General features: G+C 68.4%; 230 protein-coding genes and 3 tRNA genes (2 of these 233 only partly in view). 128 read left to right on the top strand and 105 right to left on the bottom strand.

What is annotated here, in order from left to right; genetic code table 11:
• From thrB to BLW75_RS32120, 3 genes are all read left to right on the top strand, one after another.
• Positions 1-165: the 3' end of a homoserine kinase gene (gene thrB / locus BLW75_RS32110; RefSeq protein WP_034308981.1), read on the top strand. The gene continues 717 nt to the left of window position 1, outside the view; the window shows 165 of its 882 coding nt (coding positions 718-882); the start codon falls outside the window, past its left edge; its stop codon occupies positions 163-165.
• Between the two features lie 419 nt (positions 166-584).
• Positions 585-2606, top strand: a complete 2022-nt coding sequence (gene rho / locus BLW75_RS32115; protein WP_034308978.1) for a transcription termination factor Rho — start codon at positions 585-587, stop codon at positions 2604-2606.
• A 137-nt stretch (positions 2607-2743) separates the two neighbouring features.
• Positions 2744-3370: an AAA family ATPase gene (locus tag BLW75_RS32120; protein WP_241783443.1), complete on the top strand. Its 627-nt coding sequence runs from the start codon at positions 2744-2746 to the stop codon at positions 3368-3370.
• On the opposite strand, the gene BLW75_RS32125 is transcribed toward BLW75_RS32120, so the two are convergent.
• Positions 3324-3869 carry a hypothetical protein gene (locus BLW75_RS32125; protein ID WP_034309277.1) on the bottom strand — a complete coding sequence of 182 codons (546 nt, stop codon included), beginning with the start codon at positions 3867-3869 and terminating at the stop codon, positions 3324-3326. The genes BLW75_RS32120 and BLW75_RS32125 overlap by 47 nt on opposite strands.
• A gap of 222 nt (positions 3870-4091) precedes the next feature.
• Here BLW75_RS32125 and rpmE point away from each other — a divergent pair, with 222 nt between their 5' ends.
• Together rpmE and prfA are read left to right on the top strand one after the other, a co-directional pair.
• Entirely contained in the window at positions 4092-4319 is a 228-nt protein-coding gene (gene rpmE / locus BLW75_RS32130) for a 50S ribosomal protein L31 (RefSeq protein ID WP_007028345.1), read from the top strand.
• 81 nt (positions 4320-4400) lie between these two features.
• Positions 4401-5471 carry a peptide chain release factor 1 gene (gene prfA, locus BLW75_RS32135; protein WP_034309276.1) on the top strand — a complete coding sequence of 357 codons (1071 nt, stop codon included), beginning with the start codon at positions 4401-4403 and terminating at the stop codon, positions 5469-5471.
• A gap of 6 nt (positions 5472-5477) precedes the next feature.
• On the opposite strand, the gene BLW75_RS32140 is transcribed toward prfA, so the two are convergent.
• The 3 genes from BLW75_RS32140 to BLW75_RS32150 all read right to left on the bottom strand — a co-directional run bounded on the left by BLW75_RS32140 (position 5478) and on the right by BLW75_RS32150 (position 8660).
• Positions 5478-6215: a hypothetical protein gene (locus tag BLW75_RS32140; RefSeq protein WP_034308975.1), complete on the bottom strand. Its 738-nt coding sequence runs from the start codon at positions 6213-6215 to the stop codon at positions 5478-5480.
• Between the two features lie 161 nt (positions 6216-6376).
• Positions 6377-7810 carry a glycan biosynthesis hexose transferase WsfD gene (wsfD, locus tag BLW75_RS32145; protein WP_034309274.1) on the bottom strand — a complete coding sequence of 478 codons (1434 nt, stop codon included), beginning with the start codon at positions 7808-7810 and terminating at the stop codon, positions 6377-6379.
• A gap of 46 nt (positions 7811-7856) precedes the next feature.
• Complete coding sequence (locus BLW75_RS32150) at positions 7857-8660, bottom strand: alpha/beta fold hydrolase (RefSeq protein ID WP_034308973.1); 804 nt, start codon at positions 8658-8660, stop codon at positions 7857-7859.
• 59 nt (positions 8661-8719) lie between these two features.
• Between BLW75_RS32150 and BLW75_RS32155 the strand changes: the two genes are divergently transcribed.
• The 18 genes from BLW75_RS32155 to BLW75_RS32240 all read left to right on the top strand — a co-directional run bounded on the left by BLW75_RS32155 (position 8720) and on the right by BLW75_RS32240 (position 24838).
• On the top strand, positions 8720-9067 hold the full coding sequence (locus BLW75_RS32155; protein WP_034308971.1) for a MerR family transcriptional regulator: 348 nt from the start codon (positions 8720-8722) through the stop codon (positions 9065-9067).
• 7 nt (positions 9068-9074) lie between these two features.
• A complete protein-coding gene (locus BLW75_RS32160; RefSeq protein WP_034308968.1) occupies positions 9075-9623 on the top strand; it encodes an HD domain-containing protein in 549 nt (182 codons plus the stop codon).
• A gap of 84 nt (positions 9624-9707) precedes the next feature.
• Positions 9708-10574 carry a peptide chain release factor N(5)-glutamine methyltransferase gene (gene prmC, locus BLW75_RS32165; RefSeq protein ID WP_034308966.1) on the top strand — a complete coding sequence of 289 codons (867 nt, stop codon included), beginning with the start codon at positions 9708-9710 and terminating at the stop codon, positions 10572-10574.
• Positions 10575-10770: 196 nt separating this feature from the next.
• The gene (locus BLW75_RS32170) at positions 10771-12756 is read left to right on the top strand and encodes a M6 family metalloprotease domain-containing protein (RefSeq protein ID WP_034308964.1); all 1986 of its coding nucleotides are present in this window, start codon (positions 10771-10773) and stop codon (positions 12754-12756) included.
• A gap of 106 nt (positions 12757-12862) precedes the next feature.
• The gene (locus tag BLW75_RS32175; protein WP_034308962.1) at positions 12863-13513 is read left to right on the top strand and encodes an L-threonylcarbamoyladenylate synthase; all 651 of its coding nucleotides are present in this window, start codon (positions 12863-12865) and stop codon (positions 13511-13513) included.
• Positions 13514-13586: 73 nt separating this feature from the next.
• Positions 13587-14738, top strand: coding sequence for a glycosyltransferase family 4 protein (locus BLW75_RS32180; protein WP_034308959.1), 1152 nt, complete (start codon positions 13587-13589; stop codon positions 14736-14738).
• A 56-nt stretch (positions 14739-14794) separates the two neighbouring features.
• Positions 14795-15250, top strand: a complete 456-nt coding sequence (locus BLW75_RS32185; protein WP_034308957.1) for a Cg1360 family ATP-synthase-associated protein — start codon at positions 14795-14797, stop codon at positions 15248-15250.
• A gap of 379 nt (positions 15251-15629) precedes the next feature.
• The gene (atpB, locus tag BLW75_RS32190; RefSeq protein WP_034308955.1) at positions 15630-16424 is read left to right on the top strand and encodes a F0F1 ATP synthase subunit A; all 795 of its coding nucleotides are present in this window, start codon (positions 15630-15632) and stop codon (positions 16422-16424) included.
• 62 nt (positions 16425-16486) lie between these two features.
• Positions 16487-16741, top strand: a complete 255-nt coding sequence (locus tag BLW75_RS32195; protein ID WP_034308953.1) for an ATP synthase subunit c family protein — start codon at positions 16487-16489, stop codon at positions 16739-16741.
• Between the two features lie 33 nt (positions 16742-16774).
• Positions 16775-17341, top strand: a complete 567-nt coding sequence (locus BLW75_RS32200) for a F0F1 ATP synthase subunit B (RefSeq protein WP_034308950.1) — start codon at positions 16775-16777, stop codon at positions 17339-17341.
• A gap of 6 nt (positions 17342-17347) precedes the next feature.
• Positions 17348-18169, top strand: coding sequence for a F0F1 ATP synthase subunit delta (locus tag BLW75_RS32205; protein ID WP_034308948.1), 822 nt, complete (start codon positions 17348-17350; stop codon positions 18167-18169).
• A 54-nt stretch (positions 18170-18223) separates the two neighbouring features.
• Positions 18224-19861 carry a F0F1 ATP synthase subunit alpha gene (gene atpA, locus BLW75_RS32210; protein WP_034308945.1) on the top strand — a complete coding sequence of 546 codons (1638 nt, stop codon included), beginning with the start codon at positions 18224-18226 and terminating at the stop codon, positions 19859-19861.
• An 11-nt stretch (positions 19862-19872) separates the two neighbouring features.
• Entirely contained in the window at positions 19873-20811 is a 939-nt protein-coding gene (locus BLW75_RS32215; protein WP_034308942.1) for a F0F1 ATP synthase subunit gamma, read from the top strand.
• Positions 20811-22235 (top strand): F0F1 ATP synthase subunit beta, encoded by a 1425-nt coding sequence (gene atpD, locus BLW75_RS32220; RefSeq protein WP_034308939.1) that lies wholly within the window; start codon positions 20811-20813, stop codon positions 22233-22235. The genes BLW75_RS32215 and atpD overlap by 1 nt, the downstream gene beginning before the upstream one ends.
• A 114-nt stretch (positions 22236-22349) precedes the next feature.
• The gene (locus tag BLW75_RS32225) at positions 22350-22715 is read left to right on the top strand and encodes a F0F1 ATP synthase subunit epsilon (protein ID WP_034309272.1); all 366 of its coding nucleotides are present in this window, start codon (positions 22350-22352) and stop codon (positions 22713-22715) included.
• Positions 22716-22740: 25 nt separating this feature from the next.
• A complete protein-coding gene (locus BLW75_RS32230; protein WP_034308936.1) occupies positions 22741-23175 on the top strand; it encodes a DUF2550 domain-containing protein in 435 nt (144 codons plus the stop codon).
• A 192-nt stretch (positions 23176-23367) separates the two neighbouring features.
• Positions 23368-24603, top strand: coding sequence for a 3-phosphoshikimate 1-carboxyvinyltransferase (gene aroA / locus BLW75_RS32235; RefSeq protein ID WP_034308933.1), 1236 nt, complete (start codon positions 23368-23370; stop codon positions 24601-24603).
• Positions 24604-24685: 82 nt separating this feature from the next.
• Positions 24686-24838: a hypothetical protein gene (locus tag BLW75_RS32240; RefSeq protein WP_233598867.1), complete on the top strand. Its 153-nt coding sequence runs from the start codon at positions 24686-24688 to the stop codon at positions 24836-24838.
• Positions 24839-24913: 75 nt separating this feature from the next.
• Here BLW75_RS32240 and BLW75_RS32245 read toward each other — a convergent pair whose 3' ends face one another.
• Complete coding sequence (locus tag BLW75_RS32245) at positions 24914-25486, bottom strand: cob(I)yrinic acid a,c-diamide adenosyltransferase (protein ID WP_034308929.1); 573 nt, start codon at positions 25484-25486, stop codon at positions 24914-24916.
• Between the two features lie 61 nt (positions 25487-25547).
• Between BLW75_RS32245 and murA the strand changes: the two genes are divergently transcribed.
• Positions 25548-26822, top strand: a complete 1275-nt coding sequence (gene murA / locus BLW75_RS32250; RefSeq protein ID WP_034308927.1) for a UDP-N-acetylglucosamine 1-carboxyvinyltransferase — start codon at positions 25548-25550, stop codon at positions 26820-26822.
• On the opposite strand, the gene BLW75_RS32255 is transcribed toward murA, so the two are convergent.
• The 4 genes from BLW75_RS32255 to BLW75_RS32270 form a co-directional block, all read right to left on the bottom strand.
• A complete protein-coding gene (locus tag BLW75_RS32255) occupies positions 26823-27695 on the bottom strand; it encodes a trypsin-like serine protease (RefSeq protein WP_034308924.1) in 873 nt (290 codons plus the stop codon).
• A gap of 77 nt (positions 27696-27772) precedes the next feature.
• The gene (locus BLW75_RS32260) at positions 27773-28441 is read right to left on the bottom strand and encodes an LPXTG cell wall anchor domain-containing protein (protein ID WP_241783441.1); all 669 of its coding nucleotides are present in this window, start codon (positions 28439-28441) and stop codon (positions 27773-27775) included.
• 61 nt (positions 28442-28502) lie between these two features.
• Complete coding sequence (locus BLW75_RS32265; RefSeq protein WP_034308920.1) at positions 28503-29123, bottom strand: LysE family translocator; 621 nt, start codon at positions 29121-29123, stop codon at positions 28503-28505.
• Positions 29120-29746, bottom strand: a complete 627-nt coding sequence (locus BLW75_RS32270; RefSeq protein ID WP_034309269.1) for a LysE family translocator — start codon at positions 29744-29746, stop codon at positions 29120-29122. The genes BLW75_RS32265 and BLW75_RS32270 overlap by 4 nt, the downstream gene beginning before the upstream one ends.
• A 232-nt stretch (positions 29747-29978) precedes the next feature.
• On the opposite strand from BLW75_RS32270, the gene BLW75_RS32275 reads away from it, so the two are divergent.
• The 6 genes from BLW75_RS32275 (at position 29979) to ehuA (ending at position 36274) form a co-directional block, all read left to right on the top strand.
• Complete coding sequence (locus BLW75_RS32275; RefSeq protein ID WP_034308916.1) at positions 29979-30530, top strand: YdbT family protein; 552 nt, start codon at positions 29979-29981, stop codon at positions 30528-30530.
• A gap of 573 nt (positions 30531-31103) precedes the next feature.
• Positions 31104-33125 (top strand): protein meaA, encoded by a 2022-nt coding sequence (locus BLW75_RS32280; protein ID WP_091598741.1) that lies wholly within the window; start codon positions 31104-31106, stop codon positions 33123-33125.
• Between the two features lie 118 nt (positions 33126-33243).
• Entirely contained in the window at positions 33244-34137 is an 894-nt protein-coding gene (gene ehuB, locus BLW75_RS32285; protein WP_034308914.1) for an ectoine/hydroxyectoine ABC transporter substrate-binding protein EhuB, read from the top strand.
• 13 nt (positions 34138-34150) lie between these two features.
• On the top strand, positions 34151-34846 hold the full coding sequence (gene ehuC / locus BLW75_RS32290) for an ectoine/hydroxyectoine ABC transporter permease subunit EhuC (RefSeq protein ID WP_034308912.1): 696 nt from the start codon (positions 34151-34153) through the stop codon (positions 34844-34846).
• Positions 34846-35502 (top strand): ectoine/hydroxyectoine ABC transporter permease subunit EhuD, encoded by a 657-nt coding sequence (gene ehuD, locus BLW75_RS32295; protein ID WP_034308910.1) that lies wholly within the window; start codon positions 34846-34848, stop codon positions 35500-35502. The genes ehuC and ehuD overlap by 1 nt, the downstream gene beginning before the upstream one ends.
• 7 nt (positions 35503-35509) lie before the next feature.
• Entirely contained in the window at positions 35510-36274 is a 765-nt protein-coding gene (ehuA, locus tag BLW75_RS32300) for an ectoine/hydroxyectoine ABC transporter ATP-binding protein EhuA (RefSeq protein WP_034308907.1), read from the top strand.
• Between the two features lie 296 nt (positions 36275-36570).
• Here ehuA and BLW75_RS32305 read toward each other — a convergent pair whose 3' ends face one another.
• Entirely contained in the window at positions 36571-37134 is a 564-nt protein-coding gene (locus BLW75_RS32305) for a cysteine hydrolase family protein (protein ID WP_034308904.1), read from the bottom strand.
• Between the two features lie 71 nt (positions 37135-37205).
• Here BLW75_RS32305 and BLW75_RS32310 point away from each other — a divergent pair, with 71 nt between their 5' ends.
• Together BLW75_RS32310 and BLW75_RS32315 are read left to right on the top strand one after the other, a co-directional pair.
• Positions 37206-38192: a GlxA family transcriptional regulator gene (locus BLW75_RS32310; protein WP_034308901.1), complete on the top strand. Its 987-nt coding sequence runs from the start codon at positions 37206-37208 to the stop codon at positions 38190-38192.
• On the top strand, positions 38165-38938 hold the full coding sequence (locus BLW75_RS32315; protein ID WP_034308899.1) for an enoyl-CoA hydratase-related protein: 774 nt from the start codon (positions 38165-38167) through the stop codon (positions 38936-38938). Before BLW75_RS32310 ends, BLW75_RS32315 begins: the two co-directional genes overlap by 28 nt.
• A 2-nt stretch (positions 38939-38940) precedes the next feature.
• Here BLW75_RS32315 and BLW75_RS32320 read toward each other — a convergent pair whose 3' ends face one another.
• A complete protein-coding gene (locus BLW75_RS32320; RefSeq protein ID WP_034308897.1) occupies positions 38941-39483 on the bottom strand; it encodes an NUDIX domain-containing protein in 543 nt (180 codons plus the stop codon).
• 37 nt (positions 39484-39520) lie between these two features.
• On the opposite strand from BLW75_RS32320, the gene nucS reads away from it, so the two are divergent.
• The 3 genes from nucS to BLW75_RS32335 all read left to right on the top strand — a co-directional run bounded on the left by nucS (position 39521) and on the right by BLW75_RS32335 (position 42420).
• Positions 39521-40180: an endonuclease NucS gene (gene nucS, locus BLW75_RS32325; RefSeq protein ID WP_034308895.1), complete on the top strand. Its 660-nt coding sequence runs from the start codon at positions 39521-39523 to the stop codon at positions 40178-40180.
• Positions 40181-40636: 456 nt separating this feature from the next.
• Positions 40637-41599: a patatin-like phospholipase family protein gene (locus tag BLW75_RS32330; protein ID WP_034308892.1), complete on the top strand. Its 963-nt coding sequence runs from the start codon at positions 40637-40639 to the stop codon at positions 41597-41599.
• Positions 41600-41643: 44 nt separating this feature from the next.
• Positions 41644-42420, top strand: coding sequence for a hypothetical protein (locus tag BLW75_RS32335; RefSeq protein ID WP_034308889.1), 777 nt, complete (start codon positions 41644-41646; stop codon positions 42418-42420).
• A gap of 62 nt (positions 42421-42482) precedes the next feature.
• Here BLW75_RS32335 and BLW75_RS32340 read toward each other — a convergent pair whose 3' ends face one another.
• Positions 42483-43175, bottom strand: a complete 693-nt coding sequence (locus tag BLW75_RS32340; protein ID WP_034308887.1) for a hypothetical protein — start codon at positions 43173-43175, stop codon at positions 42483-42485.
• A gap of 196 nt (positions 43176-43371) precedes the next feature.
• Here BLW75_RS32340 and BLW75_RS32345 point away from each other — a divergent pair, with 196 nt between their 5' ends.
• From BLW75_RS32345 to BLW75_RS32385, 9 genes are all read left to right on the top strand, one after another.
• A complete protein-coding gene (locus tag BLW75_RS32345; RefSeq protein ID WP_034309265.1) occupies positions 43372-45069 on the top strand; it encodes a sodium:solute symporter family protein in 1698 nt (565 codons plus the stop codon).
• 10 nt (positions 45070-45079) lie between these two features.
• On the top strand, positions 45080-45334 hold the full coding sequence (locus BLW75_RS32350) for a hypothetical protein (protein WP_034308885.1): 255 nt from the start codon (positions 45080-45082) through the stop codon (positions 45332-45334).
• Positions 45335-45381: 47 nt separating this feature from the next.
• Positions 45382-46377, top strand: coding sequence for a DUF3558 domain-containing protein (locus BLW75_RS32355; RefSeq protein WP_241783439.1), 996 nt, complete (start codon positions 45382-45384; stop codon positions 46375-46377).
• A gap of 68 nt (positions 46378-46445) precedes the next feature.
• On the top strand, positions 46446-47447 hold the full coding sequence (gene dhaK, locus BLW75_RS32360) for a dihydroxyacetone kinase subunit DhaK (protein ID WP_034308881.1): 1002 nt from the start codon (positions 46446-46448) through the stop codon (positions 47445-47447).
• Positions 47447-48070, top strand: a complete 624-nt coding sequence (gene dhaL / locus BLW75_RS32365; protein WP_034308878.1) for a dihydroxyacetone kinase subunit DhaL — start codon at positions 47447-47449, stop codon at positions 48068-48070. The genes dhaK and dhaL overlap by 1 nt, the downstream gene beginning before the upstream one ends.
• On the top strand, positions 48067-48741 hold the full coding sequence (gene dhaM / locus BLW75_RS32370; protein WP_034308875.1) for a dihydroxyacetone kinase phosphoryl donor subunit DhaM: 675 nt from the start codon (positions 48067-48069) through the stop codon (positions 48739-48741). Before dhaL ends, dhaM begins: the two co-directional genes overlap by 4 nt.
• Positions 48742-48932: 191 nt before the next feature.
• Entirely contained in the window at positions 48933-50717 is a 1785-nt protein-coding gene (locus BLW75_RS32375) for a 3-hydroxyacyl-CoA dehydrogenase family protein (RefSeq protein WP_034308873.1), read from the top strand.
• A 10-nt stretch (positions 50718-50727) separates the two neighbouring features.
• On the top strand, positions 50728-51093 hold the full coding sequence (locus tag BLW75_RS32380; RefSeq protein WP_034309262.1) for a hypothetical protein: 366 nt from the start codon (positions 50728-50730) through the stop codon (positions 51091-51093).
• A 10-nt stretch (positions 51094-51103) separates the two neighbouring features.
• Positions 51104-51937, top strand: a complete 834-nt coding sequence (locus BLW75_RS32385) for a YwqG family protein (protein WP_034308870.1) — start codon at positions 51104-51106, stop codon at positions 51935-51937.
• Here the strand turns inward: BLW75_RS32385 and BLW75_RS32390 are convergent.
• On the bottom strand, positions 51934-52407 hold the full coding sequence (locus tag BLW75_RS32390; RefSeq protein WP_034308868.1) for an Lrp/AsnC family transcriptional regulator: 474 nt from the start codon (positions 52405-52407) through the stop codon (positions 51934-51936). The genes BLW75_RS32385 and BLW75_RS32390 overlap by 4 nt on opposite strands.
• A gap of 58 nt (positions 52408-52465) precedes the next feature.
• Between BLW75_RS32390 and BLW75_RS32395 the strand changes: the two genes are divergently transcribed.
• On the top strand, positions 52466-53584 hold the full coding sequence (locus BLW75_RS32395) for a trans-sulfuration enzyme family protein (protein ID WP_034308865.1): 1119 nt from the start codon (positions 52466-52468) through the stop codon (positions 53582-53584).
• A gap of 60 nt (positions 53585-53644) precedes the next feature.
• On the top strand, positions 53645-54028 hold the full coding sequence (locus BLW75_RS32400; RefSeq protein WP_034308863.1) for a DUF6401 family natural product biosynthesis protein: 384 nt from the start codon (positions 53645-53647) through the stop codon (positions 54026-54028).
• 34 nt (positions 54029-54062) lie between these two features.
• Here the strand turns inward: BLW75_RS32400 and BLW75_RS32405 are convergent, their stop codons facing one another.
• The gene (locus BLW75_RS32405; protein ID WP_034308860.1) at positions 54063-54983 is read right to left on the bottom strand and encodes a mechanosensitive ion channel family protein; all 921 of its coding nucleotides are present in this window, start codon (positions 54981-54983) and stop codon (positions 54063-54065) included.
• A gap of 98 nt (positions 54984-55081) precedes the next feature.
• Positions 55082-55294 carry an FmdB family zinc ribbon protein gene (locus tag BLW75_RS32410; RefSeq protein ID WP_034309259.1) on the bottom strand — a complete coding sequence of 71 codons (213 nt, stop codon included), beginning with the start codon at positions 55292-55294 and terminating at the stop codon, positions 55082-55084.
• Positions 55295-55345: 51 nt separating this feature from the next.
• Between BLW75_RS32410 and BLW75_RS32415 the strand changes: the two genes are divergently transcribed.
• A complete protein-coding gene (locus BLW75_RS32415) occupies positions 55346-56470 on the top strand; it encodes an alkaline phosphatase family protein (protein WP_034308858.1) in 1125 nt (374 codons plus the stop codon).
• 12 nt (positions 56471-56482) lie between these two features.
• Here the strand turns inward: BLW75_RS32415 and BLW75_RS32420 are convergent, their stop codons facing one another.
• Positions 56483-57046 (bottom strand): class I SAM-dependent methyltransferase, encoded by a 564-nt coding sequence (locus BLW75_RS32420; RefSeq protein WP_091600027.1) that lies wholly within the window; start codon positions 57044-57046, stop codon positions 56483-56485.
• A 51-nt stretch (positions 57047-57097) separates the two neighbouring features.
• On the opposite strand from BLW75_RS32420, the gene BLW75_RS32425 reads away from it, so the two are divergent.
• A complete protein-coding gene (locus BLW75_RS32425; protein WP_198935696.1) occupies positions 57098-57850 on the top strand; it encodes an AraC family transcriptional regulator in 753 nt (250 codons plus the stop codon).
• A gap of 241 nt (positions 57851-58091) precedes the next feature.
• Positions 58092-58379 (top strand): hypothetical protein, encoded by a 288-nt coding sequence (locus tag BLW75_RS32430; RefSeq protein ID WP_034309256.1) that lies wholly within the window; start codon positions 58092-58094, stop codon positions 58377-58379.
• Position 58380: 1 nt separating this feature from the next.
• Here BLW75_RS32430 and BLW75_RS32435 read toward each other — a convergent pair whose 3' ends face one another.
• Entirely contained in the window at positions 58381-58881 is a 501-nt protein-coding gene (locus tag BLW75_RS32435; RefSeq protein ID WP_091598744.1) for a GNAT family N-acetyltransferase, read from the bottom strand.
• 40 nt (positions 58882-58921) lie between these two features.
• On the opposite strand from BLW75_RS32435, the gene BLW75_RS32440 reads away from it, so the two are divergent.
• Both BLW75_RS32440 and BLW75_RS32445 read left to right on the top strand, forming a co-directional pair.
• Entirely contained in the window at positions 58922-59659 is a 738-nt protein-coding gene (locus BLW75_RS32440) for an alpha/beta fold hydrolase (RefSeq protein ID WP_034308851.1), read from the top strand.
• Positions 59660-59769: 110 nt separating this feature from the next.
• The gene (locus BLW75_RS32445; RefSeq protein ID WP_034308848.1) at positions 59770-60978 is read left to right on the top strand and encodes a glycosyltransferase; all 1209 of its coding nucleotides are present in this window, start codon (positions 59770-59772) and stop codon (positions 60976-60978) included.
• Here the strand turns inward: BLW75_RS32445 and BLW75_RS32450 are convergent.
• Positions 60975-61808 carry a phosphotransferase gene (locus BLW75_RS32450; RefSeq protein ID WP_034308846.1) on the bottom strand — a complete coding sequence of 278 codons (834 nt, stop codon included), beginning with the start codon at positions 61806-61808 and terminating at the stop codon, positions 60975-60977. The two genes, BLW75_RS32445 and BLW75_RS32450, sit on opposite strands and share 4 nt — an antisense overlap.
• Positions 61809-61942: 134 nt before the next feature.
• Here BLW75_RS32450 and ctaD point away from each other — a divergent pair, with 134 nt between their 5' ends.
• The 5 genes from ctaD (at position 61943) to BLW75_RS32475 (ending at position 68044) form a co-directional block, all read left to right on the top strand.
• Positions 61943-63721, top strand: a complete 1779-nt coding sequence (gene ctaD, locus BLW75_RS32455) for an aa3-type cytochrome oxidase subunit I (protein WP_034308844.1) — start codon at positions 61943-61945, stop codon at positions 63719-63721.
• Between the two features lie 87 nt (positions 63722-63808).
• Positions 63809-65038 (top strand): phosphoserine phosphatase SerB, encoded by a 1230-nt coding sequence (gene serB / locus BLW75_RS32460; RefSeq protein ID WP_034308841.1) that lies wholly within the window; start codon positions 63809-63811, stop codon positions 65036-65038.
• Positions 65035-65793 carry a peptidyl-tRNA hydrolase gene (locus BLW75_RS32465; RefSeq protein WP_034308839.1) on the top strand — a complete coding sequence of 253 codons (759 nt, stop codon included), beginning with the start codon at positions 65035-65037 and terminating at the stop codon, positions 65791-65793. Before serB ends, BLW75_RS32465 begins: the two co-directional genes overlap by 4 nt.
• A 17-nt stretch (positions 65794-65810) precedes the next feature.
• Positions 65811-67562: a serine/threonine-protein kinase gene (locus BLW75_RS32470; RefSeq protein WP_034308836.1), complete on the top strand. Its 1752-nt coding sequence runs from the start codon at positions 65811-65813 to the stop codon at positions 67560-67562.
• Between the two features lie 77 nt (positions 67563-67639).
• A complete protein-coding gene (locus BLW75_RS32475) occupies positions 67640-68044 on the top strand; it encodes an OsmC family protein (RefSeq protein WP_034308834.1) in 405 nt (134 codons plus the stop codon).
• 13 nt (positions 68045-68057) lie between these two features.
• Here the strand turns inward: BLW75_RS32475 and BLW75_RS32480 are convergent, their stop codons facing one another.
• From BLW75_RS32480 to BLW75_RS32490, 3 genes are all read right to left on the bottom strand, one after another.
• Positions 68058-68411, bottom strand: coding sequence for a hypothetical protein (locus BLW75_RS32480; RefSeq protein WP_007028272.1), 354 nt, complete (start codon positions 68409-68411; stop codon positions 68058-68060).
• Positions 68412-68468: 57 nt separating this feature from the next.
• Positions 68469-70535: an ATP-dependent DNA helicase gene (locus BLW75_RS32485; protein WP_034308832.1), complete on the bottom strand. Its 2067-nt coding sequence runs from the start codon at positions 70533-70535 to the stop codon at positions 68469-68471.
• Between the two features lie 126 nt (positions 70536-70661).
• Positions 70662-71252, bottom strand: coding sequence for a biotin transporter BioY (locus BLW75_RS32490; RefSeq protein WP_034308829.1), 591 nt, complete (start codon positions 71250-71252; stop codon positions 70662-70664).
• Positions 71253-71395: 143 nt separating this feature from the next.
• Between BLW75_RS32490 and BLW75_RS32495 the strand changes: the two genes are divergently transcribed.
• Positions 71396-72061 carry a choice-of-anchor P family protein gene (locus BLW75_RS32495; RefSeq protein ID WP_034308826.1) on the top strand — a complete coding sequence of 222 codons (666 nt, stop codon included), beginning with the start codon at positions 71396-71398 and terminating at the stop codon, positions 72059-72061.
• A gap of 60 nt (positions 72062-72121) precedes the next feature.
• Here the strand turns inward: BLW75_RS32495 and BLW75_RS32500 are convergent, their stop codons facing one another.
• Genes BLW75_RS32500 through BLW75_RS32510 form a run of 3 tightly spaced genes read right to left on the bottom strand, consistent with a single transcriptional unit; the run spans position 72122 to position 74669 of the window.
• Positions 72122-72772 carry a bifunctional 4-hydroxy-2-oxoglutarate aldolase/2-dehydro-3-deoxy-phosphogluconate aldolase gene (locus tag BLW75_RS32500; protein WP_034308823.1) on the bottom strand — a complete coding sequence of 217 codons (651 nt, stop codon included), beginning with the start codon at positions 72770-72772 and terminating at the stop codon, positions 72122-72124.
• The gene (locus BLW75_RS32505) at positions 72769-73344 is read right to left on the bottom strand and encodes a nicotinamidase (protein ID WP_034308821.1); all 576 of its coding nucleotides are present in this window, start codon (positions 73342-73344) and stop codon (positions 72769-72771) included. Before BLW75_RS32505 ends, BLW75_RS32500 begins: the two co-directional genes overlap by 4 nt.
• A gap of 20 nt (positions 73345-73364) precedes the next feature.
• Positions 73365-74669 carry a nicotinate phosphoribosyltransferase gene (locus tag BLW75_RS32510; protein ID WP_034308817.1) on the bottom strand — a complete coding sequence of 435 codons (1305 nt, stop codon included), beginning with the start codon at positions 74667-74669 and terminating at the stop codon, positions 73365-73367.
• A 74-nt stretch (positions 74670-74743) separates the two neighbouring features.
• Between BLW75_RS32510 and clpS the strand changes: the two genes are divergently transcribed.
• The 7 genes from clpS to BLW75_RS32545 all read left to right on the top strand — a co-directional run bounded on the left by clpS (position 74744) and on the right by BLW75_RS32545 (position 79329).
• The gene (gene clpS, locus BLW75_RS32515) at positions 74744-75043 is read left to right on the top strand and encodes an ATP-dependent Clp protease adapter ClpS (protein ID WP_005165655.1); all 300 of its coding nucleotides are present in this window, start codon (positions 74744-74746) and stop codon (positions 75041-75043) included.
• Positions 75040-75597 (top strand): DUF2017 domain-containing protein, encoded by a 558-nt coding sequence (locus BLW75_RS32520; protein ID WP_034308812.1) that lies wholly within the window; start codon positions 75040-75042, stop codon positions 75595-75597. Before clpS ends, BLW75_RS32520 begins: the two co-directional genes overlap by 4 nt.
• The gene (locus BLW75_RS32525; protein WP_034308810.1) at positions 75594-76586 is read left to right on the top strand and encodes a P1 family peptidase; all 993 of its coding nucleotides are present in this window, start codon (positions 75594-75596) and stop codon (positions 76584-76586) included. The genes BLW75_RS32520 and BLW75_RS32525 overlap by 4 nt, the downstream gene beginning before the upstream one ends.
• A gap of 121 nt (positions 76587-76707) precedes the next feature.
• Complete coding sequence (locus BLW75_RS32530) at positions 76708-77124, top strand: M67 family metallopeptidase (RefSeq protein ID WP_016336788.1); 417 nt, start codon at positions 76708-76710, stop codon at positions 77122-77124.
• Between the two features lie 71 nt (positions 77125-77195).
• Positions 77196-77468, top strand: a complete 273-nt coding sequence (locus tag BLW75_RS32535; protein WP_034308802.1) for a MoaD/ThiS family protein — start codon at positions 77196-77198, stop codon at positions 77466-77468.
• A gap of 3 nt (positions 77469-77471) precedes the next feature.
• Positions 77472-78422 (top strand): PLP-dependent cysteine synthase family protein, encoded by a 951-nt coding sequence (locus BLW75_RS32540; RefSeq protein WP_034308799.1) that lies wholly within the window; start codon positions 77472-77474, stop codon positions 78420-78422.
• Positions 78423-78615: 193 nt separating this feature from the next.
• Entirely contained in the window at positions 78616-79329 is a 714-nt protein-coding gene (locus tag BLW75_RS32545; RefSeq protein WP_034308796.1) for an aspartate/glutamate racemase family protein, read from the top strand.
• Here BLW75_RS32545 and BLW75_RS32550 read toward each other — a convergent pair.
• On the bottom strand, positions 79290-80162 hold the full coding sequence (locus BLW75_RS32550) for an arylamine N-acetyltransferase family protein (protein ID WP_034308793.1): 873 nt from the start codon (positions 80160-80162) through the stop codon (positions 79290-79292). The two genes, BLW75_RS32545 and BLW75_RS32550, sit on opposite strands and share 40 nt — an antisense overlap.
• A 91-nt stretch (positions 80163-80253) precedes the next feature.
• On the opposite strand from BLW75_RS32550, the gene BLW75_RS32555 reads away from it, so the two are divergent.
• Genes BLW75_RS32555 through rdgB form a run of 5 tightly spaced genes read left to right on the top strand, consistent with a single transcriptional unit; the run spans position 80254 to position 83913 of the window.
• Entirely contained in the window at positions 80254-80910 is a 657-nt protein-coding gene (locus BLW75_RS32555; RefSeq protein WP_034309254.1) for a rhomboid family intramembrane serine protease, read from the top strand.
• Entirely contained in the window at positions 80907-81713 is an 807-nt protein-coding gene (murI, locus tag BLW75_RS32560; protein WP_007028257.1) for a glutamate racemase, read from the top strand. Before BLW75_RS32555 ends, murI begins: the two co-directional genes overlap by 4 nt.
• Before the next feature lie 30 nt (positions 81714-81743).
• A complete protein-coding gene (locus BLW75_RS32565; RefSeq protein ID WP_034308788.1) occupies positions 81744-82511 on the top strand; it encodes an MBL fold metallo-hydrolase in 768 nt (255 codons plus the stop codon).
• Between the two features lie 23 nt (positions 82512-82534).
• The gene (gene rph / locus BLW75_RS32570; protein WP_034309252.1) at positions 82535-83311 is read left to right on the top strand and encodes a ribonuclease PH; all 777 of its coding nucleotides are present in this window, start codon (positions 82535-82537) and stop codon (positions 83309-83311) included.
• Entirely contained in the window at positions 83308-83913 is a 606-nt protein-coding gene (rdgB, locus tag BLW75_RS32575; protein WP_034308786.1) for an RdgB/HAM1 family non-canonical purine NTP pyrophosphatase, read from the top strand. The genes rph and rdgB overlap by 4 nt, the downstream gene beginning before the upstream one ends.
• Before the next feature lie 51 nt (positions 83914-83964).
• Here rdgB and BLW75_RS32580 read toward each other — a convergent pair whose 3' ends face one another.
• From BLW75_RS32580 to BLW75_RS32595, 4 genes are all read right to left on the bottom strand, one after another.
• Positions 83965-87141 carry an NACHT domain-containing protein gene (locus tag BLW75_RS32580; RefSeq protein ID WP_034308783.1) on the bottom strand — a complete coding sequence of 1059 codons (3177 nt, stop codon included), beginning with the start codon at positions 87139-87141 and terminating at the stop codon, positions 83965-83967.
• Positions 87142-87143: 2 nt separating this feature from the next.
• On the bottom strand, positions 87144-87620 hold the full coding sequence (gene bcp / locus BLW75_RS32585; RefSeq protein WP_034308781.1) for a thioredoxin-dependent thiol peroxidase: 477 nt from the start codon (positions 87618-87620) through the stop codon (positions 87144-87146).
• Between the two features lie 27 nt (positions 87621-87647).
• Positions 87648-88193 carry a hypothetical protein gene (locus tag BLW75_RS32590; protein WP_034308778.1) on the bottom strand — a complete coding sequence of 182 codons (546 nt, stop codon included), beginning with the start codon at positions 88191-88193 and terminating at the stop codon, positions 87648-87650.
• Between the two features lie 202 nt (positions 88194-88395).
• Positions 88396-88578 (bottom strand): hypothetical protein, encoded by a 183-nt coding sequence (locus BLW75_RS32595; protein ID WP_034308775.1) that lies wholly within the window; start codon positions 88576-88578, stop codon positions 88396-88398.
• A gap of 129 nt (positions 88579-88707) precedes the next feature.
• Here BLW75_RS32595 and BLW75_RS32600 point away from each other — a divergent pair, with 129 nt between their 5' ends.
• Positions 88708-89667 (top strand): glycoside hydrolase family 25 protein, encoded by a 960-nt coding sequence (locus BLW75_RS32600; protein ID WP_091600031.1) that lies wholly within the window; start codon positions 88708-88710, stop codon positions 89665-89667.
• A gap of 110 nt (positions 89668-89777) precedes the next feature.
• The gene (locus tag BLW75_RS32605; RefSeq protein WP_091598747.1) at positions 89778-90116 is read left to right on the top strand and encodes a hypothetical protein; all 339 of its coding nucleotides are present in this window, start codon (positions 89778-89780) and stop codon (positions 90114-90116) included.
• On the opposite strand, the gene BLW75_RS32610 is transcribed toward BLW75_RS32605, so the two are convergent.
• From BLW75_RS32610 to BLW75_RS32645, 8 genes are all read right to left on the bottom strand, one after another.
• Positions 90117-91205 carry a zinc-binding dehydrogenase gene (locus tag BLW75_RS32610; protein ID WP_034308771.1) on the bottom strand — a complete coding sequence of 363 codons (1089 nt, stop codon included), beginning with the start codon at positions 91203-91205 and terminating at the stop codon, positions 90117-90119.
• The gene (locus tag BLW75_RS32615; RefSeq protein ID WP_034308768.1) at positions 91205-91495 is read right to left on the bottom strand and encodes a putative quinol monooxygenase; all 291 of its coding nucleotides are present in this window, start codon (positions 91493-91495) and stop codon (positions 91205-91207) included. The genes BLW75_RS32610 and BLW75_RS32615 overlap by 1 nt, the downstream gene beginning before the upstream one ends.
• Complete coding sequence (locus BLW75_RS32620; protein ID WP_034308765.1) at positions 91492-92085, bottom strand: glycerol-3-phosphate responsive antiterminator; 594 nt, start codon at positions 92083-92085, stop codon at positions 91492-91494. Before BLW75_RS32620 ends, BLW75_RS32615 begins: the two co-directional genes overlap by 4 nt.
• An 18-nt stretch (positions 92086-92103) precedes the next feature.
• Positions 92104-93666 (bottom strand): FAD-binding oxidoreductase, encoded by a 1563-nt coding sequence (locus tag BLW75_RS32625; protein WP_034308763.1) that lies wholly within the window; start codon positions 93664-93666, stop codon positions 92104-92106.
• Positions 93663-95333 (bottom strand): glycerol-3-phosphate dehydrogenase/oxidase, encoded by a 1671-nt coding sequence (locus BLW75_RS32630; protein ID WP_034308762.1) that lies wholly within the window; start codon positions 95331-95333, stop codon positions 93663-93665. Before BLW75_RS32630 ends, BLW75_RS32625 begins: the two co-directional genes overlap by 4 nt.
• Before the next feature lie 30 nt (positions 95334-95363).
• A complete protein-coding gene (locus BLW75_RS32635; RefSeq protein ID WP_034308759.1) occupies positions 95364-96839 on the bottom strand; it encodes an FGGY family carbohydrate kinase in 1476 nt (491 codons plus the stop codon).
• Positions 96839-98260 (bottom strand): MFS transporter, encoded by a 1422-nt coding sequence (locus tag BLW75_RS32640; RefSeq protein ID WP_034308756.1) that lies wholly within the window; start codon positions 98258-98260, stop codon positions 96839-96841. The genes BLW75_RS32635 and BLW75_RS32640 overlap by 1 nt, the downstream gene beginning before the upstream one ends.
• 180 nt (positions 98261-98440) lie before the next feature.
• A complete protein-coding gene (locus BLW75_RS32645; protein ID WP_034308754.1) occupies positions 98441-99373 on the bottom strand; it encodes a LysR family transcriptional regulator in 933 nt (310 codons plus the stop codon).
• A gap of 119 nt (positions 99374-99492) precedes the next feature.
• Here BLW75_RS32645 and dnaE point away from each other — a divergent pair, with 119 nt between their 5' ends.
• Positions 99493-103014, top strand: coding sequence for a DNA polymerase III subunit alpha (dnaE, locus tag BLW75_RS32650; protein WP_034308752.1), 3522 nt, complete (start codon positions 99493-99495; stop codon positions 103012-103014).
• Here dnaE and BLW75_RS32655 read toward each other — a convergent pair.
• Entirely contained in the window at positions 102986-103495 is a 510-nt protein-coding gene (locus tag BLW75_RS32655) for a DinB family protein (protein WP_034308748.1), read from the bottom strand. The genes dnaE and BLW75_RS32655 overlap by 29 nt on opposite strands.
• A 54-nt stretch (positions 103496-103549) precedes the next feature.
• Between BLW75_RS32655 and BLW75_RS32660 the strand changes: the two genes are divergently transcribed.
• From BLW75_RS32660 to BLW75_RS32680, 5 genes are read left to right on the top strand one after another with little or no spacing between them, the layout of a single operon-like run.
• On the top strand, positions 103550-104323 hold the full coding sequence (locus BLW75_RS32660; protein ID WP_034308745.1) for an aminotransferase class IV family protein: 774 nt from the start codon (positions 103550-103552) through the stop codon (positions 104321-104323).
• 14 nt (positions 104324-104337) lie between these two features.
• Positions 104338-104925 carry an SDR family oxidoreductase gene (locus BLW75_RS32665; protein ID WP_034308743.1) on the top strand — a complete coding sequence of 196 codons (588 nt, stop codon included), beginning with the start codon at positions 104338-104340 and terminating at the stop codon, positions 104923-104925.
• Between the two features lie 32 nt (positions 104926-104957).
• Positions 104958-105965 (top strand): methyltransferase, encoded by a 1008-nt coding sequence (locus BLW75_RS32670; protein ID WP_091598750.1) that lies wholly within the window; start codon positions 104958-104960, stop codon positions 105963-105965.
• A gap of 33 nt (positions 105966-105998) precedes the next feature.
• Complete coding sequence (locus tag BLW75_RS32675; RefSeq protein ID WP_034315222.1) at positions 105999-106799, top strand: metalloregulator ArsR/SmtB family transcription factor; 801 nt, start codon at positions 105999-106001, stop codon at positions 106797-106799.
• Positions 106800-106804: 5 nt separating this feature from the next.
• The gene (locus tag BLW75_RS32680; RefSeq protein ID WP_034315224.1) at positions 106805-107404 is read left to right on the top strand and encodes a dihydrofolate reductase family protein; all 600 of its coding nucleotides are present in this window, start codon (positions 106805-106807) and stop codon (positions 107402-107404) included.
• A gap of 51 nt (positions 107405-107455) precedes the next feature.
• Here BLW75_RS32680 and BLW75_RS32685 read toward each other — a convergent pair whose 3' ends face one another.
• The 13 genes from BLW75_RS32685 to BLW75_RS32740 all read right to left on the bottom strand — a co-directional run bounded on the left by BLW75_RS32685 (position 107456) and on the right by BLW75_RS32740 (position 116121).
• Positions 107456-107644 (bottom strand): hypothetical protein, encoded by a 189-nt coding sequence (locus BLW75_RS32685; RefSeq protein WP_034315228.1) that lies wholly within the window; start codon positions 107642-107644, stop codon positions 107456-107458.
• Positions 107641-108774 (bottom strand): hypothetical protein, encoded by a 1134-nt coding sequence (locus BLW75_RS32690; RefSeq protein WP_034315230.1) that lies wholly within the window; start codon positions 108772-108774, stop codon positions 107641-107643. Before BLW75_RS32690 ends, BLW75_RS32685 begins: the two co-directional genes overlap by 4 nt.
• Before the next feature lie 7 nt (positions 108775-108781).
• Positions 108782-109807 (bottom strand): hypothetical protein, encoded by a 1026-nt coding sequence (locus BLW75_RS32695; RefSeq protein WP_034315233.1) that lies wholly within the window; start codon positions 109805-109807, stop codon positions 108782-108784.
• Between the two features lie 11 nt (positions 109808-109818).
• Complete coding sequence (locus tag BLW75_RS32700) at positions 109819-110871, bottom strand: hypothetical protein (RefSeq protein ID WP_091598753.1); 1053 nt, start codon at positions 110869-110871, stop codon at positions 109819-109821.
• Positions 110872-110895: 24 nt separating this feature from the next.
• Positions 110896-111771 carry a phage distal tail protein gene (locus BLW75_RS32705; RefSeq protein ID WP_091598756.1) on the bottom strand — a complete coding sequence of 292 codons (876 nt, stop codon included), beginning with the start codon at positions 111769-111771 and terminating at the stop codon, positions 110896-110898.
• Positions 111768-112904, bottom strand: a complete 1137-nt coding sequence (locus tag BLW75_RS32710; RefSeq protein WP_143055374.1) for a phage tail protein — start codon at positions 112902-112904, stop codon at positions 111768-111770. The genes BLW75_RS32705 and BLW75_RS32710 overlap by 4 nt, the downstream gene beginning before the upstream one ends.
• A 33-nt stretch (positions 112905-112937) precedes the next feature.
• Entirely contained in the window at positions 112938-113621 is a 684-nt protein-coding gene (locus BLW75_RS32715; protein ID WP_034315236.1) for a hypothetical protein, read from the bottom strand.
• 9 nt (positions 113622-113630) lie between these two features.
• Positions 113631-113966: a hypothetical protein gene (locus BLW75_RS32720; RefSeq protein WP_034315238.1), complete on the bottom strand. Its 336-nt coding sequence runs from the start codon at positions 113964-113966 to the stop codon at positions 113631-113633.
• A gap of 65 nt (positions 113967-114031) precedes the next feature.
• On the bottom strand, positions 114032-114322 hold the full coding sequence (locus BLW75_RS32725) for a hypothetical protein (RefSeq protein WP_034315240.1): 291 nt from the start codon (positions 114320-114322) through the stop codon (positions 114032-114034).
• Positions 114323-114359: 37 nt separating this feature from the next.
• Positions 114360-114932 (bottom strand): phage tail tube protein, encoded by a 573-nt coding sequence (locus tag BLW75_RS32730; RefSeq protein ID WP_034315242.1) that lies wholly within the window; start codon positions 114930-114932, stop codon positions 114360-114362.
• A 33-nt stretch (positions 114933-114965) separates the two neighbouring features.
• On the bottom strand, positions 114966-115370 hold the full coding sequence (locus BLW75_RS32735; protein WP_034315245.1) for a hypothetical protein: 405 nt from the start codon (positions 115368-115370) through the stop codon (positions 114966-114968).
• Positions 115367-115531, bottom strand: a complete 165-nt coding sequence (locus BLW75_RS42980) for a hypothetical protein (protein ID WP_167373546.1) — start codon at positions 115529-115531, stop codon at positions 115367-115369. The genes BLW75_RS32735 and BLW75_RS42980 overlap by 4 nt, the downstream gene beginning before the upstream one ends.
• Positions 115532-116047: 516 nt before the next feature.
• Positions 116048-116121 (bottom strand) — tRNA-Leu (locus tag BLW75_RS32740).
• Positions 116122-116245: 124 nt separating this feature from the next.
• Here BLW75_RS32740 and BLW75_RS32745 point away from each other — a divergent pair.
• A complete protein-coding gene (locus BLW75_RS32745) occupies positions 116246-116467 on the top strand; it encodes a DUF3618 domain-containing protein (protein WP_005165704.1) in 222 nt (73 codons plus the stop codon).
• A gap of 3 nt (positions 116468-116470) precedes the next feature.
• Here the strand turns inward: BLW75_RS32745 and BLW75_RS32750 are convergent, their stop codons facing one another.
• A complete protein-coding gene (locus BLW75_RS32750) occupies positions 116471-116881 on the bottom strand; it encodes a hypothetical protein (protein ID WP_198935773.1) in 411 nt (136 codons plus the stop codon).
• A gap of 233 nt (positions 116882-117114) precedes the next feature.
• Positions 117115-117672, bottom strand: coding sequence for a TetR/AcrR family transcriptional regulator (locus tag BLW75_RS32755; RefSeq protein WP_167373547.1), 558 nt, complete (start codon positions 117670-117672; stop codon positions 117115-117117).
• Between the two features lie 122 nt (positions 117673-117794).
• On the opposite strand from BLW75_RS32755, the gene BLW75_RS32760 reads away from it, so the two are divergent.
• Complete coding sequence (locus tag BLW75_RS32760; RefSeq protein WP_034315251.1) at positions 117795-119255, top strand: flavin-containing monooxygenase; 1461 nt, start codon at positions 117795-117797, stop codon at positions 119253-119255.
• A 67-nt stretch (positions 119256-119322) separates the two neighbouring features.
• Here BLW75_RS32760 and BLW75_RS32765 read toward each other — a convergent pair whose 3' ends face one another.
• The 5 genes from BLW75_RS32765 to BLW75_RS32790 form a co-directional block, all read right to left on the bottom strand.
• Positions 119323-119793 (bottom strand): helix-turn-helix domain-containing protein, encoded by a 471-nt coding sequence (locus BLW75_RS32765; protein ID WP_034315254.1) that lies wholly within the window; start codon positions 119791-119793, stop codon positions 119323-119325.
• Positions 119794-120047: 254 nt separating this feature from the next.
• Positions 120048-121670 (bottom strand): LCP family protein, encoded by a 1623-nt coding sequence (locus tag BLW75_RS32770; protein ID WP_034315256.1) that lies wholly within the window; start codon positions 121668-121670, stop codon positions 120048-120050.
• 162 nt (positions 121671-121832) lie between these two features.
• Positions 121833-124010: a phospholipase A2 gene (locus tag BLW75_RS32775; protein ID WP_034315260.1), complete on the bottom strand. Its 2178-nt coding sequence runs from the start codon at positions 124008-124010 to the stop codon at positions 121833-121835.
• Between the two features lie 151 nt (positions 124011-124161).
• Positions 124162-125607 carry a GGDEF domain-containing protein gene (locus tag BLW75_RS32780; RefSeq protein ID WP_034315265.1) on the bottom strand — a complete coding sequence of 482 codons (1446 nt, stop codon included), beginning with the start codon at positions 125605-125607 and terminating at the stop codon, positions 124162-124164.
• A 428-nt stretch (positions 125608-126035) separates the two neighbouring features.
• Positions 126036-127250, bottom strand: coding sequence for an MFS transporter (locus BLW75_RS32790; protein WP_091598768.1), 1215 nt, complete (start codon positions 127248-127250; stop codon positions 126036-126038).
• 372 nt (positions 127251-127622) lie between these two features.
• Here BLW75_RS32790 and BLW75_RS32795 point away from each other — a divergent pair, with 372 nt between their 5' ends.
• A complete protein-coding gene (locus BLW75_RS32795; RefSeq protein ID WP_034315559.1) occupies positions 127623-128516 on the top strand; it encodes an SDR family NAD(P)-dependent oxidoreductase in 894 nt (297 codons plus the stop codon).
• A gap of 146 nt (positions 128517-128662) precedes the next feature.
• Here BLW75_RS32795 and BLW75_RS32800 read toward each other — a convergent pair whose 3' ends face one another.
• Together BLW75_RS32800 and BLW75_RS32805 are read right to left on the bottom strand one after the other, a co-directional pair.
• A complete protein-coding gene (locus BLW75_RS32800; protein ID WP_034315269.1) occupies positions 128663-129319 on the bottom strand; it encodes a maleylpyruvate isomerase N-terminal domain-containing protein in 657 nt (218 codons plus the stop codon).
• A 185-nt stretch (positions 129320-129504) separates the two neighbouring features.
• On the bottom strand, positions 129505-131370 hold the full coding sequence (locus BLW75_RS32805; RefSeq protein ID WP_034315271.1) for an AMP-dependent synthetase/ligase: 1866 nt from the start codon (positions 131368-131370) through the stop codon (positions 129505-129507).
• Positions 131371-131519: 149 nt separating this feature from the next.
• Here BLW75_RS32805 and BLW75_RS32810 point away from each other — a divergent pair, with 149 nt between their 5' ends.
• From BLW75_RS32810 to BLW75_RS32840, 7 genes are all read left to right on the top strand, one after another.
• Entirely contained in the window at positions 131520-132167 is a 648-nt protein-coding gene (locus tag BLW75_RS32810) for a hypothetical protein (RefSeq protein ID WP_034315561.1), read from the top strand.
• Positions 132151-133329 carry a kynureninase gene (locus BLW75_RS32815; protein ID WP_034315274.1) on the top strand — a complete coding sequence of 393 codons (1179 nt, stop codon included), beginning with the start codon at positions 132151-132153 and terminating at the stop codon, positions 133327-133329. The genes BLW75_RS32810 and BLW75_RS32815 overlap by 17 nt, the downstream gene beginning before the upstream one ends.
• Before the next feature lie 253 nt (positions 133330-133582).
• Positions 133583-133933, top strand: coding sequence for a hypothetical protein (locus BLW75_RS32820; RefSeq protein ID WP_034315277.1), 351 nt, complete (start codon positions 133583-133585; stop codon positions 133931-133933).
• A gap of 372 nt (positions 133934-134305) precedes the next feature.
• Positions 134306-136804, top strand: coding sequence for a sensor histidine kinase (locus tag BLW75_RS32825; protein ID WP_034315281.1), 2499 nt, complete (start codon positions 134306-134308; stop codon positions 136802-136804).
• The gene (locus BLW75_RS32830) at positions 136805-137215 is read left to right on the top strand and encodes a roadblock/LC7 domain-containing protein (RefSeq protein WP_016336740.1); all 411 of its coding nucleotides are present in this window, start codon (positions 136805-136807) and stop codon (positions 137213-137215) included.
• Positions 137212-137583 carry a DUF742 domain-containing protein gene (locus BLW75_RS32835; protein WP_034315285.1) on the top strand — a complete coding sequence of 124 codons (372 nt, stop codon included), beginning with the start codon at positions 137212-137214 and terminating at the stop codon, positions 137581-137583. The genes BLW75_RS32830 and BLW75_RS32835 overlap by 4 nt, the downstream gene beginning before the upstream one ends.
• Positions 137564-138169 carry a GTP-binding protein gene (locus BLW75_RS32840; protein WP_026466899.1) on the top strand — a complete coding sequence of 202 codons (606 nt, stop codon included), beginning with the start codon at positions 137564-137566 and terminating at the stop codon, positions 138167-138169. The genes BLW75_RS32835 and BLW75_RS32840 overlap by 20 nt, the downstream gene beginning before the upstream one ends.
• A gap of 63 nt (positions 138170-138232) precedes the next feature.
• Here BLW75_RS32840 and BLW75_RS32845 read toward each other — a convergent pair whose 3' ends face one another.
• Both BLW75_RS32845 and BLW75_RS32850 read right to left on the bottom strand, forming a co-directional pair.
• Positions 138233-138658: a DoxX family protein gene (locus BLW75_RS32845; RefSeq protein ID WP_034315288.1), complete on the bottom strand. Its 426-nt coding sequence runs from the start codon at positions 138656-138658 to the stop codon at positions 138233-138235.
• Between the two features lie 187 nt (positions 138659-138845).
• A complete protein-coding gene (locus BLW75_RS32850) occupies positions 138846-139289 on the bottom strand; it encodes a DoxX family protein (RefSeq protein ID WP_034315291.1) in 444 nt (147 codons plus the stop codon).
• 141 nt (positions 139290-139430) lie between these two features.
• On the opposite strand from BLW75_RS32850, the gene BLW75_RS32855 reads away from it, so the two are divergent.
• Positions 139431-139898, top strand: a complete 468-nt coding sequence (locus BLW75_RS32855) for an NUDIX hydrolase (RefSeq protein WP_034315293.1) — start codon at positions 139431-139433, stop codon at positions 139896-139898.
• A 143-nt stretch (positions 139899-140041) separates the two neighbouring features.
• Here the strand turns inward: BLW75_RS32855 and BLW75_RS32860 are convergent, their stop codons facing one another.
• Complete coding sequence (locus BLW75_RS32860) at positions 140042-140686, bottom strand: HAD-IA family hydrolase (RefSeq protein ID WP_034315296.1); 645 nt, start codon at positions 140684-140686, stop codon at positions 140042-140044.
• Between the two features lie 148 nt (positions 140687-140834).
• On the opposite strand from BLW75_RS32860, the gene BLW75_RS32865 reads away from it, so the two are divergent.
• From BLW75_RS32865 to BLW75_RS32875, 3 genes are all read left to right on the top strand, one after another.
• A complete protein-coding gene (locus BLW75_RS32865) occupies positions 140835-142421 on the top strand; it encodes a discoidin domain-containing protein (protein ID WP_167373549.1) in 1587 nt (528 codons plus the stop codon).
• 66 nt (positions 142422-142487) lie between these two features.
• On the top strand, positions 142488-143732 hold the full coding sequence (locus tag BLW75_RS32870) for an MFS transporter (protein WP_034315300.1): 1245 nt from the start codon (positions 142488-142490) through the stop codon (positions 143730-143732).
• Positions 143729-144712, top strand: a complete 984-nt coding sequence (locus BLW75_RS32875) for a TolB-like translocation protein (RefSeq protein WP_034315303.1) — start codon at positions 143729-143731, stop codon at positions 144710-144712. The genes BLW75_RS32870 and BLW75_RS32875 overlap by 4 nt, the downstream gene beginning before the upstream one ends.
• 27 nt (positions 144713-144739) lie before the next feature.
• Here BLW75_RS32875 and BLW75_RS32880 read toward each other — a convergent pair whose 3' ends face one another.
• The 5 genes from BLW75_RS32880 to BLW75_RS32900 form a co-directional block, all read right to left on the bottom strand.
• Positions 144740-145285: an O-acetyl-ADP-ribose deacetylase gene (locus BLW75_RS32880; protein WP_198935774.1), complete on the bottom strand. Its 546-nt coding sequence runs from the start codon at positions 145283-145285 to the stop codon at positions 144740-144742.
• Between the two features lie 13 nt (positions 145286-145298).
• Positions 145299-146096 (bottom strand): alpha/beta fold hydrolase, encoded by a 798-nt coding sequence (locus BLW75_RS32885; protein ID WP_034315307.1) that lies wholly within the window; start codon positions 146094-146096, stop codon positions 145299-145301.
• Positions 146097-146119: 23 nt separating this feature from the next.
• The gene (locus BLW75_RS32890) at positions 146120-146764 is read right to left on the bottom strand and encodes a DUF998 domain-containing protein (protein ID WP_034315310.1); all 645 of its coding nucleotides are present in this window, start codon (positions 146762-146764) and stop codon (positions 146120-146122) included.
• 124 nt (positions 146765-146888) lie between these two features.
• The gene (locus BLW75_RS32895) at positions 146889-148022 is read right to left on the bottom strand and encodes a metallophosphoesterase (RefSeq protein ID WP_034315312.1); all 1134 of its coding nucleotides are present in this window, start codon (positions 148020-148022) and stop codon (positions 146889-146891) included.
• 244 nt (positions 148023-148266) lie between these two features.
• The gene (locus BLW75_RS32900) at positions 148267-150528 is read right to left on the bottom strand and encodes an ATP-binding cassette domain-containing protein (RefSeq protein ID WP_034315314.1); all 2262 of its coding nucleotides are present in this window, start codon (positions 150526-150528) and stop codon (positions 148267-148269) included.
• Between the two features lie 78 nt (positions 150529-150606).
• On the opposite strand from BLW75_RS32900, the gene BLW75_RS32905 reads away from it, so the two are divergent.
• From BLW75_RS32905 to BLW75_RS32925, 5 genes are all read left to right on the top strand, one after another.
• Positions 150607-151389, top strand: a complete 783-nt coding sequence (locus BLW75_RS32905; protein WP_034315316.1) for a TetR/AcrR family transcriptional regulator — start codon at positions 150607-150609, stop codon at positions 151387-151389.
• A gap of 10 nt (positions 151390-151399) precedes the next feature.
• A complete protein-coding gene (locus tag BLW75_RS32910) occupies positions 151400-151831 on the top strand; it encodes a nitroreductase/quinone reductase family protein (protein ID WP_034315319.1) in 432 nt (143 codons plus the stop codon).
• A 114-nt stretch (positions 151832-151945) separates the two neighbouring features.
• Entirely contained in the window at positions 151946-152461 is a 516-nt protein-coding gene (locus BLW75_RS32915) for a pyridoxamine 5'-phosphate oxidase family protein (RefSeq protein WP_241783743.1), read from the top strand.
• A 30-nt stretch (positions 152462-152491) separates the two neighbouring features.
• Positions 152492-154039 carry a sensor histidine kinase gene (locus BLW75_RS32920; protein WP_091598774.1) on the top strand — a complete coding sequence of 516 codons (1548 nt, stop codon included), beginning with the start codon at positions 152492-152494 and terminating at the stop codon, positions 154037-154039.
• On the top strand, positions 154036-154683 hold the full coding sequence (locus BLW75_RS32925; protein WP_034315322.1) for a response regulator: 648 nt from the start codon (positions 154036-154038) through the stop codon (positions 154681-154683). The genes BLW75_RS32920 and BLW75_RS32925 overlap by 4 nt, the downstream gene beginning before the upstream one ends.
• Here BLW75_RS32925 and BLW75_RS32930 read toward each other — a convergent pair.
• Positions 154680-155312: a sigma-70 family RNA polymerase sigma factor gene (locus BLW75_RS32930; RefSeq protein ID WP_091598777.1), complete on the bottom strand. Its 633-nt coding sequence runs from the start codon at positions 155310-155312 to the stop codon at positions 154680-154682. The genes BLW75_RS32925 and BLW75_RS32930 overlap by 4 nt on opposite strands.
• A 243-nt stretch (positions 155313-155555) precedes the next feature.
• Between BLW75_RS32930 and BLW75_RS32935 the strand changes: the two genes are divergently transcribed.
• On the top strand, positions 155556-157325 hold the full coding sequence (locus BLW75_RS32935) for a chitinase (protein WP_034315326.1): 1770 nt from the start codon (positions 155556-155558) through the stop codon (positions 157323-157325).
• Between the two features lie 428 nt (positions 157326-157753).
• Here BLW75_RS32935 and BLW75_RS32940 read toward each other — a convergent pair whose 3' ends face one another.
• From BLW75_RS32940 to BLW75_RS32950, 3 genes are all read right to left on the bottom strand, one after another.
• The gene (locus BLW75_RS32940) at positions 157754-159121 is read right to left on the bottom strand and encodes a cellulose binding domain-containing protein (RefSeq protein WP_034315329.1); all 1368 of its coding nucleotides are present in this window, start codon (positions 159119-159121) and stop codon (positions 157754-157756) included.
• Positions 159122-159132: 11 nt separating this feature from the next.
• Complete coding sequence (locus tag BLW75_RS32945; protein ID WP_034315332.1) at positions 159133-160770, bottom strand: glycosyl hydrolase family 18 protein; 1638 nt, start codon at positions 160768-160770, stop codon at positions 159133-159135.
• Between the two features lie 262 nt (positions 160771-161032).
• Positions 161033-161464: an RpiB/LacA/LacB family sugar-phosphate isomerase gene (locus BLW75_RS32950; protein ID WP_034315333.1), complete on the bottom strand. Its 432-nt coding sequence runs from the start codon at positions 161462-161464 to the stop codon at positions 161033-161035.
• A gap of 60 nt (positions 161465-161524) precedes the next feature.
• Between BLW75_RS32950 and BLW75_RS32955 the strand changes: the two genes are divergently transcribed.
• The gene (locus BLW75_RS32955) at positions 161525-162154 is read left to right on the top strand and encodes a TetR/AcrR family transcriptional regulator (RefSeq protein WP_034315335.1); all 630 of its coding nucleotides are present in this window, start codon (positions 161525-161527) and stop codon (positions 162152-162154) included.
• Positions 162155-162204: 50 nt separating this feature from the next.
• Here the strand turns inward: BLW75_RS32955 and BLW75_RS32960 are convergent, their stop codons facing one another.
• Positions 162205-162750 (bottom strand): DM13 domain-containing protein, encoded by a 546-nt coding sequence (locus tag BLW75_RS32960; protein ID WP_034315339.1) that lies wholly within the window; start codon positions 162748-162750, stop codon positions 162205-162207.
• Between the two features lie 182 nt (positions 162751-162932).
• On the opposite strand from BLW75_RS32960, the gene BLW75_RS32965 reads away from it, so the two are divergent.
• On the top strand, positions 162933-163787 hold the full coding sequence (locus BLW75_RS32965) for a bile acid:sodium symporter family protein (RefSeq protein WP_241783745.1): 855 nt from the start codon (positions 162933-162935) through the stop codon (positions 163785-163787).
• Between the two features lie 14 nt (positions 163788-163801).
• The gene (locus BLW75_RS32970; RefSeq protein ID WP_034315578.1) at positions 163802-164611 is read left to right on the top strand and encodes an alpha/beta fold hydrolase; all 810 of its coding nucleotides are present in this window, start codon (positions 163802-163804) and stop codon (positions 164609-164611) included.
• 39 nt (positions 164612-164650) lie between these two features.
• On the opposite strand, the gene BLW75_RS32975 is transcribed toward BLW75_RS32970, so the two are convergent.
• The gene (locus BLW75_RS32975) at positions 164651-165988 is read right to left on the bottom strand and encodes an aspartate aminotransferase family protein (RefSeq protein ID WP_034315344.1); all 1338 of its coding nucleotides are present in this window, start codon (positions 165986-165988) and stop codon (positions 164651-164653) included.
• 87 nt (positions 165989-166075) lie between these two features.
• On the opposite strand from BLW75_RS32975, the gene BLW75_RS32980 reads away from it, so the two are divergent.
• On the top strand, positions 166076-166972 hold the full coding sequence (locus tag BLW75_RS32980) for a LysR family transcriptional regulator (RefSeq protein ID WP_034315581.1): 897 nt from the start codon (positions 166076-166078) through the stop codon (positions 166970-166972).
• Here the strand turns inward: BLW75_RS32980 and BLW75_RS32985 are convergent.
• Entirely contained in the window at positions 166893-168119 is a 1227-nt protein-coding gene (locus BLW75_RS32985; protein ID WP_034315347.1) for an MFS transporter, read from the bottom strand. The genes BLW75_RS32980 and BLW75_RS32985 overlap by 80 nt on opposite strands.
• A gap of 64 nt (positions 168120-168183) precedes the next feature.
• Here BLW75_RS32985 and BLW75_RS32990 point away from each other — a divergent pair, with 64 nt between their 5' ends.
• Together BLW75_RS32990 and BLW75_RS32995 are read left to right on the top strand one after the other, a co-directional pair.
• Positions 168184-168555, top strand: a complete 372-nt coding sequence (locus BLW75_RS32990) for a MerR family transcriptional regulator (protein ID WP_034315350.1) — start codon at positions 168184-168186, stop codon at positions 168553-168555.
• An 87-nt stretch (positions 168556-168642) separates the two neighbouring features.
• Positions 168643-169782: a Gfo/Idh/MocA family protein gene (locus BLW75_RS32995; RefSeq protein WP_034315352.1), complete on the top strand. Its 1140-nt coding sequence runs from the start codon at positions 168643-168645 to the stop codon at positions 169780-169782.
• On the opposite strand, the gene BLW75_RS33000 is transcribed toward BLW75_RS32995, so the two are convergent.
• Both BLW75_RS33000 and BLW75_RS33005 read right to left on the bottom strand, forming a co-directional pair.
• Positions 169779-170522, bottom strand: coding sequence for a GAF and ANTAR domain-containing protein (locus BLW75_RS33000; protein ID WP_034315355.1), 744 nt, complete (start codon positions 170520-170522; stop codon positions 169779-169781). The two genes, BLW75_RS32995 and BLW75_RS33000, sit on opposite strands and share 4 nt — an antisense overlap.
• A gap of 59 nt (positions 170523-170581) precedes the next feature.
• Complete coding sequence (locus BLW75_RS33005; RefSeq protein WP_034315358.1) at positions 170582-172465, bottom strand: elongation factor G; 1884 nt, start codon at positions 172463-172465, stop codon at positions 170582-170584.
• Positions 172466-172670: 205 nt separating this feature from the next.
• Between BLW75_RS33005 and BLW75_RS33010 the strand changes: the two genes are divergently transcribed.
• The 6 genes from BLW75_RS33010 (at position 172671) to BLW75_RS33035 (ending at position 177737) form a co-directional block, all read left to right on the top strand.
• The gene (locus BLW75_RS33010) at positions 172671-174074 is read left to right on the top strand and encodes a right-handed parallel beta-helix repeat-containing protein (protein WP_241783746.1); all 1404 of its coding nucleotides are present in this window, start codon (positions 172671-172673) and stop codon (positions 174072-174074) included.
• Between the two features lie 88 nt (positions 174075-174162).
• Positions 174163-175089: an NAD(P)/FAD-dependent oxidoreductase gene (locus tag BLW75_RS33015; RefSeq protein WP_034315361.1), complete on the top strand. Its 927-nt coding sequence runs from the start codon at positions 174163-174165 to the stop codon at positions 175087-175089.
• 29 nt (positions 175090-175118) lie between these two features.
• Positions 175119-175718 (top strand): TetR/AcrR family transcriptional regulator, encoded by a 600-nt coding sequence (locus BLW75_RS33020; RefSeq protein ID WP_034315363.1) that lies wholly within the window; start codon positions 175119-175121, stop codon positions 175716-175718.
• Complete coding sequence (locus tag BLW75_RS33025) at positions 175708-176589, top strand: crotonase/enoyl-CoA hydratase family protein (protein ID WP_034315366.1); 882 nt, start codon at positions 175708-175710, stop codon at positions 176587-176589. Before BLW75_RS33020 ends, BLW75_RS33025 begins: the two co-directional genes overlap by 11 nt.
• Positions 176586-177476 (top strand): AurF N-oxygenase family protein, encoded by an 891-nt coding sequence (locus BLW75_RS33030; RefSeq protein WP_034315368.1) that lies wholly within the window; start codon positions 176586-176588, stop codon positions 177474-177476. The genes BLW75_RS33025 and BLW75_RS33030 overlap by 4 nt, the downstream gene beginning before the upstream one ends.
• A 15-nt stretch (positions 177477-177491) precedes the next feature.
• Positions 177492-177737: a hypothetical protein gene (locus BLW75_RS33035; RefSeq protein WP_034315372.1), complete on the top strand. Its 246-nt coding sequence runs from the start codon at positions 177492-177494 to the stop codon at positions 177735-177737.
• A gap of 10 nt (positions 177738-177747) precedes the next feature.
• Here BLW75_RS33035 and BLW75_RS33040 read toward each other — a convergent pair whose 3' ends face one another.
• From BLW75_RS33040 to BLW75_RS33050, 3 genes are read right to left on the bottom strand one after another with little or no spacing between them, the layout of a single operon-like run.
• Entirely contained in the window at positions 177748-178311 is a 564-nt protein-coding gene (locus BLW75_RS33040; RefSeq protein WP_034315374.1) for a TetR/AcrR family transcriptional regulator, read from the bottom strand.
• Positions 178312-178329: 18 nt separating this feature from the next.
• A complete protein-coding gene (locus tag BLW75_RS33045; protein ID WP_034315378.1) occupies positions 178330-179679 on the bottom strand; it encodes an amidase in 1350 nt (449 codons plus the stop codon).
• Positions 179666-179854, bottom strand: a complete 189-nt coding sequence (locus BLW75_RS33050) for a hypothetical protein (RefSeq protein ID WP_034315380.1) — start codon at positions 179852-179854, stop codon at positions 179666-179668. The genes BLW75_RS33045 and BLW75_RS33050 overlap by 14 nt, the downstream gene beginning before the upstream one ends.
• Before the next feature lie 90 nt (positions 179855-179944).
• Here BLW75_RS33050 and BLW75_RS33055 point away from each other — a divergent pair, with 90 nt between their 5' ends.
• From BLW75_RS33055 to BLW75_RS33075, 5 genes are all read left to right on the top strand, one after another.
• On the top strand, positions 179945-180820 hold the full coding sequence (locus BLW75_RS33055; RefSeq protein ID WP_034315383.1) for an MBL fold metallo-hydrolase: 876 nt from the start codon (positions 179945-179947) through the stop codon (positions 180818-180820).
• 412 nt (positions 180821-181232) lie between these two features.
• A complete protein-coding gene (locus BLW75_RS33060; RefSeq protein WP_143055375.1) occupies positions 181233-181712 on the top strand; it encodes a hypothetical protein in 480 nt (159 codons plus the stop codon).
• A gap of 203 nt (positions 181713-181915) precedes the next feature.
• Positions 181916-185467 (top strand): hypothetical protein, encoded by a 3552-nt coding sequence (locus BLW75_RS33065; RefSeq protein WP_158005387.1) that lies wholly within the window; start codon positions 181916-181918, stop codon positions 185465-185467.
• Positions 185468-185503: 36 nt separating this feature from the next.
• Positions 185504-185974 (top strand): hypothetical protein, encoded by a 471-nt coding sequence (locus BLW75_RS42985; RefSeq protein WP_034315388.1) that lies wholly within the window; start codon positions 185504-185506, stop codon positions 185972-185974.
• A 44-nt stretch (positions 185975-186018) separates the two neighbouring features.
• Complete coding sequence (locus BLW75_RS33075) at positions 186019-187971, top strand: FG-GAP-like repeat-containing protein (RefSeq protein WP_034315392.1); 1953 nt, start codon at positions 186019-186021, stop codon at positions 187969-187971.
• Between the two features lie 1003 nt (positions 187972-188974).
• On the opposite strand, the gene BLW75_RS43990 is transcribed toward BLW75_RS33075, so the two are convergent.
• The 5 genes from BLW75_RS43990 to BLW75_RS33095 all read right to left on the bottom strand — a co-directional run bounded on the left by BLW75_RS43990 (position 188975) and on the right by BLW75_RS33095 (position 194524).
• Complete coding sequence (locus BLW75_RS43990; protein ID WP_277814982.1) at positions 188975-189103, bottom strand: hypothetical protein; 129 nt, start codon at positions 189101-189103, stop codon at positions 188975-188977.
• Positions 189085-189948 (bottom strand): NAD-dependent epimerase/dehydratase family protein, encoded by an 864-nt coding sequence (locus tag BLW75_RS33080; RefSeq protein ID WP_158005388.1) that lies wholly within the window; start codon positions 189946-189948, stop codon positions 189085-189087. Before BLW75_RS33080 ends, BLW75_RS43990 begins: the two co-directional genes overlap by 19 nt.
• A 253-nt stretch (positions 189949-190201) precedes the next feature.
• The gene (locus BLW75_RS33085; RefSeq protein ID WP_143055377.1) at positions 190202-191611 is read right to left on the bottom strand and encodes a hypothetical protein; all 1410 of its coding nucleotides are present in this window, start codon (positions 191609-191611) and stop codon (positions 190202-190204) included.
• Between the two features lie 225 nt (positions 191612-191836).
• Complete coding sequence (locus tag BLW75_RS33090; protein WP_241783758.1) at positions 191837-192889, bottom strand: DUF4917 family protein; 1053 nt, start codon at positions 192887-192889, stop codon at positions 191837-191839.
• Positions 192890-192940: 51 nt separating this feature from the next.
• Positions 192941-194524 carry an SNIPE associated domain-containing protein gene (locus BLW75_RS33095; protein ID WP_241783750.1) on the bottom strand — a complete coding sequence of 528 codons (1584 nt, stop codon included), beginning with the start codon at positions 194522-194524 and terminating at the stop codon, positions 192941-192943.
• A 234-nt stretch (positions 194525-194758) separates the two neighbouring features.
• On the opposite strand from BLW75_RS33095, the gene BLW75_RS33100 reads away from it, so the two are divergent.
• Positions 194759-195202 (top strand): tyrosine-type recombinase/integrase, encoded by a 444-nt coding sequence (locus BLW75_RS33100; protein ID WP_241783760.1) that lies wholly within the window; start codon positions 194759-194761, stop codon positions 195200-195202.
• Between the two features lie 10 nt (positions 195203-195212).
• Here BLW75_RS33100 and BLW75_RS33105 read toward each other — a convergent pair.
• Positions 195213-195285: transfer RNA gene (locus BLW75_RS33105), tRNA-Lys, on the bottom strand.
• Between the two features lie 195 nt (positions 195286-195480).
• On the opposite strand from BLW75_RS33105, the gene BLW75_RS33110 reads away from it, so the two are divergent.
• Positions 195481-196701 (top strand): L,D-transpeptidase, encoded by a 1221-nt coding sequence (locus BLW75_RS33110; protein WP_198935775.1) that lies wholly within the window; start codon positions 195481-195483, stop codon positions 196699-196701.
• A gap of 52 nt (positions 196702-196753) precedes the next feature.
• Here BLW75_RS33110 and BLW75_RS42450 read toward each other — a convergent pair whose 3' ends face one another.
• From BLW75_RS42450 to orn, 3 genes are all read right to left on the bottom strand, one after another.
• Positions 196754-197149 (bottom strand): hypothetical protein, encoded by a 396-nt coding sequence (locus tag BLW75_RS42450; protein WP_143055378.1) that lies wholly within the window; start codon positions 197147-197149, stop codon positions 196754-196756.
• 113 nt (positions 197150-197262) lie between these two features.
• Positions 197263-197338: transfer RNA gene (locus BLW75_RS33125), tRNA-His, on the bottom strand.
• A 77-nt stretch (positions 197339-197415) separates the two neighbouring features.
• Positions 197416-198024: an oligoribonuclease gene (gene orn, locus BLW75_RS33130; RefSeq protein ID WP_091598797.1), complete on the bottom strand. Its 609-nt coding sequence runs from the start codon at positions 198022-198024 to the stop codon at positions 197416-197418.
• 112 nt (positions 198025-198136) lie between these two features.
• On the opposite strand from orn, the gene BLW75_RS33135 reads away from it, so the two are divergent.
• Both BLW75_RS33135 and BLW75_RS33140 read left to right on the top strand, forming a co-directional pair.
• A complete protein-coding gene (locus tag BLW75_RS33135; RefSeq protein ID WP_034315411.1) occupies positions 198137-199663 on the top strand; it encodes a helicase HerA-like domain-containing protein in 1527 nt (508 codons plus the stop codon).
• Positions 199664-199709: 46 nt separating this feature from the next.
• Positions 199710-200087: a DUF3224 domain-containing protein gene (locus BLW75_RS33140; protein ID WP_034315598.1), complete on the top strand. Its 378-nt coding sequence runs from the start codon at positions 199710-199712 to the stop codon at positions 200085-200087.
• An 85-nt stretch (positions 200088-200172) separates the two neighbouring features.
• Here the strand turns inward: BLW75_RS33140 and BLW75_RS33145 are convergent, their stop codons facing one another.
• The 3 genes from BLW75_RS33145 to BLW75_RS33155 form a co-directional block, all read right to left on the bottom strand.
• On the bottom strand, positions 200173-201111 hold the full coding sequence (locus tag BLW75_RS33145) for a S1C family serine protease (RefSeq protein ID WP_034315414.1): 939 nt from the start codon (positions 201109-201111) through the stop codon (positions 200173-200175).
• Positions 201112-201176: 65 nt separating this feature from the next.
• Entirely contained in the window at positions 201177-202505 is a 1329-nt protein-coding gene (locus BLW75_RS33150) for a M20 family metallopeptidase (RefSeq protein WP_034315416.1), read from the bottom strand.
• Positions 202502-203272 (bottom strand): class I SAM-dependent methyltransferase, encoded by a 771-nt coding sequence (locus BLW75_RS33155; protein ID WP_034315419.1) that lies wholly within the window; start codon positions 203270-203272, stop codon positions 202502-202504. The genes BLW75_RS33150 and BLW75_RS33155 overlap by 4 nt, the downstream gene beginning before the upstream one ends.
• Before the next feature lie 141 nt (positions 203273-203413).
• Between BLW75_RS33155 and BLW75_RS33160 the strand changes: the two genes are divergently transcribed.
• The 3 genes from BLW75_RS33160 to BLW75_RS33170 are packed head-to-tail and all read left to right on the top strand — an operon-like array spanning position 203414 to position 206389.
• A complete protein-coding gene (locus BLW75_RS33160) occupies positions 203414-204355 on the top strand; it encodes a DNA-3-methyladenine glycosylase family protein (protein WP_091598800.1) in 942 nt (313 codons plus the stop codon).
• Between the two features lie 35 nt (positions 204356-204390).
• Complete coding sequence (locus BLW75_RS33165; protein ID WP_034315605.1) at positions 204391-205104, top strand: M50 family metallopeptidase; 714 nt, start codon at positions 204391-204393, stop codon at positions 205102-205104.
• A 52-nt stretch (positions 205105-205156) separates the two neighbouring features.
• Positions 205157-206389, top strand: a complete 1233-nt coding sequence (locus tag BLW75_RS33170) for an aldehyde dehydrogenase family protein (protein WP_034315421.1) — start codon at positions 205157-205159, stop codon at positions 206387-206389.
• 247 nt (positions 206390-206636) lie between these two features.
• On the opposite strand, the gene BLW75_RS33175 is transcribed toward BLW75_RS33170, so the two are convergent.
• The 4 genes from BLW75_RS33175 to ccrA all read right to left on the bottom strand — a co-directional run bounded on the left by BLW75_RS33175 (position 206637) and on the right by ccrA (position 210891).
• Complete coding sequence (locus tag BLW75_RS33175) at positions 206637-207782, bottom strand: adenylate/guanylate cyclase domain-containing protein (protein WP_034315423.1); 1146 nt, start codon at positions 207780-207782, stop codon at positions 206637-206639.
• Entirely contained in the window at positions 207782-208231 is a 450-nt protein-coding gene (locus tag BLW75_RS33180) for a universal stress protein (protein WP_034315427.1), read from the bottom strand. Before BLW75_RS33180 ends, BLW75_RS33175 begins: the two co-directional genes overlap by 1 nt.
• Before the next feature lie 105 nt (positions 208232-208336).
• Complete coding sequence (locus BLW75_RS33185) at positions 208337-209446, bottom strand: coiled-coil domain-containing protein (protein ID WP_034315430.1); 1110 nt, start codon at positions 209444-209446, stop codon at positions 208337-208339.
• Between the two features lie 104 nt (positions 209447-209550).
• A complete protein-coding gene (ccrA, locus tag BLW75_RS33190; RefSeq protein WP_034315432.1) occupies positions 209551-210891 on the bottom strand; it encodes a crotonyl-CoA carboxylase/reductase in 1341 nt (446 codons plus the stop codon).
• A 203-nt stretch (positions 210892-211094) separates the two neighbouring features.
• Between ccrA and BLW75_RS33195 the strand changes: the two genes are divergently transcribed.
• Together BLW75_RS33195 and BLW75_RS33200 are read left to right on the top strand one after the other, a co-directional pair.
• Positions 211095-211463 carry an SPW repeat protein gene (locus tag BLW75_RS33195; RefSeq protein WP_034315436.1) on the top strand — a complete coding sequence of 123 codons (369 nt, stop codon included), beginning with the start codon at positions 211095-211097 and terminating at the stop codon, positions 211461-211463.
• A gap of 16 nt (positions 211464-211479) precedes the next feature.
• On the top strand, positions 211480-212043 hold the full coding sequence (locus tag BLW75_RS33200) for a TetR/AcrR family transcriptional regulator (protein WP_034315439.1): 564 nt from the start codon (positions 211480-211482) through the stop codon (positions 212041-212043).
• On the opposite strand, the gene mce is transcribed toward BLW75_RS33200, so the two are convergent.
• Complete coding sequence (gene mce, locus BLW75_RS33205; RefSeq protein WP_034315441.1) at positions 212037-212486, bottom strand: methylmalonyl-CoA epimerase; 450 nt, start codon at positions 212484-212486, stop codon at positions 212037-212039. The genes BLW75_RS33200 and mce overlap by 7 nt on opposite strands.
• A gap of 131 nt (positions 212487-212617) precedes the next feature.
• Here mce and BLW75_RS33210 point away from each other — a divergent pair, with 131 nt between their 5' ends.
• Together BLW75_RS33210 and meaB are read left to right on the top strand one after the other, a co-directional pair.
• A complete protein-coding gene (locus BLW75_RS33210; protein WP_034315443.1) occupies positions 212618-213799 on the top strand; it encodes an acetyl-CoA C-acetyltransferase in 1182 nt (393 codons plus the stop codon).
• 5 nt (positions 213800-213804) lie between these two features.
• Entirely contained in the window at positions 213805-214773 is a 969-nt protein-coding gene (gene meaB / locus BLW75_RS33215) for a methylmalonyl Co-A mutase-associated GTPase MeaB (protein WP_034315446.1), read from the top strand.
• Positions 214774-214815: 42 nt separating this feature from the next.
• Here meaB and BLW75_RS33220 read toward each other — a convergent pair whose 3' ends face one another.
• Together BLW75_RS33220 and BLW75_RS33225 are read right to left on the bottom strand one after the other, a co-directional pair.
• Positions 214816-215160, bottom strand: a complete 345-nt coding sequence (locus tag BLW75_RS33220; protein WP_034315448.1) for a beta/gamma crystallin domain-containing protein — start codon at positions 215158-215160, stop codon at positions 214816-214818.
• A 113-nt stretch (positions 215161-215273) separates the two neighbouring features.
• Positions 215274-215861, bottom strand: coding sequence for a hypothetical protein (locus tag BLW75_RS33225; protein ID WP_034315451.1), 588 nt, complete (start codon positions 215859-215861; stop codon positions 215274-215276).
• Between the two features lie 146 nt (positions 215862-216007).
• On the opposite strand from BLW75_RS33225, the gene BLW75_RS33230 reads away from it, so the two are divergent.
• Positions 216008-216688 (top strand): peptidylprolyl isomerase, encoded by a 681-nt coding sequence (locus BLW75_RS33230; protein WP_091598803.1) that lies wholly within the window; start codon positions 216008-216010, stop codon positions 216686-216688.
• Between the two features lie 63 nt (positions 216689-216751).
• Here the strand turns inward: BLW75_RS33230 and pdxR are convergent, their stop codons facing one another.
• Positions 216752-218131 carry a MocR-like pyridoxine biosynthesis transcription factor PdxR gene (pdxR, locus tag BLW75_RS33235; RefSeq protein WP_034315455.1) on the bottom strand — a complete coding sequence of 460 codons (1380 nt, stop codon included), beginning with the start codon at positions 218129-218131 and terminating at the stop codon, positions 216752-216754.
• Positions 218132-218177: 46 nt separating this feature from the next.
• On the opposite strand from pdxR, the gene BLW75_RS33240 reads away from it, so the two are divergent.
• Both BLW75_RS33240 and BLW75_RS33245 read left to right on the top strand, forming a co-directional pair.
• The gene (locus tag BLW75_RS33240) at positions 218178-218642 is read left to right on the top strand and encodes a carboxymuconolactone decarboxylase family protein (protein ID WP_016336647.1); all 465 of its coding nucleotides are present in this window, start codon (positions 218178-218180) and stop codon (positions 218640-218642) included.
• Positions 218639-219382, top strand: coding sequence for an isocitrate lyase/PEP mutase family protein (locus BLW75_RS33245; protein WP_034315458.1), 744 nt, complete (start codon positions 218639-218641; stop codon positions 219380-219382). The genes BLW75_RS33240 and BLW75_RS33245 overlap by 4 nt, the downstream gene beginning before the upstream one ends.
• A gap of 62 nt (positions 219383-219444) precedes the next feature.
• On the opposite strand, the gene BLW75_RS33250 is transcribed toward BLW75_RS33245, so the two are convergent.
• From BLW75_RS33250 to BLW75_RS33270, 5 genes are all read right to left on the bottom strand, one after another.
• Positions 219445-221073, bottom strand: a complete 1629-nt coding sequence (locus BLW75_RS33250; protein ID WP_034315460.1) for a solute symporter family protein — start codon at positions 221071-221073, stop codon at positions 219445-219447.
• A complete protein-coding gene (locus BLW75_RS33255; protein WP_034315462.1) occupies positions 221070-221411 on the bottom strand; it encodes a DUF485 domain-containing protein in 342 nt (113 codons plus the stop codon). Before BLW75_RS33255 ends, BLW75_RS33250 begins: the two co-directional genes overlap by 4 nt.
• Positions 221412-221478: 67 nt before the next feature.
• Complete coding sequence (locus BLW75_RS33260) at positions 221479-223212, bottom strand: sodium/solute symporter (RefSeq protein ID WP_034315465.1); 1734 nt, start codon at positions 223210-223212, stop codon at positions 221479-221481.
• Complete coding sequence (locus BLW75_RS33265) at positions 223212-223559, bottom strand: membrane protein (protein WP_034315466.1); 348 nt, start codon at positions 223557-223559, stop codon at positions 223212-223214. Before BLW75_RS33265 ends, BLW75_RS33260 begins: the two co-directional genes overlap by 1 nt.
• Positions 223556-224248: the 3' portion of a LytR/AlgR family response regulator transcription factor gene (locus BLW75_RS33270; protein ID WP_034315468.1), read on the bottom strand. 78 nt of this gene lie beyond the right edge of the window; 693 of the gene's 771 nt are visible here — the last part of the coding sequence; its start codon lies off the right edge, out of view — the gene reads right to left on this strand; its stop codon occupies positions 223556-223558. The genes BLW75_RS33265 and BLW75_RS33270 overlap by 4 nt, the downstream gene beginning before the upstream one ends.

Consider the following 224248-nt stretch of genomic DNA (forward strand, 5'->3'; position numbering starts at 1 on the left):
CGCGCGCTGAGGGCCGAAGGGGTGGCCGCGGCCATTTCCGGAGCCGGTCCGACCGTGCTCGCGCTGACCACCGGGGGAATACTCCCGGCAGGCGTCGACGTTACGTCTTTCGACGTCACCGAGCTGCCGATCGATCCGGGCGGCGTTCAGGTTGCGGCTCAGTAAAGCCTCGGTCACATGCCGGAGCCCCATCCCGCCACGCGGGGGGTGGTTGTTGCACCGGGCCGTGGCGCGGTCTACCCTCGGGGGCGTTCGATCACCGTGCGTTTCCGCACCCGGTGCCGGTCCAGGTGACCAGTGTCATCCTTGGCCCGCATCCTTCGTTGATCCGCCAGTTCCGCAGACCGCCTGGCAAGCGGGGAGTAGCGGATGGACGCAGGCGGGTTCCCGGTTCCGGCGGTGCCGAATTCCGCTTCCTCCGTTTGGAGGACGCAAATCCCTGTGCTGGAGGCCTTCTAGCTGTGTTCAACACGGCCGAGGAGCTGATCGCCCGTATCGGGGGCCAATTACGCCGTTTCGCAATCGGACGCGAGCGGCGGTCCGCTGATCCACCTGGAGGCGTGGATCGGTCAGGAAGGACATTTGTGAGCAACACCGATCTTTTGAGCGACGTCGAAGGTGGCGCCGCCGAGTCGAACGGCGCCGTCGCTCCCAAGCGCACGGTCGGCGGATTGACCGGCAAGACCGTCGCCGAACTGCGCTCGATCGCTGGGGACCTTGGCATCGGCGAGACCACGGGTATGCGCAAGGGCGATCTGATCGCGGCCATCCGCGAGCGCCAGGGCAAGACCAAGCGCAAGACCCCCGCCGCGGCGAGCGAAACGCTTCCGCTCGAGGGGATCGATGCACCGCGCAAGGCCCCCAAGGCCGAAGCGCCCAAGACGGAGGCCCCGAAGCAGGAAGCCCCGAAGGCCGAAGCCGCTCCGGCCGAGGCTCCTCGCGCCGAGAAGGCCGAGAAGACCGAAAAGGTCTCGGAGAACGGCTCCGCGCCCGCCGCCGAGCGGCCCGCGCAGCAGGAGAACACCCAGCAGGACGGCCAGCCGCAGCAGGAAGAGGGCGGTCGCAACCGTCGTCGCCGCGGCTCCAACCGTGCCGCGGGTTCGCCCGAGCAGGGCGGCCAGCAGCGTGAGCGCGGTGAACAGCGTGAGCGTGGCGAGCGCGGTGACCAGCGCGAACGTGGTGACCGTGGTGACCGGGGTGACCGCAACGAGCGCGGCGACCGTGGTGAGCAGGGCGGCAACCGTCAGGGCAACCGCGACGGCCGTGGCCAGGACAACCGCCAGCGCAACCAGCAGGGCGGCGGCCAGGACAACAGCCAGCGACAGGGCCAGGGCCAGGGCCCGCAGGGCGACGACGACGAGGAAGGCGGCCGTCGCGGCCGTCGCTTCCGCGACCGTCGCCGCCGTGGTTCCGGCGGTGGCCGCGAACAGGGCGGTTCGCCCGACACCGAGATCCGCGAGGACGACGTCCTGCTGCCCGTCGCGGGCATCCTGGACGTGCTCGACAACTACGCGTTCGTGCGTACCTCGGGCTACCTCGCCGGGCCGAACGACGTGTACGTCTCGCTTTCGCTGGTCCGCAAGTACGGCCTGCGCCGCGGTGACGCCATCACCGGTGTCGTGCGCCAGCCGCGTGACGGCGAGCAGCAGCGGCAGAAGTTCAACCCGCTGGTGCGCGTCGACTCGATCAACGGCCTGGAGCCGGACGAGTCCAAGCGTCGTCCCGAGTTCACCAAGCTGACCCCGCTGTACCCGAACGAGCGCCTGCGCCTCGAAACCGAGCCGCACAAGCTCACCACCCGCGTCATCGACCTGGTGATGCCGGTCGGCAAGGGGCAGCGTGCCCTGATCGTGTCGCCGCCGAAGGCGGGCAAGACGACGATCATGCAGGACATCGCGAACGCGATCTCGACGAACAACCCCGAGTGCCACCTGATGGTCGTGCTCGTGGACGAGCGTCCGGAAGAGGTCACCGACATGCAGCGGTCGGTGAAGGGTGAGGTCATCGCCTCGACCTTCGACCGCCCGCCGTCCGACCACACCTCGGTCGCGGAGCTGGCCATCGAGCGGGCGAAGCGCCTGGTCGAGATGGGCCACGACGTCGTCGTGCTGCTCGACTCGATCACCCGTCTGGGCCGTGCCTACAACCTGGCGGCCCCGGCGTCCGGCCGGATCCTCTCCGGTGGTGTCGACTCGACGGCGCTGTTCCCGCCGAAGCGGTTCCTCGGCGCGGCGCGCAACATCGAGAACGGCGGTTCGCTGACGATCTTCGCCACGACGATGGTCGAAACCGGGTCCACCGGTGACACGGTCATCTTCGAAGAGTTCAAGGGCACCGCGAACGCGGACCTCAAGCTCGACCGGAAGATCGCCGAGCGGCGCGTGTTCCCCGCGGTGGACATCAACCCGTCCGGTACCCGCAAGGAAGACCTGCTGCTTTCGCCGGACGAGCTCGCGGTCACCCACAAGCTGCACCGGGTGCTGCACGCGCTGGACTCGCAGCAGGCCATCGACCTGCTGATCTCGCGACTGCGCAAGACGAAGACCAACATCGAGTTCCTCATGCAGGTCTCGAAGACGGCCCTCGGCTCGAACGACGACGACTGAGTTTCGTTCCGTTAGTACGTGAAGGCCCCCTTCACTGCGTCTAGCGCAGTGAAGGGGGCCTTCACGTACTCAGACGGGTTTCGTGAGCGGCCCCGCGTGTTGCGAAAGTGGCTTTCGCAACGTTGTAGGTTGCGAAAGTGGCTTTCGCAACACCTGTGCCGGGCAGGGTCGTCGTATACGGGGTCACCGGTTCGGGCAAGTCGACGCTGGCGCGGAAGCTGGCCGAGCGGACCGGGCTGCCGTGCCATTCGGTCGACGACGACCTCGCCTGGCAACCGGGCTGGGTTCCCGTCCCCGACGATGAGCAGCGACGCCGCATCGCCGCGTTGGTCGCGGAGGAGCGCTGGATCATCGACGGGATGTTCGCCAAATGGCGTGACATCGCGTTGCCTCGCGCCGAACTGATCGTGGCGCTGGACTATCCGCGCTGGGTTTCGCTGAGCCGTTTGGTGCGCCGGACCGTGGTGCGCTGCGTCACCCGTCGGCGGATCTGCAACGGCAACGTCGAGACCCTGCGGGGCATGCTCTCCGGCGACTCGATCATCGTGTGGCATTTCCGCTCGTTCGCGCGTAAACGGCGCACGATCCGGGGTTGGGTCGCGGATCCTGCGGTGCCGGTGGTGCGGCTGACCTCGCCGCGCGAAACGAAGCGCTGGCTCGCCCTCGTGAGTGGTAATGACGGTTCTAACCGTCATTACCACTCACGAGTCCGAGGCCTCAGCGGTGCGGAACCGCCGCAGGAGTCCAGCCGCGGTAGTTGTTGAAGTAGTGCACGCTCGACGCGTGGCCGATCTTGCCGCCGATGCTGGAGGCGTAGATCCCGCCGGAGCCGTCGGCGATGCCGACGTGGCCCCACTGGCTGATGTTCCAGTACACGAAGGAGCCCTTCGGTGGCGTCCCGGTCGTGTGCTTCGGGCTCGCGCCGTTCCAGTGCGCGTTGGCCGAGGCCCAGACACCGGTGGTCCCGTACGCGTTCTCGACGGCCTTCTCGCAGAGGCCCTGGTACGCGGTGGAGCCCAGGCGGTTCTTGAACCACTGGACGGCGCCGGCGGGCGTGCCGTCGCCGGCGCCCTGGATGGCCAGGTCGCCGTCGGACAGGGTGGTGAACGTCCCCGCGGCCGGGTTGATGTCGGCGGCGGTGATGGTGGCGGCCGTTTCGGGGGCGGCCGGAGCGGCTCCCGCGACCGGAGCCACGGCGAGGGCCGCGATGGCCAGCGCGGCGACGGAGGCCGGCTTCGCCACCTTGGCGAGGATGGTGCGCATGATCAGTACCTCCTGTTGAGGAATCACCAACAACAAGACGGTCTCGTGATCAAGTACAAATTTCGTACAACCGGGCGTCGATGGTCGATGACTCACCGTGGTGGAATATGCCGGGGGTGGGGTGCGTTGACGCCACTGCCAGCACATCTGGCAAAATCATCCGCTGAAGTCCGGCACCGGTTCACCCCGCACGGGGACCCGGGGCCAACGAGAGAGGACACCATGAAAAGCGGTATTCACCCCGAGTACGTCGTCACGCACGTGAACTGTGACTGTGGCAACGAATTCACCACGCGCAGCACCAAGACCTCCGGCAACCTCCACGTCGAGATCTGCTCGAACTGCCACCCGTTCTACACCGGCAAGCAGAAGCTCATGGACACCGGCGGCCGCGTCGCGCGCTTCGAGGCTCGCTACGGCAAGCGCAAGAAGGCCGAAGACGCCAAGTAGCTTGAACGACGGCGCCTACCCGCATGTCCGGGTAGGCGCCGTTTTTCATGGTTTTTGTCCGGGTCGTTGAGAGGTGGAGTGGTGGATTCGAGTTCGCTGAAGGGTCTGCTCGAAGAGCACGCCCAGCTGGAAGAGCAGCTGGCCGACCCGTCCGTGCACGCCGACCAGGCGCGCGCCCGCAAGCTCGGCCGCCGGTACGCGGAGCTGAGCCCCGTCGTCAAGACGGTCCGCGAGCTCGACACCGCCCGTGAAGACCTCGAGACGGCGAAGGAACTTGTGGCGGAAGACTCGGCCTTCGCGGCCGAGGCCGAGGAGATCTCCGCCAAGATCCCCGTGCTCGAGGCCAAGCTCACCGAACTGCTCCTGCCGCGCGACCCGTACGACGGCTCCGACGTGGTCATGGAGATCAAGTCGGGTGAAGGCGGCGAGGAATCGGCACTGTTTGCCGGCGACCTCCTGCGCATGTACCTGCGCTACGCCGAGCGTCACGGCTGGAAGGCCGAGGTGCTCGACTCGGTCGACTCGGACCTCGGTGGCTTCAAGGACGTCACCGTGTCCATCAAGAGCCGTTCCGCCGACGCCGAGGGCGTCTGGGCGCGGCTGAAGTTCGAGGGCGGGGTGCACCGCGTGCAGCGCGTGCCCGCCACCGAATCGCAGGGCCGCATCCACACCTCCGCGTCCGGCGTGCTCATCTACCCCGAACCCGAGGACGTCGAGGTCGAAATCGACCCGAACGACCTGCGGATCGACGTCTACCGCTCGTCCGGCCCCGGCGGCCAGAGCGTGAACACGACCGACTCGGCGGTGCGGATCACCCACCTCCCGACCGGCGTGGTCGTCTCGTGCCAGAACGAGAAGTCGCAGATCCAGAACCGTGCCCGCGCCCTGCAGGTGCTGCAGGCCCGCCTCCAGGCGATCGCCGAGGAGGAGGCCGCCGCGAAGGCGTCGGACGCCCGCCGCTCGCAGGTCCGCACCGTCGACCGCTCCGAGCGGGTCCGCACCTACAACTTCGCCGAGAACCGCATCGCCGACCACCGGGTGAACTACAAGGCGTACAACCTGGACCAGGTCCTCGACGGCGACCTCGACGGCGTGCTGGACGCGCTCATCACCGCCGACCGCGAAGAGCGGCTGGCCGCCCACGCGGGCTGAGGCGGACTAGCCGGGTTCGGTGTAGAACGGATCGTCCTCCAGCGCGGTATGGACCGCCCGGACGGACATGTTCACCCGCGAGAGCCTGTCGGTCACCTCGTTCTTGACCCGGTCGAGCGCCTCGTCGCCGCTTTCCCCGGTCAGAGCGGGAAACGCCGACAGCAGCACCGCTTCGCAGGGACCCGCGTCCGTGCTGATCCGGACCAGTGACGCCGAAAGGTCGGTCGCGGGACGGCCGCAGAGGCCCACGGCCATGCGCAGGTCGCCGGTGGGGACATAGAGATGCACCCGTGAAATGACATCGGTTTCCGCGCGCGGGGTGAAATCGTGCCTGGTGACATACGCGGGCTCACGGGGATCGGTGCCGCCGACGGACGCCATCAATGAATAGAGCGTGTATCCGTCGGCTTGGATGTCGTAGGCGTCGTAGCTTCCGTATTGGCCGGTCTCCGGCGTGCCGTGGATTTCGAAGAATTCCGCATTCAGGCCGAAGTGGAAAAGCGCGGGTACCGCGGCTCGATGCAGAGTTTCAGCGGGCTCTTCGCTGTCGGCCGGCGGTGTGCGATAGCCGACCGAGACCAGGTACCCCGTCCAGCCGCCTTCGGGGTCCGCCCGGCAGATCTCCAGCTCGGTGGCGTTGAACTCGCCGATGAGACGTTCGCCCAGTGCGGCGGCCGCGGCGAAGTCCTCGGTCTCGATATTCGCGGATATCCGCGTGACGACTGCCGTTTCCCGGAGATCCATGACTATCGCGTGAGCCCTTCGGCGAGTTCTGGGTGCGCTCAGCCTACGCGGGTCGAACACCGAGTGCGTCTCCCGCTTCCACCATGTCGATAAGCACGCCGGTCCGTTCTTGTGCCGGCGCTGGTTCTGCCCGGAAGAACGTTCGGAAAGGCAAAGGACCGTCAGCCGGAGACGGTCGTCGCCGCAGGCTCGCGTTTCGCGGCGGCCGGCGGCTCGTCAAGGCGCCGCGGAAGAAACGAGAGCGCGGCGAAGGCGGCGGCGAGCAAGGTCGGGAAGAGCGTCAGCTGCTGGTGTTTGACGTTCTCGATGCCTTCCGCGAGACCCGAGACCAGGAACTGCCCCGTCGCGAACAGCAGGAACATGAGCACCACGACGCCCACGTCCCGACGGCCGGTGCGGTTACGAAAGGCGCGGAGCCCCGCCCAGCCGATGAGCAGCCAGATCGGCAGCAGGGCGAACAGTCCCAGCGGCGCGATCCGGCCGGTGATCCCGGACAGGACGGGGACCCGGTACTCCTTGGCGAGCGGCGGCTGCCCGGCGTGCTCGCCGAAGCTCCCGAGGTTCGGCACCCGCGCGGACAGCGTCTCCTGCGCGGATCGGTGCAGGACCTCGACCACCCGCCCGGGGTGTTCGAGGTAGTACTGGGCGACATTGCGGCGGCTGATCTTGTCGCGGTACCGGGAGTAGGCCGGGTCGTGCCAGGCCGCGTTGTCGCTCCACCAATCCGTGCCGACGTAGTTCGCGAACTCCGGTGGGAGACCCAGCGCGGCGAGGTCGCCGGCGGTGTCGTGTTTCCCGTCCACGATCCCGTTGAACACGACGTGGTACATGTTGGCCTCGCGGTACTCCTCGTTCGCCGAGTCGCCCGCCCCCTGCACCAGCGCGGTGCCCGTGCCGACGACGGCGAGCACGGCCAGCGGCAGGGCCCACCCGGCCGGGCCGCGGCTGCCCGGCGGCCGGACGAACAGCAGCGCGAGCGCGAACACCGGGAGCAGCAGCAGCGTCTGCGACTTCGCGTTGATCCCGATCATCGCGCCGAGGACGGTGACCGCGGCGCCGGCGTAGCGCCACGGCCCGGTGCGGTGCATGAGCAGGAGCCCGCCGGCGAGCAGGATCATCCCGGCGAAGGCGGCACTCTCGCTCAGCACCGAGGCGAAGTAACCGAAGAAGGCCGAGTCCGCTACGACCAGCAGCAGCGCGATCGTGGCGACGACGCTGTTCCGGACCGAAAGGCGCAGGCACGTCACGATCGCCGCGATCCCGCCCGCGACCAGCAGACAGCCCAGTACGCCCAGCACCACCAGGTTCAGGATCGCCGACGAACCGAGGGACCGCCCGAGTTCGCCGGCGATCTCGTCGATCCAGCTCTGGCTGGAGATGTACTCGCTCTCGCAGGCCGGGGCGGGGCCGTAGGAGAAGCGGACGAAGGTTTCCGTCGGCCTGTCGAGCTCGCGGGCGCCGAGCCGGCACAGGATGCGCCAGCCGTCGCCGTTGTCCGCCATGCCGATCGGGCGCGGAACAAGGAATCGGGTGAGCAGCACGCCCAGCACGGCGGAAAACACGCCGAAGGGCAGCACGATCTCCCGATACCTCATCCCGGCCACCATAGAATATTTGTCACGGTGATCGAGTCGGCACCCTCTACGCGCGAGGACCATGCCTGGTGGAGCCCACGTCGATACTCCCGGTGAGGAAGTTCTGGATCACGCCGAGCCATTCGTCACGGGCTTCGGTGCCGATACCGTGCCCGGCCTCGATCTCGACCAGTTCGGCGCCGGGGATCCCCGCCGCGAGTGCGCGGGAGTGGGCGGGCGGGGCGAGGCCGTCGAGAGTCGTGGCGATGACGAGGGTGGGCACCGAGATCCCGGCCAGTTCGGCGCGGGTGTCGACGTTCGCGACCAGGCCCACGTGTTCGGGGCTGCCTTCGGGGATGAATCCGGCGAGTCCTTCGATGGCGGCTTCGAGCTCCGAGGGCGTCAGCGCGTTCAGATGGTGCTCGCCGGTGGCGGCGAAGGTGAGGAACTTCGCCAGCAGCTTCCGGTCACCGCCCAGCAGCTCGCGCCAGATGTCGACGGCCAGCAGGAGCCGGTTGTCCGGTTTCGCGAACCCGGCGGTCAGGATGAGCCCGGTGACCCGATCGGGGTGGCGGGTCGCGGCGCGGACGGCGACTCCGGTGCCGAGCGAGTAGCCGAGGATCGCGAAGCTTTCGAGTCCGGCGTCGACGGCGATGGAGACCAGTTCGTCCGCGACGGCGTCGAGGTCCAGCGGCTCGGTGCTGCGCGGCGTGGCCCCGGAGCCGGGGTAGTCGGGGCCGACGACGGTGTGGGTGCGGGCGAGGTCGTCGAGGATGCTCCCGAAGTTGCCCTCGACGCTGCCGCCACCTCCGTGGGCGAGCAGCAGGCCGGGGCCGGAACCGCGGACGACGTGCGCGAAATGATTCGTCATGCCGGCGACGTTAGGTACTGACATCGATGTGAAGGTCAAACTCGGATGACGGGGGTCACATGCTGATCGGCGAGCTGTCCCGGCGGACCGGCGTGAGCCAGCGGCTGCTGCGCTACTACGAGCAGCAGGGGCTGCTGATCTCTCGGCGCGACTCCAATTGCTATCGCAGCTTCGACGAAGACGCGGTCACCACCGTGCGGCAGATCCGCGCGCTCCTCGCGGCCGGGCTGAGCACGCAGGTCATCGCGAAGGTGCTGCCGTGCGCGAACGGCGAACTGCCGGAACTCGACCTGTGCCCCACGGTCGTCGGGGAGATCCGGCGCGAACTGGCCGAAATGGACGACCGCATCGACACCCTCCGGCGGCGGCGCGGGACACTGGCCGGATACCTCACCCTCGACGCGTAGGAGAACTGTGGAAGCCCTGGCCAGATTCGGGTTCGAACTGGGTGTGCTCAAGCGGATCCGGCGGGCCGGGTGGTGGCAGGCGGGGGTCCGCGATCCCGAATCGGTCGCCGAGCACACCGCCCGGGTCGCGCAGCTGGCCGGTCTGCTCGCGGCCGAGGGCGGTGCCGACCCGGCGAAGGCGGCGTACCTCGCGCTCTGGCACGACACGCAGGAGACGCGGACCGGCGACCTTCCGCACACGATCAAGGGTTTCGTCGAGAAGCCGGATCCGAGGGCGATCACCGCGGCGCAGACGTCGTCGCTTCCCGGCGCAGCGCGTGACTCGGTGCGCGACGCCGTCGACGAGTACGAGTCCGCCGAGAGCCCCGAGGCGCTCTACGCGCGCGACGCGGACAAGCTGGAGATGTTGCTTCAGGCCGTCGAATACCGCGATGTCGGTGTACGGAACGTGGACGAGTGGATCGCTTCGGCGACGAAGGGCCTTCAAACCGACCTGGCGCGGCGTGTGGCCGAAGCGGCACTGACGTTGTCGTCGCTCTCGTGGCGGGTGAGGTGAAAGGAATCGATACCCTGGGCCCGCGTGTATCGACCCCGGCACGCGTGCCTCGTGTGTCAGGCTTGACTCTGTGAAGGAACACCAGTGAACCGGCAGCCGTTGCGCCTCGCCATCATGGAAGCGACCCGCATCCTCACCGAGGCCGGTGTGGCGTCACCGCGTTCGGACGCGGAACTGATCGCCTCCCATGTCCTCGGCGTCGAACGCGGCCGCCTGCCGATGGTGCCGCTGGTGGACCCGCCCGTCATCGACGCGATCGGCCAGCTCGTGAACCAGCGGGCCAAGCGGATCCCGCTGCAGTACCTCACCGGCTGGGCCGCGCTCGGCGACATCACGGTCAACGTCGGCGCCGGGGTGTTCGTCCCCCGGCCGGAGACCGAACTGCTCCTCGAATGGGGCCTCAAACTGCTGCACGGGCGCGAATACCCGGTGGTGGTCGACCTGTGCACGGGATCGGGCGCGCTGGCGCTGGCCGTGCAGCACGCGCGACCGGACGCCGTCGTCTACGCGGTCGACATCGACGCGCAGGCGCTCGCGTGGGCCCGGCACAACGCGGACGTCCACGCCGACGCGGGGGACACGCCCATCCGCCTGTACTCCGGCGACGTCGCGGACAGCACGATGTTCGCCGAACTCGACGGGCTCGTCGACCTGGTCCTGTGCAACCCGCCGTACGTCCCCGAAGGCACCCCTGTGCCGACGGAGGTCGCGGAGCACGACCCGCCCCGGGCGGTGTTCGCGGAGGAGAGCGGGCTGGCGGTGATCCGGCACGCGATCGCCGCGGCCGCGCGCCTGCTGCGGCCCACCGGCGGGATGGCGATCGAGCACGACGACACGCACGGCTCCGCCGTCCCGGCGCTCGTGCGGGCGCGACGGGTGCTCACCGACGTCCAGGGGCACCTCGATCTCGCCGGACGGCCGCGATTCGTCACGGCCTTGCGGGTCTCCTGACCCTGCCTCCCGCGTTTCGTCATCTGGATGCGGTACTTGCACGCGCAACTACCGCATCCAGATGACGAAACGCGGTGGAGGCGTTGGGCCGATAGTTAGCGAGACTCACGACTTCCGGCGGTGCCCACGGCAAAGCCCACCTCCTAACGTCGATCACGGCCGCCTCATCGGCGGTCCGACTGGGAGGTGTACCCCGATGCGATCGTCTCTCCGACGAGCCCCACTCAGAACACTCGCCGTCCTCGCCACCGTCGCGCTGCTGCCGGGTCTGGTCGCCCAACCCGCGTCCGCCGCGGTGCCGGTGAAAGGCTGGCCCGCCCCGATCGACGGGTCGACCTGGGAGAACCAGGACCACATGACGTGGGACGACTACCGCAAGCCGCCCGGCACCAACTGGGCGGATCCTTCGCTGAAGCCGACGAAGCGGACGTTCAAGGGCGCCGTGGTGCTCGCGGACTACCCGGATCAGGAGTTCGCGGTCACGCAACCGGCGCGCTCGACCGTGTTCGGCAACCCCGGGCCCGCTGCCAGCGACATCCCCCGCGGAGACGTCGCGAAGTTCTACCAGGACTTCCTCAACAAACCGCAGGCGCTGAACCAGGGCCACACCATCAACGAGTACTGGATGGAGGACTCCGGCGGCAGGATGGGCGTCGAACTGACCGCGTTCGGGCCGTACCGCCTGCCGGGCAAGTCCTTCGAATACGGCATGGAGTTCCAGCCCGACGCCTGTCCGCCGGGCGCCAACTGCAAACGTGACCTCCGCGCGGACGCGGGCGCCGCCTGGCGGGCGGACGTCGGTGACGTCTCCAAGCAGTTCGACTTCGTCTTCTATCTCTCCGCCGGTCAGGACGAGAGCGCGACCTGGCAGGAATTCGGCGTGATGAAGTTCGGCGAGCCGGGGAACGTGCCCGACGAATTCGGTCCCGGTATCGCGGGAATGCCGAACGCCGCGTCCACCCGGTACGTCCCGTGGACGTCGTGGAAATCGGCGGCGAGTATCTGGCCGAACGCGGTCACCGGTTCCTCGACCCAGGCCGAAAGCTCGGGTCAGGCGGTTTACGCGCACGAATTGAGCCATATTCTCGGTATCGGCGACAACTACAACAATCCGTTCGGCACCCCGCTGTCCAGGACTTACACCGGACCGTGGGAGATGATGTCGCGCGGCAGCTTCAACGGCCCCGGCGGACCGCACACGCGCTGGCAGATCCCGGCGACGCAAGGCGGCTCGATGGGATCGCATCACATGCTGCGCACCAAGATGAAGCTCGACATCATCGATCCCGCGGACGTGCTGAAGCTCGACCGGAACCAGCTCGCCGAGACCGGGCCGGTTTCGGCGAGGATCACGGCGCGCTCGGTCCTTCCGGGACAGGGCGCCTACAGTGGCATCAACATCGCGCTGACCGGCGGGGACCTTTCGCCGAAATGCGACCGGTCGAAGGATCCGTTCTGCGACGGTGGCGGATACCACAATTACACCGTCGAGGTCGTCGACCGGATGGGCAGCGATTCCTTCGCGCCCGATTCCGGGGTCATCATCGCGAAGACGAAGAACCAGGACAACGCGCCGTTCGAATGGATCGTCGACGCGAATCCTGCCGACATCGGCATGACCGACTACAAGAAACCGGACGGCACCGCGGTGCCGATCACGATCGGCGACTACCGCCAGCTCAACGACGCGGCGTTCAAGGCGGGCACCGGTTCCGCGAGCAAGTACGAGTACACCGACGAGGCGAACAGGCTGAAGTTCCTCGTCTCCGACGTCGAGCGCGACCGCAAGGGCGTGCTGTCCTACGTCGTCACGGTGGCTTCGCTCGACGGCGCGGGTTCGCGGGCCAGGGGTGTTTCGCTGTGGCCGTCGGCCCCGGCGTTCGCCAAGCAGGGGCTCGCGAGCTGCTCGTTCCCGGTGCTCAACACCGGTGACGCGAAGGGCGCGGCGGCGCCCTACAACACCGACACCTATCGCCTGAGCGCGTCCACCAACGCGAAGGGCTGGGAGGTGCGGCTGCCGAACGAGCTGTCCACGGTTCCGTTCGGCGGGCGGTCTTCGGCGACGGCGCACGCCAAACGGGCCGCGGGCGGTGACCACGTCGCGCATATCAAGCTGACCGCGACGTCGATCGCGGATCCGGCGAAGACGGCGACGTCGTTCTGCACCGCTTTCGCCTTCTGACGGTTGCTGAAGGGGCCCTTCGTCGCATGCCACGCGGCGAAGGGCCCTTTCGGTGCATCGCATGCGGGGAAAGGGCCCTTCGGCCCCCGGGCTACGCTCAGGGGCCATGAGCGCGGTGTACGACTGCAGCAAGCACGAATCCCGGGCCGACGGGCTCGCCGCGGCGGCGAGCGCCGTGCGTTCCAGCCGTCTCGTCGTCCTCCCGACGGACACGGTCTACGGCATCGGCGCGGACGCCTTCGACGGCGGCGCCGTCCAGTCCCTCCTCCGGGCCAAGAATCGCGGCCCGGACATGCCGGTCGGCGTGCTGGTCGGCTCCTGGTCCACTGTGGATGGACTCGTGCTCGGCACGCCGCCGCAGGCCCGGGCGCTCATGGAGGCCTTCTGGCCCGGCGACCTCTCCATCGTCCTGCCGCACGCGCCGAGCCTGCAGTGGGATCTGGGGCAGTCACGCGGAACGGTGATGCTGCGGATGCCGCTGCACCCGGTCGCGCTGGAACTGCTGCGTGACGTCGGCCCGATGGCGGTCTCGAGCGCCAACGTCTCCGGGCAGCCGCCCGCCTCGACCGCGCAGGAGGCCGTCGATCAGCTCGGCGACAGCGTCGCGGTGTACCTCGACGGCGGCTCCACCGGGGAGCCCGTTCCGTCCACGATGGTCGATCTCACCGGCGACGACCCGGTCATCCTGCGGGAGGGCGCGGTCAGCAGGGCCGCCGTCGCGGAAGTACTGGGCGTGCCCGCGGAGTCACTCGCCTAGGACCGTGTCCGGGCGCATCCCTCCAGCGCGGTAGCGTGTTCGAGTGACTTGGACCTCGGCGGCGTAACGCATCATGCCTCCTACGCAAGGCCTCCCGATCCGGGAGTACATCCTCGTCGCCCTCACCGCGGCGGCCGTGACCTTCCTGCTCACCGGCGTCGTGCGCCGGGTCGCGATCCGGATCGGCGCGATCGCCAACCCGCGGGCCCGCGACGTCCACGTCACCCCGATCCCGCGGATGGGCGGCATCGGGATCTTCCTCGGCGTCGCCGCCGCGATGGGGCTCGCGCACCAGCTGCCCGCGCTGAGCCGGGGTTTCGACTTCTCCTTCGATTCGCTGGGTGTCCTGCTCGCCGCGGGCGTGATCTCCCTGATCGGCGCCCTCGACGACCGGTTCGAGCTGGACGCCTGGACGAAACTGGCGGGCCAGGTCATGTGCGCCGGGATCCTGGTGATCTTCGGTGTGCAGTGGGTGTCGTTCTGGGTGCCGTGGGGCGGTGGTGGCGAGTCCTTCGGCCAGGTCCTGGTGCTGGACAAGAACCAGGGCGCGCTGCTGACCGTCGTGCTGGTGGTCGTCATGGTCAACGCGATGAACTTCGTCGACGGACTCGACGGGCTCGCCGGCGGCCTCGGCTTCATCGCCGCCGCGGCGACGTGCTCCTTCTCCCTCGGCCTGCTCGACTCCTCGGGTGGCGACGTCGGCGCGTACCCGCCCGCCCTCATCGCCGCCACGCTCGCCGGGGCCTGTCTCGGCTTCCTGCCGTACAACTTCCAGCCCGCGAAGATCTTCATGGGCGACTCGGGTTCGATGATGATCGGTCTCATGCTGGCGGGCGCGACGACGTCCGCGTCGGGCCGCGTGCCGTACCCGCAGTTCAGCGGCAAGGACGCGCTCGCGCTGCTCTCGCCGCTCGTCGTGGTCGCCGCGGTGCTGTTCGTGCCGATGCTCGACCTGATCATGGCGGTCGTCCGCCGCACCCGTCGCGGCGAGAGCCCGTTCGCCGCGGACAAGATGCACCTGCACCACCGCCTGCTGGAGATCGGCCACTCCCAGCGTCGCGCGGTGCTGCTCATCTACTTGTGGGCAGGCCTGCTCGCGTTCGGCGCCGTTTCGGTCACGCTGTTCGACAGCGCCGCGGTCTTCTGGATCGTCGGTTTCGGCTTCCTGCTGGCGACCCTGGTGTCGATCGTGCCCAGGTTGCGGTCACGGAACCGGACTGCCTGAAGGCCGCGAGCGCCACGGGCCTACACTGGCGGGCTGAGACGACCAGGGAGTTTTCTGTGAGCGAGACCGAGAAGACCGTCGAGGCGGAGGAGAACCCTCACGCCAAGGTGGTCCTGCAGGCGGCCAACGCGATGACGAAGGCTTCCCTGAAGCTGGTTCCGCCCGCGGTGCTGGTGTGCATCGTGGTCTTCACCATCCTCAATGGACTCCCGGGCCTGCTCGGCTCGGTCGTCGGTGGCGTGCTCGCCATCGTGTCCGCCCTCGCGACGCTGGGCCTGATGCGCTTCAGCGCGGGCATGGACCCGATGTTCGTGATGGTGATCGCTCTCGGTGGTTACGTGCTCAAGATCGTCCTCCTGTTCGGGGCGCTGACCCTGCTCCGCGGAGTGAGCTCGATCCACCCGATGGCCTTGGGCGTCACCATGATCGTCGCGATCCTCGTGGCCGCCGCGGTGGAGTTCGCGGCCTTCCGCAAGACCAAGATCCCGACGATCATCCCCGCTTCCCACTGATCGCGGGACCGAGGTCCTGACCTGGGGCGGGACCTAGGTCCTCGGCCGATCGGGGGCAATGTAGTACGCCTGTACGGCCCGCCGGTACCCCCTGATATGGTCCGCGTATGGGCGGCGGCCTCGGCTGCCGGCTCCTGATGACGAACCCCGAACAGCAGTGTGGCGACGGCGTTGAATCGTCCCCTCTTACCCGCTGGTAGGCGTCTGTCTCCCGGGAGCACTGCATCGAGAATCCTCGTGTGCGGAACGTGAAGCCGTGTTCAGCACATCGTGGGGTGGCCGCCTCCGACGGCCCGATACGTGTCGGGTACGTTAAGTCCAGATCGTGACGATTCCCCCGGCGGAGTGAACGCCGGCCGGGAGAACCGGAAGGAGCCCAGTGGGCGCGCTGGTACTAGCCGAGGGTGCGGAGTTCGCGCCGCCTGGTGTCAAAGACTTCAACCTGCCGCCGTTGTTCGGTTCCGGCTGGTTTGCTTTCACCAAGCCGATGCTGCTGGTGGTCATCTCCCTGATCATCATCGTCACCTACTTCATGGTGACGTCGCGCCGCCTCAAGGTCGTCCCCGGCAAGGGACAGTTCATCGCCGAAAGCATTTACAACTTCGGCCGCAACAACATCGCGCGTGAGCAGATCGGTTCGGCCGACTTCAAGCCGTTCATTCCGCTGATCCTGGGGCTGTTCAGCTTTGTGCTGGTGAACAACCTCTTCGGGATCATCCCGTTCTTCCAGTTCCCGACGATGGCACGGATCGGCTTCCCGGTCGCCCTCGCGTTCCTTGTCGTTTACCCGGTGTACCACTACGTCGGGTTCAAGCGCCACGGTTTCAAGGGTTACCTCAAGAAGGAACTGGCTCCGGCGGGTATTCCCGGATTCGTCCTGCCGCTGTACTCCACCATCGAGTTCGCGCAGAAGTTCTTCATCGCACCGGCCACCCTGGCCATCCGGGTGTTCGCGGCGATGTTCGCCGGTCACCTCATCATCATGGTCTTCACGCTCGGTGGCAGCTTCCTGCTGACCGAGGGCGAAGGTCTCGTGAAGGTCGCGTCGCCGGTGGCGTTCCTGTTCGCCATCGCGATGACCTTCCTGGAGGCATTCATCCAGGTCCTGCAGGCATTCATCTTCGCACTGCTGTCCGCAGGGTACATCGGCGCCGCGCTGGCGTCGGAGCACTGAGAGAACACCAAAAGCCCCCGATCCGCGTGAGTCGCGCGGACCGAGTTTGAAGGGAAACGCACGTGAGCAACATCGTTCTTGCGCAGCAGGCTGCCGAGGCCGTCAGCATCAACAAGGGTCTCGCCGCCATCGGTTACGGCCTCGGCGCGATCGGCCCCGGTATCGGTGTGGGTCTCATCTTCGCCGCGGTCATCAACGGCACCGCCCGTCAGCCGGAGGCCCAGGGCAAGCTGCAGGGCATCGCCTTCTCGACCTTCGTGCTGACCGAGGTGCTCGCGCTGATCGGTATCGTCATCTACTTCCTCGCCTCCGCCTAGGGCTGAGTTCCGCTCATCGCTTAAGGAGACGTTGTGCTGAAGACCGAATTGGTGTTGGCCGCCGAAGAGGCGCCCAACCCGATCGTGCCGCACGTTCCCGAGCTCATCCTCGGGTTCATCGCCTTCCTTCTGCTGCTGTTCGTTCTGAAGAAGTACGTCGTTCCCCGTTTCGAGGCGACCTACGAAGAGCGGACCAAGCTGATCGAGGGTGGCATCGAGCGGGCCGAGAAGGCTCAGGCCGAAGCCGAAGAAAACCTTGCGCAGTACAAGGCGCAGCTGGCGGAAGCCCGTTCCGAGGCCGCGAAGATCCGCGACGACGCCCGGCTCGAAGCCGAGCAGATCAAGGCGGAACTGCGGGCCGAGGCGGAGTCCGAGTCCCAGCGCATCGTCGCCCAGGGTCAGGCTCAGCTGCAGGCCCAGAAGGCGCAGATCATCGCCGAGCTGCGCGCCGAACTCGGCCGTAACTCCGTCGAGCTGGCCAGCCGCATCGTCGGCGAGTCGCTCGCGGACGACGCGCGCCGTCACGGCACCGTGGACCGGTTCCTGGCCGAATTGGAGACCGCAGGTGCCAACGGTGCCGGTCTCGGAGCGGGGAAGTAGACCAGAATGACGCTGCATGCTGCGAGCCGTGAAGCGCTCGACCTCGCCGAGAAGCGTCTCGGCGAGGTTCTGGCCGCCGCGGGTACGGACCCGGCGACGGTCGGCGACGAGTTGCTTTCGGTCGTCACCCTGCTGGACCGGGAGATCGGCCTGCGCCGGGCCGTCGCCGACGGTTCGGCCTCGTCCGAAGCCCGGATCGGCCTCGCCCGCGGGATCCTCGCGGGCAAGGTGTCCGAGCCGGCCCTGCAGGTGCTCGACTCCGTGGCGGGCAGCCGCTGGTCGAGCCCGCGCGAACTGACCGACGGGCTCGAGGCCCTCGGCCGCTCGGCGCTGCTCACCAGTGCGGAGAAGTCCGGGAACATCGACGCTGTCGAAGACCAGCTGTTCCGGGTCAGCCGTATCGTCGCGGGTGAGCCGGAGCTCGAACGGGCACTGGCCGACCTGACCGCCCCCGCGGAGGCGAAGCGGACCCTGGTCCGCACCCTGTTCGCCGACAAGGTGGACGTGGTCACCGAGACCCTCGTCGAGCAGGTCGTCCTGCGCGCCAAGGGCCGTGGCGTCGGCAACGCCCTCGAAGAGCTGGTCCGGCTGGCCGCGGAACGCCGTGAACGTTCGGTCGCCCGGGTGACCAGCGCGAGCGCGCTGTCCGGCGAACAGCAGGCTCGGCTGAGCGAGAAGCTCAACGCCCTTTACGGGCGGCAGCTCGCGCTGCACGTCGAGGTCGACCCGTCACTCGGCGGCGGACTCGTCGTCCGCGTCGGCGACGAGGTCATCGACGGCAGCACCGCGGGGCGGATCGACGCCCTGCGTCGCCGGTTGGCCGGCTGAACCCACAACAACGACTTTGCACACTGGCACGAACGAAGCGAGAGCGGGAACGAAATGGCGGAGCTGACGATCTCCTCGGATGAGATCCGTAGCGCGATCGAGAACTACGTCTCGAGTTACGCCCCGGACGTGAGCCGGGAAGAGGTCGGCGTCGTCGTCGACGCCGGTGACGGTATCGCCCACATCGAGGGTCTGCCCTCGGCGATGGCCAACGAGCTGCTCGAGTTCCCCGGCGGGGTCCTCGGCGTGGCGCTGAACCTGGACGCGCGCTCCATCGGTGCCGCGATCCTCGGCGACTTCGAGACCGTCGTCGAAGGCCAGGAAGTCAAGCGGACCGGTCAGGTCCTTTCGGTTCCGGTCGGCGAGGGCTACCTCGGCCGGGTCGTGAACCCGCTGGGCGCCCCGATCGACGGCCTCGGCGAGATCGAGACCACCGACCGCCGCCCGCTGGAGGTCAAGGCCGCTTCGGTGGTCGAGCGCCAGCCGGTGTCGGAGCCGCTGCAGACCGGTATCACCGCCATCGACGCGATGACCCCGATCGGCCGTGGCCAGCGTCAGCTGATCATCGGTGACCGCAAGACCGGTAAGACGGCCGTCGCGGTGGACACGATCATCAACCAGAAGGCCAACTGGGACTCCGGCGACCCGAAGAAGCAGGTTCGCTGCATCTACGTCGCGGTCGGCCAGAAGGGCTCCACGATCGCCGCGGTGAAGAAGTCCCTCGAGGACGCCGGCGCGATGGAGTACACCACCATCGTCGCGGCCCCCGCGTCGGACTCCGCCGGCTTCAAGTGGATCGCGCCGTACACCGGCTCGGCCATCGGCCAGCACTGGATGTACGAGGGCAAGCACGTCCTCATCGTGTTCGACGACCTGACCAAGCAGGCCGACGCCTACCGCGCGATCTCGCTGCTGCTGCGTCGCCCGCCGGGCCGTGAAGCCTTCCCCGGCGACGTCTTCTACTTGCACTCCCGTCTCCTCGAGCGTTGCGCGAAGCTCTCGGACGAGCTGGGCGCGGGCTCGCTGACCGGTCTCCCGATCATCGAGACCAAGGCGAACGACGTGTCGGCCTACATCCCGACGAACGTCATTTCGATCACCGACGGTCAGTGCTTCTTCCAGTCGGACCTGTTCAACGCCGGTCAGCGCCCCGCCATCGACGTGGGTATCTCGGTTTCCCGCGTGGGTGGTGCCGCGCAGGTCAAGGCGATGAAGGACGTTTCGGGTTCGCTCCGTATCGACCTGTCGCAGTACCGCGAGCTGGAGGCCTTCGCGGCCTTCGCTTCGGACCTCGACGACGCGTCGAAGGCGCAGCTCGAGCGTGGTGCCCGCCTGTACGAGGTGCTCAAGCAGCCGCAGTACTCGCCGATCCCGGTCGAGGAGCAGGTCGTCACGGTGTACCTCGGCACGAACGGTCACTTCGACACCGTTCCGACCGAGGACGTGCGCCGCTTCCGCGACGAGTTCGTCGACTCCGCGCGTCGCAAGCACGGAGAGCTCCTCAAGGACATCCGCGAGTCGGGCAAGTTCTCCAAGGAGACCGCTTCCGGGCTGGTCGACGCGGTGAACGAGTTCAAGAAGGAGTTCACCACCTCCGAGGGCAAGAGCCTGGTCGAGGTCTCCGACGCGATGGACGCCGAGAAGGTCGGGCAGGAGACCGTCAAGGTCAACAAGCCCGCCCCGAAGAAGTGAGCTGATAGCTCATGGCCGCACAACTCCGAGAACTCCGGTCGCGAATCAAGGCGACCAAGTCCATCGGCAAGATCACCAAGGCGATGGAGCTCATCGCCACCGCGCGCATCACCAAGGCGCGGGCGAAGGTCGCGGCTTCCCGGCCGTACTCGGACGAGATCACGAACGTGCTCTCGGCCCTGGCCGGAGCCTCGGCGAACCTCGACCACCCGTTGCTGGTCGAGCGTCCGAACCCGAAGCGCGCGGCGGTCCTCGTGATCACCAGCGACAAGGGTCAGTGCGGTGGGTACAACTCCAACGTGCTGAAGGCGACCGAGGAGCTCCTCACGCTGCTGCGTGAGCAGGGCAAGGAGCCGGTGCTGTACGTGACCGGCAACAAGGGCCTGAGCTTCTACCGGTTCCGCGGGCGCGAGGTGGCCGAGAGCTGGACGGGATTCTCCGACCAGCCCGGTTACGTCAACGCCGCGGAGGCCGGTGAGCTCATCGTCGAGTCGTTCCTGAACGGCGCCGACGACGAGTCGGGCAACGCCGACGGCATCCTGGGTGTCGACGAGATCCACGTCGTCTACACCGAGTTCGTCTCGATGCTCACCCAGCGTCCCGTCGCCAAGCGCGTCGCGCCGCTCGAGGTCGAGTACACCGAGGGCGAAGAGGAGAAGCCCGAAAGCCTGCTCCCGAGCTACGAGTTCGAGCCCAGCGCCGACAAGCTGCTCGCCGCGTTGCTGCCGAAGTACATCAACACGCGGCTCTTCGCGGCGATGCTCGAGTCGGCGGCGTCCGAACTCGCGGCCCGCCGCACCGCGATGAAGGCGGCGTCGGACAACGCGAACGAACTGGTGAACACGCTGACGCGGGAGGCGAACCAGGCCCGCCAGGCGCAGATCACCCAGGAGATCTCCGAAATCGTCGGTGGGGCGAACGCTCTCACCGCAGCAGGAAGTGATGACTGATGACCAGTACTGAAGCCCGTGCCAAGGGGCGCATCGTCTCGGTGACCGGCCCGGTCGTCGACGTCGAATTCCCGCGCGGTTCCGTTCCCGACCAGTTCAACGCGCTCAAGGTCGAAATCGAGTTCGAGCAGCTCCGCAAGACGGTGACGCTCGAGGTCGCCAGCCACCTCGGTGACAACATCGTCCGCACCATCTCGCTCCAGCCGCAGGACGGCCTCGTCCGTGGCGCCGAGGTCACCGACACCGGCGGCCCGATCACGGTGCCGGTCGGCGACAAGGTCAAGGGGCACGTCTACAACGCGCTCGGCGAGTGCCTCGACGAGCCCGGCTACGGCGAGGACCTCGAGCGCTGGGGCATCCACCGCAACCCGCCCTCCTTCGACCAGCTCGAAGGCAAGACGGAGATGCTGGAGACCGGCCTCAAGGTCGTCGACCTGCTGACCCCGTACGTGCAGGGTGGCAAGATCGGCCTGTTCGGCGGTGCCGGCGTCGGCAAGACGGTGCTCATCAAGGAGATGATCACCCGTGTCGCCCGGAACTTCGGTGGTACCTCGGTGTTCGCCGGTGTCGGTGAGCGCACCCGTGAGGGCAACGACCTCTTCCTGGAGATGTCCGAGGACGGCGTCATCAACGACACCGCCCTCGTCTTCGGCCAGATGGACGAGCCGCCGGGCACCCGTATGCGGGTCGCGCTGTCCGCGCTGACCATGGCGGAGTACTTCCGCGATGTGCAGAACCAGGACGTGCTGCTCTTCATCGACAACATCTTCCGGTTCACCCAGGCCGGTTCCGAGGTGTCGACCCTGCTGGGCCGCATGCCTTCGGCCGTGGGTTACCAGCCGACGCTGGCGGACGAGATGGGCCAGCTCCAGGAGCGGATCACCTCGACCCGTGGTCGTTCGATCACCTCGATGCAGGCGATCTACGTCCCCGCGGACGACTACACCGACCCGGCCCCGGCGACGACGTTCGCCCACCTGGACGCCACCACGGAGCTTTCCCGTGGCGTGTTCCAGAAGGGCATCTTCCCGGCGGTGGACCCGCTGGCGTCGACGTCGACCATTCTCGACCCGGCCATCGTCGGTGAGGACCACTACCGCGTGGCCTCCGAGGTCATCCGGATCCTGCAGAAGTACAAGGAGCTGCAGGACATCATCGCGATCCTCGGTATGGACGAGCTCTCGGAAGAGGACAAGCTCACCGTTCAGCGCGCGCGCCGCATCGAGCGGTTCCTGTCGCAGAACATGCTGGTCGCCGAGGCCTTCACCGGTCAGCCGGGCTCGACCGTGCCGCTGTCGGAGACCATCGAGTCGTTCGACCGCATCACCAAGGGCGACTTCGACCACTACCCGGAGCAGGCGTTCCTGGGTATCGGTGGCCTCGAAGACCTCGAGAAGAAGTACAAGGAAATCACCAAGAAGTGATGTTCCGATGAGCGGCGGGATCAGTGTCTACTGTGGACGCTGGTCCCGTCGTTCGCATACCGGGAACTTTGACTATTACACTCGGTGCCAGCACCTGAGGTGAAGGGAAGCTACGTGGCTGAGATTTCTGTCGAGCTGGTAGCCGTCGAGCGCCGTCTGTGGTCCGGCACCGCCACGTTCGTGGTGGCGCAGACCACCGAGGGCGAGATCGGCATCATGGCCGGTCACGAGCCGGTCCTGGGCCAGCTCGTCGAGGGCGGCGTCGTGAAGGTGACGACCACGGACGGCGAGACCGTGACTGCCGCGGTGCACGGCGGGTTCCTGTCGGTCACCGCGACCGGCGTGAGCATCCTCGCGGAGAGCGCGGAGCTTTCGCACGAGATCGACGTCGACGCGGCCAAGAAGGCGCTGACCGGCGAAGACGAGCAAGAGCGGGCTAGGGCGACCGCCCAGCTCCGCGCGGCCGGTCAGTCAGTCTGATCGGGCGAAGGACAGGGGCCGGGCCGTGGAAATCGCCGTGGGTGTTCTCGGGGCCCTGACCATCCTGGCCGTCGTCGTGGCCTGGTATTCGTTGCGGTGGGTCCGGATGCGCCGCGGTGGTGGCGTGAGTGTCGCCCTGCGGTGGCGTCCGGACGAGGCGCGGTCCAGCTGGCATCTGGGGCTGGGCCGCTACGAGGGCGACGAGTTCGTCTGGTTCCGGGTGTGGAGCCTGCGGACCGGCCCGGACCGGGTCTTCCAGCGGGCGAGTATGGAGATCGCGGACCGGCGCGATCCCTCCGGCACGGAGGCGTACGCCGTCCCCGAAGGGGCGATCGTCCTGCGGTGTGAGTCCGCCACGCAGGAGGCGATCGAGATCGCGATGGGTCCCGGCGCCCTCACCGGTTTCCTCTCCTGGCTCGAATCGGCCCCGCCCGGGCGCCGCCTCCCACGCGCCTCCTGATCACACGCGTGCCGTCCGTCCAATCACGCGTGTCGTCCGTCTGATCACGCGAGTTACGCCGTCTGATCACGCGAGTTACGCCTCTGATCACGCGAGTTGCGAGTCCAATCACGCGAGTTACGCCTTCGATCACGCGAGTTACGCCGTCTGATCACGCGAGTTCGCCGTTCGCGCACGCCGTATGCTCACGCCGTGACCATCGTCGACATCCCCGGTTCGAAGTCGATCACCGCCCGAGGCCTGTTCCTCGCGGCCGCCGCCCACGGGACGACCGTACTGGGCAGGCCACTGCGTTCGGATGACTCCGAGGGCTTCGCCGAAGGCCTTCTCAAGCTCGGCTATCAGGTCGCCCGCACTGACGAGGAGTGGACGATCGAAGGCAGGCCCGAAGGCCCAGCCGTCGACAGCGCCGACGTCTTCTGCCGCGACGGCGCCACCACCGCGCGTTTCCTGCCCGCGCTGGCCGCCGCCGGGCACGGCACCTTCCGCTTCGACGCCTCCGAGCAGATGCGCGCCCGCCCGCTGGGCCCGCTGACCGACGCGTTGCTGGAGCTGGGCGTCGACCTCACCTTCGAAGGCGCGCCGGGACACCATCCGCTGGTCGTGCGGGCCGACGGCATCAAAGGCGGGGAGCTGACGCTGGACGCGGGGCTGTCCTCCCAGTTCCTGACCGCGTTGTTGCTGGTCGGGCCCCTGACGTCCGAGGGGCTGCGGATCACCGTGACCGACCTCGTTTCGGTGCCCTACGTCGAGATCACCATCGCGATGATGCGGCGCTTCGGCGTCGAGGTCGTCCGGGACGGCGACACGTTCATCGTGCCGCCCACGCCGTACCGGGCTTGCCGCTACGAGATCGAGCCCGACGCTTCGACGTCCAGCTACTTCTTCGCGGCCGCCGCGCTGACCGGCGACTCGGTGACCGTGCCGGGTTTGGGGGACGGTGCCCTGCAAGGAGATCTGGCCTTCGTCGAGGTCCTGCGGCAGATGGGCGCGGACGTCCAGGTGGGCCCGGACGCCGTGACCGTGATCGGGACGGGCGGACTGCGCGGCGTCACCGTGAACATGCGCGACATCTCCGACACCGTGCCGACGCTCGCGGCCATCGCGCCGTTCGCGGACGGGCCGGTGCGGATCGAGGACGTCTACAACACGCGGATCAAGGAATGCGACCGGCTCGCGGCGTGCGAGGAGAACCTGCGCGCGATGGGTGTTCCGGTCGAGACGGGGCGGGACTGGATCGAGATCCAGCCGGGTGTGCCGACGGGGACCCTGGTGAAGTGCCGGCGGGACCACCGGATCGCGATGGCGTTCAGCGTCACGGGTCTGCGGACGCCGGGGATCACGCTGGACGACCCGGGGTGTGTGAAGAAGACGTTCCCCGGCTTCCACGACGCCCTCGCCGCGCTTCGGGCCTCCTGGGGACTCTGAATACGTCAGTGGAAAACATGGGATCATCACGAAGCGGCATTTCTACCGGGTTCCCGACGTGATCCGCGTCTATTCTCGGCCTATGACTCAGAGCGAGGACGCGAACCGCTGGAGCCACCTTCCCGAGTCCGTGTCCCTGGAGGACACGATCACGATGAAGGCGATCGACCCGGGCAAGGACGGCACGCCCGAAGTCGACCTCGAGCGCTATTGGGCAGCACAGGAACAGGGCTGAACTCCTACTCATCACGCGATTCGGCACCTGGTCGCGGTCGTTGCCACGACCGCCACCAGGTGCCGAATCGCGTTGTCAGGAGGCGCCGCCGGGCTGCCACAGGATGTCGCCGTCCGGATTCGCCAGCCGCGACAGGATGAACAGCAGGTCCGAGAGCCGGTTCAGGTATTTGATCGCCAGCTGGTTCGTCGCGGCCTGCTCGGCCTCGAAAAGCGCCCAGCCGGAACGCTCCGCCCGCCGCGCGACCGTGCGGGCCTGATGCAGGAAAGCCGCACCCGGGGTGCCGCCCGGCAGGATGAACGACGTCAGCTTCGGCACACGCTCGTTGAACTCGTCGCACCAGCCTTCGAGCCGCTCGATGTACCGCTCGGTGATGCGCAGCGGCTCGTACGGCGGGTTCTCCACGATGGGCGCGCACAGATCCGCGCCGACGTCGAAGAGATCGTTCTGGACCGCACGCAGCACCTGCGTGATTTCCTCGGGAAGACCGCCCATCGCGAGCGCGAGCCCGATGACGGAGTTGGCTTCGTCGACGTCGGCGTACGCACCCAGCCGTGGCGAGGTCTTCGGCACGCGGGAGCCGTCGCCGAGCGCCGTGGTGCCGTTGTCGCCGACCTTCGTGTACACGCGGTTGATGCGAACGACCATGAAGCCGACTCTACCGGCCCGGCGTAAGGCAAATCCGGGCGAGAGGGCATGATTGGCGCCCATGAGCGAGCACTTCGACGTGCACGGCGGAGCACGGCTGGTCGGCGAGGTCGACGTGGTCGGGGCCAAGAACAGCGTCCTGAAACTGATGGCCGCGGCCCTGCTGGCCGAGGGTACGACGACCATCACGAACTGCCCCCAGATCCTGGACGTCCCGCTGATGGGCGACGTCCTGCGCAGTGTCGGCTGCGACGTCGTCATCGACGGCGACACCGCCAAGATCACCACTCCGGCCGAGCTGTCGCACCGGGCCGATTCGGCCGCGATGGGCAAGCTGCGCGCGTCGGTGTGCGTGCTGGGTCCGCTGGTCGGACGGCTCAAGCAAGCCGTCGTCGCGCTGCCGGGCGGCGACGCCATCGGTTCCCGTCCGCTGGACATGCACCAGAACGGCCTGCGCAAGCTCGGTGCCACCAGCACCATCGAGCACGGCTGTGTCGTGGCGAAGGCCGACGGGCTGCGCGGCGCGCAGATCTGGCTGGACTTCCCGAGTGTCGGCGCCACCGAGAACATCCTGATGGCCGCCGTGCTCGCCGAGGGCACGACGGTCATCGACAACGCCGCCCGCGAGCCCGAGATCGTCGACATCTGCACGATGCTGACCGAGATGGGCGCGAAGGTCGAAGGCGCGGGCACCTCGACCCTCACCGTCGAGGGCGTCGAGAAGCTGCACCCCACCGAGCATCGCGTGATCGGCGACCGGATCGTCGGCGCGACCTGGGCGTTCGCCGCCGCGATGACCAGGGGCGACCTGACCGTCCGCGGTGTCAACCCGCACTACCTCGACCTGGTCCTCGACAAGCTCCGCCTGGCGGGCGCCGAGGTCGAGACGTTCGACGGCGAGGGGTTCCGCATCGTCCAGAACGAGCGCCCGAAGGCCGTCGACTGGGTGACGCTGCCGTACCCCGGTTTCGCGACCGACCTGCAGCCGTTCGCGGTGGCGTTGTCGGCGGTTTCCGAAGGCACGTCGATGATCACGGAGAACATCTACGAGGCCCGGTTCCGGTTCATCGAAGAGATGATGCGGCTTTCCGGCGACGCGCGCACCGACGGCCACCACGCCGTCGTGCGGGGCGTGGAGAGGCTTTCGAGCGCTCCGGTGTGGGCCGCGGACATCCGCGCCGGTGCCGGGCTGGTCCTGGCCGGGCTCTGCGCGGACGGCGTCACCGAGGTCTGGGACGTCTTCCACATCGACCGCGGTTACCCGCACTTCGTGGAGAACCTGAACCGGCTCGGTGCCCGGATCGAGCGAGTGGCCGGCGAACCCGACCGGGCCTGATCAGGGCAGGGCGACGAACGGCGCGAGGAAGTCACGCGACGTCGGCGAGTCCAGCCGGTAGGTGACGTTGGTGGCGTAGCAGGGCCCGTCGCCGGTGATGGTCGTCGACACCAAGACGCGCTTGCCGCCGATGGTGGCGAAGTTCGGGCCGCCGGAGTCGCCGTAGCAAGCGCCGCCGTTGCCCTGGGGCGCCGTCATCGCCAGCCGCACCCACGTGGTGTTCAGCGCGTTGAAGGTGACCGGCGCCTTCATCCGCACTCCGCCGCCCGGATGGGTGTGCCCGCCGGGCCCCCTCACGGCTTCCTGCGTGCCGTAGCCGGCGACCACGAACGGCGTCGAGTTCAGCCCCTGCGGTCCGAGCGCGTCGAGCTGGCCGGCGCTCGGCAACGTGGCCGGAGTGAAGGTCCAGCGCGCAGCGATCTGCTTCGCGGGCACCTGGACGACGGCGATGTCGTGCGAATCGGCCGAGTTGCCGGGGTAGCCGGGCTCGTTGTGCGCGACCCCTTCCACGGCGACGGCCTTGGCGACCGCCACCGGGTCACCGGGGTACTTCTTCGCCGCGGCGTCGAGACCCCCTTGCACGTCCTGGTCGAGGGAGACGAAGAACCGCACGTTCGCCGGCCAATCGCTGGTGCAGTGCGCGGCGGTGAGGAAGGTGTCGGTGTCGACCATCGTGCCGGAGCACACCCAGTCCACCCGGTCGGCTGTGGCGGGGTCACCGTCGTTGTCCCAGGTCGCGACGAGGGCGCCGACCTCGGTGCGCTCCGGCGCCGGGGTGGCGTTGTAGGAGTTGATCGCGGGCGCGGCGGTGGCGCCGCCCAGCAGCAGGGCGGCGGCCAGCGCCGCGACGGTGGCGGCGGGGGTGAACCTCACGAACGGCCTCCTCGTCTCGTGCTTCCGGAGACGGGATTCAACGTGGTGGGCGCCCGAAAGTCATCCGCCGAAAGTAGTCACGCGTCCCTGCGCCGCCGGGTCCCCGCGTACAGCGCGGCACCCGCGGCCAGCGACCCCAGCCCGGTCAGCAGGACGGGTTCGAGATCGAAACCCGTCTTGGCCAGCGAAGAAGGGCTCGCCGCCGCGCTGACCGCACCGCCGGCGCGGGGTGCGACGGCCGCGGCGTGGGCCGCCTCCGGCACGACCGCGGGGCGTACGACTTCGCCGTGCGATCCCCCGGGCGGGGGAGTCTCGACCGGTGGCTTCGTGGCGGGCGGTGTCCGGTCCGGCACGCAGGCGGTGTGCGCGGGGTTGCCGCGCCCGACGCCGTGGTTGCGGTCGCATTCGTAGCCCGCGTTGGCGTCGGAGCCGCCGGGCAGCTGTCCGGGTGGGTTCTTGTTGTCGGCCTTGCCGACGCAACCGGCGCAGGGTTTACCGGCGGCCTCGCCGCCGCCGTTGCCGTTGGCCGACGGCGAACCGTCGCGTGTGGAGTCGTAAGGCCCGTGCTTGTTGGCACCGTGCCCGGAGAAGTCCGCTTTGGACGGTGGCTGCGGTTTGGTGGTGTCCTTGGCGTGGCCGGGAGGAGCGCCGCCGTTGCCGCGCTCTCCGGCGTCGGCCGGGCCCGCGCCGAGGAGAAGGAGGGAGAAGGCGGCTCCGGCGATAACGCCGTAGGTCTTCTTGTTCATCGAAGCCTCCCTAGGTCGCGCCATTGCGACAACTGGAGTATCGCGTGAACGACCGAAGGGGTTACTCGAACACGAGAGCGGCGCCGAAGCCGACCAGCGCGGTCCCGGTGACGCCGTCGAGCGCGCGGCGGACCTCGCGGCGTTCCAGCCAGGTCCGCACGCGGTGCACGAAGAACAGCAGCAGAAGCTGGGCGATGGTGCCCGCCGCCGCGATGGTGTAGGCCAGCAACAGGGCGTCACCGGTGCCGGTGACGCCGGGGGTCAGGAACTGCGGCAGGACCGACAGGTACAGCACGAGGACCTTCGGATTGGTGAAGTTGGAGAGGAAACCCTCCCGCCAGCGGCGGAATCCGCTCCGCGTGGCGGCGGTTTCGGCGAGACGGCCGTAGTCGCCGCGGAAGGCGCCGATCAGGGCCCGGACGCCGAGGTAGCAGAGGTAGGCCGCGCCCGCCCATTTCACGGCCTCGAACACCGGCCGCGAGTTCATGATGACCGCGCCGAGGCCGAGCGCCGCCGCGCTCGCCTGCGCGAGATTCGCGACGCCGATGCCGAAACAGGCCCAGCCGCCGCCGCGGACACCGCCGGACAGCGCGTTCTTCAGCACCACCATGTTGTCCGGGCCCGGGACGAGCGCCAGCGCCAGCATCATCAGCGCGAAACCGCCGTACACGCCCCAGGTCATGATTCGAGTACCAACGCCGCGCCGAAGCCGACCAGCGCCGTCCCGGTGACACCGTCGAGCGCGCGGCGGACCTTGCGGCGTTCCAGCCAGGTCCGCACGCGGTGCACGAAGAACAACAGCGTCAGCAGCCAGACCGTGCCCAGCACCGCGACGGTGTAGGCGAGCAGCAGCGCGTGCCACGCCGACGTCGTCACGGGATCGAGGAATTGCGGCAGCACCGAGAGGTACAGCACCAGCACCTTCGGGTTGGTGATGTTGGAAAGGAAACCCTCACGGAAGCGGCGGAACCCGCTCGACCGCTGCTGCTTCACCGCCGCGACACCGGAGTAGTCGCCTCGCCACGCACCCCGCAACGCCTGGAAACCGAGGAAGACCAGGTACGCGGCACCGACCCATTTGAGCGTCACGAACACCGGCTGCGACTGCGCGATGACGACGCCGAGGCCGAGCGCGGCGGCGGTGCCCTGGACGGCGTTGGCCACGAAGATCCCGGCCGTGGCGAGGAAACCGCCGCGGGTACCGCCGGAGAGCGAGTTCTTGAGCATCACCATCGTGTCCGGCCCCGGCGCGAGGACGATCAGGACGATGATGACCAGATAGCTGCTGTACGAACTCCACGTCACGGTCACCCACGCTAGACGCCGGGCGCGGGCGAGTCTCGCGGATTTCGGTCACAGTCCCGGCGGCTCCGGCGACTCGCCTGAAGTACATGAAGGACCCCTTCCTGTACCTAGGCGCAAGGAAGGGGTCCTTCATGTACTTGGCACGAGGACTCGGATAGGTCCGTTCGGCCCGGAATTTCACCGACGAACGGACACTCCTCGCCCGTCCCCCGGACGGGTAGTGTGCCGTGGCATGCATGAGGGGCAGATCGACCTCCGTCCAGGCGAACGGGTCATCTGGGCCGGGCAGCCGGTGCGCAGGCCCCTCTTCAATCCCGGCGACCGGTTCAACGTCCCCGTCGGTCTGCTCTGGCTCGGCGGTGTCACGCTGTTCTTCGCCGCCAACCACGACACGGCGTTCCACATGGCCGCGTGGATCGTGCTCACCGCCGCGGGCGTCTTCCATCTCGTCGGCAGGCCGCTGATCCGCTACCTCAGGCTCGCCTCGACCACGTACGCCGTGACGGACGGCAGGGTCATCGCGACCAGTTCGCTCGTCCGCCGCAAGGAGGAGTCCGCGGCGCTGGCCGGCCTGGCGGATCCCGTCGTCACGCCCGGGCCGGGCAAGACCGGGACGATCACCTTCGGCAGGCTCGGCGTGCTGGCGTGGGCGTCGGCGAACTTCGGCGCGGGTACCGGGAAGGACCGCGAGCCGCCGGTCATCCTCGTGGGTGTCAGCGACGTGGCGAAAGTGCAGGAGAAACTCGCGAAAGCCGTGGATGAGGCACGAAACCGCACTCCTTAGCGAGCGCCGGACCGGCCACAACACCTTCACAGTATTTCCGGGTGGTGCCGGATGTGACTCTCTCCTCGTTGGCACGGATTCCCCACAGGCGACGGAAATGCGCAAGCTTTGGAGCAGAACCTTCGGCCTGCCGGCCGCGGGCGGACTTTTCGTCACCGTCGCACCGGCGACGGCGGTGGCGGCGCCACCCGACTTCCGGATCGGTATTCAGCCGGCCGACAACGGCGGCCGCGCGGATTCGGGGTCGAGCAGTTCACCGGCTTCGCCGATTTCGGCAGCAGTGTTTCTCAGTGGGCCGGGGACAGCAACAACTTCGACCCCGCGTTCAGCAGCCTCGGCCCCGTCGCCTACACACCGTGGGCGAGCCAGGGGGTGGCATGACCGATCTGATCACCGACAGCAACTCCTTCGACCCGGACGGGTTCCGCATCGGACTCGAAGTCGTCTGATCCCGGCGTGTCGTCCGCCCGGGGCCCGGGCATCTAAGAATGACCCGACTGTGTTCGATTCAACTGCGCGGCCGATGTTACCGGCCGGTACACTCAGACGGTCGTCCAGCGCCGGAGGTGCACCGTGCCCTATCCCACGGACCGTGAACGGGACCGCCCCTGGGTGATGCGGACCTACGCGGGCCACTCGTCCGCGGCCGCGTCCAACGAGCTGTACCGCCGTAATCTCGCGAAGGGGCAAACCGGTCTCTCGGTCGCCTTCGACCTGCCGACGCAGACGGGCTACGACCCGGATCACCAGTTGTCCAAGGGCGAGGTCGGCAAGGTGGGCGTCCCGGTCTCGCATATCGGCGACATGCGGCGCCTCTTCGACGGCATCCCGCTCGCCGAGGCCAACACGTCGATGACGATCAACGCGCCCGCCATGTGGCTGCTGGCGCTCTACGTCTCCGTGGCACGTGAGCAGGCCGAAGCCGAGGGCCGTGATGTGGACGAGGTGCTGGCCAAGCTCACCGGCACCACGCAGAACGACATCATCAAGGAATACCTCTCGCGCGGCACCTACATCTTCCCGCCGGGACCGAGTCTCCGCCTGATCACCGACATGATCGCGTGGACCGTGCACCACGTGCCGAAGTGGAACCCGATCAACATCTGCAGCTATCACCTGCAGGAAGCCGGCGCGACGCCGACGCAAGAGGTCGCGTACGCGTTGTGCACCGCCATCGCCGTCCTCGACGCGGTCCGCGATTCCGGCCAGGTCGAGCAGGCCGACATGGCCAAGGTGGTCGCGCGGATCTCTTTCTTCGTCAACGCCGGGGTGCGGTTCGTCGAAGAGATGTCGAAGATGCGCGCGTTCACCGCGCTCTGGGACGAGATCACCCGGGATCGTTACGGCGTCACGGATCCCAAGGCGCGGAGGCTGCGCTACGGCGTGCAGGTCAACTCGCTGGGCCTGACCGAGGCGCAGCCCGAGAACAACGTCCAGCGCATCGTGCTGGAGATGCTCGCGGTCTCGCTTTCCCGCGGTGCCAGGGCGCGCGCGATCCAGTTGCCCGCGTGGAACGAGGCGCTCGGCCTGCCCCGGCCGTGGGACCAGCAGTGGGCACTGCGGATGCAGCAGGTGCTCGCGTTCGAGACCGACTTGCTGGAGTACGAGGACATCTTCGACGGCTCGCACGTCATCCAGGCCAAGGTCGACGAGATCATGGCGGGCGCGCGTGAGGAGATCGCGCGCGTCCAGGATCTCGGCGGCGCCGTGGCGGCCGTCGAGAGCGGCTACATGAAGTCCCAGCTCGTCGCCTCGCTCGCGGAGTACCGGCGCGGTATGGAGAACGGCGAGCGGATCCTGGTCGGGGTCAACAAGTTCGAGACCACCGAGCCTTCGCCGTTGCAGGCCGAAGGGGCCAAGGCGATCGAAACGATCGACCCCGCCGTCGAAAAGCAGGCCGTGACCGCGATCGAGGAATGGCGGACGCGCCGAGACAACGCGGCCGCCGAGTCGGCGCTGGAGAAACTGAAGGCCATCGCGAAGACGTCGGAGAACCTGTTCGAGGCCACGATCGACTGTGCCCGCGCCGGCGTGACCACCGGCGAATGGTCGGGCGCGTTGCGCGAGGTGTTCGGCGAATACCGCGCTCCCACCGGGGTTTCCGCGTCGGCGGCCGCGGGTGAGGGCAACGAGGAGATCCGCCGGGTCCGCGAGCGGGTCAAGGCGACCAACACCGAGATCGGCGAGCGGCTGCGGATCCTGGTCGGCAAACCCGGCCTCGACGGGCACTCGAACGGCGCCGAGCAGGTGGCCGTGCGGGCGCGCGACGTCGGTTTCGAGGTGGTGTATCAGGGCATCCGGCTCACCCCGGAGCAGATCGTCGCGGCCTCCGTCCAGGAGGGCGTGCACGTCGTCGGGCTTTCGGTGCTCTCGGGTTCGCATCTCGAGGTCGTGCCGCAGGTCGTGGACGGCTTGCGGGCCGCGGGCGCGGGCGACATCCCGGTCATCGTCGGCGGCATCATCCCGCCCGACGACGAGAAGATCCTGCTGGAGCGGGGGATCGCGAAGGTGTTCACGCCGAAGGACTACGAACTCACCGACATCATGGACGGAATTGTCGGATTGGTGCGGGAGCGCCACGGTCTGAGTACCTAAAGTCACCGTAAATCTCGGTCCCGTAACGGCGGGTGGTTCGTCACCCGCTCACACTGCCCGCGCCAAGGTACCCACCTACGTTTCGATTAAAACCGATTAATCGAAAAGAGGTGCCGCGATGGTGCACGGCGAGTGGTCGAGGCGGGAGTTCTTCCGGCGGTCCGCGGTTCTTGGCGCGGTGACGATCGGTGGTCCGGTGCTGTTGTCCGCGTGCACGACGACGACTTCCGGGGATGCGTTGGAGGCGGCGAAAAGCTCCAAGAAGATCAAGATCGGTATCGCGAACGAAGCGCCGTACGGTTTCACGGACCAGAGCGGCCGGGTCACCGGTGAGGCGCCCGAGGTCGCCCGCGCCGTCTTCAAGGCCATGGGCATCGACAACGTGGACGCCGAAGCGGTCTCCTTCGACCAGCTGATCCCCGCGCTCAACGCCAGGAAGTACGACGTCGTCGCGGCGGGTATGAACATCAAGAAGGAACGCTGCGACGCGGCGGCCTTCTCGATCCCCGACTACTCGGCGCTGACCGCTCTGCTGGTGCCCAAGGGGAATCCGCAGCAGGTGCTGAAGTTCGAGGACATCGCGGCCAAGAAGGTCAAGGTCGCCGTGCTCTCGGCGGCCGTGGAGAAGGGGTACGCCACCGACTCCGGCGTCGCCGAGGACCAGATCGTCACCCTCGATTCGCAGGACAACATGCTCCGCGCGGTCACCGACGGCCGGGTCTACTGTGCCGCGCTCACCGACATCTCGCTCAAGGACGTTCTGGCGAAGAGCCCCGGTGCGGCGGCCGAAGTCACGCCCGGCTTCGATCCGATCAAGGACGGCAAACCGGTCGTGTCCGCCGGTGCCTTCGTCTTCCGCAAGGACGACAACCCGCTGCGCGAGGCGTTCAACGCCGAACTGAAGAAGCTGCACGACAGCGGTGAATGGACGAGGATCGTGACACCGTTCGGATTCTCGGCGGCCAACCTGCCGAAGGCCGACGTGACCACCGAGAAACTCTGCGCGGTGTGACGAGGCGGAACCCATGTCGTCGTCGGTATCGCATATCATCTCGTCCGTCCTCAGTGGACTGACCGCGACCGCCACCGCGGCGCTCGGCGGGATCGCGCTCACCGTGGTGCTCTCGCTGGCCGCCGGGCTGGCGCTGAGGTCCCGGTCCCGGGCGGTGCGCGGGATTTCCCGGGTCTACGTCGAGATCTTCCGCGGCACCTCGGAAGTCGTCCAGCTGTTCTGGCTCTACTTCGTGCTTCCGGTGCTCGTCGGCCTCCAGCTGGTGCCGATGTTCGCCGGAATCCTGGTGCTGGGCCTCAATCACGGAGCCTACGGGGCGGAGATCGTCCGCGGCGCGGTGAACTCGGTCCCGCGCGCTCAGTTCGAGGGCGCCGTCGCGCTCAACCTGAGCCCGGCCCAGCGGATGCGGCGGGTGATCCTGCCGCAGGCGTTCGCGGAAATGCTGCCACCGTTCAACAATCTCTTCATCCAGTTGCTGAAGAGCACCGCATTGCTGTCGTTCATCGGTGTCCCGGAAATGGCTCGCCAAGGTGAACTGCTGCGGCCGGTGTTCAGTGCCGAGATCGGCTGGATCTACGGTACCGAACTCGTGCTCTACCTCCTGCTCGCGCTGCTGATCACGAGCGGGATGCGGCTGCTGGAACGGCGCGCCGCGCGGCGCCTCGGCCGGGCCCCGGCCAAGATGACGGCCACCGCGGGAGGTGTGTGATGGACTGGAGCTGGAAGTCTGCCTTCGATTCGGTTCCCCTGCTGCTGGAAGGGCTTCTCGTCACCGTCGAGATCACCCTGCTCGCCTCGGCGGTCGCCTACGTGCTCGGCCTGGTGTTCGCGTTGGTCCACCGCACCGGGATTCCCGTGCTGTCCCAGGCGGTCCGGCTGTTCATCGAGTTCGTCCGCAGCACGCCGCTGCTGATCCAGGTGTTCGTTCTCTACTACGTGATCCAGCCGGTGGGCGGCATGACCTTGTCCCCGTTCGCCACCGGTGTCATCGCGCTCGGCGTGCATTACGCGACGTACGCGGCCGAGGTCTACCGTGCCGGGATCGAGGCCGTCCCGAAAGGACAGTGGGAGGCCGCGACCGCGCTGAACCTCCCGAGGTCGCGGGTGTGGACCGCGGTCGTCCTGCCGCAAGCGGTTCCGCGGGTGCTGCCCGCGCTCGGCAACTACACGATCTCGATGTTCAAGGAAACCCCGTTGCTGCTGGCGATCGGCGTCGTCGACGTCCTGGCGAGGGCGAAAGAGGTCGGTGCCGACACGTTCCGCGTCGTCGAGCCGTACACCTTGGCCGGGGTGCTGTTCCTGCTGGTGAGCCTGCCGGCTTCGATTCTGGTGAGAAGGTTGGAGCGACGTGCCGCCCACAGTTGATTCCCCGATGATCCGGTTCTCGCAGGTGGTCAAGTCCTACGGGGACCACGTCGTGCTGCGGGACCTCGATTTCACCGTCGCGCCGGGGGAGTTCGTCTCGCTGATCGGGCCGAGCGGGTCCGGGAAGACGACGATCCTGCGGCTGCTGATGACACTGGAGAAGGTCGACGGCGGGACCATCGAGGTCTGCGGCGACTACCTGAGTCATATGAAGCGCGGCGGGAAACTGGTGCCCGCGGACGAGAAGTACCTGCGGGAGGCGCGCAAACGGATCGGCATGGTGTTCCAGCAGTTCAACCTGTTCCCCAACATGAACGTGCTGCGCAACATCACCGAGGCGCCGATCCGTTCGCTCGGCGTCCCCAGGGACGAGGCCGAGGCGCGGGCCGTCGAACTGCTGGAAATGGTGGGGCTCACGGAAAAGAAGGACGCGCACCCCACGCAGCTGTCCGGCGGCCAGCAGCAGCGCGTCGCGATCGCCCGTGCGCTCGCGATGCGGCCGGACGTGCTGCTGCTGGATGAGGTGACCTCGGCGCTCGACCCGGAACTGGTCGCCGACGTCCTGCGCGTGCTGCGTGAGATCGCGACGTCCACCGAGATCACGATCCTCTGTGTCACCCACGAAATGCAGTTCGCGCGCGATGTCTCGGATCGGGTGATGATGTTCGACCAGGGGCAGGTGCTGGAGGACGCCACGCCGGACAAGCTGTTCAACGATCCGGAGCACGACCGGACGCGGCGGTTCCTCAAGGCGGTCATCGACCGGGCGTAGCAGAGCAGCTGCGGCAGGGCGTCGGTACAGGTGGTCGTGAGTGGTAAGTGTCGTTAGAACGACACTTACCACTCACGACCACCCCGGCCGAAGTGGACCGGGAGCCTCAGCGGAGCATGTCGCGAAGGCCACTTTCGGGACGTCAGATGTCGCGAAGGTGGCCTTCGCGACACCGTCGCCTGCCCGAGGTGTTGTTTGAGGGCCAGGCAAAGGTGGCGGGTTGCGAAAGCCACTTTCGCAACGTTGAAGGTTGTGAAAGTGGCTTTCGCAACGTCGATGGGCGAGCCCACCGCGCGTCACTGGAGCGCGCTCAGGATCTCCTTCGTCGAGGTGACCGTGGCGAATCCGCCACCGTGCAGGTTCGTCGCGGTCGCCTTGGCCAGTTCGTCGGCGGTCAGGACGCCGCCGTCCGGCCCGGCGAGATCGAAGGTGAAAGTGGCATCGAGCGCGAAAGTCACGTCGTAGCCGAGGTTCCCGCCGACGCGCGCGGTGGTCTCGCAGCAGAAGTTCGTCTGGATACCGGCGAGCACGAACGACGTGATGCCCCGGGTCTTCAGCCACCCGTCGAGATCGATGTCGCCGTGGAAGGCCGAGTTGACCTTCTTGCCGAACACCAGGTCCGCTCGCACGCCGTCGAGTTCCGGCTTGAAGTGGTTGCCCTCTTGCCCCGGTCGCAGCGACGAGCCGGGTTTCACGGAGTCGTGGTGCACCAGCACGATCGGCAGCCCGCGCTCCTGCCAGGCGTCGACGAGCGCCTTGATGTTGGCCTCCGCGCCGGGATTGTTGCGCGGGCCCCAGACGGGCTTGTCGAAGCCGCGCTGGACGTCGATCACGAGCAGGGCCTTGTTCTCAGTGGTCATGGCTTCGAGTTTCCTGCTTCCGGCTGCCGTAGGGGAGTGGCAGAAGAAGCGCGATGCGGTACTTTTCTGCCATGCGAACCGTGGGTGTGCTCCTCCTGCCGGGCAGCCGGTCCTTCGACCTGGGTGTGATCGGTGAGGTCTGGGGTGTCGACCGGACCGACAGCGGCATCGGCCCCTTCGAGGTCCGGCTCTGCGCGGCGGGCCGCGGCTCGGTCGCCGTCCATCCGCTCGGCCGGATCGAGGCCACGCATGGGCTGAGCGGGCTGGCGGGCTGCGACCTCGTCCTCGTGCCCGGCCGGGTGGATCCGCACGCCGAGGTGCCCGCGGCGGCGGTCGCCGCGCTGCGCAAGGCACACCGGGCGGGGATCACCGTGGCGTCGCTGTGCTCCGGGGCCTTCACCCTCGCCGCGGCCGGGTTGCTCGACGGCCGGTCCGTCACCACGCACTGGCGGCTGCTGGACGACCTCGAAGCCGCCGCTCGCGACGCCGTCGTCCAGCGAGATGTCCTGTTCACCGACGAGGGTGACGTCCTGACCTCCGCCGGGGTGGTCGGCGGCCTGGATCTCTGCCTGCATCTGGTGCGCCGCGAGCACGGCGCCGAGGTCGCCGCCGCCCTTGCCCGGCGGCTGGTGATGCCGCCCGCGCGGGAGGGCGGCCAGCGGCAGTACGTCGACAATCCGCTACCGCCCAAGCCGTCGCGGCCGAGTGTCTCGTCCACAATGGACTGGGCGCTGGAGCGGATCGCCGACGACATCGGCGTCGACGACCTCGTCGGGCACGCCGGGCTGAGCGAGCGGACCTTCCACCGCGAGTTCGCGGCGGCCACCGGCGTGACACCGGGCCGGTGGCTCCGCGCGCAGCGGGTGCGGCTCGCGCGGCGGCTGCTGGAGACCACCGAACTCCCGGTCGAGCGGGTCGCACAGCGATCCGGCCTCGGCACGGCCGCCAACCTGCGACGACGGCTCCGGGCCGACGTCGGTGTCGGCCCCGATTCGTATCGCCGGACGTTCCGGTCGGTTACCGTCGAAGCATGGCCGAGTACGAGCACATCCTCGTGAAGCGGGACGGTGACACCGTCACGATCACCATGAACCGCGCCGCGCGGCGCAACTCACTGTCGGCGGACCACCTCGCCGAGCTGCTCGCGGCGTTCCGCGAGACCGGGGAAACCGACGCCACCGGCATCGTCCTGGCAGGCGCCGGACCGGTTTTCTCGGCGGGACACGACTTCGGCGACGTCGCCGCACGCGAGCTGATGGGCGTCCGCGAGCTGCTGCGGCTGTGCACGGACCTGATGGGCACGATGCAATCCGTCCCGCAGGTCGTCGTCGCGCGGGTGCACGGGCTCGCGACCGCGGCGGGCTGCCAGCTGGTGGCCTCGTGTGACCTCGCCGTCGCCGCGGAGTCCGCCGGCTTCGCCCTTCCCGGTGGCAAGGGCGGCTGGTTCTGCCACACGCCCGCGGTGCCGGTGGCGCGCGCGATCGGGCGGAAACGCCTGATGGAGCTGGCGCTCACCGGCGACGTCATCGACGCCGCGACCGCCCTGGACTGGGGTCTGGTGAACCGCGTCGTACCGGACGACTCGCTGGACGAAGCCGTCGCTTCGCTGCTCGGCCGTGCGACGCGAGGGAGCCGGGCCAGCAAGGCGATGGGCAAGCAGACCCTCTACGCGCAGCTGGACCGGCCCGAGGCCGACGCCTACGCGCTGGCACTGGAAGTGATGGCTTCGGCTTCGCAGCTGCCCGGTGCACGTGAGGGGATGGCGGCCTTCCTGGAGAAGCGTTCGCCGGTCTGGCCCGACTGAGTTCAGAGAACGCGCTCGCGCATGAGCAGAAGCGTGTAGGCGGCCAGCGTCTGTGCGTCGGTGATGTCGCCCGAAGCGATCATCTTTTCGAGTTCGCCGCGCTCGAACCACGCCGTCCGCATGTCCTGCTCCTCGACCTCGCGCTGGGCTTCGCCCTGGGTGAGATCGGTGGCGAGGAACACGTGCCCGCGCTGACTCGAAAACCCGGGCGCGACGTCGGTCTTGCCGAGGTCGGCCATCGAGCCCGCGATCAGCCCGGTCTCCTCCCGCAGTTCGCGGGCGGCGAGTTCCAGCGGCGGGACGTCGGCCAGTTCGGGCGCGGTGCCCATGGGGAACTCCCAGCGCCGCATCCCGACCGGATAGCGGAACTGCTCGACCAGGTGAAACCTGGCGCCGTCGAACGGGATCACCACGGCACAGGTCGGTTTGTCGACGACGGCGTAGATCCCCTCGGAACCATCGAGCCGCCGGACGGCGTCCTCGCGCACGGTCATCCAGGCGTTCCGGTACACCTCGCGGGAGCTGACACGCTGAACGGGGTCCATGCGCACAGTATCGCCGTGCTTGTCCTACCCTCGCGGGGTGCGCCTTGTGATCGCTCGCTGCCAGGTCGACTACGCCGGCCGTCTGACCGCCCATCTGCCGATGGCCACCCGGCTGCTGCTCGTGAAGGCCGACGGCTCGGTGTCCGTGCACTCGGACGACCGCGCCTACAAGCCGCTGAACTGGATGAGCCCGCCGTGCTGGCTGATCGAGGACGGCAAGCTGTGGATCGTCGAGAACAAGCAGGGGGAGAAGCTCGTCATCACGATCGACGAGATCTTCCACGACCACGCCCAGGAACTCGGCGCGGAACCGGGACTGCAGAAGGACGGCGTCGAGGCGCACCTGCAGGAACTGCTCGCCGAGCACATCAAGACCCTCGGCGACGGCTACACCCTGGTGCGGCGGGAGTTCCCGACCGCGATCGGCCCGGTCGACATCATGGCCCGCGACGCCGACGGTGCCAGTGTCGCCGTCGAGATCAAACGGCGCGGCGAGATCGACGGCGTCGAGCAGCTGACGCGGTACCTCGAACTGCTGAACCGCGACCCGCTGCTGGCGCCGGTGCAGGGTGTCTTCGCGGCGCAGATCATCAAGCCGCAGGCGCGGGTGCTGGCCGAGGACCGGGGGATCCGGTGCCTCACGCTGGACTACGACGCGTTGCGCGGCATCGAATCGGACGAGTTCCGCCTGTTCTGAGCCGGAAGTACGTGAAGGACCCCTTCCTTGCGTCTAGTGCAAGGAAGGGGTCCTTCACGTACTTGGGAGCCTTCACCTGCAGCCGTTGTGACCGCTGATGCCTGTGGGGCGAGTGTGGCGACCCGCGAGTCTGTGGCCGACCGGGGCCGGAATCCGAACACCTCCGGCCAGAACCGTCCTTACCGCACACGAGGGCGACCGCACGTTCCTGTCCGGACACTGAACAGCCGATATCGAATCGAGTCCTCGGATTCGTATCTGCATTCTTTCTCGCGCCACAGAATGCCCGAAAGGGCGGCGGGAAATTAACGAACTCGCGTTCTTTCGCACAAGAACCAGCTATTTCTGTGCCATTCGGGTGAACGCCGGATTGGCCGGTCTCGCGCTGTGTCACACTCGATTTCCGCGAGGGGTACCGCCGACCTGCGGCGGTCGCGGGTGCAGGGGTGATATGCCATGGCCGATTCTCGGAAGAACGTCGATCTCGTGCTGGAAGGCGGCGGTGTCAAAGGCATCGGGCTGCTCGGCGCGGTGCTGGAGTTGCACGAAGCAGGCTATTCGTTTCCCCGGATCGCCGGGACGAGCGCGGGCGCGATCGTCGCGACACTGGTCGCCGCGTATCAGAAGGCGGGGAAGGATCTCGGTGGGCTGGAAGCGGTGATGAACGACTTGGACTGCCGCCGTTTCCAGGACCAGTCCCTGCTCGACAAGGTCGCCGGGCCGATCGGGGACGGCGTCGATCTGCTGCTGCACGACGGGATGCATTCCGGTGACTATCTCACCGAGTGGCTCACGCCCTTGCTGGAAGGGATCGGCGTGCGCACTTTCGCCGATCTCGCCATCGAGGATCCCGAAGGTACTTTGCTTCCGTATCAACGGTATTCCCTCGTCATTCACGTGAGCGACCTGACTCGCCGCGTACTCGTCCGGTTGCCTTGGGATTATTCCCAGTACGGCCGCGATCCCGGTGCGGAGAAGATCGTCGATGCCGTCCGCGCGTCGATGTCGATCCCGCTCTATTTCCGGCCGGTGCAGTTCGCCGTCCGCCCCGAGGGGACCGTCACGTGGGTCGACGGTGGCTTGCTGTCGAACTTCCCGATCACCGTCTTCGACCGGACCGACGCGAAGAAGCCGCGGTGGCCGACCTGGGGCGTGAAGCTGTCCGGGGAACCCGCGGGCGGCAAGGACAAACCGGTGAAGAGCGCGTTGCGGATCGCCATCGGTTCGCTCGAAACCCTGATGTCGGACTGGAATCGTTACCGGTTGCACGAGGAAGGTGTGAACCGGCGGACGGTGTACGTCGACACGACCGGGATTTCCGCCGTCGACTTCGGGCTCGGCGAAGAGGAGAAGAAGCGCCTCTTCGAAAGCGGGCGGGAGGCCGCGCGGCGGTTTCTGGAAAAGATCGTGCAGCAGTGAACTCGCCGGCGGTATTCCGGTGGGATGAGGGATAGGAGGATCCCATGCGTTATCGCCCGATCGGCAGTGACCCGGCGGACGGCCGCCTCGGCCGGTTCGTCCCGGACGACTGGCGCCACGTCGAGCGCTATCCGTTGACCGCGCTGGCCACCGAGGACCGGCCCACTCGGTCGCCGGTCGTCATCGGTGTCAACTGGTACAAGGAATTCGACGTACCCGAGAAGGATGAGAAGTCCGGCGAGTTCTTCGTCGCCAAGGGCGGCGCGAAATCGCTCACCAGGATCCGCGGCGGGCACTGCGTCTGCCTCGAACCCGGTGAATCGACCGACGGCGACACCCAGTACGCCTTCTACGACCAGGGCAAGGAAGGCGCCTGCGTCGGTTTCGGCTGGTCGCGCTGCATGACGATGTTCAACGGCGACCTGTATGCCGCGCGGTGGCTGTGGGACCAGTCGAAGCTGCGTGACGAATGGGGCGAGACCAACCCCGGCGACAACAACGGCACGTCCGTCCGCGCGGCGGCCGAGGTCCTGCTCGAACTGGGCCACGTCCCGTGGTCCGAGACCTACACGGACGACGACCACGTCAAGCGGGCCGCCTACACGCCCGACGTCAAGAACGGCCTCCACGCCTATCGCTGGGCCAAGTCGGTCGACGAGGTGCACGAGGTCCTCGGCAACCCGCGTGCCGACGAACTCGGCGCCGTGCCGTTCCTCAACTCGTGGGGCTCGGGCTACCCGCACCGCACGTACATGCCGGACGACGTCCTCGCCCGGTTGATCAGGGAAGACGGCGAAGTGGGCCTGCCCACGGACCGGTAAACCCCCACCGGTCACGGGAAAGGGCCGTTCCGGCGACGGAGCGGCCCTTTTCCGGCTGCGTCCTAATCCTCGAAGGTGATCCCGGTCCGCACTCGCACTTCGGTTTCCGGGCACCCCGAGCCGGCGGGACGTTCGGCCGTGAACGTGTACCCCTGGCCGCTCGCCACGGGGAACTCGACGCGCACCAGGTTGTCACGGGAGACGGCTTCGGCGGCCACCGCGCCGCCGACCGAGACGTGCCACCGCACCTCCGCCTCGCAATCGGGCAGTTCGACGGACAGCATGCCGGTACCTCGTTTCGAAGGCCGGTGGACACCCTCGAACCGGGTCTCGACCTTTCCGCCGGGAGCCAGTTCGTAGATGTGCATCGGTGCGCATAGCGTCGCTTCGCCCGCGTTCGGGCACTCCTGCACCGTCCTGGGCGCGTCGCCACCCGCGACCGTGGTTCGCACGTGATCCGGCATGGACGCCAGCAGCAGCGCGATCAGACCGGCGGCGGCGAGAAAACCCGCCGCTGAAGTGGTTGTGGCCAGTACGGCGCGCACCCGCCGCCTGATGGTCTCGACCCGCTCCCGTGCGGCGGCTTCCACGCGCTCCAGTACCTCGGGCTTGTCCGTGGCCGCGGAGATGAGCAGCGCGAGATCGCGGGTCGTCCCCTTGGTGGCCCGGTATGTCATCCAGGCCGCGAGGACCGCCAGCAGAGCGCTGACGATGCCCGCGATCCAGGACGCGCGCTCGACGAGGGTCCAGTCCATCGAGGCAGCCAACCGGCCTCACCGCGCCGCCGGGACGGCAGTTCTGCCGGTGAGCGGACAGGAATTGTCCCGAAACAGACACGCCCACGCGGTCGCCGCCCACCCGCACTGCCGTTCCTGAATCCATGCAGTATGGTCCGCGATTGACGTGATCCAGGCGTTTCTCGTGGACATTTTCACTATGGAGGTGAGTCGGTTGCACGTGCTGGCCGATGCGAACCTGCGGCTCGACGCAAGTCCGATCGACTACGTCCTGCTCGCCTTCTATTTCGCGCTGGTGCTCGGCATCGGGTACATGGCGCGAAGGTCGGTCTCGAGCAGCCTCGACTTCTTCCTCTCCGGCCGCTCGCTGCCCGCCTGGGTCACCGGTCTCGCCTTCATCTCGGCGAACCTCGGCGCGGTCGAGATCATGGGCATGTCGGCCAACGGCGTGCTCTACGGCCTGCCGACCGTCCATTACTTCTGGATCGGCGCGATCCCGGCGATGCTGTTCCTCGGCATCGTGATGATGCCGTTCTACTACGGCTCGAAGGTCCGCAGTGTCCCGGAGTTCATGCTCCGCCGGTTCGGCAAACCCGCCCACCTGGTCAACGGCATCAGCTTCGCGAGCGCGCAGATCCTCATCGCGGGCGCGAACCTGTTCCTGCTCGCCAGCGTGGTGAACCTCCTGCTCGGCTGGCCGCTGTGGGTGTCGATCATCGTCGCGGCCGCGGTCGTGCTCTCCTACACCGCGCTCGGCGGCCTCTCCGCCGCGATCTACAACGAGGTCCTGCAGTTCTTCGTCATCGTCGCGGCGCTGCTGCCGCTGACCATCGTCGGCCTGGTGAAGGTCGGCGGCTGGCAGGGCCTGGTCGACAAGATCACCGCGAGCCCCGGCGGCGAAGCGCAGCTGCACTCGTGGCCGGGTGACAACCTCACCGGCTTCGGCAACAGCTTCCTGTCGGTGCTGGGTCTCGTCTTCGGTCTCGGTTTCGTGCTGTCGTTCGGTTACTGGACGACGAACTTCGTCGAGGTCCAGCGCGCGATGGCGTCGAAGAGCATGTCGGCCGCGCGGCGAACGCCGATCATCGGCGCCTTCCCGAAGATGCTGGTCCCGTTCATCGTGATCATCCCCGGCATGATCGCCGCGGTCACCGTCTCCGAGTACGTCCAGGACAAGCAGATCCTGCTCGAGGGCGGCGACGCGCCCAGCGGCGTGACCGCGAACAACGCGATCCTGCTGCTGATGCGCGACCTGCTGCCCAACGGCATGCTCGGCGTCGCGCTCGCCGGTCTGCTCGCGTCCTTCATGGCCGGTATGGCCGCGAACCTGAGCTCGTTCAACACCGTGTTCACCTACGACATCTGGCAGTCGTACGTGAAGAAGAACGAGTCGGACGGCTATTACCTGCGGCTCGGCCGCCTGGTCACCGCGATCGGCACCGTGCTCGCGATCGGCACCGCGTTCATCGCGTCGAACTCCGGGAACATCCTGACCTATCTGCAGGACCTGTTCTCCTTCTTCAACGCGCCGCTGTTCGCCACCTTCATCCTGGGCATGTTCTGGAAGCGGATGACGCCGACGGCGGGCTGGGTCGGCCTGGTGTCCGGTACCGCCTCCGCGATCACCGTGTGGCTGCTGTCGCAGGCCGGGGTCCTCGGGCTCACCGGGCAGGGCATCAGCTTCGTGGCCGCCGGTACCGCGTTCGTCGTCGACATCGCGGTCAGCGTCGGGGTCTCGCTCGCCACCGCGCCGAAGCCGGAGGCTCAGCTGGTCGGCCTCGTCTACTCCCTCACCCCGAAGGAGTCGCTGAAGCACGACGAGACCGGCGACGACGCGGGCTGGTACCGCAAGCCGGGACTGCTCGCGGGCATCGTGCTGATCCTGACCATCGTGCTCAACATCATCTTCTAGGAGGCCGGAGATGGCTGCGTCGCAAGCTCCCAAGAAGGCCGGCGTCTTCGACATCCGGCTGATCATCGCGCTGCTCATCGGCGGCTACGGGCTGGTGCTCACGATCATGGGCCTGTGGTTCACCACCGAGGAGGAGCTGGCCAAGGCCGCCGGCGTCAGGATCAACCTGTGGGCGGGCATCGGCATGCTGGTGTTCGCGGCGCTGTTCGTGCTGTGGGCGAAGCTGCGCCCCATCGTGGTCCCGCCGAGCACCGAGGGCGAATAGCCGGGTTGTCCGGACACCGGCGAGGAGCTCCGGCTACCGTGCACTTCGTGCTGTTCAACGCTCGACGTCGCCGGATCGCGTCCGTGCTGGCCTTGGTGGCCGCGCTCGGCGCGGTGTCGGCCTGCGGTCAGAACCTCGGCAAGGCCAACTTCGCCCGGACCACCGTCGCCGCCGAAGGTGGCTCCGGCGGGGTGCCCGACGGGGACATCAACGATCCGGCGGTCACCCCCGCGGTGCTGCGCACGATCGACCCGTGCGGGCTGGTGAGCAAGGAAGTCATGGGCGGCCTCGGCACGCCGGAGGACCCGACGGCCAATCTCAGCTCGTTCGGCACCTGCCGGGCGAAGGCCGTGGACGCCGGAGGCAAGGCACTCACGGTCAGGGTCGAAATCGGCGCGTCGATCTACTCCTCGGCCAACGGCGTCACCGTTTCGGCGGTCGACGGGCTGCCGCAGATCGAGCGGAAGGACAAGGACGGGAAGAGCTGCGACGTCGGCATCATGACCCTGCGCAAGCCTGAGCGCGGGATCAGCTTCTCGGTCACCTACGACGGCGGCGACGCGTGCGCGACAGGCCGCGCGGTGGCCGCGAAGGCCGTGAAGAGCCTGCACGCGTCACCGGCGAAATACCCGGCCGTCGCGGGCACGCTCACCGCTGTCGATCCGTGCACCGCGGCCGACACCGCCGCCCTCAACGAGGTGGTGCCGCATGGCGCGAGCACGCTGACCACCTTCCACTCCTGCGATTGGACGCCGGGCTCCAACCCGAGGATCTCGATCAATTTCCGCCGCGGCCTTCCGCCGGAGGAACGCGACGGGACCAAGAAGATCGACATCGACGGCGTCAGCGCGTACCAGAAGATCGGCAGCGGCAGTGACGCCGAGTGCAAGATCGAGTGGCAGCACAAGCCGTGGGCGGACGACGAGGTCGAGATCGCCAGCGTGATCTACAAGAACTACGACGAGAAGAAGGACGAAGCGGCGTCGTGCGGGAAGGCGGCGAAGGTCGCCAAATCGGTGATCTCCAAGCTGCCGAAGCCCTGACGCTGGCGGCATCCGGCCGGGCGAGGTAGGAAGGGGACACCCCACCCGCCGACGGCCGGAGGCCACCCTTGAAGAAGATCATCAACGACCCGAAGACGGTGGTCGCGGAATCCCTGCGCGGACTCGCCGCGGCGCACGCGGACGTCCTGCGCGTGGAAGACGACCCGGCGCTCGTGGTGCGGGTGGACGCGCCCGTGGCGGGCAAGGTCGCGGTGATCTCCGGCGGCGGCTCCGGGCACGAGCCGCTGCACGGTGGCTTCGTCGGGCAGGGCATGCTCGCGGCCGCCGTCCCGGGCGCGGTGTTCACCTCGCCGACGCCGGATGCCGTGGAGGCCGCGGTCAAGGCCACCACCGGGGACGCGGGCGCGCTGCTGATCGTGAAGAACTACACCGGCGACGTGCTCAACTTCGAGACCGCCGCGGAACTCGCCGCCGCCGAAGGGCTGGACGTGCGCAGCGTGGTGATCGACGACGACGTCGCGGTCAAGGACTCCACCTACACCGCCGGCCGTCGCGGGGTCGGCGGCACGGTACTGCTGGAGAAGGTCACCGGTGCCGCCGCCGAACGAGGCGACACGCTCGACGCCGTGGAGGCCTTGGCGCGCAAGGTGATCGGCCAGGTGCGGTCGATCGGCGTCGCGCTCACCGCGCCGACCGTGCCCCACGCGGGCGAGCCGAGTTTCGACCTCGCCGACGACGAGATCGAGTTCGGCATCGGCATCCACGGTGAACCCGGTATCGAGCGGACCGCGGTGGTGACGGCCGACGAACTCGTCGCGCGCATGGTGGAAGCGGTGGTCACGGACCTGCCCTTCGCCGAGGGCGACAAGGTCCTGCTGTTCACGAACTCGATGGGCGGGACCCCGCTGGTCGAGCTGTACCTGGCACACGGGATCGCCGAGCGGCTGCTGGCCGAGCGTGGGATCGTGGTCGAACGGCGGCTGGTGGGGCCGTACATCACCAGCCTCGAGATGCAGGGGATGAGCCTGACGTTGCTGAAACTGGACGACGAGCTGACCGAGTTGTGGGACGCGCCGGTGAACACCCCGGCCCTGAGGTGGGGAGTCTGATGGCCTGCACCGCCGAGACGTTCGCCGCCGCCTTGCGGGCGACGGCCGCCGTGATCGCCGAGCATCGAGCCGAACTGGTCGACCTCGACCGCGCGATCGGCGACGCCGACCACGGCGAGAACATGGACCGGGGCTTCGGCGCCATCGTGTCCGCTTTGGACTCCGCGACTCCCGAAACCCCCGCCGCGGTCGCGAAGCTCGCCGCCACGACACTGATCTCGAAGGTCGGTGGCGCGGCGGGCCCGTTGTACGGCACGGCTTTCCTGCGCGCGTCGGTCAAACTGGGCGACGCGGCCGAAGTGGACGGTCCGCTGCTCGTCGAGGCCCTGCGCGCGGCACTCGAAGGAGTGCAGGCGCGCGGCAAGGCCGTCGGGGGAGACGCGACGATGGTCGACGCCCTGATCCCCGCCGTCTCCGCCGCCGAGGAAGCCTCCGGCTCCGGCATCGCGGAGATCCTGACCGCCGCGGCGGACGCCGCGGACAAGGGCGCCGAGTCCACTGTGGAGCTCGTACCGCGCAAGGGCCGGGCCTCGTACCTCGGCGAGCGGGCAAAGGGCCATATGGACCCCGGCGCCCGTTCGACGGCTCTGCTGCTGCGCGCGTTCGCGGAGGCCGCCAAGTGAGCGTCGGAATCGTGCTCGTTTCCCACAGCGCCAAACTCGCCGAAGGGCTCGCGGAACTCGCCGCGCAGATGGCGCCGGACGTCACCATCGCGGCTGCGGGCGGCCTGGCCGACGGCGGGATCGGGACGGATTACGACGAGGTCGTCGCCGCGACGCAGCGAGCCGATTCGGGCGCGGGCGTCGTCCTGCTGTACGACCTCGGCAGCGCGCAGATGACCGCGGAACTGGCCGTCGAATCGCTCGCCGACCCGTCGGCCGCGGTCGTCGTGGACGCGCCGCTGGTCGAAGGCGCGATCGCCGCCGCCGTCGCGGCACAGGGCGGGGCGGACCGCAAGGCCGTCGCCGAAGCGGCCGCGTCGGCGGGCGCGCCACCGGACCTGACGTTCGACGAAGGCGCGCAGGACGGCGAGAGCAGTGTCGAGCTCACGCTGCGGAACGACGTCGGGTTGCACGCGCGGCCCGCCGCGGTACTGGTCCGGAGCATCGCGGGGCTGGACGCGCAGGTCACCGTGCGGCTCGGCGACGAGACCGCGGACGCCAACAGCGTGCTCGCGCTGATGGCGCTCGGTGCCCGTCAGGGCGACCGGATCGAGGTTCGCGCGAAGGGTGCGCAGGCCGGCGAAGCACTCACCAAGATCAAAGATCTCGTGGACCAGAACTTCGGCGAGTGAGCTGAAGGACGCTTTCCCCTCATCTCGTGCGGTGATGGGCGCTTTCGCCGCGTCACATGCGGGGAAAGCGTCCTTCAGCTCTCTTACGCGAGTGACACTTACTCGATTCGGAGGGTGACAGCCGCTGCTTTCCACGCCCCGGCATGGCACGATCGGAGAAACTACCAGCGAGTAACCTCCGGAGGCCGGTTGTGGCGCGGGAAATCTCGAGTGTGGGAGTCATCGGTCTCGGCACCATGGGTGCCGGGATCGCCGAGGTGCTCGCGCGGAGCGGCGTGTCCGTCGTCGCGGTGGAGATCGACGACGACGGCGTCCATCGCGGCCGGGGTCATCTGGAGCATTCGACCGAACGGGCGGTGACCGGCGGCAAACTCGACGCCGACGGCCGGAGCGCGCTGCTGGGCCGGATCCGGTACACCACGTCGCTGGCCGAACTGTCCGATGTGGACCTGGTGATCGAGGCGATCCCGGAGAACCTCGAAGCGAAATCCGACGTGTTCGCACAGCTGGACAAGATCACCGGCCCGGACACGATCTTCGTCTCGAACACCTCCTCGCTGTCGATCACCGAGATCGGCGTGCACACCGCGCGGCCGGGCAAGGTCGTCGGGATGCACTTCTTCAACCCGGCGCCGATCCTCAAGCTGGTCGAGATCGTCCGCACCGTCGTCACCGAACCCGAGGTGGTCATCGACGTCGTCGCGTTCGCCGAACGCCTCGGCAAGACCCCGGTGGTGATCGGCGACCGCGCCGGGTTCATCGCCAACGCCCTGCTCTTCGGGTATCTCAACCACGCCGTGCGGATGTACGAGCAGCGCTACGCCACGCGCGAGGATCTCGACGCGGCCATGCGGTTCGGCTGCGGGTATCCCATGGGGCCCTTGGCTTTGCTCGACCTGATCGGGCTGGACACCGCGTACGAGATCCTCGACACGATGTACCACCAGTCGCGTAACCGGCTGCACGCGCCGGCGCCGCTGCTGAAGCAGATGATCACCGCCGGGCTGCTCGGCCGGAAGGCGGGCCGGGGTTTCTACGCCTACGACGAGCCCGATTCGCCGACGGTGACCGACGCGGTCACGAAGTCCACAGTGTCCACATCGGACACCGTGGCGCCTCGTGAGGTGCGCAAGGTCGGCGTCGTCGGGACCGGGACCATGGCGACGGGCATCGTCGAGGTGTTCGCGAAACGCGGTTACGAGGTGATCCTGCGGGCGCGGAGCGCGGAGAAGGCCGCGGCGTCGGTCGCGCGGGTGAAGAAGTCGCTGGACAAGGCCGTCGTCAAGGGCAAGCTGTCCGAGGAGGACGCCGCCGCCGCGCTCGGCCGGATCTCGCCCGCGGTGGAGTTCGAGGAACTGGCCGACGTCGACCTCGTCGTCGAGGCGGTGGCCGAAGACCTGGCCGTCAAGCAGGCGGTCTTCGCCGCGCTCGACGACGTCGTGAAGCCGGGAGCGGTCCTGGCGACGACGACGTCGTCCCTGCCGGTGATCGAATGCGCGGCCGCCACCTCGCGGCCTTCGGACGTGGTCGGCGTGCACTTCTTCAATCCGGCGCCGGTGATGAAACTCGTCGAGGTCGTCTCGACCATCGCCACCGCGCCCGACGTGGTCGCGACCGTCGACGCCGTCTGCGCGGCGCTGGGCAAGCATCCCGTGCACTGTGGCGACCGGGCCGGTTTCATCGTCAACGCGCTGCTGTTCCCGTACCTGAACGACGCGGTGAAGATGCTCGAAGCGCACTACGCGGAGGCTGACGACATCGACACCGCGATGAAGGTGGGCTGCGGGCTGCCGATGGGGCCGTTCGAGCTGCTCGACGTCGTCGGGCTGGACGTCTCGCTGGCGATCCAGCGGACTCTGTTCAACGAATTCCGCGAAGAGGGCTTCGCGCCCGCGCCGTTGCTGGAACACCTCGTGACCGCTGGACGGCTCGGCCGGAAGACCGGAAAGGGGTTCAAGGACTACTCGGCCCGGTAACTTGGGCGGCATGCCGGTTTCCTCAGGGGTCAGGAAGCGGATCAAGGAACTCCTCGATCCGGACGACGAGATCCACTACGTGTTCCCGGCCGACATCCTGGGGAGTACCAATCCCAGCGTGTTCTTCGCGGTGACCCGTAAGACGATCACGATCCTCACCACCGGGTACCTGAGCCGGAAGACCCCGAAACGGGTGGTCTCGACGACACTGCGAAACCAGCGGATCGGCCCGGTCGACACGTCGACCGTCCCGTGGTTCAAGTTCAACGGCATCGACTACGAGATCGACGACGAGTACATCGCGGTCGTCCACGCGGCCGACGCCGAGATCATGCGGGACGGTGCGAAACCTGAAGATCCGCTGCCGGACCTCTAAGCTCCCGGGAGTGCGTCAGCTCACCTACGACGGAATGCCCATTCCCGGCCTGAACGATCTGGTCCGGACGGCCATCCGGCTGCATCCCGCGCCGGGAGTGCCCGGTCCGGACGAAAGCCACTTCGGCGGTCCGCTGCTCTGGCCGTCGGACGAGCCGTGGCCGGAGTGCCCGGTGACCTGGCCGCCCGACCCGGACGCGTCCGACGACGCGTGGACGGGCGGGCATCCGCTCGACGAACCCGTTCCGGCGATGGTCGCCGCGGCACAGTTCTTCCGCGACGACTTCCCGGAGCTGCCCTTCCCCGAAGGAACCGACGTCCTGCAGATCCTGTTCTGCCCGATGGGGCACGACAGCCCGCATCACCAGGGGCCCGCCGTCCGGCTGGTGTGGCGTGATTCGGGCGAGGTGCGGGACATCGCGGACGAGCCTCCGGCCCCCGAGAACGCCGAAGCCGCCTACGTGCCGGATCCCTGCGTTTTCGAACCGTGCTCGATCGACGAGCTGCCCCGGCTCTGCGACTTCCCGGCGGAGACCCGCGCCGCGCTCGGTATCCCCGAGGGCTCGGGCGACGATCCGGAGGGCTGGCCGGAGCTGGACCAGTACTCGAAGATCGGCGGCTGGACCGCCTGGGACGCGACCGATCGGCACGAGCTGGGCTGCCGGGAGTGCGGCGCCGAACTGCGTCAGACGATCGCGCTGGCCTCGGAGGAGCACGAGGTCGGCTGCGGCTGCGAAGTCGCCGAAGGTGAGGCGGCGGGGTGGTCCTTCCGCCGCCAAGGGGTGCTGAACGTCTTCACGTGCCCTGCCGACGTCACGCACCCCTTCAAGATCCGGATCGACTAGCCGGGCGGTAGCAAAGGTCCCCCGCTCCAGTGCTGGAAGACGAGGTTCGTGTGCACCCGGGCCACCTCGTCGCGGGCGGTCAGTTCGTCGAGGACCAGGCGTTGGAGTTCGGTGGCCGACGCGGTGGCGACATGCGCGAGGAAGTCGTCCGGGCCGGTCAGGTGGTAGACGGCACGGACCTCGGGCAGGGCGAGCAGATGCTCGACGAACGAGTCGACCAGCGCCCGCCGGTGCGGGCGGACCTGGACGAACAGGAGCGCTTCGAGCGGGCGGCCGAGTTTGGCGGCGTCCACCTCCGCGCGCTGGGCGGTGATCACCCCGAGCTCGCGCAGCCGGTTGACGCGGTCGAGACAGGTCGAGGGCGCGACGCCGACCTCGGCCGCGAGATCCTTGTTCGAGATCCGGGCGTCGTTCTGCAGAAGCCGCAGAATACGAAGATCAACCGTGCTCAGTTCGACGGAATCCGACATCGGCGAATGATATCCGAGGATATTGCGATCGATCCGGAGAAAATCGCACCATCTGGGTATGACCGCAACGCTGCGCACCCGAGCCGTCCACGCCGGCCGTGACGATCTCACGGACCTCGGTGTCCACGCCGCTCCGCTCGACCTGTCCACGACCTACCCGTCGCGGGACAGCGTCGAGGAGGCGGGCCGCATCGACGAATTCGCCGCCTCGGGCTCGCTGACCGGGCTTCCGGTCTACGGGCGGCTGAGCAACCCGACCGTCGAACGGTTCGAGAAGGCACTGGCCGAACTCGAGGGATTCGACGACGCCGTCGCGTTCGCCACCGGCATGGCCGCGGTGTCGGCTTCGCTGCTCGCCGCCGTCGCGCAGGGCAAACGGCATGTCGTCGCCGTCCGGCCGGTCTACGGATGCACCGATCACATGCTCACGTCCGGTCTGCTCGGCACCGAGGTGACCTGGGCCGATCCGGAAGGAGTCGCGGCGGCGCTGCGGCCCGACACCGGGCTGGTCCTGCTCGAAACGCCCGCGAATCCGACCTTGCGGGAGGTCGACATCGCCGAGATCGTGCGCGCCGCGGGCGACGTACCGGTGCTGGTCGACAACACCTTCGCGACTCCTGTGCTCCAGCGTCCGGGACGGCACGGCGCCCGGTTCGTCCTGCACAGCGCGACCAAGTTCCTCGGCGGCCACGGCGACGTCATGGGCGGCGTCGTCGCTTGCAGCGCCGAAGACGCGGGGATGCTGCGACAGATCCGCTTCGCCACCGGAGGCGTGCTGCACCCGCTCGCCGGATACATGCTGCTTCGCGGCCTTTCGACACTTCCGCTGCGCGTCAACGCCGCATCCGCGACGGCCGCCGAACTCGTCGAGCGGCTTCGCGGTCACGCGAACGTGAGCGCCGTGCACTACCCGGCCGTCGGCGGCCCGCTGATCGCGTTCGAGGTCGAGGGCGATCCGCACGCGCTCATCGGCGCGGTCCGGCTGATCACCCCGGCCGTCAGCCTCGGCAGCGTGGACTCGCTCATCCAGCATCCCGCCTCGATCAGCCACCGGATCGTCGCCGAGGACGATCGGCGCGGCGCAGGGGTCACCGACCGGCTCATCCGCATGTCGGTGGGGCTGGAGGACGTCGAGGACCTGTGGCACGACCTGGATCAGGCGCTCAAGGCCTGCTGAATTCTGCGATCGTCGTCACCGGGATGTCGACAAATCGTCCGGCCTGGCTAACCTGGTCGGGTGAAAGATCTGGTCTCGTCCTGGGTGGAATCTTCGGCTCGTAGCACGCTTTCCCGGCTGCACCAGCAGATCGGTGTCGCCGGGCTGGCCGCCGCGGCGGCCGTGCCCGGGCTGTCGGCCGTCTTCGATCAGCACTCCGCCGCGGTGCGGGACATCCTCGCGGCGGGGGTCGAAGGTTCGGCGGCGGTCGCCGGGGTCGTCCTTCTCGCCGGCTACACGCGCGGGCTGATCGACGAGGCGAAGGCCAAGGGATGGACGTTCCGCATTCCGGCCGATCTGTCCGCCTGGACCACCAGCGACTGGATGACCGCGCGGCTGGTCGGCGTGTGTTCGCTGGCCGCCTCGATGGACGACCGGCGGACCCAGCCGACCAGGAGCGGGTAGGGCGGCCGGACGCCCCACCCGCTCCCGTGGAAGGTCAGCGGTATTCCGGCGGAGGGGGCATGTTTCCACCGGGGGGCCGCTGGCCGGGATCCTGGTGCGGAGACACCTGGCCCTGGGTAGGCGGGAACTGCTGGTGTTGCGTCGGCGTGTTCGGGTTCGCGGCGTGGTGCCCGGCGGACACCGGCTGGTGGGCCGTCGTCTGCTCGGCAGGCACCCCGCCCGAGCGTCCGGCGTCCTCACGTCCGCGCTGGTAGGCCTCGGCCTGCGCCTTCGCGGCGGGGATCTCCGCCTCGGCCCGGCCGAGCCAGCTCTCCCAGCGCTGCTGCATCGGCTTGATGAGACCACCGCCGACACCGACGACGGCGATGCCGCCGACCGTGGCGAGCACGGTGATCAGCACCGGCAGCGTGACCGCGGTGGCCACGCCGATCTGGTTCAGCGCGGCGATCGCGCCGAGGCCCCAGATGAACACCGAGGCGATCGTGGCGAGCACCTTGCCGTAGGAGACCCCACCGAGCGCGTTGGCGACCAGGTCCTTGACCGCCTTGGCGACCGCGCCGGCGATCACCACGATGACGATCGCGACGATGGCGCGCGGCAGCCACGCGACGATGTCGTTGAGCAGCGCGCTCACCGGGTTCGGGCCGAACACGCCGAACGCGAACTGCAGGGCGATCAGCAGGATCGCGTAGTAGACGATCTTGCTGATGATGTTCGACGCGTCGAACTGGCTGCGAGCGAGCATCTGTTTGAAGCCCCCGCGTTCGAGGAGGCGGTTGAACCCGACCTTCTCGAGCACCATGCTCACGGCCTTCGAGAGCGCCTTGGCGATCAGCCAGCCGATGAACAGGATGACCAGGAACGCGAGCAGTTTCGGGACGAAGGTGGCGACCGAACTCCAGGCGCTTGACACGCCTTGACCGAAGTCGACGGCCGCCAGTGCTGATGGGGTCACTGGACTTTCTCCCTTCCCACCACTGGAGCTTCCAGACTGGTGGGAAGGGGGTACCCGCCATTCGGGCGATCACACGTTGCGCCACCCGAACGGGTGGGTCAACTGCAGCAGCCGCCTCCGCAGCAACCGCCTCCACCCGCGGGAACGGGGGCGGGGCCGGAGGACGACCCGGTCAGCGCGACGGTCGTCAGCAGTTTGACGGTGTCCTGGTGGCCCTCGGGGCACGGCGCCGGCGCACCGGACTCGCTCATCGGCCGCAGCAGTTCGAACGTTCCGGCGCATTCGCGGCAGCGGTAGGCGTAAGTCGGCATGTCCGGCATTATCCCATCTCCTTTCGCGCTCCGGGATGGCAAGCTGGCCTGGTGGAACTGCCTGTCGCGGCGCACGTGCCGCATCTCGGTCAAGTCGTCCCGTCCGTGCTGTCCGCCCTCGGCGCCGAAGGGTTCGCCAACTCGCTGAGCCTGGCGGAGACGTCCAGTGCCTGCGTTCTGCTCATCGACGGTCTCGGCTGGGAACTGCTGGCCGAGCACGCCGCCGACGCTCCTGTGCTCACCCAGCTGGCGAAGTCGCCGCTGCGGGTCGGTTTCCCGGCGACGACGGCGGCCGGCCTCGGCGCGATCGGCACCGGTCTGGCGTCCGGCGAGCACGGCCTTGTCGGCTACAGCTTCGAAGTGCCGGGCACCGGCGTCCTGAACGCGCTGCGCTGGAGCAGCCATGTGGACGGCGGCGATCTCCGCGGCGCGCTGCCGCCGCGCGAGGTGCAGCCGCTGCCGACGACGTTCGAACGCGCGACGGCCGCCGGGATCACGACGAGTGTGGTGTCTTCGGCGAAGTTCGCCGACACCGCGCTCACCCGCGCGACGCAGTCCGGGGCGCGCTACGTGGGTGTCCACGCGCTCGGCGATCTCGCCGCCTGCGTCCTGCACTGTCTCGACACACGGCCCGCGTTCTGCTGGGGCTACCACAGCGAACTCGACATGCTGGGCCACATCTACGGACCCGGTTCGGCGCCGTGGCGGATGCAGCTGCGGCAGGTCGACCGACTCGTGGAGTCCATTGTGGACGGTTTGTCGCCCGGCTCGCTCCTCGCGGTCGTGGCCGATCACGGCATGGTGACCGTCGAGGGCGCGCTCGACATCGACGACACTCCCGCGCTGCTCGGCGGCGTCCGGGCGATCGGGGGCGAGGTCCGGGCGCGGCACGTCTACAGCGAAGAAGGCGCGGAGGCCGACGTCCTGGCCGCCTGGCGCGAGGTCATCGGCGACCGGGCATGGACCCTCCCTCGCGACGAGGCCATCGAGGCGGGCTGGTTCGGGCCGGTCTCCGACCGGGTCCGTCCGCGCATCGGCGACGTGGTCGTGGCAGCGAAGGGGCGTTTCGGTCTCGTGCGGGAACTGGCCGAGGCCGTCGAGTCCTCGTTGGTCGGCCAGCACGGCTCGCTGACCCCGGCCGAACAACTCGTCCCGCTGGTTCTCGCCCGCGGCTGACCCCGAAACGCGTCAGGCGGGCTTCCTGGCCGAGAACTTCACGGAGCGCTTGGGCACGTGGTCGACCTCGACGTCGGTGAACCCGGCGTCGGTGAGCCGGGGCCAGAGCGAAACCGGGTCGAGGGCGTTCATCGTGTCGCCGATGTGGAGCAGCCGGAACGGCAAATTCTCCAGGCTGTCGATCGCGCGCAGGACGCCGCCGGGGCGGAGCACCCGGAACGCCTCGGCGAAGATCGAATCCTGCAACGCCGTCGTCGGCACGTGGTGCAGCATCGTGAAACAGACGACCGCCGAGAACTCGCCGTCCTCGAAGGGCAACGCCGCTCCATCGCCCTGGACGATCCGCACCCGGCCGTCGAACTCCCGTTGGAGGAGGTCCGCGGATGCTTCGTCGATCTCGACAGCCGTGAGCCGGGGGACGAGACTTTCGAGAGCGCGCGTGGTCGCGCCGAAGCCCGGGCCGATCTCCAGGACGGAGTCGCCGAGGTCGAAGCCGGCGACGTTGGCCGGCATCTCGTGGGCGACGGCCTTCGCCCACAGCGCGGAACTGCAGAGTTTGCGGTGCACCAGGTTCATCGGCATGAATCCGAAGCTAGCCGTGACCGGTAGGCGATAGGCTGCCAAGTGATGTCGCAAATCGGACTCCTGCCGCCGATGTCGACGGCGATGGTGCTCGGCGAGATGGATCTGGCCGCGGGCACCTGGCTCCCGTGGCACGAGCACGATGGCCACCAGCTCGCCTGGGCGGCCCGGGGGATCCTGAGCGTGAACGTCGGAGACCGGTACTGGGTGCTGCCGCCGACGCGGGCGCTCTGGATCCCGGCGGGCGTCGTCCACCGGACCGGTGCGACCGCGCAGACCGTGTTGCGGGGGATCTACGCCGCCCGGGAACGATGCCCGGTGCACTGGCCCGGACCGACGCTCGTCGCCGTCCGCCCGCTGCTGCGGGAACTGCTGGAGCACCTCGGCGCCGCCGACCTCGGCGACGACGCGCGCCGCCGGGCCGAGGCCGTCGCCTTCGACCTGCTCGAACCGGTGGCCGTCGTGCCGATCACCGTGCCGATGCCGTCGGACGGACGTGCGCTGACCGTCGCGCGGGCGGTGATCGCCGATCCGGCGGACCGCCGTGGTCTCGCCGACTTCGCGTACGAAGCGGGCGCGAGCGAACGCACCCTCGCACGCCTGTTCCTCACCGAATGCCGCACGACATTCGGCGCGTGGCGGGTGCAGGCGCGGCTGCGCGCGTCCTTGCCGTTGCTCGCCGAGGGCATGCCGCTGACCGCGGTCTCCCGCCGGATCGGTTACTCCTCGCCGAGCGCGTTCGTCGCCGCCTTCCGCCGCGCTGTCGGTGTGACGCCGGGCGCCTACTTCGGCGGCTAGCCCGAGTTACGCCTTCAATCACGCGAGTTACGCCTTCCGTCACGTGTGATCGGATGGACGACACGTGTGATCGGATGGACGACACGCGTGATTGGACGGACGACACGCGTGATTGGACGGACGACACGCGTGATCCGTTGGCGGATCACACGTGTCTGGAGGCGTAACTCGCGTGTTCGGCAGGCGGACCGAACACCGAGCGAGCGGGATCACACGGCCTCCGGCCGTATACCGTTTCGGCGTGCCACGACGTAACCGGCCCGAACGCGGTGGACGCCCCGACCTCGGCGCGTCGACCGGCTGGGCGCGCTCCGAATCCGCCGCCGACGGCGACTGGCTGGTGCGCACCGTGCCCGGCGCGCAGGCCACCAAGGACTACCGCTGCCCCGGTTGCGATCACGAGATCCGGCAGGGAACCCCGCATGTGGTCGCCTGGCCCGCCGACGACACCGGCGGGGTCGCCGATCGCCGCCACTGGCACAAGGCGTGCTGGGGCGCGCGGACCCGCCGCCGCCCAGGCCGCTGGTGACTCAGCGACGCATGTGCAATGAGGGCGCTCCCTCGAACTCCTCCTCGGTGTGGATCTTGAAACCGAGCCGCTCGGCGACGCGGATCGACGGTTCGTTGGACACCATGATGTTGGCGATCACCGGGACCTCGGGGATCTCCCGCTCGGCCCATTCGACGACGGCGGCCGCCATCTCCGTCGCGTAGCCCTTGCCCCAGGCGAACGGCCAGAATCGGTACGCGAGGTTCAGCACGCGCTCGCCGTTCCATTCGTGGTACCGGACGCCGCCGAAGCCGACGATCACCTCGGGATCATCCAAAGCGGACACCGCGAGGTAGCCGAACCCGTGCTCGGCCCATTGCTTCATCCAGGCGTCGTACAGTTCCCGCGCGCCCTCGACGGTGTGCGGTACGACGTTGAACTTGTTCGTCTCCGGATCGGCCTGCAGCGCGACGATGTTCTCGCGATCCGCCTCGCGCAGCCGCCGCAGCAGGAGCCTCTCCGTCTTGATCTCTGTCAGCACGGATCCGACGGTAGCCCCAGGGTGCGACAGAATTATCGCCATGAAGGATCTCCCGCTGGTACTGCTGCACGCCTTCCCTGTCGACGCCCGCATGTGGGACGCGGTCCGCGCGCCGCTCTCGGAACGCCTGCGGCTGATCACCCCCGACCAGCGCGGCCTCGGCCGCAGCCCGCTGCCGGAAACCGGCAGGGAACCGGATCTGGCCGACGCCGCCCGTGACGTCGTGGCGCTGCTCGACCGCCTCGGTCTCGACAAGGTCGTCCTCGGTGGCTGCTCGATGGGCGGCTACCTGACGATGGCGGTGCTGCGCCTGGCGCCGGAACGGGTGGGCGGCCTGGTGTTCATCGACACGAAGGCGACGGCCGACGCTCCCGAAGCCGTCCGGACCCGGCACGAGGTCGCGGCCAGGGTGGAAGCGGAAGGCACCGCCTGGATGCCCGAGGCCGTCACACCCGGATTGCTCGCCGAAAAGGCCCGTCCGGAAGTGACCGAACGCCTTCGCGAACTGATCACGACGCAGCCGCCGTCCGGCGTCGCGTGGGCGGCACGCGCGATGGCGGCGCGGCCCGATTCACTCGAGACGCTGCGTTCGGCGGACGTGCCGGCGTTGGTCGTGGTCGGCGAAGAGGACGGCCTGACTCCGCTGGAGGAGGCGAACACCCTGGTGGAAACGCTGCCGGACGCGACGTTGGTCGTGCTGCCGGAGGCCGGGCATCTGACGCCGCTGGAGGATCCGGCCGGAGTCGTCGAAGCGATCTTGGGCTGGTACCCCGCGTGAGAAACGTTTCCCTCGCCCCTTCCAAGGTATAGCGGACCCCGGGGCTTGCGGCAAGCCCCCATTCCCGGTGCACGATTCTCGCCTTCACGTTTTGCCGAAGGGGGATTTCCATGCGTGTACTCCTGTCCACCATCGGGACGAGGGGTGAGGTGCAGCCGCTGGTGGCCTTGGCGGTGCGGTTGCGGGAACTCGGCCAGGAAGTCCGGCTTTGCGCGCCGCCCGATTTCCGGGACTGGGCCGAAGGCTTCGGGATCCCTTTCGTTTCGCTGGGGCCGGAACTCCGGCCGACCGCGAAGCCGGATTCCGTCATGACCAAGGCGATGGCCACGCCCGAGGGGCGCCGGAAGATGGCCGAGGCCATGGTCGTCGACCAGTTCGAGACGATACCGGAAGCGGCCGACGACTGCGACGCCGTCGTCGCGGGAATGGCGTTGAACATCGCCGCTCATTCGGTGGCCGAGCGAAAAGGGATTCCCTATTTCTTCACCGCCTACTGCCCGATAACGCTGCCTTCACTGCACCATCGTCCGCCCGTTTTCCCGGGGTGGGCGCCGAAGAATCCCGATGCCGTCATCCCGGTCCTGTGGGCCGACGACGCGCGACGATGGAATGAGCATTGGGGCGGTGTGCTCAACGCGCAGCGGAAAAAGCTCGGTCTCCCGCCCGTGGACGACGTCCGCGGGCATGTCTTCACCGAGAGCCCGTGGCTGGCCGCCGATCCGGTGCTGGCGCCGTGGCGGGGGCCGTCGGCGCTCGACGTGCACCAGACCGGCGCCTGGATCCTGCCGGACCACAGCCCGTTGTCCCCGGAGCTGGAGGCGTTCCTCGACGACGGGGAACCGCCTGTCTACTTCGGATTCGGGAGCATTCGTGCCCCGGAGGAGATCGCGAAGGCGATGATCGAATCGGCGAGGGCGCACGGGCGGCGGGCGATCGTGTTCCGCGGCTGGACCGAGCTGGCGCCGATCGACGACGAACCCGACTGCCTCGCCATCGGGGACGTCGACCAGCAGGCGCTCTTCCCGCGGGTCGCCGCGGTCGTGCACCACGGCGGCGCCGGCACGACGACGGCGGCCACCCGGGCAGGCGTGCCGCAGGTCCTCGTTCCCCAGCTGTTCGACCAGCCCTACTTCGCGCAGCGCGTCCGGGAACTCGGAGTGGGAACGTCGATCGCCGGGGAGCCCACCGCCGAAGCGCTGACCCTCGCTCTGGGCGAGGTACTGCGTCCTGACGTCGCCTCGCGGGCGCGTCAGGTCGGCGGTGAGGTGCGGACGGACGGCGTCGACGTGGCGGCGAAACTTCTGCTGGACGCCGTCTAACGGAGGAAGTAGCGCTCCAGGGCGGCTTCGGCCTCCGGGAGCCGCTCGGGGAACCGCTGCGCGATCACGAAGCGCCAGGGGACCTCGAACAATCGCCGCAACGCGATGAACGGCTCCAGCGACGCGGGCGTCACATCGGCCGGGTACGCGGCCAAAGTCTCGTGCCCGGCCTCCGCGAAGAGCACGCCGAGGTCCCAGCCGAGCGGCCCGCGCCAGGTGTCCTCGAAGTCGAGCCAGCACGGCCCGGCCGCCGTCGCGACGACGTTCCCCCGATGGGCGTCACCGTGCAGCGGCCGCGGCTCGGTGTCCGGCAGTGCGGCCGCCACCCGCTCGAGTTCGTCGTACAACCGGGGTGCCGCGCCGTTCAGGAGCGCACCGTGCCGGTCGAGCACCGTCCGGAGCTCACGGACCGGTCCGAGTTCGGGCAGCTCACCGGGGTAGTCAGCGAGCGCGTCGTGCACCCGGGCGAGCGAAAGCGCCACCTCGTGCGGCGACAGCGTGTGCCCCGGCTCGTGCGGCGTGTAGTGCCAGAGCGTGACCGGCAGCCCGTCGGCGAAATGCGGTCCTGCCGGGGGATCCGTGGTCGGTGAGACGACGAGCACACCACGTTCCGTGAGGTACCGCGACAGCTCGACGTCGCGCCTGAGCCAGTCCTCGGGCGAGGCCCGCGCGAAGCGCGTCGTGCCGGGCACCCGCGCCACTACTGGACCCAGTCTCACCAGCACGTTCGACTTGAAATGCAGGATCTCGGGGGCGTCGGTCGGCAGCCCGTACCGGGCACCGACGGCGACGGCCGCGGCCACTCCCGCCCGGGTGTGTTCGTCGGTCACGACGCGATCTTGCCAGCCGGTGCGCGCGACTGTCGGTAGTGAGGGCTACGATCCCCACTAGCCGCCGGAGTGGGTTCGAACCCGCCCGGCGACCGCAAATTGACCACCACAAGGTTTGAGTGTTGGAGGCAGGAGTGACGGCCGTAGCCCCCAAGCCGATCGCCACGCGCCCGTATCCCGCGCGCGAGTCGGTTAAGGGTTCGTACCTGCTGCGGTTGTTCCGCACGACGGACCACAAGCAAATCGGCATCATGTACCTGGTCACGTCGTTCGCCTTCTTCATGGTGGGCGGCGCGATGGCGATGCTGATCCGCTCCGAGCTGGCGCGTCCCGGGCAGCAGTTCCTTTCGCAGGAGCAGTACAACCAGCTGTTCACCATGCACGGCACGATCATGCTGCTGCTGTACGCGACGCCGATCCTCTTCGGTTTCGCGAACTTCATCCTGCCGCTGCAGATCGGTTCGCCCGACGTCGCCTTCCCGCGGCTGAACGCGTTCTCGTACTGGCTGTACCTCTTCGGCGGCCTGATCGTGATGTCCGGCTTCCTGACCCCGGGTGGCGCCGCCGACTTCGGCTGGTTCGCCTACACCCCGCTGTCGGATGCCATCCACTCGCCCGGCGTCGGCGCCGACCTGTGGATCTCCGGTCTGGTGGTCTCGGGTCTGGGCACCATCCTCGGTGGCGTCAACATGATCACCACGGTGGTCTGCCTGCGCGCCCCCGGTATGACGATGTACCGGATGCCGATCTTCACCTGGAACATCCTGGTCACCAGCATCCTGATCCTGCTGGCGTTCCCGATCCTGACCGCGGCCCTGATGGGCCTCCTGGCGGACCGGCATCTCGGGGCGCACGTGTTCGACCCAGCGAACGGCGGCGTGATCCTCTGGCAGCACCTGTTCTGGTTCTTCGGCCATCCAGAGGTCTACATCGTCGCGCTACCGTTCTTCGGGATCGTGTCGGAGATCTTCCCGGTCTTCAGCCGTAAGCCGATCTTCGGGTACAAGGGCCTGGTCTGGGCGACGCTGGCGATCGCCGCGCTGTCGGTGGCCGTGTGGGCGCACCACATGTACGCGACCGGCGCCGTGCTGCTGCCGTTCTTCTCCTTCATGACCTTCCTGATCGCGGTCCCGACCGGCGTGAAGTTCTTCAACTGGATCGGCACGATGTGGAAGGGCCAGCTGTCCTTCGAGACGCCGATGATCTTCTCGATGGGCTTCATCGTCACGTTCCTCTTCGGCGGTCTGACCGGCATCATGCTGGCCGCGCCGGCGATCGACTTCCACGTGTCCGACAGCTACTTCGTCGTCGCGCACTTCCACTACGTGCTCTACGGCACGATCGTGTTCGCCACATTCGCCGGGATCTACTTCTGGTTCCCGAAGATCACCGGCCGCATGATGGACGAGAAGCTCGGCAAGTGGCACTTCTGGACCACGTTCATCGGCTTCCACGCCACGTTCCTGGTGCAGCACTGGCTCGGCGCCGAAGGCATGCCGCGCCGGTACGCGGACTACCTGCAGTCCGACGGGTTCACCACGCTGAACACGATCTCCACGATCGGCGCTTACATCCTCGGTGCCTCGACGCTGCCGTTCATCTGGAACGTCTTCAAGAGCTACCGGTACGGCGAGATCGTCACGGTGGATGACCCGTGGGGTTACGGCAACTCGCTCGAATGGGCGACGTCCTGCCCGCCGCCGCGGCACAACTTCACCGAGCTGCCGCGGATCCGGTCCGAGCGGCCGGCGTTCGAGCTGCACTACCCGCATATGGTCGAGCGCATCCACAAGGAGGGTGAGATCGGCTTCTTCGGGAAGCAGAAGGTCAACACCCACCGGGCGCCGTCCCAGGTGCTCACCGAGGCGGCCATGCCGGGTGATCACTCCAAGGACAACTCCAGCGAGAAGTGACCCGATAAGCGGAATCGGCGCGTGCCTTGCCTCACACAGGGGCAAGGCACGCGCCGTTTTTTTGCTCGGCTGAGGGAGACTGACCCCGTGACGCAGACACCAGTTCTCATCACCACCACCGGTCCCGACAAGCCGGGTGTGTCCTCGGTGTTGTTCGCCGTGCTGGCCCGCCACGACGTCGACGTCCTCGACGTCGAGCAGGTCGTCATCCGCGGCCAGCTGGTGCTCGGCGTGCTCGCCGGCGTGTACCGCGACCCCGAGGGCCTGCAGGAGTACGTCGAGCAGGCGATGGCGTCGGTGGGGATGCAGGTCGACGTGAAGATCGGCTCGGCCATCGGCGCCGACCCGTTCGCCATCGGCCAGAAGGACTCGACGCATGTCCTGCTGATGCTCGGCCGTCCGGTGACCGCGCGGGCGTTCTCCGACGTCGCGCGCCGCCTCGCCGCGCTGGACGTCAACATCGACTCGATCCGCAGTGTCGCCGACTATCCGGTCACCGGGCTGGAGCTGTACACCTCGCTCGCCCAGGACACCCCGGAGGCCGACGCCGCGCTGCGCACCGCGCTGGCGGACGCCGCCGTCGAGGCCGGGATCGACATCTCGGTCGAGCGGGCCGGGCTCGCGCGCCGCGCCAAGCGCCTGGTCGTCTTCGACGTCGACTCCACGCTCATCCAGGGCGAGGTCATCGAGATGCTCGGCGCGCACGCCGGCGTCGAACCGCAGGTCCGCGAAATCACCGAGGCCGCGATGCGCGGCGAGCTGAACTTCGGCGAGTCGCTGGAGCGCCGGGTCGCGTTGCTGGAAGGGCTTCCGGAGACGGTGCTGGACGAGGTCGCCGCGTCCATCGAGCTCACCCCGGGCGCGCGCACGACCATTCGCACGCTGAAGCGGATGGGCTTCCGCTGCGGGGTCGTTTCGGGTGGTTTCACCAAGATCATCCAGTCCCTTGTGGACGATCTCGGCCTCGACTTCGCCGCCGCGAACGAGCTCGAAGTGGTCGACGGCAAGCTCACCGGCCGGGTGGTCGGGGACATCGTCGACCGCGCGGGCAAGGCGGTGGCGCTGCGCCGGTTCGCCGAGGAGTATGAGATCTCGCTGGAGCAGTGTGTCGCCGTCGGCGACGGGGCGAACGACATCGACATGCTGTCGGTCGCCGGAATGGGCGTCGCCTTCAACGCGAAGCCCGCGCTGCGCGAGGTCGCCGACACCGCGCTTTCCCACCCGTACCTCGACGCCGTGCTTTTCCTGCTCGGGGTCACCAGGGCCGAGATCGAGGCGGCCGACGCGGCCGACGGTCTCGAGCTTTCCCGGCCATGAGCGTGCTGGGGCCGCTGGCCGCTCGCTACGCGTACTGGCTGGGACTGCCCGCCGAAGACACGGAAGACACCTCGGACGAGGATCCCGCCGAGGTCCGGGCCATGCCGGTGATCCTCCGGATGGAACGGGCCGAGCCGCCGTCGCGGACCGCGTTGCTGGAGGCCGCCGCGGCGGCCGCGGTCGCGGTCTGTCTCGACGAACGCGCCGAGCCCGAGGGCGAATGGCACGAGCCGCTCAAGGCGTGGGTCGACGGCCGGATCCGCAAGGTCGCCCGGCGGGCACGCGGCGCGCACTGGCGGGCGGTCCAGGAGCTGCCGGGGATCACGGTCGAGGTCGACGGCGCCGAGGCGCGGGCCTTGCTTCCCTGCCGCGTCGTCGAGACGCCGAAAGAGGTCTCGCGGTTGCAGATCTCCGGGAGCGAACTCCCCGCCGACGAGCCAGGGCCCGCGCCGGACGGTGTCCCGAGGCTGCTGCTGAACCCCGAGGTCTCGATGACCGTCGGCAAGGGGGCGGCCCAGGTCGGGCACGCGACGATGATCCTCGCTTCGCTGCTGGACGAGGCCGAACGGGCGGCCTGGGCCGAGACCGGATTCCGGTGCTCGGTGCGGACCCCGCCGGTCGCGACCTGGAAGGCTCTTTGCCCGGTCGAGGATCCGGAAGGTTCGTGGCGCCGTGACGGCGTCGTCGCGGTCCGGGACGCCGGGTTCACCGAAGTCGATCCCGGAACAGTCACGGTCATAGCCCAAAGGGCTTAGCCTCCTATACTCCCCGCATGGGTGACCGGCTGATCGCCGGGCGCTATCGCTTGGAGGAGCGGATCGGCGCCGGGGGCATGGGCGTGGTCTGGCGTGCCACCGATCTGGACCTCGGCCGGGTCGTCGCCCTCAAACGCTCGCAGGCAGGGGACAGTGGCCAGATCCGGCGCGAGGCGCGGATCGGCGCGGGCCTGCATCACCCGAACGTGGTGACCGTCTTCGACGCCGTGATCGACGGTGACGACCGCTGGCTCGTCATGGAATACCTGCCCTCGCGCAGCCTCGCCGACGTCATCGACGCCGACGGGCCGCTGCCGCCCGGCAAGGTGGCCAAGATCGGTGTCCAGCTCGCCGCGGCGCTCGCGGCGATGCACGAGAAGGGCATGGTCCACCGCGACCTCAAACCGGGAAACGTCCTGGTGGCCGACGACGGTACGGCCAAACTCACCGACCTCGGGATCGCACAGTGGGCGGAGGTGACCCGGACCGGCGGCGGCCTCGACGTCGGGACTCCCGGTTACGTCGCGCCGGAGATGGCCGAAGGACGGCAGGCGGGTGCCGCGGCGGACGTGTTCTCACTGGGCGCGACACTGTTCGCCGCCGTCGAAGGCACCTCGGTGTGGGGAGACGCGAGCGTCGGGCCGTTCGTCCAGCTCCGGCGGGCGACGTCATACACGCTGGAACCGATCCGCCGGGCGGGACCGCTGGCGCCCGCGCTGATGGAACTGCTGCGGCGCAAACCCGCCGGGCGTCCGGACGCCGTCCGTGCCGCCGAATTGCTGTCCGAGGTCGCGGACGTCGTCGTTCCGGCGCGGAGACGACGTTTCCGGGTGACCAGACGCGCCATCGCGATCGCGGCCGTCGCGGCGGTCCTGATACTGACCGGGGGCCTGCTCTACGCCACGAGAGAACCCGCGTCGATCGCGGCGGGCCCGCCGTCCGAACTGGTCGGTGACCGGCGGACGGCGGATCCTTGCGCGCTCGTGGACCCGTCCGTGCTGAATCATCTCGGGACCCCCGAACTGGACAATGCCACCGGCAACTTCAACGCCTGCGGTGTCCTCCTGCGCCTGAGCGCCGACAAGGAGGACATCGTCGACATCCGGCTCGAACTGACGACGCCGACGTCACCGTTGCTGGACAAGCCGATGCCAGGGCAGCTGATCGTGCGTGAGATCCCGAGCGACTCCGAAGACAAATGCGCACGGGGTATCCCGCTGCCGGACGGCAACCAGGTGTGGGTGCACGCCCGGCACATCCGGAACTGGCACGCGCATCTGTGCGATTACGTCGACCCGGTGGCCACGCACGCGGTGAGCGTGCTGAACCGGGAGCCGGTCGAACGGCGTCCCGCTCCCTTCCCCGACGGTTCGCTCGGGAGCCTCGACGCCTGCGCGCTGGGCGGTGAGCTGCCGCAGGCGATCGTCGGCGGCCCGGCCGCGCCGGATCCGGTGTTCGGGAACTGGGAGTGCTACTGGAACCATCGCGAGACCCAGGTGACGATCCGGTTCGAGCGGGAGCGGGCGCCGTTCAAGGATCTCGACGACAGGAGGGTCGCTCTCGGCTCGCGGGAAGCCTTCGTCGAGGTCTCGGCCGAGTGGAAGGCTTGTCAGGCCGAGATCCCGCACCGGACCTTCGGCGGCAACGGGCGTGCCATGATCGAGACGGTGGAGATCTACGTCGCGGACAAGGTCAAGCAGCCGCAGGAGATGTGCCCGGCCGCGGAACGGCTGGCCGGCGAGATCGCCCCCAGGCTGCCGCCACTCTGAAAGAGAGGCGCAGCCGCTTTGCCCGGACGGTGACACACGCGTGAACCGCCCGCCTACGGACACCGAAAGGGAAAACCGTGTCTTTGGAAGTCCAGCGCGACGGTGAGCACCGCTTCATCGGCCGCAACGAACGTGGTGCCGAGGTCGTGATCGGCCGCAAGGGCGCCGAGGGTGCCTTCTCACCCGCCGAACTGCTCCAGATCGCGGCGGCGGGCTGTTCGGCCGTCACCGCCGAGAACCTCATCACGCGCCGGATCGGGGAGGACTCGAAGTTCCGGGTCGGCGTGACCGCAGACCGGCGCGAAGACGCTTCGGAGCTCGACGCCGTCCACGTGGCTTTCGACGTCGACGTGTCCTCGCTCGCCGCTGAGGACCGCGAGGCGCTCGCGGGGGCGGTGGACCGGGCGATCGAGCGGCTGTGCACGGTGAGCCGGACGTTGAAGAAGGGCATCCCGGTCACGGAGAGCTTCCCGGTCGAGTAAGCCCTCCCTTGGCTCAGTGTTTGGCGGCGTGGCCTTCGGCGCTCCAGACCACGTACGCCTCGTCGGCGTCGGTGGTCATGGCCTCGATGAATTTCTCGTTGTCGAAGCCGGGCAGTGTCTGCAGCCGCTCGATCAGCGCGTCGGCGGCCGGGTCGCCGCTGGGGATCGCGGTGCCCTTCCCGTCGGCGCCGGCGAGCATGAAGAAGACGTCTTCCTTCCACGGGCCTTCAGGGATCACTCTGACCACCACCGCGGACAGCTCGGACCACGTGACGGCTTCCTCGCTTCCGTCCGCGAGCTGGCGCCGCACTCCGGTGTCATCGACGCTGACGGTCCGGGATTGTGCGTTGGGCGACTCGTGGGACAACCGGTTCTCCCTGTCTTCGGCGTTCCGTTAACGGTACTCGGCCGTGTTCCAGGCCACTCAGGCCGGGGCGGCGGCGTCGAGGCGGCGCAGCGCGTCGCGGGCGACCTTCGGATCCATGGTCGGCCAGAACGGCGGCAGCGAGGCGCGCAGGAATCCGCCGTAGCGGGCGGTGGCCAGCCGGGAGTCCAGGATCGCGACGACGCCGCGATCGGTGACCGAACGGTGCAGCCGTCCCGTGCCCTGTGCGAGCAGCAGCGCGGCGTGCGTGGCCGCGACGGTGAGGAAACCGTTGCCGCCCCTGGCTTCCACGGCGCGTTGCCGCGCCGAGGAGACCGGATCGTCCGGACGGGGGAACGGGATCCTGTCGACCACCACGAGCTGGAGCGACGGGCCGGGCACGTCGACGCCCTGCCACAACGACAGCGTGCCGAACAGGCAGGTGCGCGCGTCCTCGGAGAACTTCTGCACCAGCAGGCCGGTGGTGTCGTCACCCTGGCAGAGGATCGGCAGGTCGAGCCGCTCCCGCATCTCCTCGGTGGCCTGCTTCGCCGCGCGCATCGAGGAGAACAGGCCGAGCGTGCGCCCGCCCGCGGCCTCGATCAGCTCGGCCAGCTCGTCCATGGTCGAGGGCTGCAACCCGTCCCGGCCCGGCGGCGGCAGATGCTTGGCCAGGTAGAGGATGCCGTTGCGTTTGTGGTCGAACGGGGAGCCGACGTCGAGGCCGGTCCACTTCGGGCCGTCACTGTCGCCACTGCCGTCGCCATCGGCCGGGACCGCCTTATCCGTCGCCGCGCCAGGCGCCTTCTCCACCCTCGCGCCGCCGGGCGGGAGGCCCCACTGCCTGGCCATGGTGTCGAACGTGCCGCCCAGGGTCAGCGTCGCCGACGTGAGGACGGTCGTGTGCTGGTTGAAGACTCGCTCCCGCAGCAGACCCGCGACACCCAGCGGGGCGACCTTCAACGCGGGCGGACGCGGGTTCGTGGAGAAGCGGTCCCCGGTCAGCCAGACGACGTCGCGCTGATGCGCCTTGTCGTCGTCGAAGGCTTCGAGTAGCCGGACGGCGGTGTCGTGGACCTCTTCGAGCAGCGACCGCGCCAGCTTGCGGGCCGTGGCCTCGTCGACGTCCTCCTTGCGGTCCTTGCCGAGCGCGGTGAGACAGCGATGCGCGGCGTCACGGACCGCGGGGATCGCACCGGTGAGGGCCTGCGGCAGCGAGTCCATCCGGCCCGACGGCAGGTCGTCGAGGATCAAGGCCAGCCCGTCGCTCGCCTCCAGCAACTGGTCGGCCACGTCGTCGTCGACCAGTTTCCCGCAGCGCCGGGCGGCGGCGGAGACCATGCCGCTGGTCAGCTCGCCGGTCGCCACGGACGTCACGCGGTCCACGAGGTCGTGCGCCTCGTCGATGATCACGAGGTCGTGCTCGGGGAGCACCTGGTAGCCCTGCAGCGCGTCGATCGCCAGCAGCGCGTGGTTGGTGACCACGACGTCGGCCTTGCCCGCCTCGGCGCGGGACCGTTCGGCGAAACAGTCCGTGCCGATGGGGCACCGTGAGGCGCCCAGACATTCCTTGGCCGTGACCGACACCTGGCGCCACGCCTGGTCGGAGACGCCGGGGACCAGCTCGTCGCGGTCACCGGTTTCAGTGTCGGAGGACCATTCCCGCAGCCGCGTGACCTCCTTGCCGAGCCGGGAGACGGCGAAGGGGTCGAACAGCTGCTGGTCTTCCGGCTCGTCCGGGGCGCCGGAATCGAGCCGGTGTAGGCAGAGGTAGTTACGGCGGCCCTTGAGGATCGCGAAGGTGGGCTCGCGGCCGAGTGGCTTCTTCAGCGCCTTCGCCAGCCGGGGGAGGTCCCTGTCGACGAGCTGGCGCTGCAGCGCGATGGTGGCCGTGGAGACCACGACCGTGGCCTCCTTCTCGACCGCGTGCCGGATCGCGGGAACGAGATAGGCCAACGACTTCCCGGTGCCCGTGCCCGCCTGGACGGCCAGGTGCTCGCCGGTGCGGATGGCCCGGCCGACCGCGTCCGCCATCTTGACCTGGCCCTCGCGCTCGGCACCGCCCACGGACTCGACCGCGTGGGTCAGGAGTTCGAGGACACCGGGGAAATCAGCACGGGAAGGCACGGGACAAGACGATAGCCGGGGGCACCGTCAAGATCGTCCGCCCCGTGCGATGAAGGGGCCTTTCACAGCAAATTCTGCTGTGAAAGGCCCCCTTCATTGCAGCTCGTGGGGCGGTGAAAGGGCCGGTCACGACTCCTTGCGGAAGCGAGAGACCAACGCCCAGGTGCCCGGAAGCAGTGCCGCCGCGACGGCGATCTTCAGCGCGTCCCCGATCAGGAACGGCACGACACCCTTCTCGAGCGCGGTCGACAGGCCGAAGCCGGTCGACGCCATCAGCCACGGCACGCCGACCGAGTAGATGGCGAGGTTGCCCAGCACCATCGTCCCCGCCGTGCGCAGCGGCGTGCGGTCGCCGCCGCGGCCGGCGAGCGCGCCGACCAGGGCGCCGGCGAACACGAAGCCGACGATGTAGCCGGCGCTGGCGCCGAACAGGCCGGAAGAACCGTTCTGGAACCAGCCGAACCCGGCCGCGCCGACGGCGAGGTACAGCGCCATCGACAGCGCGCCGCGCTTCCAGCCGAGCGCGGCGCCGACCAGCAGGGCGGCGAACGTCTGGCCGGTCATCGGCACCGGGGAGCCGGGCACCGGGATCAGGATCTGCGCGGCCGCACCGGTCAGGGCGGCACCACCGGCGACCAGGGCCGCGTCACGGACCAGTGCGCCGGGAACGAGGTCGGCGAGGACCGGACGGGCGCCGGCCACAGACAGCGAAGACACTCAGACCTCCTATGAGTACACGAATGTGAACCGAGGTTAACGCCAGACGACCGGACGAGGACCGAATGTCGGGCACCTCACGATCCACTCGACCGGGTGGCATGGCCCTGCGCGGGCCAGGCGGTTGGTGGAGGCTGCCGGACATGAGGAAACCCGTTTCGAGGCTGTTGTCGGTGACGATGCTGACCGGGGCGCTGGTGGCGGGAGGTCCGGCGGCCGCGTCGGCCGGTCCCGCGCCCGCGACGGCGGCCGCGTCGGTCGGTTCGCTCGACGTGGAGGTCGGCGACGAACACGTGGTCACCGGCGAGCTCGCGCCGTGCGACGTCGATGGTCCCTTGAGCGCGAAGACCCAGGGCGGATCCGTCGGCGACTTCGCCCGGTTCGGCGGGGGTGAGTCGCGCTGCGGCCGCAACGGCGCGGTGGCCATCGGCGAGGCGGCCGGGCGGCGGTTCGAGACCACCCTGCTCAAACGCTTCGGCGGCCCGGTCATCAAGGTCCGCTCGTTCATGGCGAAGTGCAGCACCACCGAGGACGGCAGCCTCGGCTACATCGAGTTCGGCGACGTCACCGGGTTCACGCTGCCGGAGAACATCCCGCAGAACTACCGGCTGACCATCCCGGGCGGCAAGGCCGGGACGCCACTGGCGTCGCTCACGGTCAACGAGACCGTCACGCCGACGCCGCCCGACGGGAGCCTCGTGACGCACATGCTGCACATCAAGCTGTTCCCGCAGGGCGGCGGACCGGCGAAGGGCGACATCTACCTCGGGACCGCGCGCTGCGACCCGTACGGCAAGAAGAAGCCCTGACCTCCGCAATTCGTCATCTACTTGCGGAGATCGAGATCGCAAGTAGATGACGAATTGCGGTCAGAGACGTGAGACGTACTTCGCGGCCGCGGCGACGAACTCACTCGCCCGGGTCGCGAGGTCTGCCAGCGAGCCACCGGCGAGCGCGTCACCGAGAAGCGGCGTGGCGGCCGCGACGGCGATCGAGCCGGACTCGAGGTACTTCGCGACGTCGGCCAGGTGGACGCCGCCGGTCGGGACGAGGGGGATGTCCGGCATCGGCGCCCGGATCGCCCGCAGGTAGGCGATCCCGCCGACCGCGGCGATCGGGAAGACCTTCACCGCCGCCGCGCCGAGACGCCATGCCTGGTCGATCTCGGTCGGCGTCAGCGCGCCGCAGATCACCGGCAGCCCGCGTTCGTGCGCGCGCTCCATGACCAGCGGGTTCACCGTCGGTGTGACCAGGAACGTCGCGCCCGCGTCCGCCGCGATGTCCACGTCGGACACCTCGCGCACGGTTCCGGCGCCGACATGCGCGTCGTCGCCGAGCTTCTTGCGGATGGTCGAGATGGCGTCCGTGGCGCCCGGCGTGGTCAACGCCGCTTCGAGCACTCGCACGCCCGCCGCGTGCAGCACCGTGGCGGCGTCGGCGAACCGGTTCGCGTCCGCGGCCCGCAGGATCGCGACGAGCCGGTTTTCGATCAGGGTGTCCTGGAGGTCGTGCTGGATCATGCGACCGGGACCGGCGCCTTCCCGGTGTAGGTCACGCCCGCCTCGTCGAAGTCCTTGAGCGCGGCGTCGACGGTCGGCTGCGAGCCACCGACCGTGAGGTCCAGCAGTACCCGGACCTTGAAGCCCGCCTTCGCCGCGTCGAGCGCCGTGGCGCGGACGCAGAAGTCGGTCGCGATGCCGACGACGTCGACCTCGGTGACGTCGTGCTCCTTCAGCCACGCGTCGAGCGTCTTGCCGTCGCGCGCGTTGCCTTCGAAACCGGAGTACGCGGCGGTGTACTCGCCTTTGGAGAAGACCTCGCGGATCGGGACCACGTCGAGCGCGGGGTGGAACGACGCGCCGGAGGTGCCGGCGACGCAGTGACGCGGCCAGCTGTCCTTGAAGTCCGGCGTCTCGCTGAAGTGGTCGCCCGGGTCGATGTGGTAGTCGCGGGTGGCGATGACGTGCGCGTAGCCACCTTCCGCGGCCTGCTTGGAGATCGCTTCGGCGGCGGCGGCGCCACCGGGCAGGCCGAGCGACCCGCCTTCGCAGAAGTCGTTCTGCACATCGACCACGATCAAGGCGGTCCCCATGTGTTGCTCCTGAGTTCTCTTTAGACGAATACGGTCGGGATGGCGGGCTCCCCGTGGGAGAGCTTGAGGCCTTCCCACGGAAGGCTCACCAGCGCCCGCCGAAGCCGCTGGCGCGCGTCGTCCAGCGTGGGCAAATCATCCACCGTCCGGCCGTCCCGGACCAGCGGAATCTGCAATTCGTGGTCGTTCGGTCCCTGTTCCGGGACCTCGGACCCGGCCGTCCAGATCACCTCTTCGACGGCGGTGCCGGTCTCGCGGTGCCGCCGCAGCGCGGATTTCCTGCCACCGCGTGATTCCTTGTGCGCGCTGCGCTTGGCGACCGGCCTGCCGTCGACCTCCACGAGCTTGTAGACCATCCCGGCGGTCGGCGCGCCGGAACCGGTGACGACCGAGGTCCCGACGCCGTACGCGTCGACGGGTTCCGCCCGCAACGCCGCGATGGCGTGCTCGTCGAGGTCGCCCGACACCACGATGCGGGTGTCCTTGGCGCCGAGGGCGTCCAGCTGCTCGCGGGCCTTGCGTGCCAGTGGGCCCACGTCGCCGGAGTCGATGCGGATCGCGCCGAGTTCGGTCCCGGCCACCCGGACGGCCGTTTCGATGCCCTTGGTGATGTCGTAGGTGTCCACCAGGAGCGTGGTGTCGGTGCCCATCTTGTCCACCTGCGCGCGGAACGCCTGTTCCTCGCTGTCGTGCAGCAACATGAACGCGTGCGCGACGGTGCCCCGCGTCGGGATGCCGTAGCGGCGGCCCGCTTCGAGGTTGGAGGTCGTGGCGAAGCCGGCGAGGTACGCGGCCCGCGCGGCGGAGACGGCGGCGTACTCGTGCGTGCGGCGGCCGCCCATTTCGATGATCGGCCTGCCGTGCGCGGCACCGGACATCCGCGCCGCGGCGGACGCGATCGCGCTGTCGTGGTTGAGGATCGAGAGGATCAGCGTCTCCAGCACCACGGCCTCGCCGAAGGAGCCGGTGACGGTCAGGATCGGGGAGCCGGGGAAGTAGAGCTCGCCCTCGGGGTATCCGTCGATGTTCCCCGAGAAGGAGTAGTCCGCGAGCCACGAAAGGGTGGCGTCGTCGACGACCGCCGTCGCTTCCAGCTGGCTCAGCTCGGCGTCGGTGAACCGGAAGTCGGCGATCGCGTCGAGGACCCGGCCCGTGCCCGCGACGACGCCGTAGCGGCGGCCGTCGGGCAGACGACGTGCGAAGACCTCGAAAACGCACGGCCTGTCCGCCGTACCGTCGGACAGGGCGCTGGCCAGCATGGTCAGCTCGTAGTGGTCGGTGAGCAGCGCGGTGCTGGCGCCAGTGGCCGCCTCGGGGAAACCCATGGCACCAGCCTATTCACCCACATGGCCGGACCTGCCAGCCCATACCGGAACGGGCCCGTGACACCATGGAGTGCATGTCCACGCCTGTCGCATCCGAGCAGACGCAGGTTGATCCACAGGGAGTAGAGGTCGTCTCTGAGGACAAACCCTGGCGGACGGTCGTCTGGAACGATCCGGTGAACCTCATGTCCTATGTGACGTACGTGTTCCAGAAGCTGTTCGGTTACAGCCGGGACCACGCGACGAAACTGATGCTCGACGTGCACCAGAAGGGCAAGGCGATCGTGTCGTCCGGTTCCAAGGAGAAGGTGGAGACCGACGTCGCGAAGCTCCACGCGGCCGGCCTCTGGGCCACCATGGAGCAGCCTTCATGAACGGATGGCGCCGCAAGGGCGACACCATCGTCGCGGGGTTCGAGCAGCAGGAGGCCGCGGTGCTGCGCGGCCTGGTCAGCCAGCTCGAGGACATGCTCACCGCGCGCGCCGAGGAGGCGCCCCAGGACGAGCTGGCGGAGCTGACCGGGATCCGGATGGGCCCGACCGAATCGCCTGACGACCCGGTGCTTTCCCGGCTGCTGCCGGACTTCCACAAGCTGGACCCGGACAACCCGACCCGCGAGGACATCGACTCGGCCGCCGCGATGCGGTCGATCCACGAGCCCGAATTGCTGGACAAGAAGGTCGGCGTCGCCAAGATCGTGCTGGACACCCTGCCGCGTGACGGCGGGAACGTGCGGCTGACCTTCGAGCAGGCCGATGCGTGGCTGGGCGCGCTCAACGACGTCCGGCTCGCGCTGGGCACCGCGCTCGACGTCACCGAGGACATGCCCGACGAACTGCCCGAGGACGATCCCCGCGCGCCGCATCTCGGCGTCTACCACTGGCTGACCTGGGTGCAGGAGACCCTCATCCAGTCGCTGACGTCATGATCACCGACGTCCCGGGGGTGCTGATCGGGCACCACGAGCGGGTCGGCGACGGCTGGGCGACCGGGACGACGGTCGTGCTGGTTCCCGGCGGCGCGGTCGGGGCCGTCGACCAGCGCGGCGGCGCGCCCGGAACGCGCGAGACCAATCTGCTGGAGCCGGAGAATCTGGTCCAGCACGTCAACGCGATCTGCCTGTCCGGCGGGAGCGCGTACGGTCTGGCCGCCGCGGACGGCGTCATGCGCTGGCTCGCCGAGCGGAATCTGGGCATCCCCGTGGGCACTCAGCCGCACGAGGTGGTGCCGATCGTGCCCGCCGCGGTGCTGTTCGACCTGCCGCGCAGCGAGTGGGGAAACCGTCCGGACGCCTCCTTCGGTTACGCGGCCTGTGAAGCGGCCGCCGGGGGTCCGGTCGCGCTCGGGACCGTCGGCGCGGGAGCCGGGGCGAAGGCGGGATCACTCAAAGGCGGGATCGGGACGGCTTCGGAGAAGGCCGGGGAGTTCACCGTCGGCGTCGTCGCCGCCGTGAACGCCGCCGGCGAGGCCGTGGATATCTCGACGGGCCGCGCGTACGCGGCGGATCACGAGGTCGACGGTGAGTTCGGTGTCCGCTGGCCCGATCGGCCGGGCGACGTCGAGGCGAAGGCCGCGGGGCTCAACACGACCATCGGCGTGGTCGCGGTCGACGCGGCGCTGTCCAAGGCGGAGGCGCGGCGGCTCGCGGTGGCCGCGCAGGACGGTCTCGCCAGGGCAGTGCGGCCCGCGCACACGATGTTCGACGGCGACACGGTGTTCGCGCTGGCGACCGGCGACCGGGAACTGCCCGGCGGCGCGGGCCCTGTCGCGGCGGCTCGGCGCGCGATGGTGCTGGACACGCTGTGCTCGGCGGCCGCGCGGGTCTTCGGGCGGGCGATGGTGCACGGAGTGCTTTCGGCCACTTCGGCGGGGGGCATGCGGGCGTACCGGGACGTCTGGCCGGAAGCCTTCTCCTGACCTCCGCGTTTCGTCATCTGGATGCGGTAGTTGCGCGTGCAACTACCGCATCCAGATGACGAAACGCGGGTGGGAGTGGCGGCGATCTCAAGGTGTGGACCCACCCTTTCCAGCACCTAAGATGGGCGACGTGCTCCGGATCCGCCGTGAACTCGTCGACGAGATCGTCGCCCATGCCCGTCGTGACCATCCCGATGAGGCGTGCGGGGTGATCGCCGGTCCCGAGGGATCGGACAGCCCCGAGCGATACATCCCCATGCTGAACGCGGCGCGCTCGCCGACGTTCTACGAATTCGACTCGGGCGATCTGCTCAAGCTCTACCGCGAGATGGACGCCAACGACGAGGTCCCGGTGGTCATCTACCACTCGCACACCGCGACCGACGCCTATCCGTCCCGCACCGATGTCTCGTACGCCTCGGAACCCGACGCGCACTACGTGCTCGTTTCCACCAAGGACCCCGATTCGCACCAGTTCCGTTCGTACCGGATCGTGGACGGGGAGATCACCGAGGAGCCCGTCGAGATCATCGGCTGAACCGGGCCCGGGAATAACCCGGCCCGACCAGAACGTCTGCGTAGCAGAGAACCCACCGGAGGTAGAAAACCATGGCCGTGACCGTGTCCATCCCGACCATCCTGCGTACGCACACCGGCGGCGAGAAGTCCGTCGAGGCCAGCGGCAAGACCGTGCTCGAGGTGATCGACGACATCGAGTCCCGCCACGGCGGCCTCAAGGCCCGCCTGGTCAAGGAAGAGAAGCTGCACCGCTTCGTCAACGTCTACGTCAACGACGAGGACGTCCGTTTCTCCGGTGGCCTCGAGGCCGAGGTCAAGGACGGCGACACCCTGACCATCCTGCCCGCCGTGGCCGGTGGCTGATCGATGGCTCGCTTCGAGTCGCTGCTCGACGCGCTCGGCGGCACGCCGCTGGTCGGCCTTCCCCGGCTTTCGCCCACCCATGACGTGCGGTTGTGGGCGAAGCTGGAGGATCGCAACCCGACCGGTTCGATCAAGGATCGCCCCGCACTGGCGATGATCGAGGCCGCCGAGCGCGAAGGCACGCTCCGGCGCGGCTCCACGATCCTGGAGCCGACGTCGGGCAACACCGGGATCGCGCTCGCGATGGCCGCGAAGCTCAAGGGCTACGGCCTGGTGTGCGTGATGCCGGAGAACACCTCGACCGAACGCAAGCAGCTGCTGCAGGCGTACGGCGCGCGGATCGTCTTCTCCCCGGCCGCCGGCGGGTCCAACGAGGCCGTGCGCCGGGCGAAGGAACTGGCCGAGGCCAACCCGGACTGGGTGATGCTCTACCAGTACGGCAACCCGGCGAACGCCGACGCGCACTACCGCGGCACCGGGCCCGAACTGCTCAAGGACCTGCCGACCCTGACGCATTTCGTCGGTGGCCTCGGCACCACCGGCACCCTGGTCGGTGTCGGGCGCTACCTGCACGAGGCGAAGCCGGACGTGCAGATCATCGCGGCCGAACCACGCTACGGCGAGCTGGTGTACGGCCTGCGGAACCTCGACGAGGGCTTCGTGCCGGAGCTCTACGACGCGAGCGTGCTCAACGGCCGGTACTCCGTCGGCGCTTACGACGCGCTTCGCCGGACGCGTGAGCTGCTGGAGCACGAAGGCATCTTCGCGGGGATCTCGACGGGCGCCGTGCTGCACGCGGCGCTGGCCGTCGCCGAGAAGGCCGCCGCCGCCGGGAAGCCCGCCGATGTGGCCTTCGTGGTCGCGGACGCGGGGTGGAAGTACCTCTCGACGGGCGCGTACTCCGGCTCGCTCGACGAAGCGGCCGAAAGGCTCGACGGGCAGCTCTGGGCCTGACCAGCCACTCGCGCGGGCTTGGTGATCCCCGCCGAAAGGGTGCGTGCCTCGTGAGTGGTAAGGACGGTTTTAACCGTCCTTACCACTCACGAGACCTGGCCCCACCGCCGCCGCAGGCAGCGGGTGCCGAAGAGCGGCCCTGCCTCGTCCGCTCACGAGACCCAGCAGTCGTGACGCTGGCACGATGGCGCGTATGAAGGTCATCGGGTTGCTGGGCGGGATGAGCTGGGAATCGTCGGCCGAGTACTACCGGCTGGTCAACGAACGCGTCCGCGAGTTGCGCGGCGGGTATCACTCCGCGCGCACCGTGCTGTACTCCGTGGACTTCGCCGAAATCGAAGCGATGCAGGCGGAAGGGCGCTGGGACGACGCCGGACGGGAACTGAACCGCGCCGCCCTCGCTCTCGAAGCCGCCGGAGCGGACTTCGTCGTCCTCTGCACCAACACGATGCACAAGGTCGCCGACCAGCTCACCGACGGCCTGGACGTGCCGCTCCTGCATCTCGCCGACACCACGGCGGCCGCGGTCAAGGCCCGCGAAATCACCAGGGTCGGGCTCCTGGGCACCGGGTTCACCATGGCCCGGCCGTTCTACCGCGAACGTCTCGCCGCCCACGGTCTCGACGTGCTCGTGCCGGACGAGAAGGACCGCGAGACGGTGCACCGGGTCATCTACGACGAGCTCGTCCACGGTGTCGTCACGGAGGACTCCCGTGAGCGGTACCGCGAGGTCATCGCGAGACTCGTCGAGGCGGGCGCGGAGGGTGTGATCTACGGCTGCACCGAGATCGAACTGCTCGTCGGTCCTGAAGACAGCCCGGTGCCCACCTTCCCTACGACGAGGCTGCACGCCGAAGCGGCCGTGGACTACGCGCTGGGCAAGGCCTCCCTTCCTCCCACAGCGTGACGTTCGTGCTGGGCGACGGCCTGCCGCCACAGCCGGTCCTGTTCCTCTCCGGTGAAGCCGGCGCGAGCCACTCCGAAGACGTCCTCGATCGCCGTCCACCACTCGGCCGGTGATTCCAGCACGGTCTTGCCGCCCGGAAGGCCGCTCAAGGTCAGCGCGCGCAGCGAATCCACTCCCTCCGCGTCGCGCCGCTGCACCACCAGCGTGCGGACGAAGCCGGAATCCTCGGCCGTCGACAGCTCGATGTGCTTCTCGGCGAAGTCGGCCATCACGGCCGCCTCCGGCGCGAAGTCCATCCCGACGAAACTGCCTTGCGGATCGTGGTCGAACCGCCAGCCGCCCGGCGTGACCTCCGAGGGGCGCATGCGGAACACCAGCGGCCCCTGCTTGTACTCGCCCTCACGCAGCGGGATCGGCTCGTGGATGCCGTCCCCGAGCCCGACGTCGACCAGCCAGCCGGCCTGGGGCTCCTCCGGCAGCCCGGTCACCGTCAGCGCCAGGTGATTGAGGTGGATCCCGGACGGTGCGCCCGGCATCTGTGCCCCGCTCGGATGCCGGGTGACCTGATAACCGAGCGCCCGCAGCAGTGCCGAGAACGCGCCGTTGAGGTGATAGCAGTAGCCACCGCGGCCGGCGGCGATCCGGCCGAACGACACCGCCGGGTCCAGCGGGGTCACGCGGCCGAGCTGGACTTCGAAATCCTCGTACGGCACCCGCTCCACATGAGCCTTGTGCAGCCGGAAGAGCGCGTCGAGGCTCGGCGGCTCGTGCTCGAGGCCGAGTCGCGCGAGGTAGGTGGGCACGTCGACGTGCTCGGAAGAAGGGAACCCCATGCGATCGACCGTAGCGGCACCCACCGACAGTTCAGGGTTCTCACGGAGGCGATCTCGCCGTGCGCCGCCGTAGCCTGTGGAGGTGACCACTTTGCCTTCCCAGCCGGTCCCGGCGAGCGAGCCCGGCAGCGATCCGGCCAAACGCGTCCTGCCGGCGAATCCGAGGGCCGCCGCGATCGTCGCGCTGGCCTTCACCGCGCTGCTCTACCTGGTCGAGCTGGTCGACGTCGTGCTGCCCGCCGACCTCGACCAGAGCGGTGGCATCGTCGCCCGCGAGCTCTCCGATCTCGACGGCGTGCTGTGGGCGCCGCTGCTGCACGCGGGCTGGGGGCATCTGTTCTCCAACACCGTCCCGGTGCTGGTGTTCGCCTTCCTCGCGATGTCCGCGGGTATCGGCCGGTGGGTACTGGTCACCGCGATCATCTGGGTGCTGTCCGGCGTCGGTGTCTGGCTGATCGCGCCGGGTGGCACGGTGACCGTCGGAGCGTCCGGCGTCGCCTTCGGCTGGCTCGCGTTCCTGCTGGTCCGGGGCATTTTCAACCGTGCGGTCGGGCAGATCCTGGTGGCCGTGGTGCTGCTGGGCATCTGGAGCGGAATGCTCTGGGGACTGCTTCCGGGTGATCCGAACGTCTCCTGGCAGGGCCACCTGTTCGGCGCGCTGTCCGGGGTCTTCGCGGCCTGGTTGATGGCGCGGAGGGACAGGTCCCAAGCCAGGAAAGCGACCGGTCCCGGTAGCCTCGCCGGGTGACCAAGCCGAGCGCCGACGCCCCCATCGGCGTCTTCGATTCCGGAGTGGGCGGGCTCACCGTCGCCAGGGCGATCCTGGAACAGCTGCCCGGTGAGCAGTTGCGCTACGTCGGCGACACCGCCCGCAACCCGTACGGTCCGCTTCCCATCGCCACCGCGCGGCAGTACGCGCTGGAAGCGCTGGACGACATCGTCGAAGGCGGGGTGAAGGCGCTGGTCATCGCCTGCAACACCGCTTCCGCCGCCTGCCTTCGCGACGCGAGGGAGCGGTACGACGTCCCCGTGATCGAGGTCGTCCTCCCGGCCGCGCGCCGGGCCGTGTCCGCGACGCGCTCCGGCCGCATCGGCGTGATCGGTACCGAGGGCACCGTGCGGTCGCGCGCCTACGACGACGCCTTCAACGCCGCGCAGGACGTCGAGATCACCAGTGTCGCGTGCCCGCGGTTCGTGGACTTCGTCGAACGCGGGATCACCACCGGGCGCCAGGTGCTCGGCCTCGCACAGGGCTATCTCGAACCACTGCTGGACGCGCAGGTCGACACGCTGGTCATGGGCTGCACGCACTATCCGTTGCTGTCCGGGGTGCTGCAGATCGTCATGGGCCAGGACGTGACGCTGGTGTCCAGCGCCGAGGAGACCGCGCGTGACCTCGTGCGCGTCCTCACCGAGGCCGACCTCCTCGCCGAGCGCGACACCCCGCCGCGGCACGAGTTCGTCGCCACCGGATCCGCCGAGCCGTTCACCAGACTCGCTCAGCGGTTCATGGGCTTCGCTCCGGGTGTGCTGGCTCCCACCAGCGCCTAAAATCGCCGATTCCGTGCTTAAGGTGTCACAGTGCGTCTCACGATCCTCGGCTGCTCGGGCAGCATCCCCGGGCCCAACGCCGCCGCGTCCGGCTACCTGATCGAGGCGGACGGATTCGTCCTGGGGCTCGAGCTCGGCAACGGGACACTCGCCAGGCTTCAGGCGCTGCGCGACCCGTTCGACCTGGACGCGCTGATCCTTTCGCACCTGCACCCCGATCACTGCGCCGACGTCAGCGCGCTCACCGTGCTGCGGCGCTACCACCCCGCACTGCCGTACCCGGCGAGGCCGCGGCGGCTGCCGGTGTACGGGCCGTCGGACGTGCGGGAGCGGCTCACCTACGCGTACGCGGCGAACGAGGACGAGCGGGCGACCACTGATCTCACGGACGTCTTCGCCTTCGAAACGCTGCGGTGCGAGCCCATGAAGATCGGGCCGTTCGAGGTCACCGCGGTCCCGGTCGACCATCCGACCCCGGCGTTCGGCCTGCGGTTCGCGCACGGCGGCAAGACCCTCGCCTACACCGGGGACACCGGTGTCTGCGACACCCTGACCGATCTCGCGGGCGGCGTCGACGTCCTGCTGTCCGAAGCGTCGTGGACCGACTCGCCCGACCGGCCCGCCGGCGTCCACCTGTCCGGTAAGGAAGCGGGGGAGCTGGGGCGCAAGGCCGGGGTCGGGCGGCTGCTGCTCACCCACGTCGCGCCCTGGACCGACCGCGACGCGGTCCTCGCCGAGGCGGCCGTCGCGTTCCCCTCGGCCGAGCTGGTCGAGCAGGGCGCCGTCTACGACCTCTGACGCGGGGTTCTAGAGTGACGGCCGTGGCGAGAAAAGACGGCAGGAACGACGACCAGCTTCGCGACATCAAGATCACCCGCGGCTTCCAGCGGTGGCCCGCGGGCTCGGTGTTGATCGAATTCGGCGACACCCGGGTGCTGTGCGCGGCGAGCGTCACCGAAGGCGTCCCCCGCTGGCGGGCCGGTTCCGGCCTCGGCTGGGTCACCGCCGAGTACGCGATGCTGCCGTCGGCGACCAACACCCGTAGCGACCGCGAATCCATCAAGGGCCGCGTCGGCGGCCGCACCCACGAGATCTCCCGGCTGATCGGCCGGTCCCTGCGCGCCTGCATCGACCTGGCGGCGCTGGGAGAGAACACGATCGTCATCGACTGCGACGTCATCCAGGCCGACGGTGGCACCCGCACGGCCGCGGTGACCGGCGGTTATGTCGCGCTCGCCGACGCCGTCACCTGGCTCGGCGCGGCGGGCCGCCTCGCCGACCCGCAGCCGCTTTCGTCTTCGGTGGCCGCGGTGAGCGTCGGCGTCGTCGACGGCCGGGTGCGCCTCGACCTGCCTTACGAGGAGGACTCGCGCGCGGAGGTCGACATGAACGTCGTCGCCACCGACACGGGCACCCTGATCGAGGTACAGGGCACCGGCGAGGGCGCCACCTTCGCGCGGTCCACTTTGGACACCATGCTGGACATGGCGCTCGCGGGCTGTGAGGAACTGACGCGGTTGCAGACCGAGGCGCTCGCGTTGCCGTACCCCGGCGAACTGCCCGAGCCGCGTCCGGACAAGAAGAAGGGCGCGAAGTGACCAAGCTGCTCCTCGCCACCCGCAACGCGAAGAAGCTGGGTGAACTCCGGCGCATCCTCATCGCCGAAGGGATCGAAGGCGTCGAGGTCATCGGCCTCGCCGACGTCCCCGAGTTCCCCGAAGCGCCCGAAACCGCTCCGGACTTCGAAGGCAACGCGCTCGCCAAGGCCCAGGACGCGGCCGCCGCGACCGGCCTCCCGGCGATCGCCGACGATTCGGGCATCGCCGTCGACGCGCTCAACGGCATGCCGGGCGTGCTTTCGGCGCGCTGGTCGGGCAAGCACGGAGACGACGAGGCGAACCTGGATCTCGTGCTGGCGCAGCTGTCCGACACACCCGACGAGCGCATGGGCGCCGCTTTCGTCTGCGCGGCCGCGTTGGTCGTGCCCGGCGGTGACGAAACCGTGGTGCGTGGCGAATGGCGCGGCTCGCTGATCCGGGAACGCCGTGGTACCAACGGATTCGGCTACGATCCGATCTTCGTGCCCGAGGGCGGGACGCGGACTTCCGCGGAGCTGGAGCCGTCCGAAAAGGACGAAGCTTCGCACCGGGGGAAGGCGCTGCGGGCATTGGTGGGAGAGCTGCGCAAGCTGGCGGGGTGAGTTGGTCGTGAGTGTGATTCGGGGTGAAGCCCGAATCACCACTCACGACGGCTAGAAGAACTTCACGTGGGGCCCGAGTTCGTCGAGTCCGACAATGCGGGCTTCTGGTCGTGCGCGCAGGCTGATGTCGAGATCCGCCAACGGACGGACGTCCACGGCGTCTCCCTCGTTCGCGTAGATCAAGAAGGTCTTCAGCGTCGGGTGCGAGGCCAGCGGGCTGAGGTCGCTGAGCGTGCACGACAACAGACTGAGTGACGTCAGCGGGAGATGGGCCAGGGGGGCCAAATCCGTCATGTCGGCGGAGTCCACCGAAAGGTACATCAGGCCGGGGAATGTCTCGGCGATCAACTGTGCGGTGATTCCGGTTTTCAAGTCGCTGTAGAGGCTCAGCTGGGTGATTCCGGGCATCGGTGGTGTAGCGGCCATCGTGCGAGGAGAACACTCCCACATGCGGAGTCTCGTCAGCGAGGTCATCGCGGCCAGTGCCTCGAGACTTTTGATCGACTCCAAGTGATCGAGCGTCAGAGTACGTACCTGCTCAAGGCGGCCGAGTGCTTCCAGGCCTCGCCACGGCGAGGACCGCAAGAAGGCCATTTCCTTGAGCGCTGCCAAGGATTTCAGAGCTTGCAGACCGGTGTACTTCTTGGCGAAGAAAAGTCTGACCTCCGTCAACGCCGGATGGTCGGTCAGGGTGGTTACGTCCACGACAACGTTCCCGCCGAAGCTCATCTCGAGCGTCTGGAGTGCGGGCACACCTGAGAGCAAGCCGAGGTCGGGCTGTTTCTCGGAGCTGGGGAGCCTGACGGACAAAGCGTCAAGATGCCGAAGCCGGTCCACATAGGGCAACAGCCTGCCGGCGTTGACTTCGAACTTGCCGTTCTGCAAAGGAGAATCGGCTAGGACTTCATCGGCGAAGCGTCCCGGATCGAAGTACTGCCAAGCCTCACTGAGCTGCTTTTGGACCTTCGGCCGGGGATCCTGAGCGAAGTTGCGCAGAAGCGGCAGAGCGTCATCGCCCGCCGTGAGTGTGGTCGCCCGGACGGTCGCGGCGGCGGCGGCCTCGCTGAGCCCGTCGGTGGTTTCCGGGAGATAGCGTAAGAGCCGGGGGCCGACCGACGCCAGGGACTGGGTTTCGCGAAGGTCTCGCGGTGGGACGAGATGCTCCCGGATGTTCTGCTCGACTCGTTTGATCACGGCCGGATCGATGTTGCTGACCGTTTCCAGGCAGGCCGCCGCGAGCAGGCGTAAGCGGCGGGTGTGCTGCGGTTCCGCGTCGGCACGGTCGAGAATCTCCGTAAGCAGCTTGTCGGCCTGATGGTGCTTCGCGTGGCCGCAGGCCATGATCACGGTCTCTCGCCAGGTGTCCCGATGCGCGTTCGCGATCAGGGTGTCCAGATAGCGTGCGTCGGTGGCTTCGCTCGCGGCGAGGAACTCCTGGAAGGTCCGGTGCACGAAGTCCACCCGGCCACTTACCGGCTCTCGCAGCACTCCGCTGCGTTCGAGGAGATGGTTCAGCACTTCTTCCGCGTCGTGGTCGACGTGCGGTATCCAGCCCAGCCGATAGGCGATGTGCTCCAAGACTTCGTCCTTCGGCAGTTCGACCTTGCCGCTGGAGGTGAGCCGCCAGGCCAGATGTCCGAGCAGGATCAGTTTCTGCTGTTCGGTGAGCAGGACGGTGATGCTGCGCGCGGTGTCGCGCAGGTGCAGCAGCATCGACAACGCTTTGCGGTACAGGTCCATCCGGTCACGCGGCAATTCGGAACGGTGTGCCCAGTTCAACGCGCACAGCATCGAGCAGAGCAATGGGCTCGAGGCCAGCGTGCGCAGATGCGGGCGGTTGTTCAGCTGACTCAGCAGTCGTCGCCGGGCATCGTCGAGATCTTCTTCGGGGCGCACGGAAACCGCGGCCTCATGCCACTTGTCGACGAGCGCGTGGATGTCGGTCGAGCTCATCGGTTCCAGCAGAACAGAGCCGAAACCTTCCTGGTAAAGCCACCGCTGATCGGCCGCCGCGCTCCGGGAGGTGACGACGAAACGTGCTTCCGGATAGGTCAGCCCGAGTTCGTGGAGCCAGTCCTTGACCTTCCGGCGGCGTGGTGCTTCGACCTCGTCGACGCCGTCGACCAGGATCATCGCCTTTCCGCTTCGCAATACACGGTCCGCCCAGTTCGCGGGTGCCCGTCCGGCGAGTGTGGGCGCGGCGTGCGCAACGAAATGCTCGGCGCCGGGGAGATCGCCGGAGGCGAAACTCCGCAGCCGGATCGGGAACGGGACGAATCCGTTCCATGTCGACAGCTTTCCGGTGAACCGGTCGCCCGCCGCGCCGATCGCGAGCCAGTTCAACAGGGTGGTCTTACCGGAACCCGCTTCGCCGCGGACCAGCGTCCGGTGCTCTTCCCCGATCGCGCTTTCCGCCCGCATGGTCGTCCCGTCGCGGCGGTGGCCGGCGTGTTTCGCGAACCAGGCCTTCGGCAGGTCGTCCCCGCGCGAGCTTTCCGAGGAGACGGAGAGGCTGAGGTACGCGACTGTCAGCGGTAGCGTCGGCTGATCGTCCTTGGTCAGCCCGAGCAGGTCGAGCCTGTCCAGTTTGCGGGAGAGCAGGCTCAGGTACTCCGCTCGGAACTCCGCGTCGTGATCGGTTCCCGCCGGTGCGGTGAGGCTCGTCTTCGGGATCCGCGCGAGGAGCTGGTCCAGCTGGTCCGATTGCCGGGTCAGCCGTCCCAAGATCTCGGCGAGTGCCGACGGCTGGAACGACGGCAGATGCCGCACCACCATCACCAGATGACGGCACGCCTGATCCAGGGTCAGTTCGTACAGATTCGCCGCCCGCTCGGCGAGCATGGCCGAGCGGGCCGGGAACTGTTCGCGGACGCGCCGGGCCAGAAGTTCTGGGTCGGCGTCATCCGCCAGGAGTGCTTCATCGGAGAGATCGACTTTGCCGAGTGTGTCCTCGACGGCGAGGAACGCCGCGGTGATCTCGTTTTCGGGCAGCGATGAGAAGCGCCCGGCGAGAATCGGCTTCAGCTCTTCGGCCACTTGCAGGCCGATCGTCTCCACCAGGTTCTCGAGCTTGCGTTTCTCCAGCGGTCCTTTGAGCTCGTCCGCCGCCAGCTCGGCGAGGCTCGACTCGCGTTCGGTCTTCTTCCGACGCCGCTGCAGCCACGACTTCGCCGCGTGCATGGCGATAGTGCCGCCCAGTTTGAGTGCGGGTCCCTCCAGCCCCGTCATCGTCAGGACGCCAGGTCGAGGTCCCGCAACAGCTTCGCGACGTGCCCCGTGGCGCGCACGTTGTACTGCGCCACGGCGATCTTGCCCTCGGGGTCGACGACGAACGTCGAGCGGATGACGCCTTCGTAGACCTTGCCGTAGTTCTTCTTCTCGCCGAAGGCGCTGTACGCCTTGAGAACGGTCTTCTCCGTGTCGGACAGCAGCGGGAAGGTCAGCCCTTCCGCCTCGACGAACTTCGCGAGCTTCGCGGGCTTGTCGGGCGAGATGCCGAGCACCTGGTAGCCGGCGTCGTTGAGCTGCGCGAGGCTGTCCCGGAAGTCGCAAGCCTGCTTCGTGCAGCCCGGCGTGCCGGCGTTCGGGTAGAAGTACACGACGACCGACTTGCCGCGGAAGTCGCTGAGCTTGACGTCGTTGCCCTCACTGTCGGGGAGGGTGAAGTCGGGCGCTTTGTCGCCGGGGGAAAGTCGCTGCTCGGTCATGACGCACACGGTAGCGAATCGGCGGCGTCAGACCTTTCCGCAGTACTTCGCGGCGACAGGCTCCGAGGGACTGGGCCGCACCTGCAGGCGCAGCCTCACCGGCCTGTCCGGAACGGCGAAGGCGAGGTTCAGCTGGACCGACCGGCCGGGAGCCACGTCCTTGCCCGCGTCCGCGATGCCGTTGTAGCCCTGGACCGGGTCGACGACCTGTTTGACGGCGGAGGTCTCTCCGTCGACCTCGCCCGTCACGGCCAGGCCGGAGAGCCGGTAGGTGCCCTCGCCCGCGTTCGTCACTTCGATGCCGAAGGCCACCGCGCGCGGGCTCTGCGGGTACGCCGACGCGCTGGGGCGGAACGCTTTCGGCGCGGACACGGAGATCGTGACCCCGGTCGCGAACCGGTGCGGGGCACCGAAGGCGAGGTCGCCTTCCGCGTGCGTCGCGGCCAAGCCCTGCGCCGGAGCGTCCGCGCCGAGCACGGCGGCCCCTTTTTCCGGTGCCGGAACCCCGCACGCGGTCGCCAGCAGCAACGAGCAGGTGGCGATCAAGAGCTTCGGGGTGCGCGGGGGCGCCATGTGGGGTTACTCCAGTCGGCGGTGCGGGTGGGCCGTTCGAGGTAGGTATTAGTGCCGAAGAGTCCAGACTGACGGTCTTCCGCAGCCGAGAGGAGCGGCGAGGCCGGGTTGAGGCGCACCTGGTGTACAGCCGTGGCCGATCCGTGATCGGAAGGACACGACTAGTGACAGTCGTCACCTCGGTGGCACATCGCCGAGGGGGTCAGACGGCGAAGGCGAAGAACAGGATGAAGATCGCCAGACCGGACACCCAGGCCACGATCAACCAGCCGAAATCGCGCATCGGATCGACCGCCCGGCTTTCCTCGCCGGGGACATAGACGCCGCGCTCCTCGAACCAGTCGGCCCAGCGGGTCAGCCAGCGAATGGGGCTTCGAGACGCCATGTCGTCACAGTACGGGTATGGCCGTACCGCGTCAGCCATGGAGGGGCCGCCCAAAAGGGCGAATCGGGCGCACCGGCTATCGCCCACTAGGCCCTTTTGTCCAACTGGTTCACCCGCCAGGCTGTAATGATGGCGCTGGGAATAGATATCTACAGTCGCTTCCAATCCGTTACCAATTGGCAGGCCGTCAAGGATCATGGCGTGACCTTCGTCTTCGTCAAGCTCACGGACGGCGGTGGCCTGCCGAACGGCGGGCGCAACACCGGCGACGCGCTGGTGGCGGGCGCGAGATCCGTGGGAATCCCGGTGGGCGGCTATCACTTCGCTCAGGCGAGCCCCTCGCCCGAGGCGCAGGCCGACGTGTTGATCGCGGAGGTCCGGCGGCTCGGGGCGACCGGCTGCGTCCCGATGCTCGACCTCGAGGACAATCCGCCGGGTTCGGGGGCGCCGAACATCCCCGACGGGCGCAAGCGGGACTTCTCGATCAGGTTCTGCAACCGCGTGGCGGGACACGGCTTCCGCCCCGGGATCTACATGAACAACTCACTCGCCAAGATGCTGCGCCCCGACCGGTTCGGCGTACGGGACCTCGTCATCTGGATCGCGCGCTACGGCGCCAGACCCGATGCCGCGGCGGGCCACTACGACGTGCATCAGTACTCGGACGCCGGCCGAGTCCCCGGTATCCGCGCGAGCAGTGTCGACCTCAACGAGTCCTACACGAACGCCCACTTGACCGGCGGCGGCGCCGCCCCGAAACGGAAGGCGACGACAGAACTCATGGAACGCAGAACCATTCCGGCCAGCATGGACACCACGTCGGTGCGGCTGCTGCTTTCGGGCAGCGAGACGGCCGCGATCATCGTGCGGCCGCGTATCGACGGCGACGGCATCACCGACTCGCCTGTCTACCAGGGGAACATCTACGCCTGGGGGAGCGACAAAGTCGGCATCGGCTACAACCCGATGGATCAGCCAGGGTTCGTCTCCAAGACGGTCTCGCACCGGCGCTACCGGCTGCCCGGCGCGGTGTGGGCCGACTTCGAGTACAGCTCGGCCGTGGACTTCGAGATCGACATCGTCGGCTGAGCCCGGAAGTCCGTGAAGGCCTCCTTCACTACCTTGAGGGTAGGGAAGGAGGCCTTCACGGACTTCCGGTTCGTGGCAGGATGGTCGGATGACGAACCTTCGAAAGGGCCATGCCGCGTAGAGCTCCGACGCAAGTCCGGCGAGAGCTGCGACTTCGACACCCGGCCGACTTCGGTAAGGGCTTTTCGCCCGCGCTCGCCGCCGAGCTCACCCGGCTCGAACGTTCCCGGAACTATCTCGGGCCAGGCGCGACTCGGACCGCGCTGCGTCTCTGGCGAGAGTTCCTCACGAATCCGTACTGGCGGCTTCGGGTCGACAGCGAGGGCTGCGGTGTCTGGGAGTGTTGCGGTGACCCATGGCAGGCGAGGGAAATGCTCGAAGGCGTTGTGCTCGCTCTCCCGGCGAGAGTCGCCAAGGAGCTGCGAAGGCACATCGCCCCCGAACCTTGATCAAGCGAAGGTGACGACCTGCCGGACCGCGGCGCCCCGCCGCAGCCGGTCGAATCCCGTGTTGATCTCCTCCAAGCCGATCCGGTGGGTCAGCAACGCCTCCACGGGCAGCAGCCCGGCCCGGTAGAGAGCGATGAAGCGGGGGATGTCGCGGCGGGGGACGCACGAGCCGAGATAGCTGCCGCGAAGCGTCTTTTCCTCGGCCACCAGGCTTTGCGCGGGCAACGCGATCTCGGCGGACGGGTCGGGAAGGCCGACGGTGACCGTGGTGCCACCGGGTCGGGTCGCTCGGTAGGCCTGGTGCAGGGCGGCGACCACGCCGGTGGTGTCGACGGCGTGGTCGACACCGCCATCGGTGAGTTCCTTGATCGCCTCGACGTCGCCCTCGAGTGCGTGGGTGGCGCCGAGGGACAACGCCAGTTCGCGCTTTTCGGCTACGAGGTCCACGGCCACCAGGGTCGCCGCGCCGGCGGCCTTCGCGGCGAGGAGCGCGGCGAGGCCGACGCCACCGAGGCCGAACACGGCGACGCTGTCTCCCGGCCGTACGTCGGTCGCGTTGAAGACGGCGCCGGCGCCGGTGAGCACCGCGCAGCCGAAAAGGGCCGCGACGTCGAACGGCAGGGTGTCGTCGACGGCGACCACCGAACGCGCCGAGACGACGATGTGCTCGGCGAACGCGGAGACGCCGAGGTGGTGCCCCGGCCGGCCGTCGGGGGAGGACCAGCGGGTGCCGCCGCCGAGCAGGGTGCCGTTCCGGTTCGACTCGGCCGCTGGACCGCACAGAGCGGGACGTCCGGTGAGGCAGGGGCGGCAGTCGCCGCAGGAGGGCACGAACGACAGCACGACATGCTGACCCGCCGTGAAGCCGGTGCCCTGTCCCGCTTCGACCACCTCGCCCGCGGCCTCGTGCCCCAGGACCATCGGCAGCGGCCGGGGCCGGGTGCCCTCGATCACCGACAGATCCGAGTGGCACAGCCCGGCGGCACGCACGCGGACGAGCAGCTCACCCGGCCCGGGCGGCTCCAGCGTCATCGTCTCGATCTCCAGCGGGCGGCCGACTTCACGGAGGACCGCGCCCCGGACCCGCATCACCGTTCGCTCCCGGCGGGGACACAGGTGGTGACCTGGCGTTCGGACAGCAGCGGCACGACCTCGCCGAGCACGATCCGCCGGAAGTGCTCCGACTCGCAGTGCGCGGTGAAGTCCTGTTCGGACTCGTACTCCTCGACGATCACCACGACTCCGTCCTCGGTTCCGGAATGGACGGTGTAGCGGAGACATCCGGGCTCACGCCGTGAGGCGGCGGCCATCGGCTCCAGTAGTGCGAGGACGCGGTCCCGGTGCGCGGTCACGTACCGGGCCACCACGACAAAACTCATTTTTCTCCTGCGCTCAGCTGGGATCGGGTCAGCGACCACAACCCCGAATCGGACGACGCGGCGCCCAGCGCGCCCATCGCGAGGGAATGGGCCACCCCGGACCGGTCGGTGACGAAACCGGCCGCCACGAACGGGGACATGACTTCGCGGGCCTGCGCCGACATCCAGGGGATGATCGGCGCGGGCATGAGCTCCACCAGGTCGGGGCGGCTGCGTTTCACCGCTTCCAGGCTGCGGTTCAGATTCGACCGGTCGGTGACGAACACCTTGTGCATCGTGAGCATCGACACCGTGCGTGCCCGTTCGATCGGGGCGACCCGGGTGCTGACCACCCCGGTCGCCCCGATCTCCTGGAGGAAGTCCACGCCGCCGCGATCGGTGGCGAGGCCGGGACAGGAGTCGATGTTGACGAAGAGGATCTTCTTCAACCCCGTCAGCACCGGCACGATCTTGGCCAGCTGCCCGACCGGGACCGCCGCGAGGATGCCGACGCGGGACGCCGAGTTCGCGAAATCGCCCACCTTGGCGGTGCCGACCACCGACGCGCAGACCGGGACGTCCGCGAACGCCGCCGTGATCCTCTCGTTCATATCGTCCACAGTGGTCGATCAGCTCGTGGAGTCAAGGGGGTTCGGCCCGAAGTCACTGGGCAGCCCGAGTTTCCCCGGGTTGAGCAGGCCCTGCGGATCGAGGGTCCGCTTCACGGCGACGAAGGTGTCGAAGCCCGAGCCGAGCGTGTCCGCGAGGTACGGCCCGCGAAGCAGGCCGGAACCGTGGTGGTGGCTCAGCGCGGCCCCGTGGCGCACGAGCACGGCGTTGGCCGCGTCCCACGCCGAGCGGTACCAGTGCCGCCGCTTCTCCGGCTCCACGTCGCCGCGCAGCGAGAAGTACAGGCAGGCGCCGTCGGTGTAGGCGTGGGACTGGTGCGCGGACGCGGCCAAGGTGCCGGGAACGGCCTTGATCGCGGCAACGACCTCGTCGTAGATCGTGGGCAGCGCCGACCACGCCCCGGCCATTTCGAGGGTGTCGGCGACGAAACCCGGGCCGGGGGTGAACCCGTCGGCCGACTTGCCGACCAGCATCCGCTCGTCCAGCCAGCGCTCGAAGAGGGCCTCACCGTCCAGTTCGGACCCGGTCGCCGCGCAGACCTCGGAGCTGACGCGGAGCATCGCGTCGACCAGTACCGGGTCGCCTTCGTCGGCGATCAGCAGCAGGTTGGTGTCCGGCAGGCCGAAATGCGTTCCGCTCTCCAGCTTGTCGTAGAGCCGCATCGCGGCCGGGGTCGCGCCGCGCTGCATGATGAGACGGCACGCCTCCAGCCCCGCGGCGAAGGTTTCGAAACCGTAGGCGATGGCCTTGGCGTAGCCAGGCAGGGGATGGGTGCGCAGCCGGACGGAGGTGATCACGCCGAGCGTGCCTTCCGAACCGACGAACAGCTGGCGCAGGTCGGGTCCGGTGGCGGCCCGCGGGTAGTCGCCGAACCGCGCGAGCGTGCCGTCGGCCAGCACGACGTCGAGGCCGACCACCATGTCTTCGATCTTCCCGTAGCGGGTGGAGAGCTGGCCCGCGCCGCGACAGGCCACCCAACCGCCCACAGTGGACAGTGCGAAGGCGGACGGCCAGTGCCCTGTGGTGGCACCGTGCGTCTTCTGCAGTTCTGCTTCGAACAGGTCGCCGAACATACCGGCCTGCACGTCGACGACCTGGGAGTCCGCGTCGAAGGACAGGATCCGGTTCAGCCCGCAGACGTCCAGCACCACCCCGCCGAAGACCGGGAGCGCCGCGCCGGTGACGTTGCTGCGCCCGGCGGACACGGTCAGCGGCACCCGGTGCTCACCGCACAGCCGGACCACGGCCTGGACCTGCTCGACCGTGCTCACTTCGGCGATCACCGCGTCCGGGGTCGCCGGGTTCCCCGCGGTCTCGCCGATCATCGAACCGGCCCACCAGTCACGGGTCCGCAGCACGACCTCGTCATGGTCGGTGTGCACCGCGTCCGCGACACCCCGCAGCGACTCGGTCAGCGCGGCGGGCACGGGGACGGCGGTCGTCTGCAGCGACGCCGGCCCCTGTCCGGGTGGGGTGCGGTCGCCCCAGCGCGGCGGCGTCGGCGCGCCGACCACGTACTTGCCCCGGTTGAACGGGTGGGCGATGGCCTGGCTGCTGATCATGCGGTGTCTCCCAACAGAATCGATTTCTCCCGGGCGACGTCCGCCCGATAGTCCTCCACTTGCGCGGCCACGGTTTCCGGCGACAGCCCGAGTTCGGCGCCGAGCAGTGCGCCCACGAGCGGAGCGGCCTCGGCGGAGGCGTCCCTGGCGAACAACCGCAGCCGGGTGCGCCGGGACAGCACGTCGTCCACCGAACGCGCCAGTTCCGACCTGGCCGCGAACACGACCTCGGCCTTGAGATGCGGCTGGCCGGGGATGAGCGGCTCGCCGAGCGCGGGGTCTTCGTCGACGAGCTCGCTCACGAAACGGGCTTCGGTGCCGTAGCGGCCGCCGAGGTGCGCGGCGATCCCGCCGGTCGCCGCGGTGGCCTCGGCGTCATACCCGGCGCCCCCGAGCAGGGGCAGGTTCTTGGTGCGGCAACGGGCTTTGCGTCCCAGGAGCCCGAGGGCCCTGTCCACGACGAGTTCGCCCATATGCCTGCTGGTGGTGAGTTTGCCGCCGGTCACGGTGACCATGCCCGAGGCGACGGTGATGTGATGGTCGCGCCGCATGTCGAGCGTGGCCCCCTCGGAACCGCCGACGAGCGGGCGCAGACCCGCGTAACTGCCCAGCACGTCTTCGGGACCGAGCTTGGTGTCGAAGGCGATCGTGGCGCCCTCGAGCAGGAACTCCATTTCGTCGCGGGTGCAGTGCACGTCGTCGGTCGGGCCGTCGTAGTCGGTGTCGGTGGTGCCGACGACGACCACGTCGCCCCAGCGAGTGCACGTCGCCCGCCTCGCCCGGCCCGGGATCGGCACCGTCACCGTGCAGTCGTTGCGGATCTTGGACCAGGGCAGCACGATGTGGACGCCCTTCGCCGGGCGCACCTGAGGCCGGTGTCCCGCGGAGGCCATGCCGTCGACGCTGTCGGCCCACACCCCGGTCGCGTTGACGACCACGCGTGCCCGGACGTCGATCCGCTCGCCGCCGGCTTCGACCGTCGCACCGGTCACCCGTCCGCCGCGGGTGCGGAGGCCGGTCACCCCGGCGCCGTTGACGACGACGGCGCCGAGCCGGGCCGCGCTGCGCACGATCGCGAGGGTCAGCCGGGCGTCGTCGGCGCGGCTGTCGTAGTACATCAGTCCGCCGCGCAGATGGTCCGCGCGCAGGGTGGGGGCGTGCGCCAGCACCTCGTCGACGGTGAGCCGCTGGTGCAGCTTGCCGATCCGCCAGCCGCCCGCGAGATCGTATGTCCACAAGAGACTCTCGAAGGCGCGGGCGATCCTGGCGTCGAAAACCCCGTCCTTCGCCAGGATCGGGAACAGGAAAGGCAGGCGCTGCACCAGATGCGGGGCGTTGCGGCGGAACCGCTGGCGTTCCAGCAGGGAATGCCGGACCAGATCCAGGTTGCCCTGCTCGATGTAGCGCAGCCCGCCGTGCACCATCTTGGACGATTTGGACGACGTCCCCGAAGCGAAGTCGTCCCGTTCGACCAGCGCGACCGACAGGCCGCGGGAGACGGCGTCCAGCGCGGTGTAGGCGCCGGTGATCCCGCCGCCGATCACGAGCAGGTCGAACTCGCCGGTTTCGAGTCCGGTCAACGCGGTGCGACGGTCCAGTCGCAAGGGTGCCGAAGGGGTCGCTCCCGCGGCGACGGCGTTCGGCCGCCGGGACGGCAGTGTGAACATGGAGAAGCCTTTCCGATCAGAACAGGGAATTCACGACAGCGAGACGGCGAGCACGTCTTGCCAGCGCGCGCGCAGCTTCAGCCGGTCGGTTTCGGCGAGGCCGGGTTCGAAGATCCGGTCCGGCGGCCGGTGGGCCACCGCGTCGGCCAGCGACGACCACAGCCCGAGCCGCGTGCCGGCGAGATAGGCGGCGCCGCGCAGGCTGGCGGTCGCCGAATCCGCCACCCGCTCGATGGCGAGACCGGTGAAATCGGCCTGGCTCTGGAGCAGCGCGTCACTCGCCGCCAGACCGCCACCGACCCGCAGATGGGTCAGAGGCCGGTCCATGGTCGTCCGCAGAGCGTCGACGGTGTCGCTCACCGCGTGGGCGATCCCGTCGATCACCGCGCGGGCAAGGACTTCCCGTGTGGTGGCCAGGCTCAGCCCGGCCAGCACGCCACGCGCTTCGGGCCGCAGCACCGGCGTGCGCAGCCCGGCGAGTGTCGGCACGAACCAGGTCGCCTCACCGCTCGGCTGGGTCGCGGCCAGCGCGCTGATTTCGGCCGCGGAGGTGAACAGGCCGAGATCTTCGGTGAGCCAGCGCAGGGCGGAGCCGGTGGTCGAGGTGTAGGCCTCGAGGCTGAACCGGCTGTGGCCGCGGCTTCGCCAGGCGACCAGGCACAGCACGCCGTCGAGCCCGCCCACCGCCTCGGGCGGTTCGTCCCCGGCCAGCGCGCCGACGAACGTGCCGGTGCCGTGGACGCAGGTGCCCTGGCCCGGCGACAGCGCGCCCAGCGCGATCAGTGAGGCGTGCTGATCGCCCATGACCGCCGCGATCGGCACACGGATGCCGAGCAGTTCCGGGTCCGTGTGACCGTAATCGCCATCGTCGTCCAGGGGCGGTGGCGCCAGCTCGGCGGGAAAACCCAGTGCTGCCAGCCAATCGGCGTCCCACGTGTGCTCACGCAACCGATATCCGCCGAACGCGACGGCGTTGGTCGCCGAGATCGTGAACCGCTCGCGACCGCTGAGATGCCACACCAGCCAGGTGTCGACGGAACCGAACAGCACCCGCTCCGCCGGGACGTCGAGCCGCTCGAGTTGCCGTGCCGCCCACAGGAACGGGGCGCGAGTTCCCACCGGACGTCCGGTCGCCGGCCACAGGTGCCGGTCCCACTCCGGAGCGAGCTGCGCCAGCTCCGCGGCGTAACGGCTGTCCTGCCACACCACGGCGGGGGCCAGCGGGCGCCCGGTCTCCCGGTCCCACAGGACGGCCGTCGCCCGCTGCGTGCAGATCGACATGCCCGCGATCTCGACGCCGTTCTCGGCGGCCCACGCCACCGCTTGACGGGCGACGCCGACGGTCCGGTCCAGCAGCTGCATGGCGTCCTGTTCGACCTGCGCCGGTTCGGGGTGGCTCACGTCGATGGAGGTGTAGAAGGAGGGCCCGCACCGGCCGTCCTCGCCGACGACCGCCGCCCTCGTCCCGGTGGAACCCTCGTCGACGGCCAGGATCCCGCGCCGCATCAGGCGCTCCTGAGCTTGAGGTCGATCGTCTCGTCGTCGGGATCGATCCCGCTGCGCGTGGGGTCCCAGCGGACGATCAGGCACGAGACCAGACCGAGGAACGGCACCACCGCGAGCAGGGCGATCGTCGGCCCCAGCCCCATCGCCTCCTTGATCTGCGGGAACACGTACAGCCCGATGACACTGCCGAAGCTGCCGAGCATCCCGGTCACGCCGGTGCCGAGCGTGCGGATGTCGCTGCGATAGGACAGCGCCGCGATCGACTTGCCGTTCGCACCCGGACCGGCCGAGTGGAAGAAGATGAACAGGAACGGGAGCAGGAAGCCGACGGCGATCGGCAGTTTCCCGAAGCCCAGCCCCATCACCAGGAGGATGGCGAACGCGAACGCGTACCCGATGGCCGAACTCGTCCGGAGCCCGATCTTCCTGCCGACGTACGCCGAGAGCGCGCCGCCGATGATCCCGGCGATGTTGAAGATCATCGAACCGAGGGTCGCGGTCTGGAAAGCCTGGCCGAAGATCGCCAGGCTGATCACCGGCAGGTACCACCCGACGGCGAAGTACTGCATCGACTGGGTCAGCGAGATCGCCGTGGACAGGAAGGTCCGCGGCAGATACGGCTTGCGGAACAGCACACCCGCGTGCCGGAACCCGATCTTCTGTTCCGTGGCGGGATCCGGCCCGCTCTTCGCTCCCGGCGTCACCTGGAAACCGTAGATCCGGCGGAGGCTGACCGCGGCCTCGGCGAGCCTGCCCTTGGCCGCGAGCCACGACGGGCTCTCCACGAGGAACGCCAGTTGCAGGACCAGCAGCGCGATCGCGAAGACACCGGCCGAGCCGACGGACCACCGCCAGATCCCCACCCCGGCGTCGAGGTGGAAGAACACCAGCGTCAGCCCCAGGTTCACGGTGGTGGCGACGTACCAGACGGACTGCCAGAGGTTGAGCCGTCCGCGCAGTTTCGCGGGGGTGTACTCGGCGAGCATGGCCATCGCGACCGCGAAGTCGATGCCGTAGGCGACACCGACCAGGCCGCGGCCGAACCACACCTCGCCGAAGCCGCCCGCCGTCGCCGTCAGCACCGCGCCGATCGCCGCGATCGCCTTGGCGGCGATGAGCGGTTTGACGCGCCCGATGCGGGCGGCCAGCCAGCCGCCGATCGGGTTGAACAGGATGGCGACCGCGGGCGCGGTCGCGGTCAGCACGCCGACCTGGGTGGAGCCGAGGCCGAGTTCCTTGATCATCGGCGACAGTCCGGCGCCGAGCGCGGCGTTGGAGTAGGCGTCCAGGAAAAGACCGCCCAGCACGAGGTACCACAGCAGATTCGCCTTGCGCGGCAACTTCGAAAGACTGTTGATCAGTGCCGCTACCTGGGAAACGTTCGAAATCGAGCCTGTCGGGCTGAGCGTCGATGAACTCATGGACCGCCAACTTTCTGCGCTGGCTGTCAGCGATCCGACACAAAAAAACAGACACGACGAAGACCGCTGACAGTGGCTCTTCGTCTGTGCCTGTCTGAAGGGAGAAGAGTAGATCCCGATCCGTGGCCCGTCAAGACGGTGCCCGGTCCGGCCACAAAGGACGGTCGGCGGACCATCGACTCAATCCGCGCTCATGGCCTCCCGATCCGACACCGGGAGCCACTGCCGCTCCGGATCGAAGGGCCGGTACGCGGTGCGGACGTGCTCGATCAGCAACCGCAGCGTCGGGTGCCGGTTCTCGAGCCGCCACAGCAGGGAGAACGGATACACCGGCGTCGGGTCGACGAGCGGGATCTGGACGACGTCCGGATGCCACGGCACGTGCATCTTCGCGCCGACGAAACCCAGCCTGTCCGTCGACTCGCTCAGCACCTCGACGTGGTGTTCGAGCCCGAAGTTCGGGCCGTCGGTGTCGACCAGGATGCCGAACTCCGGGCACAGTTCCTGCCAGAACTCCGCCCATTCGCTGGCGCGCGCGTTGTAGGGCATCCACGCCGTCAGGCCGTCGAGTTCCGCCATCGCGACCCGGCGCCGCCGTGCGAGCGGATGCCGTCGCCCGACCAGCAGATTCGCCGGCTCCAGATAGGCGGGCGTGCGGCCGATCCCGGGGGACGGCACGGTGCTGACGCGGGCGAAGGCGGCATCGACGGAATCCGGCAGCAGGGACCGGCGCACCGCGCCCAGCCCGGGCGTGACGAGCTCCAGTTCGTCGTCGTGTTCGGCGTGGAAGGCCCGGACGACCTCCATGGTCGCCAGCCGCGTGCCGAGGACGTCGACGCGCAGCGCCCGCCGCCTGCCGTGGAGGCGTTCGACGGCCTGGTCCGCGAGGCTGATCAGCGCACGGGCGTGGTTGAGGAACTCCTCGCCGTCTTCGGTCGGCTCCGCCCCGCCGCGCGTCCGTGACAGCAGCCGCACGCCGAGATCCGCCTCGAGCTTCGCGACGCGTTTGGAGATCGCCTGCTGGCTGATCTCCAGCCGGATCGCCGCCTCGCTGAAGTACCGGTCGTCGGCCACCGCGACGAACGCGCGCACCGCGCCAAGATCCAGCTCCACTGTGTCTCCCTACAACTTGTGGTTGTCGACGGCCGCGTGTCGCTTGTTGGACAACACCGGCACGCCAACGGTCCAATCGCCGCGTCTGACCGGAATCGTACAACCGTGAGGAGTGGCCGGTGGACTCCTTCGTGCACCTGCACGTTCATACCGAGTACTCGATGCTCGACGGCGCGGCCAAGATCGCGCCCCTGTTCGCCGAGGCCCGGCGGCTCGGCATGCCCGCGGTGGGCATGACCGACCACGGGAACATGTACGGCGCGGACGAGTTCTACCGGCAGTCCGTCCGGGCGGGGCTCAAACCGGTGATCGGCATCGAGGCCTACCTCGCGCCGGAGTCCCGTTTCCACAAGAAACCGGTGCTCTGGGGACGTCGAGGCGACGGCGGCGACGTCTCCGGTGGCGGCGCCTACACGCACATGACGATGCTGGCGGAGAACGCGACCGGGTTGCGGAACCTGTTCAAGCTGTCCTCCCTGGCCAGCTTGGAGGGTTACTACCGCAAACCCCGGATGGACCGCGAACTCCTCGCCCGGCACCACGAAGGCATCATCGCCACCACCGGATGCCCGTCGGGCGAGGTGCAGACCAGGCTCCGGCTCGGGCAGCCCGGCGAGGCGATCCAGGCGGCGTCGGACTACCGCGACATCTTCGGCGCGGACGGCTTCTTCCTCGAACTGATGGACCACGGGCTCCCGATCGAACGGTCCGTGCGGGACGGGTTGCTGGACATCGGGCGCAGGCTCAGGCTGAAACCCTTAGCCACCAACGATTCGCATTACGTCACGCGGGACAAGGCCGCCGCGCATTCGGCGCTGCTGTGCGTTCAGTCCGGCAAGACCCTCGACGATCCCGGCCGGTTCAAGTTCGACGGCGACGGCTACTACCTCAAATCCGCGGAGGAGATGCGGGAGTACTGGGACACGGAGGTCCCGGGCGCGGCGGACTCCACGCTGCTCATCGCCGAACGGATCGAGCCCTACGACGACGTCTACCGGCACGTCGACCGCATGCCGGTCTTCGAAGTCCCCGACGGACACGACGAGGAGTCCTGGTTGCGCGAGGAGGTCGCGGCCGGGCTTCGCCGCCGTCTGCCGGGCGGTGTCCCCGAGGCGTACCTCGCCCGCGCCGACTTCGAGATCGGGGTGATCGCCGACAAGGGCTTCCCGGCGTACTTCCTGATCACCGCCGACCTGATGAACCACGCCCGCCGCGTCGGCATCCGCGTCGGGCCGGGCCGCGGCTCGGCGGCGGGCTCGCTCGTGGCGTACGCGCTCGGCATCACCAACCTGGACCCGATCGACCTCGGGCTGCTCTTCGAACGGTTCCTCAATCCGGAGCGGGTCTCCATGCCGGACATCGACATGGACTTCGACGACCGGCGGCGCGGCGAGATGATCCGGTACGCCACCGACAAGTACGGCGCCGAGCACGTCGCCCAGGTGATCACCTTCGGCACCATCAAGACGAAGGCGGCCATCAAGGACGCCGCGCGCGTCCACTATGGACAGAGCGGGTACGCGATCGCGGACCGGATCTCCAAAGCGCTCCCGCCGCCGGTCGCGGCGAAGGACATCCCGCTCGCCGGGATCGTCGAGCCGGATCACGAGCGGTACGCCGAAGCGGCGGAGGTCCGTGCGCTGCTGGAAGGCGACGGCGAGGCGGCCAAGATCTTCGAGACCGCGCGCGGGCTCGAAGGCCTGATCCGCAACGCGGGGGTGCACGCCTGCGCCGTCATCATGTCGAGTGAACCACTGCTCGATGCGATCCCCTTGTGGCGGAGGGACGACGGCGCGGTCATCACCGGCTGGGACTACCCGTCGTGCGAGGCCATCGGCCTGCTGAAGATGGACTTCCTCGGCCTGCGGAACCTCACCGTCATCGGTGACGCGCTCGACAACATCAAGGCCAACCGCGGCGAGGAGATCGATCTCGACACGCTCGGCGTCGAGGATCCGGCGACCTACGAACTGCTCGCGCGCGGCGACAGTCTCGGTGTCTTCCAGCTCGACGGCGGCGCGATGCGGGATCTGCTGCGCAGGCTGAAACCGACCGGATTCGGCGACATCATCGCGGTGAACGCGTTGTACCGGCCGGGTCCGATCGCGATGAACACGCACAACAACTACGCGGACCGCAAGAACGGCAGGCAGCCGATCGAGTCGATCCATCCCGAGCTCGCCGGGCCGCTGCGCGAGATCCTGGTCGAGACGCACGGCCTGATCGTGTACCAGGAACAGATCATGCGGATCGCGCGGGACGTCGCGGGCTACTCCATGGGGCGCGCCGACGTGCTGCGCAAGGCGATGGGCAAGAAGAAGAAAGAGGTACTGGAGAAGGAGTTCGAGGGTTTCCGCGACGGCATGGTCGCCAACGGCTTCTCGCGCGAGGCCGTGCAGGCCCTTTGGGACGCGATCCTGCCGTTCGCCGGCTACGCGTTCAACAAGTCCCACGCCGCCGGCTACGGCCTGGTCGGCTATTGGACCGCGTACCTGAAGGCGAATTACCCGGCCGAGTACATGGCGGGCCTGCTGACTTCGGTGGGGGACAACAAGGACAAGTCGGCGGTCTATCTCTCGGAATGCCGTCGGCTGGGGATCAAGGTGCTGCCGCCGGACGTCAACGAATCCGGGCTCCGGTTCTCCGCGGTGGGGGACGCGATCCGGTTCGGGCTGGGCGCGGTGCGCAACGTCGGCGCGAACGTCGTCGACGCGATCATCAAGACCCGTCGTGAGAAGGGGAAGTACGCGTCGTTCACCGACTTCCTCGACAAGTCGGAACTGGTGGCCTGCAACAAACGCGTCATCGAGTCCCTGGCCAAAGCGGGTGCTTTCGACTCGCTCGGGCATACGCGGCTTTCGATCCAGCGAGTGCACGAGGACGCGGTGGACGCCGTGGTGCCGCTGAAACGCAAGCAGGCGATGGGTCAGTTCGACCTGTTCGGTCCGGGCGAGGAGAGCGACGACGGCACCTCGCCGCTCGCGCACCTCAGGTTCGGCGACGAAGAGTGGCCGCGCAAGGAATTGCTCGCCCACGAACGGGAGATGCTCGGCCTGTACGTGTCCGCGCATCCGCTCGACGGCGCCGAACACGTCCTGCGGGCGCACGCGCCCCGGCCGATCGCGGCGATCCTCGACAACCCGCCGCGCGAGGGTGAACTGGTCGTCGCCGGAATCGTCACGTCACTGGAGCGGCGGGTGAACAAGAAGGGCGAGCCATGGGCGATCTGCACGATCGAAGATCTGGACGCCGCGCTCGAAGTGCTGTTCTTTCCCAAGGCGTATGCGCTGTTCGCGGCGGATCTCGCCGAGGACGACGCCGTCCGCGTCAGCGGCCGGGTGAACTGGCGGGAGGACAAGATGTCCGTGTTCGGCGGCGGGCTCGTCCCGCTCGATCTTTCCGCGGCGGGCGACGGGGAGCCGCCGTTGACCCTGCACGCGACCGCCGAGCGGCTGACCGAGGACGCGGTTCTCGAACTGAAGCGGACTTTGCTGGCGCACAAGGGAAAGACCCCGGTCCGCGTCGAACTCGCCGAGACGGTGTACGCGCTCGACGACTATCCGGTCGCCGTCAGTTCGATGCTCCTCGGCGAGCTGAAGTCCATCCCCGGCATCACACCGAGCTGCGCCGCAGCAACCTGAGCTGCCCGATCTCGGCCACGTTCTTCATCAGTTCGGAGTTCACCCAGGCGACAGTGTGGGCGAAGGTCAGCCCGGCGTCCTCGCCCCACGGATAGGCGGAAGGCGCGTCCAGGTCGGCGTCGGTCAACCGGTCCAGCACCGCCAGCCATTCCTCGCGAAGACCGCGAAGCCACTCGACGGCGGATTCTTCACCGGGCCAGGTGATCGCCTCGCGCTCGCGCGGAGTCCGCCCGTTCGCGTGATCCAGCGCGACACTCCACCACCAGCCGACATGCCAGGTGAGCCAGGCGATCGTGGGGACCGGGATCGGGTCGGGTTCGGTGTCGGCCCAGTCCGGGGTGCCGTCCGGCCGGATCGTCCAGCACAGGGCCGACGGCTCCCAGCGGAAGTCCGCCGGTCCGAGGTCGGCGAGGTGGTAATCGAACAACGACCAGGTCAGATCGAACTGCCAGCGCGACAGTTCGGTACGCGATGCGGGCACCCGCGGGATCCTTCCTCCGGGACAGGGTGGTCGCAACCGGATTACGGTGCGGGCATGAGTCCTCATGTCGCGCAGCGGAACGGCCGGACGGCGACCGCCGAAGAGCTGGCGCCGCTCGCCTTCGCCGGTTTCGCGCATTTCACGGCCATGCAGGTGCGTGACGGCCGTGTGCGCGGTCTCGACCTGCATCTGGACCGGCTCCGCGCCGCCTCGCTGGAGCTGTTCGGCGACGCCCTTCCCGACGACCGGATCCGGTCGTATGTGCGAGAGGCGCTGAAAGCCGGCCCGTCCGACGTCTCCCTGACCGTGACGATCCACCTGCCGGGTGACCTCGAAGTCCTGGTGCGTACCCGGCCGCCGTCGTCCGGTCCGGCGGGGCCGCTGGCGCTGACGGCCGTGGAACACGAGCGCGTCCTCCCGGCCGTCAAGCACACCGGCGAGATGGCGAAGACGTACTACCGGCGGCAGGCTGTCGGTGAAGGGTTCGACGACGCGGCGTTCGTCGACCGCCGGGGCAGGCTGAGCGAGGCGACGATTTGGAACCTCGCCTTCTGGGACGGCGATACGGTGGTGTGGCCGGACGCCGACCTGCTGACGGGGACCATGATGGGCATCGTCCAGCGGCGGCTGGGGGAGCTCGGTGTGCCGCAACGGGTCCAGGAGGTCACGCTCACCGACCTGCCGGGGCTCGCGGGGGCGGTGGTCATGAACTCGTGGACGCCCGGGATCGCGGTGCGCCGGATCGGCGCGACCCCGCTGCCGTCCGCTCCGGCGTTCGTCTCGGCGCTGCACCGGGCTTACGAAACCGAACCACTCACGCGACCTTGAAGGGAAAGACGCCGATGAAGATCCTCGTGATCGGTGCCACCGGGACGATCGGAGCCGTCGTCTCGTCGGCACTCACCGCGCGCGGGCACGCCGTGCTCCCCGCGTCCCGCTCCGGTGAGGTCAAGGTGGACGTCGAGCAGCCCGCCACGTTCGACGCGCTCTTCGCCGCCGAGCCGGGGATCGAGCACGTCGTGTGCTGTGCGGGGAGCGGCTCGCTGGTGCCGGTCGACGGCGGCTCCGACGAAGAGTTCACCCAAGGGCTGCAAGGAAAACTGCTCGGTCAGGTGTACCTGCTGCGGCGCGCGATCCCTCATCTGCCGGATGGCGGCTCGGTCACCTTGACCGCCGGCCGGATCCCGGAGACGTTGCGCGGCAGCGCTTTCGGTGTCCTGACCAACGCCGGTCTCGAAGCGTTCGTCGCCGCGGCCGCGCGCGAACTGCCGCGCGGCCTCCGGGTCAACGCAGTCAGCCCCGGCTGGGTGAGCGAAACCCTCGCCGCGCTCGGCGAGCCGGAAGGAGGCACCCCGGCGGCCGACGTCGCGCGGAGCTACGTCGAAGCCGTGGAGGACGCGGACCTCACCGGGTGCACGCTGGTGCCGTAAGTCGCTTGACCGCGCTGCCACAGTGGGCAGACGTGACCACTCATGACAAGGACAGACAGGAATTCCTCCGGCTGGCCGGGCTGGCGACGCCGATGGCGCTGCGCGTCGCGGTGACACTGGGACTGCCGGACCGGCTGTCCGGCGAAGGCGCGGCCGTCGACGACCTGTCGACGGAGCTTGGCCAATCTTCGCTGGCCCTCGGCCTGCTGCTCGGACATCTCGCGACCCTCGGTGTCGTCGAGGCGACTCCGGACGGCTACCGCACCACCGAGTACGGCGCGAAACTGCGCGCCGACGCCGGAAACGGGCTCGCCGGGCTCCTCGACATGAACGCCGCCGGCGGGCGGGGCGAGCTGGCGTTCATCGAGCTCGCGCACAGCATCGCCACCGGCGAGGCGGGGTACGACCGCCGTTACGGCAAGGACTTCTGGACCGATCTCGCCGAGCAGCCCCACCTTCGGGAGACGTTCGACCGGCAGATGACCCAGCGGTACCTGACGCAGGTGCCGAGGTTCGTCTCCGGGTTCGACTGGCCCCGGTTCGGCTCGCTCGTCGACGTCGGCGGGGGCCACGGCAGCCTGCTCGCCGCGATCCTGAAGGCCAACCCCTCGATGCGCGGCCATCTCGTCGACCTCGCGCCGACCGCGGCGGCCGCGGAACGGGAACTGCGCGCGCAGGGCCTCGAAGACCGTGCCGAGGTCACGGCGGGCAGCTTCTTCGATGCGCTCCCGGCCGGCGCGGACGCCTATCTGCTCTCCGACATCCTGCACGACTGGGACGACGAACACGCCCATCGCATCCTGGCGCGCTGCGCCGAGGCGGCCGGACCCGGCGGCCGGGTCCTCGTGATCGAGGCGGTCGGCGGGATCGGCGCCCAGACCGAATGGGACCTGGTCATGCTCGTGCTCTACGGCGGCCGCGAGCGACGCCTCGACGAACTTCGCGATCTCGCCGCCGCACACGGGCTGGTCTTCGACACCGTCACCACACTCACCGAGGAACGAAGCCTGCTGGAGTTCCATCGCCAAGATATTCCTTGACAGGAATATTCTGATGAGTGAATACTTCTGGGCATGGAGCAGATCGCAGCAGCACTGGGAGACGGAGCGAGGCGGCGCATCGTCGAGCTTCTGGCCGAGCGGCCCCGGTCCGTCGGTGAACTCGCCGAGCTGACCGGTCTGCGGCAGCCGCAGACCACCAAGCACCTGCAGACCCTCTCCCGCGCCGGCCTCGTGACGGTCTTCCCGCTGGGTCAGCGCCGGGTCTATGCGGTCGAAGCGGGCCCGCTGAAGGACTTCGAAGGGCGGCTGCGGGCGCTGATCGCGACCATCGAGGCGAACGCGGGCGAGCGAGACGTCCTCACGCGCTACCAGGCCGCGATCGGCGCGGACACCGCCTCCGCGAAGCAGGACCGGTGGGCGGACGGGCGGGCGTTCTCGTTCGACCGTCTGCTCGCCGCGTCGCCGGACGTCGTCTGGCGGCACTGGACCGAGCCCGCCCTGCTCGCGTCCTGGTGGGCGCCGCCTTCGATGACCGTCACCGCCTGCGTCATCGAGCCGCGGGCCGGGGGCCGGGCCGTACTCGACTACCGCGACGCGGAAGGGCGCTACCGCTCCGCGGGCGAGGTCCGCGCCGCGACCGAACCCGAACACCTCGAGTTCGACCTCTCGGTGCTGGACGCCCAGGGGGACACCTTCTTCACCGGTCACTACGACCTGAAGTTCGCCGAGACGCCGGGAGGGACCCGGCTCCGGCTCGACCTGCGCATCACCGAAACGACCGTCGAGGCGGTCCCCTTCATCGCCGGTATCGAAACCGGCTGGGGCCAGGTGCTCGACAACCTCGCAGCTCAGCTCACTCAGGAAAAGGACTGAACGACATGACGAACCCGACCGGCCGCCGCGTCACCGCGAACATCAGCCTCACCCTCGACGGCCACTACAGCGGTCCCGGTGGCCCCGGCGACATGGGCGCGATCGTCTCGTACGCCACCACCGATGTCGCCCGCGCCCACCTCGCCCGTATCCACGAGACGGCGACCACCGCGGTGCTCGGCAGACTGAACGCCGAGGGATTCCTGGGCTTCTGGCCCACCGTCGCCGCCGACGAGAACGCCGACCCGCGCGACCGCGCCTACGCGAAGTGGCTGGTGGACGCCGAAAAAGTCGTCTTCTCCACGACACTGACCGAAGCGCCGTGGGACCGTGCCCGCGTCGTGAACGCCCCGGCCGCCGACGTCATCGCCGACCTGAAGGCGGACGGCGCGGGCGACATCCTGGTCAACAGCAGCGCGAGCGTCATCAAGGCACTGCTCGCGGACGATTTGATCGACCGGCTGTACCTGATGATCTGCCCCGAGATCACCGGCGGTGGGCAACGGCTGTTCGCCGACGGCCTGCCCGCGTCGAAGTGGGCGCTGGCTTATCAGGAGGCCGGGGAGCTGGGGGAGATGGCGCTGGTCTACGACCGGGTGCGCTGATCGGGTCCGTGAAGGCCTCCTTGAGGGACCCAGCGTCCCTCAAGGAGGCCTTCACGGACCGCCGGGCCCGGGAGGCCGACCGCCGCTCGAAGCGTCGTCCGCGTGCGGTTCCTCGGGCTCCGGTGCGGCCTCGGCGGTCGCAGGAGGCAGGGCGGCGCTCCTTGTCTCCAGCGCCCGAAGCCGACGCTTGATGTCACGCAGCTCGGTGAGCAGCGAGTCGGGCTGGTTCACGCGGGTCATGACGGTCCTCCGCTGATCGGTGACACGGTGAGCTGCACCTTTTCTTCACCCGCGTCGTCGCCGGGTGTCACTTCGAACGCGACGATCCGGACCCGGAACCTGGTGCCGAGCGGGAAGAAGTCGTCACGCACCACGATGAACGCGTGGTCGCCGACCGCGTACGAGCCGAGCACCGGGTCCAGGTCACCCCGGACGGTCAACTCGGGCAGCACGACCGGATCGACCGCCGCGGCCAGCGCCGAACGGGCCTGCGAACGAAGCAGCACCGGGTCGCTCAGGTTCACGAGCGACACCTCGGTCTCCAGCAGCAGGCGGGCCGGGGAGGTGTCCTGTGCGATCCCGACCTGCTGGCCGGCCTCGTTCTCGTCGCCGAGGGCGAACACCCGCGTCGCCATCGACGACCCGTCGCGCGGCCACGAGTACTCGATGAGGTTGCCGCCGAACTCCCACACGTACGGAGTGCCCTGCTGACCCAGTTCCGGAGTGCCGACCCGCAGCCTGCGCACGGCGTGGCCGCCCTCGCCGTAGCCGACATCGAACGCGAAGTCCGGCCCGTTCTCCAGAGCGCACAGCTCCCGCAGCGCGTCACCGACGGATTTGAGCTCACGACCCGGATAGCCGATCGTCCGCCGGATCCCGGACCGCACGGACGGGTCGGACTGGATCCGGATGTCACCGCGCGGATGCCCCTGCGCGGTGGCGACCAGGTTGCGCGCGATCTCGGTCTGATCCTCGTCCGTGTACGTGACCGCGACGCTCCCCAGGTTGCCGCTCGCCGGGTCGAAATCCTTCGGCAGCACCCGGCGATGGTCGAAATAGGACAGGAACCCGGCCGCGCCGATGTCGATCGCCCGGCTCGCAGACGAGTACTTGCTCGTCCAGATGATCCCGCCCCAGACGAGCACCCCGTCACGTTCGACATACAGCGCCGTGTGCGCGGGCCTGGTCACGAACTCGGGCTCGCGCACGGCGATCCGGGGATCGCCCAGTACCAGCCGGCCCTGGAATTCGCCCACGTCGTTGAGCGCGGAGCTGAACGAGACGTCGCGCAGCGGCAGTTCCGCGTGCACCTGCCCGGTCCGCAGATCGGCCACGATGTACCGGTAGCGGGCGGTGTTCTGGTTCGCCATCGTCCGGTCAGCCCAGCAGGTAGGACGTGTGCAGCATGACAGTCTCGTCGACGGGAACGGAGACGGTGTTGTCGGTCCACATGGCCAGGTCACCGTTTCGCTCGATACTGAGGTCGAGGAACTGGTGCGAGCCGACGTGGTGGCCACTCCAGGTGTTCCCGGCCCAGCGGTGGGCGTACTGCGGCTGGTAGGCCTGCGGCATCTTCAGGATCACCGTGCCGTGTCCGGCCGGGGTGTTCTGGCGCGTGACCGCGCCCCGCACGTACACCGTGGGGCCGATCCTGCGTATGTGGACCGCGGTGGCGTCCTGGGAGTCGCCTGGTCTTCCCGCCGTCCAGCCGGTGACCACGGGGACGGCCTGCCAGCCCGTGTCGTCCTCCACCACCAGCGATCGCCACGTGGCACCGGTCCAGAACTCGAGTCTGCCGGTGTCGGCACGATGCACGTACAGGCCGGGGTAGGCGTCGGCGGGACGTTCGCTCGCGTTGCGCACGGGCAGGATCCCGCCCACCGCGCAGGTGTACGGGCGCAGGTCGGTGATGTCGCCGCCGGTCACGGTCGAGGTGTTGGCCCGCACCGTGACCCTGGCGAGCTTGAGCACGTCGCCGGTCACCACCGGGTCGCTCGGTTGCGACGCGGGGCCGCCCGGGACGATCTCGACGGCGAACTTCGATGTCGAGTCGCCGTACTGAGCGTCCGTCTGCCTGGCGACGACGAGATCGTGCCGGTTGTACGAGCCGTGGGCGGGCACCTTCAGCACGTCGAGTGTCTTCTGCTCGTCCAGCGTCGCCAGGTACGCGCCCGCGGCGGCGTGCCGGGTGCCCTGGATGACGGCCTGGAACGGTTGCACGGTCACGTTTCCCGACGGCGTGGCGGTGGCGCGGACCACGCCGGGATCGCCGGGGGCGGGCCGCAGGCCGGTGCGGGACTGTGCCGGGGTCCTCCCGGGCGCGGCGAGGGCCGCGGTGGCCAGCCGGGCGTCCTCGGCGTCGACAACGGCGCCGCCGACCCAGCCGGAGTCGCGTTCTGGCATGGTTTCGTCTCCTAGCTCGGGATCGCGAGAACGTTGATGGAGTCGTACGGATGGCCCCAGCCAACATGGGCCGACCCGTCACCGTCGAACCGCTGGATGCCCAGCTCGACGGTGACGACCGTGTCGGCGGGCTGACTGGCGATCCCGGTCACCGAACCGGTGGCCATCCCGGCGCCGATCGGGGTGTTGACCACGGTCAGGCCGACCGTGGTGCCGTTGGCCTGCAACGTGATGTCGTACCGGTCGGCCGCACCGGAGGTGTCGTAGAAGGCGATCGCGGTGATCAACAGCCGTCGCGCGAAGTACACGGCGGGGATGGTCAGCCGGTTGAACACGAGGCGGTTGCCGCCCACCGTGTCGCCGCCTTGCGGCCAGCCCGGATCGTTGGGTCCGTAGATGGCCAGCGAGTTGGCCACGGCGGGTTTCCAAGCCGTGCCCTCGTAGACCTCGAGCACCCTGAGGTCCTGGCGGTACACCAGCTGGCCGGCGTACGGCACGGCGGGCCGGTTCACCTCTCCCTGGACCGGCACGACACCACCGGCGGAGCTGGTGAACACGCGCCGGTCCTGGAGCTGCGGCGAACCGATCGTCGTCGCGTTAGCGGGTACCGTGATCCGGCCCAGCACGATGACGTCCCCGGTGACCGTGGGCTCCACCGGCGTTTGCGCGGGCGTTCCCGCGACCAGGCCGACGGTCATCGCCGACGTGGTGTCGCCGTACTGGGCGTCGGTCTGGCGCGCCACGATCAGGTCGTGCCGGGCGTAGGTCGCGTGGGCGGGCACCGCACCGAGCACGTCGATCGTCTTGGCCTGGTCCAGGGTCACCAGGTACGAGCCCGCGCTGGGCGAACGGGTCCCCTGCACGACCGCCTGGAACGGATTGACCTGCACCTTGCCGGACGGCGGACTGGTCGGGACGACCCGGCCCGCGCTCGCCGCCGGCCGCAGCCCGGTCCGGCTCTGCACCGGGGAGTTCCCGGCGGCCACCAGGGAACCGGTGGCGAGCCGGGCGTCCTCGGCGTCGACGACGCCACCGGACAGCCAGCCGGAATCACGCTCGGGCATCAGTGGCTCCTCGGGTCGAAACGGTCAGCTCCATGCGTCACGCCATTCGGCGGTCAGCCGCGCGGCCGGGTTGTAGACGGCGGCCCGGAACGCGACGTCGATCCCGCCGCGGCCGAGCGGGAACCAGCGGGAATGGGGTAACAGCACCGAGCGGCGCGACGCGAGGCCTTGCAGCAGCACGGTTCGCGCGTCGGTGTCCACGACGAGCACCTCGCCGGCGGCCAGCTGGATCTGAAACGCCAGCTCTTCACCGGTCTGGGTGTTGACGATCACCGGGTCGGCGCACGGGCCGCTGATCTTCCACGTCGGCCAGGCCGCCACCGTGCCGTCGTTCGCCAGCGACAGCCTGCCGCCGGTGGCACCGGTGCCGAAGTCCAGGGGGAAGGTCAGCGGGAACGTCAACCCGCCCGCGGAGCTGGGCAGCGGACAGCTCGCGACACGCAGTTCGGCGGAGTAGCGCAGTGGATCCGGCGCGGTGACCTGTACCGAGAACTCGAAGACGCCCGCCTTCTTGTCCAGGATCTTCGACTCGCTGGACAGCCGCACCATCGCCCGGCGCACCGCGTGGGGCTCGGTCACCACGAGTGGGAACAGCCGCGATCCGTCGTTGAGCACGGCGGCCAACCGGTCTTTGGCGCGCTCCTTGCTGATCCGGTCCGGCGCGACCGCGGTGCCCTCCAACGTGATCACCCTGGGCGAGCGATAGGACGGCGCGTCGAACGCGCCGTCCCGCTCCGGCCGGTCGGTCAGCGTGAGCCGGACGGAGGGGGAGGAGGCCCAGCCTTCCTCCTTGGTCACCCACCACTCCACGCCCTCGGTGTCGACCGTATTGCCCGCCCAGCCGTCGACCGAGAAAACCGGTTGCTGCAGAACGGTTCCCGGGGGCCGCATCGTGGTCATCGCTTCCCCGCCCAGGCGAGTTCGCGCGCGGCGATCCGGCCGATCTCGTATTCGGACTGCCGCGCCCTCGGGTGGATGTTCACCGTGACCGGCTTGTCGTCGCGGCGTTTGTTCGTCAGGTCGAGCAGTTGCGGCAGCTTCGACAACGGGATGATCGCCTCGGCGTGCCCGGCCTCGGCGACGTTCACCAGCCGCCCGCCCGGCACCGGCGTGGCGATACCGCCCGCGGCCAGCTGCGGGATCTGCGGCAGGTTGATCCCGAAGGTCTTCCCGCCGACGAACGGCACCCAGTCCGGGATGGTGACGCTGATGCTGTTGAGGCCGCGGATGGCCATGTTGACCAGGCCGATGATCGCGTTGATGGGGGCCTTGACCGCCCCGAGTACCGCTTCGAACGCGGCGCGCGCGAAACCGGCCAGCCCGTCCCACGCCGCGCGCAACGCGCCGGTCACCCGGTTCCAGACGGCCGGGATGGCCTCACCGATCCAGGTGATGACCGGCATGATCACGTTCTTGATGCCGTTCCAGGCACCGGAGACGACCGTGCTGATCACGTTCATGGCGGTGCGGAAGATCGTGGAGATCACGTTCCAGACCGTGGAAATGACCGTCTGGATGACGTTCATGACGGTCCGGATCACCGTCATGACGATGTTTATGTACGTCCGGACGTAGGTCTCGATCCACGGCCATACCGCGCTGATGATCTTGCGGATGAAATCCATCACCGCGCCGACGACCTGCCCGATGATCCGGAAGGCCGCCGACACGACTTGCCGCACGCGCTGCGACTGCATGGCCATGTCGACGATCTTGGCGACCAGCGGCAGCAACAGGCTCAGCAGGAAGCCGAGGACGTTGGCCTTCATCGCGGCGTTGAGTCCTCTTTGGGCGGTGGTCGCCGTGCGCAGCCCCTGGCTGAACCGGGAGAAGAACCCGCCACCGGACGCCGCCTGCCGCCCGGCCTGCTGTACGGACCTGGCCGCCTGGTCGGCCGCGGTCTTGAGCTGGCGGACCTGGGTGGCGCTCTGGCTCGTGGCCGTACGGAACTGGCCGCCCGCCCCACTGGCCTGCGCCAGCGCCGCACGGAACCGGCCGACCGCGCCCGTGGCCTGTACCAAGGCATTTCTCATGCTGGCTGGCTTCCTTCGTCTGCGTGGTGATGATCAGCGGAGGGACTGTTCGATCGCGTCGAGCCGTTGTTTGAGCTGGTTCATGGTGGCGCTCGTCCCCTTGACCGCGTTGTTGAGCTCGTTGACGGCGCTGCGAGTCTTTTTGCCCTCGGCCCTGATCGCCGCGGCTTCCTCGCCTCCCGCCTTGCGGGTCTTCTGGTTGGCGTCTTTGATGCTTTTGTTGATAGCGTTCTGCAGGTTGTTGATGCGGACGTTGACCGCTTTCACTTCTGTGTTGACCTTGTTGCGGACGGCGTCGTCGTCGGCCTTGACTTCCTTCTTCGTCGCCAGGCCCTCGATGGCTTGTTGCGCCTTGGTCGCGACACGGTTCGCGGTCTCCGCGAGCTCCTTCGCCGAAGTGCCGAGTTTTTTGAGCTGGTCGGGTGCCTCACCCCGTGCTTCCGCCCGGCGTTTCTGGACGATCTCCCAGATCGACGGTGGCTCCAGCTTGAACGCGGTCCATTCGACCTTGAACAGGTTGAGCGCGCTCGTGACGCCGTTGAGCTCGTTCTTGATGGCCGTGACCTCGCCCTTGTGGAGCACGGCCGGGTCGGGGAACGCGACCTTGAACGCGGCGACGACCTGCTTGATCATCGCCTCGCTCTGCTCAGGCGTCATCGGGCCGGGGCCGGGGCCGGGGCCGGTCGGGTAATAGCCCCCGATGGGCGGCATGGTCACGTCTGCCTCCTAACCACTGCGCAGGAAGGCGAGGATCTCGCTCGCGTCCGTGCTTTCGGGTTCCGCCGTCGGTGCTTCCTCGTCGGCCGCTTCGGGGCCCGGACGTGGAATGGCTTGCGGGTACGGGATCTCTTCGGCGTTCTCGTCCCGGTTGACGGTGGCGAACATCCAGTTCGACACCGCCAGGTGATCCACCACCGCGGCCAGCAGATGGTCGCTCAGGCGCCACTCCGCTTCCTCGCCGTGCAGCGATTTCGCGAACGACGAATCCCGCGGCAGGTGCTCGATGAGCACCTTCAACCGCCGGGACGACAGTTTCTCCCGGTACCAGTCGAGCAGATCCACGTTGTAGTACCGCAGCAGGTCGGCCTCGAGGGCCTCGGCATGCTCTTCGACGAGCGTGCCGAGGCTCAGCCTTCCCCCAGCGGCAGACCCGTCTCCTTGCCGTAGGCCTCCAACAGCGCGGCGACGTCCTGCACGGTCACCAGGTGCTTGTCGAAGCGCTCGTACTGCTCCTCGCCGAGCAGTATTTCGAGCAGGCCGTCGACGTCGTTGTCGTCGACCTGGCTCAGTTTCCTGGCCATGGCGCGCGGGAACTCGCGGGGCAGCCGGAAGACCTCGTCGTCCAGTTCGAACTCCCAGTCCGTGCCGTCCACTTCGAGGCGCTGGGCTCGAGCGGCGTTGACGTTGAAGCGGGTCATGGCTGTGTCCTTTCGGAGCAGGGCGGAGAGTCGATCGTCAGACGGCGGCGTAGGCCGGGTCCTTCATCAGGAAGGTGACCAGCGGGGCCTTCTCGTCGACGGCCAGCGCCGTGTAGGTGACGCCGAGTTTCAGCGGAGCGGTGCGCACCAGCGCCATCTCCTCGGTCTCGGTGACCTGTCCACGCGCGACGATGAGGCGGTACTTCACGTCGTTGCCGTCGGTGAACTCCACGCCGAGCATGCGCTCGTCGAACTTCGGCTCGGCGGCCATCTCGTACTTGTGGACGCCCGACGTCCCGACCTGCGTGACCGCGCCGCCCCCGAAGAAGAACGGCATCGTGTCCTCGTTGAGCTGCAGCATCTGGAACTTGAAGGTCAGGTCGCGGTCGGAGTAGACGAATCGGGCGGGGCTGACGCTCTGCCACGTGTCGATCGGGTCGATCTTGTCCTTCTTGGCCACCTTGACCCCGTCGGTCGTGGTGTAGCCGAGATCCTTCCAGTCGGCGCCCCACGCCGCGGTGGTGTCCGCGGGAGCCGCGGTGCCCAGCGGGGCGACGAGGACACGGCCGCTACCGGCGACCCGGATCTCCTTGGCGTTGGAACCAGCCATCTGTGCTCACTCCTCGGTTCGGAACGGAAAGGGTCAGGCCGGCCGGACGAGCAGCCGCACCGTGGCCAGGTAGCGGCTGGCCGCCGCGTGGTGGTAGTCGGGCAGCCAGCGCGGCCCGTCCATCTCGGCGACGTCGACCACCCGCGCGCCGCCGTAGCCGACTTCGCGCAACGTGAGGACCGCGGCCCTCGCGAGCAACGCCACCCCGTGCGCGGCCGTCTTGTCGGGGCCGTAGCACTCCAGATCGATCAACGGCTGGTCGAGGTACTGGTCGTCGATCCACGCGCCGCCGACGCGCGAGACCAGCACGGTTTTCCGGGTGCCGTCGAACCCGGGCGGCGGCTTGTTGTCCACGAGGATCCCGGCCAGTTCCGCGCGGTTCTTGATCGAGTCGACGACCAGCCGCTCGACATCGGGGAAGACGATCGGGCCGGTCACTCCTTGCTCGCCTCGGCCCGCTCGGCCGCGGGTTCGCCGCCGTCGTCCTCGGCGCGCACCGCGATCCGGCCGACCAACGTGACCGCGACCTGGTCGTCGACATCGACCACGTCGCCGGGGGCGTGGCCGTCCCACCAATAGGTGAGTCGAATTCTGGGCATGGCTCTCCCTGTAAAAGCGCTGGCGGGCAGCGAAACGCGAGCTGGCAGAATCGCGCGCGTGAATGCCGCGGGCTCGGTGAATTCATGCGGAGAGGTGCGGGTGAAATGGTGAACCACGCCCGCAATGCGCCTGGTGCTGGCGCGTCAACCGTCGAGCGGGTACACGTATCCCCCCGGAATGTCGTGGTATTACCCCGAAAACGCGAGAGCTCCGCAGGCTGACCCCGATATCGCTCTGCCGGTGCTTGAGGCCGAGTATACGCAAATCGGCGTCCGGCTCAAACGATTCGCCCGATAAGGCAAGGCAGGTTCTTTCGGGCAAGATCACTCGGGTTTGGATTGTTCTTACGAATTTCTGTGGCGGTATCGAAGCGGAGGCCGCCCGCCGGGAGAAAGCCGCCCTGGTTTCCGCGGTATCCGTTGAACCGGACCGGCCCCGCGAAGGAGGGGTGAGCGGGCCGGCGGAGCGACTGGTCACGCACGGTCACGCGACGGTCACCGACGTGTCGTAGTGGGTGGGCCCGGAGAGACTCGAACTCTCACTGGCACGGACCTAAACCGTGTGCCTCTGCCAATTGGGCTACGGGCCCCAGTACTGCCCCGAAATCGTAGCGTGCGACACGATCCGCGTTTCTCGGCGTGGCCGGTGCCACCGTGAGGGGCGGCGTCCTCTAACGTGGGCTTCCAGCAAGTCCGTCGCGGCGAGGAGGACACGTGGCTCGCGATCCCGAGACCATCGAGCGTGAGATCGAGCAGGCCAGGAACGCGCTGGTCGCCACGCTCGACCAGCTGGGCACGAAGGCGAACCCCGCGAAGCTGGTGGATTCCGCGAAGACCGGCCTGCGCGCGAAGCTGGACGAGCCCAAGGTGAAGTACCCGCTCATCGGCGGGGCGGTGCTGATCGGCGTGCTGCTGATCCGCAAACTCCTGAAGTAGGTCTCAGGAGGTCTGAGCCGCCTTGGCGGGTGTCTTGGCGGGCTCGGACTTCTCCTTGGACTTCGCCTCGTCGACGGCCTTCGGGAGTTCTTTGCCCTGGGGCACCGGGGGCTTGCCGCCGGTCTTCTCCTTGGCTTTGCCGTTCGACGGCGGAGGAACCTCGAGCGGTTCGATCTCCGGAAGCGTGAGCCTCGCCGTCATGTAGGCGGCGGTGAACTCGAGGGCGCTGCCGTTGAGCAGGTGCACCACCGTCGAATGTTCCGGCGGGGACAGTTTCTCGACCAGCTGGTCGGCCCGGTCCCGTGCCGCGATGATGCCCGGCGCGCGACCGGTCAGTTCCTTGCCGGAGCCGCTGACCGTGATCTTCCAGTCGTCGTCCTCCTGGACGTACGACGCGGTGATCGGTTCGGTCATCCGCCTCACCCCTCTCCTCGCGAGCAAGCGTCACTCAATGGACTCGGTCAGGCCGCCGTCATGACGCCACTTTCAGGTGGTGGCGCCCCCTCCTGACGGAGGCCGCGACTGTCCATCAGACTTTCTACAGTGTCATCGATACAGTAGGACAACTCTGTGTCACAAGACACTGGCGGCAATGTGCTCTGAGTGACGACCGAATGGCCTAATGCACGAGCATCTTCACAGTCGTTTCAGCGGGCCCGCCCGGACAGGCCTGACCAGAGGACGTCCATGGCGTATCCGGTCGCCGTTTCGGGGCTGACGTCCTCGTGTCGTTCGCACCAGATCGCGAGCCGCTCGCACGCGCCGACGACGAATTCCGCGGACGCCTCGGCGTGGAGGTCGTCCCCGGCGTCGAAGTAGTCACCCATCAGTGCGGCGATCAGGTCGGTCTGCTGGCGCCGGGTCTGCTCGATCTCGTCGGCGGCCCCGGTTCCGATCAGAGCCATTTCGTGGCGGAGCAGTGACCAGGCCTGCCGTCGTTCGCGGATGAAGACGAAGAAGGCGAGCAGCCCGCGCCGCAGCGCGTCCTCGGCGGACGTCGCGCCGATGGTCGCCCGTTCGGTGACCTCGCGCAGTGCTGCCCGCGACTGCTGGATGCAGGCCAGCAGCAGCCCCTCTTTCGAGTTGAAGTACTCGTAGAGCATCGGCTTGGAGACCCCGACGCGTTCCGCGATGTCGTCCATCGACGCCGCGCTGTAGCCGCGGTCGGCGAAGACCTCCTCAGCGATCTCGATCATTTGCCGCATTCGCTCTGCTCGTGGCATGCGTTTGCGCTTCGCCGTCGTCACCACAACACTCTACCGAAGGTAACCTACTTCGAGTAAGGTGAACTCCCGGTAACAGGTAAAACGAACGAGAGGTCGGGGTCATGGGCAACCGCACCGAGACCGGTGTCGTCATCGTCGGAACCGGTTTCTCCGGGCTGGGCATGGCCATTCAGCTGCGCAAAGAGGGCCGCGAGGACTTCGTGATCCTGGAGAAGGCCGACGACGTGGGCGGCACGTGGCGGGACAACACCTACCCCGGCTGCGCCTGCGACATTCCCTCGCATATGTACTCGTACTCGTTCGAGCAGAACCCCGGCTGGTCCCGCGCGTACTCGCCGCAGCCGGAGATCTGGCAGTACATGCGCGACGTCGCCGCGAAGTACGACCTGCACCGCTTCATCCGCTTCGGTCAGGAGATGACCGGCGCCCGCTGGGACGCGGACGAGAACCGCTGGCATGTCGCGTCGAAGTCGGGTGACGAGTTCGTCGCGCCCGCGCTGGTCGCCGGAGTCGGCGCGCTGCACCTGCCGCAGATCCCGAAGCTGCCCGGCATCGAGCGTTTCCAGGGCCGGGCGTTCCACTCGGCGCGGTGGGAACACGACTACGACCTCGCCGGCAAGCGCGTCGCCGTGGTCGGCACCGGCGCGAGCGCGATCCAGTTCGTGCCGCGGATCGCGAAGGACGTCGCCGAGCTGACGCTCTTCCAGCGGACGCCGCCGTGGATCATGCCGAAGCCGGACCGTGAGATGCCGGAAGCGCTCCGGAAGACGTTCAGCTCGGTGCCGCTGCTGCAGCGCGCCTTCCGCGACGTTCTCTACTGGGGTCTCGAAGCCCGCGCGATCGGCTTCAACGGACAGCCGTGGGTGATGAAGATCGGCCAGCGCATCGCGCAGCGCAACATCCACAAGAGCGTGAAGGACCCGGAGCTGCGCCGGAAGCTGACGCCGGACTACACCATGGGCTGCAAGCGGGTCCTGGTCTCCAACGACTACTACCCGGCGCTCGCGCGGGACAACGTCGACGTCGTCACCGACGGCGTGAAAGAGGTCCGCGAGCACAGCGTCGTCGACGGCGCCGGTGTCGAGCACGAGGTCGACGCGATCATCTACGGCACCGGATTCCACGTCACCGACGCCTTCGACGATCTGGAGATCATCGGCCGGGACGGGCGCAACCTCGGCAAGGAGTGGGCGACCGAGGGGATGCGGACGTACCAGGGCATCACCGTGTCCGGGTTCCCGAACCTGTTCTTCCTGCTCGGCCCGAACACCGGGCTGGGGCACAACTCCGTGGTGTTCATGATCGAAGCGCAGATCTCCTACGTCGCGCAGGCGCTGCGGCTCGCCCGCGGCAAGGCGCTCGACCCGCGGCCGGAGGCGCAGGAGCGCTTCAACGGCGAGATCCAGCGCAAACTCGCCAAGGGCATCTGGACCCAGGGCGGCTGCAAGAGCTGGTACCTCGACGCGAAGGGCGTCAACCGCACGATCTGGCCGGGCTTCACCTGGCGGTACTGGCTCGACACCCGCAAGGTGCGCCGCGAGGACTACGAACTCCTCGGCTGAAAAGAGGGGGAGGTCCGTGAAAGCCAAGATGGGGGGCATGGCCTTCACGGACCGGGGAACGCCGCGCTCATGAGGGGTTGAGCCGGCGAAGCCTTCCGATGAGATCGACGGTGGGGATGCCGCAGAGTTCGGCCATCCGTTCCAGCGCCGCGAGGTCGAGATGGACTTCGGCGGAGCCGTTGTCGCTCGACCGTTTGAGCCGGTCGTCCGCCCACCGCCGCAGCGGGAGCAGTTCCTCCTGGTCGTCCTTGATCACCTGGCGCAGGTCGACCCGGACCCGGCCCGGTTCGTCCACGAACACCCGGCGATGCACCTTGGCCAGCAGATCCTGTGGCAGCTCGTCCATCGCGACGCACAGTTCGACCAGCCGCACCACGGAACAGTGCCGGGTGCCCAGCTCGTAGGTCGCCAGCGTCTGGAGCGAGATCTCGCTCTGCAGATGCTGGTTCAGTTCCTTGCGTGTCCAGCCACGTTTACGGCGGAGCTTGCGGAGCTCGTCTCCGAGTATCCGCTGATAGCTCTCAGCGTCGATCAGCACTCCCCATCCCCTGCCTTGCCAACCTTCTCCACCGCCCGCCCCGTGTGACAAAACCGGGGACGAGCGCGCTCACGTGTATGAAAGTCGGCAGGGCCGCCGCTCTTACGCGGTTTCGGGGGTGGTTTTCCGGTCGATTTCGGCTCGTTGGGCCGAATGGGTGAAGGAATGGTGCTCGACGGCGGCGCGAGAGCCACTTTCAGGACATCTGACGTCCTGAAAGTGGCTTTCGCGACACTCGGTGCAGCGCCTGCGCGTCAGTTGACGCAGGGCACGCCTTCGGCGGTGATCGGCTTCTCGGCGGACTGCTCGGGCGGGGGCGCGGCGGCCGACGAACCGGCGGCGTTCTGCGAGGAGCCGGAGCCTTCCGTGCCGCTCGGCGCCTTGAAGTCCGACCCGAGGAAGACCATCACATGCCCGGCCTCGACGCTCTTGTCCTCCTGGACGGTCGGGTTGCCGCCGAGTGCCTCGGCGACCGCCTGACCCTTCGCCTTCTCGCCCTTGGCGACCCAGACGACCGTCTTCTTGCGCGCGCTCGCGGTGGCCGTGTCACCAGCGGTGAAGCCCTTGTCGACGAGCTGCTTCAGCACCGACGAGGCCAGCCCGTCCCGGGGCGTCGAGTTGCGGACGTCGACCGTGGTCGCCTTGTTGGGCGACTCGGCGGGCGGCGCCTGCTGCTGTTCGCCCGGCTGCGGGCCCGCGAGCCCCTGGACGAAGTTCTTCACCTGCTTCGGGTCGACCTGGATGGCGACGCCGTCGTTCGGGGTCTTGTACTCGATGTTGACGATCGGGATCGTCCGGAACTCGAGCTGGCCGCCGGTCAGGCTCTTCATCTGCTGCGCGAAGCCGAAGACGTCCCAGTTCTGGTTGAGCACGACCGACTTCTTGATCGCCGTGATCAGGTCGTTGAGCTTGCCCGGGTTCGCGAGCGTGCCCGCCGACAGCACCTTCCGCGCCATCCCGGCCATGAACACCTGCTGCCGGACGACCCGGTCGAGGTCGCCGCGCGGCAGCCCGTGCCGCTGCCGGACGAAGCCGAGCGCCTCGACACCGGAGATGGTGTGCGGGCCCTTGGTGAACTTCGCGCCGGAGAACTGGTCGTTGACGTCGTCGTTGAGGCAGACGTCGACCCCGCCGATGGCCTGCGTGATCTCGCTGAAGCCCAGCAGGTTGATGGCGGCGTAGTTGTCGATGGTCGACCCGGTCAGCTGCTCGACCGTCTTGATCAGGGTCTTCGCCCCGGCCTCGTTGGCCTTCTGGTCGAGTTCCTTCGGGTCGGAGACGCCGTTCTCCTGCTGCTTCTTGCGCTCGTCGAGCATCGCGCGGGCGTAGGCCGAGTTGATCTTGTGCTTCCCGTAGCCGCCGGGGATGTCGACGTAGGAGTCGCGCGGCAGCGAGATCGCGACGGCCTTGGAGCCGTCGTTCGGGATGTGCACGAAGATCAGCGAGTCGGTGTTCAGTTCGCCGTCGGCCTGTCCGGCACGCAGCTGGGCCAGGACCTCCTTCGACAGCGGATTGCCCTGCGCGTCCGTGCGGCTGTCGAGGCCGACGAGCAGGATGTCGCGGGCGCCGTCGGCGGGCTTCTCGCCTTCGTCCGCGCCGATGCCGACGTTCGCGAAGGTCAGGCCGTCCATCGCGGCCCACGCGTACCCGGTCAGGCCCATCACCAGCAGCGAGACCAGGCCGAGAGCGATCTTGGGGCCGCGGAACGACCGTCGCCTCGGGGCCGGGCGCCGGGGCGGCATGCCCGCGGCCTGGCGGGAAGGGGCCGGGCGGGCTCCACGGGGCGGGGCCGGTCGGGAAGGAACGCGTCCGGGCGCGTCCTGCCTAGGCCGGGCGGGACGTCGATCCCCATGCCCATTCCGAGGCGGGTACTCCACGCGGTCTGCTCCTTCTGGTCGTTACCGGTTCGACGGTCTCTTCAAGGGACGCATGGTGCCTGTTGCGGGTTGTCGCAGGATTACACATCCCCCCGAAGATGTGGCACGCACCACCGTTTTCCTCCTGATGGTACGGAGAATGCCTGGTCAGCGCCGTATGGATCAGGGTAGGACACGCCGGGCGGCGCGGGCCGGGACCAGCGTGGCGGCCGCCGCGAGCATCGCGACGACGATCGTCGCGACCGGCAGCGCGACGGACGCGGCGCTCACCCGCTCGCCTTCGAGAGCCGTCATCAAAGGCGGCGCGCACGCGACCGCGCACACGAGCCAGGTCCCCGTCATCCGGCTGGTGCCGTTCCGCACGGTGTGCAGGAGGTACACCCCGAGCAGCAGGTTGACCAGGCTCTGGACCGGGCCGAACCGGATCCCGAGGAGGTCGGCGTCGGCGGACGCGCCGCCGAAGCGGGTCAGAGCGAACCCGAACACGCCGAGCATCGCGTACGCCATGCCGACCGTCGCCGCCGCGCGGCAGAAGACCATGGCCCGCAGGCCCGGCTCGTCGACCGCCCGCTGTTGCGGTCCACGCAGTTGAGTGTTCCAGTGCCGCTCGAACCACCAGAAGACGAGCACGGCGGGCACGGCCAACAGGGCCATCGCGAGCAGGATTCGCGGGCGCGCCAGCCAGCTGAGCCCGTCCACGAACGGTCCCGGCAGGTAGACGACCGCCACGAGCAGCAGCATCGCGGACAGGAAGCCGAGGTACAGGCTCATCGGGGCGCGCAGGACCAGACGCGCGGTGGCGGCGACCGCGGGACGGTCGCCGAACCGGGCCAGCGGCTGCGAGAGCAGGCCGAGGAGCGCGAGCTGGACCAGGCCGAGCAGGAGCACGCCCCAGGGCGGACCCGACAGGGCCGCCGGGGCGCCGGGGCCGCCGAGCAGCATCGGGCCTTCGCCGCGGACGGCGACCGCGAGCCCCAGCCCGGCGGCGCCGGTGAACGCCGTCGCCACGAGGGCGCCGCGCGGCAGGCGGACGCCGTCGGCGTGGGCGAACGCCAGTTGCTGGACGAACAGGGCGAGGAACAACGTCTCCGCGTAGCGCGGGACGGCCGAACCGGACCACTGCGCGGCGGCCTCGCTCGCCAAGGTCAGCGCCAGGAGCCCGGCGACGGAGGCGGTCCGCGTCCGTCGGTACAACGTCAGCAGCGCCGGCGCGAGCACGACGGTCAGCAGGAAGACGCCGAGCAGCCAGAGCGGATGCAGCGCGATCCGCATGACGGTGGCGTTCGTGCCCGTCGGGATCCCCAGCACCTCCAGCGCGAGGGGGACGACCAGCGCGACGACGGCGAAGATCAGCGCCGGGCGCAGCAACGGGCTCGCGCGGTCGGCGAGGTACTGCGGATAACGGCCGCCGGTCGCGCGGATCGACCGCCAGCCCGCCTCGTTGATCCGGCCGACCGCGAAGAAGATGAGCGGGCAGAGCTGGGCGAGCCAGGTGAGCGGCCACAACGACCGCTCCGGCGCCCCCGCCCAGTGCGCGAGCGCGACGGCGGATTCACCGAGCAGCATGAGGACGACACCGGCGACCCCGAGCAACGCCCACCGGCCGACCGGGACGACGGGCCGCGGCTCGCGGGGGAGCGTGACGGTGGTCCGGCGGTTGCGAACCCAGCCGCGCAGCCGGAACACCAGCAACGCGCCGATCACCAGCACACCGACGATCATCGGGCCGAGCGGGTCGCCGACCGGCGGCCCCCAGCGCTGATGCCAGGAGTTGAGCACGAGACCGGCGGTATAGAGGGAGGCGACGACGTCGCAGGTGCCGCGCGAGTCCATCGGGTTGAGGACGCAGGCGTTGTGCATGTCGGCCGAGAGCCGGTCGTCGAGCGAGGCCCTGGCCTCCTGACCGAGCGGGTGCCCCTTGCGTTCGGCGTAGCGGAGGATGTCGTAGCCCAGGTCGTGCGCCTTGCAGGGGACCGCGTAGTCCCACTTGGTGTTGTCGTCGCCCCAGGGTGCCGAGCAGCCGCCGTCGGTGTGGACGGCGCGCACGGTGCCGTCTCGCGCCGTCATCACCCCCGGGGTGATGCCGCTGACCGCGGTGAAGTCGGCGGGCAGCGCGGCGATCGCGTTCTCCACCGGGCCCGGCCGCACCAGCGCGTCGACCGCGTTCTGCGCGGCGAGGATGTCACCCGTCGGTGGTCCCTGGTCCGGCGGCGAGGCCGGCCGTGACGCGATCAGCCCGAAGCCGAACACCAGCACCGTGACCAGCAATAACCAGCCCGAAGTCGACCACGGCCGCCGGATCCGGGCGGGACGAGCGGCGGCTTCGGCTGTCGCTGGCATGGCGTCCAGGGTGCCATCCGCCGATCAAGGCCGACATCCGGATAACCCCCGAGTCGCGCCCGGATGGGTGACCAGGGGCTGAAGGACGCTTTCCCCGTATGCGACGCGGCGAAGGGCGCTTTCACCACGCGGGATGCGGTGAAGGACGCTTTCAGCCCTGGTCGGTGGGCGGCGAGGGAGGGGGCCGGTCCACGTCTTGGGCGAAGCGCACCTGGTTACGGCCGTTCTCCTTGGCCACGTAGACGGCGGCGTCGGAGGCGTGCAGAAGTTCCTCCAGGGATTCACCGTGACGGGGGAACAACGCCGCGCCGATCGAGGTGGTGCGGCCCGAGATGGTCACCCGGCTGCCCCTTTTGTCGGTAGTCACTATATGCAGTTCGGCGATAGCACTGCGCACTCGCTCGGCGGCGAGTTTGGCCGCCGTTTCGTCGATATCCGGCAGGAGTACGAGGAATTCTTCGCCGCCGAACCGGCCGATGACGTCGGCGGGCCGGGTGACCTCGTCCAATTTCCGCGCCACATCGCGGAGCACGTCGTCGCCCGCCGGATGTCCATATGTGTCGTTAATCCACTTGAAGTGATCGAGATCAATCATCAGAAGGGCCAGGTTGTCGTCCGATCGGGCAGTCCTGCCGAGCGCCCGATCGGCCGACTCCGACCATCCGCGCATGTTGAGAACACCGGTTTTCGGGTCCGTCCGCGCGTCGTTTTGCAGTTGGTCGATCTCGGCGAGGCGATTGAACACCACCGTCACCACGGCCATCACGATCACCATCGGTGGCATGATCAACAGCAGCACCGCGGTGACCGCGCCGAGGCCGATCGTGATGGCCTCCAGCAGGTTGTCCGCCGTATTGCCGAGCACGGTGGAGATCGACGGCCGCTTCGGCGAGCCGAGCGCGAGGATGCCGCCGATGTAGGCGATCTGCACCGCCTCGAAGACCATTCCGGTGACGATCAGGACGCCGAACTCGCCGAGGGTGTCCCAGCCGGAGATCCGCCCCCATTCATGCGGCCCGAACGCGGCGAAGGTGAGCGACGCCAGCGTCACCGAAACGCCGTGGGTGACCGACGAGAACACGAAGTTGTGCGCGGGACGGCGGGCGATGAACCAATGCTGGATCCGGACGATCGCGATGATGGAAAGCGTGAGCGAAAGCGGCAGGATCACCGCGGCGGGAAATGTCCACACCGCGGTGAGGTCGATGAGGACGGTATGGCTTCGATCGCGCCGCCTTTCCTCTTGCCGCTGGGTGAGCTGAATATGTGCCGTGGCGCCGACCGCGAGAATGGCGAAACGGACCCAGTCCGTTCTTCCCGGATTCGCGGAATTCATCGTCGCGACGACCATGATCGCGATTCCGACGGCCTCCATCGCGAAAAGGAACGCGATGAATCGCTTCGGCCGCTGCCACAGCGCCCACGCCCTGGGATCGTAGGGATGACGTTCCGGTGGTGCGGCCTGGTCACCTTCCGGACTCGCCTGCCCGCGTTCGGTCACCGGTACACCGCTCTGGGCGGCGGGTGTCGCCGTCGCGTCGTCAAGGTCGCCGGTGCCGTCACCGTGCTGGCGGCGGTCACCGGTCTCGGCTGGCAATTGCTACCTCTTTTCCGCGCGGACGGCACGGCTGAGTAATCTCACCGGTACCGACTGATACACCGTTCGTATTCCACGGCCGGTATCATCCCATCGCATCGGTTGTCCGACACAGGCAAGGGTGCCCGCGAACACGGACCGGAGGTGGCAATCGTGTCCCGTGATTTCTGATCTTGGCGACTGAATGTTTTTCGAGACGTGACGCGGAAGGGGTGACGGATAGTGTCCAGTCGTGACTTCTGAGCCCGGACAAGGTATTAGTTCGCAGCAACGAGGTGGCCGGGAGGTGTGTGACCGTGTCGAGCCGTGACTTCTGATCCGAAGCCGTTTCTTTTCACTGAGGTGCCGAAGCAGTGTCGTGTCGAGATTTCCGAGTACGAACCCGCCGGGCGGCCGTGCCGCCCCAGGGGTCGTCCAGTGTGGATTCCTCATGACAGCAGCGGTTCCGGGCTGGATCCGTTGATGTGTCCCCAACTGAGTGCGACCAGGACGGCCAGCAGCAGGCCGACCACACCGGCCAGCGCGATGGCCGAGGTCGCCGACCCGAGCCGGTCGGCGGCGAGCCCGCCGAGTCCCGCCCCTACTCCCTGAGCCACCCGCAACCCCGTGCGGTACACCCCACCCGCACCGCCCCTGAGTTCGTTCGGGACCCACGTGATGAACGTGGCGCTCACCGTGATCAGGTACGCCCCCGCGGCACCCGCCGCCGCCAGCAGGAGCAACGCCGGGATGAGCCCGGGTTGGAGCGCGAAGGCGATCAGAGCGACCATCGGTAGTGCCGCCAGCACGCCGAGCAGCTTCCGCCGTTGTTCCGCCGAGACGAACCGGGACAGCAGGAACGCCCCGATGACGAACCCCAGCGGATCGGCGGCCAGCAGCCAGCCGACGGCCTGTTTTCCCACGCCCATCTCCGCGGCTAGCGGTGCGGCGAGCCCCTCGGGGACGACGGCCAGGCCCACCAGCCACGAGAACCAGACCAGCACCCGCAGGTGACGGTTGCCGAAAACCTGCTTCACCGCGCCGAACCAGCTGCCGTTGCCGTCGGACGCCGCCGCCCGCCGGGAGACCGAGAAGCGGACCACGGCCGCGCTCAGCAGGAACGTCGCGGCGTCCAGTGCCAGAGCCCAGCTCGCCCCGACCTGCGACACCAGCAGACCGCCGCCCGCCAGGCCGAGCAGCATGGCGGTGTTCGTCGAGATGCCCCTGATGTCCTGGCTTTTGAGATAGAGGTCGTCGTCGGTGAACACCTCACGGGTCAGCGCGTTCTGCGCCGCGTTGCCGGGTGCGTTCACGAGCCGTGCCAGCACCACGAGCCCGCACAACAGGGCGAGCGGGGTGCCGGGGATCGCCATGATCGCGATCAGCACGCCTTGGATCAGGGACGAGACGACGAGGACGGTGCGCCTCGGGTATCGGTCGGCCAGCTGGGAGAGGCCGAGACCGCCGGCCAGCGCGGGCAGGAAGGTCAGGGAGTAGACCACCGCGGAAAGCAGCGCGGAGCCTGTCCGGTCGTAAACGAGGATCGCCAGCGCGACGATGGTGAGCTGGTCCCCGATGAGGGACTGCACCTCGGCGAGCCAGAGTGCGCGGAACTCGCGGTTCGCCAGGGCGGCGGTCATCCGCGGCGCCGCGTTCGTCTTCACTGCGTGACCACCTCCCCCCGATCGGGTGAACTTCCGTCCCTCGCATTCTTGCCTGCCGTGTTACGCGGTCGACGAGGGAGTCACGGTTGTCGTCCCGCCGGACAACGTTCAGTATGCCTCCGGCTACAGGGAGACGAACAGAAGACGGAGGAATCCTTCGCCTGTTGAGCTGATCGGGTTACGCCGTCTGACCGGTGGGTGACATCGGCCTGACTCGCCCGCGGGTATCTGCGCGCCGATCGCCCCGCCCTCGCTCGGCGCAGCCGGGCCGCCGTTCGCCGCCGCATGCGCTCCGGTTGGGCCGAATGGGCCAACACTGAGTAGAGACCGGTCTGGAGGTGGAGGCCGGCTTGGGTCAAAGGGGTGAAGGCGATGAACGGTTTGCTCGACGACAAGGCCGTCGTCGTGACCGGGGCGGGACGGGGCCTCGGCGAGGCGTTCGCGGTGCACGTCGCGAGGGCGGGCGGGGCCGTCGTGGTCAACGACATCGACGCCGAACTGGCCGAACGGACGACGGAGAACATCCGCCGGTTCGGCGGGAGGGCGGTCGCCAGCGGGCACAGCGTCGCGGATCCGGAGCAGGCACAGGAGATCGTCGACCTGTGCCTCACCGAGTTCGGCGCGATCGACGGGCTGGTCAACAACGCGGGCCTGAACTACGAGGCGCTGCCGTGGGAGGACGACGTCGAACAGGCCCGCGAACTGGTCGAGGTGAACGTCCTCGGCGTCATGTACACCGGGCTCGCCGCGATCAAGGCGATGGTGGCGCGGGGCAAGCCGGGCTCGATCGTCAACATCTCGTCGGGGGCGTCGCTCGGGCAGCGCAAGCTCGGCGTGTACGCCGCCAGCAAGGGCGCCGTCGCTTCGCTGACCTACTCGTGGGCGCTCGACCTGGAGGAGAGCGGGATCCGGGTGAACGCGGTCTGCCCGCTCGCGCACACCCGGATGGTGTGGAAATCCGAACGGTCGCTGCGGGCCTGCCCACCGGACCGGACGCCGTCGCGGATCGCGCCCGTCGTGCTCTTCCTGCTCGGCTCCGGATCCGACGGCATCACCGGGCAGATGATCCGCTGCAACGGGCCGCAGCTGCACGTCATGGGGCAGCCGTTCCTCAAGCAGCCCATCCTCGAGCGGCCGGTGTGGGACACCGAGACCGTGCAGCGCGCCTTCGACGAGGTCTTCAGCGCGCACCTGGAGAACTACGGCCTCGAAAAGCGTGTCCCGCCGCGGCTGCGCAAATGGACCGAGTCGACCCGGACCGCGTGACCAGCTGGACGACACGCGTGACCAGCGGGACGACACGCGTGCTCAGACGGACGACACGGCCGTGCCGTCCGTCCAGTCACGCGTGTCGTCCATGCAGTCACGCGTGTCGTCCGTCTGAGCACGCGAGCCGGCCGCTGACTTGAGAGTCAGCCGATCACGAACGGCAGCTTCGCGGCCAAGTCGCCGAGTTCGGCCTTCTCCGCGTCCGTCGGCTGACGGCGGCCGGTGCCGACCAGCAGCGCGTCCGTGTCGGAGAACGACGCCGGGAACGTTTCGCCGGTGCGCTGCTCCAGGATCTGCCGCGTCCTGGCGAGGCTGTCGGCGGCGGGGCCGTCGAGGTGCGGGAGATACGCGACCAGGTCGAGGTGGTGCAGCGTCCACTCCAGGACGTACGCGGAGAGGAAGTCGCCGGCGGTCAGGACGATGTCGCGGGTGGCGACCCGCGTCGCCGGGTCGGCGAGGCCGGCGGCCCGGCCCGCGGCGGAGCCGACGTCGTCGAGGTGGAACTTGAGCAGCCGCGGCTCCTGATAGGCGGCGGCGAGGCGCACGATCAGCGCGTCGAGGTCGTCCTCGCCGGTGGGCGGCTTGTCGGCGAGCTCCCAGTAGGTGACCGCGTCACGCGTGGGTTCCGTCTCGGCGGGAGTGGCGAGGGTGATCAGGACGTCCTGGGCGTCGATCACCAGGTGACACACCAGGTCCCGCACCAGCCAGCCGGCGCAGCCGGACGGCTTGGCGAAGTCTTCGTCGGGGGTTTCGGCGACGGCGGCGAGGAGCGCCGCCCAAGAGCGGGAGAAGAGATCCACGGCGGCAAGTTAACAGCGGTCGCTTCCCGCTCGCGACTCCTTTCGTCCCGTGCTCGAAGACGTAACTCGCGTGCTTGAAGGCGTAACTCGCGTGCTTGAAGGCGTAACTCGCGTGATTGGAGACGGAACTCGCGAGTTACGCCTCCAGACACGCGAGTTACGCCTCCCATCACGGGTGTTACGGCTCAGGAACCGGCGGCGGGGGCGGGTTCCGGAGCGGAGGCCGCGTACAGATCCGCGATCGTCGGCGCGTAGCGGTCGTTGATGACCCGCCGCTTCAGCTTCAGGGTCGGGGTCACCTCGCCGGTTTCCGGCGTCCACGCCTTGGGGATCACGTGGTACCGCTTGATCTGCTCGATCCTGGCCAGCCGCGCGTTCGCCGCCTCGACGGCCTTGTCGATCTCCGCGCGGACCTCCGCGTTGTCGGCGAGCGATTCGCCTTCCGCCAGCTGGATGCCGTTCGCGGTCGCCCAGCCCGGCGCGATCTCGTCGTCGACGACGATGAGCGCCGTGACGTACGGCCGTTTCTCGCCGATCGCGACGGCCTGCCCGATCAGCGGGTGTTCCTTGAGGAGACCTTCGATCTTCGTCGGGGCGATGTTCTTGCCGCTCGAAGTGATGATCAGTTCCTTCTTGCGGTCGGTGATCGTGACGAAACCGCGTTCGTCGACGGTCCCGATGTCGCCGGTGGCGAGCCAGCCGTCGGCGTCGACGTCCGGTTCGATCGTGCCGTCCGCCTGCAGGTAACCGAGGAACACGATCGCGCCGCGGACGAGGAGTTCGCCGTCCTCGGCGACCTTCACCTCGATGCCCTCCAGCGGGCGGCCGACCGAACCGGCCTTGAACGCCGACGGTGAGTTCGAGGTGACCGCGCCGGTGGTCTCGGACAGTCCCCAGACCTCCTGGATCTCGACCCCGAGCCCGGCGATGAAGTACAGGACCTCCACCGGCAGCGCGGCGGCACCGCTGGAGGCGACCTCGATCTGGTCGAGGCCCAGCATCGCCCGCACCGGCGCGAGCGCGGCCGCGTCGGTCTGGGCGATCTTCTCGGCGAGTTCCGGCGGCACCTCCTTGCCGTCACTGCGCAGTTTGTAGCCCTGTTGCAGCAGTTCGTTCGCGGCGATCAGGCCGTTCCGCTTCTCTTCAGGCAGCGAGCCGAGCAGGTTTTTGAGGCCTGCCGCCATCTTTTCCCACACCCGCGGTACGCCGAAGAAACTCTTCGGGTGCACCTGGCCGAGCGCGCCGACGACGCCGGTCGGGTCGGCGACGGTGTGCACGTGCCCGGCCCACACGATCGGCATGTAGATCGACAGCTCGCGTTCGGCGATGTGCGCGAGCGGCAGGTACGCGATGTTCGTGGCGTGCATCGGGGAGTCGTGCAGCCTCTGCACGGCGACGGCCTGGTAGATCGCGTTGCGGTGCGAGAGCACGACACCCTTGGGGTCGCCGGTGGTGCCGGAGGTGTAGATCATCGACAGCGGGTCGTCCGGAGTGATCGCGGACCACGCTGTCTCGAACGCCTGCGGGTCGGCGGCGTGTGCCTCCGCGCCCGCCGCGCGCAGCTCGGCGAACGACAGGAACCGCTTGTCGTCCGGCGGGACCACGGACGCGTCGAGCAGGACGACGTGCCGCAGCGCGGGCAGGTCGTCGAGGACCTGCGACCAGCGGCCGAGTTCGTCGGCTCCGGCGAGGACGACGACGCCGGCGGCGCTGTGCCGGGCGACGAACCCGATCTGCTCCGGGCTGAGCGTCGCGTACGCGGTGCAGGGGATCGCGCCGAGATGGGCCGCGGCGAGATCGGCGATCAGGTGGTCCGGACTGCTCGGCGCCATGATCAGCATCCGGTCGCGGACGCCGAGCCCGAGGCCGGCGAGTCCTCGGGAAACCTCCGCGATGGAGGTGCGGAATTCGGCCCAGTTCAGGGTCGGCTTGCCCTCGATGTCGAGTGACGTGACCGCCGGCAGGTCACCGAACTCCTGAGCGTTGCGGTGAAGCAGGGCGGGGATGGTCTGGCCTTCGATCTGCTCGGCGACGGTCGGCTGGGTGGTCAACGCTGGCCTCCTCGATGCTGCCTGATCAGGCACACTGTAAGGGCTGTCGGCAGTGCTGGATAGAGAATCGCGGCCACGGTCGTGCTCCGCGAAATGTCCACCTTTTCCGTTTTCACCGCGTCAGTCCCGAACAACGAGGAGCCTCGACGATGACCGGTTCGGCACGCGAGTTGATCGACGCGGTCCAGGCGGAACTCGCGCCCCGCGACGGCGAGAACAGGCTCGTCCCGGCGGTCGAGGCGGGCGAGGCGCCGCGCGAGGTCTTCGCCGCGATCGCCGCGGAGGAGTACCGGATCGTCCGCAGCGACTGGCGCAGTTTCCTCCATCTCGCGTCGCGTTCGCGGGAGCCGCGGGCACGGGAGTTCTTCACGGCCTTGGCTTCGGGTGAAGGGCTGGCGCTCGGCAAGCTGGCGGCGCTCGCCGAAGAGCCGCCCGGCTTCGAGCCCCGCGCGGGATGCCAGGCGTACCCGGCGTTCGTCGCCTGGCTCGCGCTCAACGGCGAGCCGGCGGACGTCATCGTGGCGATCGTCGCCAACTTCGCCGCCTTCGGCCGGTACTGCGCCGCGATCGCCACCGCGATGCGCGAGCGATACGGCTTCGACGACGAGGCCTGTGCCTTCTTCGACTTCTTCGGCGCGCCGTCGCCGGAGCTCGAGGCGTTGGCCGTCCAGGCCGTGCAGGCCGCGCTCGACGCCGGCGATCTGTCCGAAAAGGACGCTCGGACCCACGCGCGGTTGTTCCAGGCGTACGAGCTGGACTTCTGGAACACTCTCGCCGACGATGGTCGCCGTGACTGACCTCGTAGCCGAGGCCGCGGCGCTGGACGCGGCCGATCCCTTGGCGCACAAGCGAAACGAATTCGACCTCGACGCGAGCGTCGCCTATTTCGACGGTAACTCCCTCGGCGCCCCGCCGAAGCACGTGGCCGAACGCGTCGCCGCGGTCGTCCGCGAGCAGTGGGGCGGGCGGCTCATCCGGTCCTGGTCGGAGGGCTGGTGGGAGGCTCCGGTACGGGTCGGCGAACGGATCGCGCCGCTGGTGGGAGCCGCGCCGGGGCAGCTCGTCGTGGCGGATTCGACCAGCGTGAACCTGTTCAAGGCGCTGGTCGCCGCGACCCGCCTCCAGCCCGGCCGTGACGAGATCCTCGTCGACGCGGACACCTTCCCGACCGACGGCTACATCGCCGACGAGGTCGCCCGGCTGACCGGGCGCACGGTGCGCCGGGTCGTCGCCGAGGACATGCCCGCCCAGGTGAGCGAGCGGACGGCCGTCGCCCTGATCAACCACGTCGACTACGTCACCGGGCGCGCCCACGACATGGCCGGGCTGACCGCGGCACTGCACCGCGCCGGGGCGCTGGCGCTCTGGGACCTCTGCCACAGCGTCGGCGCGCTGCCGGTCGAGCTCGACGCGGCGGGCGTGGATCTCGCCGTCGGCTGTACCTACAAATTCCTCAACGGTGGCCCCGGCTCGCCCGCTTTTCTTTACGTGGCAACGAAGTGGCTGGACAGCTTCGACCAGCCGCTGGCGGGCTGGGCCGGCGACCGCGACCCGTTCGCGATGCGGGGCGCGTACGAGGCGGACGCGGGCATCGCACGAGGCCGCGCGGGCACGCCCGACATCCTTTCGCTGCTGGCGCTGGACGCGGCCCTCGACGTCTGGGACGGCGTGGACCGCGGAGTGCTCAGGACGAAGGGGCTCGCGCTCGGCGACTTCTTCTTCCGGTGCGCGGACGAGCTCCTGGACGGCGCGACGATCCGGACCCCGCGCGGGGAGGACCGCGGCCACCAGATCTCCGTCGCCGACGACGACGCGGCCAAGACGATGGCGGCCCTGATCGACCGCGGCGTGATCGGCGACTTCCGCCCGCCCAATGTGCTGCGATTCGGGCTGGCGCCGCTCTACACCACCTACGGCGAGGTGCTTCGCGCCGTGACGACGCTACGCGAATTTCGATGATTTTCGAAGGCCGCTCACTTCGGCACCCTGGGTGTGGCGAAAAGGGTGAAACGCATTCGGGAATGTGTGGCAAAGAGGTGATCGCCTCGCCCCGGCGGGGGAGAACGCGCGATCTTTCGCGAATCCGCTGCTAATCTCGACCTTCGCTCGCCGCGTGTGTGACGTAGGTCCTTCCTCTGTGGCGTAAGGAAAACTCGCGTCGCTCGTCGTAGCGGTGAGGCGCGGGACGCGGCGCCGGGAGAGGGAGGGAATCATGTCGTTCACCTATGTCGCCATCGCCGTTTTCGGTGCCGTCTCCGGATTTCTGCTCAACGAATTCGGTGCCCGTCATCCGGTCGAGACCGCTCTCGTCGTGATCCTGATCTGCGGGGTGGCGACCTTGTGCTGGGCAGGCACCCGCCTCCTTCGTGACGCCTCCGGGAGGGTCGAGGCGCTCCTCGATGACGAGCTCGGCAGGCCCGGCGAAGATCATTTCGCCGAATCGTCGGCAATGGGCGGTGGAAATTCTCGATTTCGCGGTGCGAAGGGCGTTACGGCGGCGCTGCTCCGAGGTGATGTCGTTCGCAAACCGAACGGTATGTGGGGCTCTGATCCGAAAGCGTGAGCGACGTCACGGCGAGTAGTTTTCGTCCGCTTTTTCGGCGGGGCGCGGAGCCCGTGAGGTGTGACTTGATCGAATCCGAAGAGTGACGATCAAGCCGCTGCCTGCGGTAAACCGCCAGGTGATCTACTGGTGAGTCACTTGGCCGGGTACCCCGTCTCACGTGGTGGACTTTCCTGGTCCGGCTGCCTCTTGTCAGCAGGTCACGGCCATACGCGACTACCCTTCGCGTCTGGACTTGACTCACCCGTTTGGGTCTCCTAGCGTCTTCGCGGGCGGAGCGGACCACGCTGTGTTGATCCGGCTATCGGATCCCGCGGGTAGGAATCCCCGGCGACCCGACACCAAAAACTGCCGGAAGGAAAACGGACCACGGTGAAGCAGATTTCCCTTCGACGAGGCCGCGGCTCTTCGATTCGTTCGCGCGTTCTGACGATCGCGCTCATTCCGAGCATCGCGCTGATGCTGGTCGGTCTGGCGATCGGCGGGTACCTGATCTTCGACGCGGTCAACGGTCGTGACTACGCGCAGCGAATCCGTGACTCGGAAGCCCCCGCTCTCCCCTTCTTCGTCCAGGTGCAGGAGGAGCGGCGCCTGACCCTGCGCGAGCTCGCCGGCGACCGGGCACAGCACGCCACGCTCGTCGAGCAGCGCGCCAAGACCGACGCCGCCGCACAGGGCGTCGCCTCGCATCTGCAGAAGTTCGTCGGCGACTCGCCGGACAGTGTGCAGCGCAACATCGCCACGCTGAACGGGCTCCTCCAGAAGGCGCCGCAGATCCGGCAGTCGGCCGACTCCGGCCAGCTCCCGCTGCTGGACGCCTTCACCTACTACAACCAGATCCTCGACCAGTTCGTCGAGGGCCTCACCGGGCTGGCCCAGGACGCGCCGAACGCCGAGAACGCCTATCAGCGGATCACCGCGGTCCCGTTGTTCACCGCCATCGACCAGATGCAGCGCGCGAACGCCCTCGCCGCCGCGGCCGTCGCGGGCGGCGGCTTCACCGACGAGACCTACCGCGCCTACGTGACCGAGGTCGGTTCCTACCGTTCGCAGCTGGAGTCGTCGGTCTCGCGGATGATCCCGGACGTCAAGGCGAAGTTCGACCAGCTCGTCGCGAGTGATCCGTGGAAGGCCGTCACCACGGTCGAGAACACCTTCCTGCAGAACAGCAAGGCCACGCTCCCCATCCCCGAGCAGACGTGGCTTCAGGCCGCGCGCGGCGTCAGCGACGCGATGATGCGCGGCTTCGTCGAGCAGAGTGGTACGGCCACGACACAGGCGGTCGACGACGCCGACCGGACGCTGATCACCTCGGCCATCGCCGCGGCCATCGCGCTGCTGGTGGCGATCGGCGTGTTCGTCGTCGCCCTGCGGCTGTCCAACCGGCTCATCGGAAGGCTGGCGCGGCTGCGCGAGGACACCCTCGACGTCGCCGAGATCCGGCTGCCCGAACTGGTGGACCGCGTGCGGGCGGGTGAACCCGTCGACCTCGACGACAAGGGTCACTTCCTCGACCACGGCGACGACGAGATCGGCCAGGTCGCCGAGGCCTTCAACAAGGCGCAGCAGACCGCCATCGCGGCCGCCGTCGAAGAGGCGAGGACCCGTGAGGGCACCAAGACGGTGTTCCTCAACATCGCGCACCGCAGCCAGGTCATCGTGCACCGTCAGCTCAAGGTGCTCGACCAGGCCGAGCGCAAGCAGGAGGACCCGGAGCAGCTGGAGACGCTCTTCCAGCTGGACCACCTCTCCACCCGTGCCCGCCGCAACGCGGAGAACCTGATCATCCTCGGTGGCGGGCAGCCCGGCCGTCAGTGGCGCAAGCCGGTGACGCTGGCCGAGCTGACCCGCGGCGCCTCGGCCGAGACCGAGGACTTCGCCAGGGTGAAGACGGCGAAGATGCCCGCGATGGCGGTGCAGGGCCCGGTCGTCGGCGACCTCGTGCACCTGCTCGCCGAGCTGATCGACAACGCGACCTCCTTCTCGCCGCCGCAATCGCGCGTCGAGCTGCGGGGCAACGTGGTCGGCAAGGGTGTCGTGATCGAGGTCGAGGACCAGGGCCTCGGTATCGAACCCGAGCAGGCCGCCGAGCTGAACGCGATGTTGGCCGATCCGCCGGACTTCGGCATCATGGCCCTGTCAGCCGAGCCACGGCTGGGCCTGTTCGTGGTCGCGCGCCTCGCCGCGCGGCACGGGATCTCCGTGCACCTGCGCGAATCCGCGTACGGCGGCACCAGGGCCATCGTGCTCGTCCGCACCGACCTGCTCGCGCCGGTCCCGTCTGATCAGCCGGAGGACGAGGTGGACCCCGAGAGCACCGAGGTGCCGGAAGCCGCGCCGCTGCTTCCGGGCCGTCGTGCCCGCCACCGCACCGAGATCCCCGCGGAGCGGCCCGAGCTGCCCGTGCCGATGCCGGTCGCGCCGCAGCCTCAGCAGCAGGCCCCGGAGCAGCCCGTTGGCGCGTTGCCGCCGCTGCCCCCGCGTCCGCCGCGAGTGCCCCGGCCGGAGACGCCGCGCCCCGAGCCGATCCGTCCCGAGCCCGCGCGTGCCGAGGGACGTCCGCAGCCGGTGCAGCCGCCGGCGTGGCCGCCCGCCGACACCCGGCCGCAGGACGGCCGTCCGCCGCAGACCCGGCGGCCCGGCCCCGAGGCGCCCGGCAGGCCACCGCTGCCGCAGCGCCGCCGTCAGGCGAACCTGGTCCCTCAGCTGATGGAGGACCGGCCCGCCGCCCAGCGCGAGGAGGTCCGCGAGGACACCCCCGAGCTGGCGAGGAACCGGCTCGCCGCGTTCCAGCAGGGCACGCGCCGCGCGCGGGACACCGAACCGACCGACGATTACACCGACCTCGACATGTACGGAGATCGTGACTAGATGGCCAACGCGGGAGTCAGTGAACTCGACTGGTTGCTGGATGACCTGGTCAAGCGTGTCGCCGGTGCCGACAGGGCGGTAGTCCTGTCCTCCGACGGCCTGCTCATCGGACGGTCCGGGAACCTGTCGGAGCAGGACGGCGAGCACCTGTCCGCGGTCGCGTCGGCGTTCCAGAGCCTCGCGCGGGGCACGGGACGGCACTTCGGCGGCGGCAACGTCCGCCAGACCATGGTCGAGATGGACCACGCCTTCCTGTTCGTCACCGCGGCGGGCCGCGGTGCGTGCCTCGCGCTGCTGGCGAAAGAGGACGCGGACATGGGCCTCGTGGCCTACGAGATGAACCTGATGGTCAAACGCGTCGGCGCGGTGCTCACCTCGGCGCCCCGCGCCGCGACTCCCACGTCGCCATGAGCGGGCGGCACGAGTCGTGGTTCGAGGAGGAGGCCGGGCCCCTGGTCCGGTCGTACGCCGTCACGGGCGGGCGCACCCGCTCGGACACGATCGGCCTCGACCTGATCACCCTGGTGGTCGCCATGCGCTCCTCGCAGGAAGTGGCCGGCTTCGAGCCGGAGTACGGGCGGATCCTCAACCTGTGCCAGAGACCGACCTCCGTCGCGGAGGTCGCCGCGCGCATAGACCTGCCGCTGCCGGTGGTGAAGGTACTGCTGAGCGACCTCATCGAGCAGAACCTCGTGCTGTTCCGCACCGCGACCCCGGTCACCGACACCCCCAACAAACACGTACTCCAGGCGGTTCTTGATGGCATCCGGAAACTCTGAGCCCCGGCGCTCCTTGACCGCGAACGCGGTCAAGGTCCTCATCGCCGGCGGGTTCGGGGTCGGTAAGACCACGATGGTCGGTTCGGTCAGCGAGGTTCCCCCGCTGCGCACCGAGGAGGTCATCACCGCGGCGTCCGAGGGCGTCGACGACCTCACCGGTGTCGAGAAGAAGACGACCACCACGGTGGCCCTCGACTTCGGCCGCATCACCATCAACCCCGAGCTGATCCTGTACCTGTTCGGCACGCCCGGACAGGACCGGTTCTGGTTCATGTGGGACGAGCTGGCCGAAGGTGCCCTGGGCGCCGTCGTGCTGGCCGACACCCGGCGGCTCGACAGCTGCTTCGCGGCCGTGGACTTCTTCGAGCGCCGCGGGCTGCCGTTCGTCGTCGCCGTCAACTGCTTCGACAACGCCTACCGTTACGGCACCGAGGAGGTCCGGCAGGCGCTCGACGTCGGTATGGACGTCCCGCTGCTGCTGTGCGACGCGCGGGAACGCGAGTCGACGAAGCAGGTGCTGACCGTGCTGATGGAGCACGTGCTGGCGCTGTCCGACCTGGCCGCCGGGTTGCCACAGGGCCGCTGACGTTTTCGCGCGTGAAGGCCCCCTTCCCTCGGCTCAGCCGAGGGAAGGGGGCCTTCACGCGCTTCAGGACTTGCGGCGCCGGAGCAGGGTGTCGAGCGCGTAGGTGCCCGGGCCGACCACCGCGAACAGCAGGAAGATCCAGGAGTACAGGGCGGCCATTTCGCCCTTGTTCTGCAGTGGCAGCAGCGCGTCGGGCTGGTGTACGACGAAGTACGCGTACGCCATCGTTCCGGAGAGCAGCACCGCGACCGGGCGGGTGAACAGGCCGGCGAGGATCAGCAGCGAGCCGACCGTTTCGATCACCCCGGCGTACCAGCCGGGCCAGGTGGCGAACGGTACGGCGGGCTTGTCGAAGAGCCCCATCTTCTGCAGACCGTGGCAGAGGAAGAGGAACGAGACCACTACGCGGACGACGGAGAGGGCCAGTCCCTGCCACTTCGGAGCGGTCGGGCCGACCTCGGTGGTCGTGGCGGCGGCTGTCTGGGTCATGACGCATCCTTCCGGCTCAAGGTGGTCTAAACCATTGATGCGATAGAGGATGCCGGATACCCCCATCGGCAGGGAACTTTCTTTCGGGGGGTAATTCCATGATATGTCCGAATTTAACGACGCCGAAACGCGATTAAGGCCCCTTTCCTGGAATGGTTCCAGGAAAGGGGCCTTAATCGCGTTTCGGTCAGCGGCGGCGGCGCAGGGTGTCGAGGGCGTAGGTGCCCGGGCCGATCGCGGCGATCAGCAGGAAGATCCAGCAGTAGAGGGTCGACAGCTCGCCCATGTTCTGCAGCGGCAGCAGGCCTTCCGGCGCGTGCACGGTGAAGTAGGCGTAGGCCATGACACCGGAGAGGAGGATCGCGACCGGGCGGGTGAACAGGCCGACCAGCACGAACGCGGCGCCGACGAGTTCGATCACGCTGCCGTACCAGCCGGGCCAGGAGCCGAGCTCGACCGAGCCGCCCGCGCCGTCGACGCCACCGAAGAATCCGAATCCCTGCAAACCGTGGCAGAGGAAGAGGAACGAGACGACGATCCGGACGGCGGACTGGATCGCACCCTGCGCCTTGGCGGCACGCGGGGTGGTCGTGGTGGCGGTGGTCTGGGCGGGGGTGGTGGTCTGCGTCATGGTTCCGGTCCTTCCGGGAGTGTCTGTCGGGCGGCTTCTGACAACGCGTCGGACGGGCGCGGCGCGAATCGACAGCCGGGCGGAAAGTTTTTTCGCGGGCCGGCCACATCACCCGATCGGAGCAAGGCCAGACTGGACGGCATGGCGGGTAAGACGAGTGCCGGGATTCTGCTCTTCCGCAGGTCGGGCGAGGTGACCGAGGTGCTGCTCGGGCATATGGGCGGGCCGTTCTGGGCGAAGAAGGACGCGGGCGGCTGGTCGGTCCCCAAAGGCGAGTACGAGCCGGACGAGGCGCCGGAGGCCGCGGCGCGGCGCGAGTTCCAGGAGGAACTGGGGTTGCCGGCGCCGGAGGGGGAGTACCTCCCGCTCGGCGTGGTGAAGCAGTCCGGCGGTAAGGTCGTGACGGTCTGGGCGGTGGAGGGCGACCTCGACCCGGCTCAGGTCGTGCCGGGCACCTTCGAGATGGAATGGCCGCCGCGGTCGGGCCGGACGCAGGAGTTCCCGGAGGTCGACAGGGCCGCCTGGTTCACGCTGGCCGAAGCGGAGGAGAAGTTGCTCAAAGGCCAGCGCCCGTTCCTCGTCCGGCTGGGTGAACTGCTCAACGGCTGAGCAACTCGCCGAGGTGGGGCGCGGTGGTGTTGCGAAAGCCACTTTCGCAACCTCCAACGTTGCGAAAGTGGCTTTCGCAACGTCGGTGGCGGCACTCCTGGGGCACCTGGAACCGCGCCGCGAAGGCCGGCATCCGGCGCTGCTCAACGGCTGAGCAACTCGCCGAGTGGTTTGTCGGCCAGTGAGCCGAGTACGAGGTCGGCGTGGTCGAAGTTCAGTACCGCGGTGATCTCGTTCGGCACGGCGACGCACTCCAGCCCGGCGGCCTTCGCCGCGGTGACGCCGTGCGGCGAGTCCTCGAACGCGATCGCCTCGCTCGCGGGCAGGTCTAGCGCGGCGAGCGCGGCCAGGTAGAGGTCGGGGCTCGGCTTCGCCTCATGGAGGTCGCCGGTGAGGACGGCCTCGAACGCGTCCGCGAGCCCTAGCCGGTTCAGGTGCGTGGTGACCCAGTCGCCGGTCGAACTGGACGCGATGGCCAGCCGCAGGCCGTGCTCCTTCGCGTCTTCGAGGTACTCCTGGACGCCGGGCCGCGGCCCCACCGATTCCAGCAGCTCGATGACCCTGGAGCGGACGCCGGTGCGGATCGCGACCCGGTCCAGGTTCTCGTCGTTCTTCTCCAGCAGTTCGAACATCGCGACGGCGGTGTTCTGTGTGCCGATCACGGTGTGCCAGACGTCGAGGGGGAGCTCGCCGCCGCGGGCGCGGAAGGTCTCCTGCCAGGCCACGAGGACGGCCGCCTCGGTGTCGACCAGCGTCCCGTCGAAGTCGAAGATCAATGCGCCGGTCATGGGACGAGTCTACGTCTTGACTCACTGAGTGGTACGGATTACCGTACGCATTCGTTAGGAAACTTACCAAACGAACACGTGTACTCGAAGTGAACGCCGCGCACCCGTCCCTCTCAACCCGCCGCCACGGATTCCCGGGGAGATCGATGTGAAGGCCCGAACCCGACTACTGCCACTAGGCGCGGCCGCCATCCTGTTGCCGACGCTGCTCAGCGGAAACGCCCAAGCCGCTGATGTCCTTTTGTACCAAGGTAAAGCCGTCCTGGTCTCCTCGGTGGAGTCCTCATCCTACGGCGGTCCGCTCGCCGTGGACGGCAAGAGCACCACCCGCTGGGCGAGCGCGGAAGGCATCGACCCGCAGTTCATCCGCGTCGACCTCGGCGGCCCTTCGGCCATCAACCGGGTCAAGCTGAACTGGGAGGCGGCGTACGCCTCCGCGTACCGGCTGGAAGTCTCCAACGACGGCTCGGCGTGGACCCCGATCAAGTCCGTCACCAACGGCAACGGCGGGACCGACGACCTCACCGGGCTGGCCGCGCGCGGCCGTTACCTGCGCCTCGTCGGCACCAAACGCGCCACCAGCTACGGCTACTCCCTTTGGGAGATGCAGGTTTACGGGACGTCGGACTCCTCCGGCGACACGCAGGCGCCCACCGCGCCGTCGAACCTCAAGGCGGGTTCGGTCACTTCGTCCACTGTGGACCTGACGTGGACCGGCTCGACGGACAACGTCGGCGTCAGCGGCTACGAGGTGCTGCGCAACGGCCAGGTCGTCGGCACTACTGAAAGCGCTTCCTACACCGACAGCGGGCTGAGCGCGTCCACCGCGTACACCTACACCGTCCGCGCGAAGGACGCCGCCGGCAACACCTCGGCGGCCAGCAACCAGATCCAGGCGACCACGCAGGCGGGCGGTTCTTCGTTCGTCCTCGCCGCCTCCGGTGACATCGCCGAACAGTGCACCGCTTCGTCGTCTTCGTGCATCCACCCGAAGACGGCCGCGCTGGTCGGCCAGATGAACCCGGCCGCGGTCATCACCATGGGCGACAACCAGTACGACGACGCCCATATCGAGGACTTCACGAAGTACTTCGACAAGACCTGGGGCAAGTACAAGAACATCATGCACCCGGTCCCCGGCAACCACGAGACCTACGACCACACCCCGCTCGGTGCCTACAAGCAGTACTTCGGCAAGATCGCGACGCCGAACGGGAAGACCTACTACAGCTGGGAAATGGGCAACTGGCACTTCGTCGCCATCGACAGCACGGAGTTCTCGCCCGGCCTGGCCGCGAACGCGATCAGCGACGAGCAGCTGAACTGGATCAAGCAGGACCTGAAGAACAACACCAAGCCCTGCGTCGCCGCGTACTACCACCACCCGCGCTACACCTCGGGTGACCACGGCGACAACAGCAAGATGGCCACCCTCTGGGAGACCCTGGTCCAGAACAAGGTCGACCTGGTGCTCAATGGGCACGACCACCACTACGAGCGGTTCTATCCGCAGAACGCCGACGGCGACAAGGACCCCGCGGGTCCGGTGCAGATCATCGGCGGCGGTGGCGGGGCGAGCCTGTACCCGGTCAAGACCGAGCACCCGGCCACGGCGAAGGCGATCTCGACCTACGGCGTGCTCAAGCTGAACATGTCGGACAACGCCTTCTCGACCCAGCTGATCGGTCTGGACGGCAAGACCATCGACTCCTCGCCCACCTACACCTGCCACTGATCCTCGCGATCCGGGTGCCGGGTCGCGCTGCGACCCGGCACCTCCTCACGGCGCTGGAGGTCTCCTATGTACATAGCCACCAGTAGGGGAGCGGACGCCGCGGCGGACGTCCCGAAGAGCGGCGTGAAACGGGCCGTCACCGGGAACGTCGTCGCGCTCGGCCTGGTCAGCCTGGTCACCGACATCTCGTCGGAGATGGTGACCGCGGTCCTGCCGCTCTACCTGGTCCTCGGTCTCGGTCTCAGCCCGCTGCAGTTCGGCGTGCTCGACGGCCTCTACTCCGGTGTCACCGCCGTCGTCCGGCTCGTCGGCGGGCATCTCGCGGACCGGTGGCAGCGGCTCAAGGCGGTCGCCTGCTTCGGTTACGGCATCTCCGCGCTGGGCAAGATCGGCCTGATGATGGCGGGTTCGTCCACCGTCGCGATCGGCGCGGTACTCGCCGCCGACCGCACCGGCAAAGGAGTCCGGACCGCGCCGCGGGACGCGTTGATCACCTTGAGCAGCGAGCCGGAACACCTCGGCCGCGCGTTCGGTGTGCACCGCGCGATGGACACCTTCGGCGCGTTCCTCGGCCCGCTGGTCGCGATGGCCGTGCTGTGGCTCAGTCTCGGCAGCTACGACTCGGTGTTCTTCACGAGCTTCTGCATTGCCGCGATCGGCGTGATCATCCTGGTGGTGCTGGTCAAGGACCACCAGCCCAAACCGCGGGCCGAACGCCCCAAGGTCTCCTTGCGGGAGACCGCCGGCCTGATCCGGCAGGCGTCGTTCCGCCGGATCTGCGTCTGGGCGGCGCTGCTGGGCCTGGTCACCCTCAGCGATTCGTTCCTCTACCTCGTGCTGCAGCGCCGCTGGGAACTCGGCGCGGTCTTCTTCCCCTTGCTGCCGCTGGGAACCGCCGGCGTGTACCTGCTGCTGGCCGTCCCGTTCGGCAGGCTTTCGGACCGGATCGGCCGCTGGAAGGTGTTCCTCGGCGGGCACGTCGCGCTGGTCGTCGCGCTGCTGGCGCTGCTCGGTCCGGTGGACGGCGGCATCCTCGCGGTGCTGGCGCTCGTGCTGCACGGTGTCTTCTACGCGGCCACCGACGGTGTGCTGATGGCCGCCGCCGGGCCGCTGCTGCCCGAGCACCAGCGGGCGAGCGGGCTGGCGCTCGTGCAGACGGGGCAGGCGACCACGCGCATGCTCGCGTCCGTCCTTTTCGGACTCGCCTGGACCACGTGGGACCTGCACGCCGCGGTACTGGTCGCCGCGGGCGCGCTGGCCGTGGTGGTCGTCGCGGCGGCGGTGCTCCGTCCTTTGCGGACATACGCATGAAGGCGCGGATTCTCGGCGTGGTGGCGGCGGTCGTCGTCCTGATCGCGGCGGCCGTCGGCTACGGTGTCGTCTCCCGGGACCGCGGACCGGACGTCAACTCCGTCGCCGTCGTGTCCGGGCAGCCGGTTTCGGTGCAGGCCAAGGGGCAGCTGCTGTTCCGCAACACCGCCGAAGGCCCCGACTTCGGCCATCTCGCCACCGTCCCGGCCGACCGGCCCGGCGAGCCGAGGAAGGTGTCCGGCCTCAGCTGCGACCGGTTCGCCGCCTCGGCGGGGACCGCGCTGTGCCTGGCCGCCCAGCCGGGGGTGCTGCCGCCGATGACCGACGTCATCGTGCTGGACAAGGACCTCACGGAGATCCGCCGGATCGAACTGCCCGGCACCCCGAGCCGCGGCCGGGTCTCGCCGGACGGGAAGCTCGCCTACTGGACGCTGTTCGTCAACGGGGATTCCTACGCGGAGACCGGGTTTTCGACCAGGGCGGGGATCTTCGACCTGACCACCGGGAAGCTGATGAAGAGCATCGAGGAGATGGGGCTCCTGCTCGACGGCAAGCCGTACTACTCGTCCGACGTCAACTACTGGGGGATCACCTTCACTCCCGACGGCAAGCGCTTCTACGCGACCGTGGGGACGAAGGGGAAGACGTACCTGGTCGAGGCGGACTACGAGAAGCTCGTCGCGAGGATGATCCGGGAGAACGTCGAATGCCCGTCGCTCTCACCGGACGGGAAGCGGATCGCCTTCAAGAAGAAGGTTTCCGCCGATCTCGCGGCGCCGTGGCGGCTCGCCGTCCTCGATCTGGCGTCCGGGAAGGAGACCATGCTGGCCGAGACGCGCAGCGTGGACGACCAGGCGACCTGGCTCGACGACCGGACCGTGGCGTACGGCGTCGACTCGGCGATCTGGGCGGTTCCGGCGGACGGGAGCGGGGCGGCCCGGGAGCTGGTCCAGCGGGCAAGTTCGCCTGCGGGCGTGTAGTGGGTCTCGTGAGTGGCAAGGACGGTTCTAACCGTCCTTGCCACTCACGAGACCCATCGCCTCCGCCTGCTCGCGGAACACGTCGTAGGCGGCCTTCCCGAACAGGACGAACCGCACCAGCTCCACCGAGCACGCCCCGGCCGAGAGCGTGGTCACCACCGTTTCGAGGGCGATCTCCGCCGCGGATTCGACCGGCCACCGGTAAATCCCGGTCGAGATCGCGGGGAACGCGACGGTGTGCGCGCCGAGGTCGGCGGCCACGTGCAGCGAGTTGCGGTGGCAGGCGGCCAGCAAAGCCGAGCGGTCTTCGGAGTCGGACCACACCGGCCCCACGGTGTGCACCACCCAGCGCGCCGGGAGGCGGCCCGCCGTGGTCGCGACCGCCTCTCCGGTCTTCAGTCCCTTGCCGTAGTGCCCCGCGCGCAGGGCCCGGCATTCGGTGAGGATCTCCGGTCCGCCGCGGCGGTGGATCGCGCCGTCCACCCCGCCGCCCCCGAGCAGTGAGGAATTCGCGGCGTTGACCACGACGTCGACCTGCTGTTCGGTGATGTCGCCTTCGACCAGTTCGATCATCGTGATCGCTCCGTCAGTCGGTGAAGTACTCGATCAGTATCGGGGCAACGGCCTTCGGCTTGAGCATATGCGTCTGGCCCTCGATCGTGCGGTACTCGGCGCCGGGCACCGCCTTCGCCAGCGCGGCGACACCGTTGCGGATCCACGCGGGGCTCTTGCCGCCGTCCATGACCAGCGTCGGCACGGAAACGCTCGCCCAGCGGCCCTCGGGCAGCGGGGTGCCGTCGTGCAGACCGTCGAAGAGGGCGGCGTCGTAACGCAGCGTCGGCGCGACCTTCTTCAGCTTCGGCCAGGCGGGCATGAACTGCATCATGAACACGACCGGGGCCGGGACGCGGACGCCTTCCCGCATGAACGTCTTGATCGCGGTGCCGGGGCGCCCGGCGGCGATGGCCTTCTCCAGCCGTTCGTCGTAGTCGGCCGGGACCGGCGGGCGGGTGTCGTCGACGACCAGGGGGAACTCGTAGACCGCCAGTTTCGTGATGGGGAGCCCGGCTTTCGCGGCTTCGAGGGCGAGGGCGGCGCCGGACGAGATCCCGTAGACGCAGGCGGTCCCGCCCGCTTCCTTGATCAGGGCCGCGATGTCCTCGACCTCGCGGGCGACGGAGAACGGTGCGGTGTCTCCGCTTTCGCCGCGGCCGCGGCGGTCGTAGGTGTAGACGGTGAAGTGGGCGGCCAGTTCGGCGGCCAGCGGCGTGGCCGGGCCGAACTCGCGGTGGCACATCGCGCCGTCGACCAGGATGACGGCGGGGCCGGAGCCGGTGCGGGTGTAGGCGATGGTGGTGCCGTCTTGCGAGGTCACGGTGCTCATGGCGGGAATTCTCCTCGGGTGGTCTAGCGAGCGGAACGGAGGATGACGGCGGTGACCCAGCCCCAGGCCAGCATCACGGTGGCCCAGAAGGCGAGCATCACGGGGGCGTTCGCGTTGCCGGAGCTGATCCCGGCGAAGGAGGCGAAGAACGCGATGCCGGTGGCGCGGGAGTAGACGGCCCAACCGCGGTGTCCTTCGCGGGAGAAGCGGCTCGCGAACACGAAGGTCGCGACGATCAGCGACAGGAAACCGATCGAGCCGGCGGCCATGTGCAGGACGCCCGCGGTGCTGATGGTGGCCTGGCCGGACCCCGCCGGGAAGCCGTTGCCGGGGTCGGCCTTGAAGACCGCGGCGAAGAGCAGGCTGACGCCGAAGACGCCCAGCAGCCGTGGCCCCCACGTGCCGCCTCTGCCCGGTGCGAGCGTCCGGCTCAGCCCGATCGCTCCGGCGAGCATCAGGACGCCGGTGAACAGGAAGTTCGTCACCTGGATCCAGCCCGCGTCGCCGTTGCTCAGCATGCTCGCCGGGTGCTTCGTCACGTCGAAGCCGTCGCGGGCAGCGGCCTGGACGAACGTGGTCAGGAAGTACAGCGGACCCGAGACGGCGCCGCAGGCGAGCAGGGCGCGGGCCGGCAGTGCGACGGGGATCCGGGTGGCGGTGATGGTCATCGTTTCGGCCTTTCGGGGCGGCGGGTGCGTTGGCACAACTCTCGCTCCGAAAGTCTCGGTTGTCAAGACAAAAAAACTTGTCGGTGGCGCCCAAGGGACACCGCGAGGTGTCCCAACGGGGTGACTACTTGACGTTTCGCAAGGTCAGGAGGGTGATTTCGCTGGGTGCGAAGACGCGCAGCGGCGGTCCCCAGAAGCCGGTGCCGCGGCTCGTGTAGAGCTGCGTGCGCTCGCCGTGGCGCGAAAGACCGGCCAGTACGGGCTGGTCGAGCCGGACCAGGAGATGGAACGGCCAGATCTGGCCGCCGTGGGTATGGCCGGAGATCTGGAGATCGATCCCGGCCTCGGCGGCCTGCTTGACCTGCTTCGGCTGGTGCGCGAGCAGGACGACCGGCGTGTCCGAGGTGACGCCGTCGAGCGCGGCGGGGAGGTCGGGGCCGTGACCGGGCAGGCCGGACGCGGCGCCGGTCGGGTCGTCGATGCCGGCGAAGACGAGCGTGTCCCCGCCTTGGCGGACCTTCGCGTGCCGGTTGTGCAGCGTGTCCCAGCCGAGGTCGCGCATGTGATCGAGCCAGGCCTGCGCTTCGCCGAAGTACTCGTGGTTGCCGGTGATGTAGAACTTGCCGAGTTTCGCCCGCACCTTCCCGAGCGGCGCCACCTGCTCCCGGCGTTTCGCGACGGAGCCGTCGGCGAGGTCCCCCGCATGGGCGACGACGTCCGCGTCGAGTTCGTTCACCGCCTCGACGACCTTCTCCGACCATTTCGTCCGGTTCAGCGGGCCGAAATGGGTGTCGGTGATGATCGCGAAGCGGAGCCCGTCGAGTCCCGCGCCGAGACGAGGGAGCACGACGTCGAGTTCCTTGAGCCTCGGCACGCGCCGGGCCTCGAACATCCCGTACGCCGCCAGCGCCGCGAAGGCGACCAGGACGACGCCGGACACAATTCCCGCCGCACTGTCCACTCCGGACACGGCGAGGACGAGACGCAGCACGTTTCCGAGTATCGACAAGGAGAACAGCAGCCAGATCAGCCCGAGGGAGAGGTCGCCGATCTTCGCCGCGAGATCACGCTGCCACGGGCCGTGGCCGAGGACCATGCACGCGGGGACGGCGACCGCGGCGGCGGCGAACACGATCGTGCCGAGGACTTCGAGCGCGGCCGGGAGCTCGGGGGAGCCGACGATCGTCCACCACGGCACTCCGAACAGGAGGGCGAGAACGGCGATCAGCGCGGCGACGCGGGCAAGGATGCGGGGCATGATGCCGGCCAGACTAACAGACCATTGGTCTCTACCGCCGTCCTCGCTGAGGGCGTCTCAGGTACGTCGACTTGGGGTCGCTTGGGGGCTGGGTCTCATCGGTGCGGCGTCTCACATGACCGGATGGACGACACGCGGCAGAGCCACGGCCCCGCTCGTGTCGTCCATCGACCACTTCTCACCGCCGCCGACGTCGCGAAAGCCACTTTCGCAACACGCCGGCCTCGCTACTCAAGACAGCGCGCTACTGGCCCACGTAAGCGCGAAGGTGCTGTGCCGTGAGCGTGTCACCCGAGGCGACCAGATCGGCGGGAGTCCCCGTGAACACCACCTGGCCCCCGTCCGAACCGGCGCCCGGTCCGAGATCCACGATCCAGTCCGCGTGCGCCATCACCGCCTGGTGATGTTCGATCACCACCACCGTGTTCCCGTCGTCGACGAGCCGGTCCAGCAGGCCCAGCAGCTGGTCGACGTCGGCGAGGTGCAGACCGGTGGTCGGCTCGTCGAGGACGTAGGTCGCCGACTTCTCCGCCATCCGGATGGCGAGTTTGATCCGCTGCCGTTCCCCGCCGGACAGCGTCGTGAGCGGCTGCCCGAGCCCGAGGTAGCCGAGGCCGACGTCGGCGAGCCGGTCCAGGATCGTCCGTGCCTGCCCCGAGGGGAAGAACTCGCGCGCCTCGGCGACCGGCATCGCGAGAACCTCGCTGATGTCCTTGCCTCGCAACTTGTAGGTCAGGACTTCGGCGGTGAACCGCTTGCCCTCGCATTCCTCGCAGACCGTCGCCACTCCGGCCATCATCGCCAGGTCGGTGTAGATCAGCCCGATGCCCTTGCACTTCGGGCACGCGCCTTCGGAGTTCGCGCTGAACAAGGCCGCCTTGACGCCGTTGGCCTTGGCGAAGGCGGTGCGGATCGGGTCGAGCAGGCCGGTGTAGGTCGCCGGGTTGCTTCGCCGCGAGCCGCGGATGGCCGACTGGTCGAGCACCACCACGTCGTCCCTTGTGGACAGTGAGCCGTGGATGAGCGAGCTCTTGCCCGAACCGGCGACACCGGTGACCACGGTCAGCACCCCGAGCGGGATGTCCACGTCGACCCCGCGCAGGTTGTGCCGGGTCGCGTTCCGGATTTCGATCTGCCCGCGTGCCGCGCGGACGTCGGTGCGCAGCCGCGCCCGGTGGTCGAGGTGCCGTCCGGTCAGCGTGCCGGAGGCGCGCAGTCCGGCGACGTCGCCGGTGTAACAAATCTGCCCGCCGTTCGGCCCGGCGCCGGGACCGAGGTCGACGACGTGGTCGGCGATCTCGATCGTCTCCGGTTTGTGCTCGACGACGAGCACCGTGTTCCCCTTGTCCTTCAAGAGAAGCAGGAGGCCGTTCATCCGCTGGATGTCGTGCGGGTGCAGCCCGACGGTCGGTTCGTCGAAGACGTAGGTGACGTCGGTGAGGCTGGACCCCAGGTGCCGCACCATTTTCACGCGCTGCGCCTCGCCACCGGAGAGCGTCCCGGATTCACGGTCGAGGCTCAGGTAGCCGAGGCCGATCTCCACGAGCGAGTCGAGGGTGCCGCGCAGGGTCTGCATCAGCGGCCCGACCGACGGATCGTCGATCTTGCGCAGGAAATCCGCCAGATCGTTGATCTGCATCGACGAGCAGTCGGCGATGTTCAGCCCCTCGATCTTCGAGGACAGCGCCGCCTGGTTGAGCCGCGCGCCTTCGCACGACGGGCACTGCCGGAAGGTGATCGCCCGGTCCACGAAGGCCCGGATGTGCGGCTGCGTCGCTTCCTTGTCCTTCGACAGGAACAACCGCTGCACCTTCACCAGCAGGCCTTCGTAGTTGGTGTTCATCCCGCCGAGCTTCATCTTGGTGGCGGGCTTGTGCATGAAGTCTTCCCACTGCTGCGGGGTGTAGTCCTTCAGCTTGACCGCGGGATCGACGAAACCGGACTCCGCCAGCCCCTTCCAGTACCAGCTGCCGGGAGCGAAGTTCGGGACGGTGATCGCCCCTTCGTCGAGCGAAAGCTCCTTGTAGACGAGCTGGTCGACATCGATGCTGGAGACCTTGCCCAGCCCCTCGCATTCGGGACACATCCCCTCGGGAAGGTTGAAGCTGAACGCTCCCGACGTTCCCACGTGCGGGGTTCCCAGCCTGCTGAAGACGATCCGCAGCATCGTGTGCGCGTCGGTCGCGGTGCCGACCGTGGACCGCGAGTTGGCACCCATCCGCTCCTGGTCGACGACGATCGCGGCGCTCAGGTTCCGCAGCGCGTCCACGTCCGGCCGTCCGACCGGGGCCATAAAGGACTGGATGAACGCGGTGTAGGTCTCGTTGATCAGCCGCTGCGACTCCGCGGCGATGGTGCCGAACACCAAGGACGACTTGCCCGAGCCCGAGACACCGGTGAAGACGGTGAGGCGGCGTTTGGGGATGTCGACCGAGACGTCGGCGAGGTTGTTCTCTCTGGCTCCGCGCACCTGGATCATGTCGTGGCTGTCGGCGGCCGAAGGCATGGCTCTCCCCTGGTTGGAACTCTTTAGCCTGTAAAGTGAGGGTAGCAGAGGTTAGTTTATGCTGTAAGGAGTTGGCAAGTGGTCGTCTACGCGGCGCAGGGGGATCCTCGGCGGTCGATGGCGCTGCTGTGGCGGACCGAGTCGCCGGACAGCGAGCGGCCCGGCCCCAAACCGGGGCTTTCGGTGGAGCTGATCGTCGAGACCGCCATCGCCATCGCGGACGCCGAAGGCATGGCGGGCCTTTCGATGCGGGCCGTCGGGGACCGGCTCGGCCGGACGGCGATGGCGCTCTACACGTATGTCCCGAGCAAGAGCGAACTCGTGGACCTCATGTACGACACGGCGCTCGCCGAGCTTCCGGCCACTTACGACGGGGACGGCTGGCGGGCCGACGCCGCGCGCTGGGCCGAGGATCTCTGGGACTTCTACCTGCGGCACCCTTGGGTTCTTCAGGTCTCGCAGGCGCGGCCGGTGCTCGGGCCGAACGAGTACGTCGTCCTGGAGGCGCTGGTGAAGATCCTGCGCCGGACCGGATTGCGGCCGACGGCGCTGCGGCGGCTGGTCAGCGCGCTGTACTCGTGCGTGCGCGAGCCCGCCAGGACGGCTTCGGAGGCGCGGCTGGCCGAAAAGGTGACAGGGCAGCCCGACGACGAGTGGTGGTACGCGCGCTCCGCGCATCTCGAGGAGGTTTCGCCGGACTTCGCCGAGCGGTTCCCGACGCTGACCTGGATGGAGAGCGAGCACGCGTTCCGGATGGAGGACGAGACGGTGTCCTATCTGGAGCAGGAGGCGAGGGAGGCCTTCGAGTTCTCGCTGGCCGTTCTCCTGGATGGAATCGAAGTGGCGACGAAAGCGGAGTAGTCTTCTCCGCATGCCCTCCGATTTCGCCTTGAAGACCATGAACGCCGTCCACCGCGTCATCCAGAAGGTCAGCGGCGGCCGCGCCGGCTGGCAGGTCGCCGGGATGACCGTCCTGGAACTGACCACCATCGGCCGCAAATCCGGCCGGCCGCGCACCGTGCTGCTGACTTCGCCGCTGCGCGAGGGCGAGGCGTACGTCATCGTCGCCTCGCGCGGTGGCGACGACCAGCACCCGGCGTGGTTCCTCAACCTCCGCGACAACCCCGACGTCCAGGTGACCCTGAAGGGTGAGAGCGCGAAACCGATGGTCGCGAGCGTGGCCGACGCCGAGCAGCGCGCCCGCCTGTGGCCCAAGATCACCGCGGACTTCAAGAACTACGCGCAATACCAGACCAAGACCGAACGGGAGATTCCTGTCGTCCTGCTGACCCCGAAGGCGTAGGTACCTCCAGGCGCTCAGGTTTCGGCGGCTTTCGCCTCGGCGCCTCTCCGAGCCGGCATCCCCCGCACGGGCCGGGTCCATCGGCCCTACCGGCGAGTCGGTAAGCCGGGGACCGTGGACCTCGACGAACCACACGACGAGAACGCGGGGATGCCGATGTCCGACTCCTTGGGTCTCGAGACGCTCGGCCGCGAGCAGTGCCTGGCACTGCTCGCGGGCGCCGGGCTGGGCCGGGTGGTGTTCACCTCGCGGGCCATGCCGGCGATCCAGCCCGCGCGGTTCGCGCTCCACCACGGCGCGATCGTGGTCCGGACGCCGTCACAGAGCGCGTTGTTCGCCGGGATACTCGACAGCGTGGTGGCGTTCGCCGTCGACGAGTTCGCCAAGGACCTGGGGACGGGCTGGTTCGTCACCGTCGTCGGCCGTGCCGCCGAGGTGCGTGATCCGATCGTGATCGCCGAGCTGGAGACCCTGCCGCTGGGTTGCTGGACTGGTCAAACGGACGCCCGCTACCTCCGCATCCCGATCGAATCGGTGACCGGTCGAAGGATCCTCGGCGTTCGCAGTAACGAAGCACTGTCCGTGATCGACGCACCAGATGAGCGATCCGGGCGCGTCTGTCATTCCTGACCCCACTGCCCGGGGAGGTACTCCGGGACGGTGACGCCAGTGCGGCGGGTGAGTGCGGCGAGCGACGCCAAAGCGCCCAGGATTCTGGACGCGGTGGCCGGGATCGCCCACGATCTCAGCCTCTCCGACGTCCTGCGGCGGATGGTCGAATCCGCCTGCGAGCTGACCGGCGCGCCGTACGGGGCGTTGAGCGTGCTCGATTCCGGCGAATTCATCCGCTTCGGCGACGCCTGGGAACGGCCGCCGTCCGAGGACGAGTCCCGGGTGATGCCCATCCGGATGCGTGGCCGCATCTTCGGGATGCTGTACCTCGCCCGCAAACCGGACGGTGCGGAGTTCACCGAAGCCGAGGACGACCTGCTCGTCGCGCTCACCGCGGCGGCCGGTGTGGTGATCGAGAACGCCGCGCTCTTCGAGCAGGTGCAGCGGCGCGAACGCTGGCTCGAAGCCTCCTATCACGTCACCGGCGCGCTCCTGACCGACCAGGATCTGACCGCGACCCTGCGCCTGATCGCCGAGCGCGCCCGTGTCGTCGCCGGCGGTTCGGCGGGTGCGGTCGCCCGGCCGCGCGGTGACGGGATGCTGGTCTTCGAGATCGTCGAGCCGCCGGGGCCGGACGCCGACCGGATCGCCGGCGTCACCGTGCCGACGGAGGGCACCGCGACCGGACTGGCGTACACGAGCGGCAAACCCGTCGTGGTGCGGGAGTACGGCGACAAGGTGATCGAGCACCAGGGCGGACGCGGCGTCACGATGCCCGCGATGATCAAGGACCTCGACTCCACCGTCGCCGTCCCGCTGATCGCCGGCGAGGAGAAACTCGGCGTCCTCCTGGTGGCGAAGTTCCGCGACAAGACCCCGTTCTCCGCCTACGACGTCCAGCTCGCCGAGACCTTCGCCGGACACGCCGCGCTCGCGGTCGAGTTCGCCCGCGCGCAGCAGGACAGGCAGCGCCTCGCCGTGTTCGAAGACCGTGACCGGATCGCCCGGGACCTGCACGACCTGGTGATCCAGCGGCTGTTCGCGATCGGGCTCGGCCTGGAGGGGCTCAGCAGGCTCGCGGGCGAACCCGCCGTCGCCGACCGCGTGACCGGCTTCGCGCACGAGATCGACCGCACCATCCGCGAGATCCGCAACAGCATCTTTTCCCTGCAGGAACCGGCGGAGGCGCAGGGCAGCCTCCGGTCGGAGCTGCTGCGTGTCGCGCTGGACGCGGGCTGCGCGTCGGAGCCCCGGGTCGGCTTCGACGGGCCGCTCGATTCGGCCGTGCCGGACACGGTCCGCTCGGATCTCATCGCGACCCTGCGCGAAGCACTGTCCAATGTGGTCAGACATGCCGCGGCGACCGTGGTCTCGGTCGACGTCTCCGTGGACCGGGACGGCCGGTGGCTGAAACTTTCGGTGGTGGACGACGGTGTCGGCATGCCCGCCGAACCCGGCCATCGCAGCGGCGTGGCGAACCTGGCCGAACGCGCGGCCCGCTGGAACGGCTCGTTCGCCGTCGAAGCGGCGGCGGAAGGCGGGACGAAGCTCGACTGGTCGGTGGAGCTGCCGGCCCGACAGGGGAGTGTGCGATGACGATTTCGGTGTTCCTGCTGGACGATCACGAACTCGTCCGCACCGGGCTGAAGACGGTCTTCGAAGCCGAAGACGATCTCACGGTGGTCGGCGAAGCGTCCACGGCCGCCGAGGCGTACGTGCGGATCCCCGCGGTCAAACCGCAGGTCGCGGTGCTCGACGTCCGCTTGCCGGACGGCGAGGGGGTCAGCGTCTGCCGGGAGATCCGGGCGTCCGTCGATCCGCCGCCCGCCTGCCTGATGCTGACGTCCTATTCGGACGACGACGCTTTGTTCGGCGCGATCATGGCCGGCGCGGCCGGGTACATGCTCAAGCAGGTCTCCGGCGGCGCGCTCGTCAAGGCCGTCCGCACCGTCGCCGCGGGCGGATCGCTCCTGGACAGCACGCTGACGGCGTCGGTGATGAACCGGCTGCGCGGGGAGAGCGAACTGCCGGACCCGCGGTACGAACAGCTGAGCCCGCAGGAGCGGCGCGTGCTCGACCACATCGCCGACGGGCTGACCAACCGCCAGATCGCGGAAAAGCTGTACCTGGCGGAGAAGACGGTCAAGAACTACGTGTCGTCCCTGCTGCACAAGCTCGGTTTCGAACGCCGCACCGCCGCCGCCGTCTACGCCACGCAACGCCGCAAGCCCACCGTCTAGAAGAACGCGACCCCGCCGGCGAAATCGGGGTTCTCGCGCAGCACCCGGCGCAGTTCGTTGAGGGCCCGGTGCTGGGTGACGCGGACGGCGCCCGCGCTCGCCATGCCCAGCGCGCCGGCGGTCTCCTCGGCGCTGTACCCGTGGATCACCCGCAGCACCAGCACGTCGCGCTGTTTGGCCGAAAGGACGTCGAACAGCCGCGACAACCGGCGGCGGCGATCGGCCCTCTCGACCTCTTCGAACGTCGGGTTCCACGGTCCGTCCTGGTCGGGCTCCGGATCGGGCACCGGCGCGGACGGGTCGCGGGCGAGGTTGCGGCGGACGTCGGCGACCTTGTGCGCAGCGATTCCGAAGACGTACGGCAAGAAGCTGTTGTCCTGGTAGCTGTAGCGCGGCAAGGCGACCAGGACGGCCATCAGGACCTCCTGCGCGCAGTCCTCGGCGTTGGAGACGCCGCGTATCGTCCCGCCCAGCCTGCCCGCGCAGTAGCGGAAAACGATCGGCCGGAGGAGCGTCAGCAGGCTCCCGACGGCCGGCCGGTCACCGCTGATCGCCGCGCGGATCAGTTCGCCGTCCGGCTCTCCCGGGCGGGGCACGTAGGTCGGACGCACCGCTTCGGACACGGTCATCACGCCGGATCTGCCGTTCTCGGCGCGCCCCTGTGCGTTCCCATCGTCCCCACCTCCCGCAAGCCCCCAGGCCTGTTTGGCCCCTTCGACGTTACGGAGCGCGTCCGCGCGTCACACCGGTAAAGCAGCCCGGAGTAGTCGGGTCTTTCGGCCCTGGTGTCCCCGGGGTATGGACTTTCGCCAGATTGGTCTAGACAATTAGCCCAGCGCGGCGGCAGGCCGCCCTTCCACGGAGGAATCGCGATGAGGCGTTCCAGATCCTTGTCATTTCTGGCCGTTTTGGTGCTCGTCTTCACCGGCCTGGTCACGGGTGGTGGCACCGCGAGCGCGGCCAACCTGCTCCTCAATCCCGGTTTCGAGGCGGGTTCGACGTCCGGCTGGTCCTGCGCGGCGGGCGCGGCCGTGACCACACCGGTCCGTTCGGGCGGGTACGCCGTTTCGGTCACGCCCGGCTCGACGATCGGGAAATGCGCACAGACGGTATCCGTCCAGCCGAACACGACCTACGCGGTGTCCGCCTGGGTGAACGGGAACCCGGTGTACCTCGGGGTCACCGGCGGGCCGTCGACCTGGACCGCGGCGACCTCCTACACGCGGCTGTCACTTTCGTTCACGACGTCGGCCACGCAGACGACGGCGGAGGTGTACGTCCACGGCTGGTACGGGTCGGGCACCTTCTACGCGGACGACATCAGTCTCGACGGGCCCGGCGGTGGCACCCCCGGCGCGCCGCCCGCACCGGGGAATCCGGCCGTGGGCACGGTGACGAACTCGTCGATCGCGCTCTCGTGGGGCGCCTCGGCGGGGACGGTGACCGGCTATCGCGTGTACGAGGCAGGCAAGGTGGTCGCGACGGTGACCGGGACTTCGGCGACGATCTCGGGGCTGACGGCCTGTTCGTCACACACCTATTCGGTGGCCGCGTACAACAGCACAGGCGAATCGCCGAAGACCACCGAGGTCGGCGCTACGACTTCCGGCTGCGTCGACTCCGGCCTGCCGAAGCACGCGCTGATCGGCTACCTGCACGCGAGTTTCGCCAACGGCTCCGGCTACACACGGATGGCCGACGTCCCGGCTGCGTGGGACATCGTCAACCTGGCCTTCGGTGAACCGACCTCGGTGACCTCCGGTGACATCCGCTTCACGCGGTGCCCGGTCGCGGAATGCCCGACCGTGGAAAGCGACGCGGACTTCATCGCCGCGATCCGCGCGAAACAGGCTCAGGGCAAGAAGGTCCTGATCTCCATCGGTGGCCAGAACGGCCAGGTCCAGCTGACCACGACCGCGGCTCGGGACGCTTTCGTGAGTTCGGTGTCCGCGATCATCGACCGGTACGGGTTGAACGGGCTCGACATCGATTTCGAGGGACACTCGCTGTACCTCAACTCCGGTGACAACGACTTCCGCAATCCGACCACGCCGGTGATCGTCAACCTCATCTCGGCACTGAAGACGCTGAAAGCCCGCTACGGTGCGGGATTCGTCCTGACGATGGCGCCGGAGACGTTCTTCGTGCAGACCGGATACCAGTACTACGGCGGCCTCGGCGGCGCCGACAACCGGACGGGCTCGTACCTCCCGGTGATCCACGCGATGCGGGACGCGCTGACCGTGCTGCACGTCCAGGACTACAACTCCGGGCCGGTGATGGGGCTGGACAACCAGTACCACTTCATGGGCGGCGCGGACTTCCACATCGCGATGACCGACATGATCAAGGCGGGTTTCACGGTGTCCTCGACCGGCTTCCGGTTCCCGGGGCTGCGTGAGGACCAGATCGCGTTCGGCCTGCCCGCGGCGGTGAGCGCGGGCAACGGGCACACCGCGCCGGCGGCGGTGCATGCGGCGCTGAACTGCCTGGTGAAGAACTCCGGATGCGGGTCGTATTCCTTGCGTGGCGGTGCCTCACCGGCGTTGCGCGGGCTGATGACGTGGTCGATCAACTGGGACCGGTACTACGGATGGGAGTTCCAGAACGCGCACGAGCCGTTCTTGAACGCTCTGCCCTGAGCGCTCCCGGCTTTCGCGAGCGTACGGACCGGCTCTGAGACTCCGGTGACCATTGTGGTCATCCGCAAGTACGTGAAGGCCCCCTTCACTGCGCTAGACGCAATGAAGGGGGCCTTCACGTACTTGACGGGCGCTCTGGAGGAACTACCCATCCGTCACCACAGGATCGCGGCGTCGTGAAGGCCTCCTTCCCTGCCCTCAAAGTAGGCAAGGAGGCCTTCACGGACCGGGGCTGAGGACTCCGGTGACCATTGTGGTCACTGTGGCGTTCCGCAAGTACGTGAAGGCCCCCTTCACTGCGCTAGACGCAATGAAGGAGGCCTTCACGTACTTGCCGCGACCTCCCGCGATCAGTCCTCTGGTCGCGAGAGAAAGGAGCGGGCCCGCACCGTGCAGCATCGGTGCGGGCCCGCGGTTCGAAGGGGACGTCAGAAGGCCGCGGTGATCCGCGTGAAGTCCCAGTCGTTCTGTGCGATACCACTGCAGTTCTCGGCGACCCCGCCGTTCGGGCAGCCCCGGTCACGGTTGGCCGACCAGAACGCGAGTCTGGCGATCTTGTTGGTCTTGGACCAGTCGGTGATCCGCGTCCAGGTGTCGAGACTCGTCAGTTCCCGCTGATCCGAAAGGCCGTTCATCCCGCTGATGCCCAGGTGGCCGTACGCCGTGGCGTCGTTCCACCCGAAGGTCGACTTCAGCTTGTCCCGCAGGCCGTTCGCCGCCCGGATGGTGTTGCCGTACATGTCCGCGCCACCACCGAAATCGAACGGCATGATCGTGTAGACGTCGATCCCGGCGTTCAGTGCCTTCGACTGGTCGATGAGCCGGTTGCCCCAGGAGTTCGGGCCGCTGGTCGTCGTGCCGAAGGTCAGGATGGTCTGGATACCGGGGTTGTTCGCCTTCACGATCTTCAGCGCGTTCAGGACGCGGTCCTGAACGACCGCGTTCTCGAACTCGTCGGTGTTCTCGATGTCGATGTCGATCGCCTTGAGACCGTAGGCGTCGATCACCTTCTGGTAGGCCCCGGCGAGCGCCTCCGGCGTCGAGCAGTTCGGGCCGAGCTTGTTGCCGCTCCACCCGCCGAAGGACGGCACGATCTGCCCGCCCGCGGCCTTGATCTGCGCGATCGCGTTCGCGTCGACCCCGCCCTGCAGCGGACGGCTGCCGTCCCAGGCGGGATTGCACCCACCGGACGACAGGATGAACGCCATCGTGAACCATTTGATCCCGGTCGCGTTCATCACCGTCTGCGGATTCGGCGGGCTGCCCCAGCCCATGTACAGATACGGCGCGCCACGGCCGCCGGGCGGCGGCGGGGTGCTCGTGGTCGTCGTCGGAGAGGTCGTGGTCGTGCTGGTGGGTGTGGTCGGCGTCGTGGTCGGGCCGCCACCTCCCGGATCGCAGGAACCACCGTTGATCTTGCAGTTCGCCGGGGCGACGTAACCCCCGGAGTACTTGACGTTGAAGCCGAAGCTGGTGGAGCCGCCGTTGGACAGGTTGCCGTTCCAGGTGTTCTTCACCGTCACGTGCTGCCCGGAGACCGAGTAGCTGCCATCCCACAGTGAAGCGATCGAGTGCCCCGCGGGGAGGTCGAATTCGACCGTCCAGGTGGGAAGGCTCGATCCGGAATTGTTGCTGATCGTGTACTTGCCCTCCCAGCCGGAGCCCCAATCGGAACCCTTGCTGAAGGCGGCGCCGACGCCGCCGGCCGCGGAGGCCGGCGCGATCACGAGGACCGCGCCGGCCGTTGCGGCAGCGGCGGCCAGGCCGACGGCCTGGATCCAAGTCCGCTTGCCCACTGTCGAACCTCTCAGTTCAGGCCGTTGCGCATGGCCGTGACGAGTTCACCGTTGGTGGTGTCACCACTGAGCTCCCAGAAGAACGCGCCGCCGAGACCCTGGTTCTTGGTCCAGCCCATCTTTCCGTTGATGGTCGCGGGAGTGTCGTAGCTCCACCAGTTGTTGCCGCACTTCGCGTACGCGGTGCCCGCGATCGTGCCGGTCGACGGGCAGCTGTTCTTGAGGATCTTGTAGTCCTCGATGCCCGCCTCGTAGGTGCCCGGTGCCGCGCCGGTCGCGGTGCCGCCCGGGGCGTCCTGGGTGACGCCGGTCCAGCCTCGGCCGTAGAAACCGATACCCAGCAACAGTTTGCTCGCCGGGACACCCTTGGCCTTGAGCTTCTGGATGGCGTCGTCGGAGGTGAAGCCCTGCTGCGGGATGCCGGGGTACGACGTCAGCGGCGAGTGCGGGGCCGTCGGTCCCTGCGCCGCCCAGGCGCCGAAGAAGTCGTACGTCATGACGTTGTACCAGTCGAAGTACGCCGACGCGGGGCCGTAGTCGGCGGCGTCGATCTTGCCACCGCTGCTGGCGTCCGCGGTGATCGCGGCGGTGACCAGGAACGAGGAGCCGAACTTGGTGCGCAGCGCCTGTGCCACGTTCTTGATGGCGGCGGGACCGCTGGTGTCACAGGTCAGGCCACAGGCGTTCGGGTACTCCCAGTCGATGTCGATACCGTCGAAGACGTCGGCCCACCGCGGGTCCTTGATCAGCTTGTAGCAGGATTCCGCGAACGCGGCCGGGTTCTTCGACGCCTGGCCGAAGCCGCCGGACCAGGTCCAGCCGCCGAACGACCAGAGCACCTTCAGGCCCGGGTACATCTTCTTCAGCTTGCGCAGCTGGTTGAAGTTACCGCGCAGCGAGCCCGCGTCCCACGAGTCCGCGACACCGTCCACACTGGACCCGGCGTCGTAGAACTTGTCGTAGTCGGCGTAGGTGTCGTCGTTCGCGGTGCAGGAACCGTTGGTGACGTTGCCGAACGCGTAGTTGATATGCGTCAGCTTGGCCGCGGAACCGGAAGTGTGAATATTCTTCACGTGATAGTTGCGGCCGTAGACGCCCCACTGCACGAAGTAGCCGAGGTTCTTCTTCGCGCCCGGGTTCGGGTTCGAAGTCGTGGTGGTCGGCGGATTGCTCGTGCTGGTCGACGTCGGGGGATTGGACGTCGTGGTGGTCGGCGTGGTCGGCGTCGTGGTCGGGTTACCGCCGCCCGGATCGCACGAGCCGCCGTTGATCTTGCAGTTGGCGGGCGCGGTGTAGGCGCCGGAGTACTTGACGTTGAAGCCGAAGCTGGTGGAACCGCCGTTGGAAAGGTTGCCGTTCCAGGTGTTCTTGACGGTCACGTGCTGGCCGGAGACGGTGTAGCTGCCGTCCCACAGCGAAGCGATCGAGTGTCCCGCCGCGAGGTCGAACTCGAGGGTCCAGTTGGTCAGGCTCGATCCCGAGTTGTTGGTGATCGTGTACTTGCCTTCCCAGCCGGAGCCCCAGTCCGACCCCTTGGTCAGGGTGGCTCCGACGCCACCGGCCGCGTTCGCCGGCACGGTCACCAGACCGACCGCCAGCGCCGCCACGGCCGTGAACAGGCCGACCAGATGCCATCTTTTTCTCGACATTTCACTCCTTACAACCCGGTGCAGGGAAATGATCTTGGAGATGATTTCGTCAAAGGGAAATCAGCGACATCGCGTTGCCGCGGCCGGAGCCGGGCAGGCGGGGATGCGTCTTCATCGACCACCTCCATGGCGGAACGCTTTGTTGCGGGAGACGGTACGTGGTCTGGACCAATATGGGAAGCATCACTACGTAGAGTGGTGATTTTCCTGCGAACGGCCTAATACGTTCGACAGCGTTAACCGTTCACTGGTTCGGTGCCGGTCACCGACGGAATTCGTCCATTTCGCCGAGCCGGGCGATATTCGCGGATTCGTCGGGGTCGGGCAGGACACCGGAAAGGAACACCTCGGTGATTTCGACGGCCACGTCGGGGGCCAGCCGTTTGAGGCTCAGCGCCAGCACGTTGGCGTCGTTCCATTTACGCGCGCCGGCGGCGATCCAGGTGTCCCAGGCCAGCGCCGCGCGGACGCCGGGGACCTTGTTGGCCGCGATGGCCGTCCCCGTCCCGGTCCAGCACATCACCACGCCGAAATCGGCCTCGCCTTCCGCGACCGCCCTGCCCACCGCCGCGCCGAGCTCGGGCCAGACGTCGGATGTAGCCGGGCGGAACACCTCGTGGCCCGCCTCGGCGAGATACGCCTGGACGGCGTCCGTCGTGGCGTTGCGGTCGTCGGCGGCGAAGGCGATCCTCATGTCCGGATCGTAACGCCGCGTCGACCGGTGGCGAACCGGAAGTCATGGGAGGATCGCGGCGTGGACTCGTCTGCGGAGGAGCACCAGGTCCAGCGTGACCAGGAGATCGCACGGACACGGATTCTCGACACCGCCGCCCGCCTCATCGGCGAGGCAGGTTTCGCCCGGCTCAAGATCGGCATGATCTGCGCCAGGACCGGCTACCCCAGCGGCGTCGTCTACCAGTTGTTCGGCTCGAAGGAGACGCTGGTCCAGCGGCTCGTCGAGTTCGCCGCGGAGAAGTTCGCCGATGTCTTCGGCGCCGCCGTCGCCACCCGGACCGGCGGGCTGACCCCGAGCCCGATGGACATGCTGCGGGCCCTGCTGGACGTCTTCTTCGAGCTGCTCACCGACATGCCGCCGCTGAACCGGGCGTTCGTGGTGCTCTGGACGGACGCGACCGTCGGTGATCCGGCGGTGCGGTCGGCGATGACCGAGGCCGACCGCCGGTACCGGTTCGCCATCGCGCAGACCGTCGCCGCGGGGCTCGCGGACGGCTCCATCACCGGCGTCCGCGACCCCGACGCGTACGCGGCGGCACTGGTGGGGCAGCTGCGCGGGATCGCCGTGGCCTCGATCATCGATCCCGGTGGCATCGATCTGCGTGCCGTTCGCGCGGAGATGGAGTACGCCGTGGACCGGCTCGCCTAGCCCGGACCCCGCCCCGCCGCCACCCTCAACGGACAGGCTTCGCCTGGCTGTCAGACCCTGGTAAGCGCGGCCGCGCCGAACGAGACGCTGAACCGCTCGCACCAGATGGTCACGCTCGAATAGCGCGCCAGGTCGGTGCCGGCGGGCAGCGTGTAGTTCTGGCTTCCCTTGTTGCCCTTGAGTTTCCCGGCGCTCACGTATGCGCCGTCGTCGAACACGAACCAGCCGTCCTTGCCGGGGATGACCGGCGCGTCGGTGAGCCAGACCCGCAGATCCGGTCCGTTGCTCGTGTCGAGGTTCTCCAAGCGCAGCACCAGTGATCCGTCGGCCCCGCGCAGGATCCGGACGTCACCACTGGTCGTGTGCTCGTGGCTGATCAAGGCGCCGGTGGCCACGACCGAGGGCTCTTTCGGGGCGGGCGTGGCACTTCCCGAAGGCTGGGCCGTCGGTTGAGCCGAGGGCTGGGCGACGACGGGCGCGGCCTCCTGGACCGTTTCGTTCACCCAGAGCTTCCACGGCTGGAACCAGTAGAGGCCCGCGGCCACCGCCACCACCAGTCCGACCGCCACCACGGCGAGCACCCGCTTGCGTTTCATGGGGGACATTCAAGCGTGCGAACCGTCCTAATCGCCCGGTTCGGGCGATTACCGAACTCTTACGATGCCGATCGGGTGGGGTCACGGCTGGGTGTCGGTGCCTTGACCCCGGTCACGCCGCTTGACACGATTGCCGATCTGAAAAGGGCATATCGGACGGAGGCCCCTCGATGGGTTCGGCGATGTTTTCCATCCTCCTGCCGGTAGCGCTGGCACTGGTCATGTTCGGGCTGGGCTTGACCCTGACCGTCGGCGACTTCACGCGGGTGCTGAAGTACCCGAAGGCCGCCGTCATCGCGCTGGTGTGCCAGATGATCGTGCTGCCCGTGATCTGTGTCGGCCTGATCCTGGTGTTCGGTCTCGGAGGCGTGCTCGCGGTCGGCATGATGCTGCTCGTCGCCTCGCCCGGCGGGACCTCGGCGAACCTGTTCAGTCATCTCGCGGGCGGCGACGTCGCCCTCAACGTGACACTCACGGCGATCAACTCCGTGCTGGCCGTGTTCACCTTGCCGCTGGTTGTCGGCTTGTCGATGGCCCAATTCCTCGACGGCAGTGCCGCTGTCGGGCTCCAGCCCGCGAAATTCGTGCAGGTGTTCGCGATCGTGCTGATCCCGGTCGTGATCGGGATGGCGGTGCGGCACCGGTTCATCGACTGGGCCGAGCGGATGCGCAAACCGGTCAAGATCGGCTCCGCCGTGGTGCTCGTGCTGGTGATCGCGGCGGCGATCGCGCAGGAATTCCGGACGCTGGTGGACAACATCTGGACGCTCGGGCCGGTGGCGCTGGCGCTTTCCGTGCTCAGCCTCGCGATCGGGTACTACGTGCCGCGACTGTTCCGGGTGGACCGCGGGCAGTCGATCGCTTCCGCCATGGAGATCGGCGTCCACAATGCCACCCTCGCGATCGCGGTGGCGATTTCCGTGCTCGGTGACAAGGCGATGGCCGTGCCGGCCGGGATCTACGGCGTGCTCATGTTCTTCCCCGCCGGGATCGCGGCGGTCCTGTTGTCCCGCAGCCGGGAGAGCGCGCCGGTCTGAGTTACGTTGTGGAAGTGCCCCGCCTCCCCATTGGTGAACTCCTCGACGTGAACGGCGTCGCCGTCCACGTCCGGCAGGACGGTGCCGGGCCGCCGTTGGTGCTGCTGCACGGGTATTGCGGGTCGGTGCACTGGTTCGACAGGCTCACCGTCGGCCTGGCCGCGCGGCATCGGGTGATCCGGGTGGATCTGCTGGGACACGGGTGCACCGGTGGTTCTTCGGGTTTCGACGCGGCGTCGCAGGCGCGTATGGTGGCCGCCGTGCTCGACTCGCTGGATGTCGAGGACGTCCTGGTCGCCGGTCACTCCTTCGGTGCGGACGTCGCGGTGGCGCTGGCCGCGATCTCCCCGCGAGTCGGTTCGCTGGTGCTCATCGGACAGGCGCCGGACTACAGCTACGCGTCCTTCCCACCGGGCAGTGCGGTGTTGCTGCCGATGGTCAGCGCCCTGGTGCGGCGGGTCGCCGACCGGAGATGGGTGCGGTTCGCTTCCCGGTTCCGCCGAGGCGGCTGGTTCGACGATCCCTCGCAGGACTTGGCCGATCACGCCGTCACCGCGCCGGCGATGGCCCGGGTGGTTCTCGTGGACCGGGCGAGAGTGCTGGCCGCTCGTCCGCTGGACGAGCAGCTGGCGGCTTTGGCGTTGCCGTGCTTGGTGATTCTTGGGCGACGGGACCGTTTTTACGACTGTGACAAGACTTTCGCGCGGTACTCGGCGGTCGGGGCCCGCGTGGAGGTCGTGGAGGACGCCGGGCACTCGCCGTTCTTGGAGCGGCCGGGCGAGGTCGCTCGGTTGCTTCGGGACTTCCGGGCTCGTGAGTGGTAAGGACGGTTCTAACCGTCCTTACCACTCACGAGGCCGACCTCAAGACCAGCGCGCGCCGGCGTCCCCGATCGCCTGATCCAGTACGGCCAGCCCTTCCGACAGTTCGTCCTCGGTCGCGGTCAGCGGGGGAGCGATCCGGAACACCCCGCCCATTCCCGGCAACTGCACGATGTTCATGTGCAGCCCCAGTTCGAGGCACCGCCGGGTGACCAGCGCGCCGAGTTCGTCGGAGCTGTGCTTGGTGGCCCGGTCCACGACGAGTTCCACGCCGACCAGCAGGCCCCGCCCACGGATGTCGCCGACGACGGGATGACGGGCGGCGAGGTCGTCGAGGCCGCGGCGGAGGAAGGCGCCCAGTTCGGTGGCGCGTTCGTCGAGCCGGTCGCGGGTGAGGACGTCGAGGACGGTGTTCCCGACGGCCGCCACCAGCGGGTCCGCCACGTGCGTGGTGAAGAACAGGTAGCCGCGGTCATGCGCCTCCTGCTCGATTTCGGCGCTCGTGATCACCGCCGCGAGCGGGAGGCCGGCGCCCAGCGTCTTGGACAGGGTGAGGATGTCGGGGACGACACCGTCGCGTTCGAAGGCGTACCAGTTTCCCGTGCGGCACAAGCCGGTCTGCGCCTCGTCGAGGATCAGCAGCATCCCGCGTTCGCGGCACTTCTCTTGCAGGGCGGCGAAATAACCCACAGGCGGCTCGATGATCCCGCCCGAGCTGAGGATCGGCTCGACGATGCAGGCCGCGAGGCTGCCGACGGACTGGGCGTCGATCATCTCGAACCCGAAGTCGAGTTGTCGTTTCCAGTCCAGTTCCCCTTCCGGAGTAAGGAAATCCGGTCGATAGGCGTTCGGCGCGGGGATGGCGAAGTTGCCGGGCGCGGTCGGGCCGTAGCCCTTGCGGCCCGCGCTGTAGGTCGCGTTCGCCGCCGCTTGCGTCATCCCGTGCCACGACCGGGCGAATGACACGATCTCGTGTTTCCCGGTGACGAGTTTCGCCATCCGGATCGCGGCCTCGTTCGACTCCGCACCGGTGGTCAGCAGCAGCGCCTTTTCCAGCGGTGACGGCAAAGTCTCGGCCAGCCGTCGCGCGAGGTCGACGACGGGGCGGCTCAGCATCCCGCTGAACAGGTGGTCGAGCGAGCCGATCTGCCGTCGGACGGTCTCGACGATCTCGGGATGCGAATGCCCGAGGATCGCGCTCATCTGCCCGGAGGTGAAGTCGAGGATCCGCCGCCCGGATTCGGTGAACAGGTAGCTCCCGGCGGCGTGGTCGATGATCTCGCGGGTGAAATCGCCGGCCCCGGCGTAGCGCACGAGGTGCCGGTCGGCGTCGGCCCAGAAACGGTCGGTGGAGGACAGGTCGGTGATCGGAGCAGCCATGCCCCGACGGTAAGCCGCCTCCGAGCGACACGTCCATCTCACGATTCCGGCTGTGCTGTTCGGCTGATTCGTACAACAATGGCGTTCATGCTCAACCCCTGGAGGCTCGGCCTGCTGAGCAGGCTGGACACGCTCGGCACCGTCCGCGCGGTCGCCAAAGCGGCCAACCTGAGCCCGTCGAGCGTGTCCCAGCAGCTCGCGGTCCTCGAAGCCGAGACGCGGACGCGGCTGCTGGAGCGCACCGGCCGCCGCGTCCGGCTGACCCCGGCCGGGCGGATGCTGGCCCGCCGCGCGAGGGAGATTCTCGACCACATGGACACCGTCGAGGCCGAATTACGCGGTCTCGGTGAGGGACCGGCCGGGCTCGTCCGCCTCGGCGCCTTCCAGAGTTCGATCCACACCATCGCCGTCCCCGCGGTGAACCGGCTGACCCGCTCGCATCCGCGCCTGCAGATCGAACTGCTCGAACTCGAACCGCACGTCAGCATGCCCGCGCTCCGCGTCGGTGACGCCGACGTCATCATCACCACCACGGACTTCGTCGAACAGCCGCTGGGACCCGACGTCGAACTCGTGCCGCTCGCGACGGATCCGATCGTGCTCGTCGTCCCGACCGGGCATCCGGCGGCGGGCCGCGGGCCCGCCGACCTCGCCGCCTACGCGAGCGAGCCCTGGGCGTTCGACGTCCCGCAGTCGTACATGGCGAACCTCGCCACCCGGCTCTGCCGCGAAGCCGGGTTCGAGCCGCGCGTGATCGCCCGGTTCAGCAACTACATGATGACCTTGCAGCACGTCGAGGCCGGGCTTTCGATCGCGCTCCTGCCCGGCCTCGCCGTCGACCGGCGTTACCGCGTCGCGACCCGTGAGCTCGCGACGCCGGTCGACCGCTCCATCACCGCGGCGATCAGGCGCGGGTCCGCGCCGCGCGCCGCTGTCGACCTGGTTCTCGAGGCGATCCGGAGTCATCCGGAACTGCCGCTGTGAACCCGTGCCGCCGCGCCACGAGCACCACGGCCAGCGTCGGCACGAGCAGCACCAGGACACTCCAGGGGAACGACTCCGCGCCGAAGCCGTCGAGGAGGACGCCGCCGGCGATCCCGCCGCCCGCCATCGCGGCGTTCCACAGGGTGACCAGCATGGCCTGCGCGATGTCCGCCGCACCGCCCTTGTCGCCCGCCTGCGCGGCGGCGGTCTGCAGCAGCGTCGGGATCCCGCCCCAGCCGAGCCCCCACAGGGTCACCGCGACATAGACCAGCGCCGGATTATCGCCCAGCAGCGCCAAAATCGTCGCTCCGGCCGCAACGAGAAGGGTGCCCGCGACGGTCAGCGGGCGCAGCCGCCGGTCGATGAAGAGACCGACGAACCAGATGCTGACCATCGACGCCAGCCCGAACACCAGCAGGATCCGATCGACCGAGCCGCCCATCGACACGTGTTCGAGGAAGGTGGCGATGTAGGTGTAGAGGATGTTGTGCGCAAGGACGAACGTCAGCGTCACGAACAGGACCGCGGCCACGCCCGGGACGGCGAGGGTCCTGCGCACCGGGAGCCTGCCGCCCCGGTCCTGCCCCGGGAAGTCGGGCACGGCCAGCGTGATCCAGCCGAGCAGGGCGAGCGCGAGCACCGACATGAGAGAGAACGTCACCTGCCAGCCGAAGAGGCCTCCGAGGAAGGTGCCGGCCGGGATGCCGAGCGAGAGCGCGAGCGGGATACCGGTCATCACGACGGCGATCGCCTTGCCCCGCACCGGTTCCGGCGCCAGCCGCCGGGCGTAACCGGCGAGCAGCGCCCAGACCACGCCCGCCGCGATCCCGGCGACGAACCGCGCGCCGAGGGTCAGGGGATAGTTCGTCGACAGCGCCGTGACCGTGTTGGCGACGGCGAACCCGGCCACTCCGGTCAGGAGCAGGCGTTTGCGGCGCCAGCCCGCGGTCGCGGCCGACAGGGGGATCGCGGTCAGCGCGGTACCGATCGCGTACACGGTCACCAGTTGCCCGGTCGCCGCTTCGCTGACGCCGAGCCCGGCGCTCATCGCGGGCAGCACCCCCGCGGGCAGGGCTTCGGTGAGGACGGTGACGAACGCCGCCGTGGTCAGCGCGAGCAGCGCGCCGAGTGGGAGTTTCGCAGTCATGCTCCGTATGCTCGAACCATCACATAGATGTGAAGGTCAAGTCGGCCGGGGTGAGGTGGCGCACATGCGGATCGGGGAATTGGCGGAGCGGACGGGCACGTCGCGCCGTCTGCTGCGGTACTACGAGGAGCAGGGTCTCATCGTCTCGGAGCGGCTGCCCAACGGCTACCGCGACTACGCCGAGCCCTCGGTCGACCGGGTCATCCAGGTCCGCGGACTGCTCGACGCCGGGCTGCCGACCAGGATCATCAAGCAGATCCTGCCATGCCTGGACAAACCCCGGCAGATCTACTTCCCGGACGCGACCCCGGAAATGCTCGGAACCCTGGAGGCCGAACGCGACCGGATGACCCGGCGCGCCGAATGCCTGCTCCGCAACCGGGACGCCATCACCGAGTACCTCGACGCGGTCCGCGCCTACGACCCGGCTTCCTGAGCCGGAGGGACTTTCCTCGCACGGCCTTGACAGGGTGAGAAAGCGCTTTCAGGATGTGGGCAGGAAAGCGCTTTCAAAGGAGAACGGATGACCACGCGGAAACTCGGCGTCGTGATGAACGGCGTCACCGGGCGGATGGGCTATCGGCAGCACCTGGTGCGCTCGGTCCTGGCGATCAGGGAGGCCGGCGGGGTCGAGCTGGCCGACGGTTCGCGGGTCCAGCTGGAGCCGGTCCTGGTGGGGCGCAATGCGGACAAGCTCGAAGAGATCGCCACCCGGCACGGCCTGACCCGCTGGACCACCGACCTCGACGCCGCGCTCGGCGACGACGACCTCCCGCTGTACTTCGACGCACAGCTGACCGCGGTCCGCGAGAAGTCGATCGTCCGGGCCATCGACGCCGGCAAGCACATCTACACCGAGAAGCCGGTGGCCGAGTCGGTCGAAGGGGCGCTCGCCCTGGCACGGCACGCCGAGGCGGCCGGGGTCAAGAACGGCGTCGTCCACGACAAGCTCTACCTGCCCGGCCTGCTCAAGCTGAAGCGCCTGATGGACAGCGGCTTCTTCGGCCAGGTGCTGTCCGTGCGCGGCGAGTTCGGCTACTGGGTGTTCGAGGGCGACTGGCAGTCGGCGCAGCGTCCCAGCTGGAACTACCGCGCCGAAGACGGCGGCGGCATCGTCGTCGACATGTTCTGTCACTGGAACTACGTGCTGGAGAACCTCTTCGGCGCCGTCAACGCGGTGACCGCGAAGGCCGTCACGCACATCCCGGAGCGCGTCGACGAGAAAGGCGAGCGGTACGCCGCGACGGCCGACGACTCCGCGTACGCGATCTTCGAGCTCGAAGGCGGGATCATCGCCCAGCTCAACTCGTCCTGGTGCGTGCGGGTCCACCGCGACGAACTGGTCGAGTTCCAGGTCGACGGCACCAAGGGCAGCGTCGTCGCGGGCCTGCACAAATGCGTCATCCAGCCGAGGGAGGCCACGCCGAAGCCGGTGTGGAACCCCGACCTCGCCGAGACGCGGTCGTACCGTTCGCAGTGGCAGGAAGTGCCGGACAACGAGGACTTCGGCAACGGTTTCCGCGCACAGTGGGAGCAGTTCGTCCGCCACGTCGTGGAGGACGCGCCGCATCCGTACGACTTCATGGCGGGTGTGCGCGGCATCCGGCTCGCGGAAGCCGGCCTCGAGTCCTCGCGCGAGAACCGCCGGGTCTCGCTGGCCTAACGGCCGAAAACCGCTCCCGGGTCTTCCGCGATCAGCACCGAGATCTCCCGGATCTTGCGGTTCGTGTGCTGCGACGCCTCGGTGAGCCAGCGGAAGGCTTCCTCGGCGTTCAGCTCCAGACGCGCCATCACGATCCCCTTCGCGGTGGCGATGGCGTCCCTGGTCTCCAACGCGGCGACCAGGGTCTCCGCCTGTCGTTCGGCGGCGGCCCAGCGGGACGCGGTCAGGATGATCGCCGAGATCGCCGAGGTGAACATCGCGACCAGGGCCGCCTCGACCGGATCGAAGGCGTTCTCCTCGAAGCTCCAGACGTTGAGGGCGCCGGACAGCGACTCGGTCTCGCGCCGCTTGAAGTGGGATTCGTCGGGGACGAACAGCGGACAGGCCAGCGCGGTCCGCACGCCGAGCTGTTCCGCGGCGGCCGTGAAGTCCGGCCAGCGCGCGGCCGCGTCGGCGTCGAGCGGGGTGCGGACGATCGAGCCGCTCTCGGCGGCTTTCAGACAGGGGCCCTCGTCCGCGCTGTACTGCGCCTTGTCCAGGGCCAGCAGGGATTCGTCGGTGGCGGCGACGGTGCTCGGTTCGCTGCCGGAATACAGCGTGACCGTGGCCGCGTCCGCGCCCGGCAGCAGGCCGACCACCTTCTTCGCCACCCGTTCCAGCAACTCGTCGCGGGGCTCGTCGAGCCGCATCGACTCGGTGAGCTCCCGCAACGCCGAAGCGGTGTCGCGAAACTGATCCATCGTGGCCCTTTCCCTCGGACGGCGGATTTCGCCGACCATCAAGAACGTACTCGTTCCGGCTAGCCGGGCATTGACCGATTCGGGCTAACCCGTGGCCGGTGACCCGCCGGTTCGGTGCTCATCAGGCCTTCGCCGCGGGTGAGCCCGGGCAACCGCTGTTCGAACCGGGCGACCTCGCCCGTGGGCAGCACACCCGTCAGCTCGGCCCGGTCGCCCCGTGCCACCGAGCCGATGACGGTGCCGCCGCACTCGACCAGCCGGGAGAGCGTCGCGGTCACCGCGTCGGCGGGCAGTTCCACCTCGATCCGGCTGACCGGTTCGAGTACCTCGGTTCCCGCCTCCCGGAGGGCTTCTGCCAGCACGAACGGGGTGATCTTGCGAAAGTCGCCCGCCGCGCTGACCGGGCTGAAGTAACCGGTGTGGGTGACGGTCACCACGCAGTCGACGACCTCCCGGCCGGACGGGCCGCTCCGCAGCGTGGCGTCGACGGTCTCCTCGATGGCCTTGTGGAAGGCGAGCGGGAGGGAGCCGAGTTCGACGTCGAGGCCGAAGGTCAGCCCGGAGCCGGGTGTGCCGGGGCCGACCCGCAGCCCGAGCGTCGCGAAGCACGGATTCCGCTTCTCCGTGATGAACCACACCGAATGCCCGGTGCCGATCGGCCGTTCGACGCAGACCGGCCGGGTGAGGCTGAACGTGACGTCGAGGCCGTGCTGAGCGGCGAGCGTCTCCGCGATGATCTCCTTCTGCACCTCGCCGTAGAGCCGCACCGAGATCCGGCGGGTTTCGTCGTCCTGCCGGACGGTGATCAGTGGATCCTGTTCCGCCAGTTCCCGCAAGGCCGCGAACACCGCAGGCGCTTGCGCGGGCAGGGCGGGACCGACCACGGTTTCCAGGGCGGGCGGCGGAAACCGCGTAGTGACGCCGTCGCCGTCGGGAACGCCGATGAGGTCGCCGATCCCGATCTCCTTGAGCCCGGTGACCTTGGCGATCCGGCCGGCCCGCGCGCGGCCCTCGACGGTCTCGTCGCCGAGTTCGAAGACGTGCACCGCGCTGACCTTCGCCTCCTTCGTGAGTCCTCGGCGATGGAATCGGACGTGGTCCCGCGCGCCGATCTCGCCGGAGAACACGCGGACGTAGGCGATCTTCTCGTGCGCGCGGCCGCGTTCGATCTTGAACACGGTGGCGCGCAACCGGTCGTCCGGCACCGGTTTCACCGCTCCGGCAAGGAATTCGCGGATACCGGAGGTGAGTTCGGCGATTCCCTCGCCGCTGCGCGCGGAGCCGAAGAAGACGGGGGAGACGAGGCCGAGCCGGGTCTGCCGGACGACTTCGCCCCGATAGTCCTCGGCCGTCAGCGTGTCTTCGAGATAAGCGGCGAGGAAGGCATCACTGTGCTCGGCCAGCCGTTCGGCCGTCCCCGCCGACAGGGAGGACGGCCGGACTTTCGCGCTCGCCGTGCCGATGCCGTCGACTTCGGACATCGGCACGCAGGCGACGCCGAGACGCTCGGCGAGATCGGTGAGGAGGCCGTCGTACCGGGCGCCCGCCCGGTCGACCTTGTTGACGAAGATCAGCACGGGGATCCGCAGGCGGGCGAGCGCGCGCATGAGCACGCGGGTCTGCGCCTGCACTCCCTCGACGGCGGAAACGACAAGAACGACGCCGTCGAGCACTCGCAGCGCACGTTCGACCTCGGCGATGAAGTCCGGGTGGCCGGGCGTGTCGATCAGGTTGACGCGCAGGTCACCGACGCGGAAGGCCACGACGGCCGAGCGGATCGTGATGCCGCGACGGCGTTCCAGCTCCATCGTGTCGGTGTGGGTGTTCCCGGCGTCGACGCGGCCGAGGGTGCGGATGGCACCGGTGTGATGGAGCAGGCGCTCCGTCAGGCTCGTCTTACCGGCGTCGACATGGGCGAGGACGCCCAGGTTCAGGTACTCCATGGATGAACGGCTCCAGGGCTGTCGAAAGGTCCATACGGCTCGAGGACTCGACAGCTCGGCGCACGCCGTTCTCCTTCTTTCCGGGAAAGCACCTGGTCGGGCCGGACGTTAGCAGCGTGTTTCCGGCCGGTCACGCGATTTACGGCCCGGCGTTGACTTGTGGCGCTCCGTGGGCTGTAATTCTTGAACATTTCAGCGCAAGAACATGACAAGAGCCATCGACCTGACTTCGCGCCACGCCTGGCTTTACGGCCACGAAGCCTCTCCGCAGAACTCTCCGGGAGCCGGGCCCGCTCGGCACATCTACGACGAGGCCAGCCTGCTGCTCGGCGCGACCGTGCCCGCCGGGCACAAGATCAAGCTGCAGAAGGACGCTGGCAACGGCTTGAACTACGCGATCGACTTCGTGAACCTCGAGCTGGCCACCGCGGCCGCGAACCCCGATCCGGCGCGCTATGCCGTCCCGGCCGGGTTCACCCAGCAGGACGTGCAGGCCGCGCTGGACAAGGTCCGCCAGGATCCGAACCTCACCGGTGTCTTCCTGCCGCCGGGGCAGTACCCGATGACGAGCAAGGTCACCGTGTACGGCAAGCCGGTCACGGTGCTCGGCGCCGGGCCGTGGTTCACGAGGTTCACCGCGCCGAGCGGGCAGGAGAACACCGACATCGGCTTCGACGCGCAGGCGAGCGCGAGCGGTTCGACGTTCGGCGGGTTCGCCGTGTTCGGGAACTACACCTCCCGGATCGACGGTCCCGGCAAGGTCTTCGACTTCACGAACGTCACGAACATGACGATCGACGACATCTGGGTGGAGCACCAGATGTGCCTGCTGTGGGCGACCAATGTGGACAACACGACGGTGAAGAACTCGCGGATCCGCGACATGTTCGCCGACGGGGTCAATTTCACCAACGGGAGCACGGGGAACCGGGTCACCAACAACGAGGCCCGCTCCACCGGCGACGACGGTTTCGCGCTGTTCGCGGCCACGGACCTCAACGCGGGCAACCAGTACGACAACGTGTTCGAGAACCTGACCGTGCTGCTTCCATGGCGCGCGGCCGGGCTGGCCGTGTACGGCGGGTACGGCAACACCTTCCGGAACCTTTACATCGCGGACACGCTGACGTACTCGGGTATCACGATCAGCTCGCTCGACTTCGGCTACCCGTTCCTCGGGTTCGGCCCGCGGCCGACCACCGTCCAGAACGTGTCACTGGTCCGCGCCGGTGGCCATTTCTGGGGACAGCAGACGTTCCCCGCGATCTGGATGTTCTCCGCCTCCAAGGAGTTCCGCGGCCTCCGGGTGTCCGATGTGGACATCCAGAGCCCGACCTACAGCGGCATCATGTTCCAGACCAAGTACACCGGGAACCGTCCGGAGAACCCGGTCGAGGACACGGTGCTGACGAACGTGTCGATCACCGGGGCGCACCGCAGCGGTGACGAGTTCGACGCCAAGTCGGGGATCGGGATCTGGGTCAACGAGCTGCCGGAACCGGGCCAGGGCCCGGCCGTCGGCTCGGCGACGTTCACCGGGCTCACCCTGAGCGACAACGCCGAGGACATCCGGAACACCACGAGCACGTTCACCATCCACCGCAACTGAGTGTTTGGCGCCCGCCGGGAGCAGGTTTCCCGGCGGGCGGTCCGGGTACGCGGGTGCTGCCCCGATTCCCGAAGAGAGAGGCCATGCCGTGCGCGATGCCGGATATGACGCGGTGATCATCGGTGCCGGGCCCGCCGGCTTGAACGCCGCGCTGGTGCTCGGCCGGTCCCGGCGCAGCGCGCTGGTGGTCGACGGAGGCGCGGGCCGTAATTCGACGGCCGCGGGCGTGCACGGGCTCCTGGCCTGCGACGGGATGAATCCGGCCGCACTGCGGGCCACCGGTCGCGAGCAGCTGGCGGAGTACCCGGAGGTCCGCCTGCGAGAGGGCAGGGTCCGATCCGTCGACGGCGATAGCGGCGGATTCGCCGTCGCGTTCGAGGACGGGCCTCTGGTGAAGGCGCGCCGGATCGTGCTGGCCACCGGAGTGATCGAGGACCTGCCCGGGATCGCGGGGCTGGCCGAACGCTGGGGGAAGAGCGTGCTCGGCTGCCCGTACTGCCATGCCTGGGAATTCCGGGACCGGCCCTTGGCCGTCCTGGCCACCGAGGGGCGGCAGGACGTGATGTTCGCCGCCCAGCTGACCCGATGGAGCCAGGACATCACCTTGTGCGCCAACGGTATCCCGTTGTCCGCCGAAGACGAGGCACTTCTGGGCAAACGTGCGGTCCGGGTGCGCCTCGAGCCGGTGCGAAGTGTGGAGGGGCCCGAGGACGAAGTCGAACGGGTCACGTTCCGCGAAGGCGACCCGGTGGAATGCGCGGCGGTGTTCCTGCACGCCACGACACGGCAGGCCGACCCGCTGGCCGGGAAACTGGGCTGCGTTCTCCAGGACGACGGCACCGTGAGGATCGACGACGTCGGATTCACCGGCGTACCGGGCGTATACGCCGCGGGTGACCTGGCGCGGCGGGAATCGTGCCCCTCGGGCATGACGTTCGTGGTGACCGCGGCCGCCATGGGTTTCGTGACGGCCACCGCGGTGGATCACGAACTCTTCCGGGAAGAGCTGGACTGAAGAGCGGAATCCGTGCTTCACTCCTTGGCATGCCGTACCGCCGGACCCCGAAGACGCAGGCAAGACTGGACTCGCAGCGAGGCGAGATCCTGGCCGCGGCCATCGCGCTGCTGGCCGAAACCGGCTACGCGGGCTGCTCCATGGCCGCGGTCGCCGCGCGGGCTGGTGTCGGCACCGGCAGCGTGTACCGGCAGTTCCCGTCGAAGGCCGACCTGGTCGTCGAGGTGTTCCGTGAGGTGGTCTCCCGGGAGGTCGACGCCGTCGAGGCCGCCGCGTCCCAGGGTGACGTCCGCGAACGCGTGGTCGCCGTGATCGAGACCTTCGCCGGGCGGGCGTTGAAGGCGCCGAGGCTGGCGTACGCGCTGCTGGCCGAACCGGTCGACGCCGTCGTGGAGGCCGAACGCCTGGTGTTCCGGCGCGCCTTCCGCGAGGTCATCGCCAGGAACATCGCCGACGGCGTGACGAGGGGACTGCTGCCTCCGCAGGACGCGGAAGCGACCGCCGCGGCGCTGGTCGGCGCGGGCGCGGAGATGCTGGTCGGGCCCTTGGCCGGGGACGGCGGGCCGGACACGATCCCGCACCTGGTCACGTTCACCCTTCGCGCGCTGGGCGGTTCCGATGGCGTTTGAGACGCTCCTGTACCGCGTCGAAGATCGCAAGGCGTACCTGACCTTGAACCGCCCCGAGCGGCTCAACGCGATCAACGACGTGATGCCGCGCGAGATCCGGCAGGCCGTGGAGCTGGCGAACGAGGATAACGCGGTCCGGGTGATCGTGGTGCGCGGCGAAGGGCGGTCGTTCTGCGCCGGCTACGACCTCAAACAGTTCGCCGAGGAAGACGCCGAAGGACGCTGGAACCAGGGCCCGGTCTGGGATCCGGTCAAGGACTACCGGGTGATGAAGCGCAACACCGACGACTTCTTCAGCCTGTGGCGATCGCTGAAACCCACCGTCTGCCAGGTGCAGGGCCACGCGATCGCCGGCGGCAGCGACATCGCCCTGTCCTGCGACGTGCTGATCATGGCGACCGACGCGCGCATCGGCTATCCGCCCGCGCGGGTGTGGGGCTGCCCGACGACCGCGATGTGGGTCTACCGCGTCGGCGCCCAGCGCGCGAAACGGATGCTGCTCACCGGCGACACCATCGACGGCACCACCGCGGCGGACTGGGGACTCGCGCTCGACGCGGTGGAACCCGAACGGCTCGAAGCCGCCGTCGAGGAACTCGCCGACCGGATGGCGGGCGTGCCGACGAACCAGCTGGTGATGCAGAAACTGATGATCAACCAGGCCTACGACAACATGGGCCTTTCCGGCACCCAGACACTCGCGACGCTCTTCGACGGCATCACGCGGCACACCCCCGAAGGCCGCTGGTTCCGCGAGTTCGCCGAACGCGATGGGTTCCACGAGGCGGTGGCCTACCGCGATTCCGGGCAGGTCATCCCGGACGGCGGCGGACCGCTGCCCGAGCACAAGGATCCGAGGAGGTCGTCATGACCGCGAACACCGAGAGCGAACGCGTCGCCGAGCGCCTGCAGCGCTCCTCCGCGCGGCTGTCCTACGACCCGGACGTCGACGTCGACTGGCAGGCACCGCTGGTCGACGGCGCCTACGGCAAGGCGCCCGAGCGATGTTCCTTGTACGGCACGGAACTTTGGGAACGTCTCGACGAAGGCCAGCGCGCCGAGCTGAGCCGCCAGGAAGCGGCGGCCGCGGCGGCGTCGGGTATCTGGTTCGAGCTGATCCTCATGCAGGGCCTCGTGCGCCACGTCTACAACAGCGACCCGACGACGCACAACGCCCAGTACGCGCTCACCGAGATCGCCGACGAATGCCGTCACAGCACCATGTTCGCCCGTTCGATCGCGAAGAGCGGTGGCGTGGTCCGGCGTCCGAGCCGCTCCGCGCACCGCGCGGGCAAGCTGTTCGGCGCGATCTGCGGCCCGGCGCTGCTGTTCGCCGGCGCCATCTACGTCGAAGAACTCGCCGACGGCATGCAACGCGAAATGATGCGCGACGACAGCCTGCAGCCGATGATCCGGATGATCTCGCGCATCCACGTCATCGAAGAGGCACGGCACATCAGCTTCGCCAAGGACGAACTGGGCCGGGCCTGGGCGCGCCACGGCCGCGTCGGCCGCGAGCTGATCCGCTGGGCGATCGCCGGGATGGCCTACGTCGCGACGTCGGAATTGTTGCACCCCAAGGCATACACCTCTGTCGGCCTCGACCCCCGCGAAGCCCGCCAGGCCGCCGCCGCGAACCCGCACTGGCGCCGGACCAAGGCGGCGTGGGCCGCCAAGGCCGTCGAACATTTCACCGAGATCGGCCTCATCGGCGGCCCGAGCCGACGGCTCTGGCGCCGCGCCGGCGTCCTCGACTGAACAAGGAAGGCACCCATGTCCAAGCTCCTCGGCCTCGGTATCGCCGCGACCGGCCTCGCCCACTTCGCCGCCCCGGCGGCCTTCGAACCCGTGACGAAGCTGGCCTTCGCCGACGACATCCGCAATTGGACCTACCGCAACGGCGCCACCGAACTCGCCATCGGCCTGGCGATCGCGGCTGCCCCCACGCGGAAGGCCGGCTTCGCGGGACTGGCCGTCTACGCCGCCTGGCTGGGAAAGCGCGTCCTCGCCCGGCGCTGAGGTCGTTCGCTCAGCGGTCGCCTTCGACCAGCGTCGCCACCAGCTGCCGCGCGTACGCGGGCCCGAGTTCGTCCGGCCGGAACAGGATGCGGTACATCATCGGCGCCACCGTGCGGTCGAGCACCGTCTCCACGTCCGGCGCCTGCTCTCCCCGTTCGGCGGCCCGCGCGAGGATCACCTCGATCTGCTCGGCCGCGTACGCCGAGCACTGGCCGGCGTTGGTGCCGTCCGGGTCACCGAGCAGGGCGTCGCGGATGTAGGCGCGTCCCGGCGGCGAGGACATCTCGTCGAGGAACTGCTCGGCCCACGCCTCCAGATCCGCGGCGAGCGCGCCCCGGTCCTCCGGTGGCGCCTCCGGCCTCAGCCGCGCCACGGCGACATCGGACAACAGCTCACGGAGATCGCCCCACCGGCGGTAGATCGTCGAGGGCGTGACCCCTGCCCTGGCGGCGATCTGAGGCACGGACAACGCGTCGCGCCCGGCCTCGGCCTCGAGATCACGCACGGCGGCGTGCACCGATTCCTGGACCCTGGCGCTGCGGCCCCCGGGGCGCACCATCGACCTGCGGCTCATGGCGTCCAGCTTAAGCCGTCAGGCGCCCGCTCGGATCTCCGCGAACACGGCCGACCGCTCGGAGGCTCGCCCGGCGCGCAGCAGCACGTCCTCCGCGTATGGACGGCCGATGAGCTGAAGGCCGATGGGAAGCCCGGCGGAATCCAGGCCCGCCGGCACCGTCAGCGAGGGCAGTCCGGTGATGTTGGCGGGAGCGGACAGCCGCACGTAGGCGTCGGCCACGCTTTCCGTCGTGCCGTCCGGCCACGCGACGCTCTCCTGCCCGGTAGGTACCGCCGTCACCGGCACGGCCGGCGCGGCGATCACGTCGACGGACTTCATCAGGCGCAGCCATTCCCGTCGCATCAGGGTTTGCGCACGCTGGGCACGCAGGTAGTCCCCGGCGGACACGAGTTCCCCCGCCTCGAGAAGGATCCGCACGTCGGGACCGTACAGTTCCGGCGTCGTGCGCATCGTCCGCTCGTGGTAGGCGGTGGCCTCCGGGACCATCAGTCCCCACTGGGTCGCTTGGATGTAGCGCGCCATCGGGATCTCGACCTCGACCAGCCGGGCGCCGAGGTACTCCAGCCGCGCTATCGCCGTGCGCACGGTGGACTCCACCTCGGCGTCGACGCGTTCGAAGTAGTGGTTGCGTGGAACACCGACGCGCAGGCCGGGGATCTCACTGTCCACTGTGTACGGCTCGCGGCCGGTCAGCGCGGACAGCACGAGCCCCGCGTCGGTCACCGTGCGGGTGAGCGGGCCGACGTGATCCAGCGACCACGACAGCGAGACCACGCCATCGCGCGGTACCAGGTCGTACGTCGGTTTGAGCCCGACCACACCGTTCAGCGCCGCGGGCGTCCGTATCGAGCCGCCCGTGTCGGTTCCCAGCGCGAACGTCGCCGTGCCCGAGGCCACCGCGACGGCCGATCCGCCGCTCGACCCGCCCGCGACGCGACCGGGATCCCAGGCGTTGACGGTCTGCGGTGTGACGAGGCCGTAGGCGAACTCGTGGGTGTGGGTCTTGCCGACGATCACCGCGCCCGCCGCCTCCAGCCGTGCCGTGACCGCACTGTCGGCGGTGGCACGGTGCTCGGCACGCACGCGCGAACTGCCCGTGGTCGGCAGGCCCGCGACGTCGATGAGATCCTTCAGCGCCACCGGGACCCCGTGCAGAGGACCGCGCCGGACTCCGGCGGCGATCTCCCGTTCGGCGCGGCGCGCCGACTCGCGTGCGCGGTCCGCGGTGACGGTGACGAAGGCGCCCAAGCGCGGGTCGACCCGCGCCACGCGCTCCAGCACCGAATCGACGAGGTCGACCGGTGACAGCTCCCGGTTCCGGATCGCCTGCGCGGCGGCGTCGAGTGTCAGCTCATACGGCTGCATCGTGGTCTCCCCTTCGGTAGGGCGCGGTGTCACCGAAGTCCAGTTCGCGCAAGACTCCGATGACGGAGTGGATGTGGCCGGCGGTGGCGGCCACATCGGCGTGGCGCTCGGTGGGCAGGGTGAGCCCAGCGCGGGCGGCCAAGCTCGCCGCTTCGGTCGGGCTGAGATCGGACATGTCGACTCCAAAAGCCAAGGATTTGCTTTAAGCGACTCTAAGTCCTAGTGTCGACTAAAGCAAATATATTGCGTTTAGCCGTAGGAGGGGATGACCGTGTCTTCCTGGACCGTGGGGGATTTCGCCGTGCGACGCGTGGACGAGGTGATGCTGCCGCCGTCGACCGGCCCCTGGCTGCTGCCCGCCGCCACGCCGGAGGTCGTCGCCGGGCACGGGTGGCTGCGTCCCCATTTCGCCGACGGCGCCGGGACACTGCGCCTGGCCACCCACAGTTTCGCGATCTCGGCGGGCGGGCTGAAAATCCTGGTGGACACCGGGATCGGGAACGGAAAGCGGCGAGCCAACCCCGCCTGGCACGACCTGCGCACCGGCTATCTCGACGAGCTCGAGGCCGCGGGGTTCTCGCCGGAGACCGTCGATCTGGTGGTGCTGACCCATCTGCACGCCGACCACGTGGGCTGGAACACGCGCGCGGTGGCGGGCGAGTGGGTGCCGACCTTCCCCAACGCCCGGTACCTGACCTCCCGGACGGAACGGGAATTCTGGGCGGGGTACGACATGGACGAACCCCGGCGGCAGATGTTCCGGGACTCCGTGCATCCCGTCGAGGACGCGGGCTTGCTGGACCTGGTCGACGTTCCTGCCGTCGGAGTGGAAGTCGCCCCCGGCGTGCGGCTCGTGCCGACGCCCGGGCATACGCCGGGTCACGTCGCCGTCCGGCTGGGCAGCGGCGACGAGACTGCTTTGATCACCGGTGACAGCATCCATCACCCGGTCCAGATCCCCCACCCGGACATCGGCAGCTGCGTCGACATCGATCCCGGCCTCGCCGAGGCCACCCGTCGCTCACTGCTCGCTTCGCTCGCCGGCACCGGCACCCTGATACTCGGGACCCATTTCCCGGCGCCGACCGCCGGGCGGGTGATCTCGGTGGAGACCGCCCTCTCCTGGACCGCGACGAGCTGATCGGTGGCGCGGCGTTTCTCGAGATCGTGAGAAACCGGGTCTTGCATTTCGTAAGACTGGCCGGTTCGGGACGATGTTTTCGGCCGTGTGGGGAGAGGGTGTGATGACGCCACTGTCGGCGAACGCGGTCACGGAGGTATGGCTGGGTCGAGAGGTCGGCCGCGAGCGGGGGATGAAGCGCGGCAGGACGTTACATCGCATGCTTCATCGGTATCGAACAAGCGTGCGTCAGCGTTACGGCCGGCGATTTTGGCCACATCGAGATCGGTGCCACGAGCCGGCTTCCATGGGTATGGGCTGTTCGGCCGTATTGCTCTCCGGTTGTTGACTGACAGAATAAGGCTTGGATAGGATTCCTGTGGCCTCAGTAAGCGGCTGCAGGCCGACTGGGGTCTAGGGGAGGATCGTCATTGTGACGTTTTACTCGCGCATGCTCGGCGTGGGCACTATTTCCGCTGTCGCGTTCACATTCCTTTCTGTTTCGACCGTCGAGGCGGCCACGTCGGACGATCCGCCACCTGTCGTCGAGGACTACGACTATCCGGGCGCCGATCAGATCTTCGCGCAGCACGGTATTCGCCTGTTGAAGGGTGACGGACATATCCTGTTCACCGAATGCGGCGGTGGCGCCAACCTCGTGGAAGTGTGGAGCCGGACCAAGAACGTCCCGTTCTGCTTCAAGATCACGGGGGCCAAAGGGTATCTCAGTATGGATCTCGCCAGGGTCTACTTGATCAAGGGCGACGATCACGCGCTGAAGGCGACGATGAAGATCAAGGATGCGCCGGTGGTGGTGGACATCCCCAAGAATTCCTGGACATCGGTCGGCGAAGGCGCAAATCCGGAAAACGGCTACTCGTCGCTTGCGGAATTTGTTTCCGCCGGTTCCTGATCCGTACCACCCGAGGCCTGTTCGCTACTTTACTTGCCATGAATCTGTATTCGTGATCGTGCGCCTTCGGTTGACGGCGCACGATACTGTTGAGCCCAGGATTTTATTCTGAGTGCTCGGTGGGGGGCGCTGTCGTGATCATGGAATTCGAAGCGAAATCCGTAACTCCGAGAAGGTCGAGACTCGCGGCACTCTTGTGCTTCGTGGCCATCCTGGCCCTGATGGCGGGTTTGGTGAGCACCGTCCCGGCCTTCGCCGATCCTGTCCCCGATAATGGTCAGGAAGAGGTATCGGACAGGTCGAAGGTGGTGGCCGCCTGGGAAACCGGCGGTTCCGCGGTCCGGGAAGCGGCAGAAGCCGCCCTGTTCGGCAGCGATCAAGTTGTCCGGGACTTCCTGGCGTCTGGTCTGCGCGACGCCGGTGACCATGACACCCGTCTCAGGATGGCCAAACTCCTCGCGACGGCGGGTCCTGCGGTCAAGACGGCCGCGCAGGCGGCGTTGAGCGGCACGCCCGCGGAGATGCGGCAGTTCCTCGAGACCGGTGTGCGTGAGCCGTGGGAGCAGGATGTCCGTGTTCGTGCCGCGCAGATCCTGAGCACCGGCGGTCCCGGTGTCAAAGAGGCTGCTCAAAAGGCGTTGAACGGTCCGTTCGAGGGCATCGCCGAGTTCGTGCACAGAGGCTGGGAAGGCGCTCAGCAGCACGATGATCGAGTCCGTGTGGCGCAGATCATGGCCACGGGCGGGCCTGCCGTGAAGCAGGCCGCTCAGGTCGCCCTTTCGGGCGGCGCGGAAGAACTGCGTGAGTTTCTGTCAACGGGTCAGTACGTCGCGCGGGAGCGGGACGACGAAACGGCGAGTGTGGCCAGTCTCGCCGCCGCGGCCAAGGAGGCGGGCGACCGTGCGGCGGCCGAAACCGCCTTGGCGACACAGGCGTCGGAGCAGGCCGTCAAGGCTGCAGGCCTGGCGAAACAGGCGGCGGAACGCGCGGCCGCGGAGACGGCCGCCGCGAAGGACGACGCCAACCTGGCCTCAGCTGCGGCAGGACGGGCCGCGGACGCCGCCACTCGTGCGGCCGCGTCGGCGCGGGAAGCGATCAGTGCGGCGAACGCGGCGAGTCAGGCGGTCCGGGCGGCGGCCAACGCGGCCAATCGTGCGGCCGCGGCCGCGGTGCTGGCCGGTAAGGCCGCGACTCGCGCCTACAACGCGGCCGCGGGTGCGGCTACCGACGCGGGGAAGGCCAACGACGCAAAGGAAGCGGCTGTCACCGCCAAGTCGGTCGCGTTGAGCGCCACGGTCGCGGCCGATGCCGCTGCCGCGGTCGGTGCCGCCGCCAGGGCAGCGGGTAACGCGCTGCAGGCAGCGTTGAGCGCGGCGTCGAACGCCGACGCGGCCGGCACGGCTGCCGACGCGGCCGGTAGGCACGCCAACGTGGCCGGTGCCGAGGCTGACCGTGCGAAACGCGCGGCCGCCGACGCGAAGCGGGCCGCGGCGCGTGCGGTGCGAGCGGGGAACGCTGCCGTGGCCTTCGCCAGGGAAGCGGCCACGGCGGCGGATGAAGCCCGCGCAGCGGCGACCAGGTCCGCCGGACACGCGAACGCCGCGGCCGACGCTGCCAACAAGGCCGCCCAGCACGCCGGTGAGGCGGAGCATGCGGCAGCTCGGTCGGAAGCGCACGCACAAGCCGCGAAGGTCGCTGCTGAAAGCGCGACCGCGGCGGCGGCCAAAGCGAAGCTGACAGAGGAGTCCGCTCGCGTGGCGGACGCCGAGCGGTTGGCCACTGAAACCGAAGAAGCGGTCGAACTCGCTCAGGCACTTCGTGCCGCGACGGACGCCATTCCCGTACGACTTCCTTGGGACATCGAGGAATCGTTGCGCCTCAGCCCAGAGTCCAAGCGCCTGATCGCCGAAGCCACGGCACCCGGCGTTCCCCGGGAAACGGTCGTCGCGAACGGTCGGAAGGTGGCTCTGCGACAGCTGACCGAAACCAACACGGGGCCGATCAGCCGGTCGATGGCGAAGAGCGTTCTCGCTGGGGACGAGGTCGCCGTCACCGAGTTCGTCCGCGCTGGTCTGGCGATCGCGGCGGAACAGGACGACCGGGCGAGGGTGGGGCATCTCGCCGAGAGCGAGATCCCGGCGCTCAAGACGGCTGCGTTGGCGGCTCTGAGCGGAACTGTCGAGCAGGTCAGGGAGTTTCTGCGAAAGCAGCCGTACGAGGGTAAGGAGAACGACGAGCGGCTGGCGATCAGCCGGTTGCTCGCCTCCGGTGGGCCGGGTATGCGGACTGCCGCGCAGGCGGCGCTCGACGGTGATGCAGACGCGCGGCGTGAGTTCTTGCGGACGGGTCAGTACGAGGCTGCCGAGCACGATGACCGGATAGTGGTCGCGCAGGCGCTGCAGAATGGCGGCGCAGAGGTGAAGGCGGCCGCGCAGATCGCCTTGGCCGGGCCCGTCCTGGAGCTTCGGGAGTTCGTCCAGTTCGGACGGCTTCAGGCTGAGCGGCGGGACTCGGACACCGCTTCGCATGTGGCGACAGTCCGTCGGTATGTCGCCGAAGCCGCGGCGTCCGCGGCGGCGGCCAACGAATCCGCCGCACGTGCACTGGAGACGGCGGCGATCGCCCGCAACGCGGCGAACGAGGCGAAGGGCTACGCGGACCAGGCGAAAGCCTCCGCCGATAAGGCGAAGGAGTACGCGGACCAGGCCAAAGCTTCCGCTGCTGAGGCGCAGACCTCGGCCAACCGGGCGGCCCAGTCGGCCAGCCAGGCACGTCAGGCTGTCGCCTCCGCACAGCGGGACGCCGCGAAAGCCGCCCAGTACGCGACCAAGGCGGCAGGCTCGGCAGCGTCGGCGCGAAGCGCGGCCGCCCGCGCGGCCGGTTACGCCGAGGACGCTCGTAGGGCGGCGAAGGCCGCCGGCAAAAGCGCCGAGGAGGCCGGCCGCGCCGCGAGCGACGCAGCCGAACACTTCCTCCGCACCTGGACAGGGACACCCCCGGACCAGCGGCCCTCCGACGCTCGGGCAGCACAGTTCGACAGCGGCCTCATGGTGCTGTTCACCAACGGAGAATGCTTCGTCAACGGTGTGCTGCTTCCCTTCGCGAGCTACGGGCTGACCCAGTGTGAAGCCATCGGCCGGGAAATGAACGCCTGGTGGCTCGACGGTGGCTACGAGTACCAAAGTATCGGGGGACTCCTCGATCCGAACCTCGCCGTGGACTTCGATGCCCTGCTGATGAAGCGGTTCTGCGAGGAAAGGTCCAGCGCCTGCTCAGCCGAGCTGCAGAGAGGGCTCTCCGCGCTTCAGGGGAACCTCCAGAAGATTGCCACCCTCGGCGGCGGAAGATCGTTCCATCAACTGCTCAAGCGAATGAATCTTCTCAGGGCGGCCGGTACAGTTTCTCAAAAGATCGGCCCGTTTCCCGGACGGTCAAGAGTCGTCCTTCAGCAATGGGTCGGGAAGACCTATCAAATAGGCGAATTAAGGATCATGCTTGCCAAGGAAAAGATGGCTCATGTCCTTGAACGGCATCATCCGAAATACTGGGATGGCAGCTTCAAGACGAAGCAATCGTTCTTTTCCGGTCGCACCACGGTAGACGAAATCGAGGACAGAATAGTCAAGGTTCTCAACCAGAATCAAGACAAGATCCGACGAGGTGAACAAGGGCCGTTTTATGGAGTGGTCGACGGCAAGACATACCAGCTTGGTCTGGAGGATGGTGTTAAGATCGGTCAGTTCTTCCCGTTGTGACAGGCTGCGGCTATAGGGCTGAAAAGGGGGTTTGACGTGGTGACGGCGGGCACTGTCCTGTGGTTCGGGCAAGGGAAGGACGAGCGCTCCATCGATATTGGACGCTGCGATCGTTTGCCTCAGGTGAAGTACGGTGCCGACTTGGTCGGGGCGATCGTTCTCGAGGTCAATGGCGTGGAGGTACTTGACCGAGATTTGGCCGACGATATTGTGATGATGTGGACTTACGTCGCGAATGTCGTCAACGAATATCGGAACGGTCGCCCGGCAAGGACCAGCCTGCCTGATCAGGGCATTTGCTTCTCGCTCAACCCGCTGCCTCGCGGTCAGATATTGGTTTCCTTGGAGGGTGCAGGCGACAAGCGGGCGGCCTCGGCGGATGCGGAGGAAGTTCTTTTTGCGCTCCGATTCGCAGGGAACGAGTTCTTCGACAAGATGGAAGAATTGACCGGCCGGTTCTGGCCGAAGGTCAGGAGTCGGCTCAATTCGGGCTCGGAATTTCAGTAGCGCTTTTGCTTGCCAGTTGCCGGATTGGACGATCGAGGGAATACATGAAGAGATCCAGGACGTTCGCCTTCGCGGCCTTGACCGCGGTAGCGTTCGGAGGCGTTGTCACCGCGCCGGCGCAAGCCGTTTCCGGCGGTGCCGCGGCGGCGGACGGGGCGTACGGGTTCACCGCCAAGATCGAGATCGACGGCAGCGCGTGCAGCGGTGCTCTCGTGGCATCGGAATGGATCGTGACCTCCGCGACCTGCTTCCCCGACAACCCGCAAGGCGGGGTGCCCGCCAAGGCGGCGACCGCCATCGTGGGCAGGGCTGACCTTTCCGGTACCACCGGCAAGGTCGCCAAGGTGACGAACCTCGTCTCCCACCCGAGTCGCGGCGTGATGCTGGCCAGAATCGACACGGCCATCACCGACATCGTGCCGGTGACGCTGGGCGGTGCGGCCGCGACCGCGGGCGAGAAGCTGCGTCTGGCGGGCTATGGGCGTACCGGGACCGAATGGGTCCCGAACAAGCTTCACTCCGCGCTGTTCACCGTAGGCGCACCGACTGCGAACGATCTTCCCCTCATCGGAGACAACGGCGCCGATGCGTGCAAGGGCGACGCGGGCGGTCCGGTTTTCCGTGAGGTGGCGGGCAGGTTCGAACTGGCCGGCGTGGTGGGCGCTTCCTGGCAGCATGGGTGTCTCACTGTGACCGAGACCCGCCAGGGCACCAACGCAACTCGGACCGACGACTTGGCCCCGTGGATCCGCCAGCAGACCTTCGTCGTGACGGCCAAAGCGGTCGACCACGCGATCACGGTCAAGTGGGCTCCGGTTTTGGGGCAGGGGCAGTTGACATACCGGGTCTACGCGGGGGAGGAGCCCTCGGTTCCGGTGGCTGAAGCTCGCCGCATCGGTTCGACGACGGGAACCAGCTTCACCCATAAGTCGTTGCCCGCCAAGAAGACTTTGTACTACCGGGTCGTCACGACGTTGGCCAATGGGCCGGATCTGGTGTCGGACCCGGTTTCGGCGACGACGCCGGTTCCCACTGTGAGTGACTTTTCCGGTGACGGTAAGGACGACATCGCGGTCTTCACCCGTACCAGCACGGCGGACGTCTTCGCGGCCGTGTCCGACGGTGCCAAGTTCGTGGGCAATTCGGTCAAATGGCATGACAGGTTCGCGACGAACAACGAGGTGCCGCTCGCCGGCGACTTCGACGGCGACGGCAAAACGGACATCGTGACCTTCACCCGCGGAACGCTCGGTGACGTGTATGTGGCGCTGTCCGACGGTGGCAAGTTCGTCGGTGACTCGCAGCAGTGGCACGGTGATTTCGCGTTCGGCGAGGAGATTCCCGCTGTCGGTGACTTCGACGGTGACGGCAAGGACGACATCGCGGTCTTCACGCGTGGGACGACGGCTTCGGTCTATGTAGCGTTGTCGGATGGCAAGAAGTTCGTGGGCAACGGTGTGAAGTGGCACGGTCGGTTTGCCGGCGGTGCCGAAGTTCCCGTGGTGGGTGATTTCGACGGTGATGGCAAGGATGACATCGCCACCTTCACCCGTGGCACAGCGGGTGACGTCTTTGTCGCGTTCTCGGACGGCGGCAAGTTCGTCGGTGATTCCCTGCAATGGCACGGCGATTTCGCGTTCGGTGACGAGATCCCAGCGTCGGGCGATTTCGATGGTGATGGCAAGGATGACATCGCGGTCTTCACGCGTGGGACGGCGGCCGATGTCTACGTGGCGATTTCGAACGGTACGAGATTCGTCGGAAATTCCGTGAAATGGCACGACAACTTCGCCTATGGGACGGAGTTGCCCGCGATCGGCGACTTCACCGGTGACGGTAAGGCCGACATTGTCACTTACACGCGCGGCACGAGAGCGGACGTGTATGTCGGAGCCTCCGACGGGGCAAAGTTCGTGGGCGCTTCCGTTCTCTGGCACGGCGATTTCGCCTTCGGTGAAGAGGTGACCGCGCCAAGGGCTTTCGCTCTCGGATTCTGAGTGACCGACCGGTGTCGGGCGGGGCAGCATCGCCCTGTTCGGCACCGGTCCTTTTCGGCGCAGCGCTCCGTACCTAGGTGTGGCGAAAGTCTGTGGATCGTCAGGTGCGGGCGCTGTCATGCCGGTGACGTATGTCGTCCGCGTCAGGATGACGACTTCATGCCCGAGAGTATGTTGCTTCCCGCGACGTTCGCCTGCGCACCCGGTGCTGGGGACCCAGCTGGCCGTGGGTCGCCGTCTGGGTCGTGGCTGCCGACGGCCGGCTATGAACCTCTAACGTCTGCCTCGGGGAGCCGATCGATGACACGCGGCAGCGGCGTACTCGTTCGAGCTCTGCTCGGCCTCATCCGTCCATCGCCTGTGTCGGCGACGAAGCGCCAGCGATCTGGTTCGCCGCGCCGACTACGAACACGGCCAGAAGATCTGCAGGTCGCGGGCCACTCGCGACCGACAACAATGGGGTCAAGGCAGCGGGCGAGGTCCGCGCCTCGTCCACTGCGGGTCCGAACATCCACAAAGCCCACCAACGGCACCCGGAAAGCCAGGATGAAACCGTTGGTGGGCTTTGGTTCACTAGTGTGCGCCATCAGGGACTCGAACCCCGAACCCGCTGGTTAAGAGTCGGCACCTCGGCGTGTCGGATGGTGTCGAGTAGTGCCGACAAGACCTTTCGTCTGGTCGCGAGGCGTCCGCGGGTGTCGCGGTGTGTCGCCTGGTGTCGGACTGTTGCAGACCTCTCGGGCGCGTCTCGGGCTCGCACGTGCTGGATCGTGTCGCGTAGTCCGGTTGCTGGTTGAGGCCCTCAGCCGCCGGATGGTCGTCTCGGAACTTTCGACTGATATCGAGCCGACGAGTGCGTCCAAGTGCGGGCGAGACCGACCTGCGGTGGTCGGGTCCTCCGTCAGCGGTATCGATGTCACACACCCAGACCGAACCACCCCGTCTGAGATCATGGATTTGACAGGGGGACCATAAGTCATGCCGGGTCTGAACCAGGTGCTAGTCAGGACAGCTCCGTGGCTGCTCGTGCTGTGGGTGCGGTGTCTTGGAGAGCTTTGTCGAGGTCGTCTGGCTCGACGCCGAGTTCGGTGCGGGCGATGTCCGGGTCGAGGATCATGGCGGTGGCGTGCAAGTTGCTCCATTGCGTCGGGTGGAAGCCGAGGGTGAATCCTTGGCGGCGTTGACGTATGCCTTCCCTGCGGAGCATAAGTTTGATGAGGCTTGCGGGGAGCTTCCAGATGCGTTTTGGAGGGCGGCCGGTTGCGGTTGCGAGACGGGTGAAGAGGTCGGCCCAGGGAAGGTTACGGTGACGACCGGATAGTTGCCATCGGCGCGACGGTCCAGCGCGGCGATGGCGGCTTGCGCGACTTGAGTGGCAGTGACGACGGCGGTGATGCCTGGGTAGGCGAGAATGTCCGCGTTACCGACGGACATGCTGTGCAGCATTGGCTCGAGAGGTGATTGTCGGCCTGGTGTCGTGCCTGCGACGTAGGGGAGTTCGAGAACCGCCACGGAGGTTTCTGCGTTGACCGCGGCGCGTGCGTGCTCGGCTTGTTCGATTCTGCTCGCGATGTACGGGCTGAGTTCGGCCAGGCAGAGTGACGGCTGTTCGCGCTGCAGGGTCGCGTAGAAACTGCCGAGGATGACAGCGCGGTCGCATTGCGCCCGGCTTCCGGCGGCCAGCAACCTGGCGACGGGTGCGACGTTGGTGTCATAGAAGAACACGTCGATGTCGACGCTGCGCGGTGCGGCCACAGCGGCGGCCGATGCGACGATGACGCCCCTGTGACCCGCAACGATGGTGTTGAGTCGCTCGTCGGACAGGTCGGTGAGGTCACCAAGTTGGACTGCTACTGCGGCCGGGAGGTTCGTGGGTGGCGTGCGGACCAGCACCGTGACGTCGTGCCCGTGTGTCAGTAGTTCACGCACGATGTGATGTCCGATGAAGCCGGTTCCGCCTACTACCAAGACCTTCATGGGGCTTCCTCTCATCGGTCGCTGTGAGTGCACGCTGAGGCGCTGCTGCGGTGAGGTCACTTATGTGAGCTGGATTGGCGAGCAGCGCTGCGACGACTGGTGATCTGAAGTAGGCGCGGGCAGCTGCGGCGACCACTTCGAGCCGCCTGCTTCGCTGGTGGAGAAGGCCGCCAAGGGCGAGGTCTACGAATAAGCAGTGACCCTGGTCAGGGCCACCTTTCGGGTCTCCACTCCGCGAGGTGCCCTTTGCGCTTTATACGGGTCCTTCCTGCGGTTCGGGGATCGCTTCGAGCGCTCGCCCTTCGCTCTCCAATATGCGGAGCGCCATGACCGCTCCATCGCCATCCATGGTTATGATTCCCGTCCAGTCCCGCTGTACCGCCGCCCAGTGCCTCCTGCACTCGGCGACCACCTCCGGCATCTTCTCCGCGTAGGCCCGGGCGCCGTCACCCGTCTTGAGGATCTCGTGCAGTTCTTTCGGCATCGCCGAGAAGACCTCGACTCGCTCACGTGCGAACCGGAAGACGTGGTCGGTTCCGACGAATACGATCCCGCCGAGTTCGACGCGGACGTCACATTCCGCGTTGACCGCCTGCGGAGAGTGATCGGCGCCCAGTCGCCGTTGCTGCCGCGCGGTCAGGTACTTGTACGCGTTGTCGCGATCGCCGACGAAAGTCAGGAGCGCTGCAGCGCTCGCGCGGACCAGCACCCGGGAGAACCACTCGAACCTGTCCGATGTGATGTGGAAACCGGGACGGCTCGTGGTCTGCCCCTGTGCGTCGACGGTCTGGATATCCGGGAAGAAGTTCTCTTCCTGCACTGGGCCGTACGGGTCGGGAGAGGGCTTGCCTGGTTCGGCGAGTACACCGCCGCCCACGGGATCGAGCAGGCGTATCTCGATCCCGCCTTCCGCGACGAAAGCCGTCGACATCAGCAGGCTCGGCAGCGGATCGGCACTGCCGCGCCCATCGCCGAGTGCGATCACTTGGACCCGCTCGGCCGAGGCCATCAGCTGATTGTGCTGCGCGCTGGGCTGACCGTGTGACCCACGTCCGTCGACCAGCGCGATGCGCAAGGGCTCACCGGCTTTCCTGCCAACCAGAAAATGCCCAGGTCTGCTCCGTCGTGTGCCCTTCGCCTCCGCACCTTGACCCCGCAGTGCCCAGCCTGCGTCGAGTGCGAGGTCCACGTCGACGGGCTCGAAACGGTACCCAGGATGCCTTCGCTGCAAGATCTCCCGCGCCGCAGTCAACGCGAACGCTGCACCGAGTTCCTGTGCTTGCACGCCCTTGCGGTGATACCTCGGGTCATGTCCGTCGGGTGAGAGTGCCATCCGGCCACCATGAGCTTCCAGCGTGGTGAGGTAGCGCAAGCAGTTCCAATGCTGGGAGAGACCGCGCGACGGGTTCTGCCCGGACAGCGTGGTTGCGCGGCCGAACGTCTGCAGCAACTCCCACGGCGTGATCGTGAAGCCGTTTCGGTGTTCGGCCGGAGGGACGGGCCCGATGTCAGGCTTGCGCAGCACCTCCGGTTTTTCGTCTTTGGAACGCTTCTCGTCTTGTTTCGCGATGTAGCGGGCTACGGCTCCGGACAGTTCTGCGGTGGAGTGAATCGCCACATGAGAGCTCTGCAAGAGCTTTTCCAACGCGTCTCTGAGCTCCATGGTTTTCCGTCCCCTCGTGCGTCCGCCGTGATGCACCGCCTTCCAACTCACCGGATTTCCCGGAGTTTGTCTGCCGCCTGAAGGATGACGATCCGCGCAGGGCAGTTGACGCTGCGTAGGCCTTGTCCGGTGAACAGCGGAAACCGTCCGCTCGGCTGTCTTCCACGCCACTCGTTCGGCCCAGCGGTGCTACCGACCCGAGTGAGTCCCTTGTAGAACGGCAGCTCAGTTCCACAGTCGGACGGATTGTGCGTCGAAGAAGGCGATCTCCAAGCCGACCTTCGCGTACGACGGCGCTCGACGTGATTGCATGTCCTGCACGGCCTTAATCGTCGCTTCGTTTGACGGCGAGGCGACGTCGCCGAATAGGGATACGACCAGTCGGGTGATCTTCGAGTGGACGATGGCGTCCATGATGTGCGCGTCGTTTTTGCTGAATGACATTCCATACGACAGCAAACCACCGCCGATCGCCGCGAGTGACCGAAGCGCGTGACCGAGATAGTCACTGGTGCCGATGCGGGTCAGCTTCTCGCGGCTCGTCCCTTCTGCCACGTACAGGGGGAACGAATCGGCCTCCAGCTGGGCGCGGATCTGGTCGATCAGCGGTTCGTTGGTCCGGCGCCACGTCAGCTTCTTCAAGCCATCCTCGCTGCGGTACAGATGGAGAGCTCCGTGGAGGTAAAATACGTTCTGTGAGTGGGGATCCAGGTGGTTCCACACGACGTAGTCGGTAGCCTCCCCGGGATCTCGAAAGCCGTCGTCCGCCCGCCTTGCCTGCAGGTTTTCCTCGGGAAAGTCTTGCATGAGAGTCCAGTAGAGCAAGAGGTCGTAGTTCACGGTGTAGATACGGTCGAACTTTTCCAGGAACTTGCGGACTCGTAAGTAGACTTCGGCGTCGATCTCGTACGGCCGTCCAGGGTGAAGCGCCGCGAGGATGTGAGCCAGGGCATCCTTGAGCTTCGAGGCTTCCTCGTCAAGTGTCGCGGCTTCCGCCGAGTACTTCGTTGCATCGAGGGCGTAGAGCCCGATAGCGGCGTCCTCGAGCGTCTTGATGACAATCTCGAAGTCCTGAGTGTCCAACTTCTGGAAGAGGTGCTGGGCAGTAGCGCTGAGCATGCCTTGCGCCTCAGCATGGGATCGCAAAGCCGAGTATGAGAACCTGGCGGGGTCGAAGGCGATGCTGAACCCGTTTCCCAGTATCAGTCGGGTAGGCGACGCTCTGCCCTTGGAGTTTGTCGGTTCGCTCAGCCAGGTGATGGCCCCGTCGTAGTCCATGAGGTCCACTGGTCCACCTCAAATCCGTTTCTGCAGAGAGTGTGTCCAGGCTTAGGTGCCGTGGGCCAACTGCTGGCTGGAGCGCCATTCCTGTGCTTCCGGCTCTTCGGCGTAGTCGAGGAGATTGTTCGTCAGGCCCATGTCTTCGAGGATCGTGAGGATCTCGGCTGGAGTGGCGTAGAAGAACTCGCGCCTGAGGTTGACCCGGTTGACGCGCCGGTCGGCGAGGCGCTGGTGTAGTCGCGTTTCCAGGCTCACGGCATCGGCGTCGAAAATCTTGGCGTGGACGTCGAACCTGAACGGAACCGAGGCGTCGCCGAGTTCACGAACACGCTCGAGTGGATCGAGCCGCCGGGTCAATCCGACCTTGACAACATTGTCTCCGAAAGATCCAACATTGGAGATCACGTAGACCCACCCAGTGCGGATGTTCGCTTCGCGCTCCTCGACCCCTCTGATTGCGTCACCGATCTCGTCCAGCTTTGCCCGTGCAGCATCGGCCTGCTGCACGTCGCCAGATGTGGCCCACTTCTGCAGGGCGTTCCGCCAGTGTGCCTCTTCTTTGGTCAGCCTGGCTTTCTCGCGTTCGAACTCCCGTTGAGCCTGCTGTTCATCCCGTTGCCGCTCCCGTTCGGCTCGGATGCGCTCCTTGTCTTCTTCAACCTTCGCGAGGTGGTCGGCGGTGAGTTCGAGTTCTTCGAGGCGCAGCCTGTGATAACTGGGAGAGATGTTGATTTTCATGGTTTTGCCGAGGCGGGAGATGACCTCACGGGTCTTGGTCAGGCGCTCTTTGGCCGATTCAAGGCGATAGGGGCGCATGGATCTCACGCAGTTGTCCGCCTCGGCGTTGTAGGCGCGAAGCATGAGCTTGGAAAAGTCTCTCACCATGCGCTGGCCTTCGACGGTGGAACCGTTCACGGTCCAGTCTGTGGTTGCGGTGATCGCATGGTTGTTCTTCGCGGAGATCTTGATGGAATCCTTGAGACGCTGCAGGGCGGCCTTGTAGGCGACGGCGTCGGCCAGCCGGTGCCGGAACTCGTAGATTCCGGCCTCCTGGAGCAGCGTGATCTCTTCAGTCTCGACCACTTGTTCGTGCAGTGACTTGAGCTTCACGGCTGCTTCATCGATCTGCCGTCGAACCGTGGCCAGTTGTGCCTCGGCGTCCTTACAGCTCTGTGCCTGTGCGTGTTGTTGTTGCCGCGCCTCTTGCCCGAGTTCGGCGATAGTCTGGCGCATCTGCCGGATTTCTCGCTCAGCTTCCAGCGCGTCCTTGCCTCTGAGTTCGGTGCACTTGGCCTCGAGATCTACTATTTGCGCACTCAGCGCAGCGTTGCGTGCGGTGACTTCCCGAAGCTGAGATGCTGTCTGTAGGAACCTGGTTGTTTCCGTGCCGAGCTCGGCTTCGAGTTCTCGAACCCGTTTCCGGGCGCCGAACAGCCCAGGCTTGCCCGATGCTGCGGGACCGGGCGCTGCTTGGAAGGGTGCCATTTGCTGCTGCGGCTCGGGATCAAATGTCCACAGTTGCCAGAACTGCGGTGGCGCGGGCCAGTCGGCTGGTGGCTGCCAGCCAGGCGGAGGCGTCCATCCGGAGGGGACAGCCGGCCAGTTCGGTGGCGGATTGAATCTGTACCCCATACCACTACCCTCCGCTGTTCCTGATCACAGCAGAAGTCGCAGCTTCGTGAGAGTGCGTTACACGGTCATCCTCAGCCCTGGGCCGCCGGTTCATACAGGCTGAACGGGATGCTCTGGTCGTCGTGACAGTTCGCGATGCGGCCGACACCGGGGATGGTTTGGACGTCTTCGCTGGGTCCCCGAGTTCGCGAAGCCGGTCGATACGTAACTCGGGCTCCAGTGCTGCCCATTCTCATGCGTGAAGATCTAGCGTTCAGACAGTTGGTCACCAAGTCTGGGTTACCGCCGGTACGGTTCCACGACCTCCGGCACGGCGCGGCAACGCTGTCGCTGGCCGCGGGAAATGACCTCAAGAAGGTCCAGGCACTGCTGGGTCACGCGAGCATCATCCTGACGGCCGACACGTACACCAGCGTGCTTTCGTCTCTCGCGCGTGCGAGCGCCGAAGCGACCGCGAGCCTGGTTCGTCGCGCCGGCTACGAACGGGGCCAGAAGATTTGCAGGTCACGGGCCGCTCGCGGTCTACACCATCGAAGTCAGGGCAGCGGCCGAGGTCCGCACCTATTCATCGCGGAGGAGCACTCGAACGGGCTCACGGTGGCCCCACCCGGGCTCACACATCAACAAAGCCCACCGACGACATCCCTGAATTTACGGGAAGTCGTCGGTGGGCTTTGACTTCTTGCTGTGCGCCATCAGGGACTCGAACCCCGAACCCGCTGGTTAAGAGCCAGCTGCTCTGCCAATTGAGCTAATGGCGCCTGCTTGTTCCGCCGCTTTGGTGTTCCCCTCGGCGACGTGGAAAACATTAACACAGGGTTGCTGGGGCCCGTTTCAGGGGGGTCCCCTAACGCCGGACCGGGACGTATTCGGCCATCCGGCCGCGAGCGTTGCGGCCGGTCAGGCAGACTATAGCCAGACGTTGGGGTTGGTACCACGCGAAACGGGCGGTGTGCATGAGGGTCTGGGGAGCGACGGGGCGGTCGCGGGTGGCTGTGGTGGCATTGGTGGCCGGGTTCACACTGGCCGCGTGCAGCAGTACACCGTCGGGTGAATCGCCGTCGCCGGGTGGTGCTCCTGGGGGTTCGCAGCAGAGTGCGGCGCCCGCGCCGGAGCCGAAGCCGGCCGTGATGACGCTGACCCCGGCGCAGGGGGCGGCGAACGTGGCGCCCGGCGAGCCGGTCACGGTGGCCGTGGTCGACGGCAAGGTGGGCGAGGTCAAGCTGACCGGTGCCGACGGCAAGGTCGTCGCGGGCAAGCCGAAGGAAGACGGTACGGGCTGGGAGTCGGCGGAGCCGCTCGGCTACGGCAAGACCTACACCGTCACCGCGGCCGCGACCGGCACCGACGGTAAGCCGGTCACCTCGACCTCGACGTTCTCCACGGCCAAGCCCGGCCGTCAGATCGGCGTCTCGATCAACCTGGTCGAAGGGGAGACGGTCGGCGTCGGCCTGCCGTTGATCTTCACCTTCACCGGCAACGTGCCGGACAAGGCGGCGACCGAGAAGATGCTGAAGATCGTCACCGAGCCGCAGGCCGAGGGCGCGTTCCACTGGTTCGGCGAGAAGACCGTGATGTGGCGGCCCAAGGAGTACTTCAAGCCGGGTACGAAGATCTCGGTCAACGCGGCGATCTACGGCAAGAACCTCGGCAACAACACCTTCGGCCGCGAGGACAAGCCCGCCAAGGTCCTCGTCGGCGACAAGCTGGTCGCGACCGCGGACGGCGGCACGCACCAGATGAAGGTCGTGGTGAACGACCAAGAGGTGAAGCAGATGCCGATCTCGATGGGCAAGCCGTCGAGCAGCACCCCGGCCGGGACCTACACGGTGATGAGCGAGCACACCGGGTACACGATGGACTCCAGCACGTACGGCGTCCCGACGGACAGCAAGGCCGGCTACCGGACGTTCGTGAAGTACGCGGTGCGCATGTCGAACAGCGGCATCTTCTACCACTCGGCGCCGTGGTCGGTCGGTTCGCAGGGCAAGCGGAACGTGAGCCACGGCTGCATCAACCTGTCGACCGAGAACGCGAAGTGGCTGATGGACACTTCGAAGAAGGGCGACATCATCACGGTGACCAACTCGGGCCCGCAGGTGCTGGAGCCCACCGACGGCTGGTCGGTGTGGCAGATGTCGTGGGACGACTGGAAGACCGGCGGCGACCGGAACTGACTTGTTGCCATGAGGGGTCCCCTTTGGACGGATTTCGTCCAAAGGGGACCCCTCATGGCGTTTCGGGCGGCAGGGTGCCGTAGTGGTACTCCCACTGCACTTCACCGCTGGTCTTGTAGCGGCACTTCTGCATTCTGGTGTCCCAGATCTTTTCCGGATCACGGCGGCACTTCTGGTGCTCAAGTTCGGCGAGGTACTTCTGAGACTGGGCCTTGGTGCAGTTCGGGTAGCCGGGCTCGCAGCGCCACGGTGACTTCTTGACCGAAGACTTGGACGGGCTCACCGTCACGGTCACCGGCGGCGGCACCGTAGTGGACGGCGTCGCGGTCACGGTCGTGACCGGTGTCGACGTCATCGCCGGCACCGGTATCGGGTTCGGCGGGTGGGCCGTGCAGGCGGAGACCAGCGCGAAGAGTCCCGAGATCACCAAGATCGGCCAGCGTCTCATGGCATCCTCCGCGCGAGTTACTTCCTGAACTCGCGCGAGGGCCACGCCGCGTTACCGGACCCGGAAAAAGCGAAACCCCAGTCTGCCGGAAGAACCGGCCGAACTGGGGCTGATGGGGTGAGCGACGGGTTTCGAACCCGCGACCTCCTGGACCACAACCAGGTGCTCTACCAGCTGAGCTACGCCCACCATCGCCGGGTTCGGGGAGCTCCCCATCACCTCGGCCGCACTATATTAGCGTGCCCGTTTCGGGGGCTCGCAACGGGTTACCGTTGGTGGCGTTCCTGCACTTCAGCGGCCGCGGCCTTGGCCTGTTCGGTGGTCGGGCCGGGCTGCGGGACGAAGGCGGCGCGACGGTAGTAGTCGAGCTCTCCGATGGATTCCTTGATGTCGGCGAGCGCGCGGTGCGCGAGGCCCTTCTCGGGCTTGGCGTAGTAGATCCGCGGGTACCAGCGCCGGACGAGCTCCTTCACCGACGAGACGTCGACCATGCGGTAGTGCAGGTGCGCGTCGAGAAGGGGCATGTCGCGGGTGATGAAGCCGCGGTCGGTGGCGATGGAGTTGCCGGCGAGCGGGGCGACGTTGGCCTCGGGCACGTGCGCGCGGATGTAGTCGAGCACGCGCTGCTCGGCTTCTGCCATGGTCACGGTGGAGCGCCGGACCTCTTCGGTGAGGCCGGAGTGGGCGTGCATTTCGCGGACGACCTCCGGCATGCCGTCGAGGGCTTCGTCGTCGGCGTGGATGACGATGTCGACGCCTTCGCCGAGGACGTTGAGCTCGGCGTCGGTCACCAGCGCGGCAATTTCGATCAACGCGTCCTTGCCGAGGTCGAGCCCCGTCATCTCGCAGTCGATCCAGACTAGGCGGTCGTTCACCCCGAAACCCTAACCCGACCCGGGGATTGGTGACGCGCGACGTGCGGGTTCGGCGCGTTGCTGGCAGCGTGTGCATCCTCAGGTGAGTCATGTCACAGATCGGGGAGCGACAGTGGCCGAACAGGGTCCAGCCCAGGAGATCGCGCAGGGGTACGTGAGCGAAGGCGCGGCGGTCGAGCTCGGCGCCGTCGTGCTCGATGGCAAGACCGACGCCGGCGCGGCGGTCCGCTTGCCGCTGGCGACGCTGAACCGGCATGGGCTGGTCGCGGGCGCGACCGGTACCGGCAAGACGAAGACCCTGCAGCTGATCGCCGAGCAACTGTCGGCCGCGGGGGTGCCCGTGGTGCTGGCGGACGTGAAGGGCGACCTGTCCGGGCTCGCCGCGCAGGGCGAGAGCAACGACAAGATCGCCAAACGCGCGGAGGAGCTGGGTGACGCCTGGGAGCCCGCCGCGTTCCCCGTGCAGTTCCTGTCGCTGGGCACGGGCGGCAAGGGGGCGCCGATCCGGGCGACGATCACCAGTTTCGGCCCGATCCTGCTGTCGAAGGTGCTGGGGCTCAACGAAACCCAGGAGTCGACGCTCGGCCTGATCTTCCACTGGGCCGATCAGCGTGGGTTGGCGTTGCTGGACACGAAGGACCTCCGCTCGGTCATCACGCACCTCACGAGTGACGAGGGCAAGGAGGACCTCAAGGGCATCGGCGGCGTCTCGGCCGCGACGGCCGGGGTGATCCTTCGCGCGCTGTCCAATCTGGAGGCTCAGGGCGGCGAGGACTTCTTCGGCGAGCCCGAGCTGGACGTCCACGATCTGATGCGCGAGGCCGACGGCAAGGCGATGGTGACCCTGCTGGAGCTGGACAACCTCCAGTCGAAGCCCGCGCTGTTCTCGACCTTCCTCATGTGGCTCCTGGCCGAGCTGTTCGAGGAGTTGCCCGAAGAGGGCGACCTCGACAAGCCGAAGCTGGTGTTCTTCTTCGACGAGGCGCACCTGCTGTTCAACGACGCCTCGAAGGCGTTCCTGGAACGCATCGAGCAGACCGTCAAGCTGATCCGCTCCAAGGGCGTCGGCGTGTTCTTCTGCACGCAGCTCCCGACGGACATCCCGAACAACGTCCTGAGCCAGCTGGGAGCCCGGGTGCAGCACGCGTTGCGCGCGTTCACGCCCGAGGACCAGGCGGCGCTGACGAAGACGGTGAAGACGTATCCGAAAACGAAGCACTACGAACTGGACTCGGCGCTGACGTCGCTCGGTATCGGCGAAGCGATCGTCACCGTCCTTTCCGAGCGGGGCGCGCCGACGCCGGTGGCGTGGACCCGCCTTCGCGCACCGCGTTCGAAGATGGGCTCCATCGGCGCCGAAGCGATCTCCGCGGCGACGGCGTCTTCGGACCTGCACGCGAAGTACGCCGAGACGATCGACCGTGAGTCCGCCTACGAGAAGCTAGCCGCGAAGGTGGCCGCGCCGCCTGCAGGCGAGGCGCCGCCACCCGAAGCCCCCGCTCCGAAGCCGGAGAAGCAAGAGCCGGGCATGGTCGAGCAGGCGATGAAGAACCCGGCCGTCAAGTCGTTCCTCCGCTCGGCGGCGAGCGCGCTGGGACGGGAGATCACCCGCGGTCTCTTCGGGAACCGCAGGCGGTGAGAAAACCTGACGCGATCTGTCAGGTATGTCCGGCAAGGTGGACGGCATGACCAACACCGCGACAGCGTCGTTCACCGTGGACGGCTGGGAACCACAAGCCACCGAGAAGCCCGAAGCCACCGAGTTCTCGCGGGTGCTGCTGACCAAGACGTTTACCGGTGACGTCGAGGGGACCAGCGCCGTGGAGATGCTGACGGCGGTGAACGAGACGTCGTCGGCGTATGTCGCGTTCGAACGGCTGGCTGTTTCCGTCGACGGGCGCAAGGGCGGCTTCGTCCTGCATCATTCGGCGGGGGAGAACGGGCATCACCTGATCGTCTTGCCGGGCTCCGGTCACGGTGAACTGGCAGGCATCACCGGAACGGCGGAGATCGTCAAGGACGACGAGGGCAACCACACCTTCACCCTCACCTACGAGCTCTGAACGCGTGTGAAGGACTCCCTCCCCGGAGGAGTCCTTCACACGCTCACCGGCTGGGCCGCCCCCTGACGCGGTCCAGACAGCCGGGTCAGCCGACGATCTGCTCGACGATCTTCTTCGCGTCGTTGATGGGGATCGCGAAACCGATGCCGATGCTGCCGGTCGAGGCCGGGTTGTACAGCGCCGAGTTGATGCCGATGACGTTCCCCTGCGCGTCCACCAGCGCCCCGCCCGAGTTGCCCTGGTTGATCGGGGCGTCGGTCTGGATCGCGGTGTAGCTCGGGCCGGCTTTGTTCGTGGTCCTGCTGTAAGGCGAGCGGCGCTCCTGGCCGCTGCCGAGCTCGTCGAGCTTGCGGTTCAACGCGCTCACGATCCCGGTGGTCACGGTGTTCTGCAGTCCGCCGGGTGAGCCGATCGCGACGACCTGCTGGCCGACGGCGAGCTTGCTCGAGTCGCCGAGCGAAGCCGGCGTCAGGCCGCTCGCATCCTTCGCCTGGAGCACGGCGATGTCGGCCTTCGTGTCGGCGCCGACCACACTGGCCTTGTACTGCTTGCCGTCCGACAGGGTGACGGTCACGTCGCCCTCGGCGTCGGCGACCACGTGGGCGTTGGTGAGGATGCGCCCGTCCGCCGTCAGGATGACGCCGGAGCCGACCGCCTCACCCTGGGCGGTGGCCACGTTCACCTGGACGACACTCGGCGTCACCTTCGCGGCGACCCCGCTGACGTCACCCGAAGTGGTGTTCCCGACCGGTAGCCCGTTGGCGACCGCGGACGAACCCGTGCCCGACGCCGACGATGTGGAGCCGAGCCCCGCGATCGCCGCTCCGCCGACCCCGCCGACGAGTGCGGCGGCGAGCGCCGTCGCACTGACGAGGACGGCGACCCGGCCGCCCTTCTTGCGCGGCGGCGGGGTGACGAGCGGATTCGGCGCGGCCTGCCAAGGGGTGTAGCCGGGGTACTGCTGGTGCGGCGGCTGGTGCCCACCGGTGGAGGCGGGGCCGGGCCGACTCTCGTTCTCGGTCATGGAACAAGATTCGCGCCCGTAGTTGTGAGCCGCCTGTGGAGAACCCCAGGGCTTTCCTGAGAATCTCAGTCGAAGAACGCCGGGACGTCCAAGGCCCCGCCCGACGCCTCGAACTCCTCGTGCACCGCGGCGCGGAGTTTCGCGTCGGCCAGGTAATCGACGGCGGTCAGCGCCAGCCCCAGCGCGCCGTCGACGACCGCGCGATCGCCGTCCGGCGAACCGGCCGCGGCCGCGAACTCCTTGGTGTGCAAGGCGGTCGTCGGTCCGGCGATGGCGATCATCGGGTGGATCGCGGGCATCCGGTAGGACAGGTTGCCGAGGTCGGTCGAACCGGTGAGGAATTCGGGCACGATCCCCGGCGGCAGCGGTTTGCGGCCGGCGTCGACCTGGTGCACCGACCAGCGCCCGGCGAGGGTGGTGTTGAACCGGATCGGCAGATACGCGGGCTGCGCGTCCCATTTCAGCTCGACTCCGCAGCCGGTCATCTCCGCCGCGCCGCGCGCGATCGCCGAAACCCGCTCGGCGAGGTCGCGCAGTGTGTCCGGTTGCGCGGACCGGAGGTAGAACAGCAGCGCCGCGCGTTCGGGGACGACGTTCGGCCGCGCGCCGCCGTCGGTGAAGACGCCGTGGACGCGGTCGCTGGAGGGCAGATGCTGGCGAAGTGCCGCGACTCCCTGATACGCGGCGACGGCGGCGTCGAGCGCGTTGCGGCCCATGAACGGCTGAGCCGAGGCGTGCGCGCCGACACCGTGGAACACCATTTCCAGTTGCCGCCTGCCGAGGAACGGGTGCATGGCGATGTCGTGGCTGAACGGATGCAGCATGACCACGGCGTCGACGTCGTCGAAAACGCCGGCGCGGGCCATGGTCTCCTTGCCGCCACCGCCTTCCTCCGCCGGTGTGCCGATCAGCGAGACCCGGCCGCCCAGCCGTCCGGCGACCGCCGCCGCGCCGAGGAAGCCGCCCGCGCCCGCGGTGCAGATGACGTTGTGCCCGCAGCCGTGGCCGAGCCCGGGAAGCGCGTCATATTCGGAAAGGACCGCGATATGCGGGCCGCTGCCGGGGGTGGTCGCGACCAAGGCGGTGTCGAGTCCGCCCGCGCCGATCGTCACCTCGTGTCCGTGCCGCTCGAGCAGGTCGCCGAGCGCGCGGACCGAGCGGTGCTCGGCGAAACCCTCTTCGGGATGAGAGTGCAGGTCTTGGCTCAGCCCCACCAGTTCCGCCTCCAGCTCGCGGATCTCGGCGCTGACGGCGTTTCGCGTGGCGGCGTCCGCGCCGTCATGGGGCGAACCGAGGGGTTCGGCCGCGGCGACGGCGTCCGCGGTCGCGTCGACCAGCGAGCGGAGGTAGCCGTCGTCGGGAGGGATCGGCGAAGCGTGCTCAGAGCGGATCATTTCCGGATGTTAACTCCTAGCTCGCCCGTGACGATCTGCGTGACGCCGGCGTACCGCTCGCCGACGTGGTCGAAGCCGCGCCGGAACAGCTTCGCCGCGATCTCGCCGCGGTCGAACATCCACTGTCCGCTCAGCCTGCCGAGGACGGTGTCCGCGAGCCGCATCGGCTGATCGCTGTGCCGGGCACTGGTCAGCAGCACCAGCGAGCCGCCGGGTTTCAGCACGCGGGCGAACGAATCCAGCGCCGCGTCCGGATCGGCGAACATGTGCAGCGCGGCGAAACAGCAGACGGCGTCCACAGTGGAATCGTCGAGTGGCAGGTCGACGGCGTCGGCGCGCAGATAGGTCACCGAAGGGGGATTGGGCGCGGCGAGTGCGTTCTCCAGCATGGTGACCGAACCGTCGAGCCCGATGGACAGGCCGTCCGGCCCGACCGCTTCGCCGAAGGCACGGGTGAACCTGCCGGTGCCGCAGGCGACGTCCAGCGCGACCTGGCCAGGGCGCAGGCCGAGCGCTTCGATCGCGATGCGGACCTCGTCCGCCATCGTCGGGCCGTTCAGTCCTTTCGCGACCCTGCCCAGCGCCGGGCGCCAGTACCGCTCGTAGATCATCGGCACGGCCGAGGTGCGCATCAGCCGCTGAGCGAGTCCGGTCGGCGGCCCCGCCTGCGGGATTTCTCCCAGCAGGTCAAGGAAATCCTTCCCGGTGGCGGTCGGCGTGGTGCCCGGCCGCAGCAGGCTTTCGAGACGTTCGCGATGGTCCGGCATGGCTGCTCCCTTCACGGTCCTCACCGCAGAATCTGCCATGACCGGCCCGTTCGCGACATTCCCGCCGCCGCGACCCGAAACTGTCGGTGGCCGTCTCTAACGTCGGAGGGAGTCGCCGTTCCCCAGCCGAAGGAGCCCGAAATGACCGGCTCGATCCTGCAACACCCCGCAACGACCACGCTCCGCATCCCGGTGCGCGGCCCGTTCGACCTCGACAAGTCCATCCGCTTCCTGACCGATTTCCCGCCCGCCTGCCGCGCGGACGCCGCCGCCGAGCCCGGCACCCTGCGCTTCGCTTTTCCCGCCGAAGCGGGCTGGGAGCACGTCGGTGCGGCCGTCAGACAGAGATCGCCCGGCTCGATCGAGGTGGAGGTCTTCGCCGAGGAGGGGCTCGCCGTCGAAGTCGGCGCCCAGGTCCGGCGGATCCTGTCGGTGGACGTCGACGGCGTCGGCTTCGCCAAGATCGGCGCGGCGGATCCCGTGGTGCGCCGCCTCCAGCAGGCGCACCCCGGTCTGCGGCCGGTGCTGTTCCATTCGCCCTATGAAGCGGCCTGCTGGGCGATTCTGAGCCACCGTGCGCGGATGTCCCAGGCGGCCACGGTGAAACGACGGCTCGCCGAGGAGTTCGGCAGGCCGGTGGACGTCGGAGGGAAGGTCCTCAGGTCGTTCCCGGCGCCCGACGTACTGGCCGGGCCGGAGGCCGGGCGCGGCCTGCCGGCGGTGAAAGCCGAGCGGTTGCGCGCGGTGGCCAACGCCGCCAAGGACGGTCTGCTCGACGCCGCGTATCTGCGTGCGATGCGGGTGCCGGACGCGTTGCGCTGGTTGCAGCGCTTGCCGGGCATCGGCCCGTTCTCGGCACAGCTGATCCTGATCCGGGGCGCCGGGCATCCGGACGTCTTCCCCAGTGGCGAGCCCCGGTTGCAGGAGGCCATGCGGGCCGCGTACGACCTGCCGCTGGCGCCACCCGAGGAGTTGGAGGAGCTGTCCGCGGTGTGGCGGCCGTTCCGCAGCTGGGTGGCTTTCGCCCTGCGCAACACCGGGGAGTTTCGCACGCGCGGGATCGGAGGTTCGATGACCGCCTGACACGGGACATATCCGGCTTGTGGTGAGCTGATGTGGTGAGCTCGTCTCCCGCCGAAACGGTTTCCGACATCGCCCAGTCCACCCCGCCCGGCACGATCACCCTGGTCACCGGTGGTCTCGCGCTGCTCGTGGTGCTCTCAGGCAGGCCTTGGCGGATCGCCCGCAACCTGATCACACTCGTCCACGAGGCGGGTCATGCGCTGGCGGCGGTGCTGGTCGGCCGTCGGCTGCAGGGCATCAAGCTGCACTCGGACACCTCCGGCGTCACGGTCTCCCGTGGCAAACCGGAGGGCCCGGGGATGGCGTTCACCGCGCTGGCCGGGTACCCGGCGGCCGCCGTGCTCGGGCTGGTGTTCGCAGGACTGCTCTCGTCGGACCTGATCACCGTCGTGCTGATCATGATGGCGTTGATGCTGCTGGGTGTGCTGGTGATGGTGCGCAACACCTACGGCGTGTTCACCGTGGTCGCCAGCTCGGTGGTGCTCGGGCTGGTCGCGCTGGTGGCGCCCTCGTGGTTCCAGGCGATCTTCGTCTACCTGCTGACCTGGTTCCTGCTGTTCGGCGGTGTCCGGCCGGTGGTCGAGCTCCAGATCAAGCGGCGCCGGGGAGCGGCCCGGGATTCCGACGCCGATCAGCTCGGCAGGCTCACCGCGATGCCCGCGGTGCTGTGGGTGCTGGTGATGGCCGTGCTGACGGTGAGCTGTCTCTTCGCGGGCGGGTTGTGGCTGCTGGAGCCGACCGTCGCCTGACCGGGGCGGTACGGCAGACTGATGGCTCGTTCCGCGCGGAAGGAGTCAGCAGATGGACGAGGTCGCCAAGGCCGTCGAGGAATGCGCTCGATCGGCGAAACGGGCCGCGCCGTCACTGGCCGCCGCCACCGCGGAGGCGATCGACGCCGCGCTGAACGCCATGGCGGACAAGCTCGTCGAGCACGCCGACGTCGTGCTCGAAGCGAACCAGGCCGACATCGTCAAGGCACGCGAGGACGGCATGAGCGCGGGCCTGCTCGACAGGCTCACCATCACCCCCGAGCGGCTGACCGGCATGGCCGAACAGCTCCGTCTCCTGGCGGGCGCGCCGCATCAGGAGCGGTCCGTCGATGTGTCCACTTTGGACGGAGGGCTGCGGCTGGTGGAGCGTCGCCGCCCCGTCGGCGTGATCGGTGCGAACTACGAGGCGCGCCCGAACGTCACGGTGGACGTCGCCTCGCAGCTGGTGAAGTCGCGCAACGGTGGCGTGCTCCGCACGGGTTCCGCCGCGCTCGGCTCGGCCCAGCGCCTGCGCGAAACCGTGATCGCCCCCGCGCTCGCCGAGGCGGGCATCGACCCGGACGTCATCCAGCTGGTGCCGCGCGCCGAGCGTGAAGCGGCTTCCGCGCTGGTCCGTTTCCCCACGCTCGTGCCGCTGGTCATCCTGCGCGGCAGCGGCGACAGCACCCGGGCGCTGGCCACCGAGGCGGCCGTCCACGGTGTCCGGACGCTGGCCCACGCCGACGGCGGCGGCGTGCTGTACGTCGACGAAGCGGCCGACACCGACAAGGTGCGCGACCTGGTCTTCACCAGCCTCGACCGGCTCGGCGTCTGCAACCGGCTGAACCTGCTGCTGATCCACGAGGACGCCCACGACCGCGTCTGGCCCGGCATCTCCGGCGCGCTGGCCGAACGCGGCGTCACGCCCTCGCTCGCCCCGCACGAGCACGCCATCGGCTACGAATGGGCGCTCGACTCGGACCGCGAAGCGACCGTCACCGTCGCGAAGGTCTCCGGCCTCCCCGAAGCGGCGGAGATCGCCAACGAACGGACCTCCGGCCTGGCCGCCGGCATCGCGACCGAAAGCAGCGAAGCGGCCGACGCGTTCTTCGACGCGTACACCGGCACCGGCGTCTTCTGGAACGCCCCGACCCGGCTGCTCGACGGCTTCAAGCTCCTCGCCGTCCCCGAGACCGGCATCAACCTGGACAAGGTCCCCGGCCCGCGTGGTCCGGTCACCTACACCGACCTCTACGTGCGGCAGTACGCGGTGCTGCCCGCCTGACCTCACGACCCCCTGGACTGAACCGGGAGTTTCGCGTGACCGGGCGGACGGCACACGTGATCAGACGGACGACACGCGTGACTGGACGGACGACACGCGTCGGCGGCCGGGGCCGCCGAGAGCCGTCCGCCTGATCACGTGTGCCGTCCCTCCAGTCACGCGAAATCTCCCGATCGCAGGTCGGCACTGACCCGAATCGCCGCACGGCCACTGCGGTAGCAAAGGTCCCTTGCTCTTCCGGCAGGGATCAGCGACGGCGACGCTTCGATCTAGGCCCGGGCGGCACCGAGTCCGCGGTGGCGTCCTCGACCTCGTCCGATGCGGGCGTCGGGTCCGGAGCGGGGGCGGCCAGCCCCAGCATCTCCGCGGCGAGCTGTTGCGAAGAGGCGAACATGCCCGAAGGCCGGTCCCGCGCCCGGCGCAGGGACGAAGGCCGCAGCCGGTTGTAGCCGCGCACCGACACCGGCCGCCGCGACCGGATCTCGTACTGCGGGAAGCCCGAAAGCTCGCCGGCGAGTTCCTTGTCGACCAGGATGGTCCCCGGCCGCGCGGTCGAGGTGAGGCGGGCGGCGAGGTTCACCACCGAGCCGTAGACGTCGCCGAACCGGCTGAGGATCCGGCCCGAAGCCAGCCCGGCGCGTACTGAGGGCAGGGTCTCGTCGGCGTCGGCGCGTTCGGAGAGGGCGAGGGCGATCTCGGCCCCGTCGACGGCGGAATCGGCGACGAACAGGACCTCGTCGCCGATCATCTTCACGATCCGCCCGTGGTGATCCGCGACCACCTCGGTGGCGACGGATTCGAACCGGTCGAGGATGTCGGTCAGCTCTTCTTCGTCGACCTGCCTGGTCAGCCGGGTGTAGCCGACCATGTCGACGAAGCCGACCACTTCGGTCCTCGCTTCGAGGTCTTCCTCCGGCATGGCCAGCGCCCGGCCCGCGTAGGCGGCCAGGTGGCGGCGCCAGACGAATTCCTGCACCTTCTCCAGTTCGGGCAGCAGCCGCTCGACGAGCCGCCCGATCTGGCGTTCGCTGCTGCCGATCTCCTTGTTCTCGGTGATCATCGTCCACAGCATGTGGACCTGCCATTCCGCGAGGCGCGAAAGGTGCTGGCCCAGCGCGCGTGTCACGGCCAGTTCGATGCTCGGGTCGATCAGCCCCGAGTTCATCAGCTGATCGGCCGTGCGGATCGCTTCGATGTCGGCGTCGGTGAAGACGACCTCGTCGTCGTCGACCGTCGCGAAGCCCAGCGCACGCCAAAGGCGCCGAGAGCGTTCTTCGGGAACGCCTGCCTTCTCGGCGACTTCGAGCCGGGTGTACTTGCGCCTACCACCGAGCAGGATCCGTTCGAGGCGCTGTTGCAGCGCGTCGGGCGAGATCTCGCCGGGTTCGGGCATCAGGTGGTGTGGACGATGAGCACGTCCACCCCGGACTTCCGCGCGACCTCGGACGGCACGGAGCCCAGGATGCGGCCGGCGAGCGTGTTCAGCCCGCGGTTGCCGACCACCAGCAGATCCGCGGAGCGCTCGGAGACGACCTTGCGCAGCGAGTCGACCGGGTCGCCGACGACCGCGGCGGTCTCGATCGTCTTCGCGCCGGCCTTCGCCGCCCGGTCACGGGCGGACAGGAGGGTGTCCTCGGCCGGGGCCGAGCCCACGACCTGGTACGCCTCGTCACCGAGAACGTCCTGTGCCTTCTCCACGTCGCCCTTGTTGGCGGGGTAGTAGGCGCACACGATGACCAGGGTCGCTCCGGAATCCCCGGCGACACCCGCCGCCCGGTCCACCGCGGCGAACGAGGAATCCGATCCGTCCGTGCCCACGACCACGGTCCGATATGCAGCCATCCGCAACCTCCACCGATCTGACAGCCCGCACCTGCGCGCGAGCAGCGACGATAACCGCTAGTCGGCGGCCTCGCAGGCCGCCGTGAGCACGGTCGGGTGAAAAGGTTACTCGCCAGTCGGTTTCTGCGCTGCCGCAGGTCGCGGTGAAGGCTTCGCGCCGGATGTGGCCTTCGGCACATCGGCCGTCCGGAGCTGCACGGTGGCTTCCGAGTCGGGTGACGGCTTCGCCTTCAGGTCCGCCGGGACATGCGGTTCGTCGCCGAGCACGTGGGTCGCCTCGGCGAGCGCGTTCCGCGCGGTGCGGACCTGCTCGGCCAGGCTGGAGCGCACCTTGCGGAGCGCTTCGACCCGTTCGGTGGCCTGTGTGATCCGCCGGTTGGACTCTTCGGTGGCCTGCCGGACGCGGCGGCGTGCCTCGTCGGCCGCCTCGGCGAGCCGGGCGTTGGCCTCGGTGATCGAGTCCTGCTTGCGCTTGTTGGCGTCGGCGACGGACTCGCGCTGACGGCGCTCGATGTCGGCCTTGGCCGCCGTCTCCTCTTCGAGCACCTTCGCGCGGATGGCGGCGGCGTCCTCGGTGGCCTCGCGGACACGACGGGCGGCTTCGGCCTTGCTCGCGGCCTCCTGCTCGGCCAGCGCGTGCATGGCCTCGGTGCGCCGCGACGCCATCGCGATCTCGAAGTCCTCTTCGACCTGCGTGCGGCGCTGCTGCGACTCGGCGTCGAGCTTGTCTCGCTCGGCCTTCGCCTTGTCGGTGATGTCCTTCGCCTCGGCGCGCGCCTTTTCGAGCACACCGCGGTGCTCGGCCTCCATCTCCTTGCGACGGAGGTCGAGCTCGTTGAGCAACTGCTCGTAGCGGGCCCGCATGGCGCTCGCGTCGGTCTCCGCCTTGGCACGGATGTGCCCGGCTTCGGCTTCCGCGCGCGCCTTGGTGTCGGCGGCCTCGTCCTGCGCGAGCCGCAACATGCGCTGCAGGCGCTCGGAAAGGCCTTCGACACTCGTCGGCGGCTGGGCGAGCCGGTCGACCTGCCCGCGCAGGTCCGCGATCTCGCCGCGTGCGATCTCCAGCTGCCGTGCCAGGTCGCCCGCCTGCCCGATGGCGGCATCGCGATCGGCGGTGAGCATCTTCAGATCGGCGTCCAGCCGTTCGAGATGTTCGTCGACCTGCGCACGGCTGTAACCGCGCTTCGCCACGTCGAAGCCGGCTCCCAGCGGCACTAGCTCCCGTTCCTCGCCAAGGCTCATCCTTCTACCGTAGTCGAGCTGGAGTCACGGAAGGGTGAGCACCCACGCAACGCGCGGCGAAAGCACGTTCCGGCGCGCTAAACGTTCCGGAAGGCGTTGATCCCGTCGATGTGCTTTTCGCGCAGCTCGTGGTTCCGGACACCCAGACCTTCTTCCGGCGCAAGGGCGAGCACGCCGACCTTGCCCTGATGCGCGTTGCGGTGGACGTCCAGCGCGGCTTGCCCGGTCTCCTCGAGCGAGTAGGTCTTCGACAGCGTCGGGTGGATCAGACCTTTCGCGATGAGCCGGTTCGCTTCCCACGATTCGCGGTAGTTGGCGAAGTGGCTGCCGATGATCCGCTTCAGGTTCATCCACAGGTAGCGGTTGTCGAACTGGTGCATGTAGCCCGAAGTCGACGCGCACGTGACGATCGTGCCGCCCTTGCGCGCGGCGTAGACGGACGCGCCGAAGGTTTCGCGCCCCGGGTGCTCGAAGACGATGTCCGGGTCTTCGCCGCCGGTCAGCTCGCGGATCTTCTTGCCGAACCGCTGCCACTCCTTCGGGTCCTGGTTGTGCTCGTCCTTCCAGAACTTGTAGCCCTCGGCGTTCCGGTCGATGATCAGCTCCGCGCCGAGCTTCCGGCAGATCTCCGCCTTTTCGGGGCTGGAGACCACGCACACCGGGATCGCGCCGCCGTTGAGCGCGTACTGCGTCGCGTAGGAGCCGAGGCCGCCCGAAGCACCCCAGATCAGCACGACGTCGCCCTGCTTCATGTCGGCGCCGTTGCGCGAGACGAGCTGGCGGTAGGCCGTGGAGTTCACCAGACCGGGGGAGGCGGCCTCCTCCCAGGTGAGGTGGCCCGGCTTCGGCATCAGCTGGTTCGCCTTCACGAGCGCGATCTCCGCGAGCCCGCCGAAGTTCGTCTCGAAGCCCCAGATCCGCTGCTCGGTGTCGAGCATCGTGTCGTTGTGCCCGTCCGGGCCCTCGAGTTCGACGTTGAGGCAGTGCGCGACGACCTCGTCGCCCGGCTTCCAGTTGTGCACGCCGGGCCCGGTGCGCAGCACGACGCCGGACAGGTCCGAGCCGACGACGTGATAGGGCAGGTCGTGGCGCTTCGACAGCGGCGAAAGGCGCCCGTAGCGCTCCAGGAACTTGAACGTCGAGACCGGTTCGAAGATGGAGGTCCAGACGGTGTTGTAGTTGATCGCGCTCGCCATGACCGCGACCAGCGCCTCACCGGGGCCGAGTTCCGGCGTCGGGACCTCGTCGACGTGCAGCGACTTGCGCGGGTCCTTGTCCCGGCTTTCGAGGCCTTCGAACATGCCGGCCTCGTCCTTGTGCACGGTCACCCCGCGATAGGACTCCGGCACGTCGAGCGACGCCACGGCGCCGAGGTCATCGTTCAGAATGGCCTGCTGGATCTCGCCGAGCTGCGACATCGGAACCTCCGCGAATGGGGGGACGGCGTGGTTCGCCCAAATTACTCATGGGTAACCAGGTCCACAACTGTACGAGACGTGGAGCACGTACACATCCCGAAGCGTTATCGACCGGTCTTGACCGGCCGGCCAACCAAGCGCACCATGGGCGGTGGAGATCTCTCCGACCTGCAGGTTCAGCCGATTCTCGGAGGTGAGCACGCATGAACGAACCCACGACGCGCCCTTGGACCCGTCCCCATGACTGGGCGGAGGTGGTCATCGGTGTCGTGGTCGCGCTTTCACCCCTCTGGATGACCACGGACAACACCGCCATGTGGACGCTCGTCATCCTCGGCGCGCTGATCGCCCTCGACGGTCTCGCGTCGCTCGCGATGCCTGGCATGGTCTACGGCGAAGGCATTCAGATCGTCCTGGGCGCGCTGTTGTTCATTTCGCCCTGGGTGATGGGATACGCCGACTTCATGGGCGCGTCCTGGACCGCTTGGATCGGCGGCGTCCTGACCGTGGTGGCCGGGGCGGCGGCGATGCCGATCGCCCAGGCGACGCACCGGACGGCGGGACAGCACTGACCCAGGAGGAAACGGCGTGAAAGAGGATTCGGCGAAACAGCGCATCCTGCGAGCCGCGGAGGCGCTCTTCGCCGAATCCGGTTTCGACGCCACGCCCACTTCGCGGATCGCGGAGCGGGCGGGCGTGCCGAAAGGCCTGGTGCACTACTACTTCCGGCGTAAGTCGGATCTGCTGGCCGCGCTGGTCGCCGAACTACCCGACGCCCGGATCGAACCGGCCGTCGTGGTCGTCCCCGGCGATCTCGCGGGCAGTCTTCGCGGCCTCGTCGTCGAACTCGACAGGCGGTTCAACCGGTCCTTGGCGCTGTCGCACCTGTTGTGGCGCGAGGCCGACACGCACCGCGCGGTCCGCGACGCGCTGGCCGAACGTTTCCAGCAACTCGTCCGGCAGGTGAAGGCCGTGATCGTCGCCGCGACGGGCGGCAAGGTCGCGCTCGCCGACGTCGATTCGGCGTCGGGACTACTCGCGCGGGCGGTCAGCCACCGCCACGCGACAGCGCGGCACTCCGAGGACGGGGACCCCGCCGAGATCGACCGCGAGGTCCTCTTCATCGCCTCCGCGTTGACGCGGGATCAGTGACCGTCCTTCGCGGGCTCCACCAGTTCGACGAGCACACCGCCGGCGTCCTTGGGGTGCACGAAGTTCACCCGGCTGTCGGACGTACCGCGCTTCGCCTCGTCGTAGAGCAGCCGCAGTCCCTGTGCGCGCAGCGCCGCGGCGGCCGCGTCCACATCGGACACTCGATACGCCAGCTGCTGCAGCCCGGGGCCGCTCTTCGCGAGGAACTTGCCGATCGCGGAATCCTCCCGCAGCGGCGCCAGGAGCTGGATCGCGGTCTCGGTCCCCGCGGTGCCCGGCGCGCGCAGCATCGCCTCGCGGACGCCCTGCTCCTCGTTGACCTCCTCGTGCGCGACCTCCAGGCCGAAATGCTCGGCGTGGAAGGCGATCGCGGCGTCGAGGTCGGGTACCGCGATGCCGACGTGGTCGATGGCCGTCACGAACGGTTTCAGCGCCTGGTTCATGCAGAGCAGGATAGGTGTGCGGGCGGGCGGACCGGCGTGCGCCGCCTCACACTGGCTCCATCAAGAGACCCGCGACCCGGGTATGGTCGCGAAGACCCCCTTTGCCCTTGCGCCGATGCTTGGAGGACGCCGTGTCCGGTTCCGTGATCCTGGGTGCCGCCCGTACACCGATCGGGCGATTGCTCGGTTCCCTGAAGGACTTCTCGGGCGCGCAACTCGGCGGATTCGCCATCAAGGCGGCGCTGGAGCAGGCCGGTGTCTCGCCGGACGCGGTCCAGTACACGATCATGGGCCAGGTGCTCACCGCGGGCGCGGGCCAGATCCCGGCCCGTCAGGCCGCGGTCGCCGCCGGTATCCCGATGAGCGTCCCGGCGCTGACCATCAACAAGGTCTGCCTCTCCGGCCTCGACGCCATCGCGCTGGCCGACCAGCTCATCCGCGCGGGGGAGTTCGACCTGATCGTGGCGGGCGGCCAGGAGTCGATGACCCAGTCGCCGCACCTGCTGCCGAAGTCCCGCGCGGGGTTCAAGTACGGCGACACCACGCTCGTCGACCACATGGCGTACGACGGTCTGTTCTGCGCCTTCGACCAGGTCGCCATGGGCTCGTCGACGGAGAAGTACAACAGCCGCTACGGGATCACCCGTGAGCAGCAGGACGAGTTCTCCGCGCGGTCGCACCAGCGCGCCGCCGCCGCCATCGCGGAGGGCCGCTTCGACGCCGAGATCGCGCCGGTGTCGATCCCGCAGTGCAAGGGCGACCCGGTCGTCTTCTCGAAGGACGAGGGCGTCCGCGCCGACACCACCGCCGAAGGCCTCGCGAAACTGCGTCCCGCCTTCGCTTCCGATGGCACCATCACCGCCGGCTCGGCTTCGCAGATCTCCGACGGCGCGGCCGCGGTGATCGTCGCGAGCAAGGCCAAGGCCGAGGAACTGGGCCTGACCCCGCTCGCCGAGATCGGCGCGCACGGCGTGGTCGCCGGTCCGGACGCCAGCCTGCACGAGCAGCCGTCGAACGCGATCCTGGCCGCGCTGGCCAAGGCGAACCTGACCGCGGACGCGCTCGACCTCGTCGAGATCAACGAGGCGTTCGCCGCCGTCGGCCTGGTCTCGGCCGACAAGCTCGGGCTCGACCCGGAGAAGGTGAACGTCGACGGTGGCGCCATCGCGCTCGGCCACCCGATCGGCGCGTCCGGCGCGCGGCTCGCCGTGCACCTGGTCCACGAACTCCGCCGTCGCGGCGGCGGGCTCGGCGCGGCCGCCCTCTGCGGTGGTGGCGGCCAGGGCGACGCGCTGCTGATCCGCGTTCCGTAAAGCCCTTGCCGGTACAGCTGGACATCGACGAACTGGTCGGTCGCGCGCGGGACGGCGTCCCCCGCGCGATCGCCCGGTTGTTGTCGCTGGTCGAGGACGCTCATCCACGGTTGCCCGAGGTCGCGGCGAAGCTGACACCGCACACCGGCAACGCGCGGGTCGTCGGTCTGACCGGTCCGCCCGGTGTCGGCAAGTCGACATCGACGTCCGCGCTGCTCACGGCCCTGCGGGCGCGGGGCTTGCGGGTCGGCGTGCTGGCGATCGACCCGTCGTCGCCGTTTTCCGGCGGCGCGCTGCTCGGCGACCGGATTCGGATGACCGAACACGCCACCGATCCGGGCGTCTTCATCCGGTCGATGGCCACGCGCGGTCATCTCGGCGGGCTGTCGTGGGCGACGCCGCAGGCGGTCCGGGTGCTCGACGCGGCCGGGTTCGACGTCGTGCTGATCGAGACCGTCGGCGTCGGTCAGTCCGAAGTGGACGTCGTGAAACTGGCCGACACCACGGTCGTCCTGCTCGCGCCCGGGATGGGTGACGGGATCCAGGCGGCCAAGGCGGGCGTGCTGGAGATCGCGGACGTGTTCGTGGTCAACAAGGCCGACCGCGAGGGCGCGGACGCGACCGTGCACGACCTCAAGCAGATGATCTCCTTGGTGCGCCGGGAGATCCGCGGCCCGAGCTGGCGTCAGCCGATCGTGCGAACGGTGGCCTCGCGCGGCGAAGGCGTCGAGGACGTCGTCCGCGCGCTCGACGAACACCACGACTGGTTGGTCCGGCGCGACGAACTGCCCCGCCGCCGTGCGGCGCGGGCCCGGGACGAGGTCGAGGCGATCGCCGTGCAGCGGCTGCGTGCGGAAATCGTCGACCTGCGCTCCGGAGACCGGCTCACCGAATTGGCCGAACGCGTGGTCGCGCGGAAACTCGACCCCTTCGCGGCGGCCGACGAACTCATCGCGGACCTTCGCGGCTCGTGAGTGGTAAGGACGGTTCTAACCGTCCTCACCACTCACGAGGTTTCAGAGGATTTCGATGACGCGGACCTTCGGCGGGCGATTCGGGAAACTGATATCGGTCCACCGGTTGATGCGCACGTCGGCGCCATTGCTGTCGTAGTACATCAGGTCGTTGTTGCCGGTGTAGATCCGGTCGATCCACCAGCCGCCGAAGCTGATCCGCCCGCGGTTGGCGTAGCAGTCGACGCTGCTGCTCCCGCCGAGGTGGGACCAGATCTTCAGGTAGTTCTCCCCGTCGCGGCAGGGAATGTGATCGATCGCGAACGAGGTGCCGGTCGGCACGAGCAGGCTGAACGTGGCGGCAGCGGCGGCCGCCACGGCCAGGACGCGTTTCTTGGTCGAGAACACGGAATTCTCCTTTGATCGTGGAAAGGAGCGTGCTTCGAGCATCTCGATCACCCGTGGGGATTGTCAATTTCCCGGTGCGTCCGGACAACCGACTCTGGTCCAACGGGCAGCCGTCAGAATTCGACGTACATCTTGATGTCGCCGAAATCGCTGTCGAGATTGTCCAGATGGGCGATCGCGTCCTCTTTCCAGACCTCGAGCTGATTCGTCTCGCCGTAGGTGAGCTGTTCGCCGTCTGCCACCTTGTGGGCGTAGTTCGTGATCGTGACGGTCTGGCCCCGGCAGAACTCGACGCGTTCCAGGAACCGGTCGGCCATGTCGGGGTCGAAGACCCGGCCCATCCGGACGTAGCCGTTGTTGATGTGCTCCTCGCAGTAGAAGTGCGCCGCGGCCGAGGCGATCCACTCGGTGAGCGACGCGTCGCGGGGCGGCCACTTCTCCCGGACGTGCGACTTGATCTCCCTGGCGAGGCGGATGACGCGGCGCCGTTCGAGGTCGGTCAGCCCGTCCTCCTTGCGGAAGTCGAGGATCATGTCGTCGACGACCTTGGCGAGCCTGAGCATGCGCGGCTTGTCGAGTTCGGCCGGTTTCTCCGGCGGCAGCCCGGCCATGACCCTCTCGTGCACGAGGACGTACTGCGTGTACGCGTACAGAAAGGTCAGGGCGTTCAGCTGCCATTGGTGTCGTTCGGCGATCTCCACGGTTCCGACCCTAACCGCGGACCTACTTCCGGACCTGTGTGAGCGCCGGGGATTCACCCTATGCTCTGCTCTTCGTCCACGGCTGGGAGGCAGGAACCGTGCAGAGGATCGCGAAGGTCTTTGTGGCAGTGCTGGGAGCAGGGCTGATGCTCGCGGCAGGCACCGGGACGGCATCGGCGGAGGGTGCGCCGCCGAAGGTCACGAAGGGGCCGTGCCAGTACACGCAGACGCCGGACGAGCCGGCCGCGCGGCCGGTCCCGTTGCCGCCGGACCCCCGGCGCACGCCGGACCGGGGCAAGGTCCCGGTGCAGCTGAAGACCAACCAGGGCAAGATCGACCTGACCCTCGATCGGGCGAAGGCGCCGTGCACGGTGCAGAGCTTCCTGCACCTGGCGAAGCACCGTTTCTACGACCGCACGACGTGTCACCGGCTGACCGCGTACCCGACCTTGAAGGTCCTGCAGTGCGGTGACCCGAGCGGCACCGGCGAGGGCGGCCCCGGCTACAAGTACAAGGACGAGCTGCCCGTGGGCCTGCCGCCCGCGCCGACCGACCCGACCGGCGAGCGCAAGGTGTACGCGCGTGGCGTCCTCGCGATGGCCAACGCGGGTCCGGCGACGAACGGTAGCCAGTTCTTCGTCGTGTACGGCGACTCCGCGCTTCGCCCGAACTACACGATCTTCGGCACCGTGGGCCACGAAGGCCTCGAAACCCTCGACGACGTCGCCGCCGGGGGCATCAAGCCGACCCCGGAGAACCCCGCCCCGGTCGACGGCGCCCCCGTCCTGAAGACCGACATCCTCCGGGCACGCCCCTGGTTCTGCTGACCCCTCTCGCAATTCGTCACCTACTTGCGCCATCATCGCAAGTAGGTGACGAATTGCGGGGTGTCAGGTGACTTCGAAGATGGCCTCGCGCAGGGCTTGGGTGGCGCCGCCGAAAGCGTGCTTCGCGGCGGCGCCGTACCCGATGATGAGCCCTTCGCGTTGCGGTTCGCCGATCCAGTAGCCGCTGAGGCCTTCGAGCCCGATCGCGCGACGACGGCAGGCGGCCAGTACCTCCATCTCCCGGGGTAGCTCGCCGGGGAACTGGAGCACCAAGTGCAGCCCGGCGGAGATCCCCTGCGGTAGCACGGAATCCGGCAGGGCCGCGAGCAGTTCGTCTCGCCGGGACCGGTATTCGATGCGGCAGCGGCGGATGTGCTGGTCGTAGGCGCCCGACTCGATCAGTTCGGCCATCGCCAGCTGGTCCAGCAGCGCGGGCCGCGCCCCGCTCTCGGCCAGTGCCGTACGCACCGGTTCGACCAAGAACCGCGGCAGCACCATCCAACCCAGCCGCAGCGACGGCGCGAGCGTCTTGCTCGTCGTGCCCACGTACACGACCCGTTCGGGTGCCAGCGCCTGCAACGCGCCGACCTGCTGATGGTCGAACCGGAACTCGCCGTCGTAGTCGTCCTCGATGACGACGGCACCGGTTTCCTCCGCCCAACGGGTGAGTTCCGCCCGTCGCTCCGGAGCGAGGGTGACGCCGAGCGGGTACTGGTGCGCCGGGGTGACCACGACCGCCGGACTGTCCAAAGCGGACACCGTGATCCCGTGGTCGTCGACGGGGACGCCGACCACGCGGGGACCGTTGGCGGCGGCGATGTTCCGGTAGATGTGCAGCGACGGGTTCTCGAACGCGATCTCGTCCGCGCCGCGCGCGTGCAGCACCCGCGCCAGTACCGCGATCGCGTGCGAGAACCCGGAGCACACCAGGATACGGGCGGGATCGGCGACCACGCCGCGGCTGCGGGCCAGATACGCGGCGAGCGTTTCCCTCAGCTCCGGGGCACCGGACTCGGCCGTGTAGTCGAACGCCGACATCGGCGCCTGGTGCAGTGCCCGCCGGGTCGCGGCGAGCCAGGCGGAGCGGGGGAACGCCGACAGGTTCGGCCTGCCGGGGCGCAGGTCCCAGCGCGGCGCCGGGTCGCGGGGGACCGGCCTCGGCGGTGACGCGGGCAGCGCGCCCGCCGTCGCGACGCGGGTCGGCGCGCCCTGAGTGGTCCGCAGGTATCCCTCGGCGGCGAGGTCGGCGTAGACCCGGGTGACCGTTCCCCTGGCCACGCCGAGATCCTGCGCCAGCGCCCTGGTCGAGGGCACCGCGGCGCCCGCCTGCCAGCGTCCCTCCCGGATGGCCGCGCGGATCGCGGCGGCGAGTCCGCTCCGGCCGCTTTCGGGACGCCAGTCCAAGTGGACGTCCATTCCCGAACTGGACCACGAATCTGCCATGAGACTGGACCATACTCGTGGGCCAGTCGCCGCTAGATTCGACGGTATGACCGAGCGAATCCATGTGGGCAAGCGAGTGCCCGAGATCTACCAGGCCATGGCGAAACTGCAGGCCGAAGTCGAGAAGGCCGCCGCCAACGCCGGGGTCGACCAGAAGATCCTCGAACTGGTGAAGATGCGGTCGTCGCAGATCAACCACTGCGCGTTCTGTCTCGACATGCACTCCCACGACGCGCTGCAGATGGGCGAGTCGCCGCGGCGGCTGTTCGTGCTGCAGGGCTGGCGCGAGACCGAACTGTTCACCGAGCAGGAGCGCGCCGCCCTCGCGCTCACCGAGGCGATCACGAACGTGGCGACCCTGCACGACGTGCCGGACGACGTCTACGAAGAGGCCACCCGCGTCTTCACCGAGGAGCAGTACCGCGCCATCGTCTGGGAGGCCATCGCGATCAACAGCTGGAACCGGATGTGCGTGACCAGCCACGCGCCGCTGCCCGAGCGCGCCGAATGACGGCGGCTCGGCTGCGGGAGCTGCACGTCGCGGGTACGCCGCTGCTCCTGCCGAACGCGTGGGACGCCGACAGCGCGCGTCTCGTGGAAGCCGCCGGGTTCCCCGTCGTGGCGACGAGTTCGTTCGCCGTGGCCAAGGTTCTCGGGTACGAAGACGGGGAAGACGCGCCCGCCGCCGAGATGTTCGCGGCGGCGGCGAGGATCGCGCGGGCGGTCTCGGTGCCGGTGACCGTCGACGTCGAAGGCGGATACGGGCTCGAAGCGGGTGAACTCGCGGCGAGGCTGGCCGAGGCGGGCGCCGTCGGCTGCAACTACGAGGACACCGATCACGCTTCAGGTGGAGTACGCCCACTCGAGGCGCAGGCGAAACGGGTCGCGAAGTTGCGCGAGGCCGCCGGCGACGCGCTGGTGATCAACGCCCGCGTCGACGTCTTCCTCGGCGCGTCCGACGAACGAGCGGTACTGGACGACGCGATCTTGCGGGCCAAGGCGTACTTCGAGGCCGGGGCGGACTGCGTCTATCCGATCATGGTGAAGTCGCCGGAGGTGCTCGGCGAGTTCGTGAAGGCGGTGGCGCCGGGAGCGGTCAACGCCGCCCCGGTGCCCGGAGGCCCCGATCTCTCCGCGCTCACCGCACTGGGGGTGGCGCGGATCTCGCTGGGCACCGGGCTGTGGAAGTCCGTCCGCGCCGATCTCCGCGCGAAACTGGCCGAACTGACGGCGGGGAAGCTGCCTTACTAGGGGAAGTGGGAACCGGGGCGGTGCGGCCGGGGGCGTTGGAGCCGGCCGCACCGCCCCGGCGATCAGTGGGCGACGGCCTTTTCGGCGCCCGCGCCGGTGAGCGAGCGGACCTCCATCTCCGCGTACTTCTTCTGGTTGTGCTCCTTGGACAGCACGGTTCCGAGCCAGCCGAGGAAGAACGCCACGGGAATCGAGACGAGACCCGGGTTGTCCAGCGGGAACCAGTGGAAGTCGACGCCCTGGATCATCGAGGCGCTCTTCCCGGTCTTCGGGTCCACCGGCTTACCCGAGACCGCCGGCGAGAACACGATCAGCACAATGCAGACCGCGAGACCGCCGTAGATGCTCCACAGCGCGCCCTGGGTGTTGAACCGCTTCCAGAACAGCGAATACAGGATGGTCGGCAGGTTCGCCGACGCCGCCACCGCGAAGGCCAGCGCCACCAGGAACGCGATGTTCTGCCCGTTGGCGAGGATGCCGCCGAGGATCGCGACCGCGCCGATCACCAGCGCGGTGATCCTGGCGACCTTCACCTCCGAATCCGGGGACGCCTTGCCCTTCTTGATCACGCTGGCGTAGACGTCGTGCGCGAACGACGCCGACGCCGTGATCGTCAGGCCCGCGACCACCGCGAGGATCGTCGCGAAGGCGATCGCCGCGATCAGGCCGAGCAGGATCGGGCCGCCCAGTTCGAGCGCCAGCAGCGGGGCCGCCGAGTTCACGCCACCCGGCGCGGCCTTGATCTTGTCGGCGCCGACCAGCGCGCCGGCGCCGTAGCCGAGCACCAGGGTGAACAGGTAAAAGACGCCGATCAGCGCGATCGCCCACACCACGGAACGGCGGGCTTCCTTCGCGGTCGGCACCGTGTAGAAGCGCATGAGGACGTGCGGCAGGCCCGCGGTACCGAGCACCAGCGCGATGCCCAGCGACAGGAAGTCGAGCTTCGTCGTACCGGTCTTGCCGTACTGGTTGCCCGGCCCGAGCAGCGCCTCACCGGCCCTGCCCGCCTTGTCCACGGCGCCCTGCAGCAGCGCGGAAAGGTTGAAGCCGTACATGGCCAGCACCCACAGCGTCATCGCGAGCGCGCCGGCGATGAGCAGCGCCGCCTTGATGATCTGGACCCACGTGGTGCCCTTCATCCCGCCGATGAGCACGTAGGCGATCATGATGATGCCGACGATCACGATGATCGCGGCCTGCCCGGCCTTGCTCTCGATCCCGAGCAGCAGCGCGACGAGGCCACCGGCGCCCGCCATCTGCGCCAGCAGGTAGAAGAACGACACCGCCAGCGTGGACGTCGCCGCCGCGGCCCGCACCGGGCGCTGCTTCATCCGGAACGCCAGCACGTCGCCCATGGTGAACTTGCCGGTGTTGCGCAGCAATTCCGCGACCAGCAGTAACGCGACCAGCCAGGCGACCAGGAAGCCGATGGAGTAAAGGAAACCGTCGTAGCCGTAGATGGCGATCGCGCCCGCGATCCCGAGGAACGACGCGGCGGACAGGTAGTCACCCGCGATGGCGACGCCGTTCTGCGGGCCGGTGAACGCGCGGCCGGCGGCGTAGTAGTCCGAAGCCGTCTTCGTGTTGCGGCTCGCCCGGAACACGACGAACAGCGTGACCACCACGAACAGGCCGAAGATGGTGATGTTGAGTACGGGGCTGCTGCCCTCGACTCCGGCGGCGAGGTTCATTTGGCCTCACTCTCGATGTCCGTGCGGATCTTCTCCGCGAGGGGGTCGAGTTTCTTGTTCGCGTAGCGGACGTAGAGCCCGGTGATCACGAAGGTCGAAACGAACTGCAGCAGGCCGAAGACGAGGCCGACGTTGATGTTGCCGACCAGCTTCGTGCTCATGAAGCCGTGCGCGTAGTCGGCGAGCAGCACGTAGAGCAGGTACCAGAGGAGGAACAGCGCCGAGACGGGGAAGACGAACCGGCGCAACCGAGCCCGCAGTTCCTTGAACTCCGCGCTGTCATGGGCTTTGTCCCAGTCCGTTTCCGGTGGACTGGGAGCGTTCGTTTCGGTACTCATCGTGCTCTCCTCGCACCGCGAATGTGTTCCGCGACACGTTAAGGAGAGGTCAAGGAGACCGGAACCTTCAGCGGTTCAAACGTCTGCCGAGACGACGAACGGTCGACGAACGGTGGTCCGACCACGACGAAGGGGTCTCGGCTGTGCGATCGTCCAAGTGCAGCCGCAGCATGGCGGCCGTCGACCAGGCGGGAGGCCTGCCCCGCAAGGAAACCACGATCATTACTCCGAATGCCAGCGGAACCGACCACGGCGCGGGCTGCGACACGAGGATCGCGGGCAGGCCCCTCAGGCTCGGGACGAACAAGGCCACGAGAATCGAGCCCGAAGACGCGACGAGTCCGGCGAGGACACCGCTGATCGCGCCCGCGGCGGTCAGCCGGTTCCACCAGATGCCGAGTACCAGCAACGGGCAGAACGTCGACGCGGCCACGGTGAAGCCCCAGGTGACGAGCACGCCGGCGTCCAATCTGGCCGACGGCAACGCGAGCAGGACCATCACCGCCGCCGCCCCGAGCACCGACCAGCGCAGTCTCCGCAGGCCGCCGGGCGCCAGGTCGTGCGCGACCGCGCCGGAGATCACCAGCAGCAGCCCGAGCGACGTCGCCAGGAACGCGGCGAACGCGCCCGCCGTCAGCAATCCGGTGAACAACGAGCCCGCCCAGCCGTCGTCGATCTGTGCCGGCAGCGCGACGACGACCGTGTCCGTCGCGCCCGAGACGTACAGTTCGGGCACCAGCACGCGGCCGAAGACGCCGTAAACCCCTGGGAACAAGTAGAAGACGCCGAGCAGGGCGACCGTGATCGCCGCGGTGCGCCGGGCGGCGCGGCCGTCCGGGCTGGTGTGGAAGCGCATCAGGACGTGCGGCAGGCCCATGGTGCCGAGCATGGTGGCGATCAGGATCGCCCACGTGCCGAGCAGCGGATAGCCCTGATCGCCGAGGTCGAGCAGCGGCCGTTGCCAGTCCGGCCCGCCCAGCGGGGCACCGCCCCGGACGGCCGGAACCGGGGTGCCCTCGGCGAATTCCAGGGTCTCGCCGCTCCTGGCGACCAGCTCACCCGGTGGCACGACGTGTTTTTCCGGCGTGAGCAAGGTGGTCGGCTTGCGCAGGGTCAGCGTCACGTCGATCTCGAAGGACAGCTGGGTGTCGCGGGCGAAGTGGGTGAATTCCACCGGATGCACCGAAGCCGATCGCTGCGCCGGGGAGACCTGGGAGACCAGCCAGATCGCGGGAATGATGAACAGCACCAGTTTCAGCACGAACTGGAAGGCCTGGACGTAGGTCGCCGCGCGCATCCCGCCGAGCGCCAGCGTCGCGCTGACGGCGGCGCCCGCGATGACCACGCCGACCCAGTACGGCGTGCCGCCGACGGCGGTCAGCACGAGTCCCGCGGTGCGGAATTGCGGGACCAGGTAAAGGGTTCCGATCACGAGGACGACGACGGCGGCGAGGCGGCGCAGGGCGGGGGAGGCGAGCCGCGCCTCGGCGAAGTCCGGGACGGTGAGCGCGCCGGAGCGCCGCATCGGCGCCGCCACGAGCACCAGCATCGCGATGTACCCGGCGGTGAACCCGACCGGATACCAGAGCGCGCCGATGCCGTCCTTCACCACCAGCCCCGCCACGCCGAGGAACGAAGCCGCGGACAGGTATTCGCCGGAGACCGCGGCGGAGTTGACCAGCGGCGAGATCCGGCGCGAGGCGACGAGGAAATCCGACGTCGTGCGCATGGCCGCGACCCCGCGCAACCCGATCAGCAGGGTGACCAGCACGACGGGGGCCACCGAGAGCGCCGCGACCACTACTCGTCCTCGATCTTTTCCGCCCGGCGCAGCTGCCACCACGACAGCAGCGCCATCGCCGGGTACGGGAGGATCGCGATCATCAGCCAGGACAGCGGGATACCCAGCAGCCGCACCGAATCCAGCCCCGGGAACACCCCGAACACCAGCGGGAGCCCGAAGACCAGCCCGAACATCCCGGCCAGCGCGGGGAGCCCGCGGCGGCGCTGGGCCCGGTACAGCGCGTCCGCGCGTTCGGCGTCGCCCGCGGCCAGCCGGGGGACACGCCAGCGTCCGCGCGAACGGCGCCGCGAATGCGCGAGCCGGGTCTGCGGGCTGGTGACGGCCACCCGTTTGACGCGGCTCACGGCCGGCTTCCCCGGCCCAGTTCGCCGCGTTGCGCGGCGGCGAGCAGCCGGTCGCGCAGGTCGCGCGCGTGGCGGCGGCTCACCGGTACGTCACCCGCTTCCGTATGCGCCAGCAGCCCGCCGGTGGTGTCGCTGCGCAGTTCGAGCACGGCGTCCACGGCGAGGAGGAAACCCCGGTGCACGCGGGTGAATCCCGTGCCCTCCCAATACTCTTCGAGCCGGGAGATGGGCATCCGCGTGACGTGGACGCCGGATTTCGTGTGCAGCCGGACGTAGTCGCCGTGCGCTTCGACGAACTGGACGTCGTCGCGGCGGACGTACCGGGTGCGCCCGCCGGATTCCACCGGCAGCGCGGACATCGCGTCCGGCGCGGGCTTCGGCTCGTCGGGCTGGTTGCCCGCCATCCGGACCACTTTGGACAGCGCGGCGGACAGCCGTTCCGCGCGGACCGGTTTGAGCAGGTAGTCGACCGCGCCGATCCCGTACGCGGCCACGGCGTGCCCGTCGTGCGCGGTGACGAACACGATCACCGGCGGTTCGCTGAGCCGGGCCAGCAGCGAGGCGAGCTCGAGCCCGTCGAGGCCCGGCATGGAGATGTCTAGGAAGACGGCGTCGAAATGACTGCCCTGCAACAGCTTGAGCGCGTTCAGGGCGTCACCGGCGGCGACCACCTCGGCGACTTCCGGTGC

The organism is Amycolatopsis lurida (assembly GCF_900105055.1).
Lineage (GTDB): Bacteria > Actinomycetota > Actinomycetes > Mycobacteriales > Pseudonocardiaceae > Amycolatopsis > Amycolatopsis lurida.

Excerpts from the sequence above, each read along its gene's own strand:
- BLW75_RS32215 (WP_034308942.1), top strand. The coding sequence starts at position 19,873 with ATGGCCGCACAACTCCGAGAACTCCGGTCGCGAATCAAGGCGACCAAG.
- BLW75_RS32245 (WP_034308929.1), bottom strand. The coding sequence starts at position 25,486 with ATGGTCGTTCGCATCAACCGCGTGTACACGAAGGTCGGCGACAACGGC.
- BLW75_RS32495 (WP_034308826.1), top strand. The coding sequence starts at position 71,396 with ATGAGGAAACCCGTTTCGAGGCTGTTGTCGGTGACGATGCTGACCGGG.
- BLW75_RS32420 (WP_091600027.1), bottom strand. The coding sequence starts at position 57,046 with ATGAACCTGGTGCACCGCAAACTCTGCAGTTCCGCGCTGTGGGCGAAG.
- BLW75_RS32340 (WP_034308887.1), bottom strand. The coding sequence starts at position 43,175 with ATGGACTGGACCCTCGTCGAGCGCGCGTCCTGGATCGCGGGCATCGTC.
- BLW75_RS32510 (WP_034308817.1), bottom strand. The coding sequence starts at position 74,669 with ATGGGTTTCCCCGAGGCGGCCACTGGCGCCAGCACCGCGCTGCTCACC.
- BLW75_RS32545 (WP_034308796.1), top strand. The coding sequence starts at position 78,616 with ATGAAGGTCATCGGGTTGCTGGGCGGGATGAGCTGGGAATCGTCGGCC.
- BLW75_RS32690 (WP_034315230.1), bottom strand. The coding sequence starts at position 108,774 with ATGGCGAACCAGAACACCGCCCGCTACCGGTACATCGTGGCCGATCTG.
- BLW75_RS32990 (WP_034315350.1), top strand. The coding sequence starts at position 168,184 with ATGCGGATCGGGGAATTGGCGGAGCGGACGGGCACGTCGCGCCGTCTG.
- BLW75_RS32595 (WP_034308775.1), bottom strand. The coding sequence starts at position 88,578 with ATGGCGTCTCGAAGCCCCATTCGCTGGCTGACCCGCTGGGCCGACTGG.
- BLW75_RS32335 (WP_034308889.1), top strand. The coding sequence starts at position 41,644 with ATGCGTTATCGCCCGATCGGCAGTGACCCGGCGGACGGCCGCCTCGGC.
- BLW75_RS32330 (WP_034308892.1), top strand. The coding sequence starts at position 40,637 with ATGGCCGATTCTCGGAAGAACGTCGATCTCGTGCTGGAAGGCGGCGGT.
- BLW75_RS32205 (WP_034308948.1), top strand. The coding sequence starts at position 17,348 with ATGACGCTGCATGCTGCGAGCCGTGAAGCGCTCGACCTCGCCGAGAAG.
- BLW75_RS32890 (WP_034315310.1), bottom strand. The coding sequence starts at position 146,764 with ATGACCATCACCGCCACCCGGATCCCCGTCGCACTGCCGGCCCGCGCC.
- BLW75_RS32320 (WP_034308897.1), bottom strand. The coding sequence starts at position 39,483 with ATGGACCCCGTTCAGCGTGTCAGCTCCCGCGAGGTGTACCGGAACGCC.
- BLW75_RS32625 (WP_034308763.1), bottom strand. The coding sequence starts at position 93,666 with ATGATCAGCAGCCAGGCCATCGCCCACCCGTTCAACCGGGGCAAGTAC.
- BLW75_RS33020 (WP_034315363.1), top strand. The coding sequence starts at position 175,119 with ATGCCGTACCGCCGGACCCCGAAGACGCAGGCAAGACTGGACTCGCAG.
- BLW75_RS33155 (WP_034315419.1), bottom strand. The coding sequence starts at position 203,272 with ATGCCGGACCATCGCGAACGTCTCGAAAGCCTGCTGCGGCCGGGCACC.
- BLW75_RS32310 (WP_034308901.1), top strand. The coding sequence starts at position 37,206 with ATGCGAACCGTGGGTGTGCTCCTCCTGCCGGGCAGCCGGTCCTTCGAC.
- BLW75_RS32900 (WP_034315314.1), bottom strand. The coding sequence starts at position 150,528 with ATGCCTTCGGCCGCCGACAGCCACGACATGATCCAGGTGCGCGGAGCC.
- BLW75_RS32395 (WP_034308865.1), top strand. The coding sequence starts at position 52,466 with ATGACCGCAACGCTGCGCACCCGAGCCGTCCACGCCGGCCGTGACGAT.
- BLW75_RS32820 (WP_034315277.1), top strand. The coding sequence starts at position 133,583 with ATGTCGTTCACCTATGTCGCCATCGCCGTTTTCGGTGCCGTCTCCGGA.
- BLW75_RS32610 (WP_034308771.1), bottom strand. The coding sequence starts at position 91,205 with ATGCGGGTCCGGGGCGCGGTCCTCCGTGAAGTCGGCCGCCCGCTGGAG.
- BLW75_RS32875 (WP_034315303.1), top strand. The coding sequence starts at position 143,729 with ATGAAGGCGCGGATTCTCGGCGTGGTGGCGGCGGTCGTCGTCCTGATC.
- BLW75_RS32620 (WP_034308765.1), bottom strand. The coding sequence starts at position 92,085 with ATGAACGAGAGGATCACGGCGGCGTTCGCGGACGTCCCGGTCTGCGCG.
- BLW75_RS32550 (WP_034308793.1), bottom strand. The coding sequence starts at position 80,162 with ATGGGGTTCCCTTCTTCCGAGCACGTCGACGTGCCCACCTACCTCGCG.
- BLW75_RS32965 (WP_241783745.1), top strand. The coding sequence starts at position 162,933 with ATGTTTTCCATCCTCCTGCCGGTAGCGCTGGCACTGGTCATGTTCGGG.
- BLW75_RS42980 (WP_167373546.1), bottom strand. The coding sequence starts at position 115,531 with ATGCCCAGAATTCGACTCACCTATTGGTGGGACGGCCACGCCCCCGGC.
- BLW75_RS32680 (WP_034315224.1), top strand. The coding sequence starts at position 106,805 with ATGACGAACCCGACCGGCCGCCGCGTCACCGCGAACATCAGCCTCACC.
- BLW75_RS32870 (WP_034315300.1), top strand. The coding sequence starts at position 142,488 with ATGTACATAGCCACCAGTAGGGGAGCGGACGCCGCGGCGGACGTCCCG.
- BLW75_RS32540 (WP_034308799.1), top strand. The coding sequence starts at position 77,472 with ATGGCTCGCTTCGAGTCGCTGCTCGACGCGCTCGGCGGCACGCCGCTG.
- BLW75_RS32265 (WP_034308920.1), bottom strand. The coding sequence starts at position 29,123 with ATGACCTGGGGCGTGTACGGCGGTTTCGCGCTGATGATGCTGGCGCTG.
- murA (WP_034308927.1), top strand. The coding sequence starts at position 25,548 with ATGAGCGAGCACTTCGACGTGCACGGCGGAGCACGGCTGGTCGGCGAG.
- clpS (WP_005165655.1), top strand. The coding sequence starts at position 74,744 with ATGTCCACGCCTGTCGCATCCGAGCAGACGCAGGTTGATCCACAGGGA.
- ehuA (WP_034308907.1), top strand. The coding sequence starts at position 35,510 with ATGATCCGGTTCTCGCAGGTGGTCAAGTCCTACGGGGACCACGTCGTG.
- BLW75_RS33140 (WP_034315598.1), top strand. The coding sequence starts at position 199,710 with ATGACCAACACCGCGACAGCGTCGTTCACCGTGGACGGCTGGGAACCA.
- BLW75_RS32750 (WP_198935773.1), bottom strand. The coding sequence starts at position 116,881 with ATGACCGAACCGATCACCGCGTCGTACGTCCAGGAGGACGACGACTGG.
- BLW75_RS32835 (WP_034315285.1), top strand. The coding sequence starts at position 137,212 with ATGAGCGGGCGGCACGAGTCGTGGTTCGAGGAGGAGGCCGGGCCCCTG.
- BLW75_RS32880 (WP_198935774.1), bottom strand. The coding sequence starts at position 145,285 with ATGATCGAACTGGTCGAAGGCGACATCACCGAACAGCAGGTCGACGTC.
- BLW75_RS32700 (WP_091598753.1), bottom strand. The coding sequence starts at position 110,871 with ATGCCCGAGCGTGATTCCGGCTGGCTGTCCGGTGGCGTCGTCGACGCC.
- BLW75_RS33010 (WP_241783746.1), top strand. The coding sequence starts at position 172,671 with ATGACAAGAGCCATCGACCTGACTTCGCGCCACGCCTGGCTTTACGGC.
- BLW75_RS32775 (WP_034315260.1), bottom strand. The coding sequence starts at position 124,010 with ATGCCAGCGACAGCCGAAGCCGCCGCTCGTCCCGCCCGGATCCGGCGG.
- BLW75_RS32525 (WP_034308810.1), top strand. The coding sequence starts at position 75,594 with ATGATCACCGACGTCCCGGGGGTGCTGATCGGGCACCACGAGCGGGTC.
- BLW75_RS32390 (WP_034308868.1), bottom strand. The coding sequence starts at position 52,407 with ATGTCGGATTCCGTCGAACTGAGCACGGTTGATCTTCGTATTCTGCGG.
- BLW75_RS32305 (WP_034308904.1), bottom strand. The coding sequence starts at position 37,134 with ATGACCACTGAGAACAAGGCCCTGCTCGTGATCGACGTCCAGCGCGGC.
- BLW75_RS33245 (WP_034315458.1), top strand. The coding sequence starts at position 218,639 with ATGACGGCGGCTCGGCTGCGGGAGCTGCACGTCGCGGGTACGCCGCTG.
- BLW75_RS32810 (WP_034315561.1), top strand. The coding sequence starts at position 131,520 with ATGACCGGTTCGGCACGCGAGTTGATCGACGCGGTCCAGGCGGAACTC.
- BLW75_RS33170 (WP_034315421.1), top strand. The coding sequence starts at position 205,157 with ATGGACGAGGTCGCCAAGGCCGTCGAGGAATGCGCTCGATCGGCGAAA.
- BLW75_RS32685 (WP_034315228.1), bottom strand. The coding sequence starts at position 107,644 with ATGACCCGCGTGAACCAGCCCGACTCGCTGCTCACCGAGCTGCGTGAC.
- BLW75_RS32505 (WP_034308821.1), bottom strand. The coding sequence starts at position 73,344 with ATGGGGACCGCCTTGATCGTGGTCGATGTGCAGAACGACTTCTGCGAA.
- BLW75_RS32660 (WP_034308745.1), top strand. The coding sequence starts at position 103,550 with ATGAGTCCTCATGTCGCGCAGCGGAACGGCCGGACGGCGACCGCCGAA.
- BLW75_RS32440 (WP_034308851.1), top strand. The coding sequence starts at position 58,922 with ATGAAGGATCTCCCGCTGGTACTGCTGCACGCCTTCCCTGTCGACGCC.
- BLW75_RS33095 (WP_241783750.1), bottom strand. The coding sequence starts at position 194,524 with ATGGGGTACAGATTCAATCCGCCACCGAACTGGCCGGCTGTCCCCTCC.
- BLW75_RS33075 (WP_034315392.1), top strand. The coding sequence starts at position 186,019 with ATGAAGAGATCCAGGACGTTCGCCTTCGCGGCCTTGACCGCGGTAGCG.
- BLW75_RS32605 (WP_091598747.1), top strand. The coding sequence starts at position 89,778 with ATGCCGCGTAGAGCTCCGACGCAAGTCCGGCGAGAGCTGCGACTTCGA.
- BLW75_RS32910 (WP_034315319.1), top strand. The coding sequence starts at position 151,400 with ATGCCCTCCGATTTCGCCTTGAAGACCATGAACGCCGTCCACCGCGTC.
- BLW75_RS32830 (WP_016336740.1), top strand. The coding sequence starts at position 136,805 with ATGGCCAACGCGGGAGTCAGTGAACTCGACTGGTTGCTGGATGACCTG.
- BLW75_RS32140 (WP_034308975.1), bottom strand. The coding sequence starts at position 6,215 with ATGGATCTCCGGGAAACGGCAGTCGTCACGCGGATATCCGCGAATATC.
- BLW75_RS32425 (WP_198935696.1), top strand. The coding sequence starts at position 57,098 with ATGTCGCAAATCGGACTCCTGCCGCCGATGTCGACGGCGATGGTGCTC.
- BLW75_RS32755 (WP_167373547.1), bottom strand. The coding sequence starts at position 117,672 with ATGCGGCAAATGATCGAGATCGCTGAGGAGGTCTTCGCCGACCGCGGC.
- BLW75_RS32885 (WP_034315307.1), bottom strand. The coding sequence starts at position 146,096 with ATGAGCACCGTGACCTCGCAAGACGGCACCACCATCGCCTACACCCGC.
- BLW75_RS32500 (WP_034308823.1), bottom strand. The coding sequence starts at position 72,772 with ATGATCCAGCACGACCTCCAGGACACCCTGATCGAAAACCGGCTCGTC.
- rpmE (WP_007028345.1), top strand. The coding sequence starts at position 4,092 with ATGAAAAGCGGTATTCACCCCGAGTACGTCGTCACGCACGTGAACTGT.
- BLW75_RS33230 (WP_091598803.1), top strand. The coding sequence starts at position 216,008 with ATGCTCGCGGCAGGCACCGGGACGGCATCGGCGGAGGGTGCGCCGCCG.
- BLW75_RS32975 (WP_034315344.1), bottom strand. The coding sequence starts at position 165,988 with ATGGCTGCTCCGATCACCGACCTGTCCTCCACCGACCGTTTCTGGGCC.
- BLW75_RS32350 (WP_034308885.1), top strand. The coding sequence starts at position 45,080 with ATGGCTGCGTCGCAAGCTCCCAAGAAGGCCGGCGTCTTCGACATCCGG.
- dhaL (WP_034308878.1), top strand. The coding sequence starts at position 47,447 with ATGGCCTGCACCGCCGAGACGTTCGCCGCCGCCTTGCGGGCGACGGCC.
- BLW75_RS33050 (WP_034315380.1), bottom strand. The coding sequence starts at position 179,854 with ATGTCCGATCTCAGCCCGACCGAAGCGGCGAGCTTGGCCGCCCGCGCT.
- atpA (WP_034308945.1), top strand. The coding sequence starts at position 18,224 with ATGGCGGAGCTGACGATCTCCTCGGATGAGATCCGTAGCGCGATCGAG.
- BLW75_RS32695 (WP_034315233.1), bottom strand. The coding sequence starts at position 109,807 with ATGCCAGAACGCGACTCCGGCTGGGTCGGCGGCGCCGTTGTCGACGCC.
- BLW75_RS32530 (WP_016336788.1), top strand. The coding sequence starts at position 76,708 with ATGGGCGACGTGCTCCGGATCCGCCGTGAACTCGTCGACGAGATCGTC.
- wsfD (WP_034309274.1), bottom strand. The coding sequence starts at position 7,810 with ATGAGGTATCGGGAGATCGTGCTGCCCTTCGGCGTGTTTTCCGCCGTG.
- BLW75_RS32410 (WP_034309259.1), bottom strand. The coding sequence starts at position 55,294 with ATGCCGACTTACGCCTACCGCTGCCGCGAATGCGCCGGAACGTTCGAA.
- BLW75_RS32760 (WP_034315251.1), top strand. The coding sequence starts at position 117,795 with ATGGGCAACCGCACCGAGACCGGTGTCGTCATCGTCGGAACCGGTTTC.
- BLW75_RS32520 (WP_034308812.1), top strand. The coding sequence starts at position 75,040 with ATGAACGGATGGCGCCGCAAGGGCGACACCATCGTCGCGGGGTTCGAG.
- BLW75_RS32960 (WP_034315339.1), bottom strand. The coding sequence starts at position 162,750 with ATGAAACGCAAGCGGGTGCTCGCCGTGGTGGCGGTCGGACTGGTGGTG.
- BLW75_RS32925 (WP_034315322.1), top strand. The coding sequence starts at position 154,036 with ATGACGATTTCGGTGTTCCTGCTGGACGATCACGAACTCGTCCGCACC.
- BLW75_RS33250 (WP_034315460.1), bottom strand. The coding sequence starts at position 221,073 with ATGAACCTCGCCGCCGGAGTCGAGGGCAGCAGCCCCGTACTCAACATC.
- BLW75_RS32315 (WP_034308899.1), top strand. The coding sequence starts at position 38,165 with ATGGCCGAGTACGAGCACATCCTCGTGAAGCGGGACGGTGACACCGTC.
- BLW75_RS32535 (WP_034308802.1), top strand. The coding sequence starts at position 77,196 with ATGGCCGTGACCGTGTCCATCCCGACCATCCTGCGTACGCACACCGGC.
- BLW75_RS32640 (WP_034308756.1), bottom strand. The coding sequence starts at position 98,260 with ATGAGTTCATCGACGCTCAGCCCGACAGGCTCGATTTCGAACGTTTCC.
- BLW75_RS33175 (WP_034315423.1), bottom strand. The coding sequence starts at position 207,782 with ATGCCCGAACCCGGCGAGATCTCGCCCGACGCGCTGCAACAGCGCCTC.
- BLW75_RS32580 (WP_034308783.1), bottom strand. The coding sequence starts at position 87,141 with ATGACGGGGCTGGAGGGACCCGCACTCAAACTGGGCGGCACTATCGCC.
- BLW75_RS32150 (WP_034308973.1), bottom strand. The coding sequence starts at position 8,660 with ATGACGAATCATTTCGCGCACGTCGTCCGCGGTTCCGGCCCCGGCCTG.
- BLW75_RS32705 (WP_091598756.1), bottom strand. The coding sequence starts at position 111,771 with ATGACCACGATGCGGCCCCCGGGAACCGTTCTGCAGCAACCGGTTTTC.
- BLW75_RS33080 (WP_158005388.1), bottom strand. The coding sequence starts at position 189,948 with ATGAAGGTCTTGGTAGTAGGCGGAACCGGCTTCATCGGACATCACATC.
- BLW75_RS32380 (WP_034309262.1), top strand. The coding sequence starts at position 50,728 with ATGCCGGTTTCCTCAGGGGTCAGGAAGCGGATCAAGGAACTCCTCGAT.
- ehuB (WP_034308914.1), top strand. The coding sequence starts at position 33,244 with ATGGTGCACGGCGAGTGGTCGAGGCGGGAGTTCTTCCGGCGGTCCGCG.
- BLW75_RS33085 (WP_143055377.1), bottom strand. The coding sequence starts at position 191,611 with ATGGAGCTCAGAGACGCGTTGGAAAAGCTCTTGCAGAGCTCTCATGTG.
- BLW75_RS32155 (WP_034308971.1), top strand. The coding sequence starts at position 8,720 with ATGCTGATCGGCGAGCTGTCCCGGCGGACCGGCGTGAGCCAGCGGCTG.
- pdxR (WP_034315455.1), bottom strand. The coding sequence starts at position 218,131 with ATGGCAGATTCGTGGTCCAGTTCGGGAATGGACGTCCACTTGGACTGG.
- BLW75_RS33240 (WP_016336647.1), top strand. The coding sequence starts at position 218,178 with ATGACCGAGCGAATCCATGTGGGCAAGCGAGTGCCCGAGATCTACCAG.
- BLW75_RS32180 (WP_034308959.1), top strand. The coding sequence starts at position 13,587 with ATGCCTCCTACGCAAGGCCTCCCGATCCGGGAGTACATCCTCGTCGCC.
- BLW75_RS32465 (WP_034308839.1), top strand. The coding sequence starts at position 65,035 with ATGAGCGTGCTGGGGCCGCTGGCCGCTCGCTACGCGTACTGGCTGGGA.
- BLW75_RS32730 (WP_034315242.1), bottom strand. The coding sequence starts at position 114,932 with ATGGCTGGTTCCAACGCCAAGGAGATCCGGGTCGCCGGTAGCGGCCGT.
- BLW75_RS32470 (WP_034308836.1), top strand. The coding sequence starts at position 65,811 with ATGGGTGACCGGCTGATCGCCGGGCGCTATCGCTTGGAGGAGCGGATC.
- BLW75_RS33005 (WP_034315358.1), bottom strand. The coding sequence starts at position 172,465 with ATGGAGTACCTGAACCTGGGCGTCCTCGCCCATGTCGACGCCGGTAAG.
- BLW75_RS33195 (WP_034315436.1), top strand. The coding sequence starts at position 211,095 with ATGAACGAACCCACGACGCGCCCTTGGACCCGTCCCCATGACTGGGCG.
- ccrA (WP_034315432.1), bottom strand. The coding sequence starts at position 210,891 with ATGTCGCAGCTCGGCGAGATCCAGCAGGCCATTCTGAACGATGACCTC.
- BLW75_RS33040 (WP_034315374.1), bottom strand. The coding sequence starts at position 178,311 with ATGAGCCGCAGGTCGATGGTGCGCCCCGGGGGCCGCAGCGCCAGGGTC.
- BLW75_RS32725 (WP_034315240.1), bottom strand. The coding sequence starts at position 114,322 with ATGACCCGCTTCAACGTCAACGCCGCTCGAGCCCAGCGCCTCGAAGTG.
- BLW75_RS42450 (WP_143055378.1), bottom strand. The coding sequence starts at position 197,149 with ATGAGACGCTGGCCGATCTTGGTGATCTCGGGACTCTTCGCGCTGGTC.
- BLW75_RS33150 (WP_034315416.1), bottom strand. The coding sequence starts at position 202,505 with ATGATCCGCTCTGAGCACGCTTCGCCGATCCCTCCCGACGACGGCTAC.
- BLW75_RS33025 (WP_034315366.1), top strand. The coding sequence starts at position 175,708 with ATGGCGTTTGAGACGCTCCTGTACCGCGTCGAAGATCGCAAGGCGTAC.
- BLW75_RS33110 (WP_198935775.1), top strand. The coding sequence starts at position 195,481 with ATGAGGGTCTGGGGAGCGACGGGGCGGTCGCGGGTGGCTGTGGTGGCA.
- BLW75_RS32635 (WP_034308759.1), bottom strand. The coding sequence starts at position 96,839 with ATGCGGCGCGGGATCCTGGCCGTCGACGAGGGTTCCACCGGGACGAGG.
- BLW75_RS33145 (WP_034315414.1), bottom strand. The coding sequence starts at position 201,111 with ATGACCGAGAACGAGAGTCGGCCCGGCCCCGCCTCCACCGGTGGGCAC.
- BLW75_RS32945 (WP_034315332.1), bottom strand. The coding sequence starts at position 160,770 with ATGTCGAGAAAAAGATGGCATCTGGTCGGCCTGTTCACGGCCGTGGCG.
- BLW75_RS32815 (WP_034315274.1), top strand. The coding sequence starts at position 132,151 with ATGGTCGCCGTGACTGACCTCGTAGCCGAGGCCGCGGCGCTGGACGCG.
- BLW75_RS32845 (WP_034315288.1), bottom strand. The coding sequence starts at position 138,658 with ATGACCCAGACAGCCGCCGCCACGACCACCGAGGTCGGCCCGACCGCT.
- BLW75_RS33255 (WP_034315462.1), bottom strand. The coding sequence starts at position 221,411 with ATGAGTACCGAAACGAACGCTCCCAGTCCACCGGAAACGGACTGGGAC.
- BLW75_RS32985 (WP_034315347.1), bottom strand. The coding sequence starts at position 168,119 with ATGACTGCGAAACTCCCACTCGGCGCGCTGCTCGCGCTGACCACGGCG.
- BLW75_RS32590 (WP_034308778.1), bottom strand. The coding sequence starts at position 88,193 with ATGGCGCCCCCGCGCACCCCGAAGCTCTTGATCGCCACCTGCTCGTTG.
- BLW75_RS32855 (WP_034315293.1), top strand. The coding sequence starts at position 139,431 with ATGGCGGGTAAGACGAGTGCCGGGATTCTGCTCTTCCGCAGGTCGGGC.
- BLW75_RS32260 (WP_241783441.1), bottom strand. The coding sequence starts at position 28,441 with ATGAACAAGAAGACCTACGGCGTTATCGCCGGAGCCGCCTTCTCCCTC.
- bcp (WP_034308781.1), bottom strand. The coding sequence starts at position 87,620 with ATGACCGAGCAGCGACTTTCCCCCGGCGACAAAGCGCCCGACTTCACC.
- BLW75_RS33035 (WP_034315372.1), top strand. The coding sequence starts at position 177,492 with ATGTCCAAGCTCCTCGGCCTCGGTATCGCCGCGACCGGCCTCGCCCAC.
- BLW75_RS33100 (WP_241783760.1), top strand. The coding sequence starts at position 194,759 with ATGCGTGAAGATCTAGCGTTCAGACAGTTGGTCACCAAGTCTGGGTTA.
- BLW75_RS32980 (WP_034315581.1), top strand. The coding sequence starts at position 166,076 with ATGCTCAACCCCTGGAGGCTCGGCCTGCTGAGCAGGCTGGACACGCTC.
- BLW75_RS33000 (WP_034315355.1), bottom strand. The coding sequence starts at position 170,522 with ATGGATCAGTTTCGCGACACCGCTTCGGCGTTGCGGGAGCTCACCGAG.
- BLW75_RS32615 (WP_034308768.1), bottom strand. The coding sequence starts at position 91,495 with ATGAGTTTTGTCGTGGTGGCCCGGTACGTGACCGCGCACCGGGACCGC.
- BLW75_RS32240 (WP_233598867.1), top strand. The coding sequence starts at position 24,686 with ATGACTCAGAGCGAGGACGCGAACCGCTGGAGCCACCTTCCCGAGTCC.
- BLW75_RS33180 (WP_034315427.1), bottom strand. The coding sequence starts at position 208,231 with ATGGCTGCATATCGGACCGTGGTCGTGGGCACGGACGGATCGGATTCC.
- BLW75_RS32840 (WP_026466899.1), top strand. The coding sequence starts at position 137,564 with ATGGCATCCGGAAACTCTGAGCCCCGGCGCTCCTTGACCGCGAACGCG.
- atpD (WP_034308939.1), top strand. The coding sequence starts at position 20,811 with ATGACCAGTACTGAAGCCCGTGCCAAGGGGCGCATCGTCTCGGTGACC.
- BLW75_RS32860 (WP_034315296.1), bottom strand. The coding sequence starts at position 140,686 with ATGACCGGCGCATTGATCTTCGACTTCGACGGGACGCTGGTCGACACC.
- BLW75_RS32995 (WP_034315352.1), top strand. The coding sequence starts at position 168,643 with ATGACCACGCGGAAACTCGGCGTCGTGATGAACGGCGTCACCGGGCGG.
- mce (WP_034315441.1), bottom strand. The coding sequence starts at position 212,486 with ATGAACCAGGCGCTGAAACCGTTCGTGACGGCCATCGACCACGTCGGC.
- BLW75_RS32895 (WP_034315312.1), bottom strand. The coding sequence starts at position 148,022 with ATGCCCCGCATCCTTGCCCGCGTCGCCGCGCTGATCGCCGTTCTCGCC.
- BLW75_RS33030 (WP_034315368.1), top strand. The coding sequence starts at position 176,586 with ATGACCGCGAACACCGAGAGCGAACGCGTCGCCGAGCGCCTGCAGCGC.
- BLW75_RS32795 (WP_034315559.1), top strand. The coding sequence starts at position 127,623 with ATGAACGGTTTGCTCGACGACAAGGCCGTCGTCGTGACCGGGGCGGGA.
- BLW75_RS32950 (WP_034315333.1), bottom strand. The coding sequence starts at position 161,464 with ATGAGGATCGCCTTCGCCGCCGACGACCGCAACGCCACGACGGACGCC.
- ehuC (WP_034308912.1), top strand. The coding sequence starts at position 34,151 with ATGTCGTCGTCGGTATCGCATATCATCTCGTCCGTCCTCAGTGGACTG.
- BLW75_RS32850 (WP_034315291.1), bottom strand. The coding sequence starts at position 139,289 with ATGACGCAGACCACCACCCCCGCCCAGACCACCGCCACCACGACCACC.
- BLW75_RS32630 (WP_034308762.1), bottom strand. The coding sequence starts at position 95,333 with ATGTTCACACTGCCGTCCCGGCGGCCGAACGCCGTCGCCGCGGGAGCG.
- BLW75_RS32930 (WP_091598777.1), bottom strand. The coding sequence starts at position 155,312 with ATGACCGTGTCCGAAGCGGTGCGTCCGACCTACGTGCCCCGCCCGGGA.
- BLW75_RS32600 (WP_091600031.1), top strand. The coding sequence starts at position 88,708 with ATGGCGCTGGGAATAGATATCTACAGTCGCTTCCAATCCGTTACCAAT.
- BLW75_RS32170 (WP_034308964.1), top strand. The coding sequence starts at position 10,771 with ATGCGATCGTCTCTCCGACGAGCCCCACTCAGAACACTCGCCGTCCTC.
- ehuD (WP_034308910.1), top strand. The coding sequence starts at position 34,846 with ATGGACTGGAGCTGGAAGTCTGCCTTCGATTCGGTTCCCCTGCTGCTG.
- BLW75_RS32710 (WP_143055374.1), bottom strand. The coding sequence starts at position 112,904 with ATGAGAAATGCCTTGGTACAGGCCACGGGCGCGGTCGGCCGGTTCCGT.
- BLW75_RS33160 (WP_091598800.1), top strand. The coding sequence starts at position 203,414 with ATGACCGGCTCGATCCTGCAACACCCCGCAACGACCACGCTCCGCATC.
- BLW75_RS32675 (WP_034315222.1), top strand. The coding sequence starts at position 105,999 with ATGGAGCAGATCGCAGCAGCACTGGGAGACGGAGCGAGGCGGCGCATC.
- BLW75_RS33090 (WP_241783758.1), bottom strand. The coding sequence starts at position 192,889 with ATGGACTACGACGGGGCCATCACCTGGCTGAGCGAACCGACAAACTCC.
- BLW75_RS33055 (WP_034315383.1), top strand. The coding sequence starts at position 179,945 with ATGACCGTGTCTTCCTGGACCGTGGGGGATTTCGCCGTGCGACGCGTG.
- BLW75_RS32275 (WP_034308916.1), top strand. The coding sequence starts at position 29,979 with ATGCATGAGGGGCAGATCGACCTCCGTCCAGGCGAACGGGTCATCTGG.
- BLW75_RS32125 (WP_034309277.1), bottom strand. The coding sequence starts at position 3,869 with ATGCGCACCATCCTCGCCAAGGTGGCGAAGCCGGCCTCCGTCGCCGCG.
- BLW75_RS32935 (WP_034315326.1), top strand. The coding sequence starts at position 155,556 with ATGAGGCGTTCCAGATCCTTGTCATTTCTGGCCGTTTTGGTGCTCGTC.
- BLW75_RS32445 (WP_034308848.1), top strand. The coding sequence starts at position 59,770 with ATGCGTGTACTCCTGTCCACCATCGGGACGAGGGGTGAGGTGCAGCCG.
- BLW75_RS33045 (WP_034315378.1), bottom strand. The coding sequence starts at position 179,679 with ATGCAGCCGTATGAGCTGACACTCGACGCCGCCGCGCAGGCGATCCGG.
- BLW75_RS32665 (WP_034308743.1), top strand. The coding sequence starts at position 104,338 with ATGAAGATCCTCGTGATCGGTGCCACCGGGACGATCGGAGCCGTCGTC.
- BLW75_RS32175 (WP_034308962.1), top strand. The coding sequence starts at position 12,863 with ATGAGCGCGGTGTACGACTGCAGCAAGCACGAATCCCGGGCCGACGGG.